Origin of the sequence: Pseudobdellovibrio exovorus JSS (genome assembly GCF_000348725.1) — a bacterium.
Taxonomy (GTDB): Bacteria; Bdellovibrionota; Bdellovibrionia; order Bdellovibrionales; family Bdellovibrionaceae; genus Pseudobdellovibrio; species Pseudobdellovibrio exovorus.
This window is the reverse complement of the sequence record NC_020813.1, coordinates 920,263-1,150,948: the sequence shown is the minus strand read 5'-3', so window position 1 is coordinate 1,150,948 and position 230,686 is coordinate 920,263. Positions and strand designations below refer to the sequence as shown.

Below are 230,686 nucleotides of genomic sequence, written 5' to 3'. Positions count from 1 at the left end.
TGATAAATATCGCCCTCAATGACCCATTGAAGCTCTTCATTGGATTTACCCACACCTGAAAAAATAATATCCTGTAAACCAAATCCAGCTTCTTGTGCGCGTTTGATTTCTCCGACCGAGACAACATCCACACCACAATTCATCTGCTTCATTAGTTTTAAAATGTCTAAATGAAAGTTGGCCTTCATCGCATAGTGAAGCCGTCCTAATCGTTTCCAACTTTGAATCCAAGATATGCGATCTCGAATCACATTAAGATCATAAACGATCACAGGCTGACGATAGTTTTGAACATAGTCACTGAGGCGCACTGGAGTTTTACCAAAGTGAAGTTGATTATCTTTGTAGTTTAAAAGCTTGCTAGACATTCCCCCTATTTTGCACGAATATAAGCTCTATGGAAATATTCAAATTCGGTGAAACTCTACTTAATTTACCAATTCATGCCTACCGCTTCAAAGCAGCCCAAAATCCCGAGAAAAAAGCCCACGTTTTAATCATCGGCGGCGTTCATGGTGACGAGCCAGAAGGTGTTGTGGCCGCTCGCGGACTTTTAGAGGTTTTTCGCCAAAAGTACGATTTAGATTTAAACATCACTTTACTTCCTGAGTTTAACCCTGAGGGGGTCCTTTTAAAGACTCGCGGTAATTCAAACAAAGTGGATCTGAATCGCAATCTACCAACGAAGGATTGGACCTCTGTTGCCGCAACAGAAAGGTACAACCCAGGTCCATCGGCTCTTAGTGAAAAAGAAAACCAAGCCTTAGTAGCATGGTTAAAAGAGCAACCGACCCAATTGATTATTTCATTGCACTCATGGAAGCCCATGTTAAACACTAACGGCGATATTCCCGAAGCAGCTATTATCGCCAAACACACAGGCTACGTCATCGAACCTGACATTGGCTACCCCACACCAGGTTCATTAGGAACCTATGCGGGATTAGAAAATCACATCCCCACTTTAACTTATGAAATCGAACGCGATATTAAATTCGATCAAATTATACGTGTGCACGTTCCGGCCATCATTGAAGGCCTTAAAGAAAGCGCACGTATTCGCAATCGCTAATTTTAGTCATCGTATTTAAGTGTATTAATTAAATAAGGAGCCCCCATGAAAGAACTTATTACAGAACTTTACGACAAATCCCCTGCTGCGAGTGATATCACATCAGAACAAAAACAGACGATTTTGTCTGTTATCCAAAAAATTGATCAGGGTGAGTTGCGCGTTTGTGAAAAACAAAATGGCCAATGGGTAACTCACGAATGGATCAAAAAAGCGATTCTTTTATACTTTAAAATTCAAAACAATATCGTTATGGGTGATAGCCCGATGAACTACTTCGACAAATTACCTGTAAAAAAATGGACAGGTAATGAAGGAGTTCGCGTTGTTCCACCGGCTGTGGCTCGCTTCGGAAGTTACATTGAAAAAGGCGCGATCCTAATGCCTTCTTATGTCAACATCGGCGCTTACGTTGGCGCAGGCTCTATGGTAGACACATGGGCCACTGTAGGTTCATGTGCACAAATCGGAGCTAATGTTCACTTAAGTGGCGGCGTCGGCATCGGCGGAGTGCTAGAGCCTGCACAAGCCCAACCTGTGATTATCGAAGATGATTGCTTCATCGGCAGCCGCTGTATTGTGGTTGAAGGCGTTCATCTAGAAGCCGGAGTTGTTTTAGGAGCTGGCGTGACCATCACAGCTTCAACTAAAATCATTGATGTGACAGGCTCAGAGCCGCAGATCATGAAAGGCCGCGTGCCCGCTAACTCGGTCGTCATTCCAGGAAGCGAGAACAAAAGTTTTTCAGCTGGAACATTCGGAGTCCCATGTGCTTTGATTATCGGAAAACGTCAAGAGTCGACAAATAAGAAGACCTCTTTAAACCAAGCACTTCGCGATTACGCTGTTAGCGTTTGATTTTAAAATTCTATTAATTCTTCTGGCGCAGTAACAGCGCCGGTTGAATACCTAAGGTGGTTTTGGCTGGCAAATAAGATCCAAGAAAGGCCAATGTCGAAGCCACTAACAATACAATCCCAACAAAAACAGGATCCACAGCTGAAGGAATAGAAGAGTCATAGTAAATATTCGGAAGAATATTTACCGGATTGTATTCAATATACAAACTGATCCCGACCCCTAAGATAGTTCCCAAGGCAATAGCGCCGCCCGCAATCCAAAGTCCCATCTTCGTGAATAGCCACAGAGTTCTTTGCTGTGACATTCCCAGTGTTTTAATAATCGCAATGTCCCGCTGTTTCTGTGACATCAAAAGAGCCAATACTGTCAGAATAGACGACGAGGCAATCAACCCTGCCAAACCTAAGAATGTACCGATCATCAAGCGTTCCATTTTTAAAGCAAAAAAGAGATCCGAGTTTTTCTCTTGCCATGTTTCGGACTTAATTCCTTTTTGCAATAATTGTTTTTGAACAGCATTGGCTTTATCCACCGAGCTAAACCAAATATGATCGCCACTGCGTCGACTTAATGTCTGCGAAAACGACTTCAGTGTAAACTCACTATTAAAGAGCATTAACTTAGAATCTAAATCGTACAGGTCCGTCGCCAAAATTCTTTTTACAGTGACCTTTTGAAAAAGCGGTGTTTCTAACGAACTTAAAAGTAAAGTCTCTGGCGGGATCAAAGTGACTTCATCCCCTTCCAGTAGACCTAACATCCGCGCCAGATCGATACCCATAGCCACTTCGTTAGTTCCTAATTGCAACTGACTAAAAATACCACTTTCAAAAAAGACACTTCTTTTTTGACTGCGCATTTGTTGCAATTGCGACATCCACGTCGAGAGTCCCTCAGTGGTGTATCCTAAAGCTTCAGCCCCTCTGAATTGGCCATCAATCGTACGAACGATTAAATCAAATGCCTGATAGGAAAGACGTTGATCACTTCCGATGACTTCTTTGACATCATTTTCTTGGGCCGGACTGTGCTGAGTTGTCAGATGTGGCTCTAAAGCCATGATGCGGGTTTTGATATTGCGGTTCATGCCATTCATCACAAAAAGCACAATAAAAAAAGCTGTTAGACTTAACGTAATAGCAACAAAGGATAGGATTGTAATACGACGAATGAGCGCTCCAGAACGAGCAGATAAAACTAATTTTTTCAGAAACAAATAACTGAGGCTCTTCAACTGCATTTCTGAATGATAAATCAGTTTATAGCGATGTACACTTAGAAATGTACGATCTTTTTAAATTCATTTTCGTCATCTAAATAGATCAGCCCATCTTCTACGAATAAAGATGTAGCTCCTAGGTGACGCGCTGCCACTGGATGATTGTTAGTCATGTAGATATGGCGGATATGCCCCTGCCTTTGCCACAACTGAATCCAATCCAAATAGTTTAAAAAGACTTTTTCACTTACTCCCACCGCTGGGTCTTCTAAAATCAACATCTGCGGAGTTTTAAGTGTTGGCAATAACATCAATACAAGTTTTTGCGTCTCGAATTTAAGTTCGCGAAACTTCTTATTCAAATGTCGTCGTAAGCTAAAATACTCAACTGCTTCTTGAATCATAGATTCATTGGCCATTGAGCTTTTCAAAAGATCGCTGACTAAAATATCTGGCGAAGGACGTTGCGATTCAAAATAACACCCGACAACTTCATGTAAAGCACCGATATCTTCTAAATCGCGCAAACCAGCCTCAGACCAACGCACTTTGCCGGCTTGTGGCTCCTGTCGACCTGCTAAAATTTGAAGTAAATGCACAGCATGGGAAGGGTTAGATGACTGCACCACTACGGTTTGGTCCATTGGAAAATCAAGGTCTACACTTTTCAAAACTGTATCGAAGCCTTCAACTTGAAAGCTGACATTTTCGAACTGAATATGATCCAACGCGGACTGTTTTATCTGTGCCATAGTAAATAGCATTTCGGAATAAGACATTCCCGTCTGAACTAGACTTAAGCTCTGTTCTGGCGGCACTCAAACTACGTGGTTTTAGCCCTTAATATTGGCTATGAAAAGAAGAGCCATGGGATCAATGTGATCACAGGATAACAGAGTGATTTAAAAGCCTCTGTCATGACATCCCAGTAGGAATTTTCATGGATACTCGCTGTGATAACATACGGAGAAATCTGGATTTCGTTTGGAAAGTTTTCGCGAAAAGTCTTATAGGCGCGATACATATGCAAATGAGACGTAATCAAAAGAATGTTTCGACACTTCAGCGTTTCAACGACCTGTAAACTCTGCACGGCATTTCCATAGGTACTCCCCGATATTTTTTCTAAAACAATATCATCACTTTGTATTTCGGGATAATACGGCAATAACGGAAATATCTGATGAAGCTTCGTGTCTTTGTAAACACCCGAAACAATCAGCTTGTCGATTTTTTTCAGAGCAAGAACCTCAAAGCCTTCACGAATTCGCCCTGCGGAACCCGTTAAAACCACACCACAATCGTAGTGAGGCAAGTGATCCATAGCCACTGGGGGCATGGATCTGAGCACTTTATTCTTTTCTAGTAGCAGCAGGATCACCACCACAACTAGAAAAGAAATAACAGTTAATGTCTTTTTATACTTAAATAGCCGCAAAGTTCGCCGTCACTTCGATTTCTACATTCACGCCTTTTGGTAAACCACTGACAGCTACAGTTGAGCGAGCAGGAGGTTCACTTGTAAAACGTTTTGCATAAATCTCATTTACCGCAGCAAAATCCGCCATATTAGTTAAAAAGATTGTTGTTTTAACAATATGTCCGAAGGTCAATCCCTGAGCTGTTAAAACAGCTTCGATATTATTTAAAACCATTTCCGTTTGCTTTTGAATATCACCAGTGAAAACTTCTTGTGTTTTCGGATCAATAGATACCTGTCCTGAACAGAAAAGAAAATCACCCATGCGTACCGCTTGTGAGTAAGGACCAACAGCTTTCGGAGCATGATCTGTGTGTACGATTTTTTTCATAAATACCCTCTTTCTTAATTTAATGATTAAAAGTAGAAAATAACACCAGCGCGGAATGGATCATCGGCCACAGTACGGAAACGAGTATCACCTGCCGTTGATAATCCCAACCCACCTTCAACAGTAAAAGCCAAGTTGTCTAAGCCAGTAAAGAAAAATTCCGTTCCTAAAATACCCAGAATCTCAACGCCGCTTTCTTTGCCTGATGCTGGGTTTTCATGACTGACCATACCTAATTGACCACCCAAATAAAAATTCATATTGGTTTCAAAGTAAATCATCTTACGCAATCCCGCATTTACTTGGAAAGCGTTATAACCTTTACGCGTGTCCAATCCTGCCCCGCCCGTCACTGCGTATCCTTTTTCTGGATAATAAGCGACCGCGAGCGAAGGTAAGCTATTAGAAGTATTGTTTTTAATCCCAATCCCTAAGCGATGAGTCAGGTCTTTCGCTAAAGCCTGTGAAGAGATCATTAAAATCATCCCTGTTAATACTACACTTGTTAAGACTACTCTTTCTGTCATTTTTAGTGTCATTTTTAAAACTGTTTTCATCTGTATAAACTCCATTTCGCAATCCGTTTTATAATCTTTTTTTGCACTCTCTATTTTGCACTTAAGCCTATCAAATACATTTTTTTTCGCCTAGACTGTGTTTTATTTGACACCTCAGCTAAGAATGAGTCTGATAGTACTAGTACTCTGGAGGATATTCATGCGCGGTTCAACATCAATGGGTCTGATGACTGTATTTTTAGCATTCACCTTTAATACACACACGGCACAGGCCATTTCTGTAAACCCTATTCTTGGCGAAGAACTTTTCATAGAGCGTCCCCTATTAAAAGAGTCCGTAATCAAATCTGAGTCAGAAGAAATCAAACTACAACCGATCTCTCATGGGATTAGAAAAAAACCTATTTTCGGTTTGGTTCCCGTCAACGTTTACACTTTACAACTTCTGACCGCTTCTCCGAAAAAACTTATCCATACCGCTGAAGGATTTCTATCGTCTTTAAAAGCCTCAGGCCCCGCTCAGCTTAACTTTACTTTTTTAAGAAATATGCCCGGCGATCGCATTTCAAATTCTTTAAAAGAAGGCCTACGCGCCAACAAAGTCAGCTTGAAAGATCTTTCTCCTGAGCTAGAACAATTCCTACAACAAATTTCAGATGTCTCTGAATTCCAAAACAACAGCAACCTCACCTTAACTTTTGAGTGGAAAGCTCAACAGTCATTGGTACATATTTCCCGCGGAGCAAAACTTTTGAAAAGTATCTCAGGCACCCCTGAGTTTGCCGATCAATTGCTTTCTATCTGGTTTGGCAAAGCATCTGACCCTAAACTTAATGAACTCAAGAACACATTGATCAACTGATCAATATAGAGGTTTGAATTATGGACTCACAGGCCCGCTATAAAATAACCCGCATTCTTTTTATTTCTTTCGTTTTTGTTCTTTTTGGCCTGATGTTTATGCCTTTTGCTGGTGCTCTATTGCTGGCCTCCCTGTGTGCTTTCGCTTTACATGACTACCTCGGCTACATCACAGCTCGTGGTATCAAACGAAAATATGCCACGCTAATTCTGACATTAGGGGTTCTTTTCTTTGTCGCGGCTCCTGTCATCTTTATTGTTTTGCGCGCCGTTACCATTATTAAAAATTACTCAGCGCAAGGGTTCCGCGACACTCCGATTTATCAGTCCACCGAAAAACTTCTTCATGATGTTACAGCTTATGGTAGTGCCTTAGCCGAACGCATTGGCTTTGATACATCTAAGATCCCCCACCCTGTTGACCTTTTAGGAAAATACTCCGGAGAGATCGGCTCTTATGCCACCAGTTTATTGGCGAGCATTCCCGAATTAGCTCTTAATCTTTTTGTCTTTTTCTTAGCTCTTTATTACTTCTTAAACGAAGCTCAAACAGTAAAGTCTTACTTTATGCGTTTGAATATTTTGTCTCAACGCGAAGCGAACAATATTATCCGTATCATCAAAACCAGTAGCCATCTGACTTTTGTTGTCTCTATTTTGATTGGCATCCTTCAAGCCTCTATCGTAGCCGGAGTAGCCTACTTCGCAGGGTTCAGCGAATTCTTCATTATCTTTATCGTCACAGCCGTTTTTTCACTGATTCCAGTTTTGGGTTCAGCTCCAACCGCACTGTTTTTGATGCTGACTGCTTTTGTTCAGGGAAATACTGGCGGCGCTATTGCGATGTTAGTGGCTTCAGTGGTTGCTGGAAGTGTCGATAACCTGATTAAACCTGTTATCCTCAACTCAGCTGGTGAAGATCAAATTCACCCTATCTTGTCACTGTTGTCTTTGATCGGAGCCATCCTGATGTACGGATTCATAGGTCTGCTACTTGGTCCGATTATCACCCAATTAGCCCTAAGCCTTCTGCCTGCAATCGTGTCATCATCCTCAGATGAGGAAAAATCAGGCGAAATTGAGGCCATTCAGAGCTAACTCTGTGCCTATCGCAGGGTCAGGCAGCCCTTTTTACCTGCCCAATTCAGCCGGATTGGGCTTGGATTCTTCAAGAGGGTCTTGATTTTACCCACAAGTTTCAATATAACTAACAACACTGTCTTTTACTCTGTGGTGGCCGTAGCTCAGTTGGTAGAGCATCGGATTGTGATTCCGAGTGTCGCGGGTTCAAGCCCCGTCGGTCACCCCAATTTTCTCTCTGTAAGAACCTATTCTTTCAATTCAACAAAACCGAGTTCCTGCTCTAACTTTTGGATTTTAATAACAAAAATAGACTTGCTGTTACAATCCTAACACTTTCAATACCTTAAAGTGCGGTTATTTCCCTCTTAGCCTGTGGCATTGGGTCCCTATTTTGCTTTTCATATCAGTATGAAAACATCATTCATGAAACCTTTGTTTGCTCAGCTATTGTTGGCTCCACTGTCGTTGGCTCTTGGTCTTACACTGACTTTAAGTGCGTCTTTTGCTCTAGCAAAGAATCGCACTCTGGATTTTGAGTTGAAACCTCTGCCCACAGCTCAATCCAGCGAAGCTCAAATCAGACAGGGATTGATGCAGCTTTATCGTGGCAATATCGATGAGGACCGATTGACTCAAACGATTACAAAAGCCGAAGAGTTCCAAAACTTCATCTATGACAGCATTGAAAATCAAATTCACACAAACAAACTCATCAGAGCCGAAACTTCTGAACGCTATCTAACAGGCCGATTCGTTAAAGAAACAACAGTCAGATTCCCAAGCCTTATTCAGCGAGATGGCGATCATCCCGCAAATACAGTCGTAGCGCGCATTTACGAACCAACAGGTCGACCTTCTGGTTGTGATTATCAATACCCGACAAGCATTTTCTTACATCATATTTTAAATCAAGTCCCACAGATAGAAACGGCCGCAAAAGTGATGAGTGCCGGAGTTCTGAATCAATCGGCTATTATGGTTGTCTTGCACATGCCCCACTACGGAGAAAGACGACTTGAAGGAGATGAGTTCCTAACAAATGACCTCAGCACTTTTAAGCGCAATGTGGCTCAATTAGTTCTGGATGTTCATGTTCTTAGAAATCTTCTGGAAACACGTGACAAAGTTAATCCCGACAAAATTTCTTTAACCGGCATTTCCCTTGGATCTGTGATGGGCATTACAGTTGGAGCCTTCGATCAGGGTTTTGAAAGCTACGGAAATTTAGTTGGCGGCGGAGACATGGCGAATATTTTATTTAATCGCGCTAGCACTCGCCCCGACAGCGAAGTGGCTGTTGCTTTACAAGGGCTTGATCTTGACGAAGACAGCATGAGGGACGAACTTGCAGCTATTGATCCAATCACATGGTCCCATCGCTATCAGAATAAATCCGTATTTATGTTAAGTGCTTCGCGTGACGATATCATTAGCTACGATGCCAGCGTCACTCCACTGTTAGGTATTCTTCAAGAAAATGGAAACCAAGTACGCCATCGCGTGAATGATGACACGCACTCACCAAGTGGATCAGCCCTGGATAAATTCCGAAACAGCTTCCGTCCCTTGATGAAATTCATCGTCGATGGAAGTCCTTCGATGAACAGAGTTTGCCGCCCTTAATTGGCGGCAGTATATCTATGCTGGCTCAGAAGCTGTGTTTAAGGCTTTGATCTCTTTTACTTTTTCAATATCACCCACAACCCAAAGCAAATCACCTAGCTCAAGCACCATAGATGAGTCTGGGTTTAAAATACGCTTATCATTGCGTTCAATACCCACAATCAAGCCCGAGATCGAATGGCGCAGTCCACTGTCGCGAATGCTTTTGCCCACCAGTGGAGAGGTCTCTGTCAGGCGCATCGATTTAAGACCGAAAGTCTCTTCGTCATGTTCCACCATTGGGACTTTTTCATCTAACACTTGCTTGATCTTTTCTAACTGCTCGTCAGTGCCAATGATAAAAAGTTTATCATACGACATGATCACCCAGTTACGATCCGGAGCTACGTAATTCACGTCCCCACGCTGCACGATGGTCACAGATACACCGAAACTTTCTTTCAGTTTCGATTCCATCAATGTCATCCCGACAAGTTTTGAATTTGGATGAATTACAAACTCAGCTAAACCTACATCCCACGGCACCAGTGATGAAAACTTTTTAGCTTCTTTATCATCGTGCTTCGGACCTTCTAAGTTTTCTAAGAAGCGAGCTTCAATTTTACTGTAAACCTTATTAGAAAAACGACTCGCAGCTAAGATGACAGCTAAGACTAAGAACACAATAATCCCAGCTAAAGAATTAATCGACAAGAAGCCATTAATGAAAACGGCTGCCAAAATCAAAGCGAAGAATCCGCGTGTTAGCTGAATACCAAAGCTCAATTTATCCAAACGAGCATGATCTTCTTCCGATAAGCTTTTAGCTTGCCCGAATGAAATCGCCCACAAAAATGGAGCTGCAATCAGTAGCGCACTCACTGTCAGCAACAATGAGCTTGTGAAACCATAACCCAATACTTCCACAATCATGTTCAGCACAATTTTTTCAGCAAATAGGAAAATAGCCACTACGACAATCGTGTTGATCAAAACACGGAATCCAAAAGCCCTCCAAAGTAACTTAGCAATCCCCGGTTTCCCGCCCTCGGACTGAACTGCCGCCTGATAGCGAGCTACAAAGTTCAAGGCCGGAGTTGGAATTTTAGCTTCTAACCATGTACAGAAAGGATCTGCAAACTTAATCATGTACGGAGTCGTAAATGTCGTCACAGCTGATGCGGCAACGGCAATTGGATACAAGAAAGGACTGGTCACTTTCAAGGTCATCCCTAAAGTAGCGATGATAAACGAGAACTCACCGATTTGCGCCATACTCATACCCACCTGAGTCGAGTGACGAACACTATTCCCTGAAATCAAAGCCCCTAAACCAGTACCAAAGAATTTCCCTACAATCGTCACCAATGTGACGATCAGAACTTCATAGCGATATTCTACTAGAACGTTGAGATCAATTAGCATACCCACCGAAACGAAGAAGACAGCGGCAAATAGATCGCGCACGGGATGAATTAGTTTTTCAATGCGCTCACCCTCACGCGTTTCTGCCAAGAGTGATCCCATAATAAACGCACCCAAAGCCGGAGAGAACCCCACCTGAGTGGCAATGATCACCATCAAAAGGCAAAGCCCCAAAGAAACCACAAGGATGGTTTCATCGTTTAAGAATCTACGAATGCGGTTGATAAAAGATGGAACTAGATAAATTCCCATCACAAACCAAAGGATCAGGAAAAACCCAAGACGCGCACTAGAAGACAACAACTCTGTACCAGAGAAAGTTTGCGAGATAGCTACTGTTGAAAGTAAAACCAACAACAAGATAGCCACGATATCTTCAATAATCAGAACCCCGAAAACTAACGAAACGAATCGTTTCGATTTCAATCCCAACTCATCAACAGCTCTGACGATAATCGTAGTTGAAGACATCGACAGAATGGCTCCCAAAAAGATACTGTCCATTGAGTTCCAGCCCATCATCTGCCCGACGACATAACCTAGAGCAATAACCGAGACGATTTCAAATGAAGCTGTAATGGTGGCCGTTCGGCCGACCTTCGCCAGCTTTTTAAAGCTGAACTCTAAACCCAAGCCAAAGAGTAAGATAATCACACCGATTTCCGCCCAGATATTAACGGCGCTGGTGTCTTTGATCGTCGGCATAAATGGAATATTGGGACTTACTAATAAGCCCGCCAATAAATAGCCCAGAACTACAGGTTGCTTTAATTTTTTGCAAAGAATGGTCACGATAGCTGCCGTGACCAAGATTACTCCAAGGTCTTGAATTAATTGAGGTAAATGAATCATGGCTCATAGTACAAATGCGCATTTCATCGCGCAATGAAATACTCGGAACTTTATTTTTATCTGTTAGGCGTTAGATATTCGACCATGGTCTAGTTATTGTTTTGAGAGCTTATTAAAACTAATACCTTTTATCCTAAAGGAATATCGTGGACATAATAAGCAGACAAAGGACCATACCCATGATCAAAAACACACTTTTATTTTTCAGCTGCCTTGCCAGCGCCACTTACTCTTATGCTCACTTAGGTGACATCGACCCTAATTCAATCCAGGCTGTCTATGCCGATTTACCGCTTCTAAAAAAAGCCAACATTCCTGTGCTTTACTCAGATGATAATTTGCAAGTGGGGTATGCTGTTATTTCGGGACAAATGCAAATGCGTCTTTCAGAAATGGCTCACCAATATGGTCGATGTGGAAACTACGAAGTTTTAGAATCTATTCCTGCAGATTTACACACAGTACGCAGCTCGCTTGAAGAACTGCAAGGAATTCAATCCCGCGATCAACAGTACTTATCATTGGCTCGTAACTTGTCTATCAGTGCTCGTCCTGAAATCACAGACGCATTACAACACCTTCAGTCTGATAACATTCGCAAAACTGTAGAGTGGTTATCTAACTACCCCACTCGTTTCAATCGTGGACCTGATGCCAATAAGCACGTTCAAGATTTTTACGAAAAACTACAACAGATGACATCTCAGGCCCCATTCCCTGTTGCAGTTGATTTAATCACGCACACGAACACACCTCAAAAATCTATTCGCGTTTCGATTAAAGGTTCCGAGCGTCCAGATGAACATGTCATCTTAGGTGGACACTTAGACTCTATCGTGGGCTGGTTCGGAACAGGTCGCGCTCCAGGTGCGGATGACAACGCTTCAGGCTCGGCTAGTTTATTAGAAGCTTTACGTGTGCTTTTAAGTCAAAAACAACCGCAACGTACAGTTGAGTTCTTCTGGTATGCCGGTGAAGAGTCAGGTCTTTTGGGATCAGCTCAAATCGCTGAAACTTATAAGAATGAAAAACGCAATGTGATCGCCGTACTTCAATTGGATATGACATTATTTCCAGGCGATGGCCTTTATAAAATTGCCAGTATGACAGACTTCACAAACCCATGGTTACGTGATTACTTAAAAGCGATAAATACAACTTATCTGAATATTGAAATCCAAGAAGATCAATGCGGCTATGGCTGCAGTGACCATGCTTCATGGCACAGACGTGGTTTCCCTGCGATCTTTCCAACAGAGTCAAAATTTAAGTCTTCGTTCCAGTATATCCACACTGAAAAAGATGTGATCTCGCCGCTATTGAGTTTTGAACACTCTTTAGTTTTCTCGAAAATCGCTTTAGTTATGGCGATGGATCTTGCGAACTCAAATGAAAAAATGCCTTCTTTCTAAAGAAGGCATTCCCCGTATCAATTCTATTTTTTATTAACTTAAATTACTGATTTACTTCTTAGCCGCTTGATAAAGCGGCATTACTTTTGGTAACAACGCAGTGATTTCTTTGATACGCGTTGTATCTGATGGATGCGTTGATAAGAACTCTGGCGAACCGCCGCCACCAGAAAGAGCTCCCATCTTCTTCCACAATGTCACAGCCTCTTCTGGATTATATCCAGCGCGTGCCATTAACTCTAACCCCACAGTGTCGGCTTCAGACTCTTGTCCACGTCCATACTTCAAAGTTAAAAGTGTTCCTAAAACGGCGCCGCCTTGAACATAGGCTTGGTCCACTCCATAAACAGCTGCCAGCAAAGAAGCTCCCGCAATCATACCTTGTTGTACAATCGCCTGACTGTAGCGCTCACGCCCGTGTTCACGTAAGGCATGGGCGATCTCGTGCCCCATAACAGCCGCGATCTCGCCGTCCGTCATTTTTAATTGTTCGATAATCCCTGTGTAGAACATGATTTTTCCACCGGGCATACACCACGCATTCAGTTCATTAGAAGTGATTACATTCACTTCCCAATTCCACTTCAAAGCATCAGCGCGGAATATAGCTGTGTGCGGAATTAATCTTTTTCCGATCTCTTGCACGCGCTTGGTTTGAGCGGCATTGGCATTTAAAGTTTTTTTCTCTTGAGCTTCAGCTTTGATTTGATCGTACCCTTTTGCCGATTCAGCTTCGATCTCGGCTGCAGATACTAGCATCAACTGTTTACGATTGGCTCCCACAGCCCCTTCATCAGTTGAAGTGGCGCAGGCAGATAGAATTAAAAGAACGATAATGATTTGGATATTTTTCATGTCAGAACTCTACAAAATTCATCGAGTTTCGCAAAGCTCTGACTTGTCGAGCTAATTTTTAACGGCAGCTGTTTCTTGAAACAACATTTTGACGTTGTTGGCAGTCTAAGATACGGCAGTTGCTGGCCCAGTTATTTTGACAAGCTCTGTAGGCCTCATCTTGAGCATAACGGTAGTCATGAGACACACCATAGAACGTAATCCAACGACCACTGCGATCTAAGCCTTCAGCGCGGCATTCAACGTTAACAGCAGTACATGTTTCAACACATTGACCATGGAATCTTAAGCACTCACGACAGCTATAGTGTCCACCGCGATGCTCTTCGTGACCACGATCATTTGCTGTACAAACAACATTACCTGGATAGCTATGCGGAGGTGGATATGCAGGAGGACGAGGATGACCTGGGCCAGGACGAGGTGGGTTTTTAGGTCCGATTTTATCTTTGATCACACCGCCGATGATTCCACCGATGATACCGCCAATGATGGCATCTTTTTTATCAGCGTGAGCGTTGATTGCGAAAACTGTTAGCAGAACGAAAATAATTGGTTTCATTTTTACCCCATTTTGTTTGTTTTAAAACTGTTGCTATGGGGTATTACAAAGGAAGTGCCAAACTATTTTGGCACCACTTACTGACTGATATGGCCTTACGGCATTGGAAGTTTAACTTTTGCTAACTCAGGATAACACTTAGTCAAAATCATCTTCGCCTGAAAAACAGTCAAAGCAAATTTTCCTAACATCACTTTTGCATTATCTGGAACTGGCTTCGAGTAGAAATCATGGCATTGAGCAATGATTTGAGTCTGATAACGGATTAGAGGCGTGATAGGAGCACAGTTCAGTTTTTCATTCACTTTGTGCTTTGTTAATAATTTATTTAGCTCAAGTAAACTTGGATTTAAAGTCTGTGTTACATCACAGGCTAAATCCCACTGCTCTTGAATGTTCATATGTTGATGTGAGTATAAACGCACTTTTTCAAGGTTAGCATTCACCACGTTAGCCACAGCACCCGCTACTCTGAAAAATTGCTGCCACCCACCGGACTCTTGGTTTGTCTGTTGGTTTATTTGTGCTTGAGCCGATATAGACATCAAAAATACCAAGCTCAGGACTGTCTTTTTCATATATTTCCCCTCGTAAATAATGATCTAGGCCCCAGTAGTTATAATGTTTTTCCCGACAAATCCAGTATTAATTCAACCTGTCTTAAGCCAAATTTCAGCTCACTCTCTATGCAATTTGACGGCTATTTCGAAGTCTGGACTCTGGTATTTTTTTCAAAAAAAGATCGTCAAGTCATGCAAGATCATTTAGCGTATAGATTCAGCCATGCAGGTAAAAAAAGACGAGCTTATATTCATTCAGGGCCAAAAAGGTGACCATGCCTACATTATCGAAGAGGGGCAGGTCGAAATATTCCATAAGCTTAAAAATGACCAAGAATCCCACCTCGCTATCTTAGGCCAAGGTGAACTTTTCGGAGAAATGGCTCTGATCGACACTAATATCCGCTCAGCCTCTGCCCGTGCATTAAGCGACTGCAGACTTCTCGTGATTGAAAAGAATCAATTGATTGAAAAATTAGACGCCTCTGATTCTGTGGTGCAATTGATGATGAGAATCCTTTTGCGCCGACTTCGACAGCAAAATCAATCCAATACGGGTATCCATCTAGAAGATACTGCCATTCAACAACACGGATTAAGTGCTGTTGATAAATTGCGCTTTGAAAGTCAAATCAATACAGCTTTTCAAAATCGCGAATTTCAAATCTATCATCAACCTATTCACGACCTTGCTCACAACAAACTGATCGGCTCAGAAGCTCTGATTCGTTGGGAAAGCCCAAGCCAAGGTTTAATTTCGCCAGGTTACTTTGTCGATGTTTTAGAAAACTCCTCTATGATTGTTCCTGTGGGCTATTGGATTTTTGAAGAGTGCTTTATGCACTTCAAACAAATTCGTGAAAAAGCCCCCGCGAACTTCACTGTCAGCATTAATGTTTCTGGACGCCAGTTTGCCCACCATGATTTCCTTCCGACGCTGAAAGCACTTCTGATCAAACACGGAGTTAAAGCTGAAAACTTTAAATTGGAAATCACGGAGCGCATTCTCATGGAAGGTGGAGCCATCATCGATGTTCTGAACCAATGCCGTGATATTGGTTTTGAAATTTCATTAGATGATTTTGGCACTGGGTTTTCGAGCTTGCAGTACTTAGCGCAGATGCCGATCAACTATATTAAAATTGATCGCTCTTTTGTGATGAACGTTTTAAAAGATGAGCGCACACGTGCGATCATCCGCTCGATTGTCTTTTTAGCCAGTCAGTTAAATGTTAAAGTGATCTCTGAAGGCATCGAATCCGAAGCCGAAGCCAGTGTGATGTACGGCCTTGGCTCTGATTATGGACAAGGCTACCTTTACTCAAAGCCTATCCCCCTACCTCAGTTCTTAAAGGATCTTGAAGGACAAAAAAGGTCCCCTGCCAGTTTTTAGACAGTAAACCTCCGTCAGGTCTGTATTACGCTATTTTAAATGAAGACTCATTTGGAATACTTTTGGCATCTACCCTCTTATTCATTTAAACGAGGTAGAAAATGTCAGTCAAAATGCACGCTATGGCTATTGGTATTCTGTCCCTTACATCTATGGTGGCCCATGCGACCTTGAATATCAGCATCCCCCGTGGTGAAAAGACTGTCTCATTCCGATCACCTCGTGGACAAAATGAGATCTGTGTTATCCCCAAACACTATCCTGGCATTCAGTACAAAAATCGCAGCCTGAAAAAAGAACAGGAGTTCTGTTCTTATAGCTTTTATGATGTCAATGGCAGTGAAGCTGCAGCAGGAATGAATCCTTTAGCTATTTGCGCTAAAACGAACAGTACTAATCCCGCTGTAAATTTATTCGAGGTCCGAGCCGGACAAAGCAAACGCTCTGTTGAAGCCGCCAACTGCGCCGGCGCTAAAAAAGCTGGAAAATACAAGAACAGTACAAGCTGTAGCTACACCCCTGCTATTTTAGCTTATTATCACGTTTCACAAATTCTAGGAGGCATTGGACGAGTGCCAACTGCCGTCTTACGTACGATGGACCGCAACACGCATCTTGAAATCGCACAGGATGGGTTAGCCAACACACGCAAAGGCGATTTGATCAATACCACATGGAGTGGGCTTCACTCTATCCTGACACAAGGACTTTCTAGCTCACGTAAAGATTTAATTTTCACTCAAGATGGACAGCAATCTTACGGGGCTTTTATTGAAAACCCTAATAATGAAGTTTTCTATCGCGCCCTTTTCAATGCTGGTAGCGATCGCGCCGCCGCTTTCCGCGATGGCAATGCTGTCTACAGATTGGTTCGCGACCAAAGACCACTGAGCCAAATCGTTTCCGCAACATGGAATCAAGAAAATCTACAAAAGCTCTATGCTATGCGCGACACCACTGAATTTATTGTTTTAGATCACATTCTGAATCAGCAAGACCGCTTCGGCAATATCGCGGCCCAACCTCGCATCACTTATTTCAAAAAAAATAAAAGTGGCGCGTGGAAATTAGCTTTAGAAAGTAAGATGGAAGATTACACGAAAGATCTACAGGAAGGTTCTGTGGATACATCACGCGCTCCGATCACAGTGAGCTCAATGATTTTAAAAGACAATGACTGTGGCGTTTCAAAAACCAACGTGGTTAAGGCTGCAGGTCTATTACGACATGTTGCCCACATGAGTGCCGAAACCTACCAAAAGATCATGCAATTACATGGAAGTATCCAAGCTAATAAAGCCTTTTTCACAACTGAGCTTTTATTCACCGAAAGAGACTTTCAAAGCGTCAGCGCTAACTTGACTGAAGCCGTACAAATTCTAAAAACAAACTGCCGCTCGGGAGCCTTAAAGCTAGATCTGAATTTGGATGAGTATCTGAGCACAGGCAGAACGACTGCTGCCAGTTGTGAGTAATTTTATCCTAGCAACTGATTCTGGGCAGTTCTCAAGACAATTAATAAATCTTTGCGATCAACTCTTATGTGTTTTGTTTTATAGTACTCTCTAACTATTTTATTAAATCTTTCGCTAAACGACCTATGCCCCCACATGTACATCTCCAATAGATCTATCGCAAATTGAATTTCTAGAATTTCAATTTTTTTAGCATTAATTGACTTCTGCTCATACATAGACAAAATTTCTTTGTGTCGGTTACTTAATATCTCCCACTTATTCACATAGTCCGTTCTAAGACTATGATTATATACAACAAACAGGCCCGTTAAAGTCATTGAAATAATTAATATTCCTTTTACCTCTTCGAATGAAAAAGATTTATTTGAAGGTCCTCCATTAATAGATGCTATTTCTCTTTTAGTTTTAGAACCTCCTATATCCCGAATTAAACTCATGGAAGAAACTGAGTCTTGTCTTTGAACAGAAAAACCATAAACCATAACAGAAAATGTAATCCCTAGAAGCATCGGATACGCTGCATGAACAGGATTTCGCGAAGCTGCCGGTCTATTTTTCGAAAAATGTCCTCTAAAAAAAACTAAGTCTTCAGGCTTCCATTGTTCTAAAATTTCTATCTTATCCTCAAGTGTATCTTTGAAGATTGGCAAAGAGTTAATGCCTGATGTAATAACCAGAGTAAAAAACATCGTCTTAGACATTAGAATAATATCATTATGAAAAAATATAATCCCAAGAAGATTAAAAAAAATAATTCCTGTCCAATGCATTGAATATCTTAGATGCTTACGGAAATCTTTTTTAAAAAATAACACTCCAATATTAGCAAACAACCATAATGTTATCGCAATAAATAAATATCCTAAGTGCCAACTTTGAATTTCCCAACCAAAAAGTGAATTTTTCTTCTCTACAAATACTCCGACACGCTCTCCCAACACATAGGCCCATAAGGCTGCAAATACAAAATAGAAATTATATCGATACAAACAAGATAAAATATTTTTAAATTTCATCTTGTTTGTATCGGAATAAATTAATCCAACTTTAGTTATTCAAAGTTTTGTATTCTTTTGAGATGTGGCATTTGGAGCGGGAGACGGGGCTCAAACCCGCGACCTTCGCCTTGGCAAGGCGACGCTCTATCAACTGAGCTACTCCCGCAATTGCATGAACTGCGAAGTGAAAATTTAATAGAAATACTACCCTGCTGTCAACAAAGATACTGAAAAGTACGGACATGGAAATTCATAATCTGCACATTATTTGCTACTAAAATAAACATTTCCTACCCCATAAAGGACTATTGTTAGCAAGATAGGCTAAAATCATTTAAACTTCCTAAGTGAATATCGTCCATCTTCTATCTCAGAACCACTTAACAGGTGCCGAAGTCTACGCTGTGGCCCTAGCCGCTCATCAAACAAACAGCGGCCACCAAGTGTACCAAATATCCAATGGCTTTTTTAGCGAGTCCACAGCCCTGCAAATACCGATAGAAGTGGAAACACGTTCACGTTGGCAAAGACTGCAAAACATTCTATGGCTGCGTCGCTTTATCAAAGAAAATAACATCCACGTAATTCACACGCATTCACGGGCCGCCGTCAAGTTAGCCTACTGGTCTACCCTCTTTACAAAGACGGCTGTGGTTTCAACAGTACACGGGATACAACATCCCTCGTTTTCAAAGAAGATTCACAACCAATATGGACAGTTTATTATCGCTGTCTGTGAAAATATAAAGAGGCAATTGATTCGGGATTTTAAGTACTCAGATAAGATGATCAAAGTTCTTCCGAACGGGATCAGCTCTGACCTTTATAAGTTCGAAAGAAAAGCGGCGTCTTTACCTTTACGCCGTATTGCCATTATTGGTAGAACAACTGGTCCTAAAGGCGAACGAACAGCACAAGTCCTTCAAGCTTTTCAGTCAGACGAGTTAAAACACCTCGATTTAGAAATCAGCTTGGTTGGTGGAAAAATCGCGGATCTTCATCTGCCAGAAAGCACAACACAGAAGGTTCAAGAAATTCAGAATGCAACTTTAAATAGTCAGTTCTATGCTCAGTACGATTTAGTGATTGGCTCTGGTCGCGTCTGCATGGAATCGTTAATTACAGGATGCCGTACGCTGGCTTTTGGTGAAGCCTGCTATGTGGGGACTGTTACAGATGAAACTTATACTTTAGCTAAAACTTCTAACTTCGGCGATGTTCACCCCGATTCTAAAAAACCACAAATTAACACAAACCAATTCGTTCAAGAAATTTTGAATCCACCAGAAGTGAATACAGAAGAACTGTCTGCGAAAGCCTCTGAGGATTTTTCTGTACAGAACGTAGCTCAATCTGTTGAGCGTCTTTATGAGTCCGCTTACTTTTTAAAACATTACCCACATTGGATTCCGACGTTGATGTATCACAAGATACCCAACCATGAAATTCAGTCGCAGCACAAAATTTATGTCACAAAAGCGAATTTTGAAAAACACTTAAAATTTTTTAAACGTCGTGGGTTTGAAACTTTGACCTTTTCTGAGCTAGAAGCTTTTCGTAAAGGGACACGAGACTTTTCCCAGTTCCCACCAAAACCTCTTATGCTCACCTTCGATGATGGCTATCGTGATAACTTAGAAAATGCGTCGCCGCTTTTGACTCAGTATGGATTTAAAGCGCAATTATTTTTGTTAGCGAACCCCGAAATCAATAGCAATAACTGGGACACTTCCAGTACAGATGAACCCTCACACGAAATTATCGCCGGAGCCGAAAGACAAAAGTGGAAGTACTCGGCTTTCGAAATAGGATCCCATGGATTCTCTCATAGGAAGATTACAGATCTGACAAAAGAGGAAGCTCTAGAAGAGTTACGACTGTCTAAGGCCTCATTAGAGAAAGAACTTTCTGTCCCTATAAATGTATTTGCTTTTACCTATGGAATAATCAGTTCTGACTCGGCCGAACTCGCGCAGAAGGCTGGCTACAGTTATGCCGTCAATACAGATACTGGCGGCCTGCTACAGGAACAAGATCCATTCGCTATCTTTCGTGTGAATATCTTCCCCGATGAAAGCTTATGGTCTTTATTCAAAAAGACGTCGCGTTGGTATAGAAATTATTATTTTAAAAAACGTGGAAAGTAGTCAGCACTAGCCGACTACAAGCCAAACTGATGTAGCACAAAGACCACCGTCACAGCCAAGCAATAGGCCACAAGGTTACTGAAGAAAAGTTGTAAGAGCGCAGGTTTCCACGAACCCATTTCTCGCTTCAATACCCCAACTGTAGTCACACATTGCAACGCAATCATAAAGAAAATCAGTATTCCCACGACAGATGCTGTAGTGAAAATCGGAGTCCCATCTGGGAATGTGGCTTCTTTCATGGCCGTCATCAGGCTTTGAGTTTGCGAGTCTTCGTTTTCATCACTGATATTAAACGTCAATGCTAAAGCTGATACGAAAACTTCGCGAGCTGCGAAAGCAGATATCAAACCAAAACCTACACGCCAGTCCACACCCATAGGGCGGAAGATAGGTTCCATCGCCTGCCCCACTTGGGCCGCATAACTGTGTTGGGCGATTTCAGTCGCCTCTGGCGCGTCTTGTCCTTCAGCCACTTCAGGGCGCGGGAATGTCGTCGCAAACCATAACACTAAAGCTAATACTAAAATGATCGGACCCGCTCTAAATACAAATGACTTCGCCTTCAAAAGTGACTGACGCAGAATAAACAGAAAATGGGGACGACGATATAATGGTAACTCCATAATCAATCGTGATTTGGCAGTGTCATCAATAAAAACAGCAATGATATTGGCCGCTAAGGCGCCAACCACAATAGCTCCGAAATAAAGAATGGCCATCACAAAGCCTGCCATCAATGGATTGCTGTCACCGATCAAGAAACCAATCATCAACGCATAGACAGGTAAACGCGCCGAACACGTCATAAAAGGAATAATACTTTGAGCAATTAAGCGCTCTTTTTTAGACGTGATATTTCGTGCTGCCATGACCGCCGGAATGGCGCAGGCAAAACCGGATAAAAGAGGAACAAAGGATCTTCCACCTAATCCCACCATCGAAAGCGGTTTATCAATAAGCGCCGCTACACGCGCTAAATATCCCGTAGACTCTAGAATGCCAATTCCTACAAATAAAATAAAAATCTGAGGAACAAAGATCACCACACCACCAATAGCGGCAATCAAACCTTCACCCAAAAATTCCCCAACCAAACCAGGGATGTTTTCCGTCACTGCCGAAACAGCTGTGGCAAAAGCTGTATCGATCAAATCCATAAACGGCTGTGCCAACCAATAGATCGAAGCAAACAACACCGTCATCACAGAAAAGAAAATCACAAAACCAAAAATAGGATGCATTAAATACTGATCTAAATTGTGGCTTAGCCTTTGAGCGGACTTCTTTTCATCACGTTTTAAAATCGTTTGCGAGTTAACTTCGGCAGCCCATTTGATGATTTCGACCTGCTCATCCAAGCTCCACTGTGGACAGGCAACCGCATCGACTTCTGGCACACCAGCCGCAGCCAAAGTTTGTAAGATCTCGTCTAAGCCTTGTCCTAATACACCATCAAATAAAATAATTTCTGAATTCAATTCACTTTTCAGGCGGGCCAGATCAATTTCTGATCCTTCTTTTCGAATTAAATCACACATCGTTAAAACAAAGACGGCCTTATATCCACTTTGCAAAACTTGGCGTGCAATAATTAAATGACGTTGCAATTGGGTCGCATCTAAAACGACAACGACGCCATCAATAGCGCCCACGCGATGCTCTTTATCAAATAACACATCATGCGTAACTTGTTCATCTTCTGATTGTGGCACTAAAGAATAAATACCCGGAGTATCGACGATACGAAGTTCTTTTGCTTCGGCTACACGCTCTAACAACTGCGGACGAACTGAACCTGCACTGTATTCAACAGTTGAACCTGGGTAGTTAACAGTTTTTGCTTTTGAACCTGTCAGCCAGTTGTATAATGTCGTTTTACCCGAGTTTGGCGAACCAACTAGTGCCCACGTAGACATGCAAACTCCTCTTGATTAAGTGCCAAACGAGTTGATCCATATTGAATGATGATCACAGATTTGAAGGACACTTTTGAGACAACTTTCACTTCAAGCCCAGGATGTAATCCCAAATCAAATAAACGGCGCACTAAATCCTTATTAGGAGATTCAATCTTTTCGATAATAAATGTCTGCATGGAGGCCAACCTTATGATGTATGGACAATGTCTTAAATTTACACCTGCAAAGAGTCAACTTATTGAGATTCATTATCACTTGGCTATCAGTCCGTTTTCATTTGACTTTCATTTAGAAAAATATAAAATGGTTTTTAAGTCATCATAATCAATATAATTACGATTGAGCCAATTTTCAGGCTCAATATACACGGAGGCCCCCATGGACAAAGAAAAAGTCATCGAATGCTTAAACGAACTTCTTGAGAACGAATTAGCCGGTGTTGTTCGCTACTCTCACTACGCATTTATGGTTTTCGGACATAACCGCATCCCTATCTGCTCATGGTTAAGAAGCCAAGCTCAAGAGTCTTTAACTCACGCGAACCAAATCGGCGAACACATCACAGCTCTAGGTGGACACCCCTCTTTGAAAATCGGGTCTTTGTTAGAATCTAACAAACATAAGATCAATGATATCCTGAAAGAGTCTTTGGGCCATGAAACTCACCAAGTATCTGTGCTTCACAAACTATTAAAAATGGTTGAAGGCAAATCGATTTTATTAGAAGAGTTCGCACGCGAAATGATCGTAGACGAAGAAATGCACATTGCAGAAGTTGAGAAAATGATCAAAGAACCTAAATAGGGTTCTTTGATTACACTCTGTAGTTCCAATTTAAAATAGATATCCGACTCTTAAACCAAAAGAATCCGAATGATTCTTAGGCTCCACAAATGTCTGACCGTTCGTTGATACACTGTTCGAGCGGTTCAGATCCCAGCGCTCATAGAAACCGCCCAACTTCCAATCTGGGTTCCAACGATAACTTAAACCTACAACAATGCCATACCCCGTTTGATCCATTTCTAGATCTTCATATCCGCCACCGACATCGGAAAGATTAGATCGTATTTTGCCATAGATAATCTGATCATATTCTAGCTCTGCAGAAAACTTTCCAATATCACTGTTAAAATCTAACTCAGCCCCAACTGGGATAAAAACCCACTGCCCTGTACGTTGATAAAAGCCAACTCCCTCACCCATATCGTACAAATAGCGAAACCCTAAGCCTGCAAAAAAACGAAAAGTCTTTTGCACTTCAAACTCAAAACGTGTCGCCACCTTGGCGATCATATCTTTAGTCTTCGCCTCATAAGGCACACAATTATTCAACTGGTTACAGAGCTGTCCTTTATAATCCAACAGACCATAAAGAAAGTTGCCGTACAGTTTTCCATTGCCCAAAGCGCTGCTCCAATACCACTCAGCCCAAACTCCATACATCAAACCCGAATGCTCAACTAAGCTAGGTTCGCTGTACGCGTAACTGCGCAGTTCCGCACCTAAAGTGAAACTTTTCGCAGTCGCCGCTTTTTGGGAAGGTTGGATTTGCGCCTCAATTTGAAATCCGAAAAGCAGAATTAGAAATGAAAGATAAAATTTCATGCCTCATGGTAACTGACCCTACCTGCTTAAGTCTAGTTTTACTCGACTATCTTAAAGTATTACGACCTTCATCCCGAATTGAACATTGTGACAGCAAAAAACCAAACCTTAGTATTATTCATCTTTGTATTTTTCACCTCATTCACGGCTTTAGCCGAGGTCTTGCACTGGTCACAAACCTGCAAGAACGGAGAACTTGTTGTACAAAACAACAAATCAAGACCGCTCTCTGTCTGGCTGCAAAGTTTTGATAAAGAACTTTTAGATGAAGTTGAATACTCCGTTGCTGGTTATTCAAAAGTTTTTATCCCAATTACGAATACAGAATTTCACTCGCTACTTCACTTCAGCGATAGTGGAACTCTATCCGTTAACTATCATTGTGATGACAAAGTTTATCGTTCTAATACTCTTGAAGGCGGAGTGCTGACTTTTAAGAAAACTCCCATCATTCAAAATTTCCTTTGGCTGCAAAATCTATACAGCGGCACTAACGAATTCGAGATCGAACTTCTACAGAAAGATCACAGTGTTTTAAATCAGTTCAAAGTAACTCTAGCTGCTTTTGAAAATCACCTTTTTAAAGTGCCCGACTCAAATGATAACTGGAGTTTTATCCGCGTAAAGGCTTCCCATAAATACTCTAGCTTCAACATTAACAAAAAAGGCAGCGAAGAAGCTTTTCACATTCTACCTCAGCAAAGTGCTGTCGACCTTAATGCCGCCTACTTTCTAGTGGGACCACAAGCTGGAAAAGATGATAGCTTCATTGTTAAAATCCAAGATCCGGATATGATTGCCCGCGCTCGTGACTTAATCCAAAATCCACAAAAAGAAAAAATGCTATTTGCACGCATCCAAAAGGATCATCAGGGATTTAACCGCAACTGGAATAAAGCTGAAAAGAACTACTGGTCATGGTCAGTCACAGAGGTCACTAACTTTGACGATTTCGGCAGCATCACCTGCAATGGAACTCCGCAGGAATTAGAAGATCGCGTAGATTTTAAAGTCAATACTGTGGGAAGAATTTGCTTCTGGGACTATCGTGTAAAACGAGAGTTAAGCCCTACAGAAGTTTCAACAGGACTTAATCTAAAACCTTAATGGATTAATTTAACTTTCAGAAGAGTACGGAATATTAGCTTACTTCTGTACTGGCTTTTTGCCCACGGGTTTCTTCAACACTTACACGCACTTTTTCAACGCCAAGGCTTTTCATTTTTTCAAAAATACTTTTTGCGAACAACCAAGATAGATTTTCAACGCTTGTGTTTTGGATCGGCAACCAAATGGTCTCGTTTATAGGAAATGAATAAAATCGATCACGGAAGGTGATCTCGTAGTTCTTACCATTGGCACTCTCTTGATATTTCATGTCCGAATGCGCCTGTGGTAATAAAATATGTTCATCCCAAATATCGCATTGATCTTTGATAATTTTTTTAAGGACATTAAAATCAACAAAGTATCCCTTACCGCCTATGGCGTCCTCGCTGGAGCAAAAGATATCGACCTCTACCTGATAATTATGGCCGTGCAACATCTCGGCTGATTTTTCATCAAAAATCAAAAAATGAGCAGAAGAGAATTTGAAATTTTGCTTTGCCAAATGTAAGGTGGTCTTATTCATACGAGGTAATTTAACATGAAATACGAATTGAAGCAGCATTTTCAAATAGAATCAGCTCGTTTTTTACCCCATTTACCAGCAGATCACCCCTGCTCACGCATGCACGGCCATAGTTTTAAGATTATTCTGACCCTAAAGGGTGATCTTGATCCTCAAATTGGATGGGTTGTGGACTATCACCAAATCACTCAAGTGATGCAGCCTCTGTTAAAGCAACTCGATCATCGTGTTTTAAATGAAGTCGAAGGACTTGAAAATCCAACATCTGAACTACTAGCTAAATGGATTTACGAACGCGCCCTCAAAACCCTGCCCATTTTACAAAGAGTCACCATTATGGAAACTCCAGCTACGGAATGCACCTACCCTGTTTAGGATAGGTGACATGAGGCCGAGCAATCGACCCACAGAATTAATTGCGAAATTGAGCGTTAACGCGAACTTGTTTATTAATGTACTCAGACAGGTTGTCGCTTGAAATTGTATTCGGAGCGTACAGCATCACAACAGTACTTCCCATACGGAACATTCCTAACTCGTCACCTTTTTGGATCTTTTGCCCCTCGTAGGTCTTTTCTTGAACAGCACCTGACAACAGTTGGTTTCCACGAATTTCTTTATCAAATGCCAACTCGATCTGTCCTACATTTGTCGCTCCGACAAACATAACACCAACCAAACCACGATCCGTTTCAATCTCAACTAAGACTCTTTCATTCACTGAAAAGAGCTCATGAATATTTTCAGTAGACCATGCATTCACCGGCCACAAAGCCCCCGGTATATACACTACTCTTTTGATCTCTCCTGTTACCGGAGAATGCACCCGATGGTAATCTGTTGGGCAAAGATAATACGTTAGAAAAGAGCCCTTATCGTATTTTTTCATCGCACTCGAATCACGGGTGAACGACTCCACTGAGTACGTCTTATTCTTAGCTTGAATCAAGCGACCAGAAGTGATCGGAGCCGCCTGAGTAATCACAGAGTCAGCAGGATGAACTGCCCACGTATCCGCCACAGGTCGCAGGCCTGGCTTCAATCTACGAATAAAGAACTCACCTAAACTTGGGTAATGATCCACTGGGAACTCAGCTTCTGCCAAACTAATGTTATAAGCTTTCGCAAAAGCTGTGATCACAATTTTGCTTAGAAAACGTGGCAATGGAATGTGCACTAATTGACCAACGAAGTAACTGACATGATTCTTTGGAATAAATCTGGTTATTGCTGACATAGGCCAATCTTGCTATATTCTATTGTAAATGTCGAAGATTTTTAAAGATATTAAACTCCCAATCGATCAGGAACTGTCTGAGCACCTACTTTGGCTGATGCCAGAGTCTGGGGGCTACCGTATCCTGAGGCAATCGGTAGACGCCCGCAAAAAACACTCGCCTCACTTTGTCTACACAGTTGAAGTCGCCGAAAAAGGCGAAACCTTAAAAACAGAAGCTTTCTCTTTACCTCGCATCTCGAAACTCCCTGCTACCTTCCAAAAACCTATTATCATCGGATCTGGCCCTGCCGGATTATTCGCAGCTCTTAGACTTGTTGAACGTGGAATCCCCTGCAAATTATTTGAACGCGGCAGTCAATCTGCAGATCGCATCAAGGGCATCAATCGCTTCTGGCGCTATGGGGAACTCGATCGTCGCAATAATGTTTGCTATGGCGAAGGCGGCGCAGGACTGTACTCGGATGGCAAACTGATTACACGAATTAAATCAGACCATATTCCCTATGTACTAAATCGCTTGGTGCAGTTTGGAGCTCCGGAAGAAATCCAGTGGCTTTCAAATCCCCATGTAGGTAGCGATAAAATCAGACGAGTGATTCCAAAAATTCGTGAATTTCTATTGCAAAATGGATGTGAGATCTTCTACAACTCACAGGTGACACAGCTTCTTTACGGCAAGAACTGCGTCACCGGAGTTATCACAGAACAAGGCCACCAACATCACTCGGATCATGTCATCCTTGCCACTGGCCACTCTGCCGAAGATATGCTTCAACATCTGATCGATTCGGACGTTTTTGTAGAGGGAAAATCTTTTGCCATGGGGCTTAGAATTGAACATCCCCAAGCCGAGATCAATCGTATCCAATACCGAGAATTTGCAGATCATCCCAAACTAGGTTCAGCCAACTATAAACTCGCTCACCATGACAATCAATCCGGAGTCGGAATCTACAGTTTCTGTATGTGCCCCGGAGGTTATGTTCTTTCCAGCGGAACAGAACCCGATGCGCTAGTTTGTAATGGGATGAGTAACTTCAATCGCAACTCTCCTTACGCCAATGCGGCCATGGTGGTCAGCATTCAACATGATAAACTTTTTGGCGAGGATCGCATGGGCGGGATGAAGCTCAGAAAAGAACTGGAAACGCGCGCGTTTCAAGCCGTCAAAGAAGTCGGAGGAAGCAAAGAACTTCCCGTTCAAAACTTAGTTTCTTTTCTGCAAAAATCAAATCGACATAAGGTCACAGACACGTCATCTCCATCTGGCATTGTGAACACACGCCTTGATCAACTTTTACCTTCTTTTATGTATGAGAAATTAAAAGAAGGAATCGAAAAATTTGAAAGTCAGATGAAAGGTTTTATTTCAGAAAAAGCGAAACTCTACGGAGTTGAATCTCGTACGTCATGTCCACTACGTGTAACTCGCGACGACAGCACACTACAAAGCGTATCCCATCGCGGCCTTTACCCTTGCGGTGAAGGTGCTGGTTACGCAGGCGGCATTACTTCTGCCGCCTGTGATGGAATCAAATGTGCTGATAAAATTTTTGAAAGTCTTAAAACAATAGAAGACTAGTCAATATTGACTAGTCTCGTGAAGACGAACGACGTCCTTCAGAAGGACGACCTGTAGTGCTACGACGACGAGGACGATTTGAGTCATCGTCTGAATTCCATGATTTAAAACCATTTAATTGACGACTTGGTTGTTGACGATCACGGAACTTATCCTTGTCTGCACCAAACCCAAAAGCGCGGTCTCCGCGGTCATGACTGCGTTCAGCATTACGATCATTACCTCTGTCATAGCTACGACCTTCAAAGCGCTCGCTACGGCCACGACGTTCACCGCCGCGATCTCCGCGATCAAAACGGTCGCCACCGCGATCATTGCGCTCATAGCGATCACCGCCACGGCCTTGACCACGACCACCACTGCGATAGCGATCATCAGAGCGCGATGGGCGTCCGCCACCAGCTTGCATTTCACGAGGAACAACTCCATCACCTACGAAATCCATAGATGTGTCGCGATTTTCAAAAATATCCGGATGTTCAGAAAGCACAAGACGTTTTAAAAACTCTTCCACTGTAAAATCAAACTCGAAAGCTTCTTTTAGTTCGTCCATTTTGCGGTCTAAGAACTTACCTGCGCGATGATATAACTCATTGTCTTTAACTTGGTTCATACCATTAATAACATCACGTACGCGATAAACATTCAGCTCGTCATTTGTTGGTGCTGTACCCTTAACAAGATTTGCTTTCGTTACTTGTTGAATACGCTTTAATAACTTCACTTCATGCGGTGCCACGATTGATAAAGCTAAACCTTTTTTACCTGCACGACCAGTACGGCCGATACGATGAACATAGCTTTCCACTTCGCGTGGTAAAGAGAAGTTGATAACGTGAGTTAAGTCATTGATATCCAAACCACGGGCAGCCACATCTGTTGCCACTAAGATCTTAACGCGTCCTGAACGGAAATCTTTCAAGATAAAGTCACGCTCTCTTTGTGGGCGGTCACCATGGATGCAATCCACTTTGAAAGATTTGCGCTTTAACCAGTCTGTAATTTCTGTTACTTCACGTTTTGTCTGACAGAACACCAAACCATAGAACTCAGGGTTCATGTAAAGAACTGCAGATAACATTTGTAATTTACGATCAGGATAGATCGTGTAGTAAATTTGCTCAATTTGAGGTTTTTGAGAATCTTCTTTGTGAATTTCAATCTTGTCATAATCTGGCAAGTATCTAGAAACCACACGTCTGATCTCTGGTGACATTGTAGCTGAGAATAACCATTTACGTTTATCTTCGCTGTCTCCGATGGCTTCTAAAATTTTCTCAAGATCGTCTTGGAAACCCATAGAGATCATCTCGTCAGCTTCGTCCAAAACTAAAGTCTGAACATCTTTTAATTTTAAAACTTTGCGGTCAATAAGATCACACAGACGACCTGGAGTTCCCACAACGATTTGTACGCCTCGTTTCAAGGCCGTAATTTGACGATCATAAGAAGACCCACCAAACACCGTCAGCGTGCTTAGGCCCTTCCATTTTGCCATTTTTTGTAATTGCGCTTCCACTTGAGTAGCTAACTCACGTGTCGGACACATCACCAATGCCTGAACAGACTTACTTTCAGCATCGATTGTTTCGACCAACGGAATCCCGAAGGCCCCTGTTTTTCCAGTTCCTGTCGCCGCTAAGCCAACGAAGTCTTTTTCGCGCCCCAATAAAACTGGGATAGCTTGTTTTTGAATAGGTGTTGGTTGAGTGAAATTTAACTCAGCTAAAGAACGTAAAACCTCTTTAGACAGACCCCATGTAGCAAAGATATTTTCAGACTCTTCTTGAGCCTCGATATCTGCTGCTTCCACTTCTGGATTTGATTTTTTAGATTTAACTTCCTCAATAGACGACGAGTCCATTTGCTCTTGCATGGCTTTCCTTAATTGCACTTCGGTGCAGGTTATATGTACTAGCACCCCAGCCAATACACATTATTAAGGCCATGAGTGCAATTTACCCAAACAGTCCCAAAGACTGTAAAAATGAATTGAACCTCTTAAGTAACGGAAAAAAGGCACAAAAGCCACTGGTTTGTGACAAAAACAACACCTTTTTAAAAAACCATGAACAAAATACTTTCTTTTCTGGAAAATGACGAACTTTTATCTGCCCATTTCTCCTCTGAAACAGAGGTGTTTTACTCTGATACAAGACTTTGAAAATTAAACTAGAACTAGACTTTATCCCTTCTGGTGACTCAGGTATCCTTACTGAATGAAATACGTCATTTTATTTTCTATATTTTGCAGCTTGAGTTGTTCCCACACCCCAGACATGCGATTTCGTAAAACGCTGGAAAATCTAAATGAACCCACAGGTAAGTTCAGTGCCAATTTAGACACATTGACCGCAAAAAACATGACAGGACGTGTAGCTCTTGGTCTAAAACGTTCTTCATCGCTTTCTACAGCGCAACTGAATGAGCTAAAAGCGTCTTTACGTCGTACACCTACAAGTTCAGTGGCCACTTCAACACCGCGTCCAACTGTGCGTGTGAATGTGTCAGAAGCCTTAAAAAACTCTGATTTTGCTATTTTGAAAGATGCTAGTTTAGATCAAATTATCAACACAGCATCTCGTTTACCCCAAGCCCGTATCAATGCTCTTTCCTCTGAGGTGGCCGACACGTATCGCTGCCAACCAGCACAACTCAGCTTAGCCCTTGCCGCTTTAACCGAGCGCGAGTTCCCATTGGCTTCTGCTATCAAAACAGCAACCAAGTTATATGAAAAAGCTTATGACTGTGGATCTGGCGAATACAAAGCCCGCGCTGCTTATCGCCTTGGTCTATTCGCCTTAGCAGATAATGACTGTAAGAAATCTTTGCCCTATTGGTCTGCAGTAAGCCAGTCTAATGAAGCTCGTTTTCTTTTCTCACGTGCCGAATACTGGAGAAATCACTGCGACCAAAAAACCGCCAACAAACGCCAGATCGCCATGGAGTTTTACAACTCTTACCCTTTAAGCTTCCACGTTTTACAAGAGATGCAAGATGCGAATGAAGATCTGAGCCAACTGGTGATGTCGCGCACAACACCTCGTGTTTTAGTTCGTACTGAGTCTGACAGACAAGTGAACACTTTAGTTGAGCAAATCGAACTCGCTATTGAAAACAATAACTTCTCTGCTGCCCGAGATATGCTTTCGTGGATCAATGACAGCAAGATGCAAGAGCTTGAACCACATTTTATGCTTTATTTAGGTCATCTATCGCACATGTCACAAGATGGCCTGCGCACGTTCCAATTACTTTCAAAAGTTTTCTCGCAGCATCCTCAATTAAAAACAGCAACAACTTTAAGATTGTTCTATCCAAAATGGTATTTCGACGAAATTCAAGCTCAAGCAAAAAGCCAAGGTTTAGATCCTCTTTTGATTTTATCTTTGGTTAGACAGGAAAGTGCCTTTAATAGAACCGCTGTTTCCCGCGTTGGAGCCCGTGGCTTGATGCAATTGATGCCCGCTACAGCTCGTGGTTTAGATCGCAGTCTAACGCCTGCACGCCTAATGCAAGCGGATAAAAACGTTCATGCCGGTACTCTGTACTTCTCGCGCTTGATGAAGCGTTACAACGGCAATGTGGTTCTAGCTTTAGCCGCCTACAATGCAGGATTTGGTGCTGTTGATAAATGGGTGGCTCGCTATAAAGTCGACAATCAATTGTTGTTCAAAGACTTAATCCCATATCGTGAAACACGCGAGTACGTGGCTTCTATTTTAAGAAACCACTACTGGTATCAAATGCTCGAAAATCAAAACTCTCCTAAGATGATCTTAGGACAGCCAACATCGAATCCTCAGGACCTTATAGGTTCCGTCGATATTGACCACCTACTTCGTACAGCGCTTGCGACATCTGATACAACGAACAGTATCTTGACGCGCTAAGAAGAGCCTCGAAGATATTTCCGCCCGACAACGCAGTTTTTTGTAAATTCTTTAACTCGTGTTGGGCGCGATCTGCATTCTCGCTTTGGAAATTATTTACATGATTCAATTGATGATTCTTTTCATCCTGAGACGCACGCGCTAATTCAATCTTAGGTGGGACATAGTCCTCAGCCAGAGTTTTCGGATTAATAAATGTATTCACCCCGATCACTGGCAAATCCCCACTGTGTTTCAAGTGTTCGTAGTACAAAGACTCTTCTTGGATTTTTGATCGTTGGTACTGAGTTTCCATAGCACCTAAAACTCCACCACGCTCGTTAATACGCATGAATTCAGCTAAAACAGCCTCTTCCACCAAATCTGTTAACTCTTCAATAAAGAAGCTTCCTTGATTTGGATTTTCATTCTTAGTCATACCGAATTCGCGGTTGATGATCATCTGAATCGCCATCGCACGTCTAACCGACTCTTCTGTCGGAGTCGTGATCGCCTCATCATAGGCATTTGTATGTAGCGAATTACAATTATCATAGATCGCTAAAAGTGCCTGCAATGTCGTACGAATATCATTGAAATCAATCTCTTGCGCATGCAGCGAACGCCCAGAAGTTTGGATATGGTATTTCAGTTTTTGTGAACGATCATTAGCCTTATACAGATCTTTCATGGCCACAGCCCAAATACGGCGCGCCACACGCCCCAATACAGAGTATTCAGGATCTAAACCATTACTAAAGAAGAAAGATAAGTTCGGGGCAAAATCATCCACTTTCATTCCGCGCGACAGATAGTACTCAACAAAAGTAAATCCATTTGAAAGTGTGAAAGCCAATTGACTGATTGGATTCGCACCGGCTTCAGCAATGTGGTATCCTGAAATACTCACGGAGTAGAAATTTTTAACTCCGTTACGAGTGAAATACTCTTGAATATCCCCCATCATTTTCAATGCAAAATTGATCGAAAAAATACACGTGTTCTGACCTTGATCTTCTTTTAAGATATCGGCCTGAACTGTTCCACGCACTTGCTGCATGGTGCGCATTGCGGTTTCTTTCCACTCTGTTTCAGTCAAAGAACGACCTAATTCTTTTTCACGCTTTTCAACCTGCTGATCGATTGCCGTGTTGAAATAGAATGCCAGAATCATAGGGGCCGGACCATTGATCGTCATACTCACTGATGTATTCGGACTGACAAGATCAAAACCCGAATAAAGTTTCTTCATGTCATCTAAAGTACAAATACTAACGCCAGACTCACCGACCTTACCGAAAATATCAGGGCGTAGATTTGGATCTTGACCATACAGTGTCACAGAGTCGAAGGCTGTCGATAGACGATGAGCCGTTTCACCTTTACAAAGATAATGAAAACGTCTGTTAGTACGCTCAGGAGTTCCTTCGCCTGCGAACATACGCTTTGGATCTTCATCGGCGCGTTTTAATTGAAACACACCAGCCGTGTAAGGGAATTCACCCGGAACATTCTCCATTTTTAAAAACTGGAAGCGATCTCCCCAGTCACGGTACTTTGGTAAAACCACTTTACGGATACGTGTGCCACTTAACGACTGAGAAACTAGTTTCTGCCGAATTTCTTTATCGCGAACTTTAAAAATCAATTCGTCGGCAGCGTATGTCTTTTGTAGGTCATCCCAGCCCTCTAAGGCCGCCAACTCATGTGCTTCGAAATCCTTTTTATAGCTTTCGATATGTTGAGCCACCTGTTGGGCATCTAAGCCAATCTCTAAGGATAGGTTTTTTAAGGCCCCAATTTTTGAAGCTTTTTCAGCTAAATCATTTACGCGCTTTTTATACTTGCGATTGGTCGCCACGATCTCGGCCAGATAGTTTTGTCTTTCTGGAGGAATAATCATGTGTTCGTCTGCCGCCAGTACATTTTTACGCAATTCTTCCGAAACTGCCGGTAAAGCATTTTTTTGAGTTAAGGCATCAGCCAAAGAGAAAAACAACTGATTGACGCCGCCATCATTGAATTGGCTCGCCTGAGTTAAAAACACAGGAACCTTAACGTCATCATTAAATATTTTACGAGATCTTTTATACTGTTTCGTTACATCGCGTAGAGCATCCTGTGCTCCACGGCGATCTGCTTTATTAACTGCAACAAAGTCAGCAAAATCGATCATATCAATTTTTTCTAATTGCGATTGAGCACCAAAATCAGAAGTCATCACGTACAAGGACATATCACTGACATCCGTGATAGCCATGTTTCCCTGACCAATCCCAGAAGTTTCCGCGATAATAAAATCAAAATCCAATTGCGACATAAACTTAACAATATCAGGTAAAGTATTTGCGATCTCTTTTCCCGATCCTCGTGAAGCCACCGAGCGCATGTAAATATGCGGACGAGACAGTGAATTCATACGAATTCTATCACCCAATAGTGATCCACCCGTTTTTCTTTTAGAGGGATCTACACAGACAACACCTAGTTTTTTACCCGGATACGCATTTAAAAAACGCTGTGAAAGTTCATCAATCAAAGAAGATTTACCCGCACCACCAGTTCCCGTCACACCTAACACAACCGGCTTATTGCCTTTTTTAACAAAGCTCTGAAGGCCAAATTGACTTAGACTGACATCTTTAATCCCATTTTCAATGGCCGTTAAAGCAATACCCAGTTCAACAGAGGGAATAGAGTCATTTTGAAAGATTTGTTTTTTGCTGTTTTTCTTCTGAGCTTCAATCAAATCAAAATCACATCCTTCGACGATCATTCGAATCATACCTTCAAGCCCTAGACGACGCCCATCATCAGGATGGAAGATTTGGGCAATACCATAATCTTCCAACTCACGCTTTTCATCGTGGACGATCACACCGCCGCCACCACCATAAATTTTAACGTAACCAGCGCCAGCTTCGTCCAATAAGTCTTTTAAGTACTTAAAGTACTCCATGTGTCCGCCCTGATAGGACGAAATACATACCCCTTGCGCGCCCTCTTGCAATACGGCTTTCACCACATCTTGTACAGAGCGATTGTGTCCCAAATGGATCACTTCAGCTCCCATATCCTGCAAAATGCGACGGATGATATTAATGCTAGCATCATGTCCATCGAACAAAGAAGCCGCGGTGACAATGCGTATAGGATGGCGCAACGGGGTACTCATATAGAACTATTCTCCTTTAAAAGCAGGCTTTCTTTTTTCAACAAAGGCTGTGGTGCCCTCTTTCGTATCTGCAGAGGTAAATAACGTCGCAAAAATATTGGCTTCATTTTCTAAAGCGGCTTCTGTTTCAAGATCGAAACCTTGATTAATTGATTTTTTAGCTTCAGCTACCGCCAACGGCGAACGTGACAAAATCAATTCGATTTTTTTAGTCACAGCAGCCATCAACTCAGCTTGCGGCACAACTTGATTCACAAGTCCTAGATTCAATGCTTGCTCTGCTGAAATCATTTCTCCGGAATAGGTCAGCTCGCGGGCTTTGCGAATACCCACAGCGCGGGCCAATCTTACGGTTCCACCAAATCCTGGAATTAAACCTAAACTGACTTCTGGTAATCCGAATTTTGCATTCTCACTGGCGAAGATGAAGTCGCAGGCTAAGGCTAGTTCTAAGCCGCCACCTAGGGCAAAACCATTAACCGCCGCCACCACTGGAATTTTCAATAAATTCATTTCGTGGAAAATACTCTGACCGCGCTTTGCAAATTGCATAGCTTGATCTTCGTTCATATCCATCATTTCTTTGATATCGGCCCCAGCAACGAAAGATTTTTCTCCGGCGCCAGTGATAATTAAAGCTTTCACATCTTCAAAGCTCATCTCTGAAATTTGACGAAAAGCATCCCCCATCTCGTTCAATAATGCCGTATTCAAGGCGTTCAAAGATTCAGGACGATTAATCGTCAAAACCCAAAGACCATTTTCTTTATTTTCTAACTTAAGTGTTTGATAATTGAATGACACCGAAAACTCCTATCTATTTAGCGTAGTTATAAAATCCACGACCCGTTTTGCGTCCCAACCAACCGGCTTCAACATATTTTACTAAAAGCGGACATGGGCGGTATTTTGAATCCCCTAAACCCTCATACAAAACATTCATAATAGCCAAGCATGTATCCAAACCAATGAAGTCCGCCAAAGTTAATGGACCCATCGGCTGATTAGTTCCCAGCTTCATGGCCTGATCGATACTTTCAACAGAAGCAATGCCCTCGTGTAGGGTGTAAGCCGCTTCATTGATCATCGGCATTAAAATACGATTAACGATAAAACCAGGCATATCTTTGACCGACTCAACAAAAACCTTGCCCATTTTTTCAGATAGCTCACGAGTCACTTTGAACGTGTTATCTGAAGTTTGTAATCCGCGGATACCTTCCACCAATTGCATCAGAGGAACTGGATTCATAAAATGCATACCTGCAACTAGCTCTGGTCTTTTTGTAACTGAAGCAATTTTTGTGATCGAGATCGACGATGTGTTCGATGTTAAAATCGCATCTTTCTTAACGATTTCATCAAGTTCACGGAATATCTTCAATTTTAACTCGATATTTTCTGTGGCTGCTTCCACAACAAAATCGCAGTCAGCCAAGTCTTGCATTGATGTCGTCGTTTTGATTTTTTGTAAAAGCGATTGCTTTTGTTCTTCTGTCATTCCAGATTTTTTAATCAAACGATCACAGCTTCCAGAAATTGTGCCTAGACCTTTATCTAGAGCCCCCGATGAGATATCAAACATCACCACGTTATACCCAGCGGCTGCCGCCACTTGTGTGATTCCGTTACCCATCTGTCCGGCGCCAATAACGCCGATTTTTTTAATCGCAGATACTTCCATAAAACTCCCTTTTCGGCCCCTCATAGGCCCTCAGAAATGTTGTTAAAAATTAGGCATTTAAAAACATCACAATATAACAAAGAACTGGCCTTGATTGCAGAGATTTCCCCTCTGAGAATAAACTTAGATGCTATTTGTCATACTCAGCTCTTTTTTATTAATTTCTACGCCGGCAAAAGCCAATATTGATTCACCTAACTACAAGTCTCAAGCATTTGAAGTGCCTTTTTTTAAGTCGACAACCAGCCTTTTTCCTTCAGGGCACACCACTATCGAAAACCTACAGAAACAGCTCGTGACCTCACAAAAGGCCTCGGACAACCATTACAAATGGAATAAGTTATATTTTAGACAGGACGAGCTACGCCCTCTTTTTGCGACTCATCTTTCCCGCTATGTGATCGAAGCCAAAACAAATCGCCGTTACAAAGTTGTGGAAGCCAATGCAAAATCATTCCAACTTTACGACGAAAAAAATGGCATCTCAAAAACAGCGCAAGTGCACAACCTCATCGCGGATGCATATGATGCCGGCTACGTTATGGCATTGAAAGATCTTTACTTACGCACTTCTGCTAACGAAAAAGCCCAAATTCAAACAACGATTCCACAGGGGACACAATTAGTGGCAGAAAGATACGACAACCACTTTGCCCTTGTGAAATATCAAAATTATCAAGGTTATGTGGATCTATCTGAATTGATCACAAAATATGATTTCGCCACATTTGTCTTCGCGCAGGATAAATGGCACCGAGTGCGTGTTAGAACCTTTGATAGCATCGCAACAACTAACAATGAAAAAATTCCTTTAAATATCATCAAAGGCACGATCACTCCGGCCACACGTGGAATTATTGCTTCGACATCGCAAAAAATCCCTCTATGGAGCCATGTCGAGCTAACTCAAGATCAAGTAACAACGTGGAATCAAAGTCGCCTAAAAGAGCACGGACTTGTTTGGTGGAAACCCAACCCAGAAACAGAACAAATTTACTACAGTATCGATGAGCTATTAAAACGCGATGTTGCTTCTGTTTCGTTTCACCCCAAAAATCCGCTCAAAGGCATTCTGTCTTCCGATGGAGTCTTCATCACTGAAAATGGCAATTCATGGAAGAAGATACCTCAGTTTTCAAATTACAATGGCCCCGTACACTACTTTAGCGATGCCCTACTATTTGTTGGTAACTTCCGTAGCGTTGACGGAGGAAAAACTTTTGATAACTACATTCAAATCGATAAGTTAGCTTCGGCGATCGAATACCAATTCGGTTTTTTCCCTAAAAAATTACAAGTTAAAAAAATCGAGACTTCACCCGCTTCCAAGTTGAAAATTGAAATCGACACTGGAAATCGTCGCATCAAAATGGAAAGTCCACTATTTGCACAAAAGTGGACCGCTTCAAAAAGCTAAGGTTTTAAAGGCTAATTTTTATTCTCGGTCACCCATACATGATTCATACGCTCGTACACGACAGCTTGTAGTTCTTTTCTGCGGTCTTCAGAGTAAATATCGGTTCGAATAGGCTCTAAGATATGAATGTAAATCGTTCGACTGAGTTGGTCCTTATTGAATAAAAAACTTCCTTTAGGAAGAGCCTCGTAGGCTCCCACAATAACAGTCGGCACCACAGGTACCCCTGCTGACATTGCAAAAACAAAAGGGCCCGCCTTAAAGGATGACAACTTAGCCCCGTGAAAGCGTCCCCCTTCAGGTGACAGCGCAAATTGCTCTTTATTCGCAAAACGCTTTTTGGCCTCAGCATAAATTTTATAAACTTCGTCACGATTGTTACGTGCAATTGGCATCGTACCTACAACTCGCATAGCCTGCGAAAAAATAGGAATTTTAAATAACTCCGCTTTCGCCCCGAAACGCAAATGAGGTAACGATCCGGCTAAAGCAAAAATATCGAAAAAGCTCGAATGATTGAATAAAAACAAACAGCCCTCGTCCGGAATGTTCTGTCTGCCATGAACCACAACTTTAACGCCCGACAGCCAACAGCAAAGACGACACCAAAAACCAATCAGCGCATCATCAATTTTTTTATTGCCGAAAATATAATGAAATAAAATGACAAAGGGTCCAATAGCAATAACCGTGAATGGAAAAAGAAGTGTTGCCAAAATAGAGCGAAACAGAGCTATTATTTTCATTCTGGAAATAACCTTTTCACAGCTGCCTGAACTTGACGATTTTTGTAGGCCGAATGTTCGGATTCACCCGACTGGATTTTTCCATAGGCATCTTGGTTCATAATCTGCACTTCAAATGGATAGAAGAAACTAAAAGGTTTCCCCGCTCCAGAGTCAATACGGATAAGTTGTCTTGAAATAAATTTAATGTATTTAAAATCCGCAGAGGAGTAAGGATTTTCCTTTCGGAATAAGCCTAAGAACGCATTTTGGTTTTTAATTTTATTTGCTAAAAGCCGATCGACCTGCTCGGGCGACCAACGATGATCTAACGTATGTTTTTTCGCGAGCTTGTCACACACCGCTAGGAATTCCTCAACCGGATACATATTATTCGAGGACTGTTCCGGCATGATCAGTGGGAAGCTGATGAGATTTTCTTCTACCAAAAAGCGAATCACCTGAAAGGAGTCAAATACAGTTTTCGTAACAAAACGAACTCCTAGTTTATCAAAAACACGGATCGCCAGAGCATCTTGTTTCGCCAAAAGTTTAATGACAGTGCTACTAGAAGTTTTAAATGGTTTGGTTTGAAAATCATGCAGCTCCACATGAGGATGCCCCTCTTTTTGGAATGAAACCAATTGTAACTTAGTATCTTCATGGCGTACTGCATTTTGGAATGGAGTTAAAATCTGTTTTTGAATCTCTTCTGAAAACGAACTAAAAAGATCTGTTTCCGCATGCACAAAGACATGCATGCATCTTAAAATAGCGCAGGACCATCGACGTAAAGCCTTATTCTGAGACTGAGACGCATAGATTAACAGCTTACGAATATCCCCGAGGCTCTCTTTACTGCGTAGCTCTTCTGGCATGTTCGTGGTGTCAACGTTTAGTTTTTCACGTATTAAGACTAAGGCTCGCCGATGAAAGTACCATAGACTTTCTAAATCCTGCGGGTTTGATAGCTGAAAGCCATAACTGCGGATAAAAGACTCAGCCTCATCCAAGCTGTGTATGTTCAGATTTCTATGATCAAGAATAGAAGACCCGCCAGCTACAACCGACAAAGCAATATCGTCAAATGAATAAAAAGAGGAATGTGTTCCCAGCATTCCTCTTGATTGAATAAGCTTTAAATCTATTTATCAACTGTTTAAATCAATTTTACTGAAACAGTGCGCAGCGTGCGATGTAAAATTGACCAAGATTTCCACTTGCTGGCTGTCCACCAACTACAGATACAGAGTTCTGATAAGAAACTGTTCCGCTGAAAGACTGAGCATCAATTTTACCTGTTAAACGAACTACGCCATACTGATCTTGAAGACTTAAGTAGCCATCACCAGTTTGCGTGTTGAATTGGCCTGAAATCGTCGCACCTTTTGCAGCCGTAAAGCTGATTTCAATCAGATTACTCGCTGTTTGATTCATCTGCCAGATAGAGTCGTAAACTGTGATTTTGAAGCTGGATTGACTTCCTACCACGTTGCCCGATCCATCTAACTTAACAAGACCTGAAAAACGAACGCCAGTGGCCGCATTTGCCATTCCGCTAATTGATCCCACTTCATTCGGAGAAAGCGTCGCCGACAAAAGACCTTTTACCTGACTTTCAAAGTTATACGATGTCTGATCATAAATGATACCGATGCTGGAAACAGATGTTGTACATTGTCCCATCGGAGTTCCACTGATTGTTGCCGTGGTCGTGTTAATGTTCGACTTCACCGAGCTCTTCTGCGGACTGCAAGCAGCCAACAACGATAATGCCATTAAACAAATGAGCTTTTTCATAAAGCCTCCTACTCAATAAAACACTATCGCAATTCAGGTGCCAGCTTTTCGTATCGCTCTGAAACACTGAGCTGGAATATAGACCTTCTTATTCAGAAACCCCAAACTCGCTACACAGGCGTCAATTTTTTTGACAATCAAGTTGGTTAGATTAATCTAAGTTTATGCTAAAAAAGATTTTCGAATACTTGCTGATTTTGGCCTTTGCCTCTGCCCTGACTCTTGGTTTTTATCTATTTCTAGCCGAGGCTAATAGCTCTCCATTACACAAATCTCGCATTCAAGTAACACTTGAAAACGTCTCTCATAAATGGAATGACCTTTTTTACAGTGACCTCAACAAGAAACAACCTGCCGACAATGTGGTCGTATTGGCCATAGATGAACCCTCTGTGATCGAGATAGGCCGCTGGCCTTGGAGCCGCACTGTCATCAATGAAATCACCCAACAGCTTCTTAAGTACGATATTAAAACCCTTTCCTACGATATTATTTTTTCAGAGGAAGAATCCGCAGCGATGGACAATAGCTTTGCCACAACTGTCTCGAAAGCGCCGGATAAACTTATTTTAGGAACTTTCAGCGACTACAGTTCACGTGTTTTGCCCTATCAAGATTATTGTCTAACTCAGGCTTTCCTTTACACAGGCGGCTCTCAGCTTGTGAAAATCAATCCCTTCTTACTGGTTGAAGACGACACCATTGTTTTCGAAGAAACTCCCTTTAATCAGCTCTTCACACCCTTATTTTCAGCCATCGATCAAACTTCACAGAGGACCTATCTTAATTTTTACTCTTTAGAAAGCTCGCAACAACTTTCACGCTACCAACTCAACACACTCAATTTTTTCAAAAAACAAAAGATCTATGAATACTGTTCCGAATGGTTAACAGCTCAAGACAACTACTCTTTTACTGACGACAACAGCATTCAAGCTCTGTATTTTAAAGTTTTCGAAACAAAAACAGCGGCTGAACTCAATGAAAAACTCTCGTTACTGAAAACAACACCTGTCCTTAATACTATTCCCCAATATGAAATGTGGACTCAAAACATCCCCGCGCTGCAAGAAGCTGCTATTTACACAGCCAGCTTTGTCGCTAGTCCCGATGCTGACGGCGTTATTCGAAACTATCCCTTACTCTTCAGAACTGGGAATCAACTGGGTACAAGTTACATTCCTTCTTTAGCGCTACAGGCCTATTTAGCTTCAACTGGCTATCAAGCTATTTTCAAACTGAAGCAATCCAATGGACAAAAGAATGTATCACAAATTGAAATTCAAGATGTCAGTCAAGATAGCGGTGCTGACGACACCCCGCTGGTGACAACACTTCCTGTAAATCCTGAGGGGAAGATGTTGATCAATTACTATGGAAAACAAAATACGATACCTTACATTTCGGCCAAAGAACTTTTACATGCCTCTGATCGTCTTGAATACAGCATCCGCATTCCGCAATCCAACGGCGCATTTCTTATCGAAAAACGCCAAGTGGATAAAGCTGAGTTTTTGAAAGATAAAAATATTATTTTTGGAGCCACCGCCGTCGGTATTTATGATATTCGCACCACTCCCCATGATATCAATTACCCTGGGCCAGAAATCCACGCAACAGCACTATCTAATCTTCTTTCACAAAATTACCTGAGATACTTTAAAGATGAGCTGCGATATGCTCCTTGGCTTTTATTTTTGACTCTGATTATCTCTTTGCTCATTTTTATTAAGGCAGAAGTTCTGTTAGCCTCCATTGCTTTCTCTTTAACAGCTATCATCCTTGTCCTTCTACAAAGATATCTGTACCATGAAGGCTACCTGTTTCACTCGTCGTTCTTATTTTTGGTCTTAGTTTTTACCTCGTTTTTTGCCTCTTTGATTTACAAGTACTTCTTCCAATCTAGAAAGTCTAAAGAGATTAAAAAAGCATTCTCTAAATACGTTTCAAAAGACGTCGTCGAAGAGATCTTAAAGAATGAATCTGCCATTGAGCTTCGCGGACAGAAACTCTTTATGAGCGTTTACTTTTCGGATATCCGTGGTTTTACTGAGTTCTCAGAGAAAATGGACCCTCTTGAGCTTTCTGAGTTATTGAATAAATACTTTACCCCTATGTCTGCAGTCATTACGCAACATCAAGGCACTATAGATAAGTATATTGGTGATGCTGTGATGGCGATGTTTGGCGCTCCAATCAACTATAAGAATCATGCGCATCAAGCCTGTTATGCCGCCTTAGGGTGTCTGAACGCCCTTGAAAAGCTGAATGAGGAGTTTGTATTAAGAAACTGGCCTAAGATTGATATCGGTATCGGGATTAATACAGGTTATATGAATGCGGGTAATATCGGATCTGAGACAATCCAAAACTACACTGTTATCGGCGACAGCGTGAACTTAGCTTCCAGATTAGAAAGCCTTAACAAAAATTATGGAACTCATATTATTATCAGCGAATTCACCTATGAAATAGTGAAAGATAACTTCAACTGCAAAGAGCTGGATACAGTCAACGTAAAGGGAAAGAAAGAGCCCGTGAAGATATACGAGCTCTTAAGCACTAAATAGTTCTATTTCAGTATGCTAGTACCATAGTAATATTTTGACTCAACGATCACCTCTAGCAAACAATTCGGATGTAAAATGACGCCGATAGATTTATCTTCGACCAAATTTTCTGGCTCTGGATTAAATAGCTCCAGTTCCGACTGGCGCTGCATATCTGTACACAACAGGTCTTTGAAAGTGAAATGCACGAGCGGTAAAGAGCTGTAAAAGACGTCCTCTAAAACAAATGGATGATCTTTTTCAAATGTCACCTCGGCGCTTACCGGGACTGACATCATCAGTTCGTATTTGGGGCCAATTTCAAGGTCATTCCACATCAAACCCTCGGCCTGAGCTATCATCGACATCATCATTACGGCAAAAAAGACTTTCATAAGCCCTCCCTATGTCTCAGCATAATACACTCTTTCTAAAAGAATATTAGCTCTAACAAAGTGTTTAATTTCAATAAGACAAAAGCCGATGATTTAAATTATGGCTCAAGAGTTCTGGGTTCTTTACGACCCCAATCAGAAATTGCAAACCGAAAAAATGTCAGATGAAGAGACTCAGTTTTCATTAATGAAAATGAAAACTAAAGAAATTAACGGCTTTCTGATTTGGAAAAACTCATGGCCTAAATGGCGCCGCCTTAAGGAGTTCTTAGATTCCGATGATAGTCCCTTTATGAGCACTTTTCTAAATGCCGGTGGTAACGACGACAAAGGCAACAGCGCCAGCTCACTACAAATGAAGCCCGTCGATCAAGAGACAGAAAAGCGCATTCAGGCCTCTTTTTCTAGCGTTCAACTTGAGGAAGTCAAACTATCGCATGCTTTAACTGGTGAGCAGTTTTCTGCCGAGCAACTCGAAAACTCGAGTGAAACGGCAAAACCCACGATTAACTTTAAAAACCTTGATAAAAGCTCAGCCTTTTCCAAGTCAAACAAAGAAGACAAATTTAAAATTGAGCTCCTTCTTGTCAGCCCCAAAGGCACGATGTTTCGTTCTATAGCTAAGAATATCTCTTTAAGTGGAACTTTTTCTGAAAGAATCGTACCTGACGAATTTCATCACAGCCCATTTGATCTGATTATTATCAATAGCATTGGTACTGAGGATAAAACAAAAAGAATCACCTTAAAAGCCAAGGTGATCATAACTGATTCTTCTATCTATTTAGAGTACATTAACCCGAGCGAAGATCAAAAAGCGGCTTTACGTACGACACTTGATCAATATGTGCAAGCCAGTCAAAAACTCAGTTCACAAATGAGCTAGAAGACCCCTTAGAATCCGAAGGATTTGGCAAACAGCAGACCGGCATTGAAATCTGTGTATTTGTTAAAATCTATGTTGGACTGATTGTTTGTCACCCCTACAGAAATTCCCAAAGAAGAATCTGTCCACCCCAGTGGCATCGAGATAATATGTGACAAAGCGTACTGATTATCTTTGCGAGGAATGTTTTTATCTGGATAGCTCAGGTTAGAATATGACAATCGCAAGATAGAGTTACTACTTCCGAAACTTGCATAGCCATAATTTATAGCCGCTTGGTAACGCTTATAACGAGCGTTGATACCAGTTGCGGTGTTCTGCTCGTAACCTAGATCATACATCAGGTAATGATTCATATCGGACAGATACTGTATCGGTGATAACATGACCTCTAAACGCGAGCCGGATGCATTATCATCATCCAATTGATAACCACTCGCCTTATCTGAGGCGACGACCACATTGTAGCGCATCGCAAACTTATTGCTCCATGGAGTCAAGGCCTGAAACCTTAAGAAAACAGAAGTATTCGCCAGTTCCCGCTTACTTCCACTCAGTGGTAAATACACCGTATAATGATTGAGGGATATATCAAACTTCTTAGCTAAAATACCTTCACCAAAAGTAAATCTGACAGGAACAGAAGCTAAAATCTGCAAGGCATCTGCGCCCTGCACCGTGCTGTTCGTTTGAAAGCTTTCATTGAAGGTGTAATTATCCAAGACAGCTAAAGTTGGATCTAGATTGAATGCATACTGATCTACAACTTTATAAGACAGAGCTCCACCATAACTTAAGACATGCCCATTAATTTTTTCTGGAAAAAGACTTTTCGATAAATTCAGAACGTTATCGTCATAGGAATAACCCAATAGAAATGTTAAATTTCCGCGATCTGAATTTTCATAATAGTTTTGATAACGAATGGCTTTATCCAACAACTCTTCGCTCATGTTATCCAACTGTGGATCGGTCGATACGTCTAAAGATAACTCTAAACTTGTGATTGCTTTTTCGTACTCACCTTTTTGAAATTGAATACGTCCTAAATAATAATAGGCCCTTGCCGTGTTTTGAGCTGGAGAACGTTTAATAAAGATCTCTAAGCTGCGGGCAGCATTATCGTAACTTTGCAACTGCATCTGATTCAAACCATAATAGTAGTACCAATTCAGATACTGACTGCGCACGCTGCTGATACGCGCTAACGCTTTTACAGACTCTTGATAGTTCTGTTGATTGTAGAGTTCAATGCTCTGATTTAAAATCTGATGAACCTTTTGCCTGTCTAATTGGGCAAAGGCCTTAACACTAAGAAGAAACACACACGCTGCCAGAATATTCTTGATCATATTTTCTTATCTAATTACCTTCCGGCTGCGTAATAATTTTAATTTTAGACTTATCGAACTTACGATTCGTAGCGCCCTCAATTAATTGATTACTCTCTTTCGTCAGATCTTTTAATGGCGCCGTCGTCACCGGAGTTGTCGCCCCGACTGTGGCCGCGGGAGTGTCCACTTTGACTTCATTTTTTACCGAATCTTTTCTTACATTTGTATCGGTTTCAATTTGTCGAATTTCCTGCACAGGAACTTTTGCTGGTGGTGTCGGATTTACATTAGCTCCACCATCTTGAACTTCAGACTTTTCACCACGTCCAACAACGACCTCACCAGAACCACTGGCCGCAGTTCCCTGCTGAACCGAACTCAGACTGGCAAAGCTCACTTGTCCTTTTAAGGTAATGACCTCAGTCACACGAGTAGATGAGTTATAGGATGTGATGAACTGGGTTCCACGCACACCGGCCACGGCAGTCGCCGTGCGCACTTCAAATTTGCTATTTTTGTTGTCGTATTTTTGCTCGACATTATTACGAACCTTACCCTCGATCAAATTAAGGCGCACATTCTTATCCTTAGATGTGTTCGAGTATTTCTCAATTTTCAATTGAGTATTCGGAGAGATATTAATGATATTTCGATCTGTCATCACGATCTTAGCCCGCGAATCATCACCCGTAACAACAGTTTCACCCTCATGAATTTTTGAGCCGACTTTGGCTTCAGACACAGAGCTTGGGCCTTGAATCTTAACACTGCCCTTTACAACCATAAAAACGCCATGTTCAGATGCCCATAGCATCAGGGGATTAAATAGTACCAAGACATAAAGAAATACCTTCACATGGCCCCCTTTGACTCACGTTCAAAATCGCCCTGAATTCACAGCAAATTCAGTAGTAACTCAAAGCGATATGGTTCTATTAATATGATCTTGTTTTTGAAAAAAAATAGCAAGCCTAGATGACAAGAAGGCTTTAGCCCTAGGTCTGGCTTGCTTTTGGAGACTTAGATTTCTCAAATAGATACTCTCCTAGCAAAGCCAGAAGAACGCCTACTACAATAAATACGTCTGCTATATTGAAGACCCCAGTACGCAGTGGTCCAGTGATTTCGATCAGCATAAAATCAATTACATGCCCGTCTTCATGGAAAACTCGATCCCAAAGGTTTCCAAAACCACCTGCGATAATAAACGTATAGGCGTATAGATTTACCTTACTGACATTTTTGCGAATGATATACCAAAGCATTCCACCCAAACCTAAAAACACCACTAATGCAAATACAACAAAACGAACCCCTCGTGACAGCCCGCCACCCAAACCTAAAAATGCACCTGGGTTTTCGGCATACACAAGCTGAAAAAGACCATTCAAATAAATCATCGCAGGCTGTCCCATTAAATTATGAACAGCCCAATACTTAGTGGCCTGATCTGCAGCGCAGATAACAGCCAAAAGTAAAAAGATAACAACAATTTTATATCGTGAAGTCATTAGTTATAGAACCGTGCTTTTTTATCAGCTCTTTCTACTAATTTCGATGATGGCTTCAAGCGATTCGCTTTTCTTTCCGTAGCGTATTTAGTTAACTGTGTACGGACATAGTCAGCACCAATTGTATCTGCATACTTCATAAGACCACCTCTGAATGGAGGGAATCCAGTACCCATAATCATTGCTAAATCAACTTCATGTGGAGTGTCTACAATCTTATCTTGGTCTAAAGCTAACGCAGATTCATTAATCATCGCAAAAACACCACGCTCTAGGCACTCTTGATCTGAGTATGGATTTGTCGGAGCTGAAATACCCAACTCAGCGTAGATACTTTGATCCACTTCTGTTTTGCGTCCGCCCTCATACTTATAGAATCCCAAGTTTGTTTTTTGTCCCAAACGAGCTTTGTTCTTCTCTAGTTTTTCCATTAAAGCTGGAACTTCAACGCGATCAGGGAATGCTTTGCGGAAAATATTTAAAACTTTCACGCAAACATCTAACCCCACGCTGTCCATCAACTCGAATGGCCCCATTGGCATACCAAATTGATTTACATAAGCTTTATCTACTTTTTCAACGCTCATGCCTTCAGCTAACAAGAACGCCGCTTCGGCCATATAAGGTAATAAAAGACGATTCACTAAGAAACCTGGGCCATCTTTTACCACAACTGGCATTTTTCCCATTTTCTTTGCTAATTCGAATACTGTGGCAATAGTTTCATCAGAAGATTTCTCTCCACGAATAACTTCCACTAATGGCATCTTGTGTACTGGACTGAAAAAGTGCATCCCAGCAAAGTACTCAGGACGTGGGTGACCTTTCGCCATTTCATTTACACTAAGTGAAGATGTATTTGTTACGATAATCGCATCTTCACGCATTTCAGCAGCTGTCTGTCCGATTACTTTTTGCTTAATTCCCATGTCCTCAACAATAGCTTCAACTGTGACATCTAGATTTTTAAAACCAGCAAAGTCCAACCCTGTCGAAACTAATGCCATCTTCTGAGTGAATTGGTAATTATCGATAACTTTTTTCTTAACAAGCTTTGCCCATAGATCACGAGCATGCTTCAAAGCTTTAGCATTCGCTTCATAAGAGATATCTTTTACACGAACACCAATCCCTTTATCAGCAGCCACATAGGCAATACCACCGCCCATAGTTCCTGCTCCTAGAACGCCTAACTGTTTTACGGCTTTTCCTTTAACATCCGACGACACACCCGTCTGTTTCTTAACCATTTCTGTTAAGTAGAAAACGTGGATCAGATTTTTCGAAATATCTGTCACAGCACACTCAGCAAAATGCTCTAACTCAATTTGCAAAGCGCGAGTGCGATCGCTCATACCATACGTTTTACGAACAACGTCCAACGCCGCTAGTGGAGCGGGATAATGACCACGTGTTGCTTTTAAAACGCCCTCGCGAGCTTTCTTGAACACAACGCCTTTAAGTGGGCCTTCTAATAATTTATTCACAACACCGCGAGGTTGGAATGTCTTACGGCGCTTTTTAGCTCCGCCCGCTAAAATTTTCTGAATTTGTGTTTCAGCAAAACCATCCAACAGATTCACGTGCACAACATAGTCCACTAAACCAATCTTCAAAGCTTTTTTAGGGTTCAAAAGTTTTCCTGCCAAAATAACATCAAGTGATGCCTGTAATCCCACAGTACGTGGTAAACGAATACAACCACCAAAACCAGGTAAAATTCCCAATTTTGTTTCAGGAAGACCAATACGAGTCGAAGAGTCATCTGTAGCAATACGGTAGTCACACGCTAAGATCAGCTCACAGCCACCGCCAGCACACGCACCATGCACCAAAGCCAATGTTGGCATCGGCAGATCTTCAATTTGATTGAAAATCGTTTGTCCAGAACTCACAGCTACTTGTACTTCTTGTGGAGTTTTCAACTTTTGGATTTCTTCAATGTCAGCACCCGCAATAAAAATTTTAGGTTTAGCTGATTTGAAAACAACCATTTTGTAATTTGATGTTTGTAACTTTTCGATGTGGGCTTTCAATTCCGTCATTACCGGAGTTGAAAGCTTATTTACCTTTTCATTCGGTAAATCAAAAGTCAGGATCGCGATTTCGTCGTTGCCAATTTTCTTTGTAGTTAAATTAATAGCTGACATGTTATTACCCTTCGTTCTCAATAATCACAGATCCACCTTGTCCGCCACCAATACACAATGTAGCTAAACCGAACTCAGTGTTTCTACGTTTCATTTCTTTCATCAACGTCAATACGATACGTGTGCCTGTAGCCCCTACTGGATGTCCTAAAGCAATCGCACCACCATTAACATTCAAGATATCACTTCTTAACTCGCCAATTTTTCCAGAAAGTCCGATTTTTTTACCAAACTCTTCAGAGTCGAATGCCTTTTGATTCGCCATAACTTGCGCCGCAAAAGCTTCATTCAATTCAACAAGACCAATATCTTTCATTGATAATCCTGCACGTTTCAACGCAATCGGTGTTGAATAAGCAGGTCCCATTCCCATACGCTCAGGCTCTAACCCTGCAAACGCATACCCACGAATACGCGCAAGAGGTTTGTATCCCAAAGCTTCTGCTTTTTCGCGAGACATTAATAAAACCATCGCAGAACCATCTGTTACAGGGCACGAGTTCCCCGCAGTGATGCTTCCTGTATTTTTATCAAAGAAAGGTTTTAATTTTTCTAAAGCTTCTAATGTTTGGTTGTCGCGAGGACCCACATCTTGAGTCACCACTTCTTTATAATCAGGAGCAACATAGAATGGCACGATCTCTTCCGCTAACTTAGCACGAGCTGCTGCCACTTTAAGGTGCGACTGCAAGGCATAGGCATCTTGCTCTTTACGACTGATGCCAAACTCTTTTGCAATCACCTCTGCTGTCATCCCCATATTGATACCGACAAATGGATCCGTTAATCCATCTGCTAAAGTGATAACAGGTTTATATTTAGTTTTTGCCAAAGGTGGCGTTGTCACCATTTCTTTGATCTGTTGTAAATCAGCTTTAAACCAATCCCACAAAGCAGCCGCACGTGCACCACCCGTTTTCGCTGATCCCAATCTTTCAATAATTCCTTTAATTGCCGGAGGCACAACCAACGGCATCTGAGACATATTTTCTGTTCCACCAGCAACAACAACATCCATTGTTCCTGATTTGATTCTTTCATAACCAGAAGTGATACTTTCCATCGCTGATGCACAATTTCTGTGAACAGTTACTGCTGATGTTTTAATCGGGAATCCAGCATTCAATGCAACAACACGCGCTATATTTACTGCATCTGACGGCGATCCCGTATTTCCCAAAATCACTTCATCAACGATATCAACATCTAAATTAGTGCGCGCAACTAACTCTTTTAAAGCCACTTGGCCCAACTGTGCAGCGTGCACATCTTTTAGCTTAGTACCAGCTTTTGCAAATGGAGTACGCACTCCCTCAACAATGACCACATCACGCGGACTTTTCGGCAACGAACTCATATAAGAACTCCCTTAGTTTTTTACATTCAAGCTCACTATTAAACCCTGAAAAATCGAGGCTGGCAATTGACGCTGGTTAGCATGCTAGACTACTGATTCTATTGTGCTTTTTATAACTCGGCCTTAGAATAAAAACTCTACAAAATGAGGTTAATTTTGGGAAGCATGACTGAAAAATTAAGTGATAAATCTCCTACTGATAACTCTGCCTTCGAAAAAGAAGCTCTTGAATTCCACCAAAAAGGACGACCGGGAAAAATCGAAGTGGTCTCTACTAAAGACTGCAATACGGAAAAAGCCTTATCGTTAGCATACTCGCCAGGAGTTGCTGTTCCTTGCAAAGTGATCGCAAAAAATCCAGAGAAAGTTTTCGACTACACCAGTAAAGGCAATCTTGTTGCCGTTATCTCAGACGGAACTGCTGTTTTAGGTTTAGGAAATATCGGACCATTGGCTTCAAAACCTGTGATGGAAGGAAAAGGTATTCTTTTCAAAAATTTCGCTGGTATTGATGTGTTCGATATCGAAGTTAAATCTTCCTCTCCTGCAGAGTTCATTAATGCGATTAAAACATTGGAACCCACTTTTGGCGGTATCAACTTAGAAGATATTAAAGCTCCCGAGTGTTTTGAAATTGAAGAAACTCTTAAAAAAGAAATGAACATCCCTGTCTTCCATGATGATCAGCATGGAACTGCTATCGTGAGTGGAGCTGCTTTGATCAATGCCACTCATATCGTCGGCAAAAAACTTTCAGAAATTAATTTAGTTGTGAATGGTGCTGGCGCTTCCGCTATCGCCTGTACAAAAATCTTCATTAGCCTAGGCGTGAAAAAAGAAAACGTCCTGATGTGTGACTCTTCTGGAGTTATCTACAAAGGCCGCACCCAAGGGATGAACAAATACAAAGAGGAATTTGCGAACTCGACTGAAAAACGCACTCTTGCAGATGCTCTAAATGGTGCTGATGTATTTGTCGGTCTATCCGTGGCCGGTGCTGTTACAGGTGAAATGATCAAGGTAATGGCTAAAGATCCTATTATCTTCGCCATGGCCAACCCTGATCCAGAAATCACTCCAGCACAGGCGCGCGCGGCACGTCCTGATGCGATTGTAGCCACTGGTCGCTCGGATTACCCGAACCAAGTTAATAACGTATTAGGTTTCCCATCTATTTTCAGAGGGGCTTTAGATACACGTTCAACTCAAATCAATGAAGAGATGAAACTAGCGGCTTGTCACGCGTTAGCTCAACTAGCACGCCAAGGAGTTCCTGACAATGTATCAGCTTCTTATGGTGGACAAAAATTCAAATTTGGTCGCGAGTACCTTATTCCGAAACCATTTGATACGCGTGTGTTAATGTGGGTAGCCCCTGCTGTGGCTAAGGCCGCTATGGATTCAAAAGTGGCTCAAAAACCAATTGCAGATTGGAATGCATACCGCGATCAATTAGAGTCTATTCAAGGTCCTCAAAAAGTGTTTATTCGCTCTGCCGTTCACCGCGTACACGAAAATGCGGAGCGCCTAGGTTACTTACCCAAAATAGTTTTCCCTGAAGGAACTAGCTCTAAAATTTTAATGGCGATTCGCACTTGTATTGAAGAAAAAATTTGCCGTCCAGTTGTTATTGGCAATCCAGAGCAAATTAAACAAAAAGCGAAGTCACATGATATCGATTTAACAGATGTCGAAATCTTAGATCATTCCAACGATCCTAAATTTCCACTCTATGTAGAAGAGCTTTATAAACGCAGACAACGTAAAGGCATCACAACAAAAGAAGCTGAGCGCCTGATGAGCGATCCGAATTATTTTGCTTCGATGATGATCGACCGCGGTGATGCGGATGGCATGATCAATGGTGCCGCTACAAACTACGCAGATGCAGTGAAACCTATTCTTCATACTGTAGGTTTAGCAAAAGACGCCGTACCTGCAGGCTTAAACATCGTTCTTGCAGATAATAAACTGCTTTTCTTTGCAGACACGACTGTTAACTTCAATCCAACAGCGGAACAGTTAGCTCGTATCGCCGTACAAACAGCGCAAGTAGCTGAGTACTTCGGACAAAAACCTCGCATCGCGATGTTGAGTTTTTCAAACTTTAGTGGAGCCGATGGCACACCTGCAAAAATGAAAAAAGCCGCCGAGTTAGCTAAAAAACTACGACCTGATCTTTCTATTGATGGCGACATGCAAGCCGATACTGCCATTAATTCAGAGATCCAACAGCGTATCTTCCCTTTTTCTGACTTAAAGGGTGAAGCCAATATTTTAGTTTTCCCTAACTTGGAAAGCGCGAATATCTCTTATAAGTTATTGCAACAAATCGGAAAGGTAGAGGTTCTAGGTCCATTCCTATTAGGATCCCGCCGCGCAGCCAATGTTCTGCAACGTACTACTACTGTTGAAACGATATTTAGCTCGGTTGTATTAACGGCTTTAGAGTCTCAATTCATCACTGACTGGAGAAACAAAAAACATTGAATCAAGTCAGAATTAACGAAAAAGATAAGGTGATCGTCGTCGGAGTCGGATTAAAATCCGATCCGATTACTGAGATCAAAGAAAACCTTTGTGAGTTAGAAGAACTTGTTGGCGCAGCCGGTGGCGAAGTCATTGGCTCAACCGTTCAAGTCTTACCTCAGTGGAATCCCAGTACTCTTATCGGAAGCGGCAAGGTTCAAGAAATCAAAGAGATGGTCGCTGAAAGCAATGCCCAGTTAGTGATTGTTGACCATCAACTTTCTGGAATCCAAACACGTAACTTACAGGAACAAATTGGCTGTAAGATTCTGGATCGCTCGCAGTTAATTCTAGATATTTTCGCTCAACGAGCCCGTACATACGAAGGAAAACTACAAGTCGAGCTCGCCCAGCTCTTAGATCAAATGCCTCGCATGATCGGCGCATGGCATGACTCGCTTTCCCGCCTTGGTGGCGGTATTGGAACCAGAGGCCCTGGTGAAACCGCACTTGAAAACGATCGCAGACGCGCAAAAGAAAAAGTAGCCCTGATCAAAAAGAAACTTGAAGAAGTATCTCAGCAGCGCGCCCAACATCGTCAGTCTAGAAAAAGAAACGAAGTCCCGAGCTTTGCTCTTATCGGTTACACCAACTCAGGAAAAAGCTCTTTATTAAATCGTCTAACAGGTTCACAGGTTTTAGCTAAAAACATGGTTTTCGCCACACTTGACCCGACAACACGCAAAGTCTTCTTGGATGAAGGACCGCCTGCTGTTGTCACCGATACGGTGGGATTTATCCGCAAGCTTCCTCCGCAACTTATCGAAGCTTTTAAAGCCACATTAGAAGAGTCTGCTGAAGCTGATATCTTATTACATGTGGTAGATCTTTCGTCTCCTAATATGGAACGCCAGATCGAAGTCGTTGAGGACCTTATTAAAGAGTTCAAATGGGAAGATAAAAAAATTATTCACATCTTCAATAAAGTGGATATTGCCCCTGTCGAACGTCAATTCCGCGTGAAACACTTTCCGCGTGTTTTCGTCAGCGCCTTGACTGGACAGGGATTTGAACAACTCAAAAAGATCATGGCTGACACCATTAATGAAATGCAAAGCCAAGTGGAGCTTTACTTCGACCGCGTTAATGAATACAGATTATATGATTTAGGACGTGAAGCTAAAATTCTACGTAAAGAGGCCGCAACTGAAGGCACTATTTGCGTTGCAATGATGACGCCTACCCTACTGAATAAGTGGAAAGATTTCCTAGTAAAATAATTGATTGAGCTTAAGTCGACGCTTTATCGTTCAGACGAGCTTGACGACGGCGAATAGCCGCATCAAATCTTCTTTTTTCTGTATCATCTTCTGGAACAATTGCTGGGATAGGACTTGGTTTTCCATCCGATCCAATAGCAACAAAAGTTAAGTACGCCGAAGCCGTATGAAACATTTCCGATGTATTTGGGTTTTCCGCATCAACTCTAACCCCAACTTCCATAGAAGTACGAGAGGCAAAGTTAACAGAGGCCTTTAAGTTCACCACCCAACCTTTTTTAATTGGCGCAATAAAACTTAGGCGATCTATGCTTGCAGTAACTACATTTTTTCCAGCGTGACGTTGTGCTGCGATGGCAGCTGAGATATCGATCCAAGACATCACTGTTCCGCCAAAGACGGTATCCAGTGCGTTTGTGTGGGAAGGTAAAACAAGTTGGGTCATCACAACCTGAGAGGAGCTAACTGATTTGCTCTTTTCCATATTGTGATGACCCTTAATTCATTATTTAGAATTTAAAACTAAACACCTAAATCAGAATTACCGCGGCCGAAGTTACCAACGCCTGGTAATGTGATTGTCGTGTTGCCAGCAGGAATTGTGTTAGTAGCAGCTTGCGTATTGTAAGCAGTTGCTCCAGCAGGCTGAGATGCTTCAACACGTGCTTCACTTTCAACAAAACCAAGATGAGGAAGGCACCAAACGATCAATTGAGCGCGAGATTTCACGTTCATTTTTTTATAGATGTTTGTTAAATGAAACTTAACTGTTTTTTCAGTTACGAAAAGTTGATTGGCAACTTCCTTGTTAGAAAGCCCTTTAGAAACTAGTTCTGCAACTTCAGCTTCACGATTAGAAAGACCCTTTTGGATTAATATGTCTCTGAGCATCCTTGCTCCTCCTGCTAATTGTTTTTGTTTTTATCTTTTAGTGTTCGCTAAAAACAGACCAGACAATCCTTAGTCTTAATGTTTGCTTCGAGCAGAACAACAACAACCTGATCTAAGTCTGACAACACTTTGTCCAGAACGCAATACCTTTGACCTTCTTTTTTAAAAAAACTGGACCGACTTAAGTAAAAAGCACAAAAAGATTAAAAAACCTCAGAATTAATAGGTTTGTTTTAACCTAAAAAGCCTCGCTCTTGGTCTAAGTTTTTCTTTAAATTTTTGCGTATTTTTTCTTCAAATAGACCAAAGCCGCAGCTCGATCTTTCAACTCGCCCTTCATCTGTAGAACTCTGATCTCTTTTTGTTCCAAACCAATCTTCGGTGCAGGTATCAAATCCAACATTTCCTTAGCCAAAAGCAGAGGTTCCGAGTGATTTTTCAGCATTTTTTCAGCACTCAAAATAAGATTTTCGTCTATCCAACCCTGCTCTGCGAGCTGCTTAGCTCTTTGAAAAAGTAATTCATCTTTTTCAAATTCATAGGCCCACTCTTCCAATTGTTTTTTGGAAAAATCACCAAGCAAATGAGTCGTTCGTTGATACTCTTTCAATTCATCTCGTGATAACTTCAATCTGCTTTTTAAAACTCCAGATAGGTCTTCTTGTTCAGCCAGCAGGTATAAAGCCACCATTAAATCTAGGCGATGTTTTGCCGTAAGAACTCTTTCCATATTCAAAGAACATGGATTCAAAATACTCTTAAAAATTTCTTGCCCTAATTCCTGTGATAAAACATTCCGCCATGCCTTATCTAGGTTCCCATTCTGCGGCTTAATGCCCTCTATCTTTTTCAGTTCAGCCCAAATTCTTTCACCACTGATACGGCTAATGCCGCTCACCGCCCGCAACGCCGCATGGTAGGTTTTTTCTTCTACTTGAAACCCCAATACAGCTTCAAAGCGCAAGAGCCTGAGTATGCGCAAATAGTCTTCGGAAAAACGTGTATTGGCATCGCCGACACACCTTAAAGCCTTTAATTCAATATCACCCCTACCACCTTGATAATCGACAATGCGGTCACCCTCATCATCCCAAAAAAGAGCATTGATGGTAAAATCACGGCGAACAGAGTCTTGCGTAGGTGTAGAGGATGATACATGGCTGGGGCGGCGACCATCTTCGTAATCGGACTCCTGTCGAAAGCTCGTTAGATCCATATATTCGCCAGCCGAAATAGGAATTTTAAGAACACCAAAGCTTTCCCCAACCAAAAGCGCTTCAGGAAAAATCTTTTTTAGCACTTCCGTTGTGGCATCAGTCACCAGATCGAAATCAGCAACTTGTCTATCCAGCAAAAAATCACGGACGGCACCACCGGCAATCCAACACACAAATTGATGCTGGTGCAACCGATCCTTTATCCCTCGAAAGATTGAATAAAGACGATGATTTTTAACAATAGCTGACATATTATCCACTCATTCACTATGACTGATTTTCAAGATAGTCTCAACGATTCTCTATCCAGCCGACTTAAGAGTGCGGCCCTTTCTTTGGGATTTTCTCAAGCGGCGATCAGTCCATTAAAATCACCTTTGAGTATTGCATTCTATGAGAAATGGCTTTCGCAGGGGCATCATGCCGACATGGCCTACTTGCAAAACCACCTTCCTTTTAAGCAAGACCCTACGTTACTAGGAAAAGAACTCAAATCTGTTATTTCAGTGACTCATTCCTACTACCCAGCCGTCCAACCCAGTCCGTTAACTGTTCCCGCTAGAACAGCCCTTTACTCACAAAATGAGGATTATCATTTTTGGGTAAAAGAAAAACTGCAAAAGCTCTCTTCTGAGCTGAGCCAGCTCTACCCCGATTCGGTTTTTCTGCCTTACGTGGACTCTGGTCCCATTCTAGAAAGAGATCTTGCCTACCAAAACGGACTCGGATGGTTTGGCAAAAACACATGCTTGATTCATCCACAGCACGGCAGCTTATTCTTCATCGCCGAGATCCTCACCACCCTTGCAATCAAAAATGAAAGCCTCGATGGCTCACCCGCGGAAGGTAGCCCCATAGAGCCTTTACCTGACTTCTGTGGCAAATGCCAAAAATGCCTTGATATCTGTCCTACAGGGGCCCTCAGTTCGCCGCGTGTTCTTGAAGCTGACAAATGTATCTCGTATCTAACTATTGAGTCTAAAAGTGTTCCAGCACTTGAACTCCGAAACAAAATCGGAGACTGGTTTTTTGGATGCGATCTTTGCCAAACCACATGCCCGTGGAATCAAAAGGTCTTTCGCAAAAGTAACATAGATCATGGGAATCGGACTTCCACCGATCTTCACTCAAACTTAACTGCCGAAAGACGAACAGAACTGATCGAATACTTTCAGTTCCTGCTCCAAGCTTCGCATAAACAGATTCAAAAGCATCATTACGGCTCACCACTCCTGCGGGCCGGAGCTAAGGGGCTAAAACGCAATGCCTTGATCGTAATAGCCAACCAGCAGCTGCATGAACTAACAGAAGTCGTTAAAGCTCTACAGACGCCGGAACTGGTAGAGCTCAAAGAATGGACCTTAGAACAACTGACTTCTTAAACACTTTTCTATTTCCTATCCATAGTCATTTCAAGCACTTAGCAAAACCTCTCTGAAAAACTTTACGGGTTTAGACTGTATTTTTTCCACCCCCCCCTAAATCCGAGGCTTTTGAATTTGACCCCCTTCGGAAGGCATGGTTTTAACACGAATATGAGACTGATCTTTTTACTGATCGCAACCTGTATAACCGCTTCCTATGCCGCTGCTGCAACTTACTCTGGCAAGATCAGCATCAGTCAGAAATATATTGTCTTCACGGACTCACAGGAACAAAAAGACTACATAGTCAAAAGCGCAACCCCATTAATTGCAGCCCATATTAACAAACTCAGTGATGGCGACTTTATTTCCTTCGATGGAACTAAAAATTACACAGATCGCAGCGTGATCATCAGCTCATTTAATTATGTCGGTTTAAAAGGCCTTGTTGGTACATGGTTTGGTGACGACGACTATTGCTACACCTTTCATACCTTTACAGAATTTTCTATTTCTAGAAAGTTTGGAGACGCCTGCTTAACGCCGAGCCGTCCCAATTATACCTACGTACTGAGCCCGACTTCGAACTCGTGGGTCATTATTATTTCAGCCACTCATGGCGGAAACTATCTGGGCGAGATCCATTTCTACGGCCAAAGCGATGTGGGATTTTATTTGTACGATCCTGAAAGTGGCGATATTCTTAGATCTATACGTCTAAGAAAGTAATTGCTGTGAGCACCCCATATAAAAGTATTCCTTCTGATTTATTTTTTAGTAAAAATGACCCCCAAGATCTACGCCTTGGCGATCTTGTTAAATCCAGCACCCGGCAAGATCCGTCCTTAAAGAAGAATAGCTTTGTTATCAGTGGTTATTGTGATGACGAAGGAATTCAGCTTAATGGTGGGCGCATAGGCGCAGCAGAAGCTCCTCTACGTATACGACAATTCCTATATAAAATGACTCCACCAGTGCTTGATCTTCAGTCTGTCACCATGTGTGATCTCGGCAATTTAGAACTCGCTTCATCACTTGCAGAAAGACACCAGCAGGCGGAACAGCTCTCGTACGAACACAACCAAAAAGGCCTCCGTCCTTTAACATTTGGTGGCGGGCATGACTATGGATTTCCCGATGCCAGTGGTTTTGTAAAAGCACATCTGAACTCTACGAAAAAACCGATCGTACTGAACTTTGATGCCCACTTAGATGTGCGCCCTCCGACAAATGGCCTCAACAGCGGCACACCTTTCTTTCGTCTACTTTCAGCCTATGAAAATCAATTTGAATTTTTCGAAATTGGAATTCAACCTCAATGCAATTCTGTTCACCATCGCCAATGGGCTCGCTCTAAAGGCGCTTGTATCTTTGATAGCCAGTTCGTTCAAGAGCATGGACTTTTGGGATTACTTCAAACAAATGAATTTCAAAAATTGGAAGATAAAGCTCCCCTTTTTATTAGTTTTGATATCGACGCTTTGACCTCGGCGGAAGCCCCAGGTTGCAGTCAGGCATGGCCAACAGGATTCCACCTAAAAGACTATTTATCCCTTTTTGCAGAGTTAAAAAAACGATTCGACATCAGAGGCCTTGGAATTTACGAAGTTTCACCGCCACTGGATATCGATAACTACACTTCTAAAGCCGCCGCCCTGATTGCCTATCATTTTTTAATGCAGGATGTACTTTAAGATGAAAAAAGGATTCGGTAGCGACAATCATTCCGGCACGCATCCCGAGCTACTCAAAGCCATCGTCACTTGCAACGGTGGACACGAACCCAGTTACGGCACCGATCAATACAGCCTCTTAGCGGCAAAGGACTTTAAAAATCACTTTGGCCCGCAAACAGAAAGCTACTTTGTTTTCAATGGAACAGCTGCCAATGTACTGGCCCTTCGCTTTCTGTGTGATCGTCATGAGTCTGTTTTTTGTTCGAGTATCAGCCATGTTAATTTAGATGAAGGCGGAGCTCCAGAATTGCTCGCAGGGAAACTGATTCCTCTACCCCACAGTGAAGGCAAAATTTCACTACAGACATTACAAGAGCATTTCGTTCGCCGCGGTGACCAGCACTACAGTCAAAGCCGTGTGGTCACACTCACACAACCAACAGAATTGGGAACTTGCTACAGCCGCGACGAGATCAAATCTATCTGTGACTGGGCCCACAGCAATGGATTATTTGTCCACATTGATGGGGCTCGGTTAACCAATGCTTTAGTTCATTTAGATTGTACCTTCAAAGAAATGACCACGGACTGCGGTGTCGATGTCGTTTCATTCGGCGGAACAAAGAACGGCTTGATGATGGGCGAAGCTGTTTTAGTTTTGAATCCTTCGTTAAGTTCTTCGGCTAAGCAAAAAATGAAATATCTGCGCAAACAGATCACTCAGTTACCATCTAAAACCAGATTTATTTCAGCCCAATTCCACCGTTATTTTTCTGATGGTCTTTATTTGCAAATCGCGAAACACTCATGTCGTATGGCTCAGCTTCTTCAAGAGGGACTCGCACAAAACACGGCTGTTCAAATCACAGCTGCCGTCCAAAGCAATGCCGTCTTTGCTGTGCTGCCAAAAGAAATTGTAAAACCATTAAAAGAAAAATTCTTTTTTTACGTCTGGGACGAAAAGACTTTTGAATGTCGAATTATGACAAGTTGGGATACGACCGAAGCCGAAGTTCAAGAGTTCATCCATGAACTTCAGCTTCTAACCGCAAAAAAATAATTATCTACTCTAGCGAACGAATAAACTTCAACATTTCTTCAGCATGTCCATCGGCTTTCACTTTACGGAACTCGGCACGTAAAGTTTGATCTTCGCCAATCACAAACGTGCTACGTTCAATACCCATAACTTTTTTGCCATACATGTTTTTTTCTTTGATCACATCAAACAAGCGACACAGACTTTCATCTTCGTCACTTAACAATTCGAACTTAAAACCAAACTTATCACGGAATTTACAATGCGACGAAATCGAATCCCGTGAAATGCCAAATACAACTGTATTCAACTTTTGAAATTCTGGAAGAAGTCGATTGAAGTCTATTCCCTCTAATGTACAACCCGGAGTATTGTCTTTAGGGTAAAAATACAGAATGACTTTTTTTCCTTTTAAGTCCGACAAACGTACATTTTGCCCTGAAGAGCTTTTCGCTGAAAAATCTGGAATCATACTACCTTCCTCTACCACGAGTCGGAACTGGTTGGACTGGGACATCGTCTTGTGGGACTTCGCTTGGGATGAGTTCAGGGTTTTGCTCTGGGGTTTGGCCTGGGACTTCTTGGAACTCGAGCCCCGGCGCAGAGAATCCTTCTTCGTTCGGGTTGATGCTTTCACCGTACGGGTTTTCTTGCCCGTTGTTTTCTTGGTTGTAACCTTCTTGGTTACTGTTTTCTTGGTTTTGATTGCGCCCGTCTTCGACGCTGACTTCTTCTTTGGAGCCGCTTTCACTTTGCGTTGTACTTTCTTCGCCATTTGTTCCCCCATCAGCATTTTGCTGCTGCTTGATGTCTTCTAAAAACTCATCAATAATTTGCACTTCTTTTTCAATGATTTTAATCTTTCCCTCTAAAGGAACCAGCACATCAAACTTTCTGTTTTCGACGAGTTCTTTATAAAATGCGCCTTTAATGACAAATTGTTTTTGAGAATCTCTTTGAAACTTAAATTCCTGAGCTTTTAAAACAGTTGATGACAATTGGTCCTCTACTGTTTGATAGGACCAATTATTACAGATTAGTTTGTGTAACTTTTTTTCTTTAATTCCCAAATCACAGCTCATATCTGAGCCCGTCAAAGCTACAGACATGCCGACAACAGCAGACCACTCGCTGATAAAAAAGTGAACCTTATAACTTTCATCCTGTCGGATAATATCGACCTCAGCCACTTTGGGTGCTGGTTTAACGCAGGATTTAAAAATTAAAATCTTATTATTTTCTCGCTTAATGTCATAAGTCCCGCAGTCTAGGCCAAAAGGCGGAGTTTTTTTTGCGCCAGAATTGACTTCAACAATATAGGCCAACGACGAGAATAAAGTTATTTTTTGTAACGATGGATTTTTCAAAATAAGCTTCAAGGCTTCTCTCTCGAGACTACTAGAAAAATAGATCGCTTCACGCAATGTCTTACTGAAGTCTGGTTCTTTTTTCTGTGATTTCTGAACAGGCTTGTCGACGTGGATTTGAGGGTCTTTTTGAGATGTCGTGACCTGATCTTGAGTACTGCTTTTTTTTGTACAAGAGACAAAAAAAACAGCAAAAATACTCAAAATCACGATTTTCATAAATTGCATTATGTTTTTCCACTTCTCATTTGATAATAAATAGTACACTATTGTTTTTATGCAAAAACAATGGATAAAACACTACCCAAAATCAGTACCGCAAAATATTAACATTAACGAATACCAAAATATTCTAGAAGTCAGCGATGAGGCGATTCGTAAATATCGCAACAAAGTGGCTTTTTCAAATTTTGATGTGGATTTAACATACCACGAACTTGATATTTTGTCTGGCCAAATGGCTTCTTACTTTCAGAATACTCTGGGGTTAAAAAAGGGCGATCGCATCGCGATCCAAATGCCAAACGTTCTGCAATACCCAATTGCTCTATTTGCTGCATTCAGAGCGGGCCTTATCGTAGTGAATACAAACCCTCTTTATACTGCGACAGAAATGAGACACCAATTTAAAGATTCTGGCGTTAAAGCGGTTGTCATTTTAGCGAACTACGCAAGTCTTTTAGAGACAGTTATCAAAGACACTGAAATCGAGCACGTGGTTGTTACTCAAATTGGAGATCAATTACCATTAATCAAAAAGCATCTTATTAATTTCGTTCTTAAAAAGATTAAAAAAATGGTGCCAGATTACTCATTGAAACACCACACGTGGTCTGAGGCTTTACGCTTCGGAGCTCAAAAAACTTATGTGCAACCAAAGTTATCTCATGATGATATTGCTTTCTTACAATATACAGGTGGAACAACTGGGGTTTCTAAGGGAGCCGTTCTAACTCACAGAAATATTATCGCAAATATGCAGCAAATCGCCGCATGGATGCAGCCGAAATTAGTTTCTGGCGAAGAGATCGCAATCACTCCACTTCCAATGTATCACATCTTCTCTTTAACAGTTTGTAGCTTGGCTTTGATGCGCTATGGAACTCAGAATGTCTTGATCACGAACCCTCGTGATATTCCTGCTTTCATCAAAACAATGAAGAAATATAAATTCACTGTTATGACAGGCGTAAATACACTATTCAATGCATTAGCCAATAACCCAGCAATCAAAGAAGTTGATTTTTCTCATACAAAAGTATGTGTTGCCGGTGCGATGGCTTTACAAAAAGCTGTTAAAGACAACTGGAAAAAAGCAACAGGTACAGATGTTATCGAAGGCTATGGTTTAACTGAAACGTCTCCGGTAGCTACATGTAATCCAATTGATGGCACTGACCGCGTTGGCACTATCGGCCTTCCACTTCCTGAAACTGATATTAAGTTGATCGATGAAGATGGAAACGAAGTTACAAAAATCGGCGAACCTGGCGAGCTTTGTGTAAAAGGCCCTCAAGTTATGCAAGGCTATTACAATAGACCGGACGAGACGGCTAAAGTATTAAAAGATGGCTGGTTATATACTGGTGATATCGCAACTGCAGACGATGATGGTTTCTTCAAAATCGTAGATAGAAAAAAAGACATGATCTTAGTATCTGGATTTAATGTCTACCCTAACGAAGTTGAAGATGTGATTGCTAAGCATCCAAAAGTTCTTGAGGTTGCGGCTATCGGCGTTCAGGATGCTCACTCTGGTGAAGTTGTTAAAGTTGTTGTTGTGAAAAAAGAAGAAAGCTTAACTGAAAAAGAAGTTATCGACTTTGCACGCCAATCTTTAACTAATTACAAAGTACCTAAACATGTTGAGTTTAGAGCAGAGTTGCCGAAAACAAACGTAGGTAAGGTTTTAAGAAGAGCCTTAAGAGACTCTTCTGCACAGAAATAATTCAATGATAAAAGCTTGGGCTAGAAATTACTTCTTAGCCCAAGTTGAACACCAGCCCTGAGCCGCTACGAATTTATCTTTCGCAAATGGCATCTGACATGGAGCTGCTTTTTTTCCTTCTACTGTCGCTTCTTGAGCTTTCACATAGAAAATACATTTATCGCAATGTTGGTCTTTAAACTTAACTCCGGCTCTGTCCGTTTGAAGTTTAGCATCTTTAATGTTTTTGATGTCATGAACATAGCTAACAGCCTTTGCTGTAGAATCACTTGGATTCACTAATTTAGGTGCAGCAGCAGCTCCGCCACCGCCTCTTCGTCTTTCGGCTAAGGCAGGTAGTGCCGAGAAAACAGTTAGAGCCCCTACGGCCGTCAATGCTGTTTGAAAAAATGAGCGACGATTCATAAATACTCCTTTTGGTTATTTGACGAAAGTCTCTTCCTTTTTTATTTAATTTTCAAGTGGTTTTCATATAGTTTTCAATTGTGACTATAAATGACAACAAAACGAGGGCTTATACAAAAATGAACGGCTGTGCTAGGCTCAGCACATGTTCTTATGGAATACTTCGTCCTTACCTATTCTACAGCTCGGTTCAGAGTTTTATGACCCTGTTGAAGCAGCGACGTTTCCTCAGAAAAAATTACGCTATTGGAACTCCGATATCCAACTAAAAGTCGATCCGCAACTTTTTGCTGCGTTCACTCCTCTACCTAACAACTTACCGCAGCCACTAGCACTGCGATATCACGGACATCAATTTCAGCACTACAATCCTCACTTAGGGGATGGACGCGGGTTCTTATTCGCACAGATACAGCAGAATAACCAATGGTATGACTTAGGAACAAAAGGCAGTGGTCCAACTCCCTACTCTCGCGGCGGCGACGGGCGACTCACTCTTAAGGGGGCCTTTCGTGAGTCGTTAGCAACTGAGCTTCTACAGACTTTAGGAGTTAAAACCTCTAAGACTCTTTGTTTCTTTGAAACCGGAGAAAACCTAGTTCGCAATGATGAACCCAGCCCAACCCGCTCTGCTGTTCTGACTCGTTTTTCATTGGGACATATCCGCATTGGTACCTTCCAACGATTGGCATTTCTGCAACAAAAAGAAAATATTAAAAAGCTCATTTCCTATTGCATGCATTTCTATTACCCATCTGAACTGGCAAAAATAGATGCCGAAGATGATAACCTCTTAGCCGCTCGTTTTCTTTACAACGTGATAGAATCCAATGCCAAACTCGCGGCACAAGTAATGATGAGTGGTTTTGTTCACGGAGTTTTGAATACTGACAATATCAGTATTGCAGGTGAGCTTTTCGACTACGGCCCTTATCGCTTCATGCCTGAGTATGATCCCAATTTTACTGCCGCCTACTTTGATGAACAGGGCCTTTATTGCTTTGGTCGCCAACCGGCATCTTTTCTTTGGGCTCTACATCAGTTAGCTGCATCTTTAAAACAAGCTTATCCTGATCTGCCCGCAGAGGAAATGCTACAAGGATTCTCTGAGAGCTTTCAAACTGCAATTCACGAAAATTTCTTTAGAAGATTGAACCTGAAACCATTACATACAGATGAAGACAATAAACTTCTTGCCACTTTCTTTGACCTGCTTGAGAAAAATAATCTTAAATTTGAGCAGACCTTTTTTGATTTCCATTCAAAAAAAGTTTTGAATACGGCTTCCCTTTTATCTTTCTATGAAGCCAAGTCCGCTGCTGATGTTTTAAAGCTCTTGGAAAAATATGAGATTGCCGATCAAGCCAAAGCTCAAAGTCCCTATTTTCAAAGTGAAAAGCCCACTACTCTTTTAATTGATGAAATTGAAAGTCTATGGAAACCCATCGCTTCGCACGATGATTGGAGCCTTTATGAACAAAAGCTCCAATCCATACGAGGTTTCCGCAATGCTTACACCTAGCGTGCTACTAGTTCTTTTTCTTTGCGGCTAAGCTTCTGTTGCGCTGGCAACACCACGCCATTTTTGAACTAATGCTGTCGACCAGCGACGGAATTTTTCAATGTATCCAAAGGCCGCTGGCACCACTACCAACGTCAAAACTGTAGAACTCACGATACCACCAATGATCGCCACACCCATAGATTGGCGTTGTGTACCTAGCGCTGTCATACCAATAGCGATTGGTAAAATACCTGCAATCAACGCAATAGACGTCATTAAAATAGGACGCAAACGAACGCGGCACGCTTTCACAAGAGCCTCATTCATTTCAAGTCCTTCTTGTAACAGCTGATTCGTGTAATCGACTAGTAAGATCGAGTTCTTCGCCACAACCCCCATCAACAGAATTAAACCGATGATGGAAAAAATATCGATAGACTTATCAAAGACAAATAAGGCAATGAAAGCCCCTGATAACCCCAGTGGCAACGCCAATAAAATCGTAAATGGCGTGATAAAGCTTTCGTATAATGAGGCCAATACTAAGTAAATGAATAGAACCCCAAGGAAAACTGCGATCATCATATTGGTCATCAAATCTTGAAAGTCTTGTGCTTGTCCTTCAAATCTGTAGCTAATTCCTACCGGAGGTTTTAACTCATTCTGTAATATCTTGTTGATTTCTTGGGATGCATTCCCCAGTTGTCCATCCGGACCCAAGTTTGCAGATATAGAAATAAAACGTCCTTTGTTCTGACGATTAATTTGAGAATATCCCACTTTCTTTTCAGCACGCGCGACTTTTGATAACGGAACCATATTCATATTCTGATTCGGCACATACGTCGTGCTGAAGTTTTTCATCAATTCTTTTTCAGACTCTGAAAACATCACACGGATATCGCGTAATCAATTCCATCTTTTCTATAGATAGCTGGCACGGCACCTTCGGTGCGATTTCTAAGTTCAGCACCCGCCGCCACAGTAGAAACCCCTAAAGCTTCTGATTTATCACGATCAAAAACAACATGGTATTCAGGATTTCCTGAACGGAAGTTTGTATCTACGTCTACTAGCCCTGGAATTTGCGCCATACGTTTCTGTAAGGCCAAAGCAAATGTCGCCAGTTCTTCTAGGTTATCACCTACAACATACAGATTTAATGGCTTCTGCCCCCCACCACTGATGTCAACATCGGTAACGGCGATAATGGCTTCAGATTTCAACGGCTCCAGTTTTTCACGAACTATGGATTTTATTTTCGTCGTACTGAGGCCTTTTCTTTCTTTCGCCGGAACCAACTGAATAAATAAATCTGCCTTGTTTGATTCGTAAGAGTTAGAACCCACTGTCACAGTCACCAAAGACACTTCTGGCATTGCCTTTAAAAGGCTTTCAACCTTACGGGTAAATCGCAAAGTGCCTTCCAAAGAAGTTCCAGCTGGCTTTTCTACAGTTACACTGAACTCGCCCAAATCACTGGCTGGTAAGAATGTTTTAGAAATAAACTTACCCAAAAACATTGATCCCAAGAAAATCACCACAGCAGAAATCAAAACTGTTTTACGATAGCGAATAGTCCATTTCAGAACGGACTCGTAGATATCTTCTAACCATGTTTGAAAACGATCAAACGCAGACAACATGCGATCAATAAATCCCTGTCCTCTATGATGTTCATTTCCTGTGGCCATGTATGCTGACAACATAGGCGCAACGGTAAAGGCATCAAACAAAGAGATCATCATCGTGAAAACAACCGTCAGTCCAAATTGCTTGAAGAACTGCCCGACAATCCCTGGCACGAAGGCGATAGGTCCAAATACAGCCATGACCACCATCGTTGTTGCAATAACCGCTAAAGCTACCTCTTTTGTTCCATCTAAAGCCGCATCCATGGGTTTTTTGCCCATCTCGAGGTGACGGAATATATTTTCACGCACAACAATAGCATCATCAATCAAAAGCCCCACAGCCAATGAAAGTGCAATCAACGTCATGATATTGATAGAAAATCCCATGGCGTACATGATGATAAAGCCACCAAGTAACGAGTTGGGAAGTGCAAGACCTGTAATAAATGTCGATCTAGCCGAACCAAGGAAGAAGAAAACGACAACCACACAAAGGATGATACCGATAAAAATACTCTCTTGAACGTCCAAAACGTTTAATCGAATTGGCACAGAGGCATCACGCACCAAGATCACCTGAGCATCGATGCCTCTATCTTTTAGCATGGCATTAACATTACCCACTTGCTGTTTAAGACGATCCGCCACAGCTACGGTATTGGCACCCGACTGTTTAAACACCTGTAAGAACAAGGCATTTTCACCATTAATTGAAGAAAAGCGTTTCGGTTTTTCCAAACCTTCCCTAACGGTGGCAATATCAGAAATTTTAATTGGACGATCTGACCCAAAGAAGTTTACCGCTACATCTTCAATCTGAGAAAGCTCACTGAACTCACCCACCGCTCGAAGAATCGTTTCATCACTTTGTCCCTCGAATTTACCGATAGGGATATCACGAGACGTATCTTCGATTTTTTTTGAAACCTGATTCATCGAGAGACGATGATCTTGTAGTTTATTTTTATCTACGATGACTTGGATTTCTTTTTTCTGCCCGCCCACAAGGCGCACTAACCCCACGTCTTGTACACGTTCCAACATTGGCTTCACTTGTTCGTAAGCCACATCATATAAACTAGCCGGATCTAAATTGGAATTCACCGCAATCGAAACAATCGGCTGATCTGCTGGATCGAATCTGCGAATCAGCGGTTCTTCAATGTCCTTAGGCAATTTATTACGTACGTTCTGAATACGATTTCGTACCTGTTGTTCAGATTCTTTAATATCCACGCCTAGGCGGAACTTAACGATAATAATCGCCACTGAATCGTAGTTGTACGAAGAAACAGTTTCTAGGCCAGGTAAGCTTGAAAGCTCATCCTCAACGATCTTTGATACTTGTCTTTCCACATCCACTGGCGAAGCCCCTGGATATAAAATCTCAGCGAATACAATTGGAAAAGTCACATCCGGAAACTGATCCACTGGCATCTTCTTGTAAGAAATAACTCCCAGTATCATCATTAAAATCACAACACATGTGATAAAGATCGGACGTTTAATCGAAATTTCGGCCAAATTCATAAAGAATTACTCCGTTTGTTGAATAGGTAAAAATAATTGAGTCGAAGCTTCAAGTTTTTTTAAACCTGAGCGCGCTCTTAAATAATTCACTTCTGATTCTGCAGACTCTGTTTCAGCATCGACAACATTTAGCGTGATCGTTCTTCCTTTAGAAAAACGCACCTGCTCTTCACGAGATCTATCACGTTGTAATTGTGCGATTTTTTCCAAAGTTAAAACATTCTTTTTCGCAAGTTCGTACTTACGAAGATGTTCTTGCCATGCATTCTCACCTGACAATTTAGATTGCTCAGCACGATATTGAGCTGCAATAGCTTGCTTACGAGCTGCCGCCAATTGGGCGCTTTTTGCATCAGAGCCAAAAAGCCACGAGAAACTCAAACCAACGTACGTCACAGGGCGATCCGTTTTAGTCAGATTACTTTGCATCTCGGAATGCTCTAAAGCATAAGAGCTTGTGCTGTATCGTCCTACTAACGAAAGATCGGGTCTTAGTGAATCCACTGTCGATTCAGCAGCTTTTTTTGTTACTTCAGCTTCTAAGGTTGATAAGTACGTATCAATACGCACAATGTTTTCTTGATTTGCTAATTGTGAAAAGAATGGACGAGCTTCTGTCAAACTTGATGTCGCCTCAGGTAAAGCCTGATTGCTTTCATAGTTTAAATTTTCACGCATTTTGATTTCACGCGCTTGCAGCTCTTCTATTGCATTTTGCAATTGCATTTCACGATTGCTGTAAAGAGCGCGCACTTGTAATAGCTCTGCACGTTCACTGATTCCATTAGAAACACGTGTTGAAGTCCAGCTTTCTAATTTTTTAGCTCTATCTAAATTAGCTCGTTTTAACTTAAGATCCTCTTGAGCTACAAGATAATCCCAGTAGTCCGATTCAAATTCGATCATTTTTTGACGTTTTTGAAGTTCTAAAGATAAAGTCTCTAATTTATTTAAAGCCGCTTGTCTTTCACGTCTAAGCTGCGTTCCCGCACCAAAGAAATCTCTCCATAAAGACTGCTGTAAGCTCACACCAATGCCACCGCGAGAATAGCCGTTATTGCCCGCTACTACTGGTTGCTCAAAGTCGTACTTATAGGTTTCCGCTGAAACTCCTAATGTCGTTCCTGTAGAGAACTTTTTAGAGAGTCCAATATTCGCTGTAGTTTGATCTCTTTTATCTGCCACAGCACTTGGCAAAGACTTATCAGAAGCAAGAGAATAGCCTGCTGTTAATTGCGGCGATAACTCTAAATCCCCTGCCACTTGTAAATCCTTCGAAGCCTCGACAGATATTTTATAAGATTCAAGAAGCTTATTTCGTTCTGAAACCGCTTTCATGTATTCTTCAATAGTCATGGCTTGCGCGCTAAATGAAAACAGTAATAACGCTATTAACTTCATTTTAAAACTCCTGTCAAAAATAGGTTCATTATCTGGTTACGCAATTGTTCTGGGTCCTTAATAAAAACTTCGCAGTCATCACGCATTTTGGTTCCACAGTCCATAAGCTCGTAGAATCCCCAAATTGTTTCACTGATAGCCACGAATAATAACGAAGGGTTCACATCGGATCGCACAAAACCTTTTTGTTGCCCTTCATAGATCAATTCATAAAAACTGCGAATTAACGGATAGAAAATCTCTTCATAAACCTCACGTGCATAAGGTAAGCCGGATAATTTTTCACGTGAAAAGATTTGTGAGATCTCAGGATTTTCCAATCGATTGGCGATGATGTGATCCACAATCTTTTGAATATCCTCAATAAAGCCCTCTTTCGTCATTTCCCTCTGCTGGCTTTCTTCGGATATTTTAGCAGCACTTTTACGGACCTCGAGGGCATACGAACGCATGACCTCTTTATAAAGCCCTTCTTTGCCGCCGAAGTAATAGGATATTAAGGATATATTAGCTTTAGATTTTTCCGCGATGGCTCTTGTACTGCACTTATCCAAACCCAGTTTGGCAAATAAGGCAGTGGCCGCCTTTAAAATACAATGTTTTGAGTCCTGCTTGACGTCAGGCGCGGATGACATGCGCGAAAGAGTATTACAGGTCACCCGTGCTGTCTATGGGATTTAATCAATCGTTTGATATCAAAGCTGATGCTTAAGGAAATAACAAACTAGTGTTTGTGCCCAGAACACTCGCAGTCACTAGTGTCCGATGCTTTTTCTTCTTTGCAAGCAGCACAGGCAGGTTTGTCCGTTCCACATGCACAATCTTTGTGAGAATGAGCGCAAGCGCTAACAAATAAAGACACAACTGCTAATAAAATTAACTTTTTCATTTCAACTCCACTGGTTTTGTTAGGTTTTTGTAGTGAGCCACTATTTTCTTGCAAATCGATCTTATTTACAATTAGTCTCTGGTCTAGGTTTTTGAGGGGGCTCATGAAACTCTTTTTAAGAATATTATTATTCATTACGTGCATACATACGATGGCTTTTTCTTCTTCGGTTTTAGCAGAAGAAAAGCCCTCTCTAGAGCTAGCAAGAGCGAATCCAGAAATCCTTGAAAAAGTTTATGTAAAAATTGAAGCCACACAAAATAGCGCTATCAATATCTCGATCATTAGAACCCTACACACGCTGACTCGTTACTTAGAAGCCAAAAGCTACTCTTTACTTAACTGGAAGACGTACCAACGCTCAGATCGCAATCTGCAAATTGCCAATTATGAACGTAAGAACCAGTTCGGCAGATGGGTTAATGATCCAGATGACGAAGTCTGCTACAACACACGCGCTAAAGTATTATTACGTGACTCAGATAAAGCGGTGATCTTCCGTGATAACAATCACTGTGTTATCGACGCTGGAGAATGGAAAGATCCTTATACAGGCCGAACTTACACTTCTGCCCAAGATATCCAAATTGATCATTTCGTTCCACTTAAAAATGCTTATAAATCCGGAGCTAATGCTTGGAGCTTCAAAGCCCGCTGCCTTTATGCAAACTATATGGGATACGACTATCATCTGATGGCTGTAGACGGACCAGAGAACATGAAGAAAGGCGATAAAGGCCCTAATCGCTACATGCCACCAAATCCCGAATACACATGTAAATACTTAAAAAACTGGTTAAGCATCAAGTTCTTCTGGGGTCTGAATATGACTCAAGGGGAAGCAGAAACAATCGCCAAAGAGATTCGCGACAATAACTGCAACTTGGCTCAATTCACAGTATCCACTCGCGAAGTGCTACAACAGGCTCAGTTCTTTAAGGATAACATCGAAATGTGCCGCGACGTAGCTCCGACACCGGCCTCAACACCAGCTCAAGTTACTGCTGACTAAAGTTAAACTCGGGGCTATAACCTCTATATGAGTGATATAAGACCCGAGCAGTCCACAGAACTTTTAAAAGAACTTCACATTCTAACAGCCGACGGCAAGATGAATCAGGATAGCCGTCGAAAACTCAAACAAGTTTATCATCTGTATAACTTCATCGAACCTCTTTTAAAAACACTACAAGAAAACAACTCGGCCATGTCTCTTGTGGATCATGGAGCAGGGAAATCTTATTTAGGTTTCATCCTCTATGACCTCTTCTTTAAAAATCAGCGTGAACCTATCGGCCATATTTATGGTGTTGAAACACGAGCTGAGTTAGTTGAAAAATCACAGGCCCTACAAAAAAAATTAGGTTTTGAACGCATGTCATTTATCAACACCAGCGTGCAGAACTCTTTATCTTCCCAATCTTTACCCGAAGCCATTGATATCGTGACCGCCTTACACGCATGCGACACAGCCACAGATGACGCCATTGACTTCGCGCTACAGAAAAAAGCACAGCACATCGTTCTTGTCCCTTGTTGCCAAGCTGAAGTGGCCAGCTTACTGCGACAAAATAAAAAATATGCTCTGGCTAAACCACTTGTTGAGCTCTACCGCAGCCCTATCCATACGCGTGAATTTGGCAGTCACCTAACAAATGTTTTACGTGTATTGCGCTTAGAATCCCATGGCTATGATGTCTCTGTAACTGAACTTGTGGGCTTCGAGCACTCGATGAAAAATGAACTTATCGTGGCCACGCAGAAAAACAAACAGACCAAAAATGCAAAAGAGCGCATAAGCGCCCTTTTATCTGAATTTAAAATTCAAGAGTTAACTGAACGATTCAGTTAACTCTTAATTCAATTTATTTAAGATGTTTCTTTAAAAACTCAATTGTATGACCGATTTCAAGGACCTGATTGTCTTTTTTAGCAGAGCCATGACCTTCATCGGCAAAGATAATTAATTCACTCGGAATTTTTCTTTTCAATAGAGTTTCATGAATTTGCAAAGCTTCCCCGACTGGAACGCGCGGGTCATTTGCCCCTTGAATCACCATCAAAGGCGACTTCACACGATCAACATAAGTAACCGGAGACAATCGCATCAAAGACTCTTTATCTTTAACGGGATCACCATACTCTGAAATACGTAGAATACGACGATACGGAGCTGTGTTGTTAAGGAACGATACAAGATTACTCATTCCTACTAAAGCCACTCCCGCTTCGTACGAACCTGCAAACTTCGTCATGGCCATCAATGTCGAGTAACCGCCATAACTCCAACCCATAACACCGACTTTAGGTGCTACGCCTGAATTGTGCTTCCAGTTAGATTTAATCCACAGAGCCGCATCTTCGATATCACCAATCACATCTTCACGTTTTGGTCCGTCGTCCATGCTGATCCACTTTTTACCATAGCCATCACTTCCGCGCACGTTCGGCTCTACAAAAATAAACCCCTCGTCGACAAAAGATTGTGCAAATGTGCTGAAACCCGGTTGGCTCTGCCCCTCCGGTCCGCCATGAAAGTGAACCACCACTGGACAGTTCTCACGATTTTTATTATCTAGACGGCATTTTTCGGGAAAACGAACGAACATAGGAATTTTAACGCCATCACGACTGTCGTAACTCATCAGTTCTGCCGCAACAAATTTCGACAGATCCACTTCTGGAGCCGATGGCAATAACCACTGAGTTACTTTCTTTGTACCCCAATCATAAGAGTACGCCAAGCGTGGAGCTTTCGATGTGATGACACCGAAGATAGTCACGCGTCCATCACGAGTGGTCGTTCCATTAAAGATATGATCAACTTTAGCATCCTTAATTGGAAGCTTAGGAATCGCTATGGGCTTAAAAGTTTTAGCGTCTAAAGCGCCAATTTCAGAATAACCTTCACGACTGATACCATAGATAATACGTGTGTATTTTTGATCGATGCTGAAACCTTCGATTTCGGCATTCATTTCTTTTGTCAGCGGCTTCATCTGTTTCTTTTCATCCATTAAATACAGACGTTTAAAATCTGTACTTTTATTGGAAAGAACTAGGTACTGATTTTCTTTCGCTGCATAAGAGACATCGTATTCCTCTTGCTCACCTTGTCCCACGACAGGAGTCATCTCTTTTGTTTTAGGATTGTAATCGTAGTATTCATTTTGTCTGGCACCATTGTACTTTACAAAAAGAAGTCTTTCTCCGTTACGACGTTGATCAGCAAGGTACCATGCTCCCTGCCCCTCATAGATAGTCTCAACAGACTTGTCCGACAACTTCATCTTATAAGTCGAATAGGAATCAGGAGTTCTATCATTGGCGATGTAATACATATAAGCCGAATCGTCTGTTACAAACGCGAAATGGGCCTGTACCTTTTCTTTTCTGAACAACTCATCGATTTGACCTGTTTTAATATCCAAACGGAAAAGGCCTGGGTTTTCTTGGCCATTAAGATCCTTAGAGATAATTAAATACTTTCCGTTCGGAGCTACCGCACGAATAGTAACCGCATCATTACCACTTGTTAATTGTATGGGGAAACTTTTGGGACCATCGATCTTCCAAACTTGAGTGATGCCCGTGATCCTCCAAGTAAAGTACAAAGTCTTTTTATCTGGAGACAGAATCCCCATTCCCGGAGATCCCACATCAAACATTTTTTTCAGTTTGTTTGCCATGATAGGATCTAACGCTGGCGGCGTGTATTTTTTTAAAGTTGCTTCAGAAACACTGTCTACGCCATGGCCGGCATACTGAGCCATAGCTGTGGCACTCAATAACAAAACAGATAGGCCCATTAAAATTTTCTTCATACTCGCTCCCTTGAGTTATTAAAAAATCAACCTGAACTTAATATTTAAGAATATTCTTTATTACTTTTTCTTTACGAGATCAGCTAGGCCACTTAAGCCCGAGTTACTAAAACCCGTCTTAACTGTTACTGATTTCCATGTCTGATCATCAAACTCAGCCGGAATACCTAAAGAAATTTTACGTTGTTCAAATAGAATTTCATCTACTTGCACTTCAATCGAGTCACCTTTTTTACGTGTTTCGTACATTTGGTGATCTACTGAATCTCTCCATTTTGATTTAGGCAATAGCCCTGTGATTCCAGGAGCTAAGTTAACAAAAAGGCCATAGACCTCTTTCTTTTCGACTTGCCCTTTATGTGTTGATTTTAACGGGAATCTCTCAGGAACTTGCATCCAAGGATCGCCTTCTCCACCCGCTTGTTTAATAGAAAGTGAGATCTTTAAACGGCCATCAACCTCTTCTGATCTTAATAGCTTTGTTGTGACATTCTGGCCCACGTGTAAAACTTCGGAAGGATCTGAAATACGAGACCAACCTACTTCCGAAATATGCACAAGTCCCTCTACTCCGTTTTCTAATCTTACAAAAGCTCCGAACTTTTCAATGCGAGAAACCATTCCCGAAAAAATGTCTCCGGCTTTTGAAGACTCTAAGAACTGACCTTCATTTTCTACTTTTTGTTGATCTAATAGTTTACGACGAGAAACCACAAGATTACGCCCTTTAGGATCGAACTGTGTAATGATGAAATCGAATTTTTTATCAACGTAAGATTGGTGATCTTGAACTTTGTAATCCATCTGACTTACAGGACAGAATGCTGTTTTGTTGTGAACAGCAACACGGAACCCACCATTACAAACTTCTGTAACACGCCCCTCAACAGGTAACTCCATGTCGTAGGCATCTTCTAAAGAATCTAAATCCGCATTTGATTTTTTTGAACCTTTTTTCGCAACACGGATCTCGCCACCTTTAGTACTGACCACGACCACTTCAATACGATCACCAACTTTGTATTTTAAGTTTTTTTCATCATCTAAAAGTTCGCTTGTTAAAATCATGGCATCAATAGGAGTTGATGTAGAGATAAAGGCTTCTTCTTTGTTGATCGTTAACAACTCACCGATGAACGCATCACCCGTTGTTAATTTTTTACCAACACCACCTAAAGATTGTTCAAATAAAGATGCAAAATCTGTTTTTGCTTTAGTATCTAGTTCATCACCGAAAACATCACGTTTAGACATAAAAACCTCAATTTTTTTGAAGATTTAGTCTAACTGAATACCCTCAGAGTGCAAGGTCCTAGGACTTCTTTTGGCGATTTTTAACGGATAAAGTCAGCTCAAATGTGGCTACCTTTTCAGTCATACTTACAGAGGGAACTATGGCATAGGCTGTCATGGTTCTATTGATTCTTTCAGTCGAGCCTTTAGCCTCATTGATTTGATCGACAACTACCTGCGCTTCTTCGCAAATAAAGTGTACATCGCCCTCTGCGCGGCGTAAGAATTCAGCCTTATAGTCCTTGAATAGAAAATCAATTCGAGCACCTGACTCTTGTATCTTTTTAACAGCTAACATCGCGATACATAATTCCGAACCAATGGCTAGTGCTCCGAAGTACATCGCTCCCAAGTGATTTTTAGTGCGAAATCCCAACGGGATTTTTAAAACTGTACGCTGGTCACTACTTTCCAAGACTCGCGGCATACAGAAACCGATTAAAGGAATTTTACTCCACGCATAGATAGACAAAAACAAATTATTTTTAAAATTTTGAAGTTTACTCATAGTCGCTTTCAAGCTTAAATCATGGATATGAAAATTGAAACAGCTTTTACAAAAATGATGAATATTCAATACCCGATTATCGGTGCCCCTATGTTCCTTGTCTCTAATCCAGACATGGTCGTCGCTATTAGCGAAGCTGGTGGAATTGGAACCATGCCCTCTTTAAATTTTCGTCCTGCAGAAAAATTTGCAGAAGCTGTTAAAGAAATCAAATCCCGCACCAAAAAACCTATTGGTGTGAATATCATTGTTAACAAAAGTAATTCACGATCAACGCAGGATTTAAAGGCCGCATTAGATCACGGAGTCGATCTGTTTATTACATCTTTAGGCTCACCCAAGGACGTCATCTATGAAGCCCATCGCCAAGGAGCGAAAGTTATCTGTGATGTCATCAATCTTGAACACGCTAAAAAAGTTCAAGACCTTGGAGCCGATGGTGTTATTGCCGTTGGTGCTGGTGCTGGCGGACATGCGGGGCCGATTTCTCCGATCGTTTTAGTGAGCTGGTTGCAAAAACAATTGGATATCCCTGTTATTGCCGCTGGAGGTATTGCAGATGGCGCGACCATGGCGTCCATGCTGACGCTGGGCGCTTCTGCCGTAAGTGTCGGAACGCGTTTTATCGCCTCGAAAGAAGCGACTATTGATTCAGCCTATAAAGACGCTATCGTCAAATCTTCACCTGAAGATATTGTGATGACCACTCGTCTCTCGGGAACACCTGCTGCTGTCATTAAAACGCCTTATATTGAACGCATTGGACTTGATCTGCCTTGGTATATGAAAGCGTTAAAAAACCAAAAGCTCACTAAAAAATATATCGTTCCAATTATTCATTTCCTTGGCTCAAAGGCATTAGAAGAAGCTGCCACTGGCCCATCATGGAAGACAGTTTGGAGCGCTGGACAATCTGTAGGACTTATTGAAGAAATTCTTTCCTGTGAAGAGATTATTCGTAAATTAGTAACCGAATATGAAGAAACCTTGGCGAATACACCACGGCTAACTCAATAAAGACTAGATTTAATGAAAGAAACGTATCACGCGGCCCATATTCTTCTGCCCACACGCCATGAGGCAGAAGATATCCTTAGAAAGCTAGCTGAAGGAAAATCCTTTGAAGAACTTGCTCGTAAATATTCCAGTTGCAGCTCTTCAAAGAGTAGCGGAGACCTTGGCCCAATTCCATTTGGGAAGGCAGACCCAGATTTTGAAGAAGCAGTTCTGCTTTTAAAACCAGAGCAGGTATCAAAAACCCCTCTAAAAACCCGCTTTGGTTTTCACATTATTAAAAGATTGAAGTAACTACTCAAGCCCTTCAACGTAGTGCATGAGTTCAGGAACGCGGTCTAAATTGTGTTTAGCTTCTTTGATCACGCGCACAGCCTCAACTTGCTTGATAGCGCCTGAAGAGATTTTACGACTTAATAGATGCTCTAATTCGTCAGTCACTTCATAGACACTTTTGTGTTGTGGCCATAAATTCTCGATATCGTTACTGCCACCCAAGCTCAATGGAATAAAGTGATCAATTTTGAAATCCATACGATTCATCTGACGAATACTGAATCCAAAACGTTCATCATACATTTTGATGATATCGCGTTTTAACTGTGTATCGACATCGCGCTCACAGTAAACAATACCTTCTGGGTAACGGCGGATCGGTGAATCTTCACACAAAGAACCTGGAGTTACACTTTCGATGGGCTCCGTGGGAAATCTTTCACCAGCAAGAGCGGTTGACGTTACAAGGATCAGACCTAGAACAAGACTCAAGACAGACTTGAATTTCATATATACTCCGTTAGTCAGACATTTACGGCGCCTGGTAGAAACGCGGGACCCTATTACCCGCTTATAAATGAGTTGCAGGGCTATTAACACCAAATCACATTCGTATTTCAAGCGAATTCTTTTTACGCGACACACTAAAAACTTGGAATAACAGCCGAAAGATACTATTTATCTATAGTATTACGTACTCATGTATACATAGACATGAAAAGAATGTTTCAGAAAATTTCGCCAGATCATTTTTCTTAAGGAGTCTGTTATGCGTCTTTATTCCCTAGCTCTGACAACGGTGTTGTTTTTATCAGCAGGCAGTGCAACTGCTGGTATCTTTGGAAACTCTGTCTTTTTAGAACCCTCTATTGGCTATAGAAGTGAAAAAGTACAATTCACAGATTTAAACTCTGCAAGTTCAGACGTGCGTATCTCAACCCCTAGCTTTGGTTTAAAGTTTGGCTACCGCAGTGCTATTGGTATCGATGTTAACCTTGCTGGCGAATACGCTACGGGCAAAGCAGAACTGAGCCCCCAAAATGATAAAGCTGACTTTTCACATCAATCACTGGCTGTACAAATCGGAGTCAACTCACGCGGTTTAATTAAAGTCTTTTTAGGCAGCACTTTGTTTAATGAGTTAGAAGTGAAAGAACTCACGTCTCAGCCGGCCTTTAAATTAGCCGGTCCTGCATTCCAAGCCGGATTGCAATTTAACATATTGCCGTTCTTGTCTATTGGCGGCCAGTACACACTTAATCAGTTTGATACAATTAAAGGTGCTGCTTACGCCAATGACTCGCGTGTCGACAGTTATTACAATAAACTCGATACACAGGACTATCAGATTTATATCTCGACGTCTTTGTAACAACGTCTCTATTAAGGAGGACTCGTGAACTATACAGGATTCTGGCGCCGATTTGTTGCCTATATGATTGACGCTGTCATCTTAGCTATTCCCGGCCTGTTAGCAGGTGGAGCTATTCGGCACTTTGGAATCAGCATCAGCATGAATGTCATTCTGGGAATTCTGTACTACCCTGTCTTTGAGTCTTCTATTATGAGCGCAACTCCAGGAAAAGCTCTTATGGGAATCGTGGTTTTATCCGAACAAGGAGAGCGCCTTTCTTTCAAAGCCGCCCTAATACGCCATCTTTTGAGATTTCTTTCAGCGCTGGTCTGTTACATCGGATATATCATGCAGGTCTTCACTAAAAAGCGCCAAGCCCTACACGATATGCTCAGCGAATCCATTGTGATTGATCGCGAGTCAGCCGATTTGAATTATTTTGTGGTTTGGAAAGATCATTTTAAAGAAGTCCTAAAGAATATCTAAACTGGCCCCTTAAATTGTTGTTAGGGAAAAAACGATTTATGCCGGTCAGCAATGGTGTCCGGCTAATGGTAAGACCTTATTCTACGATTTTGTTCTATGGCTCTGTTCTGCATCCGTCCTGCCAATAGAAGATCCGAACTTCGGATATACTTACTGGGCCGCCTCCATTCAGAAATACAAACAAAGTGCCGCACCACTAAAAGACTAAATTCTTTAAAGAAACTAAGCCCCTAGATTTTTTTAACAACAATTTAAGGGAACAGTTTAAGGAAGTTTACAAAATAAAAAAGGGCAGTTTCTCAACTGCCCTTACCTTTATCTATTTCAGATAATCAGAACTTATATATTATTGCGCTAACAACGCTTTTCTTACAGCGATATCAGCTTGAACCAAACCTGCACCAAATTGGTTTGTATCATTTGGTGAAAGTGGACGAGCTGTCTCAGACAAGATGCTACGTACTTGTGCTGGAGTTAACTTTTTATTCGCTGATTTCATCAATGCAACAACACCGGCTACGTGAGGAGTTGCCATTGAAGTTCCATCGAATTGTGCATAATCAGCAGGAACTAAAGAAACCGCAGTCCAAACTGTTGCTCCGCCTTGTAGACCTTCAGCTAAAGCCACACCATCAGCTTGTTCGATCATAACAACAGGGATATTTAACAATGTACCATCTTCGCCCAAGCTTCCTTGGATAAGACCTGGAGCATTGTTGTAGATCAACACGCCTGCAGCTTTTGCAGTGATCGCATTTTTAACTTTTTCAGCAAATGTGATCTCACCACGGCTGATCAGAACTAGTTTTCCTTCAACATCTAAACCTTCGTAGTCAGTAGTGCGGCCCATTCCTGGGATAGCCACTAGAGTTTTGAAGATAGGAGTTTGGAATAATTCTGTACCGCTGAAACCAGCACTCTTAATACGTCTTTTAACAGCCGCATCTTTATTTGAATCGTTAACTTCGATTTCAACAACACTGTCACGACCAGAACCAACTGGGATTGAAGAAAGAACCGCAGCACCTGGTGCTGTGATATCTAACTCTGGACCCCATTGAGAGAAATCCGCTCTTTCTAGATCAGATTTCAACGCACCTACAGCCACTACTGTTGGGAATGCAGCTGGGAAGCTTACGCCACAAAGATTTGGACTGAAGAATCCGCCAGCGCCACATTTAGGATTAGTTTTATCTGGAGAGTAATTTTGTTCAGCAGCACCATTACCAGAAGCAGCCACTACCGAGATACCTTGGCGATCAGCGTTTTCAACGGCCTGTCTTTGCATTGCTGATCCACCTGGTCCACCTAAAGACATGCTGATCACGTCAACATTCTCTTCGATACCCCAGTTGATACCTTCAGCTACTGCGATATTACTGCAACCTTGCTCGCCACAAACACGGCCAGCAAGTAATTTAGCTTTCGGAGCAACACCCGTGAAACCAGTGCGTTCATTGTAAACACCTAGAACTGTACCAGCACAGTGTGTACCGTGACCATCGCGATCTGTGTAATCAGTTTCATCAACGCGGCCATCTGTTCCTGCCACGAAGTTTTTACCTTTTTCAAAATTTTCAGATAATGCCGGATGATCTTCATCAACACCTGTATCTAAAACTAGAACGCGAGAGTTAACGCCTGCACCTGAATCAGACCATGCATCACCAGCATTTACTGCTAAGATACCCCACGGAGTTGCATCACCAGCTTTGAAATCTGGAACTTGTACAACTTGCTCAACAGTTTGAGGAGCTTGTGGTTTTGTAAAGCGTCTTTTTTTACGTCTTTTTTCTTTGATATCTACACGAGAAATTTTAAAACCATTTACTGGTTTAGGAACTGGAGTGAACGTTTCTTTTTCAACCACAGCTACTTCTGGGTGACTTTTTAAACGATTGATCAAGGCTGCATTATCAGATTGCAACACGATACCTTGAACGTGAGGTAATGCTTTCTGCATTCCTGCACCAGACTCAGCTCTTGCGAAGTAAGTCTCCATTGCCTGATAGCCTTGTTCACTTTTAAAAAGAACAAGATAACGATCCTTGGCTTGAGCAAAACTAGCTAGCAAAAGTAAACTTGCTATTAAAGATGCTAATTTCATATTCCCCTCTTTCCTTAGGTTTTCTAAGTTTATCCAGATCTAAGTCTGGTACGGGGCGATTCAAGCTTATTATGACAAGCAATGCAAAATTATTTTTTTATGAAATTTCAATCACTTAGCCAGAGAACAAAAAGTGAAATTATCTGTCATGGAACCAGAGGTTCCAAAATGGCACTCAACTAAAAAATAAGGGCATTCCAGATCGAAAAATAATGGCTGTTTAGGTGTGATATAAAAGATTTTTATGTGAAAAACTAAATTCTAGGCAAAAAAAAAGGGCGTCTTTGTCGCAACGCCCCATAAGCTATCTAACTGAATTCTATCCTTACCAAATATGAACTCGCTCGGAATCAGGTAAAACCATCTTGTCACCCTTCTTACAGTTAAAGGCCTCTGCAAATCCCTGTTGATGCTTCACTTGCTCATTAATGCGTGCACGGCCTAAAGCATGTGGATCTGTTTTCAACTGTTGCTCTTCTGCTTTAGGCAAGTTTACTTCGCACCACAGACGTGCATAGGCCACAAACAGACGTTTTTGATCCTCTTTTTTGGCCTGAGCGGGATCAGGGAATGCTGCTTGATAAGCAAACGTCAATCCAACTAAATCACCGATATTTTCACCTAACGTCAGACGACCATTGTGACCCGCTTTATCAAACTGAGCGACAAGACGAGAACCGCGTGTTGAAAACTCTTTCAGGTCTTTCATCGTCATCCACTGATTTAATTTTCCATCTTCATCGTAGCGCGAACCCTGATCATCAATACCATGACCTAACTCGTGTCCGATCACAGCTCCCACTGCACCTAAATTTTCAATCAAGTCACCTTCACTGTTAAAAAATGGATATTGTAATATCCCCATTGGCATGACGAACTTGTTTGCTGATGGATCGTAGTACGCATTTACTGTAAGTGGCCCCATATCCCAAGCTTCCAGATTTGCACCTTCTTTAAAGCTTTTAAGATATTTATTGTAATAGGCTCTGTTCTGAATGTAGCTGTTCTCTATACGATTCGTACTGGAATACTTCTGCACCGGCAAGAAGTCCCACTCTTTACTATTTTCCGGCTTAACTAAATAGAGTTTGGCTTTTTCGATTTTCAGAATTGCTTTACGGCGAGTTTCTGGTTCCAACCATGTGTTAGACTTCATGCCGCTGATAATACTTTCTCTGATCTTTTGCGCTACCGCTTTAAATTTATCAGTTGGAAAATGAGGGAATAACTCATCAATTAAAAGCTGATCTAACTCTTTAGGAAACGAGCGCATCACACGACGTGTACAGCGTTCAGCACGTTCCGATCTTTCTGCCGGCCCACCTAAGTAGGTGTGGCTGAACTGAAATTGTTTGTTGAAGTAAGCTGGATTACTGTCGTCCAGTAACGCACTTCCTACACTGTAGATGTACATATCTTTTAACACATCTAACTGATTAGTTTTCAAAGCTTGGTTGTAAAAATCTAAAGCCTCTGGAACTGGATTCGACATCAATGTATTTTTTGGGATACGTGCTAACAAAGACTCAACACGGAAATCTGGGTATTTCGTCAAGAAGTCTTTTTGTGTTTCCTGTCTTTTTTCTGACCAACGCTGACGTCTCACCTCTGGCAATGGATACGTCTTAATAAATTCCTTTTCTAAAGCGATAATTCCGTCTGCTTTAGCCGCAAGCTGTTCTGAGCTTAACTTAGGCTCTGCAATCGTAAAGAAATCAATAATTAACTGGCGATAATCCGCCATCAACTTCGCATCTTCATAATACGAATGTTCTGGCAAATTCATTAATTCCAACATAATAAAAGCATCATTGATTTTAGGGTTATCTTGATTCGAGTAAGCAAAGAAACTCAAAATGCTTGGACGGCCCAAGGAAATCTGACGTGTTTGATAATCAGAGAAATCTTTCACTGATTTTAAGGCGCGAATTTCTTTTACCACTTTTTGTAGTTCTTTAGTTTCGCTGATCGCCCCTTGCTGAGCATTCATACAAGCTTGATAATTACTCTTAATTTGTAGGGAACGCGCATTGAGCTTTTTCTGTTTATCAATGTTAGCAAAAAACTTTTTCTTCGCTTCTAAGATACGCTCAGAAGAATCGTTAAATGAAAATGTATGCGAACTGCGATCAGGTCTTAACTTAAAAGACGCCTCAGCTTGAGAACAAACATACTGATGGAAATCAGTACAGGGATTGATTTTATCATTTAATGGGAATTCACGCTTTGCTGGAATCTCGGAACTGGGTTCCGCTGCTAATAAATTTAGACCAATCAAAGACACTGCAACAAATGAAATACTTTTCTTCATGTAGACCTCTTTTGAAGTCTACATTGCAGCACTTTCACATAGGACTGTCCAGCATCAGTGAATCGTTCGGCCCCATGGCGGGTTATCGCCCAGCTCGCTTTCAGGATCTCGGCCTAGATCCTGTAGTCTTTTCCACTCATATCTTAGAAATGGCTTCTGAGCCTGTAGCGACTGCTCATAAGACAGTGGCTCAGCATTTAAACAACTAGAGTTTGGACTGTAGGCCCCCGCGGAACAAAAGGCCACTTGCATCTGCGAACTATCACCCATAAAGTTCAACCACTCTTCTAATGGCAATGGTTTTAAAGGATCTACTGAAGGATCTATTATATAAACGACATCTTGAATGCGATAAGAAACTGCCACATGGTACCACCATGTCACACTCCCCCACAAAGAATTCGCCGTCTTCACATTTAAGTTACCAAACACAAAGACACGACTTGGCGCAGGTAAGCCCATAGCTTCTGAACGCGAGTTAGAAATAGCAGCGCGCGCATAACATCCATCATCTGGATAAAGCCATGTAGACCGACGAGGGAATTCTGACTCTGTTTCCATAAATCGCTCATCGCGAATTTCTGTAAAATATTTTGAAAAATCTTGATCACTTGGCCACTCTTGAATGGCTTGTACATCGGTCTCGTTCAATGCAACAGCAGAGTTCATAACGGATCGGCGATCAATCGTGTCGTTAGCACCGTATTGATTATCTGATGGCTCATCGGACTCTTTAATGGAAATGAATTGAAGAATTTTTGTGGTGTAATCTTCATGAGGTAAGCGCACCGCAGAAGGAGCCTCGGGAATTTGAGCCCAACCGGATAACGAAAAAGCCAGCATCAGAAGCATCAACGTCGTAATTTTTTTGACTTGCGCCATACACCATCCCCATTTTAGCGAATGGCCTACTTTTAATGGATCAGACTTATACAAAGCAATAGAATTCCACGAACTCCATTCGAGGCTTTTATACGCCTTTTATAATGCTTCCTAGCCCCAGAACTCGGCGGCAGTTCACTTGAACTAGGTAATTTTTCTATATCTGCTTTTTAGCAAATAGCTCCGATGTAGCTTATGACATGGTTTATGGCATAGCTTATGACATAGCTAAGGAAATGATTTTCGCCATCAAATCATCGTAGCTGAGGTCAGCTTTACCTGCTGATAAGGCGAAGTCTTCGCTTTTTGAGATAGAAGGATTGGGATTGGCTTCAATGAAGTAAATTTCGCCGTTTTCTTTTACGCGCAAATCAATACGTCCATAACCTTGAATGTGCAGTAGACGATATATTTTCTTACATGTCTCATTCAATTTTTTCTGCATAGCTTCGGGCATAGAGGCAGCCCATCCAGAATCAATACCCCATTTTTTACGATACTCTTGATCCCATTTACTACGAAATGTCGCGAACTTAGGTTCATCATCCGGCACTTCTTTAAAAAAGAGCTCACGTGGTGGAAATACAGTTAACTTTTCATTTCCCAAGATACCCACATAGAGCTCACGTCCATCAATAAACTCTTCCACAATCGCATCTACTTCCAAACGCTCGTGAATATACTTCACTCGGGCTAGAGCATCCTTTTCATTTTCAACATAGGAAAGTTGTGAAATTCCCTCTGATGACTCTAGCTGTAATGGTTTAACAAAGGCTGGAAATTGAAACTTTTTGAGCGAACGTAAAGGATGAGATTTTTTCGCCACTAAAAAACGTGGCGTACGAATGCGATGATGGCTTAAAATAACTTTTGTCAGTCCTTTATCTTTACACAACTGAAGCCCTAGTGGCCCCGTTCCTGTAAATGGCACACCGATCAATTGCATGAGGGCTGCCATATTGGGTTCAAAGTCTCTGTTCCCATTAAAAGCTTCACTCAAGTTAAATACTAAATCAGGCTTCAGCACTTGAACTGTTTTCAAAAGATGTTCGATATCATTATGTATTCCTAAAGGAATCACTTCATGCCCTAAACGAGTCAGTGCATCCTTCACATCTTTTTCAGTTTTCCAGTCAGGAGTCTTCCAGTACTCACCATACTCTTCCGTTGGAATATTTACGGAAAGATCAAATAGAAGCAAAATTTTTAAAGCCCTCACACTAAACCTTTCTTTTAAACTTTCCTGTAAAAAGATAGTTCATCACTAAACCTGTTAAGAAGCTGGCTACTTCCATCGTCGTCTGCGTTTCACTTTTTCCTAAACGTAACTCTAGCTGTGTACAGCGCTCGACAAGTCTTCTTACTAATTTATCGATAGTGAATTTTCTTTCACTAGTCGCCCATGCGACTGAAGTCACAATTGCTTTACGATTACGATTCATAAAGCGTCCTGCTGAAAACTCACGTTTTGAAAGACTTTCGTCTCCATTAAAAATCTTCCGAAGATCACTATCGTAGAAATCAGGATACTCATCTGCCTGCTCACGACGGCGCTTTTGATAATATTTATCCAGTGTTGTCGTTAAGTTCTTCACCGAACTCGGAAGGCGACCTTTTTCGGAATGGTCTTTCAGTTTCACGCTTTCTTGCGCTAAACTTTGCATATACTCTAATTTACCAAGTGCTACAGGCCATCTGCCGTACTCTTTCTTCCAATCGCGATTGGGATCAAGCCATACGGCAAAGGTTTCTGCAAAATCCTCATCAGGGTGAGCCTGCGCATACCAGTTATCTAAGTGCTTCACATAGCTTTTACTGTAAGGTTGTGGTCTATACGTATCGGGTTGATATTCTTCGTTTGGAGAACCAAAAACCTGATGCCATTTTTTTCTTTTAGAAAATCGATAGCAATGGTCAAAGCAATGACCAGCTTCGTGGCGCAGAAGCCGCATGAACCACTCTGCATTTCCACCTTCTACGTCTAACATCAAATTTTTCTCTAGACTCTTAAGTCGGCTGTGAGCCAAATAAAATGGAATCGAGATCGCGTTCATTCCCTCAGGGCTAAACCACTCATCCCCTAGAAAGATCTGAGGACGAAAACTAAGACCTTTCGCTTCCATTTCGGCATAAAGCTGCTTCACACGCTCTTCAACCTCTGTCCCCGCAATGGAAAGCTTCAGGTCTTTAAAACGAAATTTTAAAATTTCTTCGTCTGTATAATTGGACCAGTCTGGCGCCACTGTCGATGTCGTCATCGATTTTGCTGATACTTCGCTGCCTTTTGCCATAGAGTCAGTATCAAAGAAGCTTCCACTTAAGTAAAGCTGCTTTCAATACAACATCAAGGGGAAACCCCATTTTCGTCTAGAGAAATTCTTTATTTTCTACCAGATTTATTCTTTTGAACCTTGTAGGCAATCGAACTGGCAAGAAGTGTCTTAACAAGATCGCCCGGTAAAAATGGAAATAGTCCTGCCATCAGCAGGCTTTCTTTCGGTAGAAAAATAGAGAGAACCAATAAACCGAATGTAAAAGTAATTACACTTCCAATGAAAGCGGCTAAGTAGGATGTCCACCACTTCCGTGTCCAACCTTTATCCGCCAAGGCTCCCATACCATATGCAGCCACAACCATTCCAAACAAGTACCCCATTGTCGGCCCCATCAATAAGCCTGATTTTCCTAGCGCAAAGACAGGAAGCCCCAATCCCCCAAGCCCGATATAACCGAGCACCACCAAAACAGCGCGCTTACGCCCCCAAAGTAATGCCATCAGAGCCACACCAAATGTCTGCCCCGTAATAGGAACTGGCGTCCATGGTAAAAAGAAAGTGATTTGTGCCAATAGACTTAGCAAAGCCACGCCACCCAATAAACATAAAGCATTATCACGTAACGTATTACCTCGTTGAATAATAAAGTTCGGAATTAAAGATAACTCTTGAGTCGCTACTTGCATAATGGTGCTCCTGACTTTTACAGCTAAAAACGGCTTACTGATTTTATAACATAAAGAAGAAAAATTTGAACTGATATTTACTCGCTGGCTAATTTCAGCTCAGCCAAAATTTCCACACCGAATTTTTCTATTTTGGCTTCGCCAATGCCATATACATTTTGCAGTTCATCTAAACTCTGCGGATTGATTTGTGCTAATTCTCGTAGGGTTTTATCTCCAAAAATAACAAAGGCTGGAACATCCAGTTCATTGGCTTTATTTTTACGCCAGTCCTTTAAAGCCCTAAACACCAATTGTTGTTCAGGGGTCAACTCTTCACCGACTACGAATTTATACTTCTTACTCGAATTCTTAACTAATTTAACAGAGTTATTTCTTTCTGACAGAACCTCTAAAATTTTTCGGTTCGATTGTGGGTCACAAATATCGCAATGACCGCAGCGTTTAAGTCTTTGCGCATCTTTGTAATAGGTTAGAATCTCGGCATGACGACATTCCCCGCCCTCTGAGTACTCGACAAGAGCATCCAAATTACGCCACTTAAGATCTTTGATTTCAGGTCTTGCGTCAGAGTTTGTGATAAAATAAGACTGAAGCCCTTTATCTCGCTTTGAATATAACATCAAGCACGTCGATGGATTGCCGTCACGGCCCGCTCGGCCCATTTCTTGGTAAAGCGCATCGATATTAGCTGGCATTTGATAATGCACCACTAAGCGCACATCCGGCTGATCTATTCCCATACCAAAAGCATTCGTAGCAACTAAAATACGAAGCTCTCCGTTCACATAAGATTCTTGCACACGAGTGCGCTCTTTTGTCCCCAAACCTGCATGGTAGTAGTCGACGTTTTTAAATTTGCTTTGTAACATTTCGGCAACTTCTTCTGTCACTTTACGAGTGCCGCAATAAACTAAAATGCGTCCTTCAGGAAACTGCTTAATACTTTGCAATAACCAATCATCTTTGATGTCTTCATTTTCACAGCTTTCCACTTGATAGTACAAATTTGGTCTATAGAATCCATGCACCAGTCGCTGTGGCTTTACCATGTTCAGATTTTTTGAGATGTCATCCAGTACTGTTGGCGTTGCCGAAGCTGTTAACGCCAGAACAGGCACATCCGGACGCAGTTTTTTTAAAATTTTTAATTCTGAGTATTCCGCGCGAAAGTCATGTCCCCACTGTGATACACAATGGGCTTCATCCACGGCAAAAAGAGCAAGAGGACGCTGAAGGATCCATTTTTGAAAACCCTCTTTTTGTACACGTTCCGGTGACAAATACAGAACAAAAACTCCGCCCTGATTGATTTGGGAAAATACTAATCTTTTTTCATCTTCACTTTGGCCAGAAAATAAGGCTCCGGCCGGAATACCTTTTTTCTGTAGAGCCGACACTTGATCTTTCATCAGTGCAATCAGTGGTGAAATCACAATCACTAATTTATTTAGGTAGACTGCTGGAAGCTGATAACACAAAGACTTCCCTCCGCCTGTCGGAAGAACAGCCAATGTGTCTTTATTGGTTAACACGGATTGAATAATATCTTGCTGCCCTAGGCGGAATTGCTCGAGATTAAATGATTTTTTAAGTTGAGCGTGCAAGTCCATAGAGCTTTTAAAACTTCACTCCATTTTCATAATAATGATCTGGTGGAAGATTGGCGAATACCACCGCAATATACTCAGAGGTGGTGTGCTGTCGAACCAAATCGGTCACCTTTTTGGCAGCAGCATCACGAATTTCAGAACCACGATCAAACCACAGAAACTCAATCATCGGGTCCCCTTCACCATCTGGTAATGATTTTCCATGACGATAAAAAGTGGTGGCTATTTTTTCGATCGTAAAATTATCTTCCGGTGTGTTTAAGATCTTCGCTAGCTCAGTTGGAAGTGATGCACTTAAATCTTGAACAGCAGAATCACTTAAAGAGCGAATACGTATATGGGGCATAATTAAAACCTATCCGCACGGAATGGCTTTGGATCTATATCAGGAGTTTTTCCCAGCGCCAGATCCGCAATCAATTTTCCAGTACCAGTTGCAGATTGAAGTCCTAGCATCTGGTGACCCGTCGCTAATAACAAATTCGGATATCGAGCTGTCCGACCGATGACCGGAACACCATCCGGAGTGCACGGACGCAGCCCACGCCAAATTTCGTGATAGCGAATCGTCTCGGGCACATTCATAAATTCCCGTGCGCCGCGAACAATCGCCTCTACCCGCCGAGTCGTGAAGGTCTCATCCTGATTAACGAGCTCTAGTGTTCCAGCTAAGCGCAGAGTTCCATTACGCGGAGTCACCGCTACTTTCTTTTCGACTAGCATCATCGGACGCTGCGGATTTACCTCAAGCGGGTCCGTGATAATGGCGTAACCCTTTCCACCGAGTACTGGAATTTTCAGCTTCAGTGTTTGCCCCAGATGATGGGACCAAGCCCCCGTTGCTAATACAAATTGATCGGCTTCAAAAATCCCGCGCGTGGTGCGAGCGGAGGCAATGCCTTTTGGTGAAAGTTGGAAATCAATCACTTCTGTTTTCGGCAAAATAACTGCGCCCAGTTTCTGCGCCTCGTGCGCTAAGGTTTGCGTCACCTGCAATGGTTCGGCATGGGCTTCTTGACTGAAGAAGACACTGCCCTTGATTCGCTTCGTTAGCGAAGGCTCAAACGCGCGGGTCTCGTCTTCCATCATTAATTTCCCAGGGATTCCGTTACGGGAAACCAGTTCCATCTCTTGACGTGCATATTTTAACCCGTCATGGGACTGCGCCACCATCAACAGACCTTTTTGTTCAAACGAAAACGACTTGTCGGTTTTCGCTGCCAGCTCCTGATAGAGCTTTAAACTTTGAACTGAAATTTGCGTGAGTGCATCGACAGAAGAGAGCATTTTTTTCTGAGTCATCGACGCCATAAAAGAAAGAAGCCAACTGATCAGTGTCGGATTTAATTCGGGTTTGATATACAACGGGCTTTCCGGATCGAGTAACCATTTAAAAGATTTTAACAACATCCCCGGCATCGGCAGAGGCATAGCAAAACACGGCGTGATCCAACCGGCATTTCCGTAAGAACAACCATAACCCGGCTCGAACTTGTCGATCACGACGACTTTTGCTCCGGCACGACTGAGTTCATAAGCACAGGCCAACCCGATCACTCCGGCCCCGACGATCAGAACATCTGCTTTTAAATTGGAAACTTCATTTGCTGCCATAATTTGATTACATCACCTAAATTGTTATGGACTGATTGAAGCACAGTTGGGATATGGGGACAATCAATCCCAACCAAGACGCATGTTCGAAATTTTGGATAGGGAATTATTTGGAGGTGACGGAGGGACTTGAACCCCCGTAAAAGCTTTTGCAGAGCCTTGCCTAACCCCTCGGCCACGTCACCATCTCGAAAGGTAAGAACTAACCTAAAAGACAAGTGATTTTAAGTCAACTCATGCCCTTTTCTAGCTCCTCAAATGGGCGAAGCGTCCAGCTTTCAGCCCTATTATAGTCCCCGTTATTAAGCTGAACCCCCTTCAATCCGCTTGTTCCTTGAGCACTTGAAGAGAGTCTATCCAAAGCATAGACTGTGGCTATCCGGCGCAAGTAGTTCCGCCTACGGGTATTGAGATGGCGATAATACGATTCTAGTAGCCCCACGTCCCGAAATGACTGTTGACCGCATTGACTTAAAAAGCGCCGGACTCTTTGAATCCTCTGTAGAATCTGATGCCCTGTGATCTGTCTTTTTACCATGGGCTTAACAAAGTATAAAATCCCAAACCGCTCAACGAGTGGCCCTGAAAGACGTTCCACATAACGCCGACAGCGCGTTCTAGAAAAACGACAGCTCAGTTGAACCTTAAATGGTGTCCACTGCCCACAGGGACACAGATTAGTCGTCGCCACCACTTGCACCTGCAACGAAACCTCCCGCACCGCTGAAGCTCGGGTCAATCTTAAGGTGCCTCCCTCCATCGGCCCCCGCAGACTTTCTAATACGTCCGCATCGAATTCTAAAAACTCATCTAACAAAAGCATTCCACCAATAGAGCGCTCGAGCTCGCCTTCATAAAGATTTCCACCTCCACCCAAAAAGGCGGCGGGAGTGATGCTGTGGTGCGGGGCTACTAACGGCCGCCACTGATCTTCGCTCAGACGGACATTCTCCTCTGGCTCCCGAAGAAAAGATCTTAATGAATGGGCTAAAGTGGTCTTACCTGCTCCTGAGTCTCCGGCCAGAAGGACATGTAAACCACTTGTCGCCGCTAAAAATAAAAACTCTGCTTCCTCTTCAGAATAGAGTCTCTCTAAACCTTTTTTCGGACGCTGATACACTCTGTCCTGTGAAGTGAAATGAATTTCACCACTATTCAAACTTTCCAGTCTGTAGCATTTCGGCACTCCACTGCCTTTACCCGTCAATACCATTTGATCATTTAAGATAAATAGATTTTGCACCAGATCCGAAGGCTCATAGATACTGCCATCCAAGCCCAGCTCTCCGTACAAAACCCATGACGTATCAACACGTGATGACTCGATCTGGCCTGTTTTCAATAAAATCCCGAGAGCCACAGCCAGCTCTACTCCGCGTGAACTTTTACGTAAGTGATTCGGCTTAATATTCACAATGATCTGATTTGTCAGCGGGAATTTATAGCCCGAGTTTTTTAAAGCGGACTTAATTCTATAAAAACTTTCTTTTATGAGCCTATCGGGAAGACCTAAGAAATGTATTTGAGGAATCCCTGGAATCAATTCGATCTCGACTTCAGCAACTTCTAATTTAGTCCCGTTTTGAATTAAAGACTTCAGCTTCATGTGTATCGCCGATGCAAATCTGGAACGTCAGTTGTGAGCTTTTTAATTGTATCTTATAAGCTGAAAGATTCGAGCTTCGGATTAACCCGAAAAATCTTTGATCTTCGATAGCGGATGATGCTCATCAATCGCCTTTGTCGCTGTGTTCGTCGTTACAGCCGTATAAACCTGCGTAGTTTGAATGCTGGCGTGCCCTAACATCACTTGGATGGAACGCAAGTCGGCTCCACCTTCTAGTAAAGCTGTGGCACAACCATGACGGAATCTATGCGGATGAACAGGTTCATCAAATCCCGCCTTAGCTGACCATGAGGCAAGCCAACGCCAAATGTCCACACGTGAAGGACGATGACCACGATCATTCAACAACAAAGCTGCATTTGATTTGTTGTCCATCATCAGTTCAGAGCGATGATTTTTTAAATACTCTTCTAAAGCATTGTAAAGTGTGTCTGTCAGAGGAATCAGTCTTTCTTTTGAACCTTTTCCTAAAACCTTCACCCATCTTTCAGTCGGAGAAAAATCATGTAAGCTTAAACCAATCAGTTCACTTACACGACAACCTAAGCCATACAAAAATAAAAGCGTCAGTTGATTACGGGCAGTTCTAGCTTCACCCTCCACAGCACAGGCGCGAAATAACTTTTCAAACTCTTCAACACTCACCGCTTTAGGTAATCCCGTTTTAACTTTCGGTGGACGTAGTTCACGTAAGTCAGGACACTTCATTCCTTTAGACTCACAGAACTTCAAATAGGTTCTTACGCTGCTGATCACACGGGCCTGCGAACGAGTGGAAAGACCTTCCTTTTTCATGAAGTCAAAAAACTCAATTACTCGCTTACTTTTTTCAGTAAATTTTTTGTAAAGCTCAAGATCACGGCGATAGGCCATCACGGTATTTTTAGAACGCCCGCGCACATTCTGTAAGTCATCAAAGAAGTCGATCCAAAGTGAGTGGTCCATTTGTATTTATAATGAATTTAAAAACGATTTTACACAAGCTTAAAAGCAAAAACCCCAACAAGATTGGCTCTTCTTATTGGGGTTTTTATCGGAGATCATTTAACTGTATAATTTAGCTGTAATAAGTTAACTCTACTTACTAGTAGATCGTTAACTGAGCACCGTGACAGTAGATACCATTCACTTGCTCGATCACTAAGTAACCTTGGATGCGGCTAGAGCTAGTGCTTGAACCACCACCCCAGTAGCCGTAACCATAATCAGAAGCTTGCGCCTGATTAACTACAGCTGTCAATGTAGCAGGACCTGTGATTAATAATTTCAATCCAGAAACCTGACCTTGATTCCACTGACCAACAGTTTGTGTTGTCAGCGTGTAAGTTCCAGCAGGAAGTGGACAGAAACCTAAGTTAGTAGCTGTGCTCACGTTAACCGTTCCCGCGGCACTTACTTGACCAGAATAATTCATCGCAGGGGATGCCCATTGATTATAATTCTGTCCGTTATTCATTGTGTTCGTATTTTGACCCGAGAAGCTCCAAGCAATCGTGAACGCAGACATGTAGCTCCATCCTTGTGTTCTGTAGGCCTGTGTCTGGGCACTAAAGAATGGATAACCTGTGATATTTTCGCAGTTCACACAACTTTGAGTGTAGGCGTTGATTGGTGTGGTGTTGTTATTCTTATTTCCACACGCAGCCAGCGTCATCATCAAGGCTGTAGCCAACAGCGTCCCTTTGATTGTTTTTAGTAAGATATTCTTTTTCATAAGCTTCTCCGATTTCGACTTATACCATGATTCTTATTTATTTAAAATTTTAATTTATATTAAAAGCCTGCTTCACATTAACATTTGTAAAAGTTCCAAGAAGTGTATAACCCGCTTCCACACCTGGTGCCAAACCGCACTTAGTCTGGATCACGTTCGAGCGACAATCATTGTCACCTGCGTATATATGCCAGCACGAGCGATACGGATTATTCTTAACTTTGGCAAAGTTTTTGAAGTACACAGAGCCCTTATATTTTACATTAAGAGGCTCTGCATCATTACCCCCACCTGACACCACTTCTGGCTCAAGAGAGATAACTAAGGCACCAAATGAGTCCTCATAGAAACCTGTGTACACAGTTTTGTTTTCAAAGTTGAACCAGAAATTGTACTCAGATTGCAGACTGTTATTATCATGCATTCCTTTATAAGTCGGATTGCGACCTGTACCTGCATCAAAAGTTCCTGTGCGCAAAACACCATTATCATAGTAGCTGATCGTCACAGTTCCACCGTAGCGACCATCGGCCACATGCGCGAAGTTCAAATTGATCTTAATGTTTTGTGGATTATTCAATCCTACAAAGTTTCCTGGGATACTGGTGTACTGACTCATCGCTTGATAAGTCGTCACTAGATCAGTAGTGAAACCTGAAGAAAAGGTCGGAACCCCATTGCTTGCATTCGGATCGATAATGACCGGATTTTCTCCGCCGATTGCACTTGTATTTACATTACCTGTCGAGTTTGAGCGGGATTTTGAGCAACCGACACTCATCAATCCTAGAGCCATCATAGATGTGATAAGTATTAATTTTTTCATAAAACCTTCCTTTATATACAGATGTATATAGCGAAGGCCGTGCCAGAAGTTTCTTTTTTTATAACCTATTGAAATCACTATGACTTCATTCTGTATGACTCAGAATGAGACGTCTAATCTTTAGCTATTCTGTAACAAGGGACGAAAAGTGCTAACACCTCTCTCAGTTCGAGACAGCTTCAACACTCTTTACAAAGCTTAAATAGGTCTGATTTCTTTCGATTTTTGCACGTGGATAGTAGTGTTTTAGAACCTGTACGTAAGTTCTTCCCGCTTTAACTTGATCTCGTGTTCCCCACTGACACAATCCCGCTCCGTGACCGAAACCCTGCCCTGAGATTTTAACGGATGAGTCTGCACTTAATTCGATTTTATTTATCGAACTGCGCAAATTAAAAAAGCCAAACATCTCTCGTAATCGCTGTACTGACACAACTAGCGAACCAATCTTAATCACTTGGGCCTGAGGCGCAAAATAACTTCGAGTTGCCAGCTCTTGTTCCTTAATTTGCAATTTACGAGAGAACTCACCCAAGTCCATTTCATGACTCCAGCGATGGGAAAGACGACTTGCACACCAAGGATCTTTCGCCGTCCCTGAATTATACTCACCACTTCCCCAAACCGAAGACGCATCTACTGTGTGCCCACCACAATCCGCATGATAATAGGCTTTCAGAATACCACCCGTTTGTTTTTTAAGAACGACACCATCTGTAGCCAGCACCGCGGCACGGGCTTTTTTCGAAGACTGCGGACGATAAACCTGATCTAGATGATCGCCGTCAAGATGGTAAATTTGATTTTGTCTTTCCGCAATTCGCGATAGCGCGTAAGAGCGCGCCACGACAGCCTGCGCTTTCAACGCCTCTAGCGGCCATGACGATGGCATTTCACCCGTGACCACTCCGGCTAAATACTCGTTAAACTCAACGAGTGAAATCACATCAAATTTTCCATTGGATTTTTGGTGAATTAAGTTACTGGTCGCAAGAGGCTTCCCGTCTATCATCAACGAGTCACCATTCAGGCTCCATATACGAGGAGATATTTTTTTTAATTGAACCTGCTGCAATTCAGGGAAAGTCGAAAGATCCGCCAAGACACGAATACGTATCAATGCAGGAGTCTCTGCAGCAAAACTCTGCAAAGACAAAAAGGTAGCACACAGAAGAAACACAAGATGAAATACATGGTGCATGCTCTTTGATTTTGATTTTTTATAACACTTTAGACTAGGTAATATTTGCCGCTAACCGCTATTTCAATCCCAAGGTCTAGTTGGCCTGCCGACTAAAAAAGCGAATGACCTTTTGTAAATCATCCCACGCCTGCTTTTTGAAGGCTGCATTTTTTAATAGGAAACGCGGAGAATGTGTCACCAACACGGTCTCACCTGTCGGTATCCGTGGTAAAGATGCACCCAGATGATCAACAAAGTGAACTGTGAACTCCGCCTCGCATGACGCTGAAATTTGACTATCCACCGCTTGCACTTGGCTAAGATCAATTTTAAGTGCGGCAATCATCTTGTTAAGCAATTCTGTTTCGTCAGCGCTGTAACTGGAAAGACCTTCAACCAAGAAAATAAGCGGAGATTTAATCTGCTGACTGCTGGCCTGTTGACTCGCTTGATCTATCAAGACTGTCTTGATTCCCAAAACATTTTCAAGATAGCTAAAATAATCTTCTTTTTCCGACATAAGTTGGTTTAATCACACATCATGACACTTGTCCACCAGAAGAACGTGACTCTTAGCTACCCAGAACACTTGTCGCAACTAAGACAATAGAATAATCTGTGAAGATGAAAAGCAAAGAAGAAATAGTAGAAAATTGGCTTCCCCGCTACACGGGTGTGCCTCTTAATGAGTTCGGTGAATACATCCTTTTAACTAACTTTAATAACTACGTCGAAATGTTCGCAGAACAATTTAACGTGCCTATTAATGGCTTAGATCGCCCCATGAGAAGTGCTACAGCGGAAAACATTACCATAATCAATTTTGGCATTGGTTCTGCCATGGCCGCATTGATTATGGATTTGTTATCAGCAATCGCACCCAAAGCTGTTTTGTTCTTGGGAAAATGCGGTGGTTTAAAACGCAAAAACCAACTGGGCGATTTAATTCTTCCTTTAGCCGCCATTCGCGGAGACGGAACTAGCAACGACTACTTGCCTCCTGAAATTCCAGCTCTGCCTTCATTCCGTATGCAGCGTTCAGTTTCATCTATGATTATTAAGCACAATCTAGATTACTGGACAGGCACGGTGTACACCACCAATCGCCGCGTGTGGGAACACGATGAAAACTTCAAAGACTATTTAGTGCGTACACGTGCGATGGCAATCGACATGGAAACAGCAACACTGTTTACAGCAGGTTTTGCGAATGACATTCCCCGTGGAGCTTTGTTACTTGTCAGCGACAATCCGATGATTCCGGAAGGGATTAAAACTGAGCAGTCAGATAAAAAAGTAACTGAACAGTTTGTAAATAATCACTTGTCTGTGGGAATTGATTCTTTACGCGAACTTCGCGACTCTGGGGAATCCGTCAAACACTTAAGATTTGAGTAGGTCCTCACTTTTATCTTCATCTGAACCTGATTCTGCTTCATTCAATTGAAGCAGAATTCTTTCCGCAAGAACGCGGTTGAAACTACGAAGAGCCGCAATTTCATCCACCTCTGCCTGTCTGATTTCATCAATCGTTTGAAATTTTTGTAGCAGAATTTTTTTGCGCTTTTCACCTAATCCAACAACGTAGTCCAATTCGCTTTCTAACGAATTCTGCTCACGTAGTTTTCTGTGATATGTAATAGCAAACCGATGGGCTTCATCACGAAGACCTGTTAAAATTTGATAGGCCTCGCTATTGGTTTTAAAGACTACAGGATTGGACCGATTTGGTAGAAAAAATCTTTCCTCTGTCGATTGCACTTCGTCTGATTTAAAGTCAGATAGCGTTCGTGCTTTAGCCAGCCCCACCACCGGAATATGAGTCTTGCCGATTTCTTCTAAAATCTTAACAGCCATCGAAAGCTGACCTTTACCACCATCGACAACGATAAGCTGTGGCTCTTCATACTCTTCATGTGCGAATCGTCTTTTTAAGACCTCGTACATAGAAGCAAAATCATCTATTCCAGATACTGTTCTGATTTTGTAACGGCGATAGTGATCGCGGGATGGGACACCATCTTCGAAAACCACTTGGCTGGCCACTGTTTCACTTCCCTGAAAGTGCGAAATATCAAAACACTCGATGCGTGTAGGTCTATTCGGCAAATGTAATTTCGCCTGAATTTCATCTAATCCTTTTTTCTTTTCCTCGTCTTTTGAAACGTACTTATCGAAATGGGCTTTGGCATTCTGTGTGGCCATTTCCACTAAAGCCTGCCCTTTATTGTCTGTAGCAAATCGTACAGCTACAACTTGATCTGAACGCTCTTTTAGAACATCTTGCAATAACTTATGAATATCACCACCCAGATCAGTTCCTAAAAGAACCTCATCGGGGATAAAATTATCTTCGTAGTATTGATTCAAGAACGAAGCGAGCCACTCGCGCGGATCTTCGTCTGGACTTAAAGGATTAATGTTAGGTAAAAAGTGAGGTCTGTGTCCAATCACTCGGCCGCTACGCACGTGAAGAGTTTCAACCAAGACTCCACGCTCGTCACCATAATAGCTGACCACGTCTTGATCTTTTTCAGATAGTTCATTGATGACAGTTTGCTTTTCGATAATGTTTTTAATAGCAAACATCGAATCGCGCATCTTTGCTGCCACTTCAAATTTTTCCTCATCGGCAGCCTGCTTCATCTTTTTTTCTAAGTCTTTAATCAGTTTTTTACTACGTCCTTTTAGAAAGTCTTTCGCCCCTTCCACATCTGAACGATAGTCTTCTTTCGAAATCAAATTCACACATGGGGCCGTACAACGACCAATCTGATGTGTCATACAAGGGCGAGTTCTTGTTTTAAACATATGATCTGTACAATCGCGAATTTTAAAAAGACGATTTAAAAAACGAATGGTCCCAAATACCGCCCCGCCGGATGTATAAGGGCCAAAGTAAAGACTCCCATCACGTTTCACTTTTCTAGAAAGATACAGGCGCGGAAAGTCATCTTGCCATGTTAATTGTATGTAGGGGTAGGTCTTATCATCTTTAAGACGTATATTGTATTTTGGACGATGCTTTTTAATAAGTGAAGCTTCTAGCAAAAAGGCTTCGACCTCGGTTTTCGTCAGCAAGTATTCAATTTCATGTATGTTGTGAACCAAGGCGCGGGTTTTGGCTGAATGATCTCTGGAATCTAGAAAATAACTCTTCACACGGCTGCGAATATTCTTAGCCTTGCCCACGTAGATGATCTTATCCGATGAACTCTTCATCAGATAAACCCCACTCTGAGTTGGGAAGTCTTTTATTTTCTCTTTCAGAAAATCAAATTGATTCGACATGAAATCTTATGTTTCACTCCCCGTTGAGGTTCTGTCTTGCTCTGCGCCCTCGCGAATTTGCAGTTCTAAAATCTCAAGACGTTTAATTTCATCACGTACAGAGGCCGCCTCTTCAAACTCTAACTCCGCAGATAATTTTTTCATTTTATCGCGCAGCTTAGTGATTTCGTCCTGAATCTTATTCGGCTTTTCAGCAAACTTTTTTAACTGCTGAGCTGTTTTATCTTTTACGCCTTGGACCTGATGCGTACTTAACGTGCCATCAAACATTTCCCCAATACCCTCGCGGATTTTCTTTTTGATGGTTTTCGGAGTAATCCCATGAACTTCATTATACTCCATTTGTAGTTTTCTTCTGCGGGCCGTTTCATCCATGGCCTTTTGCATAGATTGCGTGATGCGATCCGCGTAAAGGATCACACGTCCTTCTGCATTCCTTGCCGCACGCCCGATGGTCTGAATAAGTGAGCGCTCCGAACGCAGGAAACCTTCTTTGTCCGCATCTGTAATCCCTACCAAACTGACTTCTGGAATATCTAAACCTTCACGTAGCAAGTTGATACCAATCAAAACGTCAAAAACACCCAAGCGCAAATCCCGAATAATTTCGCTACGCTCTAATGTGTCGATATCGCTATGAAGATACTTCACTTTAATACCAATAGATTCGTAGTACTCTGTTAAATCTTCAGAAGATCTTTTCGTAAGGGTTGTGATTAAAACCCGCTCTTTTTTCTCGATACGGATGCGAATCTCTTTTAACAAATCATCCACTTGATTCTTTACCGGACGCACTTCCACGATAGGGTCGACTAAGCCCGTTGGTCGGATGATCTGTTCAACAATCAGCCCTTCTGATTTTTCTAACTCATACACCGCTGGCGTCGCTGATACATAGACCACACGATCCACCATCTTTTCAAACTCTTGGAAGCTCAGCGGACGATTATCCAAAGCTGAGGGCAAGCGAAAACCATGCTCTACTAACGTGGACTTACGCGCTCTGTCCCCTCGATACATCGCCCCGATCTGTGGAACTGTCACATGGGACTCATCAATAAATGTTAAAAAATCTTTCGGAAAATACTCTAACAGTGTGGGAGGCGGCTCACCTGGGCCGCGACCGGTTAAGTGACGCGAATAGTTTTCAATGCCAGAACAGAAACCGATCTGTTCGATCATTTCAATATCGTAATACGTTCGCTGCTCTAATCGCTGAGCTTCTAAAAACTTAATCTGCGAATTGAGTTCCTGAATGCGCTCGCGCAATTCAACCTGAATCGTTTGAATCGCTCTTTTTAAGTTTTCATCACCTGTCGTATAATGCGACCCTGGGTATATCCCCACTTGATCTAATTCTTCATAAATCTGTGCCGTTAATGGATCTATCCAACAGATACGTTCAACAAAATCACCGAAGAACTCAACCCGCAAAGCCCGCGAGTCTTCGTAGGGGGGAAAGACCTCAACCACATCACCCCGCACGCGGATATTTCCCCGCGCAAAATCGACATTATTACGCGTGTACTGAATACGAATTAATTCCCTTAAGAAATCATCGCGTTTGAGCTTTTGTCCATTCGCCACTTGAATCATCATGCCTTCATAGGCTTCTGGTGAACCCAAACCATAAATACAGGACACGGAAGATACGATAATCACATCCCGACGATCAAACAGCGAACGTGTCGCCGAGTGACGCATTTTATCTATTTGTTCATTAATGGCAGAGTCTTTTTCAATGTAAGTGTCACTAGATGGGATATAAGCCTCTGGTTGATAGTAATCATAGTAAGATACAAAGTACTCAACCGCATTACTGGGAAATAGCTCTTTAAATTCCGAGTAAAGCTGAGCGGCCAATGTTTTATTCGGAGCCAGCACCAACGCCGGCATATTCATTTGCGCAATTGTATGAGCCATGGAAAAGGTCTTACCACTTCCCGTCACACCCAATAGAGTCTGATGCTTCAGTCCCTTTTGAAAGTTTTCAACCATAGTCTCAATCGCCTTGGGCTGATCCCCAGAAGGCTTAAATGGCGACACTAGTTCAAAATTCTTTTTGTACGTCTTTGCCATAGATTAAAACCTAATTCGATCTTCCTGATAAAGACCAAAACCAAACCTCAAACAAGAACCGCGATAGTCCGTATCAATTTTTTTATTTTTAAGTTCCTGATAAAGTGTTTGCGCCACATGAGTATCTTTGGTTTCAAACGTATAAAAGTGTCCATGCACATCATAATCACGTCGCAGAAGATTTTCTTCGTTGAGGACAGGATGATTTAATTTATTTAATTCTTCACGGAAGTTTTTTTGTGAATTTTGAATAAATGAATGTATTTTAGGAACTGTTAAACCTTCTTTTTCAAATAGATCTAGGACCGCATGAAGCCTATAAAGCGCCGTAAAATCCATCGTCGATCCAGCAAATCTAAATCCATCATCTGAATAATTAACCTTATACTTAACATTAGACTCTTGACCTGCTAAATCTGAAAACCCTGCAAACCAACCCGTATAAAGAGGGCGCAGCTTGCTGTGATCTGGAACAGACATAAAGCAGCATCCCTCGCCGCCTTGAGCATACTTATAAGCCCCTGCGATATAAAAAATACGATCTTCTATGCTAGACAAATCCGTGGGAAGAGCCATAAAGGCATGATAACCATCGATGACAATTACAGTTTTAGACTGAGCAACAGATTTTACGATTCTTTCTAAATCACGTACTGCAACTCCAGAGTTAAAAAAGACCTGACTTAAAAAAACCAGGTCATATTCCTCAGATTTGATTTTTTCAATAAATCTATCTTCAAAACTATGAAAGTCTTGTGTTGAAACCTGATCTACATGGACCAAGTCACTTTCAGATAGACGCTGAATCTGCCGACGAAAACTATGAAACTCAGAATCTGTCGTCAGCACACGTATTGTTTTTTTTGGTTCAAAACAAGAAAGCACACGATAGACCAACTCATGTGTATTAGAAGCAAAGACGATATTTTGAGGTTTAGATAAATTAAGTACACGGGCTATCTGTCTTTGAACTGTGGGAATCCGATCAGAAAAGAAGTAATCCCACTTTTCGTCAACTAAACGAGCGGAGTCATCCCAATAACGTAAAACCGCATCCCGCGTTACATCTGGCCAATAATGATGGCTGTGTGAAGCATAGTGCTGACGCTCACTGTTCGCTTTTAAAAAGTATTGGTAATACTTTTTAAACATGAAAGTTCAACTGCCTTTTCACCGCTTCTGGAATTTGTGGCAAACGGCTTCTTGGAATCAAATAAGTCGACAAGTTAAAGAGATCCACAAACACACGATTGTTATCAGCAGCCCGTTTTAAGTATTGATGTCCAGAAGATCCACCTGTTCCAATTTTTGTTCCTAACATACGTTGAGCCAAAAGAGCGTGGCGATAGCGCCATGTCGTAAAGTTTTCATCTATATCCATCATCAAGCTCATCATCTGATATGGCAGCGCTAACATAGGCTCTTCACGATAAAGCAAAATAAAGAGCGCATTCAAAATCGCTTTTCGCGATAATTTTCGGCCTCCGGCACTGACGAGCTGAGCATGGGCCTCTTCATCAAAAAGGCTTTCAAAGGTTTCACGTGTCACCTTCAGGTTTTCTAGCTGCATCTGTTTTTCACGATCTGACAAATTAGCCATATTAGACTGAATAGTGGCCTCATCTTCTGAGGAAATGGCCTGAACTGTTTTTTGATATTCGTTCCAAAAATTAAAATCACCTGAAATCGTGAAAGGAGTTCGCTCTAGCCACGCCTCAAGAAGTTTTAACAAAGAAGGACTTCCTTCTAGCTCAATTAACTTCTGGCGATCTTTTTCATTTAAACGACCTAGGAAGAACTCCCGATCAATACTTTGACGATCATGTGTGTTCAAACCCAATTTAATTTCAATTTCACGAAACTGCGTGCTTTGAAATCCCGATGCGGGAATAAGAAGATTTCTAAATTCTAGGAAATCCATTGGCGTCATGCTTTCCAGAATTTCAAGCTGCGATCCAATCATCACTTGGATTTTACGGATACGCTCTAATCTTTGAACAACAGTCCCCAGTTCGTGGTCATGAACTTTACTTTGAGAAAATATTTTTAGGATTGAATTCAAGTCATGCAAAATCTGCTTAAACCACAGTTCGTAGGCCTGATGAACAACAATAAATAAAGTTTCATCGTGAGCTTCTGGGTTACTTTGATCTGCGTATTTACGACTTAATGGCTGCTGACAATCTAAAAATTTTTCCAGCATTAAATAATCGTTGTAATAAACCGGTCCCTGATTCTTATGCATAGGCTCAATCCTTTGTAGTGATTAACCCTATAATTTTAGCATTTATACAACCACTTGACCAGTTCAACCATGACCAGAGTGTCTTTTGCGCAGTACTCCAGCAAGGCATTTCTTAAGACTTCCCGACGAGCACCCGAAGTCTTGGAATCCACCATTTCAGCATAGGCTCTTTGAGCCGCCCCACCATCGGGAACAGTCATCGCCTTATAGTCAAAAACATCCCCTAAAAGGGCTGGCCCCACACTTTTGATACTAAAGCTTTCACGAAACGCTCTGTCGTAAACAGCCTCACGTAGAAGCGGTAAAGGATCTACCAAACGATCACGTATAGATTTTAGTTCTTCTTTATGATGGGGGAAATAGTCCTCTAGATCTTGAATTCGCCCAGCTTCGAACTGAGAGTAATAGGCCACCACACTGCCAACGCCACGGCAGGCCTCAATCAGTAATGGAGTTAGCTCTTCACGTGGGTCTTTATCCTCATTACACAAATATTCGTAATGTCTTAATTCAGAGTCTAAAGAGTCTAATACATGGACGCTAAACTGAAATGGTACCTGCGCAAAAGGCCCTGTTCCATCAAATCTAGGGATAGCAGAGCTCTGCGTTTCAAAATCTAAAAATACTAGTGGGAATTTCCATTTAGCCAGTTCTGAATGAATGCGCTCGCGATCAATAAACCTATTCCCAGTTTTTAAAACATTTAAAAATATCTGTTGTTGATGGTCTAACTCTGATTCTGGGATATCGTCTAACTTCAGTAGACCTTTATCGCAGAACTCCCATTTCTTTTGGCGCAAGGTAGGAATATCAAATACGCTGAGATCTGGAACTTGATTTTCAGCCCAACAATGATCTTTGAACTGGCATTCCCGTGGACGATAACAATGCTCGCCGATAGAAATTGCAGGAACCTGCTCTGCCCGTAAAGACTTAAACACCTCATTCAATCGAGGTGCTATAGAGGTGTGTAGACCTCTTAACTTATCTGTAATATCTTCTTCTACAAAAAGATTTCGCAAATCTGGATACTTACAAAGTGGGTTTAAATGCATCAGCACTATTTTTTCGATTGGCAGCCCCGCATTGGCCATAATCCAAACTTGCAAACCAACATCATCCAGATGCTCATCTTTTACTTTAGTTGTCGATTTGACTTCACGAATGATCCATCTTTGCGTTAGTGGATTATACGAAATAATATCCGCCCGCGCGTAACACCCTTTATACTCAAAGGCCGCTTCGAATATAGTTTCTGTATGAGCGCTCAATAATTCGCGCGTTTTCTTTAATGATCCGACAAAGTCAAATGCCGGATTATCGATAAGAACTCCAGACGGAAACCTTTTTCTAGCTTCTTCCGTCACATGATTTCCTTGATCAAATAAGGCCTGAAGTTCGGGTGTAACCGGAGGAATCAGCTCTTTTCGATGTACAGATAGATACAATTGCTTGTGGCATTGGTATCCCTGCATGATCTTTGTTTTACTGATAAGCTTCGGTAAATTAGCCATACCGAATTTTAACACGAGACTTGTAACGTACAATAAAAAGTATCAAAAAATACAAAGGCGCCCTCAGGCGCCTTATTCTGGCTTTGGTTTTCGGCTTTATAGAGGTCAGGCCCCTGCTGCCGATTCAATTTCGGTTCTTACATCCAAATGCCTCAAAGTCTTACGGTCATGTCGCTTTGTTTTCCACTTATCTAACCGTCTTCGTATCTGTTGCATCAACTTCATGGTGACTTCTCTTAGACCACTCGCTGTTGCCACGGCAAAGAATGGTCCATTGTAAGAACCCACTTGCAGCATTCCTTTCACAACATCATCGTTCTTTGTTTTCGTAAATGTCGCCTTCACAGTAGAACCACTTGGTAATTCCTCTTGAATTTCATTTATGATTGCATCGATAAAACTTTTTGTATGTTCTGATGGGTTAAAATTATGATATTGAACAGCAACATTACTTTTGCTCATATAGCTTCCTTTCAATGTTGTAAGTTTTTTGAAACTAAGTAATTAAATTAACTCGTTAACTCACGATTAAATTTTAAAATTACCTAGTACGCGTTAGCAGATCGTGGCGAAAATCCACAGAAGAGTTTCGCTGCAGAGTGATATTTATTATCATGCATGCACCTCCTTCTACAGTGAAGGTGTGTTCAGAATGAAAACTGTCAAGGTGATGAACAAAAAAATTCTGTCTAGACTTAAGATCTATATTTGCTTTTCAAATCAAAATAAAAAGGGGCTGTTCCTCTAAACAAACAGCCCCTTAAATATTATATCAATATTATGTCGATTATTTCTTTTTTATTTGCAGAGAACTACTTAATAACTTCCCAAAAACTTCCCTGTGGAGTGTCGCTGACCGCAACACCCATATCTGTTAGTTTTTTACGTAGCTCATCCGCTCTTTCAAAATCTTTTGCAGCGCGCACTTTCGCACGATCAGCCACAAGTGAATCTATAACAGACCTTTTTTGCCCCAGCTTCACTAAAAGCTGATCATCTAATTCTGTTAAAAATGTCTGTGGTGGTTCTTGAAATAAACTCAGTTGAGCCCCAAACTTTTTAATAAAGGCTAAGAACTCTTCACACTGACTGTATACCTGCGGTGTTAATTTCATCCCACGACGAATTCGCGAATTAAACTTTCTGATCACTTCAAAAACAACAGCAAAAGCCGCAGGAGTGCCAAAGTCATCGTTAAAAGCCTCTTCAATTTGTTTCCACGCTTGCTCTAGCTCTTTTTTGTATTTTTCATCTAATACCGCTATCACAGAAGAATCACTGCTTTTTACATTTTCAGCCATAGCCATAGCCGAATAGAATTTCGCTAGGCCCTGTACAGCACGATCAATAGCCTCGTCGCTAAAGTCAGCGACACTGCGATAATGAACAGACAAAATCATCCACTTGTAAATTTCAGGATGATTCGCTTTTAAGAAGTCTCGCATACTCACGACGTTTCCTAAAGACTTCGACATTTTTGTTCCACCGAAGTTCAGCATGTTGACATGCATCCAATACTTCACAAAATCGTGTCCCGAGCACCCTTCACTTTGAGCGATTTCATTTTCATGATGAGGGAACATCAAATCTAGCCCCCCGCCATGAATATCTATTTGATCTCCAAAAAGCCCTCGGGCCATAGCTGAACACTCAATGTGCCAACCCGGTCGTCCATCACCCCACGGAGACTTCCAACTTAAACCTTCACCCTCTTTTGCCGACTTCCAAAGAGCAAAGTCTAACGGGTTTCGTTTTTGTTCATTAACTTCAATACGAACACCTTCTTTTAATTCGTCTGTACGACGCCCAGAAAGCTTTCCGTAATCTTTAAAAGATTCAATAGAGTAATTCACGTCGTGACCGCTTACATAGGCCTTATTCTTTTCAATCAGCTCTGACACCATGGAAATGATCTGCGGCATGTATTCCGTCACTTTAGGATTGTGCTCATGTGGACGAAGACCTAAAGATGAAAAGTCATGTCTGTATTGCTCAATGTAAAACTCTGCCACCTCTTGAGGGTCTTTCCCTTCTTCTTGAGCACGCTTTAAAATTTTATCATCCACATCTGTAAAATTAAGAGCGTAGGTCACTTTGTACCCTAAATGCTCTAGCCAATTTCTAACAAAGTTGAAAAATACAGGTCCACGAAAATTTCCCACATGTAAATACCAGTACACTGTAGGACCGCAGACATACATAGACACTTGCCCTTCCTTCAAGGGTTTGAACTCTTCTAGTTTTTTACCAAGTGTATTGTAAACTTTTAGCATTTCTCTAAAGCTTTCTGGGCACGGGCCAATATAGAAGTCTTGTTCATAAGTGGAACTAAAATTTTAAGCTCGGCACCTTGAGGTTTACCAATCAATGCAATACGAATAGGAAAAAATAGGTTTTTTCCTTTTTGAGAAGTCTTATTCTTCACCGCATCCTGAATAGCAAGGAAATCAGCTTCCGTAAAAACTTCCGATGCATGGGCCGTCACAAGTTCCTTCCACGCTTCTAAAACAGGCTTTGTACTTTCCCACTTTAAAGCTTCTTCACTTTCAGCCGCTATTTCATATTTGCTATCATCTAAAGGTGAATAAAGTGCCACCGCGTCCGATAAGATCTCGAGATAAGGCTTAAATGTTTCCACAGACTTAACTTGCCACTCAGGATCTGTCGACAAAGATAAACCCGCCGCCATTAAAAATGGAGAGATACGCGCATAAATCTGATCATTCGGTAGCGCACGTAAGTGCTGCGCATTCATCCACTTTAACTTGACGCGATCAAAGATAGCCCCAGATGGGTTCACTCGGTCTAAGCTGAATGTCTGGCACATCTCTTCTAATGTCAGAACTTCTTTTTGTTCAGGATGTGACCACCCCAATAAAGCCAAGTAATTCACCATAGCTTCTGGCAAGTAACCATCAGTTTTAAATTGGTCGCAGGCTACAGCGCCTTTGCGCTTTGATAATTTTTGACGATCATCATCTAACACTAACGAAATATGACCAAATTGCGGTGTCTCCCAATTCATTCCTTCATAAATCATCAACTGTCTTAGTGTATTAGGAAGATGTTCTTCCGCTCGTAAAACATGGGACATCTTCATCAAGTGATCATCTACAACACAGCAGAAGTTATAAACTGGCATCCCATCTGAACGCAAAAGTACAAAGTCACCCACCATATCAGATGGGAACTTCACTTCACCGCGAATAAGATCATTCAGAATGTAATCTTTCTTAAGTTGACGCGTTTTAAAACGCACAACAGCCTTTTCACCATTTTGAATCTTTTGGCGAGCTTCTGCTAACGACATATTTTCATACGGAGACTCTACGTGCGGCTGTAACCCTTGAGCTTTCAATTTTTCACGGGCTGCTTCTAGCTCTTCATCTGTCATAAAACAGTAATAGGCTTTACCCGCCTCAAGTAATTGCAAGGCTACTTTTTGATAGATATCTTGGCGCTCGCTTTGTTTGTAAGGACCACAGTCTCCCATATCCTTTAACGTCTCTGGGTGAGGACCTTCATCCCAATTCAAACCCAACCACTTTAAATCCTGAATCATCATTTTAAGTGATTCTTCTGTTGAGCGTGCTTGATCTGTATCTTCAATTCTTAGAATAAATTTACCCTTATTCTTTTTGGCAAATAGATAATTAAATAATGCTGATCTTGCCCCACCTACGTGAAGATAACCCGTTGGACTTGGAGCAAAACGTACACGCACTTCAGAAAATGCAGAACTCATAACTTACCTCGAACAAAATAAAAAAAGCTCGGTTTTCCGAGCTTTTTTTATTTTCCATTTTTATGGGCTTTTTGTCAGCCGATTATTCGTTATTATTGCACACCGAATATCGCTTTGATCTCAGAATCTGAATTCACAACGTCTTTAACATCTGGAGCGAGATTTAATTCCTTCAGAAGAAGATTTTTTGCTGTGTCTAACATCTTTTTCTCTCCGAAGCTTAACTCTTTATCCACTCTTAAAACATATAAGTCGCGCAAAACTTCAGCAATTTCAAAAACAGAACCTGTTTTGATTTTTTCCATATAGTCACGATAACGACGATTCCACGTTTGCGTGTCGATTTTTACATCTTTATCTTTCAGAATATCCACAACTTTCGTTGCTTCTGCCTTCGAGATTAGAGGTCTTAATCCAATTTTTTGGATATTAGATGCAGGAATCATGATTTTCATACCTGTCTCTAAGATTTGGATCGAATAAAACTCATGTTGAGCTCCCAGAATCTCTTTAGATTCAATCGCATGAATTCTTCCCACTCCGTGGCCGGGATATACGGCATACTCTCCAACTTTGAACTGTGACATTAATACTCCATTTTTTGTTATGGGTAGACCCGTAAGCAGGCCTGTTATAGCACTTTTGACACTATTCAGCAAAATCAATGCTGGAAAAAGACTCTTCTTGTAAAAGGTACACAACAAAAATGTCTATATACGTCTATATTCGATTTGAGTGTCTAATTTCTGAAATGATCTGAAATAAAAAGGCCACCGAAGTGGCCTTTTTAAAGAAATAGATACCTTATTTAAGGATTTATTTAGCGAGGCTGAACCGATGCCACCAAAGCAAATGGCTGTTTACCTGATTTACCCATAGGCACATTAATACCTTTAACACGGATTTGGATTTCGCCGGCTGGAGTTTCACCTTGAACAAAAGCATGGTTATTCAATTGATCGTTTACCGCTAAAACAGTCCCGTTTGGTAAAACAACTTCTAGGTCTAAATCGTTTACTAAGGCTTTACTTGCATTGGCAGAACCCGGAGCATCTGTCCAAACTAGATTCACAACAAGATGACCAGCTTCAGATATTGTCATTGTCGCTGTTTCTGTTTCGCCAGTTGCAACACCACGAGAATCCGCTAACAAACGAGCTCCGTTTTGTCCTAAAGATACAATCTGAGCCACATTCACACGTCCGTAACCTTGATCATTGTTTGGACGCTTAGTTAAAATTTCTTGGCCACGAGAGGCTCCCACTTCACCATATTGGCCTGGATACATATCGGTAGCCGTATGTAATAAGTAGGCTTTTAGTAAAGCCGCTGAAGGATTTGTATATCCTAATTTTTCGATCAACATCTGACGAGTGATCGCCGCACTGGCTGCTGTTAATGGACACGCCATCGATGTACCACCAGCATAAACGTAGTCATCATTATATTTGCCCCACATATCCACTGCCGTTTTTTCTTGTGAGCGAACAGACAGGATATTCGTACCAGGAGCCACGATATCAGGCTTAATACGTCCATCATTTGTTGGTCCACGTGAACTGAACATCGCGATACCATCAACATTGTCAGAAATTTTTCCTGATGCGATTGGATCTACTGGCCAATTTTCCGGACCAGATTTCAATTTACCCGCAGGCACTTGAATACCACCCACATCTAAAAGATTTTCACTGGCACCAACAGTTAAAGCATTTTTTGCAGTTCCTGGAGTTCCAATAGAGTTTGGATCAATACGACCATCACGATTTTTATCGACACCGCTGTTACCCGCAGCAAAAAGAATTAGATAATCTTCTTTAGCAAACATCACTTCATCAACTGTTGCCGCCATTTTTTCGTAGGCACCGAAGTTCGCGGCTGCTCCCCAAGAATTTGTGTGCAAACGAGCGCCATCATTATATGCCTGAGTGAACATATTAGCTAAGTTCGAAGGAACTGATAAGTTATTCAGAATTGGTGACCACATACCTTGAACCACCATTGTCGCTTCGTAGGCTCCACCTTTAAGTTTACCACCCGAAGCTGTACCACGTCCAAGTACAGATCCTGCAACGTGAGTTCCATGTCCCATTGGGTCTGCCCAGCTGCGACCAAACATCCCCACAGCATAACCTGATTTTACCGCTCCCATAAAGTCAGTGTGAATAGCTCCGGCATTACCAGAATCCAATCCTGTATCACCCATGCCCACGATCTGTCCTAAGCCTGTTAATCCAGCCGCCCAAGCCACATCAAAGTTCATCACTTTAGTACCAGTTTCGTAGCCATTTAAATCTGTATAATCACCAGCGGGAGCTTTCGGCTCTTGTTGAGGAGGCTGCTGAGTTGGCGGTTCTTGAGTCTCTTCAAGGATTACATGTAGAGGCTGTACCTGTACAAAAGCTTGAATGTGCTCAACACCATCTACAGCTGCCATCGCTAACAAATGACGGCGTTCAGTCGTCACCACGATATTACGTGCTGCCGACGATTGGACTAAAATGTCTTTTGAGATTTTACGAATCGTATTTTCGATAATGGAACGTTCACTTTGATCAAAAACACTCACAATGAAAGTTTCACGGGCCGCAGATGTAGCGGCACTCACTCTACCTAAAGTTGGCGAAAGCTTCATATAAGGTTCAAAAGCCACAACAGCTTGGACATCCACCTGCCCTTGAAGTTTTAAAGCAGATTCCGCAGAAGCGCGAACCAATAGAGCGTCTTCAGGAATGTAACTGAAAACAACAATTCCTTGGCGAGACAAGTCTTGCTTTAACTTCTCTGTAATGGGTGACTTAAATTGAATCAACCACTCTGTTTTTTGATTCAGTTCATTTTGTTGAACCAAGACTTCACGATTTTTTGTGTTAATAGTTCCTGAATTCAATTTGATTTCGGTACCTGCAAATGCCGATAAAGAAAAAAGCATTGAAACGATATACGCCAGCTTCATCATTCCTCCTTGAATAGACGTGTGTGATGCGAAAATTGCATCACGACTTAGGTCTGAGGGCTATTTTTTATTCACTTAACGCAAAGAGTTGCAGCGCCTTGGTTTTTTGCACAGCATGATCTACGATTGGCTCAGGGTAGCCAGCTATACCACGTTCTGCATCCGGAGCGTGTATGATTTTGGCAGGAAGATCCCGCAGCTCTGGAACATACTGTTTAATATATTCTGCATCTGGATCAAACTTGGCCGCTTGTAACCACGGATTAAAGATTCTAAAATAAGGCTGAGGATCGCAGCCAGTCGAAGCGGCCCACTGCCATCCACCATTATTAGGAGCCAGATCACCATCTAAGAGCATTTTCATAAAGTAGTTTTCACCCCAGCGCCAATCAATCAGAAGATCTTTTACCAAAAACGAAGCCACGATCATACGAACACGATTGTGCATCCAACCTGTCGTGTTGAGCTGCCGCATTCCCGCATCTACAATAGGAAATCCTGTCGTGCCTTCACACCAGCGCTGAAACCATGATGCATCGTTTTGCCATTTGATGTTTTTATACTGAGGTAAAAAAGCCGAGGCTTCTACATCTGGTCTATGCCATAGGATGGAATAATAGAACTCTCTCCATGCAATTTCTTTTACAAACTGTTGGTCTCGAAAACCTACTGTTTGCAAAATTTGTGATGAAACCAAAGAGCCATTTTTTTGATAAAGAGATAACTGCGAGGTTCCATCTAAAAATGGCAAATCACGCTGAGCCGTGTAATCCCCCACTCTATTTTTAAATTCTTGTAGTCGTCTGTAGGCGGTTAGAAACCCTGCTTCAGGAATGGCGATGGTCACTGATTTTTTATTTTCGGATTCAAAATGTTCTAGTTGATCTAAAAATGATAGGCCCTTGAAGTCTTTCCATGAGGTTTGGAATATATTTTTCAAGTCACCTTGAATCAGGCGCTGAGCATAACCTTCACTCACTTTTTGAGCTTGAATACGCCGCTGTCCTTTTTCTGCCAATACACTGGCATACCAGCGTTTAAAATAAGGCGAGTAAACCTGATAAAATCCACCATCATCTTTTAAAATTTCATGCGGTTCCATCAGAAGATGATCCCGTTCTGTATGATGATTCACTTGGAAAGATTGCAAAATATTTTCAATCTGCTGATCGCGCGCACGAGCAAAAGGCTCATAATCACGCCCCCAGCTCACTAATGATGGCAGCCCGTAATCAGATCTTTTGAGTTCATTCAATATTTGTGGAAAAGCTTTTGATGGAGCAGCATCCACCACTAAAAGGTCCCCTCCTTGCTGGCGCATTTCACTTTGCAATTGTCGAAGTGTTTTTAAAAAGAACGCAAAACGATTATGTGAAAAATCAGCGCGTTTTAGGAATTCCGAATCAAAACAAAAAAGACCTAGAACACGCCCCGCGTGCTGACTCCAGTTATAGCGAAGGCTTTCGTTGCCAGCTATACGTAAATCACGGCGAAACCAATGAATGCCATATCGCTTATTCACCATCATGCAATTCCGGCCAAAGCCGTAGGTCCGTAGGCTTTCATCAATTCTTCGCGAAGAGCCTGATTCTCTTTAGATTTAAGCAGTGGGTCGCGATGTAAAATATCAAAGGCGGCATCCCGTGCGACTTTCAGGATTTCAAAATCACGCACAAGGTTGGCCATCTTAAATCCAGTTAAACCGGATTGCCTTGAACCCATAAATTCACCTGGGCCACGAATCTCTAAATCAAACTCAGCCACTTTAAATCCATCGCTGGTTCTTTCCATAAATTCAATTCTTTCGCGGGTCTCTTGTGAAACTGCATATCCCATAATCATCACACAGAAACTTTTATGAAGACCACGCCCCACACGTCCACGTAATTGGTGTAGCTGTGACAATCCAAAGCGATCGGCATGTTCAATCATCATAATAGTCGCGTTGGGAACATCGACTCCGACCTCAATAACTGTCGTTGAAACTAAAACATCTAGCTTATGCTCCCGAAAGTCTGTCATCACAGCATCTTTTTCTGCAGGTTTCATTTTTCCATGCAGAAGTCCGAACCGAACTTTTGGAAATTGCACTTTGAGTTTTTCATACTCTTCAGTGGCATTCTTTAAATCAATTTTTTCACTTTCTTCAACTAGCGGATAGACAATGTAAGCCTGACGACCGCGCTCGATATGACTTACCATAAAATCAAGAGCCGGTAGGCGTTTGGATTCATTAATTACACGCGTTTGAATCGGGGTCCGCCCCTCTGGCATTTCGTTGATAATCGATACATCTAAATCCCCGTACACCGTCATAGCTAATGTTCGAGGAATCGGTGTTGCGGTCATAATCAAAAAGTGCGGGGACTGACCTTTGTTTTTCAAAAGTCCACGTTGGGCCACGCCGAATCGATGCTGCTCATCGATAATCACTAATCCTAAATTTTGAAACTGCACCCAATCCTCAATTAAAGCATGGGTTCCAATCAAAAAGTGGATTTCTCCGTTTTGTAACTTGTCTAAAATTTCTTGGCGCTCTTTGGTTTTTGTCTTACCCGTCAACAGCCCTGTAACAACACCTAATTCCTGCAATTGCTTTTGTGCGTTTTTATAGTGCTGCTCTGCTAAAATTTCGGTCGGTGCCATCAAACAAGTTTGATAGTTAGAATCAAAGCTCTTTAGCGCCGCCATAAAACTCACCAGCGTCTTACCTGAACCCACATCCCCTTGAACCAAGCGATTCATCGGTTTACCTGACTCAAGATCTTTTTTTATTTCACGATAGGAATTCAACTGCGCATTGGTCAGTTTAAACGGCAACGAATCCGCGAGTTTTTTCACACTGGGTTCAGCAGCAGAAAAGGCCAATCCTTTTTCACTTTTAAGACCAGAGCGCTTAGAGGCTAAATACAACTCTAACCAGAAGAACTCTTCGAAGATAACACGGCGATGAGCCTCGGATTTGAATTCATTATACAAATGACCATTTTCAGGCTCTGGACAATGCAGGCGATACAGCGCCTCGTCCAGGGCCATCAGTCGATTTTTTTGAACTAAGGAAAGGGGCAACTTTTCTTGTGGCCACTCTTTCACTTCATTCAGACAGGTCTGAATCATCTTTGATATCTTAGCTGAACTCAGTCCTTCATTTTCAACATAAATAGGAATAAGTGCATCTTTCAAATCCTCATCGGGTTCCACATCTTTTAAATCCGGATGATGGAACTCTAATCGCCCACGATAGTTTGTGACTTTGCCGACGACACGAATTTCTTGCCCGTTTTGAAATCTTTCAAAATATCCTTTGTAGGGAGTGCGAAAATACTTACAGCGAATTTGCCCTGTATTATCCCGAATTAAGACATCATAGATTTTTCGTGTGGATCGTCCCATGTTGTAAGATGAGACACTCATTACGCGCGCACGCAAACTGACAACATCGCCTTCTTGCAAACTGGCGATATTACGAGCCGCTCTTCGATCTTCATAAGCGCGAGGATAATTCTGTAAGAGATCTAAGACATTTCGAATACCATGACGCGAAAACAGAGCCCCCAGTTTAGGGCCGACGCCTTTAATATATTGAATTTCTGTCTCTAGACGAAGGGCCATGGATGTATTTCATGTCAAAATAAAAGAGACGTCAAACAGACAAACACGCTACAATTAAAAAGATGTCTTCGTTTGATTATTTTCGCATTCGATTGAGCACCGTAAGGGCTTTTGAAGAGCTGCCGTTCGATATTTATTTGCAACTTGATGGTAAAATAATCACTTATTTACGTATGGGTGAAAGCCTTACCGACACGAAGATCACTCATCTTCACAATAAAGACACCGGAGAATCCTTCTTCGTCCATAACCAACACAAACAAATTTATCGTGATTATGTTAAATCCTCGATGAATTCAGACAAGATCTCAAACGATGAAAAAGCGGTGATCTTGCGCGAAAGCTCGATTGCTATTTTAGAGGACTTATTTGAAACACCGGATGTGGCCCGCGCTCTTGAAGAAGCTAAGCCTATTATCACGGACTTATTGAGTTTTATGGACAATGCTCCTGAATCTATCGGGAATTTGATAAGCCTTACAGGACACGACTTCTACACTTACAACCACTCTTTTGATGTGAGCATTTACTCACTGGGATTAGGGCAAGTTCTGGGCATGGATAAAGTCACACTGGAAGAACTTGGTCAGAGCTCTTTATTTCATGACATTGGCAAGCGCAACGTGCCTTTAGAAATCCTTTGTAAAAAAGGTGCCTTAAGCGAAGATGAATGGTTTGAAATGCGCCAACATCCTGCCTACGGATTAAAAATTTTGAATGCGCATGAAAATATCAGCGATGCCGTCAAAGCCGCATGTTATGAACACCATGAATCGTGGACCGGAGGCGGATATCCGCAAGATATTTCGGGACACGAAATTCACCCTTTTGGTCGCATCGTGGCTTTGACTGATACCTATGATGCCATGACCACACAACGCTCTTACAACACACCTTTAAAGCCCACAGAAGCCTTAAACATGATGAAAGATAAAATCTCGGGACGCTTTGATCCTGATATGTTGAACGCCATGTACTCTATTTTGTTTAAAATGGAAAAAGATCAGGCTTCCTAATACCAACTTGGCTTCAGAGTTGCTTGATAGCACGTGATGCACTTTTTAAAAAGAACACACACGTTTATACCGCATTTAGCCTCTAAATTATTATTAGCTGGCTTACTTATTTTGTCATTTGACTACAGTTTAGCCGCTGTTCGCTGCTCGGCCCTATTCACTCCTCTATTTGGAACTCTCCGACCAGATTTTAAACATAATCGAAATTACACCAAAGAACTGCCTCAAGGAGCCATTAAAAATCAATGTTCATTGGGGACATGTCACTTACACTCATGGGTGAGCCAATTAGAATCTACTCACAAACAACGAACCGGGCAAAACATCAGCCTTTCAACACATTACCTCAGTATGCTGCACTGGCATGACAGTGTTATTCGTACACTGGAAGCCGATAATAACGCTGTTAGAACAGAGCTTGGAGCCTCCGTTTACGGATCTCGTCGTATTATGTTGCAGCTAGGACTTGTACCTGATGCCGCATGGACTTTCTCTAGAAGCTTTCACGAAGGGCCTTTTGCCACACGTATGAGTGAATACTTACAGAATATAGTAGCCAGAGCGAAAGCACGCAACGCTACAGAAATCAACCCCGAGAAGAAAAGACAAACTATTGAATCTGCTAAAGCCGAAATCAAGCGTACTTTTGAAGAGTACATCGGTGGTGGTTTCAATATGGAATTTACCTATAGAAATAAAAAATACACTCCTCGATCTTTCCAGCAAGAGTTCTTTCCGGAGCTCTCAAACCCTATTGTCCATGTTTTTGTGAATGCAAATCGACGTGTAAAAACAGAAGTAGATTCAAATGAATTTTTCACCTTAGTAGATACGAATATCAATACAGTGGAAAGATTGGCGAAAGACCTTATCGACAATGGACAAAATGTCTATGTGGCTTACGATCACAATGGAAATTTTGTGTCTGGAAAAACAGGTATCATGTCTATTTCTGCTTTTAATATGCCTCAAGATGGCCGCCCTTTGAGCCGTACACAACGAGATCAACTTTCAATACGCGATGGCGGACATGCTGTACAAATTGTTGGATACGAAATAGACCCAACTACAGGCAGAGTTATTAAGTGGAAAGTTCAAAATAGCTGGGGCCGCGAGGCTGGGGACAATGGATTCTATCATATGTATGCCGACTACTTCAGATCCTTTGTCAGCAGCATCACCTTTTATCGCAATGATAAAATTCAGCTTCCAGAAAATGAAGTCCATCGCACAGAACAACTAGAATTAGATTTTTAATTTAGCCTGTTAGAATTTAAAGGCAGTGCTCGTCAGACCATGTCACAAAGCACTGTTGCGCTTGAGCTTTTATAAGCTGCGGTCTTTCAACAGACCACACAGACGCTCGTTCCGCGGGACTTTGTGGGGGACGATTTTTATGAATATCGCGATAAATCGGAAGACTCATCATCACCACGTTCTTCACATCCAACTGCAATAACAGCCAATTCCACTTTTTATTTTCCACCGAATCAGCTCGGTCTGAAAGCAATACCACTTCGCGGTTCGGAGAAATCCCACGACGAGCCAGTCGTTCAACGATTTGCTCGATATCAGGATCTAAAATACGTTTTTTAGTTTTTGGATTTTGTAAAACTAGAAAATCATCTGATCTTAAGTGCACACTACCCGCAATGTGGAAGCTTTCAAATTCAAGTGCGGTGCGCGTATCGACCAAAACTTGATTTTGCGAATCACGGTTTCCAGACTCTTCTGTTACTTTTGTCGGCTTCGACTGACAACCGACAAACGCAGCTCCTACGAGGATAGCGACTAAAAATAGCTTCATTATCGGCTGATCTTCATCGTTGGGAAAAAGATGATATCACGAATACTTGGACGATCCGTTAAGATCATCACGATACGCTCAATACCTAGGCCGACACCACCCGTTGGCGGCATACCTGTTTCAATAGCATGTAAGAAGTCTTCATCCATTGGATGAGCCTCTTCGTCATGCCCACGTTTAGATTCTTGTTCTTTCAAACGCGCTCGCTGCTCTTCTGGGTCATTTAACTCAGAGTACGAGTTACCGATCTCCATGCAAGCTGCGAATGGCTCGAAGCGCTCAACTAAAGCTGAGTTATCACGATGAATTTTAGTCAACGGAGAGATTTCAACCGGATGATCCATAACGAATGTTGGCTGCCATAAATGAGGTTCAGCCGCGATCTCGAATACTTTCATCTGTTTTTCACCGCGAGATAATTTATCCAAGTGCACCGGCTTATCCGAATTTGCTTTTAAATAAGAATCTAATGCGGCATCGTCTTGTGGATCGATTTCAGCGTACTGCTTGATTCCATCTAAAACTGTCAGGCGTCTCCAAGGTGGAGCAAAATTAACTTCTTTACCTTGATAGTTCACTGTTGTTGAGCCTGTGATTTCTTTACAAACTGTAGACACCAACTCTTCGAATTGAGTCATTTGATAGTTGTAATCTGTATAGGCCTCATAGAACTCTAGCATCGTGAACTCAGGATTATGAGAGCGGTCAATCCCTTCATTACGGAAGTTCTTACCGATTTCATAAACTTTTTCAAAGCCACCTACAATCAGGCGTTTTAAATAAAGCTCCGGAGATATTTTCATATAGAGCTTCATATCTAAAGCGCGATGATGTGTTGTGAACGGATGAGCCGCCGCTCCACCGTAAAGTGGTTGCAATACCGGAGTTTCAACTTCCATGAATCCGCGGTCATCTAAGAATCTTTTGATCGCTTTGATGATTTTTCCACGTTTAACAAAAACTTCACGGGATTCTGGATCTGAAATTAGATCCAAGTGACGATGACGGTATTTGATCTCGACATCTTGGATACCATGAAATTTTTCAGGAAGTGGTTCGAGTGTCTTTGTCAGCACTTCGAAAGTCTTAACATACAAAGACAGTTCACCTTTTTGAGATTTAAAAACATAACCCTCAAGACCGACGATGTCCCCAAGGTCGATAAGGCCAAATGCTGTCTTATCTTTTTCTGATAGCTCTTCAACTTTAACGTAACACTGTAAGGTGCCTGTCATATCTTGCACGTTGAAGAAACTGGCTTTACCCATCTCACGTTTAGTCATCAAGCGGCCTGCAATACGGAAAACACTTTCGGTTTTCTTTTCACCAGCTGCAATAGAGCTAAAGTCTGCGATAATCTTTTCGATATGAGCTGTCTTATCAAAAGAGTATGGATACGGATTGATGCCCTTTTCTTTTAGAGCATGCAGTTTTTTTCTTTTTTCAGCTTTTATGGGATTATCGTTTAAATCAGACATATAAATTCACTTTCTTGATAACTAGTTCAGAGTTTTTCCAGCAAATGTTTCCATAACGTTTTTCAATAACTCTAACGCTTCTTTCTTTGGACGTTGGAACGCATTACGACCCATGATCGAACCAAAAGCTCCACCCTGTGCCAATTGTTTTACTTCTTCCAAAATATCCGGAGTCGCTTTTGCTTCCCCGCCAGAGAAAATCACAACGCGTTTTCCATTGAAACAAGATTTCACTACATGTTCAGTTCTTTGAGCTAAAGTAGAAACTTTGATACCTTGAGCTTCATAAACTTTTTTCGCTTCGGCTTGTTCAATGTGAGCTGTTGGCGGTTTTACTTTGATGATGTTCGCACCTAACTGAGCTGCGATATGAGCCGAGTAAGCAATAACATCAATACCCGTTTCACCTTCTTTAGATAATTGCTCGCCACGCGCATAAGACCAGATCACAACAGCCAAGCCCGCTTTTTTTGCTTCTTGAGAAATTTGAGCAATTTCTTCGTACATTTGTTTTCTGTGCTGAGAACCTGGGTAGATCGTAAAACCGATACCAGAACAACCAAGGCGTAAAGCATCATCAACTGAAGATGTTAAAGCCGAGATCGGTGCTTTAGAGCCAAATAATACATCTGAATTATTCACTTTCAAAATTAACGGAATTTCACCAGCGAAGTCGCGAGCACAAGCTTCAAGCTGTCCAACCGGAGCCGCATAGGCATTACAACCTGACTCAATAGCTAATTCAAAGTGATAAGCAGGATCGTAGGCATCTGGATTCTTGGCAAAACTACGTGCAGGTCCATGCTCAAAGCCTTGATCCACAGGCAAGATCACCAGTTTACCCGTACCAGCCAATTTCCCTGTATTCATCATACGGGCCATATTGGTCAATACACCAATGTTCTCAGATCCATACCAACTTAATATCTCTCTCACTCTAGGTGTCATGATGTCTCCTTATCATAAACAAACAGCCCTAAAATTTAGTAAAATTGCGCCTCAATAGCAAGGTTTATAGAGTCATCAGAAGACTATAAATTGACTTCTGTGGGTGATCAGACTAAACTAATTGACACTATGAAAGTTACATTTGAATCTACCCCAAATCCATCGACAATGAAGTTTAACTTCGGTCAAAAAATTTCTGACCAAAGCGTCGACTTCCCTAATGTTGATGCCTGCGAAAAATCTCCCTTAGCTGCTAAAATTTTTGGCTTTCCGTGGACGGCATCGGTCTATCTAGGTGAAGATTTCGTCACCGTCACCAAGCAGGACTGGGTGGATTGGGACATTTTAGCAACACCTCTTGCTGGTTTACTAGGCGAACACGTGGAAAGTGGCCAGCCTGTACTTTTACAGCTAGAAGCCAGTTTAGATGAAAATCAGAACGACAGTGATGTCGTAAAGCAAATCAAACGCATTCTACAAAACGAGATCAAACCCGTGGTTGCTTTAGATGGAGGAGACATCGTCTTTTCAAAATATGAAGACCATGTGCTTTATATCCATATGCGCGGAGCTTGCGCGGGATGCCCAAGTTCGCAGGCCACTTTAAAAGACGGCATTGAAGTTCGTATGAAAGAATTGATCCCTGAAATTAAAGAAGTCGTTGCGATTTAATCTCGCCAACGACTTCTGCTTTTAAAAACGACTCAATCGCTCTTATATTATCTTCTTTTTTTCAAAATACGGAAGACCACAAAGATCAAGGCTGCTAAAACTAGAAATGCCACACCCAGTATCATATTGTTCTGCCAAATAGATTTTTTTCCACCGGCATTTTCATTTTCTGATTGTAAGATTTCAAAAATACTTCCGCTTGACGAGTTCTGTCCGTATGACTCACCCATCCCGCGACTGTCAGCAATTAAATTATTCGTCTCATCCGCTAAGCGAATTGTTTGAATGGCTCTGTTAAAGTGTTCACTATGCTTTGAATAGTGTTTATTGTGTGCACTGAACGTCACCAATACAGCAATATTTCCTTTTAACGTCGCTAAATAACGAGTGAAGTAATGTTTCACTTCACTATCTTGGTGAAGTGCATCTAACCAAATATGATCATTAATTTTATTTTGCTGAACTTTATATTTCAGCACTGAAGTCATGGGACCACTGACTTTACTGACCACGCTGATCGGATTATTCATGTGGTTTTCATACAGCGGAAGTGAGTCTGTCGGCCCTTTTTCCTTCGCCGTTAAAATAATCATAGCTTCTTTAGCTGTATTCGGATCTGTTGCACGACAAACCCATTCCGTTTGCTCTAACGTGCAAGACCAACCATCATCCATTTCAAACGAAATATAGGCGTTCTTAAAAAGCTTGGCTTGAGAAGAAATCGAAACAAGAAATATAGAAAGAACCGCTATCGGTTTAAGCCCCTGAAACCACTGGTGAAACATACTTACCTCGCTGTGAATTCCAAGCTTAATTTTGGCTTGAAGCCGTGCTTTTCAGCAAGCATAATTGCGAACTCTGCCGCCTTCGCCTTTCAGAGCTAGATCAATGTCTCAATATGAGATTCGAATCGAACCCCGATTTACCTTATCCAACTCCTCCTCTGAAAAATTACATAAATAGGCACTTTGTTATGTAAGTAACACCCTGCTGAGCCTCAACAGCAATAAACAAGCTTTGGTCTGGCCCTTGATTTGTAACACAAAAGGGATGAAAAAAAATATCCTGCTCTTCCTTGGAATGGCTCTGTTGGGGTCAACGGCAATCGCGGACAAGATTCTATTACTGAATAGTAACTTGGATTCTTTACAAGCGCGATTTGACTACATACAAAATGCACAAAGTGAAATCAAGGTGCAGTACTTTTCCATTGATAAAGACTATTTGTCTTTTTCTACTCTAGCGATTCTACGTGATGCTGCTGCCCGTGGGGTAAAAGTTAAAATCCTAGTGGATGCCATGCATAACGACATCCTCAAACAGACCATGTCAGCCCTGCTTCTTAGTTTAACTCCAGAGAAAAAATCGAATATTGAAATTAAAGTCTACAACAGCTTCAATTTGCTACGCCCACTTCGCTACACAAAACGCATGCACGATAAAGGCCTTATCATTGATGACAAAGCTATGATTTCCGGTGGTCGCAATATCGCCAATGGTTTCTTTGGTCGATCTGGCGAGCGTAAAATTCTACCTATCTTTGAAGACAGCGATGCTTTAATTTTAGAAAGTCGCTCTATTCATAATGCGTCTGAATACTTTAATGATCTTTGGAACTCTAAGTTCGTTAGCTCGGCCTCGCTGGGACAATTCTCAGCCTCTTCATTAAAACGTCTGCGCTGCCCAGGAAAAACCGATGCGGCGTCATGTGAGCGCACTCGCCAACGCAACGTCAAGCTGGTGCAGCAAGAGGAAGAACGCATCAATGAATTTATTCAAGCATTTAAAGCCAGACAAACCGCCGATGCCTATGAAGCACAGGACTGGAATAATTTAGCAACAGAAGTCGGCCCTATTGAATTCCTCTACGATGATGTTCGCACACAACCTTCTAATTTGGACAAACCTGAGCACAATATCGCGTCCCAACTTTATAACTTCATACAACAAGCTCAGGAAAGCGTGACGATAATCACACCCTACTTGGTTATCACCCCAGAGCAGGAATCACTTTTCCGCCAACTACGTGAGCGTAATATACGCGTAAATCTCTACACCAATTCTAAGGCGGCTAACGACGTCTCGGCAGCCCATGTAGGGTATGAAAAAACACGGGAACTTGCACTACGTCACAATGTGAATTTGTATGAGTATCAAGGCCCAGACACCTTACACGCCAAGCTAGCTTTGATTGATGGTAAGACTTTTTATATCGGTTCATTTAACTGGGATTATCGCAGTCAAAATCTTAATCGCGAAGTCGGGCTTATTGTGAACCTGCCAGCTTATCGTGATACAGCTTTAAGACATGATATTGATGAAAAGTTCGGTCGCATCGCCCGCAACTCTTGTCTTGTTAGATCCAGCACGTGCAGCCCCGTATCTAATGTGCAATTAAGCGATTTAAGCGAAACGGAACTCAATAACCTTATTCATGTCGCCAAGAAACGAGACCGCGCCAATGCCCGTTTCTTCCGATTGATCTATCCACTGATCAAGAAACAGCTTTAAAAAGAAAACGGCCTGTGGTTCACACAGGCCATTTTATCTATCCTATTTAAATAAATCAGAACTACTTACCTAAGATGTAATAGAACATCAAAGGCGCTACAATCGAAGCGTCACTTTCAACGATGTATTTAGGAGTATCGATAGCTAATTTACCCCAAGTGATTTTCTCGTTTGGCACCGCGCCTGAGTACGAACCATACGATGTTGTTGAATCTGAAATCTGACAGAAGTAGCTCCAAAGAGGAACATCTTCGTGACCTAAATCCTGTGATAACATCGGAACAACACAGATGGGGAAGTCACCGGCAATACCACCACCGATTTGGAAGAAACCAACTTTATTTTTTGTAGCCGTCGCCATGTACCACTCAGCCCAGTACATCATGTAGTCAATACCCGATTTCACTGTACGTGAACTTTTGATATCACCTTTAATACAGTGACCAGCAAAGATATTACCTGTAGTTGAGTCTTCCCAACCCGGAACTACCATTGGTAAATTCTTTTCAGCTGCCGCTAACAACCATGAGTTTTTTGGATCGATTTGGTAGTACTTTTCTAATTTTCCAGAAAGTAAAATTTTATACATGTACTCATGTGGGAAATAGCTTTTACCTTCAGCTTCAGCTTTTTGCCACTCTTCTAAAACTGCTTTTTCGATACGGCGAATCGCTTCTTCTTCTGGGATACATGTATCAGTAACGCGGTTTAAGTGACGATCCAATAGTTTTTGTTCGTCTTCAGGAGTTAAATCACGATAGTTTGGGATACGCACATAGTGATCGTGCGCTACTAAGTTATAAACGTCTTCTTCAAGATTGGCACCAGTACAAGAAATTGCATGAACTTTGTCTTGTCTGATCATTTCAGCCAATGAAAGTCCTAATTCTGCAGAACTCATGGCACCAGCTAGTGTCACTAGCATTTTACCGTTTTGTTGATCCACTAGCTCTTTGTAACCTTTAGCTGCATCTTTCAAAGCTGCTGCATTGAAGTGACGATAGTGATGATCAATAAACTGAGTAATAGACATGATTTTAGCCTCCGTTAGGTCTGTTAATGAAAGGCCGAATCTACTACAAGTTTTTCAAATGACAAGTGCTTTAAACAGATCTTTTAAGGGCTTCTTTTTCAGCGATTCGCAGTTGTTTTTGTTCACGAGATTGCTGAATCCAGTGGCGAATTGTAACTCCAATCAGAATAGAGCCACATACAAAGATAAATAAGGCCATTCCAAAGAATATAATTAAACTCATAAAACCTCTGGAGCAACAACTGCCTGTTGAGTTGTAATTTGACGAACCACCCACGAAGCCATCGCTAAACCGAAAGCTCCTGTTACAAAACTAGCCGTTCCATAAATAACCGAGCGATGTAAACAACCATGAGGATCTATTTCCCCTTGTGGACAAACACATTTAAAGCCCTGTCCGTTATCATACTTCAATTCAATTGGTTGCGCTGGAATTTCATCTGAAAACACACAGGGAATATCAAATAGTTCATTCTTCCCGCGCGGAAAGGCATATTCTTGGCGTAAAATTTTACGTACAGAATGTGATAACGGATCAATATGTGTTTTTGCTAAATCGACGATACTGATACGAGTCGGGTCCATCTTTCCAGAGGCGCCACCACTTGTAATCACTTTGATTCCACGTTGACGACATTCATTCAACAGATGTGTCTTCGCTGTTAAGTTATCAATCGCATCTAAAATATAATCTGGCTGTAGAGTTAAAATTTCTTCTGCAGTATCTTTGTTATAGAATAGAGGCAAAGATTCAATACGCGCCTGAGGATTAATTTTACGTAGTCGCTCAGCCATCACATTGGATTTTTTATGACCGACAAATCCCTGTAAAGCGTGAAGTTGGCGATTGGCATTCGTGATACAAATTTCATCAAAATCAATGATCGTCAGACGACCAACTCCAGAACGAGCCAAAGACTCGGCTGCCCAAGAACCAACACCACCTAATCCGATCACCATAACATGAGTGTTGAATAACTTCTGCATCATCTCGTCACCCACAAGACGTCCCATACGATCAAAACGTCTGTGCAGAACGTATTTAGTCTCAGTTATGTTATTAACCGGTGAATGATTAACTACGTTTTGAATCGTAGCTTCAGCTGCTTTAGTTTCAGAATTTGGCGTTTGCATAAAGTGGGATTTTTATAGCAGAAACTTTAGGGACTGAAAAGCCTTTTAAAGTTCTGTGTATTCCGTTCAAGGACCTCTAAAGGGCTTATATTTCTTATGAGCCCAATTTCTTCTGCTACAGAGTAAATAGAAACAGGTTCGTTCGGTCCATTCCAACCCTCCGGCGGCTGATCCGGAGAATCACTTTCCAAGAGTAAAAACTCCAAAGGCATACGGCTGACACAATCACGGAGCTTCTTATTTTTCTCGTAGGTCACAGCTCCGCCAACGGAGATCAAAAAGCCCTGATCGATAAAGCGCATCGCCGTTTCATAACTACCGGAAAAGGCATGCAACATTCCGCGCTTTTCTGGGGCACCCCAAATATCGAAAATCTGTAACGCTTTTTCATGGGCTTGAACCACATGCAATACCATAGGTTTTTGAAACGTCTTTGCTAAGGCGATTTGGTTTTCAAACATTTCAATTTGTAGGCCCTCTGATTCTTTTAAAATATGTGGCCGAAAATCTAAACCCGCTTCTCCAAGCGCCATAGCTTGCGGTAAAAGCTGGGCCAATTCATCTAAGGCGCGCTCGCATTCTTCCGCCGGATGGTCGGCTACATAATAAGGATGCAAGCCAAAACACAGTCCAATATTCTCTGGATACTTTTTCTTAAGCTCGATCTGGCGTAGCCACTCTTCAGGCGAAACCCCGCCTTGCAAGAAAAAGTCGATATCTTTTTCTAAACACCTCTGCATCAGACTTTGAACCTCTTCATCTGTCTGAGGAAAGCGTAAATCGGCCCAATGGCAGTGGCTGTCTATATATTTCATATCTTCTATTATGCCTCAACTTATACCAACTTATACCTTAGTCGAGTGTACTTCTGGACTCATCTAGTTTCAATTTTATTCCGATAGAAACGTATAGAACTGAAACTATAGAGATCTAGCGATTGAGGAGTTTGGTATGAAACATGATGTTTTTCAAATGGTTATCGACATCAAAACGAAATCTGGCAGCGTTTTAAAGCCACACGAAATTCACTTTTGGGATTTAGCCAACCCTCATCACCCCAAACATCTTCATAACTTCTTACCCGCATCGCCTTTTAAGTTCTATACAGATGCGATCTTAGGTCTTTGCTTCCATAAGATGACGGACTACCGCCACTTAACTCCCGAACAAAGAAGCTTTTCTGAAAAAGCCTATCTGACGTTCAATCCTTATAATGAGCTTTTTCAGAAATCAGCAGCCCGTGTGAAAAACTTCAGAAAGAAAGATCTGTCTCAACAAATTCACTTTGAAAATTTCGAAAAACAAATGTCTGCAGTTTGGGAAAATGCTTTTCATAAAAACTCATTTTCTTTTGAAAAAGTACGACCAGCACTAGATTTGATTGCTGATTTTGAAGCGCAAATTTCGACTCCGCTGATTTACAACTTTTCTGTACACTTTAGCGAAAACTTTTCAGAAAAACTGATTTGTTTTTACTCGTTCCTATTCCATTTGCGTTCAATCATGGCCGTAGATCATAATGCTCACGTTGAAGACAGTTCTTACGAGTCCGTCACTTGTGATTCAATTTCTGACTATCTACCAAAAGCGGATTACACTGTTAACGACGCGCTTTTATACTGGCACTTCACCAAACTGCAACACCAATTCCATTCACATAAAGACGCGGACCAACGCACAGAAAAGCATTTTGTCGAACCTCTACAACAGTACTTCCACCAGTACAGTCACAATGCTTGCCGTCTTATTGAGAATCTGCCGACCTCTTTCCTAGCGAACTTCAACCAACATGATCAAGAGGAAGCTCTTCATCAAGCCCAAATGGATTGGTTACTGGGTTCACACAGTGGATTGTTATTCAAGATGCGTGAAGAACTTTTCGGCGCATTTGAAGGTTATGAAAAAATCTTCTGGTTTAACAGTGCCGGAGGAAAAGTAAAAACCTCTTCATCTTTGAACATCTGTTTTGAAATTTCAGAAAAAGATCTAGCTACGAACAGTTCGGTCGCCTAAGCGACCGCTCTTTTAGCGAAGTATTTTTTATAAAGAAAGTATAAGCCAAGAATCACAAGGACAATCAAAACGCCGATTTTGAATTGCTTTAGATAATACAAAATATGGTCGCCATAATAAGCCAGTAATAAGATCTGCGTTGGCACTGAAATTAGAGCCGCAATCCCATCAATCACGAGGAACTTCCATGCTGGAAACTTCAACATCCCACAGGCTAAGTGGCCGGGAAAGCGAATCCCCGGAGTGAATCTAAAGATTCCACAAGCATAGGCTCCGTACTTTTGAGTCCACTCTTCAATGCGTAGACGATTTTTTTCTGATAAAACTGACTTAATCGGCTTCCATTCAAAAATACGTCGACCAAAAAGTCGCCCGACACCATAAACCCAAAAGTCAGATAACCAGACAATAAGAAAGGCAACTATCGCAGCAGTCTCCGCATGTACATGCGGAGCTCCTTCATACGGCGGCGGATACTTATCTGGATTTGATCCCATATAAGCTAAAACGCCCACACTGACTAATGTTGCTTCTTCAGGAAAAGGCAGTCCAATCGCAGATAACAGCATCATGACCACTAAAAAAGTGTAAATCCATATAGGCTGATACGCATAAGGAGTCAGACAGGCCAGTGTCTCTTTACTGTGCCAAAGACACTGTATTAATGAATCGTCCATTCTGATGATCATGAATGTTTTTTGTAGAATTGTTAAGATCTTGAAATCAAACGATACACTGTGCTAATCAAAGGTATGTCACAAAATGAGGGCACATCCGTCAGCTCGCAGGGATTCGAATATGGGGTTAAACACTTTTACAACCCTAAGTCGGGCTCCATAACTGAAATAATGTTTGATTTGCTAAACCTAGAGGCGGAAGAGGCTCACTCTCTGCTCAAATTAGGTGCGGTTTACGTCAACAATATCCGTCAAGAACAGAATGAAGTCATTGCTGAAAACTCGCTCTTTCGTGTGCACACAAAACCTCGTCGATACAACTGCAACTATAATTGGCGTTCATTGGTTATCTACGAAAATACAGATCTCGTTGTCTTAAATAAACCTTCAGGTATCCCCAGCCACCCCTCCGTGGATAATAAAATTGAAAATGCTCTTTCCCAGCTCTCTTTCGATTTGGGAATTCCTCTTTTTATTACACATCGCCTTGATACTTTAACCGAAGGACTTATTGTCTACGCTAAGAATAATAACTTCGTGAAAAGTTTTAATATCCAATTGCAAGAGCGCAATATCGAGAAAAAATACGTGGCCATCGTTGAAAGTAAGCGAAGCTTACCTGCACGACTGCTCCACTATATGATTCCCTCACCTCGTGCACCCAAAAAGCTCAGTGACTCTGTTGTAGAAAATGCGGCCCTTTGCGAATTAGAGATTCTAGATCAGAAGTCCATATCATCGGAACTCACTTGGGTTAAGATCAACCTCTTGACCGGACGTACACACCAAATCCGTGCTCAAATGTCCCATTCAGAAGCTCCAGTCCTAGGCGATCACCTCTATGGCGGTCAACACCCCTACAAACCTAATGCAATCGCTCTGAGAGCGTGCGAATTGCAATTTAACTGGGGCATACAACGCCTCCGTTTCAATTTAAATGAAGATTTTGACATTCCCCAAAAGCCTTTCTAGGCTCACGATATGAAAAAACTTATCCAAATTTTATCCTTATCCATCCTTTCTTTTTTCTTCTTCGTTAGCTGTAAATCGACCCCTTCGGTTGATACGAATCAGAACTCGTCAGTTCTAATTTCACAGCAATCTGTTGCTAAGTCTGAAAATGAAATTTCAATTATGACCTATAATGTAGAGAATCTTTTCGATACTCAACACGATGAAGGAACAGAAGACTTTAGCTACCTGCCTTTAAAAGATAAAAATCAAAAAAAGGTTCAAGACTATTGTAAGTCGGTCAAAAACAACTTCTATAGAAAACAATGTTTTGAATTCGACTGGAGCGACGAGGCTTTAGAAGCTAAAATGCGTAATTTAAACCACGTCATCCGTTTCACGGATCAAGGACGTGGACCTGATAACATTATGTTAACAGAAGTTGAAAACCTGCGTGTGCTGAAACAATTTGTTAATGGTCCCCTATCAGATTTAGGATATAAAACAGTTGTTCTTATTGAAGGTCCCGATCTACGCGGTATTGATCCCGCTTTCATTTCTAAATTCCCACAAGTGGGAAAAGAAAAGTTACATCTTATTCCTTACAAAGACAAAAACCCAGAACAACTTAAATGGGCCAAACGCTCGCGCGGAATCCTGGAGGTTGTTGTCAAAGCCCCTAACGGAAAGAATATCACTTTCTTAACAGCCCACTTTCCTTCACAGTCCAACCCCACTGAATGGAGAGCTCAAGCCATTGATTTTGCTAAAAATCTAATGTTGAAATACCAAAAACAAGGGCGTGCTGTTGTCTTCGGTGGTGACTTAAATATCATCGCCTCGGAAGAGGAAACTCATGGTTATTTCAAAAATCAAATGACTCAAGCGGGACAAGTTTCGCACCTTGTTGGCTGTAAACACTGCGTGGGGTCTTATAATTATAAAGGCACATGGTCATTTCTTGATATTTTAGTTTTCTCGAACAATTTAAAAACTGTGGGTTTTGAATTAATTCCAGACTCTATCCAAATCGTAAAAACATCTATGAATACGGATACACAAGGGAGTCCTAAACGATTTGACTCTATAGAAAAGTCAGGCGCGGCAGATCACTTCCCACTTTACGCTCGTATTAAATACTTCTAATTTATTTTTTTCGAATAGATCGAAAGTTTAAGGCTGAGTCCTTGATTTTTAAAGTCATCTGAAGACACCAACTTCAGATGACTGAAATTAAAGTTCCAAATCGGTGGATGAAGAATCACCATACCATCCACATCTTGTTCAAATGACTGAATAATCTCTCGAACATTCTGATCATCTAAGCGAATACCATACGGAGGGTTACATACAAGCCATACGTTTTTTGTCAGCTCAGAGCGCTGCAATTGAACATCTTGGCTGTCTTTCACTTCTGCTTTTATAGGAACATCTGTTACACCAAATACTTTACAGAACTCATCTTTATTACGACTTAAATTCAAAATCGCTTTTTCATCAATATCGTAACCAACAGCTAAGGGCTGACCAGAATTTCGAATCCAACGAAAATTCTTTGTCCAAGAATCCGACTTAAATAGCTTTGGTGTTTTCTTAAATATTTGCCAACTGTACTCGCGGTGCAAATTCGGTAAGTAGCACGACAAAGCTTCAAATAAAATCGTACCTGAACCTACAAAGGGGTCCACTATCGTCAGGTCTTGATCTAGATTCACCAGAGCAGACAATCGACGTATAAGATAGGCCGCCAATGTCTCGCGCAGCGGAGCCTCACCTCGATAAACCGCATATCCCCTACGATGCAAGTGCTCACCTGTTGTATCTAAACTGATCGTGGCTCTATCTTTTTCAAAGCGCAGATAGATATTCACCTTAGCTTTATCGACAACATTAAACCCCATCTTCTGTAAAACGCCTGATGCTGACTCTAAAATGCTTTTCTCGTTATTAAGACGTGACTTGTGCGACTCTACTTGTAAAGTCACAGGCATTCCTGTTTCTAGAAACGTATTCAGTGGAACTTTAGACAATTGTTTTTCAAATTGATCGAAGTAGCGACTTTCAAATGAAGCCACACGTAGCAAAACACGACCAGCAATTTTACTGAATAAATTAATCTGATAACCAAGATGATCTTCACATTCAAGTTCAAGTCCACCTTTAATAAGATCTAGCTCTGGAAAAGAAGACCGCGTCGGTAGACCATCCAGATCAATCATTTCAAACCAGAAACTTTTTAACTCTTCTACAAGCGAGTTTTCAAATCCTATTGGGCAGCTAATAAAAAAGCGCGACACTAAAATCTCCAGTAGAGATCAAAGAACCCGTAATAGCCATCCGACGGATCTAAGCGAAGACTGGTGATATCCGTACTATTGACAGAGAGCTGAAAGTGAAAGTGTTCCATCGTCCAAACATACGAAAGATAGCCACCGAGCGCCTTTTTCGCAAAATTGTAATTCGGACCAATAAGGAAGCGATCCCAGTTATTTAAAATCACTTCGTATCCTGTCTGAAAAGAACTGGAAGTGACATACTTCAAAGCCGCAGCATCCTCGGCCCCGTCCCACTCAACGATACCAATCCCCACAAAGGTATGAGAAATCAAAGCATCTGATGAAATAGAATCCCAGAAGAAATTCAAGTTAACAGAGCCCTGATCCTCTTTCACTAGCCTCGCAAAAGAAACACCTGCGGCTAAGGTTGTCGCTTCACTGTCATAAAATTTTGCGCGGAAATTTGCATTCGGCCGTCCAAAGAAATTGGCTGGGATAAAGGACCCCACAGTGAGCCAATCTTTAAATCCATAGTAAGTATCGCCAAGGTAATTGATCAGAAATTCATCTTCGAATAATGTCTGCGCTGTATCCCCGATGGCTAACCCTTGGTAAACGAGTGGTCTATACTGTGCCGATACCTGCATCTGCTTATCGCGCAGAAGTAAATCCGTTGTTCCAATATAGTCAGGATTTGTGGAAGATAAATCTAGGCGTCGAGCAAAATCACCCGGTTGGATTAAAACCTTACGCGATTGTCTAAGTAGGCCCAAGCGAACTTCATACAGACCATCAATGATCTTTCGAGTTCCAATAACTTCAACAAAGCCAATAACTCCGCGTCGCAAATCCTGCGACACAATCACGAGCGTTTCACCTACATGCCACTCTTCAGATTGACTGGTCGCCAAAAGACGATCACTGTCCGTTACTTTTTCAATCACAGCTTGGGACTCAATATCTGCATAGGCTGCAGGAGCAGCCATCACAACAGCAATTAAGATAATAAAGAAAAAGCCTTTTAGGCCTTTATAGGCGGATGAAAATTTAGACATACCAAAGCCATTATTAGCAGAACAACACCAAAACCAAAAGCAAATAATAGACCAAAAGCATCTGTCAGATAACCTACACAGACATGCATTAAAATCACACAGACACTTTGAATGCTCATCGCAAAAGTAATAAATCTACGCTTCTGCAAACCTGCTTTTTCCGAAATATACACAATCGCCAAAGGATAAAAAGGTGCCATACTTAAACCACAAAGGGCCAAGAAAAATGGGTGAACATACAGACCCATAATCAGAAATAAAACCGATCCCATTAAGCATAGATTCATTTGAAGCTTAATGGCACTTTTAAAACTCTTAATCGCAAACAAAAGTCGACCAAGCAAAAGAAAAACAAAAAAGTAAGTCACATAATTACTTGAATCTTCAAAACTCAAGTTAAAGTAACTTCTCATATACAAAGCCAGTCGCGTACTTACTAAAATTTCTGCCGCCACATAGGTGGCAAAAAATCCCGCAAACCAAAGCATCGTGGTCACCGAACTTTTTTTCACAGTCCCCTTCGAGGCCTCTTCGTGATGAACAAATTCTTCTTTGGGGCTGATGATAAATGTTAATAACACCACAAGCATCGATAAAAAGCTGACAACTAAGAAACCACTTTGCCACTGAGTCAAAAGATTTTCTGAAGGATAATGATCACTAAATACACGTGGAGACCTCGATGCCAACAGTGGTGCCAGCAAACTCGAAAAGCCGTAAATGCCATGCATAGAGGACATGGCTCTAGTTTGATGGGGCGGCTGAACATTTTCAGCAATCAAAAGATTCTGAGTTACACCTGTCGCGCCCAAACCAAAACCGAATAAAAAACATCCAGCAAGATACCACACAAATAATGGCGCAAATCCCATGAGGGCTACACCGGCCATCATTAAAGCAATGGTCCATGTTAAAAGACGATTCAAATGCACTTTCTTCAAAGCAAAGGCAGAGGCGATATTACCTAATAAGGCTGCGGTAGAAGCTAGCGCAAAACTGAATGACCCTTCAGAATTACTCAAGTTAAAATATTTTAAAAGTTCAGGGAACAACGGGCCTCTGAGATTGTCCGCCAACCCGAGTATGAACATACTCAGGTAAGCAAATAGAAGTGCCCAAAACATTTTAGAGCAGCGGAAAAGCATCCTAGGAGCTTAATACAGCTTTCAGGATTTTAAAAGTATTAATAATAGTACGACGGCCGACCTCACCCTCGTGTTGAATGAGTGGTCTGCGATTGTCCAAGTTATCTGGAGTTATACGGCGAAGAATCCCCGGCGTTACCACACATGGCAATGTACTTAAATCCTCTTGTTTTGGAGTGCGTCCTTTAAACAACAAGAAAATAAAAGATTCACGGATAAGGTCTTCTTCACCATAACAAGAATAAGCCACACGGCCCAATCGGCCATTAAACTTATCCAGTTCAGCTTTGGAATGTTCACGGGCAAACTCCGTTGCAAAGTTTTTAAACTTTGGATAAGCCGTACGGATCTCTGTCGGAGATAATAGGAAGTTGTTATTGCTATCATGGGCCGCATACAAGGACTCCATGTAATACAACAAAGAAATCATCATTTTGATATCTGCACTTTCCAAACGCACATTTTTGTTAGCCTCTTCTTTACGGGCCGCATCGAGCAAGGCCACAAAGAAATCTTGGAACTGTTCCGGTGTCAAACGCTCTAAATAAACACTTAAAGCTGGAAGGTTAGAAAAATAGTATTTATATCCCCGCTTCAGCTCGCCTATAAAACAGGCTTCGTTATTCCATGGATTACCGAACACATCCATATCTGAAAGGTTACAGTTGGCATTGGCTAAGCCCTGCTTCATTTCATTAAAAGTCTGACCGCCAGAGATCAGAATATTGAAGCTTTGTAGCGTTTCCGAAAAGCTCATTTTATCATCGCCATTACCAGATGCGGTAAACAGGTTTGCAGCAATTACGCTAGCCTCACCTTGGTTTTCAACTCGTGGGTCCATAGCTTTGATTTCGATTCCGAAATTTTTAAACTCATTATACCACTGCACCATTCCACGCTTGCTGGCATGGGCATTTTTCACTAACTTCACAAACGGCGTCTCGCCCCAACCTAATAGCATTTGGCGCGATAACATCATCACATAAAATCCACGAGTCAAATCCACCCAATTTTGCTGAGCTAGATTTTGATTGGCATACAACATCAACTTTTTATTGCGATAAATAGAAGGCTTTTGAATTAAAAACTGTTCTTTTAATTCTTTCACAATATTAACAATGAGTCTTTGCGTCTCTGAGTCGAAATCTTTTAGAATTGCCGTCTCGCTTGCAGGGTCAAATTGACGTAGCTGACGCTGAACTGTTTCCACAGGGATTCTGCGATTCTGGCTTGAAGCCAAAACCGACTCGCTTGCGATAGTTTCAAGATACTTACTATAGATTTTGTAAACAGCTATTTCTCTTTTCAAATTACTGAAATGCACGCGCTTGATACCATCAAATGCCATGATATCGCCAGCAAGTCCTGATTCTAAAACACGCACTACTATTGTTTTGTAAAAGCTCAATGCCGTTGAACTGGAAACTGGAAGTGGCATCATCTCTTTTTCAAAAACTTCAGAAATCAAAGGATCAAGTGAGGCCATCGAAATTTTTTGAGTTTTTCGGTATTGCAATGTGCCTTCTAATAACGATACCGCATCTTCGATAAACTCGATTAAGTTATTTAATACAGCAGGCGTGCTGATTTCAAATTTAACATGTCCATGAATATGAGTTGAGTATAAACGTAGTACCTCTGTTAAATTATCAATGTAGATTTGTCTTTCAGACTCACCGCCAGCGGCCTGCTGACCGATCAAAAGAGTATTGACCTTGTCAGCCAACTCTAGCATTCCCTGCTGATCTTCTTTCAAAACATTCATATTTTTGATAGTTCTTTTGAAGTCTTCAAATCCATAAGAAGACTGAGACATACGAGATGCTGCCAAAAGATTTTTAAGACTTAAATTAAGCTGAGCAAATCCATCTTTAATCATGGTTTTAGTTAGTGGTGCATCTGTTTTTTGAAAAGTAAACAATTGAGCATAAGGTAGTAGATTTTTAGCTTCTTCACGAATCACCAACAAATAAGCGCGAAGCTCTGTTAGTTCATCTTTAGTGATTTTCTGATCTGAACCACCTAGTAAGGCTGTTTTTAAAGAGAGTAAATCTCGTGTAGCGTCTCTAGAGATATTTGAATCTTCAATGAATTTTTCAAAAATTTCAAAAAGCTCTTCTGCATTAAATGAAGTCGCCTCTTGGCGTCCTTCAACGCGCGTTTGGAACTGTGACAAGGTGTCATCAATACAAGAAAATGTTTTATCAATATCCGCCGGTGTCACTTCAGATTTCATAAAATTTTGCACATCTAAAGGAACATCTTTCAAGCAACTCATCGCGTCTTGTTTGATTTCTACAACTTCTTCTTTCTTAGGTTTTCCCTTAGTAAACTCAGTACATGATGACAATAACATCATAGGAATAACTAAAAAAGCTAAGCAGATTTTAGATATCATAACTTACTCCCGCCCATACTTGATCTAAACTCTTGTAGGCTTCCATTGCCGAATTCTTTTCGCTATCAGTATCAATTAAAAGCACATCGACCCAGAAAGCCCATGGTCCACGTAACTTCACTGCATTCTTAAAGTTGATTTGGCGGAACGACTCTGATGGGCTGAATTTATATTGAAGTGTTGAGTCTAAACGAAATTGATTCCAAAAAACTCCCGTGTATGTAGCTCTAGCTAAAGCCGCTTGGCGGAACTGAAAGCGATTCGACAAGGAAGCTCTGTTATCATCCGCATCAGGTCCCACATCTTTAACTTTTCCACCTGTTGTGTCCAAGTAGGCTAAGAAAAATGTGAAGGGTTGATATCTAAAAAATATCTGTGGCCCCCAACTTAAGCTTTCGTCGAATTGAGGCGAGTTAAATCCATCATCGAACTTCGGATCTTTCGGTTGGCTATATAAAACCGACAATTGAGCAGCTCCCCATGTATCGCGGTAGCCAAAATCTGCTGAATACACGTTTTCATAATAGACTTTCGGAGTCACATCTATACGCACACGTGTCGTTACCAACACGCCTTTATAGCCCAAAGCCAATTGATTCGAAGGTTTATACATCCCTGCTAAATTAGCAAAGAATCCACGTCCCTCACCCATACGAACTTGTGCTCCGTACTGAGTTTGAAAGATCACTTCACTGACTTCAGGTTTATCGACGTTATAGTCAATCGGTAACAACTGTCCTTGAAAACGAACATTTTGTGGAGGCATCGGGAACCATGGATTACTGGCTTGAAACTGACCATCTTTTAACTCAAAACTAGCGCCTTGATCTGGAATATACAATGGCGAGGCAAATAAGCTCACTGCAAATCCTTGGTTTCTTTTCTCCCAAAATAAACCTGTTAAACCTTGGTTTTCAGGAGCCAATGGATTCCAACGGAATTGAGGTTGATAAACACCTAAATTCCATACGCTGTCTAAAGAAGACCAGTTATGTAATTTGCGACCAATGTGAAGCTCTGATTTATCTTCAAATGAAGTGCTGAAGTATGTTTCACGGATATTCAGAAAACTCAAAACAGAGTTCCCCATGGCATACATACCCGTTAAGTTAATACGGAAAAGGTCATCTGATTTAGGATTGGTCTTAAGATTCGCGCCTAAGAATGCGAAAGATTTACTGCTTGCAGACTCATAATCAGGGCTGATAAATGACAACCCTTGAACAACCATAGATGTGCGAATCTCAGAATGAGACACTAAGCTGAAAAACAAGATAGCACTAATCAAAAACAGATGGTTTCTTCCCATACCAGCTATCTATCAAGTTTTGTGCCCCAATAGAGGTCTGAGGCTTAATTTATGCGATTTGGCCTAGAATTTAGGGGCGCAGGACGCTGAAACTGGACAGATGACAGTTTTTGTATACTATGACTAGATAAGTTATATACAGGTTCGGATGAAGATTCTCATTATAAGATTTTCCAGCATTGGCGATTTAACACAAGCACTCAGCATACCGAGCTTTATCCGCTCTTATGTTCCGAACGCCGAGATTCATTTTGTTACACGCCAAGACCTCTCGAGTTTGCTTGAAAATCACCCAAATATTGATCGCATCTGGACACTGGATCGCCGTGATGGATTCCGTGGACTCATCCAATTGATAAAAAAATTAAATCAGGAAAATTTCACGCACATTTATGATGCACACAATAACTTAAGATCTGCACTCATTCGCTTCTTTGTACACTCAAAGAAAACTTTGGTCAGACCGATGATGCGCATCAAAAGATTTCTACTTCTGGAATATCATATCAATCTTTTTGAAAAACCTTTTTCTGGACAAAGAGATCTGATTAAGCCGTTAGAAAAATGGGGAATGCCTTTTCGGCTTCCTCCAACACCACAATTGTTTCTAAATGAAAGTATTCGACAATCTGTAGAAACTCCAGATGAAGACTTCGTAGCACTTGTGCCTTCGGCTGCCTACTTTCTGAAAAGATGGCCAATAGAGTATTGGGATGAACTCATCAAACTCAACCCAAGTAAAAAGTTTGTTGTTTTAGCTGGCCCAGAGGACAACTTTACATCTGTCTTGAATCAAAACTCAAATGTCCTCAATCTAACGGGAAAGACCGGACTACTGGGATCCGCCGCTGTGATTGAAAAAGCAAGTATGACGATTGCTAATGACACCGGACTTCTGCATTTTTCAGAGCAACTTGGAAAGCCCACCATCGCCTTAATGGGACCTGCCCCTTTTGGTTTCCCTTCGCGCGAAACGACCTTACAGTTAGAAAGAAACTTAAAATGTCGTCCTTGCTCTAAACATGGACAGGGGCCATGTGTGAATGTGGCCTATCATGAATGCCTACGCTCGATTACACCACTGGAAGTTTCAAGCCGCATGAACCAAATCCTCGAGCAAAACAAATGATTTATTTTTATCGCCTGATTTACTTCACGCTTAGAGTTTTGCTATTTGTGATTTCTCCGGTTTTGCCAAAATCTTTACAGCTATGGATAAAGTTACGTCGAGAAAAGCTCTCACAAAAGAATAATTTCAAAAACAGCTATTGGTTCCACGCCTCTAGTGGAGAAATTGAATACTGCAAATCTGTTATTCGCCTACTGAAAACCGAAGATCCAAAAGCACATGTTGTTGTCACCTACTCCTCTCCATCTGCGGAAAAGTTGTTTTTTAATATCAGTCAATTTGTCGACGAGTTCATTCCTCTACCTTGGGATCAGCCCTTTGCAATTAAGCGTCTTATTCAATACATACAACCGCGTGTTTTAGTTTTTGCCAGAACAGATTTATGGCCAGAGCTTATTTATCAAGTGAAAAAGCAGCGCATTCCTGTAGGGGTGATCTCGTACAACCCTCGTTTAAGTTCACTTAATCATTTTGTAAATAGACACTTACTTAGCCAGCTAGATTTTATTTCTTGCTTACAAGAACAAATCATCCCAAGTCTACAATTGATCACGCGAACAAAGATCATCAAAGCCGATGGCGACACGCGTTTTGATCAAGTTTTCTTTCGCTTGAGCCAAGAGCCGAAAGTCAAAATCGCCAACTCTTCGTCGGACTCAGCTCCCCTATTCATTTGCGGTTCTACTTGGGCTGAAGATGAAGCGGTGCTTTTTCCATGCTTTAATTTTTTAATTGAAAATAAGTTCAAAATTGCTCTGTGCCCCCACGATGTCAGTTCCAGCAATATCGCACGTCTACGAAATGACCTGGAAAAATACGGATGGAGCTACCAGTTATTGTCTGAATCTCAGGACTTACAGCGCGTGGATATTTCGAAAAACATTCTACTGGTAGATCAAGTGGGATACCTCGCTGACCTCTATCGCTTTGGTTCTGTAGCTTTCGTTGGCGGTTCTTTTAAAGACAAAGTTCACTCGGTAATGGAACCGCTTTGCTGCGGCCTTCCCGTTGCTGTTGGACCTTTTTACCACAACAATCCTGAAGCTGTCCGCTATGTAGGGCAATCCGTTATTAGAATTGAATCCCCACAAGAGCTAACAGGGCTTATTAAAAATATTTCGACTTTTGATAAAGAGCAGATCTTAACTGAAATGCAAAAAAATCAAAATGCAAGCCAGCGAGCCCTCGATACCATCAAAGAATCAATTAAAACAGCTTTCTAAAAAAGTAAGATTGCGCCATCCGTACCAACTGATTTTTTCCCCATCGACCAGTGCGCCTTGAAAACCTTCGGCTTTCAACTGATGGATGTACTTAGCAAAAGGAAAAGGCTCGCTCGAAAAAAGGCACATGGCTTTTTTAAGCGCAGAAGCCTCTATCTGCGGATACTTCTGCGGATGTGACAGATGAACCCCTACCAATGACATCACCTCAGTTATAAATGTCCCCTGTCCAATAACCATAAATGGATTCTTCCAAATCACATATTCAATAGGTGTTAATTGTAACTCCTGAATGGATTTACGACTGAGTTCTGCCACCAGTTCCGCATCTTGAATAAGAATCTGTCTCCAGAATAATTCCGCATTGATTTTTTCTTTCTTTTCAAGGATCTGACGATAGCGATGAGCGTACTCTTGTAGTTTTGGATTTTGAAGTCTCTGACCCAAATTGTGTAAAAAGTCTGAAGCCTCTTGTAAACCCGTCACATGGGAGACAGCAATTTCAATTCCATTTTGAGTTAATACCTCAGCCATCTCTTTTTTATTCTCTTCTTGGTCTAAAACAACCAAGTCAGGTGACAGCTTCAAAATTTCATCGATTTGCATATTTTTAGTGCCACCAACAGCGGGAATCGATTTCACTTTTGACTCGGGATGAATGCAGAAACGCGTCCTACCGACGACATCAATACCCGCTTCAATGAGGGTTTCTGTCCATGACGGCACCAAAGAAAGAATTTTAGCATTTTTTTCGAGCATCAACTAATCGTGTCAATCACTGTTAGTTGAGTCAACTATTAGCTCGCGCTACTATTTCCGAATGAAAAACTACTACCCACTACGTGAAAAACCTCAGACTCAATCCTTTAAAAAAGGCGATGTCCTTGTACTATTTGGTGAACTTTTTAACCGCGGCTATGCAAACGGGCTTGTAGAAGAAGCCGAAAAGAGCGGTCTAACTGTTATCCGTGCCACAGTGGGAAGACGCGATAGCGAAGGAAACTTACGTGCTCTCAATGCTGAAGAAACGGCGTCAATTCCACAGCCTTTTATTAACGTTCCTCTTGAGGCCGGATTTGATTTAGAAAAAGATTCCCACGGCAAGTCACCTGTCGACTATCTAAAAGATGTTAAACTCAGTGATTGGCAAAACGCTGTTTTACCAGAGACCTCTTTACAAGAATCCAAAGAAAAAGGACGCCTGCGCTTCAGACAAAGTGTTCAGCAGTTTTTAAAAGAGCTGACTCCTCACCTGAAAGACGGAGCCCATGTTCACTTTGCCCACTTAATGGCAGGTGGAGTTCCCCGCTGTAAAATCGTCATGCCATTGATGAATCGCGTTTTCAAAGGAACCGGAGACCGCTTCTTACCTTCAGAGATTTTCTGGAAAAGTACCATTGGTCGTCTGTTGGAACTTAATTTTCAAGAAGTCACTGCTGAAACTTACAATATCCTGATTGATGAGTCCGCAAATCTAAGACAGCAAATTGAGTCAAAAGGCGGAAGTGTCAGCTACGTGGCTTACGGCTACCATGGCACCGAGATCATCATCAATGACGATTACAAATGGCAATCTTACGCCCCCTACATTCAAGGTTGGGCAAAAGTTGAACTCGAAGGTATTTCGAAAAAATGGAGCCAACAAGGTATCAAAACGTGTGTCTACAATTGTCCTGAGATTTTAACAAACTCGAGTTCCATTTTCCAAGGGATTGAAATTCCACTTTACAACTTGATCCGCGCTTTCGAAAAAGATCAGCCTCAACATGAATTGACTCAAAAAATTAAAAATGAATGCCGTGCTGTTTTAAAAGAAGATGCCTCTATCGAGCAAATTTTCCAAATTGTAGATGACTTTTTAAACTCTGAACTCTTTTTGAAAACCAGTGTCTATGAGGGCTGGCCACATCACTCTGGTAAAGAGCAGTTAGCATTAGGTCTTGAGACTTCGGATCGAATTTTCTCTTTACACAAAGACGAAAAATCATTGATGACAGCTACCTTGAGTGAATTGATTTTTAGAGCCTGTGGGTACATCATGCTTCACGATGGCTATCACCCAAAATCACCTGTAGCTTGGATAGGACATGATGTTGTCGTTAAGAGTGTAACTTAGTTCATTAAAGGAATTTCTATGCCTGTTAAAATTGCGATTACTGGTGGCCCCTCTGGCGGAAAAACAACCTTAATTGAAGCTCTTAGAAAAGAGTTTGGACAAAAAGTAAAGATCGTCCCAGAAGCGGCCTCGATCCTGTACAAGGGCGGCTTTCCTCGTGTTAAAAGCTATGAAGGCTACTTCCATGCTCAACGAGCGATTTACTTCACACAAAAAGAATTAGAGGCTTTGCGCTGTAAGACAAATCCCGAAGCCTTGATCGTGTGTGATCGTGGTTCATTGGATGCCTTAGCTTACTGGCCCGATTCAGCCGATAATTTTTTTGAAACAACTCAGACAACTCGCGCTGCTGAACTTGCTCGCTATGACTGGGTTATTCATTTAGACACAGCGACAGAACCTGATTACGACACCAGTAATGAAATCCGTACGGAAAGCTTCCATGAAGCCTTGCTATTAAATGATAAGATTAAGCAAAGCTGGGATGGTCATCCTCAAAGAATTATTCTTGGAGCTGAACAGGATTTCTTTTCAAAAATGAAACGCGCCACGCTGGTCATCGCTGCAATTTTAGAAAATAAAGCCATGGAAGAAGTTAAAGCTATTCGCTAACGGATTTAAGTAACTACTGACTAATCCATATGAAATCAGCGCGCGGGCCTTCAGTCAAAGAAGGCTCGATCTGCTCTTGCTTTTCTTCGTCTAACATTCCCTCGCCATTCACCTGCGACACCGTCACCAGACGAGCGTCCGCTAATCGTGCACGGATACGATCTGGCAACCCTCCGCCGTACTGAACATGGAATTCTCCGACAACAATCACAAGGACATGATCAGGATGAGCCTGCATGAACTCGGCCGTCTGCCATGCCATCGTATCATCCCACGCCGACTGAGCCGTAAAACAATTCAACGGACTCTTGCAGTGATGTCCCGCCGCTAACATAAAGCGCGTCTTGTAAGACTCACGACCCAAAGTAAAAGCTGGAGGCAATAGCGCCTGCTCAGCTTCATCTAAGCTCTCTAGCCCCTGTCTTGAAATTTTCGAAGTGATCTGGCGCGAGATATTTAATCCCACTGTGGTTTCATTAAATGCCAAAGCTGGAAATAGAATCTGTTCACGATAGAAATCAAAGCTATAACCACCCCATTTGATAGCCGCTAGAAATTGATCTTCCGTTAAGGCTCCCGCACGGTATTGATCTAGATAAGTTTGGTCCGTGTAATTGACGAACTCCATCCCCACCGAAACTTTTAAGCCTTTAGCGCGTAAGCCGCGTAAAATTTCGAGGTGTTGCTCTTTATGGCTGGCAAGACCATGGTTTTCGCCCAATATGACGATATGGCCCGCTTGTACCCGACTCAGCAGGTTTTCCAGAGAGGTTTCTTGACCTGTTCGGCCATCAAAAAGCTGAGAAAAAGCACAAGAGCTATAAAATAATGCGGATAGAGCTAGAAATACCGATCTTTTAAGCATAAAAACCCCTCAATTTCGTACCAGACCCTTATATTCGATTGACTGACCGCTGTAAACCTACTTATAAAAGAAGGTCTTTGGAATTCATTTAAGAGGTGTATCATGGCAAAAAAGACTGGTCGTATTATTGTAACTTTAGAGTGCACAGAAGCTAAAGCAGCTGGAAAACCTGTTTCTCGTTACACAACTACAAAAAACAAAACTAAAACTCCTGGTCGTTTAGAAAAAAAGAAATACAATCCTAATTTAAAAAAACACACTGTTCACCGCGAAACTAAATAATTTCAGCGTATAGTGTTTTAGGATTATGATTCTTACTGACAAAGAAATCTTAAGTCATATCGAAAAAGGGCTCATCAAAATCGAGCCCTTTGATTTATCATGCCTTGGTACAAACTCATACGATGTACACTTAGGCAAAACTTTGGCCGTTTACGACGACGAAATCCTAGATGCTAAAGCTCATAATAAAATCAAAACTTTTGAAATCCCTGAAGAAGGTTATGTTTTAACCCCTGCTAAGTTTTATTTAGGGGTTACTGCTGAGTACACTGAAACTCATGCTCATGTGCCTTTCTTAGAGGGAAAATCAAGTGTGGGTCGTCTTGGTATCGACATCCATGCAACTGCCGGTAAAGGTGACGTGGGCTTCTGCAATCACTGGACACTGGAAATCTCTGTAAAACAACCTGTACGCGTCTACGCAGGTATGCCTGTGGGACAACTCATTTATTTTGAAGTCAAAGGTGACATTCAAAATATGTACAACAAAAAATCTAACGCAAAATATAACGATAAAAAATCAATTCCTGTTGAATCAATGATGTTTAAGAATAAGTTCTAATATGAACGGATTATTCTCATCATTACTGAAGATGTTGGTGGTTAACCTATTGGTTATGCTGATTGTCGGCTATTTCGCAATTAGCTTCTTAACTGGCGAGTTCCCACCTAAAATTAAAACTATTAAAACCTACGGGGCAAAAATCTCTCAAGTTCAAGATAGTATGAAACATATTTTGAATAAGTCGAATACAGCGATTATTCAACAGGTGGACCCCGAGCTAGGGCTTTCAGAAAGCAGTGGCTTTAAGACCAAACCAAATCAAGCCATTGCACAATTTGAAGATAATCACTCACAAGAAGGGGCCCGCATCTCTCCGCAAGATGCCAAAGAAATCCATGAGCTCAATAAAAAGATCATGCTTCTTTACGCCGAGATTGATCAGCTTCGAAACGAAAATCACGCTTTAAAAACAAGTCTTGAATTAAAAAAGTAAGACGCAAAAAGGGGCTGATACGCCCCTTTACTCGTTCCCTGCGGTCTCAGTACCGGCGCCTGCAACTACTGGAGTCGGAGGCTGTGGCTTCGTCGCTTCTGCAATGAAGTTAAAGATCTTACCTAAATCTAAACGTGTACTTTGAATATCCCAACCCTTATGACAGCCCTCTGGTTTACTGCAGTCATGGTCCTTAACAAAGGCTGCAAATCGTAATTTTTCAGCCAGAGTTCTTGGGGCCTTACCCTCTTTTAATAAGAAGATAAATACACCTGGCATATCGTCCTCGACGAGCGCAGGGAAAGATTTTGTCAGTGTTACAATCAACTCTTTAAATACAGGGAAGGCAGCTAGAGCTTCTTCTTTCTGAAGTAAAGAATCCTGACTCTTATCGTGTGAGTAATAAATCATTTCTAAGTACTGCGCCACGTGAGGGAATAAAGCGGCGTCACTTAGTTTCACTTGCTTCTCTTCCGTCTGCACATACCCTGCAGCTTTCAATAAGCTCAGGTAATACGTCTTCACTTCCTCTTCCGTATGCTTTTGCTTCATCTCAAGGAGCTTAGGCAAATCAGAGAATGCGGCCACCTCATTGTAGTACAAATCAATTAGACAGCTTTCATCAAGAAGGCTTAAGCCTTCATTTTCTGTGTTACGGGTCTGTACACAACGCTCAAGCGCCAGCGGTTTCAGTGCATTAGCGCGGCCAAGGCCCGACATAATATGTAAAGCCAAATGATGAATCTCTTCTAAGCTGGCTATACTATCGCCATTACCCACTGATAGAAATAGATTAGCTTCCCTGAAGCGAGAGGCCACGAAGCCATCTGCACCCACTTCATCCATCATACCAATATCCACAAGAAGACCTCGCACCAGATTAAAGCCAGCTTGTAGCTCATCTTGATTAACACCTTGCAAGTTATTGACGCGATTAATATCTGTAGCAAAAGCTCTAATCACCAAGCGGCTAATTGCGCGGGCTAAGTTAGATTTAATTAAATCTCCGCGAGTATAGCGCCCGTTCGTCTCGGATAAAATCTTAAGATAGCCAGAACTGTTAAAGTTCATCAGACCTTTAGCTCCAACTAAGCGATGAAGTTCAGATAAGCCCATCTGCTGTAACGCCGGCGCCAATTCTTCTTTCGTGTAACTTTCCTTTTCTGTGAAAAGTCTGTTGATCACCATCTGATTAAGAACCCAGTGCTGAAGTTCGGTTGCCAATTGCTCTAAAGCCACGCTCCCGAATCCACCCAGATGCACACGTGGTGTCCCTAAACGCTTAGCCGGATCATTTAATAGATGACTCCACAGAGCATTGATAGTCGACTCTACACTGGCCTGACGAAACTTCGTCTTCAGTAAGCCCTGCTCTTGCAAAGACATCACCAGAGGTACTATCTCTTGCGTACTGATATTATGATCAGGCTTCATTCGCAGCAATAATGCTGTGCTCTCTTTAAATTTAGGCAGCAACTTAGCTAGATTTGCTGTGAATTCATTCTCTTCAATTTTAAAAACACTGACGAAGTTCGAAAATTCAACGAAGTTCGCGTACATGTGAATACCGACATTTAACAATAATCGAATCCCGTTGCGGCTTACAGTCGCACCCGATTCACCTGTCAGCGTGTATTTAGCTGTTTTTACAACTTCAAATAGCTGCTCAATATTTTCTGGAAGTTTTAGACTGTCTTTTAAAACTGTTCGCGATAAATTCAAAACTGTCGCTTTTAAAACATCTAAGTCGTAGGATTCAACAATTTGCTCGCCGATCTCTTTAACAGCGGCTTGAATAGCAAGCTCGGCCTGTTGGAAGTCTTCATACTTAATTTCTGACTTACGATAGGCTTCCTTATTTACTTTTAAATGTTTTAAGTTCGCTGTGATGACATTGATGTTTTTTAATAGAACAGGAATCTTTCTTTTTAAAGTCGAGAAGTCCTCTTTTGACCACCCTTGCTCAGACAAATTATGACGTCCCAAAAGCATGATCTTGATATGATTGATTTGTCCCACCATCTCTGCATTTAACTCTAAAGATGGCAATAGAGGTCTTAAGCTACCCAATAGCTCAATAATCTCATTGTTTGAAAGCAAGCCGCCAGTTTTGCGTCCTAATAGATCTTCGATCAGCCCCACAACGTCTGTTGCGATGCCTTCATACACCTGCCACTTTTCAGTAGATTGACTTGCCTTCAGCGGTTTAAGGAAATATTGAACTCGTAAGTACTGCGCATAAGCTTGGGACAAAGTTTGTGTAAAAGACACCCACTCTTGTCCTGTTAGCGAAGAGTCACCACCAATTAAAGCTTTTTTGAAAGAGATAATCGCTACGCGTGCATTGCGAATTGTAGAAAGAGTGCTTTCATTCGCATTTACGATACCCGCAATTTTTTCGACTAAACCGAACATGTCATTCAACTCATAAGATCTTTGCGTATAGGCTAAATCGCGACCTAAATGATCTAAGAAAGAAATCAGGGCACGTTTCGCCTCATTAAATTGACGCTGATCTTGTTTTTCGTTGCCTGTTGCCGCCCACTTACCTGTGATCACTTTCATGTGCGGATTAAGTTTTAATAGTTCTGGCTTGTAACGAGCAAAAACATCGACCAGACGAATGATCTCTTCTTTCGTGATTTTTTCGGTGTCCCCACCTAAAAGCATCACTTTGAATTTGAGCACTTCGCCCATTAGCTCTGGCGTCAGTTGAAAGGTGCTATTCTTTAAGAAATTTTGCGTTAAGAACTTACCAATTTCCTCGGGAGTATAAGCATTAACATCTTTACCACGGATATTTTCTTTAAATGTCAGCAAAACACTTTGTAAACACTCTAAGGATTCCGAAAGTTCATCGTCATTGGCATTACCTGCAACAAACTTTTTCAGTAGCTCCATAGAGGGCTTTAGGCAGGAGGTCCCTTGGATTTCAGCGACTTTTTCCTGTTTATTATTTTTTTCTCCTAATTTAATCCCGCAGCCAGCAACGGACAACGCCACGACTGGACACAAAAGTGCTGATATAAACTTAGAACGCATAATTCACTCCAGCAAAAAATCTGTCGTTGGCCTTGTTCTGGTCTAAGAAGTTTCCTTGCGCATCTGTTGGCAATTCGTTTTCGACACCAATAATATCCGCGCCCACACGAAGAGTCAGATTCTTTGTAGCACCATACTTGACCGATGCTGAAAGTAAAGCACCTTTTAAATCTTGATCGTATGTATAACTCACGTCTGCATCTACAGCCTTATTATAGATAAAAAACATCTCGCTTTTCACACCCAAACGCAGAGGCTTTTTAAACAATGTTCTAGAATCTGCAATAGCAAAACTGCTTTCTTGATTTTGGCTATTCATATCACGCATTTCACCACCGCTGATAGAGGCCGCACCCGCGTAGATTTCTAGTTTCTTTTTAGCCCATGAGCTCAAATCCACTGAAATATAACCAGCGACGATATTAAGTGGGTTCAAAGTCTGAATAAATTCTAAGTCTTTAGCTGTTTTATTTTCAGGCTGATCCGAAATAACCGAAAATGTAGTTTTAATATTTTCAAAATCGAAATTGATATCCGCCGCCGTCACCTGATGCATAATTGTATTGGGTGAAAGGTACACGTAACCTTCAAATGTCGAAATATCACTGTAAGTATCACGTGACAAAACAATTTCATTTAATGGCTTGTAGGCATAAGTCACTCTTAAATAAGGACGAACACTGTTCGGTCCTAAGTACGCGCTGGCCATATATCCACTATTCGTAATGATATCTAATAACTGGTAATCACGTATCGCGTAGTTAATATTTTTATGATCATCACCAAATTTGAATTTAGATGGCGGAGCCGGAGCCCAGCGATTACTGGAGGTGATCTTACCATCTTCCACTTGGGTCTGAGGCCCTTGATTCGGAATAAAAATAGGATTGAATGCGGCCATCACACCGAAGTTACCTGTTGAAAAGCGTGCCGTTAAACCGACTAAACCACCCTCAATAAAGTTGATGTTGTCGTTCGTTTGATGAGACTGCATAAGTCCAAAGTTGAAAAATGAATCCGCAAAGCTCAGATTCTCTTTTTTACGTCCGAATGTAACATTGGCATCTTTTGTGCCATAGCCCATGTAAGCATCAGGGAAAGCATAGTACATACTTTTCGGAGTCGAAAATGTACCCAAGGTAATATCCGCAGCACCAAAAAAGCTTCCTTCTTTTTTGAACTTTAAGCCTAACTGTGCACGTTGCTGAAAACTGCTATCGTTGGCAGCTTCCTCTGCATAACCAATAGCGCTCAGATCCACCTCTAAACGAGTTGCAGATTCCTGCGCCTCAGCCTTCTTAAGCTGAGATCTTTTGATTTGTGAGGTCCCTGTGGCCTTGGTACCCGATTGCTGAGCCCACGTGCTAAAAGCCGTGAAAAAGGCAAAGAACACCATAGCAATTTTTGTTACTTTTAAACTATTACCCATCATAATTGGAAGGAACCTGCGATAAGCATTCCAGCCACATCTGCATTTATTTGAGTATGAACTCTATTTCCATGTCTAAGTTGTGGCCTATAGACGCTCTCGGTCATCGTCTAAAAGTTCGACATTCTGTAGATTGAAAACCTGCAGAAAACAGCTCAGAATCTAGGAATACTCATCCGGAGGCTATCATGGCAAATAATACCAATCTGACGACCTACATGAACACAATGTGGAATGACTATGTTCAGATGAACCCACAGGCTCAGAAAATACATAACCTTTTCACTCATGCTGGCGAACATGTCATTAATGATCACATCGCACTACGCACATTCAAACACCCTAAATTAGGTCTTCAGTCTTTAGCTCAACATTTTTTAAAATATGGCTACAAGGAAAGTGAGCAAGAGTACTTCTTCACAGAAAAGAAACTCTATGCCCGCCACTATGAACACCCAGAGGGCTATCCTAAAATTTTTATTTCAGAACTAGAGTTAGATAAGGTTTCACCTTTCATTCGTGAAACTATCGACAACTGTATCAATCAAATGAACCCAGATGTGGTTAACCATGAGAACTTTGTTTTCAGTGGCAAGCACTGGGTTACTAATCATCAGACCTACTTGAAGTTAGCGGCTGAAAGTGAATATGCGTCTTGGGTTTACGCTTATGGCTTCCGCCCCAACCACTTCACTGTTAGCATCAATCACTTACGCAACTTCAACGATATTCATCGCCTCAATTCGTTCATCAAACAGAACGACTTTAAATTAAATAGTTCAGGTGGCGAAATTAAAGGAACTCCGGCAGAGCTTCTAGAACAAAGCTCAACTATGGCAGCAGAGATTCAAGTGCAATTCGGTGATGGGATCTATGCAATTCCAGGATGCTACTATGAGTTTGCGAAACGCTATCCTATGACGAATGGCCAGCTTTACCAAGGGTTCATTGCGAAGTCAGCGGATAAGATTTTCGAAAGCACAAATAAATCTTAGTACATCTTCAGAAATCATTGTGTATTAGAAAAGTAGAAAGGGCGCCAAAAGCGCCCTTTGTTTTTTGTTTATGCGATTTTACGAATAATGAGGTTACTCGTCTCTTCATCTTTTTCGCTCTTCTTCCAAAATCGATGAGCAGATAAAAAGATTTTTACTAATTGAGCATCGAACTGCGATCCTGAGCAACGCTTAAGCTCAGCGTAAATAACATCATCTGGTAAGCCCTTACGATAAATACGATCTTCTGACATCGCATCGTAAGTGTCCACGACCAAAATAATTCTGGCCATCAATGGGATTTCATCACCGATCAACTTGTCTGGATATCCTTCACCATCTAAGCGTTCGTGGTGTCCACGAACTGCAGGAATAATCTGTTGAAAGAAAGGGTCAGCAGAAAAAGGCTTAATAATTTGTTCACTGAGAATACTGTGATTGCGAATAATGTCTCGCTCTTGAGGATCTAACTTACCTGGTTTAAGTAAAACGGCGCGATCAATGCCCATTTTGCCAATATCGTGAAGCAAGCCAGAGAATTCGGCTACTTTCTGTTCATACTCGTTTAGGCCCATGCTCTCTGCCAACTTGCGGCTGTACTCACCCACACGCAAACAGTGATGATACGTGCTGGGCTCGACCGATTTAAGTGCCTCGAGCAAGGCTCTGACCGAATCGTATGACCAATCCGGAATATTATCCCAAGCCATTAGCTTCCCCTTATACTTAGCTAGTTACTTAGGTATCGGTTTTAAACTGTCTGGACTTGAGAAATTAATCAGACTTTCTCATAATGAAACCATGAAAAAACCATCTCTATCGCCCCTATTTCTATCTCTGTTTTCACTTGTATTCGCCTTAAGTCCTGAAGCTTTCTCTGCTGAACGTGTAAAGGTAAGACGTGTAAAAGGGCTCAACGCTATTATCGAAAGTACCACCCCCCTAGAAGAGGGACAAACCTACCGCCTTGTACCTGACAGCATTGTAGAAGACATCGATTATAAATCATCCGTTGTTAAACCGCGTGATAACTCATTAACTTTGGGAAGCCGTTTTAGTTTTTTAAAATCTGACTCATCTGAAACTACACAATTTGATTTACAAGTTCGCTATGGTTGGAATTTCTCAAGCTTTGAAGCTGGTGCCCTTTTGAATGCCGACTCAACAGATTCCGGTGCAGGTGCGACGACCACTATTTTAGCTGGCGCCTATGTGGACTACAATTTTGTTCCTAATCGTGATCCTCGTAAAGTGATCTATGGACCTACCGTTCTTATCGGCTTTGGCTCTACACAGTTCCCCAGCTCAACAACCGGAGGAAGCGCCACCACAATGACACTGAATGGTGGTGGTTTTATAAGCTATTTCATTGGCGATTCCACTACTGCTCTACGCGGGGAATTATTTGGTGTGTACTCGCAAGTTAACACCTCTGCAGCTCAGAGTAGCATTTCAGGCTTCGGAGGCCGTGCCTTACTGGTATTCTACTTCTAATGTGATTCTTGTGAGGATTTAAAAAATATCTCCATTTTCATTTAGTAGCTCATTGTAAAAACGCTTTGACAAGACAGAGCCATTGCAAAATATTAGGCCTATGGCAAATCTACGCTTTCTATACGAATTCAAAATAAATCAAATCATTGACCATACACCTGAGATCAGAGAGCTGGTTTTAGAATTGACCAACAATCCCGAGTTTTCTTTTAAAGCCGGACAATTTGTTATGCTTCATGTACCTGTTGAGGGAGCTGCTAAACCCGCTTTACGTGCCTACTCTATCGCTTCTACTGATGAACAAAAAAATGGGTTTAAACTTATTTTTAAATATGTCGAAAACGGAGTGGCCAGCCGTTATGTGTGGGACCTAAAAGGCGACGAAACTTTAAAGTTCACAGGCCCATTTGGAAAAGTATTTTTCAAAGAACCTCCGACAGAACAAATTGTGTTCCTCAATACTGGAAGTGGTGTTTCACAACACTTCAGTTTCCTTGAGTCTAAGATGAAGCAATATCCAAACTTGAAGTACACGCTTTACTTTGGTGTGCGTAAAGAAGCCGATATATACTATGAATCTGAACTGAAACGCCTACAGCAACAACTTCCAAATTTTGAATATCATTATATTTTAAGTCGCGCTTCCGATGAATGGACTGGAAAAAAAGGTTACGTTCAGCATTACTTAAAAGATATTCCTTACAAAGAAGTTCCTACGACATTTTATCTTTGTGGCAACGGCGGTATGATTAAAGAGGTCAAACATCAGCTTCTAGAGCTGGATGGCCTTGATAAATCAAGCGTATGGGCCGAAGCGTTTGACTAAAGTTCCCTACACTTATCGACAAGCTGTCCTTGAACTGTTCACAGCAGGTCTTATCTGGGGCGGTTCGTTCACTCTTATGAGGTGGGGCCTTGAGTCTTTTTCGGCTACCACTTTGATTTTCTGGCGATTCCTCATTGCCTTTATTTTGGGTGAGGCTCTTCACTACATCTTCAATAAAAAACTATTTCGACAGTCGTGGTATGATGCTCGCCTAGCTATGCTAGCTGGTTTCTTCTTGGGGCTATCTTTATTCTTTCAAACGTACGGATTATATTTTACCACAGCCACGAACTCGGGATTTATTACATCGTTGTACGTCGTGCTGATCCCCATTATCGGAGCTCTGTTTTTTAAAACCACAATTAAAGCCCATCACATTGTATTAAGCCTCATGGCTTTTTGCGGTATGGGATTTTTGCTAGACCTACAAAGTCTATATCTACAAAAGGGCGAAGTTCTGACTTTAGGAGCTGCTCTGACCGCCGCTTTCCAAATTATTTTTATAGGGAAAAATGCAGTTCATGCTAGAAGTGCATTTCGTTTTAACAACTACCAAACCTTTTGGTCTTTGCTCACCATTCTGCCCTTTTTAGTATTTGATATTCGCAGTAATGATCTTAGCCTTTGGCCACAGCAAGTTTCGTTAGCTTCTGTGCTTTCCATGCTGTCTTTAGCTATCGTTGTCAGTATCGGGGCCTTTTATTTACAGGTCAGAGCGCAGCGTGTGTTATCTACCACCACCTCGAGCATGTTATGCTTACTCGAAGCTCCATTTGCTTTTATTTTTGCAGCCTATTTTCTACAAGAAAGGCTCGGCCCCATACAATTTCTTGGAGCCGCTATTATCCTACTGAGCTGCACCCTTTCTATTTTCATAGATCGACCAAAGAATCGACGTTCCTAAAATACAGGCCCCTGTCAAAGCTGTAACCCATTCAGGAAAGTGAAAGAACGTATCCAGTAACATAAATAGTGCGAGCACACCTAAAGCATAGAAAGCCCCATGCTCTAAAAATTTAAATTGATTCAAAGTTTCTTTTTCAACCAGATACAAAGTAATACCACGGACAAAGAACGCCCCCACACCCAAACCAATCATAATAATAACTAATTGATTCGAAATCGCGAATGCTCCTACCACACCATCAAAGCTGAATGAAGCATCCAGCACCTCTAAGTATAAGAAAAGTCCAAAGCCTGAACTGAAAAATTTTATGTGTGATAGATGTCCACCCTCTAAAACGCCACTGATACCATGAACAATCAGATAGGTCATAATTCCCCAAAGATATGACACCAAGAAGGTCATGCCATCTTCAGTCGGTAACGAAGCGTAAATACCCATTAACACACCAATCGCAATGATCAGTTCAATACTCTGAAAGGCTGACATTTTCGCTGCCGGCTTTTCAAAAAATCCAATCCAATGAACTTCTTTATCTTCCGAGAAAAAATAATTTAAAAAAACCATCAACAAAAAGGCTCCGCCAAATGCACTGACTGCCAAGTGAGCATCCAACATCATCTGCGCGTACTCTTCAGGTTTTGAAAGTGACATAACTAAAGACTCATATAAAGAGACATGGGCAATAATGGAAACGATCGCCAGTGGAAAGATAAAACGCATCCCAAAAACGGCAATGGCTATACCCCACGTTAAAAACCTTCTTTTCCAAACAGCATCCATACGCTTTAAGACAGTGGCATTGACGACCGCATTATCAAATGAAAGAGAAATCTCAAGTACACAAAGTAACGCCACCGTTAGAACCATCTGCAATACCAGACCGATATCTGCCGTGTTATTCCATGTCATCCATGCTGCCGAGATCAGTCCGACGATTAATGATAGAAACGGAACCACAAAATACTTAGCCATTTTATTCCTTAACTAACAGCGGTTTTAAAAAGCGACCTGTAATGCTGTTTTTATTATTTACAATTTTTTCTGGCGTACCAGAAGCCACCACTTCACCACCATGCACACCCCCATCCGGGCCAATATCCACAATGTGATCGGCAGTTTTTATAACCTCTAAATTATGCTCAATGACCAAAACAGTATTGCCTTGCTCCGTCAGCTCTTGAAGTAACTCTACTAACTTACGAACATCATCAAAATGTAATCCTGTCGTCGGCTCATCCAAAATGTACAATGTACTTCCTGTACCACGACGAGAGAGTTCTTTTGAAAGTTTCACGCGTTGGGCTTCACCACCTGATAGCGTCGTCGAAGATTGTCCCAGAGTCATGTAATCCAGTCCCACCTTCATAAGGGTTTCTAGCTTACGATGAATTTGTGAATGGTTTTTGAAAAAATCAAAAGCCTCAGCAACACTCATATCTAAGACATCTGCGATACTTTTTTCTTTGTACTTCACATTTAAGGTTTCGCGATTGTAACGACGTCCACCGCACGTATCGCACGTGACAAAGACGTCAGAAAGGAAGTGCATCTCCATACGGATTTGCCCATGACCCATACAGGTTTCACAGCGCCCACCTTTCACGTTAAAACTAAATCGACCAGGCTCAAAGCCGCGCAGTTTAGCTTCTGGCAAAGCCGCATACAAATCCCGAATCATCGGCAAAAGTCCCACATAAGTCGCCGGAGTCGAACGCGGAGTGCGCCCAATCGGACGTTGATTGATATCGATCACTTTATCAATATGCTCGATACCTTCAATTTTTTTATACGGAGACGGCGACACTTTCGCCCTAAAAAATTCACGTGCTAAAATCTTGTAAAGAGTGTCCAACACCAATGTACTTTTTCCACTGCCAGAAACACCTGTCACACAGGTCAGTGTCCCCAATGGAATTTCAAGATTTACATTTTTTAAATTATTTCCTGAGGCCCCATAAAGAGCCAGTGTCTTACCTGAACCTTTACGTCTGACGCTTGGAATAGGGATACGTTTCTTACCTGATAAGTACTGCCCTGTTAAAGAGTTCTGATTTTTTTCGATTTCATCCGGAGTCCCTACCGCGATCAATTCACCGCCCAAAACACCAGCGCGCGGGCCTAAATCCACAACATAATCAGCATAGCGAATCGTATCTTCGTCATGCTCAACTAGAATCACGGTATTGCCACGATCTTTAAGTTCTCCGATGATCTCTAGAAGACGATGATGATCACGTGGATGAAGTCCAATACTCGGTTCATCCATAACATACATACATCCAATAAGGGCCGACCCCACTTGCGTCGCCAAACGAATTCTTTGAGCTTCCCCACCAGACAGAGTTCTGGCTGGACGCGAAAGTGACAAATACGAAGCTCCCACTCGCTCTAGGAATTCTAGGCGTGACACGATTTGCTTCACAATCTTGTCCGCAATCATGCGATTCTTTTCACTCCAGTCTAAATTGAGCATGAACGACTTAAGCTCTAAAGCCGACATGACAGATAACTGGGCGATATTTTTTTCATCAATTTTAATACTTAAAGATTCAGGCTTGAGGCGTGTCCCTTGGCAGTCTGGACACTCATTCAAAACCATTTCTTCTGATTCCTCATCATCAGTATCTTCTTCTGATACCTTTTTACCTTTGTAAGTGTACTTAACCTTTTCTAATTTTCGTCCACCCACATCGGAATCAGCAAACTGCTCTTCTTCGACAAGATCTAAAGTGCCTAGGCCATTACATGTTGGACAAGCTCCCCGTGGATTATTAAAACTAAAAAGTCGCGGCTCTAAATCAGGGAAGCTGAACGCACAGATAGGACAGGTAGAGTGCAAAGAATAATTTATGCGCTCACCGCTCACTGTTTCAATAATCACTCGTCCATTTGATAAAGACAAAGCCGTGTTAATACTTTCACTGAGGCGATGTTTGATCGTATCTTTTAGAATTAGTTGATCAACAACCAAGTCAATATCATGGGTTTTCGTTTTCGCCAGTTTCGTAGCACGCTCTAGCTCAATGTACTGACCATCGACTTTTGCTTTAACGAAACCTTTTTTAGCCCATCGTTGGAACTCAGCTAAGAACTCACCTTTTTTAGCCTGAGCCATCGGTGCTAAAATATAAAACTTAGTGCCCATTGATTTTTTAAAGATGTCATCAATGATTTGCTGTGGAGTTTGCGATGTCACCGGCACATGATGTATCGGACACTCGGGAATACCTACTTTCGCATACAACAAGCGAAGATAGTCATAAATTTCAGTAACCGTGCCCACTGTGGATCTTGGATTTAAACCTACTGACTTCTGATCAATTGCAATCGCAGGACTTAGTCCTGTAACTGAATCCACTTCTGGTTTTTTAAGCTGTTCTAAAAAATTCCGCGCATAGGCCGAAAGACTTTCAACATAACGACGCTGACCTTCGGCGTACACAGTATCAAAAGCCAATGACGATTTACCCGAACCGCTGAGTCCTGTAAAAACCGTAATTTTATTACGAGGAATTCGTATAGAGACGTCTTTAAGATTATGCTCGCGCGCACCTTTGACAATGATTCCATCAAAGTCATCGGAAAGTGGTTTCTTAGCCATTTATACAGACTAAATCATTCTCCCTTAGCCTGACAAGATGGACATATTCCATAAAGCTCAAGAATGTGGTTCGTCAAAACAAAGCCAAAATACTCGGCAACTTGAACTTGTAGCTTTTCGATTTTTTTATTCTCGAATTCACAAATCTTACCGCATTTAGTGCACGTTAAGTGATCGTGATGCTCTTTGGTTGTCAGCTCGTAGCGGGAAGATTGCCCGCCCATACGAACTTCAGTTACGAAGCCTTTGTTCGCCAAATCACGTAGGAAGCGATACACCGTCGCAAAACCAATATTGCTATCTTTCTTAGAGACTTTTTCAAAAAGCTCCTGAGCGGTCACATGGCGCTCGCCAGATTTAGCCTCAGAGTCATGTAAACAGTTAATGATTAAAAGTCTTTGATCGGTGATCTTCAAACCCATCGAACGGATGATCTTTTTGAAGTCCTCTTCTTTGTAACGCTCTTGCTTTCTAACGATGTCCTGATCATTCTGCCTTGGCAGCATAGTTTACCTCTGTTTTGGCCTTTTGGGCGATGAACAGTTCTACTTGGCCCCAATCGAAATGACAATAAAATGATAATAGAAATGATAATTATTTTCATTTGCAGAGCTCTAGATAAGATAATTTTGATCTGAGCAAAATTAAAGTCTATTTATTAGGCATTTACACCAGCATTTATGAATCTGTTTTAAGCAAGCTTTTTACATTCTCTTCCGTTAAACTGAGCTCCATGAATATCATACTGGCTAGCTCTTCTATTTACCGCCAAGAACTTCTTGGAAAAACAGGTCTGACTTTCACCTGCCACCCCCCTCATGTCGATGAAGAATCTCTGACGCAAACTCTTCTCAGCCAAGGCGCTTCACCTCTGTTTGTAGCGGAAGGACTTTCAAAAGCTAAAGCGCAAAAAGTCTTTTCACAAATACCTTCCTTGCCCATGACCTCTTCGGAATCTCTTATTATAGCCGGAGATCAGCTATTGGATTTTCAAGGAAAGATCCTCAATAAACCGATGACCCATGAAGTGGCCTTACAGCAACTGAGCTTACTGAATGGTAAAGAGCATAATCTTATTACGGCGATCACACTGATGGCAGCTCATCAAGTCTGGCATCTTAATCACGTCACCCGCTTGAAGATGAAACAACTCAGTGCCGACGAACTCCAGAACTACCTATTGAGCGACCTCCCCTACGACTGTGCCGGAAGCTATCGTATAGAAAAACAGGGGATTATTTTATTCGAACGTATTGATTGCGACGACTTTAGTGCCATACAAGGTATACCTATGATATGGTTGTCGAACCGACTTAAGGAGATAGGCTATGAATTCTTTAAAAGACAAACTTAAAACTCTGGCAAAAGAAGCCCTACTCTTTTCACACTCACCTTACTCTCAAAAAAGAATCGGCTCTAGCATCCTACTGACAAATGGTAAGTATTACTCTGGCTGTAATATCGAAAATGCTTCTTACGGAGGAACTGTTTGCGCTGAACGAGTCGCTATCTTCAAAGCCTTCAGCGAAAACAAAGTCTCTGAAACTAAAATCGAAGCTGTTTTTGTTGCCAGCGATGAAAAAGAGCCATGGCCACCATGTGGTTTCTGCCGTCAAGTGATCGCCGAGTTCGGTTCACCCGAAACAGATGTGACATTGGTTAACTTGGATGGCTCTGAAAAGAACTACAAATTTAAAGACCTCTTTCCAGAGGCCTTTAATGCGGATCATTTACTAAAAAAATAGTCTATTATTTTTATTGAGGCGGATTAATTAAGAATGAATTCGTTTCAACCTTAGCTGTTTTACGGAAAGCATCCACCCATCCAGCATACGCTTCCATGGCTTTTTGTCTTTCCAAGACGCTTTCTTCTTCAGGCTTTAATTCTGTATTCACAAACTTATTCCCTTTTAATTTCACAAGGAACTGAACATCACCCTCACGAATAAGGCGCTTCGCCACTGGCTGTTGTGAAGATAGCTCTAACCCCAATTTGATCGCCTGAGCTGAGTTCATACCTGGAGCTACTTCCGCACCAATATCAAACAGACCAGTCTCTTTCCATGCTACTTTTGCCTGTGATAACTGAGCCACAGCTACTTCTGGACGACCAGCAGCTAATTCAGCTTCAACACCTTTTACAAAAGTAAGATATCTTTCATCAGCCAAAAGCTTACGAGCCAATGCGTTTTTCACAGATTCAAAAGAGTCTTTACGCGCTTCTTTTTTGTCTGTCACTTTGATGATATGGAAACCGAATTGAGTTTTAACGATGTCAGACAATTTTCCAACAGGAAGTGAAAAAGCTGCATCTTCAAACTCTTTTACCATCTGACCTTTAGAGAAATATCCCAAGTCACCGTTTTTCACTTTTGAACCTGGATCTTCACTGACTTGTGCTGCTACTTTTTCAAAACTTTCTTTTTCAAGACGCTTCAAAGCTTGCTTCGCTTTTTCTAAAGCCGCAGCTTCATTACCAGCCATCGCAATGAGGATGTGAGACGCTCTTACCTGTGCTGGCGTTTCATAGCTGCTTTCGTTCACTTTGTAGTTTTCTTCCACTTTTTTAAGGAAGTCTTCAGTTGCCAGTGCTTTTTGCAATTCAGCGTCTGTCACTGGATGAGCTTTTGCGTACTCAACTGAACTTAATTGAGCATATTCCAAATTAATTTTTGAAGATCTTAATTCTTTTTCAATCTCTTTTTGCAGTTCAGAGACCGTCAAAGACGATTCAAATAACTGTCTTGATCTTTGATTTTTGATATCTTGTCTTATTCTGCCTTCAAATTCAGATGTCGTTAGACGATTTGACTGCAATACCGCACGATACGTGTCCGCTTGAAAAACCCCATCTGTTTTGAAATATGGTAATTCCTCAACGATCATGTAGCGAACTTCAGCATCAGTTGCGTAAATGCCAGACTTTTCAGCAGCTTGAGCTGCCAATGACTTGCTGACTAAGGTGTTCATGACTTCACCACGTAGCATAGTTCTTTGCATGTCTGAATCCAACTGGCCACCAAAAAGCTGAGAGTAGTACTGCGCAAGGCGCTCTTCCTCTTCTTGGAATTCTTTAATAGAAATAAGCTCTCCGTTTACTTCCGCAGCTGCTCCCATAGACATACTGCCACCTTGGTGACGTCCAGATAGGATAAAGACAAGAACGATCATCCCGAAAATTAGAACCGCAACAACACTTCTTACAGTGACACCTTTGTCACTTAAGCCTTTTTTAATCTTTGCACTGACAGACATTTGATGACTGTTTTTCATTATACACTCCGATTTCTTAACTTTTCAGGTCAATATCACCTCACGAAATTCAGGCATTTACAAGAAAAAATAAAATAAAAAATCTTCCGCTGTAAGCTTGAAAATTAGATGCGATTTGCTATCTTTTTAGGTTCAGAGGTTATACTTGAATTTTTTAAACTTTAATTTCAAAAAAGCATTGATTCTGCTGGCCATTATCTCGTTGCCATTGATTTCCATCAACATGGAGCAAAAGACAATTCAGGATAGCTGGTTTTCACAGCCCTTCACCTTTTTGGCTCAGAGCGTACAAAGTCTATTTTTCAATTTGAGTGAGGGCGTACGTGCGACAACTGCCGAATACATCAACATCATCAATGTTAAGACGGATAATCAATCTTTGAAGAAGGAAAATGACGAGTTAAAAGCCCGCCTTAACCTTTTCACAGAAAACCAAAATGAGCTGGAAAGATTACGCACTCTTCTTGATTTTCAAAACAATACAAAGATGGAGCTTATCCCGGCTCAGGTGATAGGGCGAAACTTAGTCACTGACCACAATACAATCACCATCAATAAAGGGACTGACCATGGCTTAAAAGCCGGACAGGCTGTGTTGACAGTTTCTGGGGCTGTGGGTCACATTTTCCAACCATCTTCAAGAACTGCTCACGTCATGCTCATCACCGACCGCTATTCTGTAGTGGATGCCTTGATTCAAAGAACTCGCGCCCATGGCCTTATTGAAGGCAAAACTAAAGACACTTGTATTTTACAATACGTAGAGCGCACAGAAGACGTTAAAGATGGTGACCTTATTGTTACGGGTGGACTAGATAACATCTTCCCTAAAGGCTTCCCATTAGGTGTCATCACCAATGTTGAACGCAAAACAAAAAATACATCCTTGCAAATTGAAGTGAAGCCCGTTGTGGACTCGAACAAAGTGGAAGAAGTCTTCATTGTAAAATCAGCAGCGCTTGAAAACTTTTTAAAAGATGACCAAAAAGCAAGTGCCGCAATCGTAGCTCCAGTAGAAAGTAGAACGACAAATGAGTAATACACGCTTGCGTTTTTGCTTTAAGGTTCTAGCCTTCACGCTGCTTTTCTTTTTAAGCTGCGGCTTTCAAATGAGCTTTTGGCCTAACATCATCACCTTTCTGCCTTCACCACAAATATGGCTGATTATTATTTTCTTTATCTCGATGAAGTGGAAACCTGTTTTCACGATTTTCTACATTTACTTCCTAGCCTATTGCCTCACTAACTTCTCTGAGATTCCTCTTAAGATGTTGTGGACAACTCTACTGATTACTTTCACTGCGATTTGGTTTGTTAAGGATCGTATTCAACTGAGCGGGGCTTTCGCTTTTATTACGATCTCTTTAATGGGAAGCATGATCTTCGAAGTCAGCTACTACTTCCTATCTGACTTGCTTGAAATCACACCCACCACCTTTATGTTTGCAGATAGACTGTTACAAATCCTAATCAACTTTATTTTCAGCTACCCTCTGTATTTTGCGCTAACTTCTTTTGATAAGGCATTACTGGATCAAGACGAGTGGCAAAAATCATCTCAACCTCATCAGGAGGTATCTTCACATGAGTGAATATATCAGTAATCCCGATGAGGCAAAGGAGTTCCAGAGTCGCTATCGCACTATGGGTATCTTTGTTGTAGCTATCCTTCTGATCTATATGATGTGGTTAGCATGGCTTCAAATTTTCCAAGGGAATCGTCTTAGACAGTTCTCGGAAAATAATCGTATCAAACAGAATAAAATCTCGGCTCCGCGAGGTTTGATTTTAGATCGTGACGGAAAAGCTCTTGTCGAAAACCTACCCGGTTTCGAAGTGATTATTTCACCTCAATACGTAGAAAATCTAAAAGAACTTGCTGGCGTAGTCGGTCCTATTTTAGATATTGAACCTGAAAAAATTATCGAACGCTTTAAACGTAACAGACGTATCAATGGTCCGTTTGCAACCATCCGTTTAAAAGATAACTTATCACGTGAAGAGGTTTTCAGATTAAAACGTATCCGCCTAGATACACCGGGCCTTGAGATTCGTGAATCTATTATCCGCCATTACCCTTTACGTGAAAATGGAGCACAGCTTTTTGGTTACGTGGGTGAGATCTCACGCAATGAAATTTCCAAACTCAACGAAAAGTACAAAGGCTCTTTGTTTTTTGAACAAGGTGATATCGTCGGTAAAAGCGGTCTTGAGGAAAATCTTGAAGAAAAAATCCGCGGACAAGATGGCGTCAGCTTTATCCAAGTCGATGCTCACGGCAGAAAAACAATTACTGAAATCCCTAATATTTATGGTCAGCAAATCATCGATTTAGATCCTGTACACGGAAATAGTGCCTACTTGACGATTGATCGCGACATTCAAGAAGCCGCTTACAAATCATTCACTGATTTGAAACGTATCGGGGCTCTTGTGGCCATGAGATCTAACGGAGAAATCCTTGCGTGGCTTAACTCACCTTCTTTTGACCCTAACTACTTCGCAACAGAGATTCCTGCGCGTGTTTGGAATAAATTGACCAGTGATCCTTTCAAACCACTACGCAACAAAGTTATCCAAGATCACTTCTGGCCCGGCTCTACATTTAAACCCCTAGTGGCACTGGCTGCGCTTCAAGAAAAAGTCATTACAGATAAAACCGTCATATTTGCTCCGGGTCGTATGTACTTTGGTAATCGCTGGTACCATAATCATAATAAAAATGGTGAAGGCCACATCAATGTCTATGATGCAATTGAAAGAAGTAGTAACGTTTTCTTCTATCAGCTTGGTATTAAATTGGGCGTTGATAAAATGTATAACTACATCAGCTTGCTTGGATTAGGTTCCCGCACGCAAATCGAAATGGAACGCGAAGCCGCGGGCCGCCTTCCTAGCTCTGCATGGAAAAAATCAATTCGGGGTGAAGACTGGCAACCTGGTGAAAACCTAACCATGGCGATTGGACAGGGTTATGTGACAGTGACTCCTCTACAGTTAGCTATTGCTTACAACACGATTGCGACGGACGGAAAAGTTGTAAAACCTTTCATTATCAAAAAAGTTGTGGACCATGATGGGAATGTCCTTGTCGAAAATTCGCCAGAGATCTTGCGTGATGTGACTCTACAGCAGCCGAATGGATACAAAATTGATCGTGAAACCTTTGATGTGGTTAAAGAAGGTATGCGCCGTGTGGCGAATGGTACCCGTGGAACAGCAAGAAGTTTGAAAATTCCTGGTGTGCAAATGGCAGGAAAAACAGGAACAGCTCAGGTTATGAGTTTCTCGGCCGATCAAATTTATAAAAGCTGTGAAAGCCGCCCCATTCATATGCGCCATCATGGTTGGTACGTCGCATGGGCTCCATGGGACAAACCAGAAGTTATTGTTGCCGTACTTGCTCAGCATAGCTGTCATGGTAATCCAGGTGCCGCCCCAATCGTTCGTGATGTGATTGAAGCTTATTTTCAAAAGTACCATCCTGATGTGATCGCCAATGCCCTGAAAAAAGGCGACAAACGCGTTCATGTTCCAACAGAAAGTAGCGGGGACTAATTATGGGTCTACGTGGTCTTCATGTAAATGAAAGAAATTTTCTAAGCAGAATTGATATTCGCCTTATACTTCTTATCTTCTGTTTAAACGTTATCGGATTGTTTAATTTATATAGTGCCACACACGGACCTAACTCAGTCAGTGTGGAGTCTCTTTTTATCCAACAGATTGTATGGCTTGTTGGAGGCTGGACAATTTTCTTTATCCTCACCTTCTTTGACTACCTATGGATCAATCGCCTAATTTGGCTGATGTACGCGGTTAATATCGCTGCCCTGATCTATACTGACGTTAAAGGTAAAGTTGTCTTGGGTGGTCAGCGCTGGATTGATCTTCACTTCTTCCGTTATCAACCTTCTGAAACGATGAAGCTCTGTCTGATTCTGGTCTTGGCTAAGATTCTTGTTCATTACAACTCTCAAGGAAAAGGTATGGGACTTCGAGAAATCGCATTCCCCGCTTTCTTGATTCTTTTGCCATTTGGTTTAACTGTGAAACAGCCCGATCTAGGAACCGCCATGACCTTGATGTTCATTGGGGGAACGATGCTTTTCTTTGTTAAAATTCGCAAGAGCATCTTGGTTTCCATCTTTATGGCGGCCATCATTGCTTTACCTCTGGCATGGAACTACGGCCTGAAAGAGTATCAAAAGAATCGTGTGATCACGTTCATTTCACCGGATCTAGATCCTCAAGGAAAAGGTTATAACTCTATTCAATCTAAAATTGCTGTGGGATCAGGAAAGTTTCTAGGTAAAGGGTTCCGTATGGGAACTCAATCTCAGTTAGAGTTTTTACCTGAACGCCACACAGACTTTATCTTTGCCGTTCTATCCGAAGAATGGGGATTTATTGGAAGCTTCCTCGTTCTGATAACCTTCGCCTTCCTATTTAAAATATGTTTCGAGATTGCCCATCAAGCGAGGGATAAGTTTGGCGCCCTCATTACCGTGGGGGTCACAGCTTATATCTTTTGGCATATGTTCGTTAATATCGGCATGGTGATCGGTTTATTACCTATTGTCGGCGTTCCTTTACCTCTACTCAGTTATGGAGGCTCCGGAATGCTGACCACGATGACAGGCTTGGGACTTGTTTCGAGTGTGGCCTATAGACGTTATCTTTTCTAATTTCTAAAAGACTAAAGAAAATAAAAAAGGGAAGCAGTTGCTTCCCTTTTTTATTTTCTATTTATTTTTTTGAGGACTACGCGTGTGTTTTTAAGAATTGCGTGATGTTTTCTTTTGGATGATTTCCAACTAACTCACCCACCTGTTTTCCATCTTTGAATAACAACATCGCAGGAATACCGCGGATGCCGAATTGGCCCGGAGTTTGTGGGTTTTCATCTACGTTCATTTTCACGATTTTAACCTGACCTGCCATTTCAGATGCGATCTCTTCAAGTTTTGGAGCTAAAGCACGGCAAGGTCCACACCATTCAGCCCAGAAATCGACAAGGACCGGAGTCGAAGAGTTCATTACATCATTTTGGAAAGTTGCATCTGTTACTGGTTGTGTGTTTTGTGCCATAAATTACTCCTTAAATAGTTTCTATTTTTTAAATAAAGCATTTGCGAATCGTTTTCTTTCGGCATCCAATTCTTCTATAGAATCTTTATCAGCTTTTCCTTCAGCAATTAAGTCTTTATGCAACTGATTACCGATCGTCTTAGTTTGCCTTTTTTTCAGTCCATGTCTCAAGTCTTGATCAAGATTATTTATCGCCTGATTATAAGAATCAATTTTTGCCGCTAACCCACCTGAAACATTTGTGATTTCTTCATTTAGCTTGTCTTGCTCTGCCGTTCTAATCAACTGAGACTCTTCTGGGACAACACCGGCCTTACCTGTGACATAAACAAATTCTTCATCAATTTGAGGCGTTACCTGCGGCGGCTCTGTTTGAATAGGCTCCTCTTCCTTACCCAGAGAAAATTGACGCATTTCTGAAATGGCTTCGATTTCAGAATCCAGCGTAACTCCCGCAGACATCAAGAGCTGCTGCTCGTAATTACGAAATTGGCTATCGGTGATCGCAAACTTAAGCAGCTTATCTTTTGCAAACTCCACGTCTCCACCTGTTAACGAGAAAAGGCTTATGGTTATGCGTAAAGTACTGATCGGCTCAAATAAAAGAATATCCATTTTCAGCTTAATCAGATCCTCTGCTGGGATGTTGAAATCCTCTGGAAAGACCAGAATGACCTTTGCTGACTGTCTGGTGTTAGACTCTTTTAGCTTTTTAGCAATATTGAGGGCAGATAAGCGATTACTGTTCCCTCTGCAAATAATATAGTCAGGATTAAAAGTCAGGACAGTTTCGTTCAAATTGAACTCACTATTCATCGACTCGATCTCAAATCCGACCTTACGAAGGGTCATTTCAAGATGTCGACAATACTGAATATCATCTACAATCAGCAAAACTCTGTCCATTGGTCTATTATTGTAAAAGACCCTCCATGACCTGTGCAAAGAAATTGTTTAAGATGGGACCAGATGTTCAAAAATAGACGCGTATTTGCTTATATACTTTCAGAAATAGTTCCCAGCTTCTTGCTAGGTGTTTTTATCTTCATCTGCGTTCTATTAATGTTTCAAGCTCTGCGCCTGACTGAATTTCTACTCATACACGGAATTAAGTGGACCACTATGGTGCGCATCATGGGCTATATGAGTATCTCGTTCCTACCGCTGCTCTTACCGATGAGTCTGCTATTTGCAGTGCTCTTAACTTACAATCGATTTTCGCAAGACTCTGAGATCATCGCCTTCAAATCTTCTGGGGTTAATCCATGGTCTATTGCCATGCCGGCCATTGCCTTTTCTCTTTTTGTAACTTTAGTTTCATCACAGACATCGTTCTATCTGGCTCCATGGGGAAATAGACAGTTTGAAGTCCTTATCAACCGCTTAGGCAATACCAAGGCGGCTGCCTCTATCAAAGAAGGTACATTTTCAGAGGGCTTCTTTGATCTGGTTGTTTACTCAAATAAAGTAAATTCGCAGACGGGAGTTTTGAACGATTTATTTATCTACGACGAAAAAAATCCCAATGCACCTTTGACTATTGTTGCAGCTGAAGGACAAATTATCCCAGACACCACTCATCCGGGGCACTCTGTTTTGCTAAGACTCTTTAACGGGCAAATACATCGTAAAGGCGAATCCCACACTGTCATTAACTTCAATACTTACGATGTCCTGTTGAATGATCCTATCCGTTTAGAGGAAAAAAAGAAGTCTCCGTCATCTCTTAATCTAGAAGAGCTTCTGACACTTAGAAAAAGTAACGAGGATATTACTCCTGAAATGCGCAAAGACTATGACATTGAATACCACAAGCGTTCGGCTCTATCTGCCGCCTGCTTTGTTTTTGGCATACTGGGGCTAGCATTTGGTATCGTCACCAATCGTCGTAGTGGTAAATCCTCAGGCTTTATTCTGTCTGTAGGCTTTATCATCCTGTACTGGGTGGTTTACCTCAGCTTTGAGTCTTTAGTACGTTCTAATCAAATTCCAACGGGAATTGGACTATGGCTGCCGAACATTCTGTTCACCCTATTTGGGCTATATCATTTGAAAAAAGTCTGGGACTAGATAAGCTCCAGACTCAAATAAGCTCAATTCAATTTTAAGCCTATTTCGCCTTTTTAAGATTCACTAACTTTTAGATTTATTTAGATTGAGCTTATTTTTTACTCAGATTTGAGTTGAAAGTAAAACGAGACGATGCAGTAGCATCCTTACTACCGGGGTCATCCTTGACCACATCGCCCCTCCCTTAACTCTATTTAGAAGTACTTTTACTTTTTTTTCAAAGGCTTTTTTTAGAAAATTTCACTTTTTTTATGATTTTTTCACATTATTTTTCAACCACTACAGGTAGTGATGGCGTACCATTTTTACTCCTATTTGTGGCGACTACCACCAAACAAACTCTGATTACTCTGTAATTCTGCCTTCCAAAAATCACGCAAATCATCAAAGCCTCGTACAAGAAATGCGCCTTCTTGTAACAGTTTAATATTCCCTTCGAAACCTGCCATCTGAGGATGAGCTGGAACAGTGGCAACAGGCCTTCCCACCTCTAGACAATGATGAACTGTCAGCATACTTCCACTACGCAAAGAAGATTGCACCACTAACGTGAACAGTCCTAAAGCTGCAATCAGACGATTACGAAAATAAAAGTGCGCTTTGTGAACTGGCTGATTCACTTCAAACTCACTCAAAAAGCAGACTTTATTTTTTTGCTCTCGAAGCAACACCTGTAAAGAGCGAGGATACATTTGCATTAACCCACTAGGTAACACCACAATTGTCGGCACATTATTTTTAATTGCTGTCAGGTGAGCAAATTGATCCACGCCATTCGCACCACCACTGACAATACCCACTTTCTTTTCCTCCATAAAAGGCCCTAGATGTAACCTCATCCATTGTTCACTCACAACCTGCACATCACGGGCTCCAACAACAGACAACAAATCTAAAGACAGCCATATCGGCTCGCCTAAATACTCAAAGAATAATGGAGGCTCTTTCATTCTCAAAAAAGCTGGTGGGTAATAAGGACACTCAGGATATGAGAAAGCTATTCCTCGCTTCGCCAGCATTTCAATATAGGCTTTAGCTGAACGATACTCATCCTGAGTATAAATGAAATCGTCCGGTATCTGGACCCAATGGTGCGGATTTCGAAACTTAAATCTTCTTTGTAAAATTTTAAAGAGAATGGCCTTCTGCATACCAGCTCTGGTACAAACAGAGGGCCAAAGTAGCGATGCTATTGGAACCTATTGAAGTTATTTCAGAGTGATCAGACGATCGCCAATTTCTAAGACATCAGTTAAAGATGTCACAATCACAACAGCGTAAGAACCATTTTTCTCAAGAACACGAATTTGCCCATTCACATCATCCGTTACTTGCGAACGTGTTTGGTACTCTTGTCCCACTTCATACGGATAACTACCAAAATCAACATAGGCTTTTTGGTGAAGAGCAAATAATCTTTGCGATACCACATCTGGCCCCCCCACCAAACGAGCACTACGCGTTGGTGAAACCTTTTGAGTTTTCAACGTCTGCATACGCCCCTTTGGCAAAATGACCAAGTCCGATGTGATGACATCTTTGCAGTTCAATATTTTCATGTAGCGGTTTTCGTAAGGAACAGCTGTGCCATAAATACGATATGCATACATAGTGCCTGATGCTGACTTAAAAGTATCAAGAGGAGAAAAAACTTCGTATTCACCATCTAAGTCTTCAGAATAGCGAATACTTTTTACTAAGCGACCATTGTAGCAACGGAACTTTGCCGTTTCGGCTATTTGAAGTTTAACAGCAGTCTTAACTGGCGTATCTGTAATCACAATGTCGCTGTTGTACACATAAGGGAATGATGGAATTTCATCCAATTGAATACTGACATCACGGGTACGATAGTCAAAGTAACCTGTATTACGAACTTCAGGAATACTCGGTGGAATTACCCCATTCCCACTGACAGGCCCAGAAGGTGCACTTCCCCCACCACTAGGAAAGCCGTCATTACGAATCATCGGCGACCCTACAGATAACGTTGGACTATTCTGAGCATCACCTGCAAAAAAGTAAATGATCGTGTTCGGAGTAATAAAGTGAGGATTCAGAATGCCTTGCTTATTCAAAGACCACAACTTTGGCCAAAAACTTGGATCACCGAATAAAATTTTACTGATCGACCAAAGCGTATCACCTTTTTGTACTACGTATTGGCGTTGCTGCTGCTGGGAACTCGCTGCCTGCCAAACATCTTCAGGCGTCGGCATACTGTTGTAGCGATTGTAAATATTATGAAAGCGTTTTTCTAAATCTAAGTTAGGATCATCCGGAGAGCGTTTTGAAATCCGTGCTTTACTCGGCGCTGGTTTCTTTTTAGAAGTTGTAGCTTTCACTGCACCCGTCGATGTGCCACCTTCACTTGCTCCCGAGGTAGATGGTTGTACGGCAGGCTTAGCTGGAGCATTTAAAATATCACGGATGTTATCTAAAACCGGCTCATCGTCGTCTTTGATATTTTCATTTCTTGGGTTTAATGGATCGATATTATCCGGATCACCTATGAACGAACTACTTTCCGTGTTCACATCAATAGTCGACTTCACGCGACCAAGAGGTTTAGGAAGCTTATTTACATCCACCCCTTCCGTCGGAGGCGTTTCAGACACAGAAGGATCATAAGAGTCATCAAACTCTTGAGCCCGTACCTGCAACACTAACAAAAGACAGACGATAAGTGCCTTCTTCATTTGATAAACTTCTGACCCGCTTTATCTGCTAATTGACGATTCAATTGAGCCGGAGACTCTAATCCCATCTCGGTGTAAAGATCTGCTTTTCCCTTATAGGCCTGCACAACCTCTTGAGTGTTTGCATAGTGTCTGATCACACGATCATAATGCTCGAGTGCTTGTCTATATTGGCGCTGTATGGAAGCTTCACGTGCTTGTCTTAAAATCAATTGAGCTGGAGATTGAGCTGCAGAACGCTTTGCTAAAATATCTTGCTTAGTTACATGTTTCTTGCCTGTGAGCTCTTCAAGAAGTTTGGTGTCCTCATTAACAGCAGAAAATGCTGTCGAAGACAAAATTGAAAAAATGACAAAGAGTTTTATTTTTTGACGTAACATGATGCAACCCTCTTACTCTATTAAACTGGAATGTTTCCTCTGAAGCAATCGTCACAAACCGAGTTATCCACAAGTATTGTTTAAAACTACGTTTTCTAGACCTTAGACCTACTGATTATCAAGACTTTCAGCGCTTTGCTTCCATTCTGATCAGAACTAACTATATGGAATAATTAATTATTTAAGAAAAAGTATCATCTTAACTTAAAATCTGTCATGAAATCTTAAATTCACGCCCATTCATTTTGCATTAAAGCTGATGCTTTTGCTTTTAGTGCTTATAATTTCATTCGTTGGCCTCAGTCTAATCCGAGTTTCGTTCTTCGAAATTATCAAACCCGTTGCAGAAAAGACGCACTTACTTTGCATCAACAAACTTCCTCAGAAGGCAAGCTTTCTTCCCGAATTAAAAGCTTTAGTTTGTGCTGAAGATTTTTCGACTTTAGCACATTCACAAATTTACATAACTACAGGCCTGATTCATTTATTTGTTGTCTCGGGCGCTCATTTAATTTTGATCGAAACACTTTTTGATAAACTTTTCAGCAGAGTTCCGCAATCGGCTCAGCCAGCAAGCTTATATATTAAGCTCGCTTTATTGGCGCTCTACAGCCTTGCCTGTGGCCTCAATCCGCCAATCACACGTTCACTCATCTCTATCTTTTTAACCGTTTATTTACTCAATAAACACATTCATTGGCCATGGCACTTTAAAGTCTTTGCCGTGGGATTACTGACACTGATCTTTAACCATCAATGGATCACGTCCTTAAGTTTGCAGCTAAGCTGGCTGGCCGCTTTCACTGTCAGACTTGGCAGTTCCTATTTCACAACAGCTTCGCCATTCTTTCGACAGAGTTTATTCTTTATCATTCTTTTTCCCACAATCGTATTTTTTCAAGTACCCAGTTTAAGTACTATTTTTTTAAACATTATTTTATCTCCGGCCTTAGAGTTTTTACTTTTCCCTTTAGGTCTTTTAGTTCTTATATTCAATTTTTTATACCCTCTGTTTGATTTTTTAATTTTAATTTTCCGAAAAATCTTAGAGGCCTCTGAAGTCGACTATCGCCATCAATTTTATGAGCTGCCCTCTTATCTTGTCCTCTGCAATTGGCTTTTGATCTGCTCTTTGCATGTCCTTTTTCATGTTTTAAATATCAGAACTAAACGGAAATCCATCAATGACTGATCTTATCCGTTTTCTAATAATTTTCCTGATGATCTTCTTCAAGCATAAATATGTCGAAGCTCCTGAATACGTAGAAATCTGGGTGACTTGGAATGTAGGACAAGGTCAGTGGGTATCCCACATTCAATCGGATTCCTGCTCACATTATGATGTCGGTGGGGAATTCGGTTCCTTTAAAAAGATCAAGAAAGCACTACTTACCCACTGTGGGCGAAAACTAAATCGCCTCAGTATCAGCCATTGGGATTACGATCACTTTTCTAATTTGCACTTTTTAGCACGTCAATTGCCACGACTTTGCTGGCTGCTCTATTCTAACTACGGAACACAAAAAGCTTCCGTTCAAAAATTACTACAACTGAGCATTCCCCAATGCCCTCAAATTAAGAATAGCTTGTTTATATGGGTTCCAACAGAGATCAAAAATACTAACGACTCCTCTGTGGTGATTGAAAGTCAGGGCGTACTTCTTCCTGGAGACTCTTCAATCAAACAGGAAAGACAATGGGTTCCTCATTTCCAGTTGCAAAAGACCGAGGTTTTAATCTTAGGACACCATGGAAGTCGTACGAGCTCAGGAAAAATACTTATTGAGCATCTACCATCGCTTGCCTTTGCTATTAGCTCGGCTCGCTACGCTCGTTTTCGCCATCCCCACCCTGATGTGGTCCAAAGACTCAGACGGGCACAAATACCTGTTATTAGAACCGAAGACTGGGGAAACATTTGGTTTAAGACTTATCCGAAAAGACAAAAGCCGTAAGTGTTATGCTTACGGCTTTCAATTCTGAATTTAATATTCAATATTTAGAATAGAATTTAGATTTTGTATGGTCTGTATTCCATACCCAAATCGCGTGCTACTGGCTCGTAACAAACATATCCACCATAAACATTTAGACCCTTCATTAAAGAAGCATCTTTAGCTACAGCGTCTTCTACGCCCATCGCCGCTAACATAGAAGCATATTTCAATGTCACATTAGTCAACGCATACGTCGATGTTCTTGGGACAACACCTGGCATATTTGGTACGCAATAATGGATAACACCATCAACTTCATACGTAGGATTTGTATGAGATGTCGGACGGCACGTTTCAATACAACCGCCTTGGTCAACAGCAACGTCAACCACAACAGAACCTTTTTGCATTGAAGAGATCATCTCTTTAGTAACTAAAGTTGGCGCTTTATGGCCTGTGATCAAAACACCACCAACAACTAAATCTGATTCTGCCACAGAGTTTTCGATGTTAATTGCATTCGAGAATAACGTTTGGCAACGGCCTTTGAAAATATCATCAAGGTATTCAAGACGAGCTGTGCTTACATCCAAAATCGTAACTTGAGCGCCCAAACCAACAGCCATTTTAGCCGCGTTAGTTCCTACAACACCGCCACCAATGATTGTAACCTTAGCTGGTTTAACCCCTGTCACACCACCCATCAAAATACCTTTTCCACCATGGTCTTTTTGTAAGTAGAAAGCACCTACTTGAGTCGCCATACGACCAGCAACTTCAGACATCGGAGTTAAAAGAGGTAAAGAACGATTTGGCAATTGAATCGTTTCGTAAGCTACTGCTTTAACTTTTTTCTCTACCAAAACTTTTGTCAACTTAGGTTCTGCGGCTAAGTGCAAGTAAGTGTAAAGAATTTGATTTTCTTTCATTAATTCATATTCATCAGGAAGTGGTTCTTTAACCTTCATGATCATATCAGCTTTTGCATAGACTTCTTTTTTAGTATCGATAATTTTCGCGCCAGCTTTTTCGTATTGCTCGTTCGTGATACCGCTACCAACACCAGCATCTTTTTCAACGATAACTGTGTGACCTTCAAGTGTTAGTTGCTTAGCACCCGCCTCAGTCATCCCTACGCGGTTTTCGCTGATTTTAATTTCCTTAGGTACTCCGATAATCATAAATCTCTCCTTATAAATTTTGAGATTTTCCGTTGTTATTTTTGAGTCGCCGCAAAGCTACCAGCTAGGCTACAGAAAAGCAAAATGTAATTATTACCGTTGCACAATTTACCCGCAACGAAGACCGCAATCAATTAAACGCATTCCGGTGAGCTAAACGGACCAGTTCGCAAATCTTTTTTGCTCTTGAGTCACGTCTGCCCCCATTTCTACGAAACGATAGGACTGTGGGGAAGCCACAATTTTTTTAATCAATTTATTCATAATATCGTGACCGGCACGATTTAAAACTACGTGTCCCATTAGTGGCATCTCAAGAGTCACTAAGTCACCCAAAGCATCTAAAGCTTTATGTCGTACAAATTCATCGCGAAAACGCAGTCCCTCTGGGTTTACAACTTGGTGGTCATCCAAAACAATACAGTTTTCAAGGCTACCGCCTTTAGCTAATCCTGCGGCTTTCATCGCATCCACATCTTTTAAAAAACCGAAAGTCCTAGCATTGGCAATTTCACGTACAAATGTCTGTTCGTTAATTTCCATATCAAATGTCTGCTTGCCAATAGCCACATGAGGGAAATCAATGGTAACCGTTAATCGAAGTCCATGATATGGTAACACATACGCCGACTTTTCACCTTCGACATAAGAAATAGGTTCCGTAATATAGCAATAGCGACGGGGCTCATCTAATTCGATCAGCTCGCCGCCCAGTAGCGCTTTCATAAAATACTGAGCACTTCCATCGCAGATAGGGATTTCAGGCCCATCTAGCTCAATATAAATATTGTCTATCCGTAAAGCTGATAAAGCCGAAACACAGTGTTCAATTGTATTCACCTGAAACTCAGGTCCACCTAAACTCGTTTGATAGCTGACAGCTTGAACATTTTTAGCAGAAACTTTTAAATAAGGTCTATGCGGTAAATCCGCACGAATAAAGTAAACTCCCGTATTGGCAGGTGCTGGCTTGAAACGCAGTGTGGTTTTTTCACCTGAGTGAATACCCACGCCATCTACTTCAACCGTCTTACGAATTGTTTTTTGAAAAAACATAACTCAATTCCTATTTAGAGCAAATTCATCTGCTTCGTGTAGTTTGTTAACATTCTACCACGAGGAGTTTTTTGAATAAAGCCCTCTTGTATAAGGAATGGTTCGTAAACTTCTTCCAGAGTTTCGCTTTCCTCACCTAAAGCCGCCGCCAAGGTCTCAATACCAACAGGACCGCCTTCATACTTTTCGGCGATCACTTTCAATATACGGCGATCCATTTCATCTAAGCCATTTTTGTCCACGCCCAACTGGTCTAAAGCATATACAGCAATGTCATTGTTGATCGTGCCATCGCCTTTGACTTCTGCATAATCACGAACACGTTTAAGCAGACGATTAGCCACACGCGGAGTTCCGCGTGCACGTCGCGCAATCTCGGTTGCAGCTTCAGTGTCCATTTTAAAACTTAAAATCTCTGAAGAACGCAGAAGAATTTTACAAAGAGCTTCACGATCATAGAATTGTAGTCTTTCTTGAATACCAAAACGATCACGGAATGGATTATCTAATAATCCAGCGCGTGTCGTTGCTCCGATCAAAGTAAACGGCACCAATTGAAACTTCATCGACTGAGACCCTAAGCCCTCACCCGTAACGATATCGATGTAATAATCTTCCATCGCTGTATACAGATACTCTTCAATTGCACGGGGCAATCGATGGATCTCGTCAATAAACAAAATCGAAAATGGGCGAAGACTCGTTAAGATCGCCGCCAAATCCCCTTTTTTATCAATAGCCGGAGCCGAGGTGATTTTAATATCTACTTTTAATTCATGGGCCACAATTTGTGCTAAGGTCGTTTTACCCAACCCTGGGGGGCCAAACAAAAGCGTATGATCCAACGGCTCACCACGCTTAGAGGCCGCTTGCACAAATACTTTCAACTTTTCTTTTACATCATGCTGACCGGGAAATTCATCAAAGCTCTGTGGTCTTAATTTGTTTTCCCATTTTAAATCTAAGTCTTGCATCTCACTTTGTATCACTCGATTCATCCGATTTGTCCTGACAATTTTTTAAGACCTTCGCGCACACCCTCTTCAATCGTCACTACCAGAGGCAATGTCGCAACAAACTGATCCACATTCTGATTTTTAAACCCTAAATTCACAAGCGCCGATGAAATTTGGCGATGAGTCTCGGAAAGTTTATTCGCTTTCGCTTTACTTCCTATCGCAGCTTCCACTCTAACTAACTTACCCTGAAGTGTTAGAATAATCTGCTCGGCCGTTTTCTTGCCTACTTTAGGAAGAGCCGATAAGGCTTTTGCATCACTTGACTCAATCCAATCCTGAATTTGTGCCACTGGAGCACCCGACATCACCGATAGAGCTGACTTCGGTCCCACACCATTCACCTTAAGCAATTGAATGAAGAACTCTTTCTCTGGTTTTTGTAGAAAACCGAACAGTTGAAAGGCATCTTCACGCACATGTGTGTAAATCCATACTTTCATATTCTGACCTAATAACACTTGCACATCCGTAAGCGTCTGAGCCGAAGCTGAAATATCATAGCCAACACCGTTCACATTTAAAACGAACGAGTCCGCCGTCACATCAAAAACAATACCTTCTAGAAAACCAATCACGCTAATTCCTGCTGCTTACTTCTTTGTTTCAAATCAATCATTCTTAACTGGGTCGCATGAAAGCAGGCCATAGCCAAAGCATCAGAGGCATCCAAAGATTTAACTGGGCCAATCTGTAACATATTGCGAACAACTAAGCGAACATGTTCTTTTTCTGCGCCGCCATTGCCCGTAATTCCCTTTTTCACTACACGTGTGGCATATTCGTAAACCTTACAGTTTGCGAGTAAAGATTCATAAATCACTACACCGCGAGCATGGCCCATTTTAAAAGCGCTATCTGCATTTTTACCTAAAAATATTTTTTCTAAGGACAAATGTTCCGGTTTGTATCTATCAAAAAGTTCTCGCACGCCAAGCCCTATTGATTGAAGGCGTTCTGACAAAGGCACGTCAGGATCAAATTTTAAAACCCCATAATCAATCGGTGTCATCTTTGTTCCCTGTACGGAAACCACACCATAACCCAAAAATCTTGAACCAGGGTCTATTCCTAAAATAATCATATCTTATTGAATAAGTAGCTTTTCTTTCAGTCAATAAAATGAGAGGATTTTAGATAGATATGACACGAGAAGATGAGATTGCCGAACTCCAGAAAGAGCTGCAACAGAACCCCCGTTCTGCACAATTTGCCCGCTTGGCAGATATGTATCTTTCACGTGATATGAATGCCGAAGCCGAAACTCTTGTTAGACAAAGCTTAAAATTTCATCCTCGTTCCGTCAGTGGCCTGATTCTTATGGGACGTATTTTAAAACTAAAAAAATCCCATCAAGAAGCCCTGAAGCCTTTAAGCGACGCCACAGCTCTAGCTCCTGATAACTGGAAAGCATGGCAAGAGCTTGCCGAGGCTCAACTTGAGCTGAAAAATGGCAAACAAGCCTTAGCCGCATTCAAGAAAGTTTTGTTTTTTAATCCCACTCATCAACTGGCAAGACGAGCTGTCGCGAAGCTGGAACTCCTAACAGCCGATGAATACGAAGATGATCTTTTCCAAATGCAAAAACTCTCTGAAAAAGACGCCTTCAATTCAAACAACCAAGGCACAAATCAGACATGGAGCCATCCGGATGAGCAAATGGTTCGCACCTTATCGTACATTGATGCTTTAGTAGTCAGACACGAAAACGCAAAAGCACTTAAGTTGCTCAATGAATACTCAGAACAACACGGAAAACATCCCGAAATCGAATCCCGTAAACTGAAGCTTTCTGTTTTTGAAGAGCCGACCTTTATTCAATCGAAATCGGCTGAAACGGCATCTCAAATCCGCCAAAAATTAATCGTCGAGAAAAAGATCTCTACCCTTGAAATGTTGCTGCGCAGAATTGAATCCAATAAAAGCGATTTGTTGTCGACTTAATTCAGATGAATTACAGTGGAAAATCAATACTTTGGAGTGAATTATGTACGAAACATCTGATTTTAAAAAAGGCCTAAAATTAATGGTCGATGGTCAACCTTATGTGATCGTTGACTTCCAACACGTTAAACCAGGAAAAGGGAATCAATTCTCTCGCACAAAAATGCGCAGCTTACTAACTGGTCAGAACTTAGAAAGAACTTTCAAGTCTGGTGAAAAGTTTGAAGTCCCTAACGTAGAAAATGTTGAGATGACATTTTTATACAAAGACGACAATGGGTTCAACTTCATGAACCAAACAAACTTCGAACAACTTTGCATGATGGATCATGAAATCGGTGATGCAAAAAACTACTTAACTGAAAACTTGGTCGTTGTGATCACGCTTTATAATGAAAAAGCTGTGGTAGTAGATGTACCAAACGCTGTTAATTTACGCGTAGCTCAAACAGATCCAGGCATTAAAGGTGACCGCGTTACAGGAGCAACTAAACCTGCAACTATGGAAACTGGTTTGATCGTTAACGTTCCACTTCACATCAACGAAGGCGATGTTCTTAGAATTGACACTGAGAGCGGCGATTACGTTGAGCGTGTAAATCAAAAGTAATAATGGGGCCTCGCCTTGGCTGGTAACAACAGTCTTGAGCTCGAAATCAACTCTTTGTTTCAAGAGGGCAATACTCTTGAAACAATTTGTGCCGAGATCATTGCAAAATACGAAAAAAGCGATGTGATCAGCCCTTCCGAGGCCGAAAGTATCAGCCACTTCCTGATTACAGCAGGTCGACCTGACCTGTTGTTTAAATTTTATCTTAAGTGCCTCTACAAAGACTCTATTGGTGATTTTCCTTGGGGATCTTTCAAAGAAGCTTATGACCAATTTGAACCCTCGCTTCCAACTTCATTACTCGACATTATCGAAACTGCATTAGACGATAAAAAAAATTATGAAAATGCGTCGAAGTCACCATCCTTGGTAAACTTAATACCTTCGATCTCGGCTTATCTGGACAGTAAAAGGCAACAGTTCGACAGTGAACGCTTGGCTACGAAGACCAAATTGATTTCACAGCTGAATCACAATCGACTTTACCAATTGCGCGAGCAAGAGGAACAAACTCTGCAACAGTTGATTCGTATGTTCCCACTTGATACGGAAGTAAAGCTTCTACATCAAGCGCATCTTGAAAAAAAGGCTGATGAAATTCTTTCTCGTGTTCGCTCCCCGCGCTCGAACAAATACAGCCGCCATCTGGTTGAAAAACATTCTCCGGAAACCGAAGACTTTATTTCGCAAATCAGAGAGCATATCAGTACACTTTCAGATAAACTCCAAACAGAAGCTCCTGAACAACTCTATAATCTGACCATATTGGCTCTTCAGTTTGAACTGTACGATCTGAGTCTTGAGCTTATCGATAAAGCTCCAAAATCTTTTGCAAGCGAATGGCTTAAAGCCGAAATACTTTTTGAATCTTCGCGCTTTCTTGATCTACTTAAGCATCTAGAGAGCATTGAAAAAGATATGACCTCTACACCCGAATCAACATACGGGTCTATATACCTCAGAGCACAGGCCTACTACGGCCTAGGACAAAAAGAAATTGCGATTCAACTTTTAGAGTCCCTTTCAGCGAAAGTTCCTTCTTATCGTTCAACAGAAGCTCTTATTCACGAATGGAGGAACTCGTGACTAAGAAAACTAAATTTATAAGCTTAATTTTATCTCCGATTCTTGTTCTTCTGAGTCTTGCCACTATATGGCTTCAAATCGTGAAGCCGAGCGTGATTGATTTTATCACTGCACAAGTTCCGCGAATCAATGAGATGCAAAATGCAGTGACGATCCAAGTAGGACGCTTAGATCTTTCTTTACTTAAATTACAACTGATTGCCTACGATACAGAGATTACCTTTAAAGATGACTCCTTACCCTTTGAACCCATCAAAATTCAGAGGACAAGCGGACAAGTCGATATTTTTGATTTAATCATCGGACAATTGAGTCTTTCAAAAGTGCAACTGGATGGTGCCACATGGAAGCACACGATTGCACCATCTGCTGATTCACCCCTTCCTGAAATTCCCGTTGAAGATATTTTTAAAATCGTAGAAATGGTTCCTGTTCAGCGCGTGGTCATCGCACAATCCTCAATTGAAATTCAATTGCCCAATCCCAACGGCACTGTGGATCTGAGCATCCCCTCTTTACTTTTATCTAATCGGCGTGGCGAATTAGATCTACAAACCAAAGACCTCGACATTACCTTCACTCCACAAGGAGAATCTCATCCTATTACGGCTTCGGCTGACATCTCGGCCAATTGGAACAAAAATGAGTTACAGCTGAATCAGTTTATCGTAAAGCTTTTAAACTCTAGTGTGTCTTTAACAGGCTCAACCAAAAAAGTCCGCACTCTTCTTACAGCACCAGAAGCTCAACTTCAGATCAAAAATAGCTTTAATTTAGAAGATGTTCGCAGCGTGGCCTTAACACTATTCCCTCAGAAGCAGCGTATACCTGCTGTGTCGGGCTCTATTCAGACCACAGGCGACATTAAAATTAACAGTTTGGACGACATCGCTGGCTCTCTTCAAGCGAAGACCACTCAGGTGGTTGTAGATCATATCAAACTTGGTCAAGCGCAGCTCAAAGCTAACTTGAAAAAAAGTCATATCGAACTGAGTGAAATTAATTTAGAACATCCATCTGGGGACATCCTTTTAAAAAATTCGCGCATCGAACTACGAAGCCCACATAACTTTAGCACTCAAATTCAAATTGGAAGTTTTAATCTACAGAAACTTTTTAAATCTCTTGAACTGAATGACATCCCAGCAGAGTTTTCGGCTGTCGGCTCCGCCAACTGTAAAGGAGCTCTTAAAGCCAGCCCCCATGGCTCTTGCTCTATTAATGCCGATTTAGCTGATTTATGGGTTAAGCCAGGGCTGCAAGAAAAACTTAACATCATCAAGCTCAAACAAGCTAAACTCAATGGTGACGTACAGTTTACAGATCAGGGCCTAAACTATCAAACAGCCATCCACATTGGAAGCTCTCAGGGTAAAAGCGCTGGAAGTGTCGACTTTAAAAAAGGTTACTCTTTGAAGTTTGAAACAGAGCGACTTTCTTTTAAAGACGTCGAGTCTTTAGCTGACCTTAAAATTGAGGGGGATTTAAAGATCAGTGGTTCCTCTACAGGAGACACGTCCCACGGAGTTATTACAGCTGCTTTAGAAATGAAAGACTCTGTTTTAGAAGATTTCAGGCTAGGTCTTTTTAAATCAGATCTTAATTACAGAAAGTCCCAGTTGTTTTTTTCAAACGCAAGCTTAAAGGTCGGCGATAGTGATCTGGGCGGAGACTTATCTTTCGATTTTTCTGCATCTCAATTACAAGGCCACTTTGAATCTAAGAACCTGCAAGGACGAGATCTATTTTATATTTTAAATAAAAAATTCGAAATCCCCTTTCAACTCACAGGAAATGGTTTTGCTCGTGTCAACATTGCAGGACCATTCGATTTCTGGAAACTTAAGTACGATTTAAAATCTGAATTGAAAAATGGCTCTGTCGCCGATGAAAGCTTTACTATCTTAAAAGCTGATTTAACTTCTGATGGTAAGAAAATAAATTTTGATAACGTCTTTATTAATAAACCAAAATCACGTATCAAAATCACTGGACATATCGACACGACGAGTGCCGACCCTCGCTTTCAACTTCAGCTGAATGCCAATCCTTTACTCTTAGAAGAGACTGACCATGTGATTCAGTTTGCTCCTTCTGTCGCTGGCGTCATGTATGCCGAAGGTGATGTCACAGGCACTATTGCCGCACCTGAGGTGGCGTTAGACTTCTCTTTGCGCCAAGTTTCACATGATAAGTTCGACTATCCTAATTCTCAGGGGAAAATCGTCATTAATAAAAATCACTTTGTTTTTGATGGACAGTTTTTCGGACGACAAATTCAGTCCAATATCGTTTGGCCGTGGAACGAGAATCATGGGTTTACAGCAAAAGTCCTTATCCAAGATTTAAACCCTTTATTTCTATTGCCTTTAGCCTCATTACCACACCCGAGCTCGGACTTTAATTCCAGCTTAAGTGCCGAGATTGATTTATCATCTCGACAAAGACATTTTTCAACTGCAACGGGCCAGATCAAAATCAATGACTTCTTTTTACAAAGGGGTAACCAATCCCTTAAATTACAAAAGCCCGCTAGCCTGATTTTTAAATCAGGCTTATCCAGCATGGATAATATCCACTTAAAAGGTGACGATGCTTTCTTAGATCTTAAGATGCTCTACACCAATAACAACAGCACCCGCCTTGATCTATCTGCAGATCTTCAGCTTAGAATATTTCACTTTTTAGTGCCTTTTACTCAGTCTTTATCGGGCAACCTCAATGTTAACAGTCAAATTTTAATTCGCCCCAATTCATTCGAGTTACTGGGTGAAGGCGAGTTAAGCGATGGGTTTGTGGCCATGAAAGGCTTCCCTCAAGCTATTGAAAAACTCAATACGCCAATTGAATTTTCAAAATCTAAAATCTTACTCGGCGATATTACTGGACAGCTTGGGCAAAGTGATATCACTGGAGTTGGGCAAGTCGATATTCTAGGGCCGAAAAATATCGCCGTGAACTTACGTGCCATTGCCGATAATGTGGAAATCACCTTCCCAGATAAAATCTTTTCCTCAGGAAAAGCCAACGTTCACTTCTCTGGAAATTGGTTACCTTATACTTTAAAAGTGGACTATGTCGTGTCTCATGGCCTGGTCGAAACCAACTTTGAACAGGATGCAAGCCAAGCGACGACTTTACAGGCTAGCTCTCTTCTTCCTCCTCAACGTGCAGAGCAATCCATTCCTTCTTTGGCTTTAGATGTCAACGTGGACATCTCGCGCGGTATTTTTATTCGCAACTCTTTGCTTGAAGGCGAAGCTGTAGGGAAATTAAAAGTTCTAGGAAGTCCCGAGTCTCCGATATTAGCGGGAAAAATTGATATTCGCCCAGGATCTAAAATTATTTTCAAAGATAAGCCGTTTGATGTACAAATTGCGACTATTCAATTTCATCAGACTCGCGAAATCAATCCGGACATCTACATAGCTGCGAACTCTCGGATATCTGATTATGACATCAACCTACTGGTGCAAGGGACTCCGAAGAAACTTGTCATCAAGCCGACAAGTCAGCCTCCTCTGTCAGAGGCCGACTTATTCTCGCTGATAGCTCTTGGAGTGACATCTGAAACAGATCAGAATCTTAGCTCTGCTACCCAACAGACACAAACAGGTCTAGAGGTATTAGCGGTTATCAGTAACCAATCACAGCTCAACAAGAAAATTCAAGAAAAGTTGGGCCTAACAGTGCAACTGGCCCCTTCTATAGACAGCACGAAGAATATCGCTGTACCTAAAGTCGTTGTAAGTAAAAAGATTTCAGATAAGCTCACAGCCTCTTACGCCAAACCATTTACGGGAAATGATCAGAATCAAGAGGTTAAGCTGCAATATCAGTATAACAAGAATATATCTTTCTTACTGAACTACCAAAACAAAGATACTATTCAGCAAGAACAGGTCACCAATGTGCCGACAACTAGCAAAGATATCTTAGGGGTCGACCTTGAGTATCGTGAGGAGTTCAAGTAGTGAAAGCTTCTTTGAAACTTTTCATTTTTGTCTGTCTTTTTTCTTGTTTGTCGGTGGCGGCAGAACCGCGCTACTCAGTTAATTTAAAAGACTGGCCTGAAGACATTACAAACAAGATCATTTCTGTTGCACCCGAGATAAAGGAAAAAAATCTTTCTTTATCGACCCTGAACTCTATTCTTAAAAAAATTGATAGTACTTTAAATTTTAACTCACTGAAATTTGCCAAAATATCGCCGAATTCGTCAGAAGTTATTCTGATCGGCGAGATCTCACCGACTATTCAAAAGATCTCATTCTCTGGTCTGAGTGGACTAAATGAAACTGATGCCCTAAATATCATGGGTCTGAATGTAAATAATATTTTAGATGAACAGAATCTGCATGCAGGAACGGATAAACTCACACAATACTATCGTGAACAGGGCTATCGATTTGCACAGGTATCATCAGAAATTGTACACGAAACGACAATTGCTAAATCCGTTCTATTCACTGTCGACAGAAAGCAAAAAACACAGTTGAGTAACATCACCCTGACGGGCTTAAACAGCCCTGTTGTGCAAAGACAAATCGAAAAGTCATTACAACGCAATTTTTGGCGTTCAACTGTCAATCAAGAGACCTTAAGTAAGATTAATACGCGCTTAAGAGGCCTACTCAGCAATCAGGGATATTACCAAACACAAATTCCTTCCCCTCAAATTATTTTTGCAGCAGATGAGCTAAGCGCCCGCCTGAGCTATAAATTTGAAACGTCACCGCGCTTCTACATTGAAGTCATCAACTCGCACCGCTTCGAGCATACGTATTTAGAGGATGATATTTTAAAATTGAATACTTTTGTTGCTAAAGACGGCAACATGATTCCCGACCTCATTGAAGACCTAAAGGCCTTTTATGTTGCTGAAGGATTCCCCCATGTAGAGGTAACCTCAACGGAAATCACAAAAGACAACATCAACCAAATATTCTTAAATGTACAAGAAGGCCCCTTTACTAAAATTGCTGACTTCACTATTACAGGTCAGTACTCACGCGATGAAAATTTCTATAAAAAGAAATTCTATGAACTCTCTTCACAAAAAGTTCAAGACAAGACCTACCTTAAAGAAGATATTGAGTTAGCTGCTAAAAACTTACTTATCTATTTACAAAATGATGGCTATGTAAATGCGAAGTTATCACGCATTTATGTCTCTACCGAAAAAGAATCACCACAAAATGGTATTATCCTTTTACAGCTCGATGAAGGCCAACAAGTTAAGCTCTCAGATGTGCAATTCACAGGCGTGTCAGAAGAGTACCAAACAGAAGTCCAAGGAATCCTTGGCACCTACGCAGGCCAAAACCTGAGCTTAATTCAACTTGAAAACAACATCGTTCGCCTAAAAGAGTATTACCAAGAAAAAGGTTATATCGAATACGAGTTAGTCAATGAAGGGCCAGAGCTGATTTCCTACTCTGACAACAACAGCGAAGCCAAATTGAACTTTAAAATTAAAGAAGGGCCTTTGGTTAAAGTTCAATCTATCTTGATTGAAGGAAACACGCGCACAAAGGATAGATTGATTCATATTGAACTCGACTTTAAGGCTGGCGATACGCTCACACCGCAAAATATCGACGAATCTGTCGCTCGCCTTCAACGAACAGGACATTTTAACTCCGTTGAAATTACAACTTTAGAAAAAGACAGTGATATTTCGCAGAGGACTGTTCTTGTAAAAGTCGTAGAACGCGACCCTGGTGTCCGTCTTTTAGGTTTCGGTTTAACGGATGAAAATCGCGGAACCTTACATGGATACGCAGGGATTGCTTATCGAAACTTCTTCGGCTGGGGTGTCGGTCTTTCCGCCCGTGCAGAGCTTAATTACAATTTCGCTCTTTTAAAGTACCTAGAACAAAAATATATCTTCGGTTTTGTTTGGCCTTACCTATTTGATAGCCGTGCGCGCTTTAGAACAAGTGCGACTCGTTCAAATACAATTGCCGACGTGACTATCAATAAAGTGACAGAAGCTCACATTGCTAATTTTGCTATTGAACAAGATTTCACATCCCATGTAACTGGAATATTTGCGTACAATGTGGCGACTTATAAAGATCACGGGATCACCAACGAAGATGAAATTAAATACAATTACAGAAGTGAAAGTTTGGTTATTGGATCTATTGGTCCAACAATTGATTTGGATTATCGCGACAATCTTTTCAATCCAACAAAAGGTAGTTTCTCGCGTCTAGCTGCGGAATATTCAACAGAATTCTTAGGCAATAACAATGTGGATGATTTCTATCGTATTATTGGACAGACGACACATTACTTCCCGATCAATAATGACGGTTGGGTTTTTGTACAATCACTACGTGGTGGTTATATAAAAAATATCGACTCAAAAGGTGAAGGCGTTCCTTTTGATAAACGCGGTTTCCTGCTGGGAGGTCGTACAACAATTCGTGGTTTTGAATCCTCTGAATTCTTTCCATCAAATCAAGAAATCGGCGCCTCTTATCGTCTACTTTCAAGTTCGAGCTATGAACTTGTAAAGTCTGAAATTCGTTTCCCTTTAAGCCATAAATATGATCTTTCTGGAGCTGTTTTTTATGATGGTGGACAGGTTCGTATTGAAGGACTTAATCTTACAAATAAATGGCGCGATGCCGTAGGAATTGCCTTCCGCTATAACACTCCCATTGGCCCATTAAACCTAGAATACGGGCACAAACTTGATAAAAAAGCAGGCGAATCAGACGGCGCATTTTATTTGTCCGTAGGCGTTTTCTAAGCTAATTTCTATAGGCTTATACATTTTATTAAATACTAAATAGGTAAGGAGAACCTCTATGCGTCAACACAAGCTACGTGTGTACCCATCAAAAGAAACCTTAAACCGCCAAGATCAATTGGCTTGGAAAATGGCAGAAATCTGTACAGACAACGCTACCATCAAAGATGATGTTATCGACATGGTCATCAATCGCGTTATCGACAATGCTTCGGTTGCCATTGCTGCTGCGAACAGACGCCCTGTTGCTTCTGCACGTTCTATGGCTTTAGCTCACCCGCGTGCTGGTGGTGCTACAGTTTTCGGGATGCCGAATGATCAAAAATTTTCTTGTGAATGGGCAGCATGGGCCAATGGAACTGCAGTTCGTGAATTAGATTATCACGACACTTTCTTAGCTGCTGACTACTCTCACCCTGGCGACAACATCCCACCAATATTAGCTGTAGCTCAACAAATGGGTAAAACTGGTAAAGATTTTATCCGTGGTGCAGTAGCTGGCTATGAATTACACGTAGATCTAGTTAAAGCTATTTGCTTACACAAACATAAAAAAGATCATATCGCCCACTTAGCACCTGCATCTGCTGGTGGTATTGGTGCTTTATTAAATTTACCAACTGAAATCGTTTACCAAGCGATCCAACAAGCGGTTCACGTGTCTTTCACTACTCGTCAATCTCGTAAAGGCGAAATCTCATCTTGGAAAGCTTATGCACCTGCTCACGCTGGTAAGTTAGCGATTGAAGCTGCTGACCGCTGTATGCGTGGCGAAGGCGCTCCATCACCAATCTACGAAGGTGAAGATTCAGTTATCGCTTACATGTTAGATGGCAAAGATGGACAATACCTTGTTACTTTACCTGAAACTGGTGAAGAAAAACGCGCTATCTTAGAAACATACACAAAAGAACACTCTGCTGAGTACCAATCTCAAGCCTTGATCGATTTAGCTGCTCGTATGAAAACTAAGATCACAAACTTTGAAGATATCAAAGAAATCGTGATTCATACATCTCATCACACTCACTATGTTATCGGTACGGGTGCAAACGATCCTCAGAAAATGGATCCGAAAGCGTCTCGCGAAACATTAGATCACTCGATCATGTACATCTTTGCAGTCGCTCTACAAGACGGAACATGGCACCACGTTGATTCTTATGCTCCTGAGCGCGCTAACCGCCCTGATACAGTTAGACTTTGGAATAAAATCAGAACTGTTGAAGACGCTAAATGGACAGAGATGTATCACGATCAAGATCCGAACAAAAAACGCTTCGGTGGCCGTGTAGAAATTATCTTCAACAACGGAGAAAAACTAGTTGATGAATTAGGTGTTGCGAATGCTCACCCTGCTGGTGCTAAACCATTCAAACGTGCAGATTACATCCGTAAGTTTGACACTTTAACTTCAGAGATCATCACAAAAGATGAACGCAATCGTTTCATCTCTTTATGTGAGCGCTTACCTGAGTTAACAGCTACTGAAATTCAACAATTGAACGTTCAAATTCCAATCGACAAATTGATCAACAACAAACGTGATCAAAAAGGAATTTTCTAAGATGTTATTTCCTACGCTGACTGCAGCTGAAAAAAGAAAGAACTTCAGAGAAGCATTGAAGTCTGGGAAACTGTTACAGTTTCCTGGCTCTTTCTCTCCGTTAGTAAGTATGCTCATCGAAAAAAAAGGATTTGATGGCGTTTATATCTCGGGATCAGTTTTATCCAATGATCTAGGTTATCCTGACATTGGCTTAACTACTTTGACCGAGGTCGCGCAACGTGGACGTCAAATCGCGCGCACGACATCCTTACCAGCAATTATTGATGCTGATACAGGATGGGGCGAACCGATGAACGTCACTCGTACTATTCAAGAGTTTATCGAAATGGGCCTAGCTGGTTGCCACTTAGAAGACCAGATGAACCCAAAACGCTGCGGTCACCTTGATAACAAATCTCTTGTTGGCCCTGATGATATGATCAAAAAAATCAAAGCGGCCACTCGAGGTAAAGCTTTGGATTCTAACTTCTTAATTATTGCCCGTACGGATGCTCGTGCCAGCGAAGGGCTTGAAAAAGCCATTGAACGCGCTAAAGCCTACGTCGACGCAGGTGCAGAGATGATCTTCCCAGAAGCTTTGCAAGATGAAAAAGAATTTGAAGCCATGAGAAAAGCCGTCAGCGTACCACTATTAGCTAATATGACCGAATTCGGAAAAGGCAAATTGTACACTAAAACGGAATTGGAAAACCTAGGTTACAATATGGTGATCTATCCTGTAACGACTTTACGATTAGCAATGGGTTCCGCTGAAAAAGGACTCGATATTATTAAGTCTACGGGCTCACAAGCAGAGGCACTCCCTCTGATGCAAACACGACAACAACTTTACGATCTGACCTCATACGAAGACTACAATCAGTTCGATCAAAGTATTTTTAACTTTAAGCTAAAATAGGAGATAAAATGGCTGAATACATCAACCCAGATTATGTCGCAGAACCGGAAAAAATGAATGTGAAGAAAGGTCTTGAAGGTGTTGTTATGGACACTTCGAGCGTTTCTAAAGTTAATGCGGAAACTAACTCTTTAGTTTATCGCGGTTACCCTGTTCAAGATCTTGCTGAAAACTGCTCTTTTGAAGAAGTAGCTTACTTGTTATACACAGGTGAATTACCGAACAAAACACAATTAGAAACGTTCACGCAAAAAGAACGTTCTTTACGTGATATTTCAAAAGAAAACCTAAATGTTATTAAAGCTCTTCCTAAAAAGTGCCACCCCATGGACTCTATCCGTACTGGCGTGAGCTTTTTGGGCTGTGAAGACGAGCGTATCTGGGATGCGTCTCCTGACACTAACTTGGATAAAGCTATTCGTCTTTTAGCTAAAATCCCAACAATGATCGCTGCCGATTTCCGCTTTAAAAAAGGTTTGGACTTTATCGCACCAAATCCAGCGCTTAGCATGGCTGAAAACTTCTTCCATATGTGCTTTGGTAAAGTGCCAGATGCAAAGGTGGTTAAAGCTTTTGACGTGTCTTTGATTTTGTACGCTGAGCATAGCTTCAATGCCTCAACATTTACAGCACGTGTTGTAACGTCAACTCAATCTGACATCTACTCTGCAACAACAGCAGGTATCGGCGCCCTTAAAGGACCTTTACATGGTGGTGCAAATGAGATGGTGATGCACATGATGTTAGAAATCGCGGATCCAGCAAAAGCTGAACAATGGATGATTGATGCTTTAGCTCAAAAGAAAAAAGTAATGGGCTTCGGTCATCGTGTTTACAAATCTGGTGATTCACGTGTTCCAACAATGAAAAAGTATGCGCAAGTGATGGCAGACGTTACTGGTGAGCAAAAGTGGATGCAGATGTATTCATCTTTAGAAAAAGTTATGGTTGAAAAGAAAAAAATCTACCCTAACCTCGACTTCCCAGCTGGTCCTGCTTATTACATGATGGGATTTGAAATTGATTTTTTCACTCCGATCTTTGTTATGGCACGTACGACAGGTTGGTCGGCTCATATCATGGAACAAGCCGCTAACAATCGTATTATTAGACCACTTTCTGAATACATCGGTAGCGCTCAACGTAAAGTAACTCCACTAAACGAAAGAGGTTAACCATGAAATCAGTTATGAAAAAAATCGTATTATTTACTTTGGCTTTTTCTCCTGCGCTCGCTTCAGCGCAGGTTTTCGGAAAAACAATTTATAATTGCACTTACTGGACACACAAAGATGGCATGTATCACTGTGCTAGCTACCCGCAACGCGAACAATTAGCTGATGCCAATGATGTGAATTTCGTCATTCGTCAGTTAGAGAAAAGAATTGCTGATCTGGAAAAGAAATTAGCTGAAAAGCCATAGTCTCTATTAAGATGATCGTTTGATATAAGGTCGTCTTAAAGCGATAACACAAATAAAAAAGGCAGAAGTAACTTCTGCCTTTTTTATTTTATAGAATTTAGTCTCTGTTGTTATTAGGTCTTAGAAACAGTGACCTTGATAGCGATACAATCTTTCTGTTGATTGTTTATCACCATTGAAATCAGCTAACAAAGCGCCATTAGCATGAATGAAGTTTACCGCTAGTTGTTGATATGTCGTACGATCGATGAATTCCACTGGGCGGCGCCCATAAACAGTGCGATACTCATCACGGCAAACAACTCCGTTTTTAGTTGGGTAACAAACATGTTCACGTCTTTGATAAGAGCAGCTCTCATACTCACGACGCAATTCAGAATCACGTGTTTGCGTTTGTACAGTTCCTCTTGAACTGAAATCTTGTCCGCCAAGATCCGCAGCTGTTAATTCGAAAGAACCATTATTTGGTAAATTCAATTTATTGTTCAGATTCAATTCGATTTTTTGTTTTTTGCCGTTCTGCTTTAGATTGATCGTGATTTTCTTTTTACCATCGAAGTCTAACTTAGCACTGTGATCTCCAGCAGCTACAACTGCATTCGCCTTACCTTTTACTAAAAAGGCATACTTAACAGACAAGTTTCCTTCAAACGGATCACACGCAGTCAATAGAAGCAGATTTGCTAACACAAATAGTTTTTTCATAAATTCCCCTTTTATGTTGTTGATAACAAGACCATAGTACTAACAAACAAATTACAATCAACAAGTGCTGCAATATTGGGAAGATTTACACTGTATTAATGCGCGTAGCTATTTGCTCTCTTCTTTTTCAGAACTCACAAGGTTAGGGCGATCCATCCACCCTTGCTTTAGAAGATACACCAATAGTGCTGTTGAAATAAGCAACATAACAAGAATTGTCAGCCAAAAACCCATTTTGTGATCGACGAACGGGATGTACTCAAAATTCATCCCAAAAACTCCTGCCAAGAAATTCAAGGGCAAAAAGAAAATCGAAAGTACAGTCAGGACTCGCATAATCTCGTTTGTCTTAAACGAAGCCTCATTCGTCTTTTGTGCTTCCATGGCCATGTGCAGATTAAGCAAGGACTGAATATTGTCATAGACATCCTCAGCATAAAAAAGACTGCGCTCAAGCCTGTCCTTTGCTTCTTGAAAATGGGCCTGCGAACACTCTAGTTTTGTGATGAGCTTACCCATTAAATCCAAAGTCAGCTTCAATACTTTTTTAAAAGAAGAAGCTTTCCTTTTAAGATAGAAGCCTTCTTTTAAAAAGTTTTTGGACTTTCGTTTATTGAAAAGACGCTGCTCGAAACTGTCGAGCTTAGCTTCCAAGTCTGTCAGTGGTTTATCAAAGCCCAGAGCTGCTTGCTCATAGAAAAGCGCGATCATTTTTTGCTTTGTTAGCGACTCTGTAGTCCCCGCCTCTTTAATTCTGGTTTCCACTTGCCCAATTTCATTTAAGGGAAGTCGATGGATAGAAATTATCTTCTCTGCCGAAACGAACAGCGCCACCTTGGTCGTGAGTTCCTGCACACTGTCTGCATTCAGGCGTGTGTTGGGTTCCATTAGACGTAATAGTAAAAAGTGCGTATTCCCGTATGTTTCAATGTGAGGCAGGTAGTCCGAGTCCAAACAGTTATAAAGCACCTTATGTGGCAAAGACATTTCGTCTGCCAATTGCCTCAGCACCTCTTTAGAGGGGTTCAGGTAATCTACCCATTTAAACGTACCAAATGCGACTTCTGTTGAGCTCATAATTCTAATCAAACACCTGTTTCTTGCAGATGACAATGTATGCGGCGCTTCCTGCTCAGGATTAGCAATCACGTCATAGATATTTTTGATGATAAATTGCGTTTTTATAAGCGATACGCAAAAATATCCCCTGTCACAACTAATTTATTTAACCAAACCAATAAGGAGAGAACTATGTTAGGTATCGGACAAAAATTTCCAACTTTTTCTATGCAAGCTTGTGTTAGTTTAGAAAAAGGTAAAGAATTCAAAACTATTTCAAATGCAGACATGAAAGGTTCTTGGGCAGTTGTATTCTTCTGGCCTTTAGATTTCACTTTCGTATGCCCAACTGAATTAGCTGAATTCAACAAAGAATTCAAAAACTTCAAAGCTCGTGACACTAAAGTTTTTGGTGTTTCTTGTGACTCTCACTTCGTTCACCACGCATGGAGAACTCACCACGCTGACCTTAAAGGTTTAGAGTACCCAATGTTAGCTGACATCAAAAAAGAATTAACTGGTGCATTAGGTGTATTACACCCTGCTGACCAAGTTCCTTTACGTGCAACTTACATCGTTGATCCAGAAGGTATCGTTCGCTGGGTATCAGTAAATGACCTTTCTGTTGGTCGTAACGTAAAAGAAGTTCTAAGAACTGTCGATGCATTACAAACTGACGAGCTTTGCCCATGTAACTGGGAAAAAGGTCAAGACACTTTAACAGTTTAGTTTTCTGTTAGTTTTAACAGTTAAATTATTAATCGTTTCGTATATTGATTTTTTAAATTAAATACTGAACTCAAAGAGCTTCTGCTGCAAAGCTGAGGCTCTTTTTTTATCACTAGAAGGAGTAAATTATGTCTATTGCTGAAAAAGTTGATGCATTTATTGAGTCATCATTCGGAGCACGTGAAAGTGCTGTTTTCCGTGATCTTTCGTTAAATCTAAAAAAATTACTTGAGGACTCATCTTTAGATCCACAAGAGCGCTTTATGAATACAGCGGCTATTGCACGCTCTCTACACTGGAAAGAGCTTGAGGCTTTTGCTGGCGCTGAATTAAAAGAATTAGGTGTAGAAGAAGCGCAGATCGCTGAATGCTATGAAGCTGCGGCTATCATGGGTATGTTGAACACTTATTACAAATTTAAAGGATTCTTGTCGTCTGAGGTTCTAGCAGATGCTGCTTACCAAAGAGCCGGTCTTAGAATGAACTCTTTAGGAAAACCAGTAAACGGCAAAGAAAAATTTGAAATGATGGCTTTTTCTGTCTCTGTTGTGAATGGCTGCCCTACCTGTGTTTCTTCGCACGAAAAAGCATTGACTGACATAGGGGTCTCTAGAGATAAAATCCATGACTTGGCACGCCTTTCTTCAGTTCTGAAAGGATTAAGCTGCCTGAACTAACATTCCAAAATCGGAGTTAAAATGAAACTGGATGCCGAATCAACTCAACCTAAAAGAATACTTTTAACGGACTACAAAGCCCCATCTTATCAGGTTAAAAGCATCCAGCTTCATTTCAATCTGCATGAAAATAAAACTTTGGTTCGTACGACTTTAGATTTTGAAAAGAAAGCGAACGAGCCTTTAGTTCTAAACGGCACTCATCTTAAGCTTATTGAAATTAAACTAAATGGCGAAACTCTTGAAAATTCAGCTTATTCCGTGGATGCCGAATATCTAACTATTCATCAAACTCCAGATACATTTAAATTAGAAACATTAGTCGAAATTAATCCTGAACAAAATAAATCATGTTCAGGACTTTATTTATCTAAGGGAATCTTTGCAACACAGTGTGAAGCTGAAGGCTTCCGTAATATCACTTACTTCCTTGATAGACCTGATGTGATGACAAGTTATTCGGTAACGATGGAAGCCGATAAAGCTAAATACCCTGTTCTTCTGTCAAACGGAGATTTAATTTCTCAGACAGATCTAGCTGATGGGCGCCATCAAGCTGTGTGGAGAGATCCACACAAAAAGCCATGCTACCTATTTGCGTTAGTTGCTGGAGACCTCGGAGTTGTTCGCGGCGACTTCACAACCCAATCTGGAAAAAATGTAAAACTTGAAGTCTATGCTTCGCATGGCAAACAAAGTCGCTGCCACCATGCTTTAGAATCACTAAAAAAATCTATGAAGTGGGACGAAGAACGCTTTGGTCTTGAGTATGATCTGAACCAATACATGATTGTGTCGATTGACGATTTCAACATGGGTGCTATGGAAAATAAGGGGTTGAATATCTTTAACTCTCGTCTTGTTTTAGCAGATCCCGAATCAGCTACAGACACTGACTTCGATCGCATCGAATCCGTTGTAGGCCATGAATACTTTCATAACTGGACTGGGAATCGTGTCACTTGTCGTAATTGGTTTGAGCTTTCTTTAAAAGAAGGTCTTACCGTTTTCCGTGATCAAGAGTTCTCGTCTGATTTAAACTCACGTGCCGTTCAAAGAATTAAAGATGTTGATTCTTTAAGACAACGTCAGTTTTCAGAAGATGCTGGACCGAACTCACACCCTGTGCGCCCTGAAAGCTGCCTTGCCGTTGATAACTTCTACACCCCGACAATTTATGAAAAAGGCGCAGAGGTTATCCGCATGATGCAAACAATTGTAGGCACAGTCGGATTCCGTAAAGGTATGGATGAGTACTTCCGCCGCCATGATGGACAAGCTGTCACTATTCTTGATTTCTCGGATGCAATAGCCTTCCCTAATAAGGCAGATTTATCTCAATTTAAGCTGTGGTACAGCCAAGCTGGTACACCAGAAGTTAGTGTTACTGAGTCTTATGACAGTCAGAAAAAAGAATATGCATTAACTCTAAAACAGAGCTGTGCGCTGACAGAAAAACAGCCTATCAAAAAACCTTTCCATATTCCCCTGCTTATCGGTTTATTAGATAAAAATGGTCGTGATATAAAACTTAATTGCGCAGATTTATCATTAAACTCTGATAACAAATCCGTCTTACATTTAAAACAAGAACAGCAGACTTTTGTATTCACAGATGTAGTAGAAAAACCAGTTCTGTCACTTAATCGCGAGTTTTCAGCTCCGATTAAACTGAATTGGAATGCCACGAACGAAGACCTGTTACATTTGATCAAATTTGATAGCGATGCTTTTAATCGTCGTGAAGCTTGCTTTAAAATGACATTAGAAGAGCTAAAAAGATTAATTGATTTGAGCATTAAAAAAAGTCCTCTTGCCGCTAACCCTCAAATCGTAGAAACGTTCGGTTACATTCTGCGAGACACTCACATTGATCCTCAGTTTAAAGCTCTTATGCTGCAATTGCCGGACGATGATATCTTAGCACAAGAAATTCCAGTACTGGATGCAAAGGCTATGTCTGCGGCTCGCAATACGATTGTACAAGCCATTGTTTCCGAATTCCACAGTCTGCTAAAAGAGATTTATCACCAGCAAAAAAATGAAAACTCAGTAGGAGCAAGAGCTCTTAAAAATCGTGTTTTACGTTTCTTAGTTGAGGCGAACCATCCTGAAGCTGTGGCGTTGGCTTATAATCAGTTCCAAGAAGCTGCGAATATGACCGATAAAATCGGCGCTTTATCCGCTCTGTGTGTAACCGACTCCCAAGAAAAACAACAGGCCTTAGAAACTTTCTTCAATCGTTGGAAAGACGATGCTGTGGTTTTCAATAAGTGGATTCAGGTGCAATCAACAGCCTCTTTAGAAAGTACTTTCGATACTGTTAAAAAAATTGCGGACACAAAACCATTTAGTCGTGAAAACCCTAACAACATCTACTCATTGCATGCTGCCTTTGGTGATAATTATCTGGCTATGCAAAAAGAAGATGGCAGTACTTTTAAATGGTTATGTGATGAGATCATCAATATTGATAAAATGAATCCACAAGTAGCAGCAAATGTCTGTGGTAGCTTTAATTTTATCAAAAAATATCCAACAAATTTAAGAGACTTGGCACAAAAAGAGATTAAACGTCTATTAGATAACCCTCAATTATCTCGCAATGCTCGAGAATTGCTTGAGGGCTGTATCTAAAAAGTATCTAGCCATTATTAAAACGAGAGCGGCACTGCTTTAAAAACTCAAGACGTGTGCTCTCGGAACTTTTAAAAGCTCCACGAAGATCAGAAGTTGTCGTGGTGCTATGAGTGTCTTGAATACCACGGGAAATTACACAGTAGTGTTTTGCATTGATATGCACAGCTACATCTTCTGTATCCAGAATATACTGTAAGCAATCTGCCACCTGTTTTGTCAGTCTTTCCTGCACCTGAGGACGCTTAGCAAAGTAACTGACAATACGATTTAATTTTGAAAGTCCGATAACCTTATTCTTAGGGATATACGCAACAGTTGCAAAACCATCAATAGGTTGAAAGTGATGTTCACAAACCGACATCACTTCAATATCTTGCACGCAGACCATTTGGTCGTACTGCATTTTATTTTCAATAACTGTGATTTTAGGAAAGTTTTGCGGACTTAAACCACCGAAAATTTCATTAACGTACATTTTTGCCATACGCTTCGGTGTATCTTTTAAGCTGTCATCTTCTAAATCCAAACCTAAAACTTTCATGATCTCAGAGAAATGCTTTTGAATTGTAGAGATTTTCTCTTCATCACTTAAATTGGATGTTACTGTCGGTGATGGTCTAACATTCGTTAAGATCTCTAATGCGATCTCTGTTCCAGTTGTATTAGATTTATTTGTGGCTTTGCTCATGGCGCAAGTTTACAGAAGATAGCCTGCAAATCCAAATAAATAATCGCCCTTAGACAAGCTCTTCAAGGGCCACATGAACAGACTCAAGAGCTCCTTGCATGCGATACATAGACTTGACCGCGGTAAAATCCCCTACAACCTGAAAATAAGGGTTTTCAGACTCGGGTACAGCCAAGAAATTGCGGAAATAGGAACCCTTAATTAATTTAGCCTGATGCCAATCGTACATCTGGTCCGAGCGCAGCCTCTCAAAGGCGTAATTCACCTGTAAGTGTCGTTTAAGCACCCCATAGATATACTCGATAGAAGTGATAGAATTATTGATATAATCTATATCAATTTCGGCGACACTTCCCTCGACTGTCTTCTTAATAATCTGACGCATATTGACCGACTCATGCTTAGCCGTCTGCAACACTTTATTGGGACTGGCTGCAAATTGAGATGGCAAGACAAGCTTAATCGTGTTTTCAACTCGCAAAGTTTCTAACCAGTTATTTGCCCACTGCATCTCGGGCAACTTCAACAGACCTTTAATTCCCATCCACTGAGTAGGAGGAATAGCCAATACGACCCGTTTACACACAAAACGCTTTTGTCCAGTTGGATGTTCAAAAATCAATTGAAAGCCTGCCGATACTTTTTCGATTTCAATTAATCTCCAGCGCAGACGCAGACTTCTATAGGGAATCAAACCAATTATACGGTCCACAAGACCATCTGTTACTGATTGCATTCCTTCAGCTAAATAACTGTAATCTTTGTTTAACGATTTTGTCTCTAAACCTAAATCTTTTATCAAACGTAAAACGCGTTGATCAGAACTTGAGATCAAAGAGGCTCCGTAGTCGGCACCATTATTGGACTTAATTCTTCCACCAAACGCCGTACCGCCTTCAAACAACCTAAAACCTGTTTTCGACTCACGTAGCTTGTATCCCATGTATAAACCGGCAATACCTCCACCGATGATGGCCACTTCGTCGCCAAACTCCGCACGATCATCAAACAGGTAGTCATCGAAAGATGCACAGGCTGAAAGCAAAGAGTAGGCAGAAATACCCGCAGCACCCCACAGTGATTTTTCCAAAAATTTTCGACGACTACTCTTTATATTCATTTTCAACCTATGTATAAAATGCTACACTCTCTTTTGGCTTCCAGCAAATAATCTCGTCATTTTTGATGCAGCCATTTTCAGCTCCTGTAAGGACAATCTGAGGTCCCATGACGTTTGGTGAAAAAAAGATCCTTAAAATTGTTTTCTTTGACAGACTTCATATACGTTTTCTGATTCTATTCCTGTCTTTGGCAGCCAGTATTATTGGATTAGCTGTTCCCTACTATCAAAAAATCTTTTCAACAGATCTAGACAATCGCTCTTTAATTATCTGCATAGGTCTTGCGCTATTCTATTTAATTTTAAATCAGATGACTTTATTCATCGGTCAAAGCGAGTCCATACAGGCGCAGAAAAAAATCTCAGAGACTCTTTATAAACACAACCTCAGGCTAAAACCACTCACTTTACAAAAAAAGACTGTAGGCGAAGTGGTCTCTCTTTATTCAACAGACGTTCCCAGCTTAACAGTGTGGCTAGAACAGTCCCTACCTTATGGCCTGACAACACTATTTCCGTTGATACTCACTCCGGCATTTCTGTATCACTTCTATCACTTGCCTATCTCTTTTAGCCTTGGGTTAGTTTTATCGCTTTTACTACTAAATGGCCTTATGGCCTTCAGACAGTCGATTTTTTTCTTTAGATTCAAAATGTTAGCCGCTGATCGTATGGGCCTAGTCAATGAATGGATTCAAAATATTCGTGGACTCAAGGTCCTCAACTGGGTTGAGGGATTCGAAAATAAAATCATCAAAAAAAGACGTGAGGAAACTGTCAACCGCATCCACATGCTAACCAATGGACAAGTCATGAACTCCATTTCATCCAGTGTCGTTTTCTGGCTGAATTTAGCGATGCTGGGTTATTTTATCTGGTCCTACGAAGGAAATCTAAGCAAGGCCGATATTATCGCCCTTTTGTGGGTGACAACTGTATTCTTGTCTCGCCCGCTACGCCAACTTCCCTGGTTCTTTACATTTTTATTTGATGCATGGACATCCTTTAAACGTATTGCTCAATTTTTAAATTTAACAAATGTACATGAACAAGTGGCGGCCCATGAAAAAACAATTCCAGAGGCCATCTTAGAGGTTAAAAATCTGAGTCTCAGCATCGATGGCAATGAGTTGCTTCACAACATTGATCTGACTATAAAGCCCAAAGAGCTGATTGCACTCATTGGCCCTGTTGGCTCGGGCAAAAGTCTATTGATTCGATCTCTTATTAATGAAACTCCCTTCCAAGCGGACAGATTCTTTAAAGAAAAAACCAGCTATTTGCCACAAGAACACTTCATTATGAGCGCCTCTTTGCGTGACAATATGAACTTTTTCTATCAATCACCAATTGAGCACGACGATAAGATCATGCATCATCTTGGCCAAGCCCAGTTCAGCTTTGAATTAGATCGTGTTCAGCAAGGCCTTGAAACTGTTATCGGCGAAAGAGGTCTTAATCTTTCAGGTGGACAAAAACAACGCGTGAGTCTTGCTCGTCAGTTAATGGAGCCAGAAAGTCTTTTAGTTTTGGATGATCCTTTAAGCGCTGTGGATATTTCAACCGAAAGAAAACTCATCCAAGAATTCCGTGAAATTTGTAACAAAGGAAGTTCGATACTGCTGACGACTCAAAGATTCAGTGCTCTACCGGAATGCGATCGTATTCTTTTTATGAATAATGGCCGTATCGAGTATGATGGACCAGCTCGCGAGTTCTTAAGCAATCCCCGTTACGACTCGTTCTTACGGGGGCTTATATGAGGAATTCACCCTCTACCGCTTATTCTAAAACGGTCTACGATACTCTTCTGCAAGCGTATCGCCCGTTTTTATTCCGTATTATTTTCCTTATCTTGATTGGTTTTCTAGGACGTTATTTAATCATCTCGAATGCTCAGGTTATCGGTGACTTCTTAGATAAAACTCCTGAGATCAATCGCACAAATCTGACATCGCTGTTCTATCAGCTCTTAGGCTTGATCATCGCTTCATTTATATTAACAGTTTTGTTCCGTACCCTACTTTCACGCCTATCCGCTCTGGCTGTTTCACGTATTTATGATGAAACAACGTATCGTGTCTCACGCTTCCCGATTTCATTCTTTGAAAGTCAGCCCGTAGGAAAGATCACCACGCGCTTTTCAAGTGACTATGGAAATGTCTTCCGATTGTTCGGAGGCCCTTTAGCCGAGTTCCTATCAATTTTATTCGATCTGGTCTCGATCATTATTTTGATGGTTTTGGTCCATCCTTATTTCCTCGTCACGGCATTAAGCTCTGCTGTGATTTACTATTTTATTCTATCAAAAAATCAAACAAAACTACGCCAAACACGACGACAGCTATCTGTCTTGCGGGCGCCTTCTATTTCTCACTTCTCTGAAACGGTTCAAGGGGCGACGATTATTCGTCAGAATGAAAAGAAAAATACTTTTATTCAAAAATTTTCTGAATACGATTCTCAATATCTTACAGCAAAATGGAGCGTCTTCTGGCGCGTAACGCGCTTTTCATTTGAACTGAATGTGGTGTCGTCACTTCTTTTCGCCGTCAATGCGTTCCTGTGTATGTACCTCATTCATCAGGGAGTTATCGGTATCGGCTTAACCAGTGTGGTTTTAAGCTTCACTCTACTATCGACAAATACGTTACAGATGTTCTTCGAATGGTTTTCGCAGTTTGAAGAGGCCTTAACTGGTGTGGAAAAAATGGATGAGTACATTCGTTCGCCAATAGAGTCTGGCATAAAACTTCCCGCTTACTCTGACTTTTCGACGTCGCACCCTAAAAAAGAAAAAACTCTGACTCAAAAGACGGAGGAAGTACTTCCGCATTTGAATCAAGAGCAAATTCAAGTTGAAAACCTTTGCTTCAAATATCCTACTTCGGATCACTTGATTTTAGATCAGGTTTCTTTCAAGTTGAAGCAAGGTGAAAAACTGGGAATTATTGGGCGCACTGGCTCTGGCAAAACTACACTGATTGCTGTGCTTTTAAAACTCTATCCATTTGAAAAAGGTGCTATCCTTGTCAATGGTATCAACGAAGCCGATACAGAAAAACATCGCTCTTTATTCTCTGTTATATCGCAAGATCAGCTCTTCTTAACTGGTACTATTCGTGACAATTTGGATTTATTTAAAAAGAAGTCTAACCAAGAGCTAGAAGATGTCTTGAAACGCGTGGGCTTAAGACGTGCCCTCACTGATCCTGTCATCGAGCGCGGACAAAATCTTTCCTATGGTGAAAAACAGCTCTTAAGTCTGGCGCGCGGTCTACTGCAGAATGCTCAAATCTTTATTTTCGACGAGGCGACCTCGAACGTCGATCCACAGTCGGAAAGTCTAATGAACAAGGCTCTGACCGATGTTCTTTTTGATAAAACTCAGATTCGCATTGCCCATCGTCTTCAGACAGTTGAGGATTGCAATCAAATCCTGTGGCTCGATTCAGGTAAAGTGAAAAAGCTAGGTCCTGCCAAAGAAGTTCTTGAGGCCTTTACAGAATCAAGATAGAGTATTTTTGAATCCATCTTAAATTTTTATATCCAAGTCTCGGCGTACGGAGGGGTAATTCTATGCAAAACGATGAAAACCAAAACCCTGAAGTTGAAAACACGTCCACAGAAGAAACGAACGATCTTTCCCTATTACACGATGACAACTGGTCCCAACTAAGTAAGGAAGATCGCAAAACTCACTTCGAATCTTTAAACAGAACCGAAGCTGAGGAATTTTTTTTAAATCTAACTCCGGCAGATCAGTATGAACTCATTGCAGACCTTAACCATCTGCAGACGCGTTCGTGGTTACGTCTTTTGGCTCCGGATGATGCCGCCGATTTAATTCAGGAAGCTGATGCAGATAAAAAAGATGAATTCCTTTCCTTGTTAGATCCACAGACAAAAAGGGAAGTATCTGCTCTCTTAGCCTATGCCGAAGATAAAGCCGGTGGTCTGATGAACTCGCGCTTTATACGCCTGCGCCCCAATATGAATGTAGATGAGGCCATCAGCTATATTCGTATTCAAGCCAAGACACAGGTGGAAACTGTATATTACTCTTATGTACTTGATGCCGAACAACATCTTGTCGGTGTGGTTTCATTTCGTGAACTCTTCGCTTCCGCTTCTAATAAAAAAGTGGAAGAGATCATGCATACCGATGTGATTCAAATTTCGGTGGACATGGACCAAGAGCATATCGGTCAGGTTTTTAGTAAGTATGAACTGATGGCTATTCCCGTTATCGACAGCAATAATAAAATGGTCGGTATCGTTACTTTCGATGATATCGCGCAAGCTGTTCAAGAGGAAGCAACAGAAGATATTCACAAAATCGGTGCGGTTGAGACTCTGGATGCCCCCTATTTACAAATTTCGATGACCGAGATGATTAAGAAAAGAGGCGGATGGCTTCTGATTCTATTTGTCGGTGAAATGTTCACAGCTAGCGCTATGGGCTACTATGAAGATATCCTTCATCGTGCTGTAGTTCTATCCATGTTCCTGCCTTTGATTATTAGCTCTGGTGGTAACTCAGGGTCTCAGGCCTCCACCTTGATCATTCGTGCGATGGCCTTAGGTGAAGTGAAGCTGCGTGACTGGTGGCGCGTATTTATCCGTGAAATTGCCACAGGACTTTGCTTGGGTGCGGCCCTCGGCTTGATCGGTCTTCTGCGTATTTACTTCTGGCCATGGCGTGAACAAATCTACGGCGACCACTATGGCCTTTTAGCTGTCACGGTATCTGCATCTGTTATTGGAGTTGTGCTTTGGGGAACAATTTCAGGATCTATGCTGCCGTTTATTCTTAGAAAATTTAAACTCGATCCCGCTTCAGCATCAGCCCCTGCAGTTGCCACGATTGTGGACGTCACAGGGGTTATTATTTACTTCACTGTTGCCAGTATGATTCTTAAGGGCACACTGCTTTAGTGTTCCCTTTCTAATTTGACTAATTTGAATTAATTATGTCGGCACTAAACCTTGAGTCCAAGATTGGATCTGGAACTTAATGCTTTCCGATACATTCAAGAACCTTAATCCATACTCTTGTTTAGTTGAACACCATACAACTTCGGCTTCTAATTTTTCATCGGACTTTTCGCTGAATTGTAATTCGATGATCTGACCTTTATTTAAACCAGCATCCGATTTGAACGAGATACCACCCACCGACATATCCGCCGTTGTGATATCAATTAATTGATCGTTTGCTTTCAGAACTGCTTTTTTAGCTACCGAGAAACGATCGTGAACACGTCTGTTTGCAGTCGCTGGAGTTTGTGCTTCTTTTCTATTTCTTAAAGCTACTGCGACAGCGAATGGCAACATTAAGATAGCGACCAGAGTCCATGCTCCAGAACCACCACCAGTACCACCTTTATCCACTAACGCTTTCACTAAACCACAACCTGCGCCTGGAAGAGCTTCCATAGCTGAGGCCGTGCTACGACTTGTTTTATAATCTGGAGCATAAGCCGGCGACCACGGAGGTGTCTCTACATTGGCTTTAGCATTGATAATCGCTTTATAAGCATTCACGCGACCAGATGTCGACACTACAGTCGATAAACCACTAACGCGGTCCAAAGACCCTTCGATAATACTTTTAACTTGGTACGAAGATAACTGTGGAGCTTCACGCAGGATCAAAGCGGCAAGACCTGCTACAAATGGAGCCGCCATTGAAGTCCCCGACATCATCTGATAACAACCTGGAGCAAAACATCCACTACCAGGAACAGAGCTCAAAATTGAAGAGCCCGGAGCTGCTACATGCACACTGCCCACTCCATAGTTCGAGAATGATGATTTATAGTCTGAATCTGTCGTTGAAGCGACACTGATATTATTCGGAGAATTAATATTTGCCGGATACATCGGAGTCGAATCATTATTTGTATTCGAGTTCCCCGCAGCTGAAACAATCACAACACCATTATTGTAAGCATAAGCATAAGCTTCATGTAGAGATTGTGAATAAGAAGGTCCACCCCAAGAGTTGTTGATGACCTTAGCTCCTTGAGCGACAGCATAATAAATCGCGCTGACTGCATTGGCTGTTGAACCAGCGCCTTTAGAATCTAAAAACTTTAGAGGTAAGATTTTTACCTTTGATTCACGCACAGGGTACGCCATAACGTCTTGGCCCACACCTAAAACGATACCCGCCACATGTGTTCCGTGGTTATTATCGTCGTGTACGTTTCCAGTGCTCCCTACATAGTTCCAACCATTAATATCATCTACGTAGCCGTTTCCATCATCATCCACACCTGCAAGGCCATTCTTTTCCTTTTCATTTTCCCAGATAGAACCTGAATCTTTAAATAAAAGATGTCCGCGATCTAAACCCGTATCAATAACCGCAACAACGACTTTGTTACCACTGTCATAAGGCTTTTGGATATTCCACGAATCACGAACTTGCACATTAGCACGTGACTGACCATAACTATCAGAAGCCTGCGGAGCAGACCCTAATGGGCTCACATCAACAGGATTCACACTTAATATATAGTTAGGCTCAATAAACTCAACATCAGGGTTAGCATAAAGTGCATCGCGAGCCACTTCGCTATTCACCTTTAAATGCATCATACGAGACGCCGCAAAGACATTCTTTACAGATACAGATGCGCCGAAGGTTCCGGCCATCTTACTTAATCCCGCGCTGCTCACAGAGGACTGCTGTTTGAATTTAACGATATATTCGCCAGTCACTGTTTGTGGTGCGCTGACCTGTGCTAATGCACTCGGTACGACAACAGACAATGAGAGACCCACGACTAGGCTTAAGTTTAATTTCCACATGTCTCCATTATCGGGGACTGGACTAGACAACTAAACTAGAGTCCTAATTTCTCTCAAAATAGGGCGGAATTTGGCTAATTTTGAAAATATTTTGGACATGAAAAAGGCCCTCTTTACACAAGAGAGCCTTTTTGACGTTTCACTTTGAGAATATTAAAAAAGAATTATTTCTTTTTATCAGTAACAACAGTGATATCAGCAGTTACACGGCGGTTTTGCTCGCGGCCTGCTGCTGTATTGTTGTCTGCGATTGGATGAGCAGAACCGTAACCTTTAGCAGTTAAACGACCCTCTTCAACACCCTCTTTTACTAAAGCTGCTAAAACTGAATCAGCACGTTTTTGAGAAAGAGCGTTGTTTACAGCTGCAGAACCACGATTATCTGTGTGACCAGCAACTTCTACTTTTGTTTGAGGGAAGCGTTTCATGAAGTTCGCTACTTTTTGAATTTCAGAAGCGTGCTGAGGTAAGATATCAGCTTTGCCTGTAGCAAATTCAATGTTCAAACGAACAGAAGCTTTTTCTTTTTCAGAGCAACCGATTTCGTTTGTTACAACACCCGCTGGTGTATTTGGACATTGATCGTCTTCGTCATAGATTCCATCTCCGTCGCTATCTTTTCTTTCAACAACAGCTACTGGAGCTACTGGTTGGCTAGCTTTAACGCCAGTATCAACCGCATTGTGAATAGTTAAGAATAAGCTTGGGATAAAAGCTTGAGTGTCTTTAAGGTCAGCCACTTTATCGCTTTTTTGAATGTAGTGGTAGTTGAACAAAGCACCGATAGAGATATAACGGAAATCAGCTTCGATACCAGCTGCCGCTTTTCCACCGATTGAGTTAGTTTTTTCGCCTGTGATGTTTTTTGAATCGACAGAGCTCACACCCAATTTAGCAATCGGATGAACTGTTTTTTCAGCTAAGAAACGGTACACACCACTTAAGTTGTAAGCTTGGTGTTTAGAGTTCGTTCCATCAAAATCGAAATCATCATAACCTAATTCTACACCCCAGTTTTTGTTAAAACCGTAGCCTAACCAGTAATTGCGGCCATCACCAGTTTTAGCCGTGTTACGGAAAGTTTCACCCTGTACTGGGTGAGTTGTACCTGCTCCAACCCCTAACTCAAAACGTTGAGCTTGAACTGAGATCCCGAAAGACAAAATTACTAACAAAACAAGTTTCATCATTATTCTAACTCCTTATTGTTTGTTTAAAGAAACACGAAGCTATTCGCTTTTAGCCGTGATGACAAGGGTTAAAATAAGGCGGTCCTTGACTCTTTTTTTGACTTCCTGAATCATGGGATCATGAACAAACTTCAGAAGATTTTTGCCAGTGGTCTCATCACCTTCTTACCTCTAGCGGTTACCATCTATATAGTATATGCCGGTGTCACCATTGTTGAAAATTTACTAGGTAATTTACTCAGAACCATCTTACCTACCCAGTACTACATCCCAGGATTCGGTTTTTTAAGCACTCTTATTTTAATCTTCTTATTAGGTCTCTTGTTAAATAATTTTGTTACAGCAGGTCTTTTTCAACGCCTTCAAGAAAAATTGACAGAAGTGCCACTTATTAAGGTCGTTTATTCCCCACTGCGCGATCTGATGAACCTGTTTTCCCGCAAGCAAGGTGGAAATGCGCTACAAAAAGTTGTACTTGTTAAATTTGATGGCGGACAAAAAGAGATCTTGGGTTTAGTTACACGTGAAAGCTTTCAAGATGTGGACAAAAACCTACAGATCGGCGCCGATAAAATTGCCGTTTATATTCCCATGAGCTACGGCTTAGGTGGTTATACCCTTTTGATTCCTAAATCTCAGGTTATTCCTATCGACATACCTGTAGAAAAAGCCATGAGTTTGGCTTTAACTGCATGGATTAAAACAGACTCTCAACCGAAAAGTTAAAATGTCAGAACAAAGAAGATCTAAAACTATTTTAGAAAAAGCCCTTGATGTTAATCTTGACCCTCTTTTTTATGGCAGCTTTGCCGAAATCGGAGCTGGTCAAGAAGTCGCTCGTCACTTTTTTCAAGCTGGTAAGGCGTCTCAGACGATAGCTTTAACTATCTCGGCCTATGATATGACCTACAGTGATATTATCTATGGCAAAGAAAAGTCAGGCCGTTATGTCTGTAAGTCACGTCTTGAAAAAATGTTGGATCGTGAATACAGCAAGTTGATCGAACGCCTTGGACCTACCCGTCATAAAAACACCTGTTTTTTCAGCTTTGCAGATACTGTCGCCACCTCTTCAGAGGGTGATAAAAGATCCTGCCATGGTTGGTTAGGTCTAAAGTTTCAGCACTCTCCTAACTCAGAAGCTCAACAAGTTATGTTACACGTGCGCATGCTGGATAAGTATCGCCTACAACAACAAGAGACTCTTAGTAAGCTAGGAGTTAATCTGATCCACTCTTGTTTCTACCGCAGAAAAGATCCACAGGAGTTCTTATCTGGCCTTTTCGATCAAATAAAATCAGAGTCCTTATCGGTAGATGTGATTTACTTTTCTGGCTCAGAGTTTTCAAAATTTGATGAGATTAAATTTAATCTTATGTTAGTTGAGCAGGGCTATAGTGAAGCCTGCTTTGTCGACCAAAATGGGCAAGTCCAAAACCAAGCGGATTTCTTTTGGAATAAGTCTTTACTGATTCAGCGTGGCTTCTTTCATCCTGTGACGAACACTCACCTTGATATCTTTGAAAAGGGACTTTCTCATTTCAAAAAAGAGTTCTCACTTAAAGCTAACGATGTTCTAGGAGTTTTTGAATTCACTATTGATAATCGTATTAAGAAAACTCATCTGAATACAGAGCAAGCATATTCGCGCGTCAAGATGATCAACGAATTAAAAGTTCCTGTATTAGTGACTCGCTTTACTCTTTTTTATCAGCTTAAAGAATATATTCGTCTTTCAACAAAATCCCCGTTAGCTATTGTTATTGGGGCAACTCATCTTGAAAAACTTTTCGATGAGAGTTTTTACTTTGATTTGAATGGTGGACTTTTAGAGGGAATGTCTAAACTTTTAGGTAGATTTTCACGCCTTTACATTTATCCGCACAAGACGGCAGAAATTTGCCTGCTGAGTAAAAGTTTCTTCCCAAAACCAGAAGTCAAAAACATCTACAGACACTTTATCGAAAATAATATGATTCAAGATATTGCGGGTTGTGATGAACTGACCGAGTTTATTCACTCTGACGATGTCTTGAAACTTTTAAAAAAGAAAGACAAGTTTTGGAAAAAACTTGTCCCTGATAAACTTCACAAATTTTTAGAAAAACAGAAGGTTTTTTAAACCTTCTGTTTTAACCATTCAATCAGAGCTTGAACAGGCTGACCACTTCCACCCACTGTTGTAAGAGCTCCATTGGGTCTGTCATTCCAACTGTACACATCGAGATGGGCCCACTTCACTCCACCACTGTATTTTTCTAAAAATAAGGCCGCTGTAATCGCGCCACCAAAGCCATCCGCAGAGTTTCTAAAGTCAGCAAATGAAGATGATAATGACGTAAAGTATTTTTGATGCAATGGCATTCTCCAGCTATAGTCTCCGGCAGCTTGCCCCGCAGACTGAAGCTCCTGCGCGAGTTGATCATCATTACTGAATAGTCCTGCGATATCTGTTCCTAATGCCACTTTAATCGCACCAGTCAGTGTGGCCACATCAATCAAAAACTCAGGAGCATCTTTCCCTTTCTGAGTTGCCGCCACATCCATTACATCGGCTAGCACCAATCGGCCTTCTGCATCTGTATTGTCAATTTCAACAAGATGGCCCGCACGTGATTTGTAGATATCACCCGGTCGCATCGCCTTTGCATCCACACTGTTTTCCGCTAAAGCCAGATAGAAATCACAGGCACGTTTGTATCCAGAGTTAATCACCCAATACGCCAGCCCTAAAACTGCTGCTGATCCACCCATATCTTTTTTCATCAAGCGCATAGCCGATGAAGGTTTAATATCTAATCCACCTGTATCAAAAGTGATGCCTTTACCAACGAAGGCAATTGGTTTTTTAGAACTCTTTGTCTTAGGGCGATAGCAAATGCGAATCATGCGCGGAGGAGTATCTGATCCCATACCGACAGCTAAGTGTAGACCCATGCCTTCAGCTTTTAGTTTTTTATGATCCCATACCTCTAATTTAACTCCGGCAGATTTACCAAATACACTTTTTACAAACTGCTCTACACTTTCAGGGTTGACCACATTCGGTGGCAGATTCACCAAATGACGAGCCCACTGTACGGCTAAGGCCTCATCCTGAGCGTCCTTTAAAAACTGACGATTGATTTTTTTGTCTGCACTGCCCGCTACCTGTAATGTCACACGGGGAAACTTAGCATCTGTACCTTTATAGCATTGCAAGAAATTGTAGGCTGCGAGTTCCAATCCGATAACACCTGCACGCGCAGCTTGAACATCTACGTGTTCCAAAATTAAAGAGATCGAATCTAGTTGATACGTTTTAAATTGCGAAACCAAAGAGCCTAATTGATCACGTACATAAGTATAAGTAGATTCAGAGGCACTAACTTCGGCTGTAGGTAATTGCACAATCCAGATATGTGACGTTTTACCTTGGAAGTATTGAACTTTCTTTTCGCTCTTAAGAAGTAAGTTTTTTTGCTCAGTTAGCGCGTCAGCTTCTACAATTTTTTTATAAGCTGTCTGAACTTTCTCTTTAGATTTGCCACCTAAAACATAGACTATGCCTTGAGATTTTTCGTTTTTTCCTATTTCAATTTGAAAATATGGTTTTAACACTGTAGCTATTTTCATGGAATCTCCTATCATCGCTCCAAGATATTTGCTATAATGTTGCCTTAGATATGACATCCAGAGCAACCAATAACAGCCCACCTCTGCCTTCTCCGTCACGCCTTAAATTGGGGCTGTTTAATGCTGAAAATCTATTCCTGCTGTTTGACCACGAAATCCCGCCACATTATCAAAAAATGAATGAGGCTCAGTGGCAGAAGCTATCCAGTTCTGTTTATGAAAATAAATCTTTGGATAAATGTCTGCAGATCGCTCAACTGATTAAAGAGCAGTCTCCGGACATTATGATGCTTTGTGAGGTCGGCGGCCTTGAGTCCTTGCAAAACTTCAACAAGCTCTTCCTTGAACAGCTTTATCAGCCCGTACTGATCGAAGGTAACTCTGATCGCAATATTGATGTGGGATTTCTGATCAAAAAACAAAGTCCCTTCTTTTTTGATATCAACAGCAACCGCCACTACCCGCTAGAACTTGTCTACCCACACGAAAGCCAATCTTTACAATCAGGCTACTCTTCTGCAGTCAGCCATCTTTTTTCTCGCGATTGTGTTGAGTTGCGACTTTTTACAAATGACCGAGAAAATCCCTATCTTTTGATTTTATTAACGCATTTAAAGTCGCGCCTAGATCCAGAAAAAATTGATCCCGGAGGAACTGAAAAGCGTGGTGCAGAGCTTAAAGCCGTCGTGAATATCTACAAAAATATCCGACAGCAATGGCCAGAGGTCCCTGTTATTTTAGCTGGTGATATGAATGGCTATGCTGGCGAGCCTAACCCCGATCCTGAATTTTCACTTCTTTATAACGAAACTGATCTTAAGGATGTACTTGAAGTCAGCCAGATAAATAGCGAAAGACGTTTTACTTTCTACCAAATCAAAAGCGGCGGACGCTCGGAAGGAAAGCAAATAGACTATTGTTTCTTATCACCCGAGCTGCACTCGTGCGTACGTCACGCGGAAACAGCTGTGTATCAATATAAAGACGAATTTGGTTTTGATATTGATCGCCCCAAAACAATGGAAGAAAAATTGCGCTTACCTTCAGATCATTACCCCATCTTCTTTACTCTTGAAAATCTAAAAGTTTGATGAGACGCTTACCTAAGATGAGTCTTAAAAAAGCGCTGAATACTGAATTTCAAATCACGACCACAACGGCCTATGTCGAATCTGAATCGGCGCCGGATCAACACCGCTTTTTCTTTGCATACAAAATCACGATTAAAAATGTAGGTTCAAGTACAGCTCAACTGATGAGCCGCCATTGGATCATCACAGATGCCTTAGGTCATATCGAAGAAGTTCGTGGCCCAGGAGTTGTTGGTTTACAGCCTAAAATCACAGCCGGACAGAGTTTTGAGTACGACAGCGCCTGCCCTTTGAAAACAAGTTCAGGCTCTATGCGTGGCTTTTATCATTTCGTAGATGAAGATGGTGAAAGTTTCGAAGTCGAAATTCCTGAGTTCTATCTTATTGCTCCAACAGCAATACACTGATCATTCTCTGCATAACCTCTAATTGCTCTGCATAGCCTATAAATGGGCGAGGCTTATCTTCTTTCACTTGTTCTTCAATTAAAGGCACATGCACGAATACAGATTTAACGTCCTCAAAGGCTGATACTTTAAAATACAGCTCATTACAAACATAGGTGCCCGCTGAAAAAGAAAGACTGACAGGAAGTCCCTCCTTCTGCAACGCCTGATAGACCTGATCCACTGGAAAAGATGACATCAATGCCAAGGGCTGCTCTGCTGCAATCGGCCGTGTTGAAGGAACAATATTAGCTTCGTCTGGACTTTCTGATTGCACCCAGTTCAAAGCAATCTTTTCAAAACATATTTTCTCTCGTCCGGCGGCTTGTCCCAACATCAGGATGTAATCAAACTTTTCTGCTTTGAGCACATCTTTTAAGACTTCATAGCTTCTACCAAACTCAACTGGCAAAATAAAGCTGGTCACCACATTAGGAAATTTCTTTCCCAGATCTGTTGCTAACAACTCACTTGGATTTATTTTTTCGGATAAAAAAGGCTTAAAGCCGGTGACTAAGATTTTCACTACGGAGACCGAAGAAAGCGCTTCCATCCCTGCCCATCAACTTGATAGACATAGCGCTGGTGTAAACGCCCTGTTTGACCGAACCAAAATTCGATCTCATGTGGGACGATACGATACCCTCCCCAGTGTGGGGGACATGGAACAAGCTGACCTTTGAATTTTTCTTCTAACGCTGCGACCTTCTGAGTGAAGTGATCAAATGACTCTAAGATTTCAGATTGATTAGAACCCCAAGCCCCGATTTGGCTAAGACGAGGACGTGATGCAAAATAAGCTTCCGACTCTTCCCGAGATAGCTTTTCTACATGTCCTTCGATACGAACTTGCTGTTCAAGATGAGGCCAGAAAAAGTTAGCAGCTACTTTCGCATTGTGCGCTAAATCCTGCCCTTTACGACCATTATAGTTAGTAAAAAAAGAAAACCCTCGTTCACTGATGCCTTTATAAAAGACAATGCGTACCGAGGGTTGGTTGTCGGCATTCACTGTCGCTAATGACATAGCATTAGCGTCCGGAATACCTTTCAGTTGAGCTTGTTTATAAAGACTTAAGAAATTTTCAATAGGGTCTTTCTTAAAATCAAAGCTCATAACTGATTTACTATTTTCTAGCTTTTGAAGCTTTTGCAGGTGGTTCTGCTTTTACGATATCCAACAATTCAACTTCGAAAATCAAAGTTGAATTTGGTGGAATACCTGGGCGACCTTGAGGACCATAAGCTAAATCTGGTGGAATAAATAATTTGTATTTAGATCCCACTTTCATCATTTGTAAAGCTTCTGTCCAACCTGGGATTACACCACTTACTGGGAATTCAGCTGGCTCACCACGATCTACTGATGAGTCAAATTTAGTTCCATCAATCAATGTTCCTGTGTAGTGACAAACAACCATATCATCAGCTTTTGGAGTGGCGCCAGTACCTTCAGTGATAACTGAGTATTGTAATCCTGAAGCTGTCTCTTTTACGCCTTCAGCAGATTTGTTTTTTGCCAAGAATTCTTCTGATTTCTTTTTATTGTTTTCAGTTTCTTCCTGTTGTTTTTTCATAGAAAGCTCTTGTAATTTCATAAGAGCTTTTTGGATCTCTTCATCAGTCATTTCTGACTTACCAGCAGTTGCATCAGCTAGTGAAGCCGCCAATGTCTTAGGATCAATTTCAATGTTCTGAGACTTAAGATTTTTACCGATCTGTTGGCCGATAGCGTATGAAGCTTGCCCTTTATCTGATTTCAAATCTGCCTTGTTACAAGCTGTTAAAGTGATACTCAGGCCAACCGCAGCCAGAACTAATATTTTATTCATTTGGGAGTTCCTTTCATTAAATGAACTTAAAATGTTGTCTTCAAGGATAAAGCATGATCGAATTCCTCAGGATTTCATACACATAACATGCCGCACACACTGCTTTATTTTATAGCTTTATTCAGTCTTTCAACTTCTCCGAACTGGGCAAAACTCAGTCAAATGCCGGTTGAAGTTTTAGGGTTTTATCGCCTTTCTATTGCGGCTATTTTAGTGTTTTTAATAGCACTTGTGCTTAGAAAGAAATGGCCACCTTTCAACAAACACCTTCTTTGGGCGTTGGCTTCTGGCTCCCTCTTTTTTATGCATCTATGGACATATAAATTTGCTTCACAAAATACGACAGTCTCTAACACGATGATTATTTTTTCGTCGAATCCTGTTTGGACTTCAATAGGAGCTATTGTTTTTTTCAACGAAGTCTTCAAAAAGCGGCTTATGGTTTCTTACCTATTAGCCCTGACCAGCATTTATCTGCTGGTTATACATGATTTCCATCTTTCCAATAACTACGGAGATTGGTCAGCACTTCTATCTGCATTTTTCTATGCTGGCTATATGTTAACCGGAAAGCAGGCGCGCACACGACTTGATAACAGTGTTTTTGCAGTAATCCAGTATAGTACATGTGCTATTTTATTCGGACTTTGTGTTGTGGGTAAAAGCGCTCCCCTCACTGGCTATCCCACCATTTCATGGATATCGGTAGCTGGCCTTGTGCTCTTCCCTACATTATTAGGACATTTACTTTTTACTTATCTCGTTCAATTTATGAACATCAACCTCATGGCTTGCGGTAAATTGATCGAGCCCGTTATCGCCTCCATATTAGCCTATTATATTTTCAGCGAAAAATTGGGCGATTACGCTTGGATCTCCTTTTTACTGACCAGTATCGCTGTTATCATTTTATTTGCCCCAGCAATTCTGAGTTTTTTAAAAAAACAATTTCATCTCTTTAGAGCTTAAGGCAGACTGAGTCTATGCGTATTCTTGTAGTCGAAGATGAAGTTAAAACCTCGCAGTTCATTAAAAAAGGCCTTAATGAAGTGGGCTATGCTGTAGACGTGGCGGAATCAGGTCCCACAGCTGAATCCTATGTGGCCAGTAGTGAATATGATTTAATTATTCTAGATGTGATGCTTCCTGGCCCTAGTGGCGTCGATACAACACGTCACTTACGACGGGATGGCTTCAAGGGTCCTATTCTTCTTCTAACTGCTCTCACCACCACCAAAGACAAAGTAAATGGGCTTGATGCAGGTGCTGATGATTATCTAACGAAACCCTTCTCTTTTGAAGAGCTTTTGGCGCGAGTGCGAGCTCTTCTACGTCGTACACAGTCGGCAAGCAGTATTGATTCCGTACTCAAGTTTTCTGACATCGAAATGGATTTGGTACGTAGAAAAGTGAAAAGACAAAATGTCGAAATCACCCTAACGACAAAAGAGTTCTCGCTATTAGAGTACTTTCTTAGAAATCCCGAGATCCCCCTAGGACGTGTTTCTATAGCCGAACATGTGTGGGATTTAAACTTTGATTCAGGAAGTAACGTGATCGATGTCTACGTTAATTTACTAAGAAAGAAAGTAGATGCAGCTTCATTCAATAAAAAATTAATCCATACGGTTGTTGGCGTTGGTTACATTCTTAAAGAAGCCTAATCTCAAAGTTCGCCTGACGGCGCTGTTTGTTCTGATCTTCGGAGCCACAACGCTGACGTTTGCTCTTTTTATGTATTACGCACTCAATGACTCATTACTTAACGAGTTTGATAACTCGCTCTATAACTACGCCATTGATGTGACTCGTAGTTTAGAAGCCCCACCTGCTAATGAGCCAGCTTTCACACTTTTCCCTTTAGATGAGGATAAAATTTTTCCTTTTTCGACAGGTAAGTCTCTGATCAGCATTCGTCATTCTTCTGGCGAGATCATCGTGCAAACTGAGGGCCTCGAACAGTGGCCCCTTCCTTATAAAGAGGCTTTTCTTTATATACAGCAAGGCCATGACTCACACTACCTGACCTTGCATGACACCAGTCATCTGTCAGCAGCCGAATCCGCTTCTTATCGCCTTATCACGTTCCCTTTAGATATTGGAGTTCCTCCGGATTATTATTTGCAAATCGCAGTTCCCATGACGACATTTGAAACTCAGTTAGAGCGTTTAAAATCCATTATCCTTTATGGTTTTCCACTCTTAATTTTAATTTCTGTGGTTGCTGGTTTTTATGTCTCGTCAAAGGCCATGACCCCGATTAATCAACTGATCGATAATATGAATCATGTTCAATTTGGACGACTTTCGGATCGCGTAGCCCTGCCCGAATCTCATGATGAAATTCGCACCTTGACGGAAACCCATAACAGAATGTTAGATCGAATCGAAGATGCCTTCCGCTCACAAGAACGCTTTATTGCAAATGCCTCGCACCAACTTCTGACACCGCTCACTGTATTAAAAGGTGAAATTGAAACTCACTTGAATCAAAACAAAGAACAAGATCAGTTCCTACAAAGCCTGATTGAGGAAACGGACAAGCTCACAAAGATTGTGCATCACATGTTATTGCTATCACGTATCGAATCAGGACTTGAACACCTACACTTTCAAGATATCGAAGTCGATACCATCCTATTTCAAGTGATTGCAGACTTGCAGAAGAAAGCTTCTACTCGAAATATCAAAATAGATGTAAAAATTCATGATTTAGCAGATAGACAAGCCTTAAAAGGACAAGAAGACCTCGTTTATAACCTCATCTATAATATTCTGGAAAATGCGATCAAATACTCACCTCAGGATAAATCTGTCAGTGTGACCCTCACATGGAATCAAGACGCCACGACTTTAGATATTGTCGACTATGGCAGCGGTATCGACAGCGAAAATATCCCGTTGATTTTCGATCGTTTTATGAAAATAAATTCTATGGTTAAAACTAGTGGTTATGGACTCGGATTATCTATTGCAAAGAAAATTGCAGATTTACATGGATTTAGAATCGCGGTTCTGGAACCTGCGATGCAGGGGGCTCACTTTCAAGTGACCATGCCCTACACCGCCGATGCTTCACACTGATTTCATGTCAGTATGAATAAAGACTACTCATCATCAAGTTCATCATCGCCAACAATACCCAGATTGTATTTCTCGATACGATAGCGCATAGATCTAAATGAGATATGTAGTAATTTTGCAGCTTTCTTTTTCACTCCGCCAGCCGTGTGAATGGCTTTCAGCAAAAGCTCTTTTTCAATTTGACCTATAACTTTATCTAGATCTAAACCATTTTCACCGATCTCAATTTCATTACTAGAAGCCATTTTACGACCAGATGATGTATTCACCATTGGCGGCAATGACTCAGGTAAAATTGTCGAACCGGCCTCTAATGCCACTGTACGCTCAATCATATTTTCGAGTTCACGCACGTTCCCAGGATAGTTATAGTTTTTTAGAATCTCCATCGCTTCCGTTGAAATCGATGATATAACTTTATTAAGCTTATCATTATACTTCTTTAAGAAATGATTCGCTAATAATGGAATATCCTCTGAGCGCTCACGTAATGGTGGACTCTTGATGTTAATAACATTCAGACGATAGAATAAATCTTGGCGGAAGGTTCCTTTTGCCACCATGTCTTCTAAGTTACGATTAGTCGCGGCGATGATACGCACATCTACTTTCATATCTTCGGTAGCACCCACTCTACGAATAACACGCTCTTGGATAGCACGTAGAAGCTTTACCTGAATGCTCAACGGCAACTCACCGACCTCATCTAAGAACAGTGTCCCGCCATCAGCAACCTCAAATAAACCAGCTTTATCAACAATCGCGCCAGTAAAAGAACCTTTTTTGTGACCGAACATCTCTGATTCCATCAAGTTTTCAGGAATCGCTCCACAGTTAACTGTCACAAATGGTCTATCTTTCAAAGGACCATTGTAGTGAATAGCCTTAGCAATAACCTCTTTACCCGTTCCTGATTCCCCTGTGATTAACACATTCGTAGGCGCCTGCGATACTCTTTTGATTAAATCAAATACCGCGTGCATAGCTGACGAGTTACCCACCATGTTTTGAAATGAGTACTCTTTAACTAATTCCTTCTTCAGCACACGCACTTCAGTTTCTAAGTTTTTAGATCTTAATGCGTTGGCGATATTTAATCTGACTTCATCGATTTTAAATGGCTTAGTCACATAGTCATAAGCACCCATTTTCATCGCATCCACCGCAGACTCAGTTGTTCCAAAGGCTGTGATGATCATGAAAACCATATCCGGATACGTTTCCTTAACATGTTTCAGTAACTCAATACCCGTCATGTTTGGCATCTGCATGTCCGAGATCACCATGTCGAAGGTTTTTTTAGAAAGGATTTCTTTGGCACGCAAACCATCCTCTGCCGTAGTCACCTCGTAGTTTTCTTTTTTTAACATGATTTCTAGAAACTCGCGGATTGATTCCTCGTCATCCACTACTAGAATACGTGACTTCATAACTTCTCCCTATCTCCCCTTCGCAATGGGAATTTTAATAATAAATTCAGTTCCTTTATTTAATTCCGTCTCAATTTCAATACGCGCTTTGTGAAGCTCTAGTATTTTATGAGTAACCGCTAGTCCTAGTCCGGTCCCTTTCACTTTCGTTGTATGAAAAGGTTCAAACATCTTCTTTTTGGTTTCTTCTGTCATGCCGACACCGTGATCACGAATACTTAAAACAGCATCACTGCCATCACGTTTTAGACGAATTTCAATACGCTGCGGATTATCAGCTTTCACAGCCTGAACCGCATTGATGACAATATTCAAAACAGCCTGCTTTAATTTTTCAGAAAACCCAAGAATCGAAACCTCTTGGATTTCAACAACCCATTCAAATCCCTGAGGAATATCAGGCCGCTTTTTAACATTTAAAACAACATCTTCAACCACTTGAGTTAGACTGATTTCAGCATCAGGAACTTTCTCTGGCTTGGCGTAGTCTAAGAATTCTGTGATCAGCACATTCAGGCGATCAATTTCTTTTAAAATAATATTCATTAACTTTTGTTCTGTAGGATCTGAAAAATCCTGCGATAAAAGTTGAATACTGCCACTGATTCCTGCCAATGGGTTTCGTATTTCATGGGCAATACCTGCTGCCAACTGTCCTATAGCCGCTAGCTTTTCATTCTGGCGAACCTGTGCTTCTAAACGGCGAATATCCGTAACATCACGGACTAAGTATAATCCTAAGTTCTCGTCCACCTCTTCGTCGTAGTAACTGCTATAATCCAAGTTGATAAGACGCTTATCTGTTGCACCTTCTGGTAAATAAGCAATATCAGCATTTCCTGAAGACGATACACTGTTGTAACGGCTGATAAGATCATTCAGTTTGTCTTGTGACAGCTGAATCGTCTTATTCAAATACGAATTCTTTAATACCGCTTCACGATTTTGATCTATCACCACTAATCCGAATGGAAGTTTTTCAATCAATGAATTGAGGAATTGTTCCTGTGACTTCCACTTCTTACGTGTTTTACTGAGGTCCGTGCGTAAACTTGAAAACTCTACATTCAACTGTCGTGAAATGACAATAACCGACAAATAAGACAAATTAAAAAGAGCCAATGACAAAACACTCTGAATAGTTCCAGCTTGGTAAGCTGTTAAATTCATCAGCGACGTTCCTAAAGAGCAGACAAACCCCAGTATCGATAACTCTGCTAAATCCAAATCAAAGCTGGCTAAGAAAAGTAAAAATAACTGTAGAACTAAAATAAAACTCGATAGATGAGGAAAGTACCTCATAAAAACAATCAATACAGCTATGTCTAAGAAGTATGACCAAAACCCACTTTTACTGTTTTCTTTATCGTGCCAAAGAAAACCTTCCCAAAGGCGTGATGTGAACAAAACACCGAACGATAGATAAAACACAACGGCAAACTCAAGTTGCAAAAAGGGTTTTTGTAAAAAAACTAAAGACTGAAATAAAACAAAATACAGAAACACCGCCGCCATGCGCACATGACGACGAATATCTGGCGTAGTTAAAAAAGAGAACCCGTCGCTCTTAGACGCCAATAGTGTCTCCCATACTGAATACTGGTAAGTACATCGCCACTAGGATCACCGCGATAGCTCCACCCAACACAACCATCATGATCGGCTCGATCAATGAGGTCATGGCTTTCACTGAAGTTTCCACTTCCTCTTCATAGAAGTCGGCAATTTTACCTAACATCGTATCTAAGGAACCCGATTGCTCACCAATCGCCACCATTTGCGATACCATTGCTGGAATTTCTTTTTGTCGAGACAGCGGCACATGGAACGGCTTACCCACGACAACTGAGTTTTTACACTCTGTTAAAGCATTTTCTACCACATAGTTACCGGCAGTTTTTGCGGAAATGTCGATAGCCTCAATAAGCCCAATCCCTGAAGACAATAATGTCGACAAGGTACGTGTCATACGAGCCACACTGGATTTTTGAACTACATCTCCGATAACAGGTGCTGTGATCAGAGTCTTATCCAGCTGTTTTTTACCTTCTGGTGTATTGATATAATAGACAAAACTGGCTACGACCGATATGACAATGACAATATAGATAAACCAATTTTCACGCAAATTAGCAGACAAATCGACTAGCATTTGCGTAGGTAAAGGTAATTCCTTTCCTGAGCCCTGATAGAACTCTTGGAATTTAGGAATGATAAAGGTAATGATACCTGTGATCACGATAATCGCGACAACAGTGATCACGGCGGGCATAACTAATGCCCCCTTAACTTGGCCTTTAATTTTTTCATTCTTTTCAATGTACTGAGACAACCTTAGTAAGATCGTATCTAAGATACCGGCCTCTTCACCTGCTTGTATCATATTACAGTAAAAACGATCGAAAATACGATCATGTACGGCCATAGACTCAGATAATCTTTTACCCACATCAATAGAAGAACGGATCTGTAATAAGGCATCTTTTAATAGACGACTCGATCCACTGCCTTCAGATAAAATTCTGAGGGCATCCGCAATAGGAATACCCGAATTGATAAGAGTAGAAAACTGACGAGTGAAAATCTTTAATTCTTTGACTTCAATTTTAGGTGCTAAGAGGCGCTTAATCGCCTCTTCCAGCTCACTACCCTTAGCTTCCTGTGTATTCAATAAAGTGAGTTTTGTCGGTATCAATTGCTTCGCACGTAGACGTATCTTAGCATCAGCTTCATCGCGAGCTTCGATCTTCCCTTTTACTGCATTACCATTAATTGTACGAGCTTGATAAATGAAAAATGCCATCTATAGTCCCATTTTTTTCAAAGTCGCATCTAATTTATCTGGATCATCACTGGCTTCAAATGCTGCAGGCACATCAATTTTTCTTCTAACTAAACGCTGAATAATAGATTGATTCAACGACTGATAGGACTCTTTAAATTCTGCGCTTAAATCCACCTGTGCGATCGTGTGTGCCGTCAAATGACGATGCAAAGCCACTTTTTGATTTGCTTTCAGGATTAGGATTTCACTACAAGGAAAGTAATTCGCTCCCACTAACTTTTGTACAATCACGCCATTCAGAACATTAAAAAGTCTTAAACATGTATTTACATCTAACTCGGAAGCTAATTTGTTTAAAATTGTACCAATCGAATTAGAACTCAATGTTAGGACAACACTTTGTCCTTGTTCAGCCACTTCAATCCATTTCTTCCAATTTTTAATCGTATTTGTATCGACGAAAACTCTTTCAATTCCTTCATACAAAGTGTGGTTGAAATCGTAATCTATGGTATCAATCCCTAACTGCACCACTGACTCAATGGGCTGTTCAGAACTTTGTGTTTGTAACGGAGAGTGCATCCCAATTAATGATAATTTTGTACGCTGCTCATTTGCGATAATTTCATGGAGTAACGCACTTTTTCCCTGACGTCTTTCGCCAGCAACTATGAATAAACCCTTGTCTTTTTTAATGGCATCCCAGAAAAGTGGATTATCAATGTGTGATTGAATTTCTGTTGCATCTTTTATTAAGCTGAGATGGGCTCTGAAACAATCTTTTCGTTCAACAAATGCGAATTTCCATTTGTGCTTTTCAGATTCATAGATCCCAACAACATAACCTTTTGTCTCTAGCTGTACTTTTTCGTTCCCCGAAAGACAAAGATCTTTTAGATCCTCCCAATCGGAAATCGTTAACACGTCGCCTTTGATGTCATTCCAGTCTCGGCCCGATTTAGATAAAATTTTATGTCCCAATATAAAAGACACTTCATGTCCATTTTTAAAAACAGATTGGGCCAATAAATTTTCTATCATAGCTCATCCCTTACTGATGAATTAATTACTTCTTCAATCGTCGTCAATCCACGGGCCAATTTTAAAAGAGCACTTCTTCGAAGTGTTCTCATCCCCATGCTACGACAAGCAGCTCTTAGCTCATTACTGCTAGCGCCACGTAGAATTAAATCCTTAACCTGTTCAGTTAAAGGCATCAGTTCATAAATTGCCATACGACCGCGAATACCTGTGTTATTACAAGCACCGCAACCCTTGGCTTTAAAAACTTGGAAGTTCGGAATTTCTTCGCGTGAGACACCCAAGTTCAGCAATGTACTATCTGGGATTTTATTTGGCTCTTTACACGATTCACAGATCTTTCCCAAAAGACGCTGAGCCACAACTAAATTTAATGTCGAAGTAATCAAATACGGCGCCACGCCCATTTCTGTTAAACGGGTTACCGTTGTTGGAGCATCATTGGTATGCAACGTACTAACAACCATGTGACCTGTTGATGCTGCCTTAAAGGCGATCTCGGCCGTTTCTAAGTCACGAATCTCACCCACCATAATGATATCAGGATCTTGACGTAAAAAAGCTCTTAGAATATTCACAAATGTCAGATCAATATCAGCATTAGCTTGCACTTGATTGATCCCATCAAGGTTAAATTCGATCGGGTCTTCGGCTGTACTGATATTAACATCCAGCTTATTGAGTTCGGCTAAGGCCGAATAAATAGTCGTCGTTTTACCAGAACCTGTTGGCCCAGTAATCAACACCATTCCTTGGGGCAAATTGATGGTATTTTTGAATAATTTCAAATCTTCTTCTTCAAATCCCAGCTTAGTCATATCACGCTGAAGATTCGATTTGTCTAGAAGACGCATCACGATCTTTTCGCCCCACATCGTTGGAATCGAGTTCACACGAAAATCCATTTCGCGATTTTCTTTATTTAAGATGATTTTCAAACGACCATCCTGTGGGCGTCGCTTCTCAGCGATATCCATCTTAGACATGATTTTAATACGAGAGCTAATCGCTGGCCCAGAAGAAGCTGGAGGCGTTGCGGCTTCCACCAAACTACCATCAATACGGAAACGAACACGATATTTTTTTTCGTAAATTTCAAAGTGAATATCGGAAGCTCTTCTGCGTACAGCTTCCAATAAAATTCCATTCACAAACTTAACAACCGGAGCATCATCTGCCGCACTTCCCACCTCAACTGTTGAGGTCTGCGTAGAAAGTTGAATATCCGCTTCTGCCGCATCACCTTTTGCAATGAGGTCGTCTGTGGAAATCGAATAATACTTTTCAATCGCCTGTAGAATTGTGCTCTCTGTCGCAACTACAGGTTGTATTTTGCACTTACTGATATAGCGTAAGTCATCACGTACTTGCAAATTACTTGGATCAGAAAATGCGACTACGAGTGTAGTTCCCGCTTTGGACAAGGGTATCACGCAATGCTTTTCACAAAACTCACGATTCACCAAACTGATAACAGCTTGATCTATTTCAAATTGCGAAACATCAACACCGGGAAGTGCATATTGTTTTTCTAAAGCACGTAAAATTTGACTGTCTTTTAACAGGCCTGCGGCAACAATGGTCGGCCCCAACCTAGCCTTAGTTCTTTGGCTTTCAACAAGGACGGCTTGCAACTGATCAGGCCGTAGCATACCTTGCTTAACTAAAATTTCGCCCAATTTATTTAAAGCCATCACATTATTTTAAAGAGCGTGACGTTTTTTGTAACTAGACTTAGGGAGAGTTTTTCATTATTTCGGAAAGATAGGTGTATTTCATGCTAGTGACCGCCTCTTCTTCAATCACCCCGACCTCAGCACGACGTGCTTCCTCAACAAGATAGTTGTTAGAACACGAGTGACAATCAATCAATAAAGCTGTCGAAGATAAGAAATTAAAGTATGTCATCAGCTCGTACGCTTCTTTATTCATCTCTTTTTTAAACTTTGAAATCATTAAGGATGCCGAGTAATCGATAGATACCAACTGCATCGCCGTTATCACTTTCAAGTTCAGATTAAAAACCAATCCTTGAAACTTTTTACGGATCGCTTCCAACTCTTCATCTTGAGCTCCAACAAAAGCCGCCATGATATCGTTAAACCCACCCATCGCTAACTTCATAACCACCGCAGACACAAACCCAACCTCGCCGATCACAATCACTGGTTCCTGCGAGTTGATCCTATGTGAATTCGCCCGAATCACTCTTAGGATCGCTTCGGCTTCGCAGTGAAGAGGACGATAATACTGATCTTGCAAGACTAGGCAGTCCGCAACTCGCAACTGACTCACTTGCCAATCAAGAACTGGCAGATAGGGCTCAAATTGCACATAGTCAGATTCATCTATAATCACAACATCATGCTGCGCCTGCTGTAAAATACTTTGAGGAGACTCCTCTGTCTTCTGGGTGACATCGAAATAACTTTGAGCCGCTTGAAGCTCTAATTGATTTTCAGGTCCTATCCCAGAAAAAATCAAAAGCTTCTTCTTCATTTCTTAATCCCAAAATAAGAACGTGCAAACTCTAGATCACTGAAAATCTGTGCCTTCAAAGAATCTACTGAATTAAATTTCATTTCATCACGATGGAAGCTGATAATTTCTACTTTTAAATGCTCACCATAAATATCTTCATCAAAATCAAATATATGAGTTTCGACTTTTAAATAAGATTCCGAATGTTCAAATGTCGGATTATCTCCGATATTGGTGATGGAAGGATATTTTTTATCTTTTAAGTAAGCCCAAGTTAAATAGACACCTTTTCTTGGTATAAATTCGATCTCAGGACTGATATTCGCCGTCGGCACACCTAAAGTACGACCTCTTTTATAACCGACACGCACAGGTCCTCTTAGATAATAAGGTCGTCCCAAAAGCTCTTCAGCTTTTTTAACTTCCCCATGCTCTAAAAAGGTTCTGATTTGAGATGACGAAACAATCAATCCATTTTTATCGTAAGCCTCTACAACTGTGAGTCCTATATTTTTCTGGCGACAGTACTCACGTAGGAAATCAATATTGCCGTCGCGTGATTTACCAAAATTAAAATCATAACCAACAACAATATGAACTGGATTAAATATCTTTTCGACATACGTTGATAAGAACTCTTCGGCTGTCATCAAAGAAAAATCTTTACTGAACTTTTCTTCGACTAAGTAGTTCACACCGATTTGGGTCATCATCTCGACCTGATCTTTATAGTCAAAAAGGCGATGATGTGGGATATCCGGACGTAACACCGTACGCGGATGAGGTTTGAAAGTTAAGGCCACTGACTCTGTATTATTTTCCAAAGCCTTCTGTACAAGAGCCGTCAAAAGCTTCTGATGGCCTAAATGAACCCCATCAAAGCTGCCAATTGTTAATACCGATGATTTAAAAGGAGGTATTGATTCCTCTTGCGAACGTATCCATTTCATAGAGCTATTTTATCTATTAACCAGTTGAAATAACGACAGAAATTCGCTATTTTTGCGTTGCGTGAAAAAGACCATGACCCGAATCTCAATCTGGTGGCGCTGGCTGTATAAAAGGCGCGGTTTTCTGATGAGAGCCCTCATTTGCTGGGTCTTTTCGCTATTTTTTTTAAAATTCGATGAAAATGGCAACTATGACATCCGTTTTCAGCTTCGTGGCGATAAAAAGGTCTCAAGTGAGGTCGTACTCGTTACCCTAAAAGTATCTGAATTCAGCAAAATGTATGATTTTCGCACCAGTAGTCTAATTTATGCCAATGAGTTTTCAGACCTCAGCGACAGCTTCTTTTGGGATCGCGAAATTTGGAAGAACTTACTTTCTAAAATTCTTGAACAAAAACCAAAAAAAGTTGGTGTGACTTTATACTTCGGTGGAAATATTGGTCAGGTTCGTCTTTCCCCTAATGAAGGGCACATCTTCCGTGATCAAAGAGTTGTTTGGGCTACCAATTCAAATCAACCGGAAAAACTCTCTTTGCCAATAGCCAGTAGAGCTAACCGCTCGAATATTGCCAACATCGACACCCTTAAAGACGATGATGGTATCGTACGTCGCTTAATCTTTTCCTCCGATGGCGTCGCGAGCTTAGCCGAACGTCTTCAACCCGATCCAGCAGCATCTGTTTTGTCAGGGATATCGGTGATTAACTACAAGGGAAAAAGTCTTTTCACAGAGGTCTCTCTGGCTGATGTCCTCAGTTCAGATCTTCCAAAAGATTTCTTTAAAAACAAAATCGTCTTGATCGGAACAGAGAAATCTTCGTATTCGCAGGTACAAACACCTCTGGGCGTTTTCTCTCGCCATGAATTTTGGGCCATGGCCACAGAAAACATTTTAACCGATAGTTTCATCAAAAAATTCTCCAGTCTCATTTATGCTGGGTTTCTGTTAGCACTCACCTTTTTAGCTATTGTTATTTTAACTCGCTATCCTCAGGCCGTTGCGCTTTTCTTTTTGGCTTGGCTTGCAACGCTGACCTCCGCTTTTTCGGCATGGGTCTTTGATAGTTTTTATTATTGGATTCCCATCGTCAGCCCGGTCAGCTTGTTTATTTTCATCTGGGTTCTGTTCATTGGATACCAAGCCCTAAAAATCGAGCAAGCCCATGCGCGACTACAACAACAGCAAAATTACTTAGCGGAGTTAGAACAGCTCAAAACCAACTTCGTCAGTTTGATCAGTCATGACTTAAAAACGCCCATTGCAAAAATTCAGGGGGTTTTAGATCGTGTTATGACACAAAATGATTTACCGACAGAGCTTAGATCTGACTTTGTAAGCCTTAAGGACTACTCTGAGGAATTGAATCGCTACATTCAATCTATTCTGAAACTATTACGAGTCGAATCGCGCGATTTTAAAATCATAAAAGAAACTGCTGATATCAATGGTGTCATTGAAAATGTCATCCAGCGACTGAGCCCATTAGCTAAATCAAAAAATATCGCACTCAATCTTAATTTAGAACCCATGTTTTTAATTGAAATTGATGTCACATTGATGACTGAGGTTTTTCTTAATATCGTGGAAAATGCGATCAAATACACGCCTGCCAACGGGCACGTCACTATTCACTCTTATGAAACTGACTCTGATGTCTGTATCGAAATCAAAGACAGCGGGGAAGGCATTGCACCTGAAGATCAGGAACTCATTTGGCAAAAATTTGTACGCGGTAAGACACAAGATTATAAAACTAAGGGCACTGGACTAGGACTCTATTTGGTGAAATACTTTATCGAATTACATGGTGGACGTATTTCTATGCAGTCTGAACTACAAAAAGGAACGAGCTTCCTTGTTCAGTTACCTATTGAAACTCATGATACGGATATAAGCTAATTAAGGAGACAGGATATGACAAAATTAAGAACACTGATCGTAGATGACGAAAGCGAGCTTAGAAAATCAGTTGCCTCTATCCTTAAAAATACCAATCTTCAGGTTGAATTTGAGATTGAAGAAGCTAGTAATGGTTTAGAAGCTTTAGAAAAAGTTAAGTCTCAGCCCTACGGACTTATTCTGATGGACGTCCGCATGCCTGAGATGAATGGCTTAGAAGCTCTGAAAGAGATCAAAGAACACGACCCGCGTACATTTGTTGTCATTATGACAGCGCACTCCAATTTGAATGATGCTGTCGTGGCGATTAAAGATGGCGCCTATGATTACGTTGAAAAACCTGTCAGCCCTGACCGCCTGACTGAGATCGTACGCAAAAGTTTAGAAGCCCATGACATGATCACCAATCTTACAGCCTCTAACCCTATCTTTGATGACGATATTGAAAGTGAAATCGTCGGCCACAACACGAAAATGAAAGAGGTCTTCAACCTGATTTACAAGCTTTGTAAAGTGGAAACCACTGTTCTGATTCGCGGAGAAAATGGAACCGGTAAAGAACTTGTCGCCCGCGCTATTCACTTTAACTCCCCAAGAAAATCAGGGGCTTTTGTCGCCATCAACTGTGGTGCTATTCCGGAAAACTTGATGGAGTCTGAATTTTTTGGTCACGAAAAAGGGGCTTTCACAGGCGCCGTTGAAAGAAAGATCGGAAAGTTTCAGCTGGCTAATAATGGAACCTTGTTCCTCGATGAAATCGGTGAATTAAAACCCGAGATGCAAGTAAAGATCTTACGCGCTCTGCAAGAGAAAAAATTTACTCCTGTTGGTAGCAACCGCGAAGTGAAGACAAATGCTCGCATCATTGCAGCAACGAATCGTAACCTTGAAAAAATGATGGAAACTTCTGAATTCAGAGAGGATCTTTTCTATCGTCTAAATGTCATGCCGATCTTTTTACCTCCTCTTCGTGAAAGAGCTGATGACATTCCGGCACTTGCCATGAGCTTCTTGCAAAAATTTTCTAGAGAGCATGGAAAAAACATCACCGCTATTGAGCCAGAGTGCCTTGACCTGATGAAAAAATATCGCTGGCCCGGCAATATCCGTGAGCTAGAAAATATTATTGAGCGTGCCTTTATTGTGGAATCTTCTTCTATTATGACGAAGGCGAGTTTACCAGATCAGATCAAGTCAGATGTGACTCAACAACAAAAAGATATCTCGACTCAGCCTCAGCCCGTAGACAACACGACTGCTGGTGCTTTGAATTTTGAGGTTTTTAAAGAGCAAGCTGAAAAAGAATTTATCGTCAGCGCTTTGAAAGCCAACAAAGGAAAAATCAACCAAACTGTGGCACAAGCGAATATTCCGAAAAATACCCTTTTGCGTAAGATTCGTAAGTACAATATCAATGTGAAAGATTTTAGCTAGAGACTTCACGCAAAAGCTCTTGGGCTTTTGCGAATACCTGAGGAGCCTCTATCAGTTTCATACACAAATGATGTTTGAGAGGACATTGTCTGTGCCCATGACGTCCACAGGGACGACAGTTCATCTCAAGATTCTCAACAATTCTTAATCGTGATGACCACGGACGGAAACCCATACTCAGCACCGTTGGGCCAAAGATACTGACAACGGGACGAGCATTCAAAGAAGCCATGTGTGTGGAGGCACTGTCATTCGAAACAATTAAATCATAATGTTTTAAAGCTTCTATCGAATCCGCCACAGATAACTTTCCGGCGAGGACATTGACAGTAACACCACTTAAATCAGCAATTTCATCGCACAGAGGCTTTTCTGCAGGGCCACCCATCAAATCCACCTCATACCCCATACTAATGAAGTGTTGAACCAAAGCGACAAAGCCTTCCTTCGTCCACTGCTTAGTGGCCCAAACACTTCCTGGAAAGATGGCAATACGAGTTTTTTCAGAAAGAGATTTCTTTACCTCTGATACTCTGGGAAATGCAAAAAAGCCTGGAACTGTGGGCATAGATCCATCAACAGCCACTTCATTTAAATACTCGAATGAACTTCTCGTAAAGTTCATATCCGTTTCTGGATCTATTGGTTGCAGTATTCTGAACTGCCGTAAGACCTCTGGATTTTCAGATACATGTTCCACCATTTCATCAAAAATCCAAAACCCTAAAAATGAATAAAATCCTATTTTCCGACGAGCTTTTACTCTTGCGGAAAATAATTGGCTTCTGACAGATCGGTGTAAACAGAACAGATGGTTTACATGATAAGGCTCA

202 protein-coding genes, 3 tRNA genes, 1 pseudogene and 1 riboswitch (2 of these 207 running past the window's edge) are annotated in these 230,686 nt (G+C 41.4%); of the genes and pseudogenes, 84 read left to right on the top strand and 122 right to left on the bottom strand.

From position 1 onward, the window contains the following. Positions 1-368: the beginning of a diaminopimelate decarboxylase gene (gene lysA / locus A11Q_RS05665; RefSeq protein ID WP_015469835.1), read on the bottom strand. Its footprint begins 832 nt before the window's first position; 368 of the gene's 1,200 nt are visible here — the first part of the coding sequence; its start codon is at positions 366-368; its stop codon lies off the left edge, out of view. A 29-nt stretch (positions 369-397) separates the two neighbouring features. On the opposite strand from lysA, the gene A11Q_RS05660 reads away from it, so the two are divergent. After that, positions 398-1,072 carry a M14 family zinc carboxypeptidase gene (locus A11Q_RS05660; RefSeq protein ID WP_015469834.1) on the top strand — a complete coding sequence of 225 codons (675 nt, stop codon included), beginning with the start codon at positions 398-400 and terminating at the stop codon, positions 1,070-1,072. Positions 1,073-1,117: 45 nt separating this feature from the next. After that, positions 1,118-1,930, top strand: a complete 813-nt coding sequence (locus tag A11Q_RS05655) for a 2,3,4,5-tetrahydropyridine-2,6-dicarboxylate N-succinyltransferase (protein ID WP_015469833.1) — start codon at positions 1,118-1,120, stop codon at positions 1,928-1,930. A 13-nt stretch (positions 1,931-1,943) separates the two neighbouring features. On the opposite strand, the gene A11Q_RS05650 is transcribed toward A11Q_RS05655, so the two are convergent. The 5 genes from A11Q_RS05650 to A11Q_RS05630 form a co-directional block, all read right to left on the bottom strand. Then, entirely contained in the window at positions 1,944-3,173 is a 1,230-nt protein-coding gene (locus tag A11Q_RS05650; RefSeq protein ID WP_083860483.1) for an FtsX-like permease family protein, read from the bottom strand. A gap of 35 nt (positions 3,174-3,208) precedes the next feature. Further along, positions 3,209-3,904 (bottom strand): hypothetical protein, encoded by a 696-nt coding sequence (locus tag A11Q_RS05645; protein WP_148284943.1) that lies wholly within the window; start codon positions 3,902-3,904, stop codon positions 3,209-3,211. 98 nt (positions 3,905-4,002) lie between these two features. Then, positions 4,003-4,590, bottom strand: a complete 588-nt coding sequence (locus A11Q_RS05640) for a YdcF family protein (protein ID WP_041575106.1) — start codon at positions 4,588-4,590, stop codon at positions 4,003-4,005. Then, complete coding sequence (locus A11Q_RS05635; RefSeq protein WP_015469829.1) at positions 4,577-4,963, bottom strand: RidA family protein; 387 nt, start codon at positions 4,961-4,963, stop codon at positions 4,577-4,579. Before A11Q_RS05635 ends, A11Q_RS05640 begins: the two co-directional genes overlap by 14 nt. 26 nt (positions 4,964-4,989) lie before the next feature. Further along, on the bottom strand, positions 4,990-5,520 hold the full coding sequence (locus tag A11Q_RS05630) for a hypothetical protein (RefSeq protein ID WP_015469828.1): 531 nt from the start codon (positions 5,518-5,520) through the stop codon (positions 4,990-4,992). A 160-nt stretch (positions 5,521-5,680) separates the two neighbouring features. Between A11Q_RS05630 and A11Q_RS05625 the strand changes: the two genes are divergently transcribed. The 4 genes from A11Q_RS05625 (at position 5,681) to A11Q_RS05610 (ending at position 9,048) form a co-directional block, all read left to right on the top strand. Beyond that, complete coding sequence (locus A11Q_RS05625; protein ID WP_015469827.1) at positions 5,681-6,343, top strand: chalcone isomerase family protein; 663 nt, start codon at positions 5,681-5,683, stop codon at positions 6,341-6,343. Between the two features lie 20 nt (positions 6,344-6,363). After that, complete coding sequence (locus tag A11Q_RS05620; protein ID WP_015469826.1) at positions 6,364-7,440, top strand: AI-2E family transporter; 1,077 nt, start codon at positions 6,364-6,366, stop codon at positions 7,438-7,440. A 135-nt stretch (positions 7,441-7,575) separates the two neighbouring features. Further along, a tRNA-His gene (locus A11Q_RS05615) sits at positions 7,576-7,651 on the top strand. A 182-nt stretch (positions 7,652-7,833) separates the two neighbouring features. Further along, entirely contained in the window at positions 7,834-9,048 is a 1,215-nt protein-coding gene (locus A11Q_RS05610) for a hypothetical protein (RefSeq protein ID WP_041575104.1), read from the top strand. A 15-nt stretch (positions 9,049-9,063) separates the two neighbouring features. On the opposite strand, the gene A11Q_RS05605 is transcribed toward A11Q_RS05610, so the two are convergent. After that, a complete protein-coding gene (locus tag A11Q_RS05605; protein ID WP_015469824.1) occupies positions 9,064-11,304 on the bottom strand; it encodes a cation:proton antiporter in 2,241 nt (746 codons plus the stop codon). Positions 11,305-11,483: 179 nt separating this feature from the next. Here A11Q_RS05605 and A11Q_RS05600 point away from each other — a divergent pair, with 179 nt between their 5' ends. Continuing rightward, entirely contained in the window at positions 11,484-12,716 is a 1,233-nt protein-coding gene (locus A11Q_RS05600) for a M20/M25/M40 family metallo-hydrolase (protein ID WP_015469823.1), read from the top strand. A 51-nt stretch (positions 12,717-12,767) separates the two neighbouring features. On the opposite strand, the gene A11Q_RS05595 is transcribed toward A11Q_RS05600, so the two are convergent. The 3 genes from A11Q_RS05595 to A11Q_RS05585 all read right to left on the bottom strand — a co-directional run bounded on the left by A11Q_RS05595 (position 12,768) and on the right by A11Q_RS05585 (position 14,711). Then, on the bottom strand, positions 12,768-13,571 hold the full coding sequence (locus A11Q_RS05595; RefSeq protein ID WP_015469822.1) for a M48 family metallopeptidase: 804 nt from the start codon (positions 13,569-13,571) through the stop codon (positions 12,768-12,770). Between the two features lie 58 nt (positions 13,572-13,629). Beyond that, complete coding sequence (locus A11Q_RS13460; protein ID WP_015469821.1) at positions 13,630-14,133, bottom strand: hypothetical protein; 504 nt, start codon at positions 14,131-14,133, stop codon at positions 13,630-13,632. Between the two features lie 95 nt (positions 14,134-14,228). Continuing rightward, positions 14,229-14,711: a hypothetical protein gene (locus A11Q_RS05585; RefSeq protein WP_015469820.1), complete on the bottom strand. Its 483-nt coding sequence runs from the start codon at positions 14,709-14,711 to the stop codon at positions 14,229-14,231. Between the two features lie 205 nt (positions 14,712-14,916). Between A11Q_RS05585 and A11Q_RS05580 the strand changes: the two genes are divergently transcribed. Continuing rightward, positions 14,917-16,086 carry an EAL domain-containing protein gene (locus A11Q_RS05580; RefSeq protein WP_015469819.1) on the top strand — a complete coding sequence of 390 codons (1,170 nt, stop codon included), beginning with the start codon at positions 14,917-14,919 and terminating at the stop codon, positions 16,084-16,086. A 101-nt stretch (positions 16,087-16,187) separates the two neighbouring features. Next, on the top strand, positions 16,188-17,561 hold the full coding sequence (locus tag A11Q_RS05575) for a hypothetical protein (RefSeq protein WP_015469818.1): 1,374 nt from the start codon (positions 16,188-16,190) through the stop codon (positions 17,559-17,561). Between the two features lie 2 nt (positions 17,562-17,563). On the opposite strand, the gene A11Q_RS05570 is transcribed toward A11Q_RS05575, so the two are convergent. Further along, positions 17,564-18,580, bottom strand: coding sequence for a hypothetical protein (locus A11Q_RS05570; RefSeq protein WP_015469817.1), 1,017 nt, complete (start codon positions 18,578-18,580; stop codon positions 17,564-17,566). A 72-nt stretch (positions 18,581-18,652) separates the two neighbouring features. After that, positions 18,653-18,728 (bottom strand) — tRNA-Gly (locus A11Q_RS05565). A gap of 181 nt (positions 18,729-18,909) precedes the next feature. Between A11Q_RS05565 and A11Q_RS05560 the strand changes: the two genes are divergently transcribed. Beyond that, positions 18,910-20,709, top strand: a complete 1,800-nt coding sequence (locus tag A11Q_RS05560) for a polysaccharide deacetylase family protein (protein WP_015469816.1) — start codon at positions 18,910-18,912, stop codon at positions 20,707-20,709. Positions 20,710-20,723: 14 nt separating this feature from the next. Here the strand turns inward: A11Q_RS05560 and feoB are convergent, their stop codons facing one another. Further along, entirely contained in the window at positions 20,724-22,628 is a 1,905-nt protein-coding gene (gene feoB / locus A11Q_RS05555) for a ferrous iron transporter B (protein ID WP_015469815.1), read from the bottom strand. Continuing rightward, complete coding sequence (locus tag A11Q_RS05550) at positions 22,610-22,807, bottom strand: FeoA family protein (RefSeq protein ID WP_015469814.1); 198 nt, start codon at positions 22,805-22,807, stop codon at positions 22,610-22,612. The genes feoB and A11Q_RS05550 overlap by 19 nt, the downstream gene beginning before the upstream one ends. A 202-nt stretch (positions 22,808-23,009) precedes the next feature. On the opposite strand from A11Q_RS05550, the gene A11Q_RS05545 reads away from it, so the two are divergent. After that, complete coding sequence (locus tag A11Q_RS05545; RefSeq protein ID WP_015469812.1) at positions 23,010-23,435, top strand: ferritin-like domain-containing protein; 426 nt, start codon at positions 23,010-23,012, stop codon at positions 23,433-23,435. A 30-nt stretch (positions 23,436-23,465) separates the two neighbouring features. Here the strand turns inward: A11Q_RS05545 and A11Q_RS05540 are convergent, their stop codons facing one another. Then, complete coding sequence (locus tag A11Q_RS05540) at positions 23,466-24,239, bottom strand: hypothetical protein (RefSeq protein ID WP_015469811.1); 774 nt, start codon at positions 24,237-24,239, stop codon at positions 23,466-23,468. Between the two features lie 87 nt (positions 24,240-24,326). Here A11Q_RS05540 and A11Q_RS13455 point away from each other — a divergent pair, with 87 nt between their 5' ends. After that, the gene (locus tag A11Q_RS13455) at positions 24,327-25,346 is read left to right on the top strand and encodes a BP74-related protein (protein ID WP_015469810.1); all 1,020 of its coding nucleotides are present in this window, start codon (positions 24,327-24,329) and stop codon (positions 25,344-25,346) included. 34 nt (positions 25,347-25,380) lie between these two features. Here the strand turns inward: A11Q_RS13455 and A11Q_RS05530 are convergent, their stop codons facing one another. Beyond that, on the bottom strand, positions 25,381-25,872 hold the full coding sequence (locus tag A11Q_RS05530; protein ID WP_015469809.1) for a 6-pyruvoyl trahydropterin synthase family protein: 492 nt from the start codon (positions 25,870-25,872) through the stop codon (positions 25,381-25,383). A 15-nt stretch (positions 25,873-25,887) separates the two neighbouring features. Between A11Q_RS05530 and queD the strand changes: the two genes are divergently transcribed. Further along, positions 25,888-26,247 (top strand): 6-carboxytetrahydropterin synthase QueD, encoded by a 360-nt coding sequence (gene queD, locus A11Q_RS05525; RefSeq protein WP_015469808.1) that lies wholly within the window; start codon positions 25,888-25,890, stop codon positions 26,245-26,247. Positions 26,248-26,284: 37 nt separating this feature from the next. On the opposite strand, the gene asd is transcribed toward queD, so the two are convergent. Continuing rightward, positions 26,285-27,109: an archaetidylserine decarboxylase gene (gene asd / locus A11Q_RS05520; RefSeq protein WP_015469807.1), complete on the bottom strand. Its 825-nt coding sequence runs from the start codon at positions 27,107-27,109 to the stop codon at positions 26,285-26,287. A gap of 28 nt (positions 27,110-27,137) precedes the next feature. Here asd and A11Q_RS05515 point away from each other — a divergent pair, with 28 nt between their 5' ends. After that, the gene (locus A11Q_RS05515; protein WP_015469806.1) at positions 27,138-28,694 is read left to right on the top strand and encodes an NAD(P)/FAD-dependent oxidoreductase; all 1,557 of its coding nucleotides are present in this window, start codon (positions 27,138-27,140) and stop codon (positions 28,692-28,694) included. Positions 28,695-28,704: 10 nt separating this feature from the next. Here A11Q_RS05515 and A11Q_RS13450 read toward each other — a convergent pair whose 3' ends face one another. Further along, entirely contained in the window at positions 28,705-30,570 is a 1,866-nt protein-coding gene (locus tag A11Q_RS13450; protein ID WP_015469805.1) for a DEAD/DEAH box helicase, read from the bottom strand. A gap of 403 nt (positions 30,571-30,973) precedes the next feature. Here A11Q_RS13450 and A11Q_RS13445 point away from each other — a divergent pair, with 403 nt between their 5' ends. Continuing rightward, positions 30,974-32,587, top strand: coding sequence for a lytic transglycosylase domain-containing protein (locus A11Q_RS13445; RefSeq protein ID WP_015469804.1), 1,614 nt, complete (start codon positions 30,974-30,976; stop codon positions 32,585-32,587). Here A11Q_RS13445 and icmF read toward each other — a convergent pair. Genes icmF through A11Q_RS05490 form a run of 3 tightly spaced genes read right to left on the bottom strand, consistent with a single transcriptional unit; the run spans position 32,505 to position 37,425 of the window. Further along, positions 32,505-35,741, bottom strand: a complete 3,237-nt coding sequence (gene icmF / locus A11Q_RS05500) for a fused isobutyryl-CoA mutase/GTPase IcmF (protein ID WP_015469803.1) — start codon at positions 35,739-35,741, stop codon at positions 32,505-32,507. The genes A11Q_RS13445 and icmF overlap by 83 nt on opposite strands. 6 nt (positions 35,742-35,747) lie before the next feature. Beyond that, positions 35,748-36,545 (bottom strand): enoyl-CoA hydratase/isomerase family protein, encoded by a 798-nt coding sequence (locus A11Q_RS05495; protein WP_015469802.1) that lies wholly within the window; start codon positions 36,543-36,545, stop codon positions 35,748-35,750. A 13-nt stretch (positions 36,546-36,558) separates the two neighbouring features. After that, the gene (locus tag A11Q_RS05490) at positions 36,559-37,425 is read right to left on the bottom strand and encodes a 3-hydroxybutyryl-CoA dehydrogenase (protein ID WP_041575098.1); all 867 of its coding nucleotides are present in this window, start codon (positions 37,423-37,425) and stop codon (positions 36,559-36,561) included. A 127-nt stretch (positions 37,426-37,552) separates the two neighbouring features. Between A11Q_RS05490 and A11Q_RS05485 the strand changes: the two genes are divergently transcribed. Beyond that, positions 37,553-38,842, top strand: a complete 1,290-nt coding sequence (locus A11Q_RS05485; RefSeq protein WP_015469800.1) for a beta propeller repeat protein — start codon at positions 37,553-37,555, stop codon at positions 38,840-38,842. 11 nt (positions 38,843-38,853) lie between these two features. On the opposite strand, the gene A11Q_RS05480 is transcribed toward A11Q_RS05485, so the two are convergent. From A11Q_RS05480 to A11Q_RS05470, 3 genes are read right to left on the bottom strand one after another with little or no spacing between them, the layout of a single operon-like run. Then, on the bottom strand, positions 38,854-39,588 hold the full coding sequence (locus A11Q_RS05480) for a lysophospholipid acyltransferase family protein (protein ID WP_015469799.1): 735 nt from the start codon (positions 39,586-39,588) through the stop codon (positions 38,854-38,856). Next, positions 39,585-40,685 carry a TIGR04552 family protein gene (locus A11Q_RS05475; RefSeq protein ID WP_015469798.1) on the bottom strand — a complete coding sequence of 367 codons (1,101 nt, stop codon included), beginning with the start codon at positions 40,683-40,685 and terminating at the stop codon, positions 39,585-39,587. The genes A11Q_RS05480 and A11Q_RS05475 overlap by 4 nt, the downstream gene beginning before the upstream one ends. Positions 40,686-40,737: 52 nt before the next feature. Beyond that, positions 40,738-41,367 carry a hypothetical protein gene (locus A11Q_RS05470; protein ID WP_015469797.1) on the bottom strand — a complete coding sequence of 210 codons (630 nt, stop codon included), beginning with the start codon at positions 41,365-41,367 and terminating at the stop codon, positions 40,738-40,740. A 164-nt stretch (positions 41,368-41,531) separates the two neighbouring features. On the opposite strand from A11Q_RS05470, the gene A11Q_RS05465 reads away from it, so the two are divergent. Continuing rightward, entirely contained in the window at positions 41,532-43,937 is a 2,406-nt protein-coding gene (locus tag A11Q_RS05465; protein WP_015469796.1) for an adenylate/guanylate cyclase domain-containing protein, read from the top strand. A gap of 2 nt (positions 43,938-43,939) precedes the next feature. Here A11Q_RS05465 and A11Q_RS05460 read toward each other — a convergent pair whose 3' ends face one another. Next, positions 43,940-44,311, bottom strand: coding sequence for a hypothetical protein (locus tag A11Q_RS05460; RefSeq protein ID WP_015469795.1), 372 nt, complete (start codon positions 44,309-44,311; stop codon positions 43,940-43,942). 100 nt (positions 44,312-44,411) lie between these two features. Between A11Q_RS05460 and A11Q_RS05455 the strand changes: the two genes are divergently transcribed. Beyond that, on the top strand, positions 44,412-45,197 hold the full coding sequence (locus A11Q_RS05455; protein ID WP_015469794.1) for a hypothetical protein: 786 nt from the start codon (positions 44,412-44,414) through the stop codon (positions 45,195-45,197). 8 nt (positions 45,198-45,205) lie between these two features. Here the strand turns inward: A11Q_RS05455 and A11Q_RS05450 are convergent, their stop codons facing one another. The 5 genes from A11Q_RS05450 to A11Q_RS05430 all read right to left on the bottom strand — a co-directional run bounded on the left by A11Q_RS05450 (position 45,206) and on the right by A11Q_RS05430 (position 51,549). Continuing rightward, complete coding sequence (locus A11Q_RS05450; protein ID WP_015469793.1) at positions 45,206-46,549, bottom strand: tetratricopeptide repeat protein; 1,344 nt, start codon at positions 46,547-46,549, stop codon at positions 45,206-45,208. A gap of 10 nt (positions 46,550-46,559) precedes the next feature. Beyond that, positions 46,560-47,387, bottom strand: a complete 828-nt coding sequence (locus tag A11Q_RS05445) for a FecR family protein (protein ID WP_015469792.1) — start codon at positions 47,385-47,387, stop codon at positions 46,560-46,562. 139 nt (positions 47,388-47,526) lie between these two features. Next, positions 47,527-48,042 carry a signal peptidase II gene (gene lspA, locus A11Q_RS05440; RefSeq protein ID WP_015469791.1) on the bottom strand — a complete coding sequence of 172 codons (516 nt, stop codon included), beginning with the start codon at positions 48,040-48,042 and terminating at the stop codon, positions 47,527-47,529. Beyond that, positions 48,042-50,192 (bottom strand): 3-hydroxyacyl-CoA dehydrogenase NAD-binding domain-containing protein, encoded by a 2,151-nt coding sequence (locus A11Q_RS05435; RefSeq protein WP_015469790.1) that lies wholly within the window; start codon positions 50,190-50,192, stop codon positions 48,042-48,044. The genes lspA and A11Q_RS05435 overlap by 1 nt, the downstream gene beginning before the upstream one ends. A 4-nt stretch (positions 50,193-50,196) precedes the next feature. After that, a complete protein-coding gene (locus A11Q_RS05430) occupies positions 50,197-51,549 on the bottom strand; it encodes a thiolase family protein (RefSeq protein ID WP_015469789.1) in 1,353 nt (450 codons plus the stop codon). Between the two features lie 165 nt (positions 51,550-51,714). Between A11Q_RS05430 and A11Q_RS14040 the strand changes: the two genes are divergently transcribed. Together A11Q_RS14040 and hflX are read left to right on the top strand one after the other, a co-directional pair. Next, positions 51,715-54,039 (top strand): NADP-dependent malic enzyme, encoded by a 2,325-nt coding sequence (locus A11Q_RS14040; RefSeq protein WP_015469788.1) that lies wholly within the window; start codon positions 51,715-51,717, stop codon positions 54,037-54,039. Beyond that, positions 54,036-55,298, top strand: coding sequence for a GTPase HflX (gene hflX / locus A11Q_RS05420; RefSeq protein ID WP_015469787.1), 1,263 nt, complete (start codon positions 54,036-54,038; stop codon positions 55,296-55,298). The genes A11Q_RS14040 and hflX overlap by 4 nt, the downstream gene beginning before the upstream one ends. A gap of 10 nt (positions 55,299-55,308) precedes the next feature. Here hflX and A11Q_RS05415 read toward each other — a convergent pair whose 3' ends face one another. The 3 genes from A11Q_RS05415 to A11Q_RS13440 all read right to left on the bottom strand — a co-directional run bounded on the left by A11Q_RS05415 (position 55,309) and on the right by A11Q_RS13440 (position 57,657). Continuing rightward, a complete protein-coding gene (locus A11Q_RS05415; RefSeq protein ID WP_015469786.1) occupies positions 55,309-55,782 on the bottom strand; it encodes an acyl-CoA thioesterase in 474 nt (157 codons plus the stop codon). A gap of 38 nt (positions 55,783-55,820) precedes the next feature. Next, complete coding sequence (locus A11Q_RS05410) at positions 55,821-56,189, bottom strand: helix-turn-helix domain-containing protein (protein ID WP_015469785.1); 369 nt, start codon at positions 56,187-56,189, stop codon at positions 55,821-55,823. 271 nt (positions 56,190-56,460) lie between these two features. Further along, complete coding sequence (locus A11Q_RS13440) at positions 56,461-57,657, bottom strand: CCA tRNA nucleotidyltransferase (protein ID WP_015469784.1); 1,197 nt, start codon at positions 57,655-57,657, stop codon at positions 56,461-56,463. A gap of 18 nt (positions 57,658-57,675) precedes the next feature. Here A11Q_RS13440 and queG point away from each other — a divergent pair, with 18 nt between their 5' ends. The 4 genes from queG (at position 57,676) to A11Q_RS05385 (ending at position 61,506) form a co-directional block, all read left to right on the top strand. Continuing rightward, the gene (gene queG / locus A11Q_RS05400; RefSeq protein WP_015469783.1) at positions 57,676-58,788 is read left to right on the top strand and encodes a tRNA epoxyqueuosine(34) reductase QueG; all 1,113 of its coding nucleotides are present in this window, start codon (positions 57,676-57,678) and stop codon (positions 58,786-58,788) included. A 153-nt stretch (positions 58,789-58,941) separates the two neighbouring features. Further along, positions 58,942-59,499, top strand: a complete 558-nt coding sequence (locus tag A11Q_RS05395; RefSeq protein ID WP_015469782.1) for a hypothetical protein — start codon at positions 58,942-58,944, stop codon at positions 59,497-59,499. A 5-nt stretch (positions 59,500-59,504) separates the two neighbouring features. Beyond that, positions 59,505-60,464 (top strand): formimidoylglutamase, encoded by a 960-nt coding sequence (locus tag A11Q_RS05390; RefSeq protein WP_015469781.1) that lies wholly within the window; start codon positions 59,505-59,507, stop codon positions 60,462-60,464. 1 nt (position 60,465) lies between these two features. Then, complete coding sequence (locus A11Q_RS05385) at positions 60,466-61,506, top strand: threonine aldolase family protein (RefSeq protein ID WP_015469780.1); 1,041 nt, start codon at positions 60,466-60,468, stop codon at positions 61,504-61,506. Between the two features lie 4 nt (positions 61,507-61,510). On the opposite strand, the gene A11Q_RS05380 is transcribed toward A11Q_RS05385, so the two are convergent. Beyond that, positions 61,511-61,957: a peroxiredoxin gene (locus A11Q_RS05380; RefSeq protein WP_015469779.1), complete on the bottom strand. Its 447-nt coding sequence runs from the start codon at positions 61,955-61,957 to the stop codon at positions 61,511-61,513. 1 nt (position 61,958) lies between these two features. Next, positions 61,959-63,080, bottom strand: a complete 1,122-nt coding sequence (locus A11Q_RS05375; RefSeq protein ID WP_015469778.1) for a hypothetical protein — start codon at positions 63,078-63,080, stop codon at positions 61,959-61,961. 49 nt (positions 63,081-63,129) lie between these two features. Here A11Q_RS05375 and A11Q_RS05370 point away from each other — a divergent pair, with 49 nt between their 5' ends. Continuing rightward, on the top strand, positions 63,130-64,800 hold the full coding sequence (locus A11Q_RS05370) for a long-chain-fatty-acid--CoA ligase (RefSeq protein WP_015469777.1): 1,671 nt from the start codon (positions 63,130-63,132) through the stop codon (positions 64,798-64,800). Positions 64,801-64,827: 27 nt separating this feature from the next. On the opposite strand, the gene A11Q_RS05365 is transcribed toward A11Q_RS05370, so the two are convergent. After that, on the bottom strand, positions 64,828-65,205 hold the full coding sequence (locus A11Q_RS05365) for a high-potential iron-sulfur protein (protein WP_015469776.1): 378 nt from the start codon (positions 65,203-65,205) through the stop codon (positions 64,828-64,830). Between the two features lie 145 nt (positions 65,206-65,350). On the opposite strand from A11Q_RS05365, the gene A11Q_RS05360 reads away from it, so the two are divergent. Then, positions 65,351-66,727 carry a protein adenylyltransferase SelO family protein gene (locus A11Q_RS05360; RefSeq protein ID WP_015469775.1) on the top strand — a complete coding sequence of 459 codons (1,377 nt, stop codon included), beginning with the start codon at positions 65,351-65,353 and terminating at the stop codon, positions 66,725-66,727. Positions 66,728-66,754: 27 nt separating this feature from the next. On the opposite strand, the pseudogene A11Q_RS05355 reads toward A11Q_RS05360, so the two are convergent. From A11Q_RS05355 to A11Q_RS13435, 3 genes and pseudogenes are all read right to left on the bottom strand, one after another. Continuing rightward, a pseudogene (locus tag A11Q_RS05355) lies at positions 66,755-69,873 on the bottom strand (efflux RND transporter permease subunit). Positions 69,874-69,879: 6 nt separating this feature from the next. Further along, positions 69,880-71,274 (bottom strand): TolC family protein, encoded by a 1,395-nt coding sequence (locus A11Q_RS05350; protein WP_015469772.1) that lies wholly within the window; start codon positions 71,272-71,274, stop codon positions 69,880-69,882. Next, the gene (locus tag A11Q_RS13435; protein ID WP_015469771.1) at positions 71,271-71,909 is read right to left on the bottom strand and encodes a TetR/AcrR family transcriptional regulator; all 639 of its coding nucleotides are present in this window, start codon (positions 71,907-71,909) and stop codon (positions 71,271-71,273) included. Before A11Q_RS13435 ends, A11Q_RS05350 begins: the two co-directional genes overlap by 4 nt. A 357-nt stretch (positions 71,910-72,266) precedes the next feature. Here A11Q_RS13435 and A11Q_RS13430 point away from each other — a divergent pair, with 357 nt between their 5' ends. Both A11Q_RS13430 and A11Q_RS05330 read left to right on the top strand, forming a co-directional pair. Then, positions 72,267-73,175 (top strand): HNH endonuclease family protein, encoded by a 909-nt coding sequence (locus A11Q_RS13430; RefSeq protein WP_015469769.1) that lies wholly within the window; start codon positions 72,267-72,269, stop codon positions 73,173-73,175. Positions 73,176-73,202: 27 nt separating this feature from the next. Continuing rightward, a complete protein-coding gene (locus tag A11Q_RS05330; RefSeq protein ID WP_015469768.1) occupies positions 73,203-74,015 on the top strand; it encodes a class I SAM-dependent methyltransferase in 813 nt (270 codons plus the stop codon). Between the two features lie 13 nt (positions 74,016-74,028). On the opposite strand, the gene A11Q_RS05325 is transcribed toward A11Q_RS05330, so the two are convergent. The 3 genes from A11Q_RS05325 to A11Q_RS05315 are packed head-to-tail and all read right to left on the bottom strand — an operon-like array spanning position 74,029 to position 77,788. Further along, positions 74,029-75,987 (bottom strand): S9 family peptidase, encoded by a 1,959-nt coding sequence (locus tag A11Q_RS05325; protein WP_015469767.1) that lies wholly within the window; start codon positions 75,985-75,987, stop codon positions 74,029-74,031. Between the two features lie 60 nt (positions 75,988-76,047). Then, on the bottom strand, positions 76,048-77,241 hold the full coding sequence (locus tag A11Q_RS05320; RefSeq protein WP_015469766.1) for a S1 RNA-binding domain-containing protein: 1,194 nt from the start codon (positions 77,239-77,241) through the stop codon (positions 76,048-76,050). A 58-nt stretch (positions 77,242-77,299) separates the two neighbouring features. Further along, complete coding sequence (locus A11Q_RS05315) at positions 77,300-77,788, bottom strand: DUF4442 domain-containing protein (protein ID WP_015469765.1); 489 nt, start codon at positions 77,786-77,788, stop codon at positions 77,300-77,302. Between the two features lie 27 nt (positions 77,789-77,815). Between A11Q_RS05315 and A11Q_RS05310 the strand changes: the two genes are divergently transcribed. Beyond that, a complete protein-coding gene (locus A11Q_RS05310) occupies positions 77,816-78,805 on the top strand; it encodes an NAD(P)H-dependent flavin oxidoreductase (RefSeq protein ID WP_235044644.1) in 990 nt (329 codons plus the stop codon). Positions 78,806-78,817: 12 nt separating this feature from the next. After that, positions 78,818-79,096 (top strand): peptidylprolyl isomerase, encoded by a 279-nt coding sequence (locus tag A11Q_RS05305; protein ID WP_015469763.1) that lies wholly within the window; start codon positions 78,818-78,820, stop codon positions 79,094-79,096. Here A11Q_RS05305 and A11Q_RS05300 read toward each other — a convergent pair whose 3' ends face one another. Next, a complete protein-coding gene (locus A11Q_RS05300; RefSeq protein ID WP_015469762.1) occupies positions 79,097-79,588 on the bottom strand; it encodes an HNH endonuclease in 492 nt (163 codons plus the stop codon). Continuing rightward, a riboswitch (purine riboswitch) is annotated at positions 79,580-79,677 on the bottom strand. It overlaps the preceding gene by 9 nt. Positions 79,678-79,847: 170 nt before the next feature. On the opposite strand from A11Q_RS05300, the gene A11Q_RS05295 reads away from it, so the two are divergent. Together A11Q_RS05295 and A11Q_RS05290 are read left to right on the top strand one after the other, a co-directional pair. Then, positions 79,848-80,450: a hypothetical protein gene (locus tag A11Q_RS05295; protein ID WP_015469761.1), complete on the top strand. Its 603-nt coding sequence runs from the start codon at positions 79,848-79,850 to the stop codon at positions 80,448-80,450. A gap of 24 nt (positions 80,451-80,474) precedes the next feature. Then, the gene (locus A11Q_RS05290) at positions 80,475-80,918 is read left to right on the top strand and encodes an RDD family protein (protein WP_015469760.1); all 444 of its coding nucleotides are present in this window, start codon (positions 80,475-80,477) and stop codon (positions 80,916-80,918) included. 346 nt (positions 80,919-81,264) lie between these two features. On the opposite strand, the gene A11Q_RS05285 is transcribed toward A11Q_RS05290, so the two are convergent. The 16 genes from A11Q_RS05285 to A11Q_RS05210 form a co-directional block, all read right to left on the bottom strand. Beyond that, on the bottom strand, positions 81,265-83,025 hold the full coding sequence (locus A11Q_RS05285; RefSeq protein ID WP_015469759.1) for a S8 family serine peptidase: 1,761 nt from the start codon (positions 83,023-83,025) through the stop codon (positions 81,265-81,267). Between the two features lie 325 nt (positions 83,026-83,350). After that, complete coding sequence (locus A11Q_RS05280) at positions 83,351-85,336, bottom strand: M13 family metallopeptidase (protein ID WP_015469758.1); 1,986 nt, start codon at positions 85,334-85,336, stop codon at positions 83,351-83,353. A gap of 54 nt (positions 85,337-85,390) precedes the next feature. Next, positions 85,391-86,218, bottom strand: a complete 828-nt coding sequence (locus A11Q_RS05275; protein WP_015469757.1) for a protein-glutamine glutaminase family protein — start codon at positions 86,216-86,218, stop codon at positions 85,391-85,393. A gap of 217 nt (positions 86,219-86,435) precedes the next feature. Continuing rightward, entirely contained in the window at positions 86,436-87,437 is a 1,002-nt protein-coding gene (locus tag A11Q_RS05270) for a D-alanine--D-alanine ligase family protein (RefSeq protein ID WP_015469756.1), read from the bottom strand. A gap of 1 nt (position 87,438) precedes the next feature. Continuing rightward, positions 87,439-88,509, bottom strand: coding sequence for a putative zinc-binding metallopeptidase (locus A11Q_RS05265; protein WP_015469755.1), 1,071 nt, complete (start codon positions 88,507-88,509; stop codon positions 87,439-87,441). 89 nt (positions 88,510-88,598) lie between these two features. After that, positions 88,599-89,180: a biotin transporter BioY gene (locus A11Q_RS05260; protein WP_015469754.1), complete on the bottom strand. Its 582-nt coding sequence runs from the start codon at positions 89,178-89,180 to the stop codon at positions 88,599-88,601. Positions 89,181-89,257: 77 nt separating this feature from the next. Further along, positions 89,258-90,793 (bottom strand): RecQ family ATP-dependent DNA helicase, encoded by a 1,536-nt coding sequence (locus A11Q_RS05255; protein WP_015469753.1) that lies wholly within the window; start codon positions 90,791-90,793, stop codon positions 89,258-89,260. A 7-nt stretch (positions 90,794-90,800) separates the two neighbouring features. Beyond that, positions 90,801-91,139, bottom strand: a complete 339-nt coding sequence (locus A11Q_RS05250) for a DUF1904 family protein (RefSeq protein WP_015469752.1) — start codon at positions 91,137-91,139, stop codon at positions 90,801-90,803. A 2-nt stretch (positions 91,140-91,141) separates the two neighbouring features. Beyond that, positions 91,142-92,407: an NAD(P)/FAD-dependent oxidoreductase gene (locus A11Q_RS05245; RefSeq protein WP_015469751.1), complete on the bottom strand. Its 1,266-nt coding sequence runs from the start codon at positions 92,405-92,407 to the stop codon at positions 91,142-91,144. Between the two features lie 111 nt (positions 92,408-92,518). Next, positions 92,519-92,592 (bottom strand) — tRNA-Cys (locus A11Q_RS05240). A 44-nt stretch (positions 92,593-92,636) separates the two neighbouring features. After that, a complete protein-coding gene (locus tag A11Q_RS05235; RefSeq protein WP_015469750.1) occupies positions 92,637-94,013 on the bottom strand; it encodes an ATP-binding protein in 1,377 nt (458 codons plus the stop codon). A gap of 81 nt (positions 94,014-94,094) precedes the next feature. Next, complete coding sequence (locus A11Q_RS05230; protein WP_015469749.1) at positions 94,095-94,979, bottom strand: tyrosine-type recombinase/integrase; 885 nt, start codon at positions 94,977-94,979, stop codon at positions 94,095-94,097. 139 nt (positions 94,980-95,118) lie between these two features. After that, positions 95,119-95,748, bottom strand: coding sequence for a hypothetical protein (locus tag A11Q_RS05225; protein WP_015469748.1), 630 nt, complete (start codon positions 95,746-95,748; stop codon positions 95,119-95,121). Between the two features lie 49 nt (positions 95,749-95,797). Further along, on the bottom strand, positions 95,798-96,574 hold the full coding sequence (locus A11Q_RS05220) for a hypothetical protein (RefSeq protein WP_015469747.1): 777 nt from the start codon (positions 96,572-96,574) through the stop codon (positions 95,798-95,800). A 163-nt stretch (positions 96,575-96,737) separates the two neighbouring features. Continuing rightward, the gene (locus tag A11Q_RS05215; RefSeq protein WP_015469746.1) at positions 96,738-97,775 is read right to left on the bottom strand and encodes a SpoIID/LytB domain-containing protein; all 1,038 of its coding nucleotides are present in this window, start codon (positions 97,773-97,775) and stop codon (positions 96,738-96,740) included. Positions 97,776-97,851: 76 nt separating this feature from the next. Next, on the bottom strand, positions 97,852-98,277 hold the full coding sequence (locus A11Q_RS05210) for a uracil-DNA glycosylase family protein (protein ID WP_015469745.1): 426 nt from the start codon (positions 98,275-98,277) through the stop codon (positions 97,852-97,854). A 104-nt stretch (positions 98,278-98,381) separates the two neighbouring features. Between A11Q_RS05210 and A11Q_RS05205 the strand changes: the two genes are divergently transcribed. Continuing rightward, entirely contained in the window at positions 98,382-99,155 is a 774-nt protein-coding gene (locus A11Q_RS05205) for an AMP nucleosidase (protein ID WP_015469744.1), read from the top strand. Here the strand turns inward: A11Q_RS05205 and uvrC are convergent. The 12 genes from uvrC to recG form a co-directional block, all read right to left on the bottom strand. After that, a complete protein-coding gene (uvrC, locus tag A11Q_RS05200) occupies positions 99,141-101,048 on the bottom strand; it encodes an excinuclease ABC subunit UvrC (RefSeq protein WP_015469743.1) in 1,908 nt (635 codons plus the stop codon). The genes A11Q_RS05205 and uvrC overlap by 15 nt on opposite strands. 6 nt (positions 101,049-101,054) lie before the next feature. Beyond that, positions 101,055-103,127, bottom strand: coding sequence for an excinuclease ABC subunit UvrB (gene uvrB / locus A11Q_RS05195; RefSeq protein ID WP_015469742.1), 2,073 nt, complete (start codon positions 103,125-103,127; stop codon positions 101,055-101,057). A gap of 3 nt (positions 103,128-103,130) precedes the next feature. Next, entirely contained in the window at positions 103,131-104,279 is a 1,149-nt protein-coding gene (locus A11Q_RS05190; RefSeq protein WP_015469741.1) for an aminotransferase class V-fold PLP-dependent enzyme, read from the bottom strand. Further along, on the bottom strand, positions 104,272-105,372 hold the full coding sequence (locus A11Q_RS05185; RefSeq protein ID WP_015469740.1) for a tryptophan 2,3-dioxygenase family protein: 1,101 nt from the start codon (positions 105,370-105,372) through the stop codon (positions 104,272-104,274). Before A11Q_RS05185 ends, A11Q_RS05190 begins: the two co-directional genes overlap by 8 nt. A 35-nt stretch (positions 105,373-105,407) precedes the next feature. Further along, positions 105,408-106,886: a DUF2779 domain-containing protein gene (locus A11Q_RS13425; RefSeq protein ID WP_015469739.1), complete on the bottom strand. Its 1,479-nt coding sequence runs from the start codon at positions 106,884-106,886 to the stop codon at positions 105,408-105,410. Between the two features lie 105 nt (positions 106,887-106,991). Further along, the gene (locus tag A11Q_RS05175; protein WP_015469738.1) at positions 106,992-107,348 is read right to left on the bottom strand and encodes a hypothetical protein; all 357 of its coding nucleotides are present in this window, start codon (positions 107,346-107,348) and stop codon (positions 106,992-106,994) included. A 350-nt stretch (positions 107,349-107,698) separates the two neighbouring features. Further along, positions 107,699-109,159 (bottom strand): cysteine--tRNA ligase, encoded by a 1,461-nt coding sequence (cysS, locus tag A11Q_RS05170; RefSeq protein WP_015469737.1) that lies wholly within the window; start codon positions 109,157-109,159, stop codon positions 107,699-107,701. Beyond that, entirely contained in the window at positions 109,153-110,631 is a 1,479-nt protein-coding gene (gene gltX, locus A11Q_RS05165; protein ID WP_015469736.1) for a glutamate--tRNA ligase, read from the bottom strand. Before gltX ends, cysS begins: the two co-directional genes overlap by 7 nt. A gap of 92 nt (positions 110,632-110,723) precedes the next feature. Beyond that, complete coding sequence (locus A11Q_RS05160; RefSeq protein WP_015469735.1) at positions 110,724-111,218, bottom strand: CarD family transcriptional regulator; 495 nt, start codon at positions 111,216-111,218, stop codon at positions 110,724-110,726. A gap of 233 nt (positions 111,219-111,451) precedes the next feature. Next, entirely contained in the window at positions 111,452-113,587 is a 2,136-nt protein-coding gene (locus A11Q_RS05155; protein WP_015469734.1) for a S8 family serine peptidase, read from the bottom strand. Between the two features lie 67 nt (positions 113,588-113,654). Beyond that, positions 113,655-115,115, bottom strand: coding sequence for a cryptochrome/photolyase family protein (locus A11Q_RS05150; RefSeq protein ID WP_015469733.1), 1,461 nt, complete (start codon positions 115,113-115,115; stop codon positions 113,655-113,657). Further along, positions 115,112-117,199 carry an ATP-dependent DNA helicase RecG gene (gene recG, locus A11Q_RS05145; RefSeq protein ID WP_015469732.1) on the bottom strand — a complete coding sequence of 696 codons (2,088 nt, stop codon included), beginning with the start codon at positions 117,197-117,199 and terminating at the stop codon, positions 115,112-115,114. Before recG ends, A11Q_RS05150 begins: the two co-directional genes overlap by 4 nt. Before the next feature lie 62 nt (positions 117,200-117,261). Between recG and A11Q_RS05140 the strand changes: the two genes are divergently transcribed. Both A11Q_RS05140 and A11Q_RS05135 read left to right on the top strand, forming a co-directional pair. Further along, positions 117,262-118,215 (top strand): HD-GYP domain-containing protein, encoded by a 954-nt coding sequence (locus A11Q_RS05140; protein WP_015469731.1) that lies wholly within the window; start codon positions 117,262-117,264, stop codon positions 118,213-118,215. A 36-nt stretch (positions 118,216-118,251) separates the two neighbouring features. Continuing rightward, positions 118,252-119,472, top strand: a complete 1,221-nt coding sequence (locus A11Q_RS05135; RefSeq protein WP_015469730.1) for a C1 family peptidase — start codon at positions 118,252-118,254, stop codon at positions 119,470-119,472. 16 nt (positions 119,473-119,488) lie between these two features. Here A11Q_RS05135 and A11Q_RS05130 read toward each other — a convergent pair whose 3' ends face one another. Genes A11Q_RS05130 through A11Q_RS05120 form a run of 3 tightly spaced genes read right to left on the bottom strand, consistent with a single transcriptional unit; the run spans position 119,489 to position 122,448 of the window. Continuing rightward, a complete protein-coding gene (locus tag A11Q_RS05130) occupies positions 119,489-120,022 on the bottom strand; it encodes a rhodanese-like domain-containing protein (RefSeq protein WP_015469729.1) in 534 nt (177 codons plus the stop codon). Beyond that, a complete protein-coding gene (gene lysS, locus A11Q_RS05125) occupies positions 120,022-121,500 on the bottom strand; it encodes a lysine--tRNA ligase (RefSeq protein WP_015469728.1) in 1,479 nt (492 codons plus the stop codon). Before lysS ends, A11Q_RS05130 begins: the two co-directional genes overlap by 1 nt. Positions 121,501-121,521: 21 nt before the next feature. Then, positions 121,522-122,448: a class I fructose-bisphosphate aldolase gene (locus A11Q_RS05120; protein WP_015469727.1), complete on the bottom strand. Its 927-nt coding sequence runs from the start codon at positions 122,446-122,448 to the stop codon at positions 121,522-121,524. A 129-nt stretch (positions 122,449-122,577) separates the two neighbouring features. On the opposite strand from A11Q_RS05120, the gene A11Q_RS05115 reads away from it, so the two are divergent. Beyond that, entirely contained in the window at positions 122,578-123,120 is a 543-nt protein-coding gene (locus tag A11Q_RS05115) for a NifU family protein (protein ID WP_015469726.1), read from the top strand. A gap of 47 nt (positions 123,121-123,167) precedes the next feature. Here A11Q_RS05115 and A11Q_RS05110 read toward each other — a convergent pair whose 3' ends face one another. Next, positions 123,168-123,905 carry a hypothetical protein gene (locus A11Q_RS05110; protein WP_015469725.1) on the bottom strand — a complete coding sequence of 246 codons (738 nt, stop codon included), beginning with the start codon at positions 123,903-123,905 and terminating at the stop codon, positions 123,168-123,170. A 265-nt stretch (positions 123,906-124,170) separates the two neighbouring features. Between A11Q_RS05110 and A11Q_RS05105 the strand changes: the two genes are divergently transcribed. After that, positions 124,171-125,631: a phospholipase D-like domain-containing protein gene (locus tag A11Q_RS05105; RefSeq protein WP_041575092.1), complete on the top strand. Its 1,461-nt coding sequence runs from the start codon at positions 124,171-124,173 to the stop codon at positions 125,629-125,631. 61 nt (positions 125,632-125,692) lie between these two features. On the opposite strand, the gene A11Q_RS05100 is transcribed toward A11Q_RS05105, so the two are convergent. The 4 genes from A11Q_RS05100 to A11Q_RS05090 all read right to left on the bottom strand — a co-directional run bounded on the left by A11Q_RS05100 (position 125,693) and on the right by A11Q_RS05090 (position 128,613). After that, positions 125,693-126,664, bottom strand: coding sequence for a deoxyhypusine synthase family protein (locus tag A11Q_RS05100; RefSeq protein WP_015469723.1), 972 nt, complete (start codon positions 126,662-126,664; stop codon positions 125,693-125,695). 70 nt (positions 126,665-126,734) lie between these two features. Continuing rightward, entirely contained in the window at positions 126,735-126,887 is a 153-nt protein-coding gene (locus tag A11Q_RS13860) for a hypothetical protein (protein WP_015469722.1), read from the bottom strand. Continuing rightward, positions 126,884-127,798: a tRNA threonylcarbamoyladenosine dehydratase gene (locus A11Q_RS05095; RefSeq protein WP_015469721.1), complete on the bottom strand. Its 915-nt coding sequence runs from the start codon at positions 127,796-127,798 to the stop codon at positions 126,884-126,886. The genes A11Q_RS13860 and A11Q_RS05095 overlap by 4 nt, the downstream gene beginning before the upstream one ends. Positions 127,799-127,824: 26 nt before the next feature. Then, entirely contained in the window at positions 127,825-128,613 is a 789-nt protein-coding gene (locus tag A11Q_RS05090) for a TatD family hydrolase (protein ID WP_015469720.1), read from the bottom strand. Positions 128,614-128,749: 136 nt separating this feature from the next. Between A11Q_RS05090 and A11Q_RS05085 the strand changes: the two genes are divergently transcribed. Further along, positions 128,750-129,811: a hypothetical protein gene (locus A11Q_RS05085; protein ID WP_015469719.1), complete on the top strand. Its 1,062-nt coding sequence runs from the start codon at positions 128,750-128,752 to the stop codon at positions 129,809-129,811. Here the strand turns inward: A11Q_RS05085 and A11Q_RS05080 are convergent. Beyond that, positions 129,808-130,488, bottom strand: coding sequence for a DedA family protein (locus A11Q_RS05080; protein WP_015469718.1), 681 nt, complete (start codon positions 130,486-130,488; stop codon positions 129,808-129,810). The two genes, A11Q_RS05085 and A11Q_RS05080, sit on opposite strands and share 4 nt — an antisense overlap. A gap of 75 nt (positions 130,489-130,563) precedes the next feature. On the opposite strand from A11Q_RS05080, the gene A11Q_RS05075 reads away from it, so the two are divergent. Next, a complete protein-coding gene (locus A11Q_RS05075) occupies positions 130,564-131,460 on the top strand; it encodes a pseudouridine synthase family protein (RefSeq protein WP_015469717.1) in 897 nt (298 codons plus the stop codon). A 9-nt stretch (positions 131,461-131,469) separates the two neighbouring features. Next, the gene (locus tag A11Q_RS05070) at positions 131,470-132,585 is read left to right on the top strand and encodes an endonuclease/exonuclease/phosphatase family protein (RefSeq protein WP_015469716.1); all 1,116 of its coding nucleotides are present in this window, start codon (positions 131,470-131,472) and stop codon (positions 132,583-132,585) included. Here A11Q_RS05070 and A11Q_RS05065 read toward each other — a convergent pair. The 5 genes from A11Q_RS05065 to A11Q_RS05045 are packed head-to-tail and all read right to left on the bottom strand — an operon-like array spanning position 132,582 to position 139,622. Beyond that, positions 132,582-133,736, bottom strand: coding sequence for an RNA methyltransferase (locus A11Q_RS05065; protein ID WP_015469715.1), 1,155 nt, complete (start codon positions 133,734-133,736; stop codon positions 132,582-132,584). The two genes, A11Q_RS05070 and A11Q_RS05065, sit on opposite strands and share 4 nt — an antisense overlap. Beyond that, positions 133,736-134,770 carry a hypothetical protein gene (locus tag A11Q_RS05060; RefSeq protein WP_015469714.1) on the bottom strand — a complete coding sequence of 345 codons (1,035 nt, stop codon included), beginning with the start codon at positions 134,768-134,770 and terminating at the stop codon, positions 133,736-133,738. Before A11Q_RS05060 ends, A11Q_RS05065 begins: the two co-directional genes overlap by 1 nt. Continuing rightward, the gene (locus A11Q_RS05055; protein ID WP_235044650.1) at positions 134,737-135,861 is read right to left on the bottom strand and encodes an MFS transporter; all 1,125 of its coding nucleotides are present in this window, start codon (positions 135,859-135,861) and stop codon (positions 134,737-134,739) included. The genes A11Q_RS05060 and A11Q_RS05055 overlap by 34 nt, the downstream gene beginning before the upstream one ends. Positions 135,862-135,916: 55 nt before the next feature. Beyond that, a complete protein-coding gene (locus tag A11Q_RS05050; RefSeq protein WP_015469712.1) occupies positions 135,917-138,313 on the bottom strand; it encodes a hypothetical protein in 2,397 nt (798 codons plus the stop codon). After that, on the bottom strand, positions 138,303-139,622 hold the full coding sequence (locus A11Q_RS05045; protein WP_041575089.1) for a hypothetical protein: 1,320 nt from the start codon (positions 139,620-139,622) through the stop codon (positions 138,303-138,305). The genes A11Q_RS05050 and A11Q_RS05045 overlap by 11 nt, the downstream gene beginning before the upstream one ends. Before the next feature lie 148 nt (positions 139,623-139,770). Here A11Q_RS05045 and A11Q_RS05040 point away from each other — a divergent pair, with 148 nt between their 5' ends. Then, the gene (locus A11Q_RS05040; RefSeq protein WP_015469710.1) at positions 139,771-140,751 is read left to right on the top strand and encodes a glycosyltransferase family 9 protein; all 981 of its coding nucleotides are present in this window, start codon (positions 139,771-139,773) and stop codon (positions 140,749-140,751) included. Beyond that, a complete protein-coding gene (locus A11Q_RS05035) occupies positions 140,682-141,974 on the top strand; it encodes a 3-deoxy-D-manno-octulosonic acid transferase (RefSeq protein WP_083860478.1) in 1,293 nt (430 codons plus the stop codon). The genes A11Q_RS05040 and A11Q_RS05035 overlap by 70 nt, the downstream gene beginning before the upstream one ends. Here A11Q_RS05035 and A11Q_RS05030 read toward each other — a convergent pair. After that, positions 141,954-142,733: a helical backbone metal receptor gene (locus tag A11Q_RS05030; RefSeq protein ID WP_015469708.1), complete on the bottom strand. Its 780-nt coding sequence runs from the start codon at positions 142,731-142,733 to the stop codon at positions 141,954-141,956. The genes A11Q_RS05035 and A11Q_RS05030 overlap by 21 nt on opposite strands. A 61-nt stretch (positions 142,734-142,794) precedes the next feature. On the opposite strand from A11Q_RS05030, the gene A11Q_RS05025 reads away from it, so the two are divergent. Together A11Q_RS05025 and A11Q_RS05020 are read left to right on the top strand one after the other, a co-directional pair. Then, a complete protein-coding gene (locus tag A11Q_RS05025; protein ID WP_015469707.1) occupies positions 142,795-144,090 on the top strand; it encodes an enoyl ACP reductase FabMG family protein in 1,296 nt (431 codons plus the stop codon). Between the two features lie 18 nt (positions 144,091-144,108). After that, positions 144,109-144,702 carry an ATP/GTP-binding protein gene (locus A11Q_RS05020; RefSeq protein ID WP_015469706.1) on the top strand — a complete coding sequence of 198 codons (594 nt, stop codon included), beginning with the start codon at positions 144,109-144,111 and terminating at the stop codon, positions 144,700-144,702. A 13-nt stretch (positions 144,703-144,715) separates the two neighbouring features. Here A11Q_RS05020 and A11Q_RS05015 read toward each other — a convergent pair whose 3' ends face one another. Then, positions 144,716-145,567 carry a ChaN family lipoprotein gene (locus tag A11Q_RS05015; protein WP_015469705.1) on the bottom strand — a complete coding sequence of 284 codons (852 nt, stop codon included), beginning with the start codon at positions 145,565-145,567 and terminating at the stop codon, positions 144,716-144,718. A 102-nt stretch (positions 145,568-145,669) separates the two neighbouring features. On the opposite strand from A11Q_RS05015, the gene rpmG reads away from it, so the two are divergent. From rpmG to A11Q_RS05000, 3 genes are read left to right on the top strand one after another with little or no spacing between them, the layout of a single operon-like run. Then, positions 145,670-145,849, top strand: a complete 180-nt coding sequence (gene rpmG / locus A11Q_RS05010) for a 50S ribosomal protein L33 (protein ID WP_015469704.1) — start codon at positions 145,670-145,672, stop codon at positions 145,847-145,849. A 25-nt stretch (positions 145,850-145,874) separates the two neighbouring features. Continuing rightward, positions 145,875-146,411: a dCTP deaminase gene (dcd, locus tag A11Q_RS05005; protein ID WP_015469703.1), complete on the top strand. Its 537-nt coding sequence runs from the start codon at positions 145,875-145,877 to the stop codon at positions 146,409-146,411. A gap of 1 nt (position 146,412) precedes the next feature. After that, on the top strand, positions 146,413-146,847 hold the full coding sequence (locus A11Q_RS05000) for a hypothetical protein (RefSeq protein ID WP_015469702.1): 435 nt from the start codon (positions 146,413-146,415) through the stop codon (positions 146,845-146,847). Positions 146,848-146,874: 27 nt separating this feature from the next. On the opposite strand, the gene A11Q_RS04995 is transcribed toward A11Q_RS05000, so the two are convergent. Next, complete coding sequence (locus A11Q_RS04995) at positions 146,875-149,889, bottom strand: hypothetical protein (RefSeq protein ID WP_015469701.1); 3,015 nt, start codon at positions 149,887-149,889, stop codon at positions 146,875-146,877. Then, positions 149,879-151,321 carry a hypothetical protein gene (locus tag A11Q_RS04990; protein ID WP_015469700.1) on the bottom strand — a complete coding sequence of 481 codons (1,443 nt, stop codon included), beginning with the start codon at positions 151,319-151,321 and terminating at the stop codon, positions 149,879-149,881. Before A11Q_RS04990 ends, A11Q_RS04995 begins: the two co-directional genes overlap by 11 nt. A gap of 185 nt (positions 151,322-151,506) precedes the next feature. Here A11Q_RS04990 and A11Q_RS04985 point away from each other — a divergent pair, with 185 nt between their 5' ends. Further along, on the top strand, positions 151,507-152,313 hold the full coding sequence (locus tag A11Q_RS04985) for a DUF1338 domain-containing protein (RefSeq protein WP_015469699.1): 807 nt from the start codon (positions 151,507-151,509) through the stop codon (positions 152,311-152,313). A 68-nt stretch (positions 152,314-152,381) separates the two neighbouring features. Here A11Q_RS04985 and A11Q_RS04980 read toward each other — a convergent pair whose 3' ends face one another. Next, entirely contained in the window at positions 152,382-153,023 is a 642-nt protein-coding gene (locus A11Q_RS04980) for an HD-GYP domain-containing protein (protein ID WP_015469698.1), read from the bottom strand. Positions 153,024-153,114: 91 nt separating this feature from the next. Between A11Q_RS04980 and A11Q_RS04975 the strand changes: the two genes are divergently transcribed. The 3 genes from A11Q_RS04975 to A11Q_RS04965 all read left to right on the top strand — a co-directional run bounded on the left by A11Q_RS04975 (position 153,115) and on the right by A11Q_RS04965 (position 155,537). Beyond that, on the top strand, positions 153,115-153,807 hold the full coding sequence (locus tag A11Q_RS04975; protein WP_015469697.1) for a BamA/TamA family outer membrane protein: 693 nt from the start codon (positions 153,115-153,117) through the stop codon (positions 153,805-153,807). A gap of 100 nt (positions 153,808-153,907) precedes the next feature. Continuing rightward, positions 153,908-154,633, top strand: a complete 726-nt coding sequence (locus tag A11Q_RS04970) for an FAD-dependent oxidoreductase (RefSeq protein ID WP_015469696.1) — start codon at positions 153,908-153,910, stop codon at positions 154,631-154,633. Continuing rightward, the gene (locus A11Q_RS04965; protein WP_015469695.1) at positions 154,590-155,537 is read left to right on the top strand and encodes a DMT family transporter; all 948 of its coding nucleotides are present in this window, start codon (positions 154,590-154,592) and stop codon (positions 155,535-155,537) included. The genes A11Q_RS04970 and A11Q_RS04965 overlap by 44 nt, the downstream gene beginning before the upstream one ends. Here the strand turns inward: A11Q_RS04965 and A11Q_RS04960 are convergent. From A11Q_RS04960 to A11Q_RS04950, 3 genes are read right to left on the bottom strand one after another with little or no spacing between them, the layout of a single operon-like run. Next, the gene (locus A11Q_RS04960) at positions 155,481-156,512 is read right to left on the bottom strand and encodes a DUF475 domain-containing protein (protein ID WP_015469694.1); all 1,032 of its coding nucleotides are present in this window, start codon (positions 156,510-156,512) and stop codon (positions 155,481-155,483) included. The two genes, A11Q_RS04965 and A11Q_RS04960, sit on opposite strands and share 57 nt — an antisense overlap. A 1-nt stretch (position 156,513) precedes the next feature. Continuing rightward, positions 156,514-159,141, bottom strand: coding sequence for an excinuclease ABC subunit UvrA (gene uvrA, locus A11Q_RS04955; RefSeq protein ID WP_015469693.1), 2,628 nt, complete (start codon positions 159,139-159,141; stop codon positions 156,514-156,516). Between the two features lie 14 nt (positions 159,142-159,155). Beyond that, a complete protein-coding gene (locus tag A11Q_RS04950; RefSeq protein ID WP_015469692.1) occupies positions 159,156-159,647 on the bottom strand; it encodes a Fur family transcriptional regulator in 492 nt (163 codons plus the stop codon). Positions 159,648-159,874: 227 nt separating this feature from the next. On the opposite strand from A11Q_RS04950, the gene A11Q_RS04945 reads away from it, so the two are divergent. Next, positions 159,875-160,495, top strand: a complete 621-nt coding sequence (locus A11Q_RS04945) for a Maf family protein (RefSeq protein ID WP_015469691.1) — start codon at positions 159,875-159,877, stop codon at positions 160,493-160,495. Further along, positions 160,470-160,886 carry a cytidine deaminase gene (cdd, locus tag A11Q_RS04940; protein WP_015469690.1) on the top strand — a complete coding sequence of 139 codons (417 nt, stop codon included), beginning with the start codon at positions 160,470-160,472 and terminating at the stop codon, positions 160,884-160,886. Before A11Q_RS04945 ends, cdd begins: the two co-directional genes overlap by 26 nt. Before the next feature lie 10 nt (positions 160,887-160,896). Here cdd and A11Q_RS04935 read toward each other — a convergent pair whose 3' ends face one another. Next, positions 160,897-162,414: a peptidylprolyl isomerase gene (locus tag A11Q_RS04935; protein WP_015469689.1), complete on the bottom strand. Its 1,518-nt coding sequence runs from the start codon at positions 162,412-162,414 to the stop codon at positions 160,897-160,899. A gap of 145 nt (positions 162,415-162,559) precedes the next feature. Between A11Q_RS04935 and mreC the strand changes: the two genes are divergently transcribed. Genes mreC through rodA form a run of 4 tightly spaced genes read left to right on the top strand, consistent with a single transcriptional unit; the run spans position 162,560 to position 167,102 of the window. Beyond that, entirely contained in the window at positions 162,560-163,453 is an 894-nt protein-coding gene (mreC, locus tag A11Q_RS04930) for a rod shape-determining protein MreC (protein ID WP_015469688.1), read from the top strand. Beyond that, entirely contained in the window at positions 163,446-164,006 is a 561-nt protein-coding gene (locus A11Q_RS04925; RefSeq protein WP_015469687.1) for a hypothetical protein, read from the top strand. The genes mreC and A11Q_RS04925 overlap by 8 nt, the downstream gene beginning before the upstream one ends. Beyond that, positions 163,999-165,972, top strand: a complete 1,974-nt coding sequence (gene mrdA, locus A11Q_RS04920; RefSeq protein ID WP_015469686.1) for a penicillin-binding protein 2 — start codon at positions 163,999-164,001, stop codon at positions 165,970-165,972. Before A11Q_RS04925 ends, mrdA begins: the two co-directional genes overlap by 8 nt. Positions 165,973-165,974: 2 nt before the next feature. Continuing rightward, entirely contained in the window at positions 165,975-167,102 is a 1,128-nt protein-coding gene (gene rodA, locus A11Q_RS04915) for a rod shape-determining protein RodA (protein ID WP_015469685.1), read from the top strand. Between the two features lie 76 nt (positions 167,103-167,178). Here rodA and trxA read toward each other — a convergent pair whose 3' ends face one another. Both trxA and A11Q_RS04905 read right to left on the bottom strand, forming a co-directional pair. Continuing rightward, positions 167,179-167,505: a thioredoxin gene (gene trxA / locus A11Q_RS04910; protein WP_015469684.1), complete on the bottom strand. Its 327-nt coding sequence runs from the start codon at positions 167,503-167,505 to the stop codon at positions 167,179-167,181. 21 nt (positions 167,506-167,526) lie between these two features. After that, positions 167,527-168,411: a chemotaxis protein CheY gene (locus tag A11Q_RS04905; RefSeq protein ID WP_015469683.1), complete on the bottom strand. Its 885-nt coding sequence runs from the start codon at positions 168,409-168,411 to the stop codon at positions 167,527-167,529. Positions 168,412-168,474: 63 nt separating this feature from the next. Between A11Q_RS04905 and lptF the strand changes: the two genes are divergently transcribed. Then, positions 168,475-169,575, top strand: coding sequence for an LPS export ABC transporter permease LptF (lptF, locus tag A11Q_RS04900; RefSeq protein ID WP_015469682.1), 1,101 nt, complete (start codon positions 168,475-168,477; stop codon positions 169,573-169,575). Between the two features lie 311 nt (positions 169,576-169,886). Here lptF and A11Q_RS04895 read toward each other — a convergent pair whose 3' ends face one another. From A11Q_RS04895 to A11Q_RS04885, 3 genes are read right to left on the bottom strand one after another with little or no spacing between them, the layout of a single operon-like run. Beyond that, the gene (locus tag A11Q_RS04895; RefSeq protein WP_015469681.1) at positions 169,887-170,726 is read right to left on the bottom strand and encodes a DNA processing protein DprA; all 840 of its coding nucleotides are present in this window, start codon (positions 170,724-170,726) and stop codon (positions 169,887-169,889) included. A 57-nt stretch (positions 170,727-170,783) separates the two neighbouring features. Continuing rightward, positions 170,784-172,274, bottom strand: coding sequence for a LysM peptidoglycan-binding domain-containing protein (locus tag A11Q_RS04890; RefSeq protein ID WP_015469680.1), 1,491 nt, complete (start codon positions 172,272-172,274; stop codon positions 170,784-170,786). Continuing rightward, positions 172,271-172,654 carry a hypothetical protein gene (locus A11Q_RS04885; protein WP_015469679.1) on the bottom strand — a complete coding sequence of 128 codons (384 nt, stop codon included), beginning with the start codon at positions 172,652-172,654 and terminating at the stop codon, positions 172,271-172,273. The genes A11Q_RS04890 and A11Q_RS04885 overlap by 4 nt, the downstream gene beginning before the upstream one ends. Positions 172,655-172,928: 274 nt before the next feature. Here A11Q_RS04885 and A11Q_RS04880 point away from each other — a divergent pair, with 274 nt between their 5' ends. Both A11Q_RS04880 and A11Q_RS04875 read left to right on the top strand, forming a co-directional pair. Next, a complete protein-coding gene (locus A11Q_RS04880; RefSeq protein WP_158320354.1) occupies positions 172,929-173,846 on the top strand; it encodes a ComEC/Rec2 family competence protein in 918 nt (305 codons plus the stop codon). Between the two features lie 28 nt (positions 173,847-173,874). Then, positions 173,875-174,609, top strand: a complete 735-nt coding sequence (locus A11Q_RS04875) for a ComEC/Rec2 family competence protein (RefSeq protein WP_148284939.1) — start codon at positions 173,875-173,877, stop codon at positions 174,607-174,609. Between the two features lie 56 nt (positions 174,610-174,665). Here the strand turns inward: A11Q_RS04875 and ald are convergent, their stop codons facing one another. The 5 genes from ald to ruvC all read right to left on the bottom strand — a co-directional run bounded on the left by ald (position 174,666) and on the right by ruvC (position 178,928). After that, on the bottom strand, positions 174,666-175,772 hold the full coding sequence (gene ald / locus A11Q_RS04870; protein WP_015469676.1) for an alanine dehydrogenase: 1,107 nt from the start codon (positions 175,770-175,772) through the stop codon (positions 174,666-174,668). Between the two features lie 153 nt (positions 175,773-175,925). Next, positions 175,926-176,828: a UDP-3-O-acyl-N-acetylglucosamine deacetylase gene (gene lpxC / locus A11Q_RS04865; protein WP_015469675.1), complete on the bottom strand. Its 903-nt coding sequence runs from the start codon at positions 176,826-176,828 to the stop codon at positions 175,926-175,928. A gap of 14 nt (positions 176,829-176,842) precedes the next feature. After that, a complete protein-coding gene (gene ruvB / locus A11Q_RS04860; protein ID WP_015469674.1) occupies positions 176,843-177,826 on the bottom strand; it encodes a Holliday junction branch migration DNA helicase RuvB in 984 nt (327 codons plus the stop codon). Continuing rightward, entirely contained in the window at positions 177,823-178,422 is a 600-nt protein-coding gene (ruvA, locus tag A11Q_RS04855) for a Holliday junction branch migration protein RuvA (protein ID WP_015469673.1), read from the bottom strand. Before ruvA ends, ruvB begins: the two co-directional genes overlap by 4 nt. Then, positions 178,419-178,928, bottom strand: coding sequence for a crossover junction endodeoxyribonuclease RuvC (gene ruvC, locus A11Q_RS04850; RefSeq protein ID WP_015469672.1), 510 nt, complete (start codon positions 178,926-178,928; stop codon positions 178,419-178,421). Before ruvC ends, ruvA begins: the two co-directional genes overlap by 4 nt. A gap of 59 nt (positions 178,929-178,987) precedes the next feature. Here ruvC and A11Q_RS04845 point away from each other — a divergent pair, with 59 nt between their 5' ends. The 9 genes from A11Q_RS04845 to A11Q_RS04805 are packed head-to-tail and all read left to right on the top strand — an operon-like array spanning position 178,988 to position 192,138. Then, a complete protein-coding gene (locus A11Q_RS04845) occupies positions 178,988-179,788 on the top strand; it encodes a tetratricopeptide repeat protein (RefSeq protein ID WP_015469671.1) in 801 nt (266 codons plus the stop codon). A 43-nt stretch (positions 179,789-179,831) separates the two neighbouring features. Beyond that, positions 179,832-180,398, top strand: coding sequence for an elongation factor P (efp, locus tag A11Q_RS04840; protein WP_015469670.1), 567 nt, complete (start codon positions 179,832-179,834; stop codon positions 180,396-180,398). A 15-nt stretch (positions 180,399-180,413) separates the two neighbouring features. After that, complete coding sequence (locus A11Q_RS04835; protein WP_015469669.1) at positions 180,414-181,484, top strand: tetratricopeptide repeat protein; 1,071 nt, start codon at positions 180,414-180,416, stop codon at positions 181,482-181,484. Further along, complete coding sequence (locus A11Q_RS04830; protein WP_015469668.1) at positions 181,481-185,458, top strand: translocation/assembly module TamB domain-containing protein; 3,978 nt, start codon at positions 181,481-181,483, stop codon at positions 185,456-185,458. The genes A11Q_RS04835 and A11Q_RS04830 overlap by 4 nt, the downstream gene beginning before the upstream one ends. Next, complete coding sequence (locus A11Q_RS04825) at positions 185,458-188,247, top strand: outer membrane protein assembly factor (RefSeq protein ID WP_015469667.1); 2,790 nt, start codon at positions 185,458-185,460, stop codon at positions 188,245-188,247. The genes A11Q_RS04830 and A11Q_RS04825 overlap by 1 nt, the downstream gene beginning before the upstream one ends. 58 nt (positions 188,248-188,305) lie before the next feature. Beyond that, on the top strand, positions 188,306-189,814 hold the full coding sequence (locus A11Q_RS04820; protein ID WP_015469666.1) for an MmgE/PrpD family protein: 1,509 nt from the start codon (positions 188,306-188,308) through the stop codon (positions 189,812-189,814). A gap of 1 nt (position 189,815) precedes the next feature. Further along, positions 189,816-190,715, top strand: coding sequence for a methylisocitrate lyase (gene prpB / locus A11Q_RS04815; RefSeq protein ID WP_015469665.1), 900 nt, complete (start codon positions 189,816-189,818; stop codon positions 190,713-190,715). Positions 190,716-190,723: 8 nt separating this feature from the next. Beyond that, positions 190,724-191,890, top strand: a complete 1,167-nt coding sequence (locus A11Q_RS04810; RefSeq protein ID WP_015469664.1) for a bifunctional 2-methylcitrate synthase/citrate synthase — start codon at positions 190,724-190,726, stop codon at positions 191,888-191,890. A 2-nt stretch (positions 191,891-191,892) separates the two neighbouring features. Then, positions 191,893-192,138, top strand: coding sequence for a hypothetical protein (locus A11Q_RS04805; RefSeq protein ID WP_015469663.1), 246 nt, complete (start codon positions 191,893-191,895; stop codon positions 192,136-192,138). 120 nt (positions 192,139-192,258) lie between these two features. On the opposite strand, the gene A11Q_RS04800 is transcribed toward A11Q_RS04805, so the two are convergent. After that, on the bottom strand, positions 192,259-192,843 hold the full coding sequence (locus A11Q_RS04800; RefSeq protein ID WP_015469662.1) for a hypothetical protein: 585 nt from the start codon (positions 192,841-192,843) through the stop codon (positions 192,259-192,261). A 108-nt stretch (positions 192,844-192,951) separates the two neighbouring features. Further along, a complete protein-coding gene (locus A11Q_RS04795; RefSeq protein WP_015469661.1) occupies positions 192,952-193,920 on the bottom strand; it encodes a CorA family divalent cation transporter in 969 nt (322 codons plus the stop codon). 174 nt (positions 193,921-194,094) lie between these two features. Here A11Q_RS04795 and A11Q_RS04790 point away from each other — a divergent pair, with 174 nt between their 5' ends. The 3 genes from A11Q_RS04790 to pepN all read left to right on the top strand — a co-directional run bounded on the left by A11Q_RS04790 (position 194,095) and on the right by pepN (position 197,945). Beyond that, positions 194,095-194,631, top strand: a complete 537-nt coding sequence (locus tag A11Q_RS04790; protein ID WP_015469660.1) for a peroxiredoxin — start codon at positions 194,095-194,097, stop codon at positions 194,629-194,631. 128 nt (positions 194,632-194,759) lie between these two features. Beyond that, positions 194,760-195,308: a carboxymuconolactone decarboxylase family protein gene (locus tag A11Q_RS04785; RefSeq protein ID WP_015469659.1), complete on the top strand. Its 549-nt coding sequence runs from the start codon at positions 194,760-194,762 to the stop codon at positions 195,306-195,308. A 21-nt stretch (positions 195,309-195,329) separates the two neighbouring features. Further along, positions 195,330-197,945: an aminopeptidase N gene (gene pepN, locus A11Q_RS04780; protein ID WP_015469658.1), complete on the top strand. Its 2,616-nt coding sequence runs from the start codon at positions 195,330-195,332 to the stop codon at positions 197,943-197,945. Positions 197,946-197,952: 7 nt separating this feature from the next. Here pepN and folE read toward each other — a convergent pair whose 3' ends face one another. Both folE and A11Q_RS04770 read right to left on the bottom strand, forming a co-directional pair. Then, on the bottom strand, positions 197,953-198,636 hold the full coding sequence (gene folE, locus A11Q_RS04775; RefSeq protein ID WP_015469657.1) for a GTP cyclohydrolase I FolE: 684 nt from the start codon (positions 198,634-198,636) through the stop codon (positions 197,953-197,955). A 49-nt stretch (positions 198,637-198,685) separates the two neighbouring features. Continuing rightward, complete coding sequence (locus tag A11Q_RS04770) at positions 198,686-199,756, bottom strand: NAD(P)-binding protein (RefSeq protein WP_015469656.1); 1,071 nt, start codon at positions 199,754-199,756, stop codon at positions 198,686-198,688. 107 nt (positions 199,757-199,863) lie between these two features. Between A11Q_RS04770 and A11Q_RS04765 the strand changes: the two genes are divergently transcribed. From A11Q_RS04765 to mgtE, 3 genes are all read left to right on the top strand, one after another. Then, on the top strand, positions 199,864-201,519 hold the full coding sequence (locus A11Q_RS04765; RefSeq protein WP_015469655.1) for an ATP-binding cassette domain-containing protein: 1,656 nt from the start codon (positions 199,864-199,866) through the stop codon (positions 201,517-201,519). Then, positions 201,516-203,273 (top strand): ABC transporter ATP-binding protein, encoded by a 1,758-nt coding sequence (locus tag A11Q_RS04760; RefSeq protein WP_015469654.1) that lies wholly within the window; start codon positions 201,516-201,518, stop codon positions 203,271-203,273. Before A11Q_RS04765 ends, A11Q_RS04760 begins: the two co-directional genes overlap by 4 nt. A gap of 62 nt (positions 203,274-203,335) precedes the next feature. Beyond that, positions 203,336-204,694, top strand: a complete 1,359-nt coding sequence (gene mgtE / locus A11Q_RS04755; RefSeq protein WP_015469653.1) for a magnesium transporter — start codon at positions 203,336-203,338, stop codon at positions 204,692-204,694. A 33-nt stretch (positions 204,695-204,727) separates the two neighbouring features. On the opposite strand, the gene A11Q_RS04750 is transcribed toward mgtE, so the two are convergent. Together A11Q_RS04750 and A11Q_RS13420 are read right to left on the bottom strand one after the other, a co-directional pair. Further along, positions 204,728-206,575: a S8 family serine peptidase gene (locus A11Q_RS04750; RefSeq protein WP_041575083.1), complete on the bottom strand. Its 1,848-nt coding sequence runs from the start codon at positions 206,573-206,575 to the stop codon at positions 204,728-204,730. A gap of 164 nt (positions 206,576-206,739) precedes the next feature. Further along, positions 206,740-207,765, bottom strand: a complete 1,026-nt coding sequence (locus tag A11Q_RS13420; RefSeq protein WP_015469651.1) for an OmpA family protein — start codon at positions 207,763-207,765, stop codon at positions 206,740-206,742. A gap of 120 nt (positions 207,766-207,885) precedes the next feature. Between A11Q_RS13420 and A11Q_RS04740 the strand changes: the two genes are divergently transcribed. Together A11Q_RS04740 and A11Q_RS04735 are read left to right on the top strand one after the other, a co-directional pair. Then, positions 207,886-208,491: a DUF502 domain-containing protein gene (locus tag A11Q_RS04740; RefSeq protein WP_015469650.1), complete on the top strand. Its 606-nt coding sequence runs from the start codon at positions 207,886-207,888 to the stop codon at positions 208,489-208,491. A 1-nt stretch (position 208,492) separates the two neighbouring features. Beyond that, a complete protein-coding gene (locus A11Q_RS04735) occupies positions 208,493-209,887 on the top strand; it encodes a nucleotidyl transferase family protein (protein WP_015469649.1) in 1,395 nt (464 codons plus the stop codon). On the opposite strand, the gene A11Q_RS04730 is transcribed toward A11Q_RS04735, so the two are convergent. Next, on the bottom strand, positions 209,884-211,380 hold the full coding sequence (locus A11Q_RS04730; protein WP_015469648.1) for a leucyl aminopeptidase family protein: 1,497 nt from the start codon (positions 211,378-211,380) through the stop codon (positions 209,884-209,886). The two genes, A11Q_RS04735 and A11Q_RS04730, sit on opposite strands and share 4 nt — an antisense overlap. A 50-nt stretch (positions 211,381-211,430) precedes the next feature. Here A11Q_RS04730 and A11Q_RS04725 point away from each other — a divergent pair, with 50 nt between their 5' ends. Together A11Q_RS04725 and apaG are read left to right on the top strand one after the other, a co-directional pair. Next, positions 211,431-212,471, top strand: a complete 1,041-nt coding sequence (locus A11Q_RS04725) for an endonuclease/exonuclease/phosphatase family protein (RefSeq protein ID WP_015469647.1) — start codon at positions 211,431-211,433, stop codon at positions 212,469-212,471. Between the two features lie 17 nt (positions 212,472-212,488). Further along, entirely contained in the window at positions 212,489-212,878 is a 390-nt protein-coding gene (gene apaG, locus A11Q_RS04720; protein ID WP_041575682.1) for a Co2+/Mg2+ efflux protein ApaG, read from the top strand. On the opposite strand, the gene A11Q_RS04715 is transcribed toward apaG, so the two are convergent. Genes A11Q_RS04715 through A11Q_RS04705 form a run of 3 tightly spaced genes read right to left on the bottom strand, consistent with a single transcriptional unit; the run spans position 212,853 to position 214,748 of the window. Beyond that, complete coding sequence (locus A11Q_RS04715) at positions 212,853-213,470, bottom strand: pyroglutamyl-peptidase I (RefSeq protein WP_015469645.1); 618 nt, start codon at positions 213,468-213,470, stop codon at positions 212,853-212,855. The genes apaG and A11Q_RS04715 overlap by 26 nt on opposite strands. After that, positions 213,443-214,033, bottom strand: coding sequence for a pyridoxamine 5'-phosphate oxidase (pdxH, locus tag A11Q_RS04710; protein ID WP_015469644.1), 591 nt, complete (start codon positions 214,031-214,033; stop codon positions 213,443-213,445). Before pdxH ends, A11Q_RS04715 begins: the two co-directional genes overlap by 28 nt. Positions 214,034-214,043: 10 nt before the next feature. Continuing rightward, positions 214,044-214,748 carry a BamJ family beta-barrel-assembly machinery protein gene (locus tag A11Q_RS04705; protein ID WP_015469643.1) on the bottom strand — a complete coding sequence of 235 codons (705 nt, stop codon included), beginning with the start codon at positions 214,746-214,748 and terminating at the stop codon, positions 214,044-214,046. Between the two features lie 87 nt (positions 214,749-214,835). On the opposite strand from A11Q_RS04705, the gene A11Q_RS04700 reads away from it, so the two are divergent. The 3 genes from A11Q_RS04700 to A11Q_RS04690 are packed head-to-tail and all read left to right on the top strand — an operon-like array spanning position 214,836 to position 217,832. Beyond that, positions 214,836-215,717 (top strand): DMT family transporter, encoded by an 882-nt coding sequence (locus tag A11Q_RS04700; protein WP_015469642.1) that lies wholly within the window; start codon positions 214,836-214,838, stop codon positions 215,715-215,717. A gap of 14 nt (positions 215,718-215,731) precedes the next feature. Then, entirely contained in the window at positions 215,732-216,412 is a 681-nt protein-coding gene (locus tag A11Q_RS04695; RefSeq protein WP_015469641.1) for a response regulator transcription factor, read from the top strand. Beyond that, entirely contained in the window at positions 216,387-217,832 is a 1,446-nt protein-coding gene (locus A11Q_RS04690) for a sensor histidine kinase (protein WP_051056736.1), read from the top strand. Before A11Q_RS04695 ends, A11Q_RS04690 begins: the two co-directional genes overlap by 26 nt. Before the next feature lie 23 nt (positions 217,833-217,855). Here the strand turns inward: A11Q_RS04690 and A11Q_RS04685 are convergent, their stop codons facing one another. Genes A11Q_RS04685 through A11Q_RS04655 form a run of 7 tightly spaced genes read right to left on the bottom strand, consistent with a single transcriptional unit; the run spans position 217,856 to position 226,519 of the window. Beyond that, a complete protein-coding gene (locus A11Q_RS04685; protein ID WP_015469639.1) occupies positions 217,856-219,262 on the bottom strand; it encodes a sigma-54-dependent transcriptional regulator in 1,407 nt (468 codons plus the stop codon). A gap of 9 nt (positions 219,263-219,271) precedes the next feature. Next, on the bottom strand, positions 219,272-220,840 hold the full coding sequence (locus A11Q_RS13415) for a two-component system sensor histidine kinase NtrB (protein ID WP_015469638.1): 1,569 nt from the start codon (positions 220,838-220,840) through the stop codon (positions 219,272-219,274). Beyond that, complete coding sequence (locus A11Q_RS04675; protein WP_015469637.1) at positions 220,830-222,065, bottom strand: type II secretion system F family protein; 1,236 nt, start codon at positions 222,063-222,065, stop codon at positions 220,830-220,832. The genes A11Q_RS13415 and A11Q_RS04675 overlap by 11 nt, the downstream gene beginning before the upstream one ends. Beyond that, positions 222,066-223,088: a P-loop NTPase family protein gene (locus A11Q_RS04670; protein ID WP_015469636.1), complete on the bottom strand. Its 1,023-nt coding sequence runs from the start codon at positions 223,086-223,088 to the stop codon at positions 222,066-222,068. It abuts the gene before it with no gap. Next, positions 223,085-224,782 (bottom strand): type IV-A pilus assembly ATPase PilB, encoded by a 1,698-nt coding sequence (gene pilB, locus A11Q_RS04665; RefSeq protein ID WP_015469635.1) that lies wholly within the window; start codon positions 224,780-224,782, stop codon positions 223,085-223,087. The genes A11Q_RS04670 and pilB overlap by 4 nt, the downstream gene beginning before the upstream one ends. 40 nt (positions 224,783-224,822) lie before the next feature. Then, a complete protein-coding gene (locus A11Q_RS04660; RefSeq protein ID WP_015469634.1) occupies positions 224,823-225,587 on the bottom strand; it encodes a hypothetical protein in 765 nt (254 codons plus the stop codon). Continuing rightward, positions 225,584-226,519 carry a bifunctional riboflavin kinase/FAD synthetase gene (locus tag A11Q_RS04655; protein WP_015469633.1) on the bottom strand — a complete coding sequence of 312 codons (936 nt, stop codon included), beginning with the start codon at positions 226,517-226,519 and terminating at the stop codon, positions 225,584-225,586. Before A11Q_RS04655 ends, A11Q_RS04660 begins: the two co-directional genes overlap by 4 nt. A gap of 127 nt (positions 226,520-226,646) precedes the next feature. Between A11Q_RS04655 and A11Q_RS04650 the strand changes: the two genes are divergently transcribed. Both A11Q_RS04650 and A11Q_RS04645 read left to right on the top strand, forming a co-directional pair. Continuing rightward, positions 226,647-228,419, top strand: coding sequence for an ATP-binding protein (locus tag A11Q_RS04650; protein ID WP_015469632.1), 1,773 nt, complete (start codon positions 226,647-226,649; stop codon positions 228,417-228,419). Between the two features lie 15 nt (positions 228,420-228,434). Further along, on the top strand, positions 228,435-229,853 hold the full coding sequence (locus tag A11Q_RS04645; protein WP_015469631.1) for a sigma-54-dependent transcriptional regulator: 1,419 nt from the start codon (positions 228,435-228,437) through the stop codon (positions 229,851-229,853). Here A11Q_RS04645 and A11Q_RS04640 read toward each other — a convergent pair. Further along, positions 229,846-230,686, bottom strand: partial view of a glycosyltransferase family 9 protein gene (locus A11Q_RS04640; RefSeq protein ID WP_015469630.1) — the 3' portion only. The gene runs 221 nt beyond the window's last position; 841 of the gene's 1,062 nt are visible here — the last part of the coding sequence; the start codon falls outside the window, past its right edge; it ends in the stop codon at positions 229,846-229,848. The genes A11Q_RS04645 and A11Q_RS04640 overlap by 8 nt on opposite strands.

Excerpts from the sequence above, each read along its gene's own strand:
- A11Q_RS05660 (WP_015469834.1), top strand. The coding sequence starts at position 398 with ATGGAAATATTCAAATTCGGTGAAACTCTACTTAATTTACCAATTCAT.
- A11Q_RS05655 (WP_015469833.1), top strand. The coding sequence starts at position 1,118 with ATGAAAGAACTTATTACAGAACTTTACGACAAATCCCCTGCTGCGAGT.
- A11Q_RS05650 (WP_083860483.1), bottom strand. The coding sequence starts at position 3,173 with ATGCAGTTGAAGAGCCTCAGTTATTTGTTTCTGAAAAAATTAGTTTTA.
- A11Q_RS05645 (WP_148284943.1), bottom strand. The coding sequence starts at position 3,904 with ATGGCACAGATAAAACAGTCCGCGTTGGATCATATTCAGTTCGAAAAT.
- A11Q_RS05635 (WP_015469829.1), bottom strand. The coding sequence starts at position 4,963 with ATGAAAAAAATCGTACACACAGATCATGCTCCGAAAGCTGTTGGTCCT.
- A11Q_RS05630 (WP_015469828.1), bottom strand. The coding sequence starts at position 5,520 with ATGAAAACAGTTTTAAAAATGACACTAAAAATGACAGAAAGAGTAGTC.
- A11Q_RS05625 (WP_015469827.1), top strand. The coding sequence starts at position 5,681 with ATGCGCGGTTCAACATCAATGGGTCTGATGACTGTATTTTTAGCATTC.
- A11Q_RS05620 (WP_015469826.1), top strand. The coding sequence starts at position 6,364 with ATGGACTCACAGGCCCGCTATAAAATAACCCGCATTCTTTTTATTTCT.
- A11Q_RS05610 (WP_041575104.1), top strand. The coding sequence starts at position 7,834 with ATGAAAACATCATTCATGAAACCTTTGTTTGCTCAGCTATTGTTGGCT.
- A11Q_RS05605 (WP_015469824.1), bottom strand. The coding sequence starts at position 11,304 with ATGATTCATTTACCTCAATTAATTCAAGACCTTGGAGTAATCTTGGTC.
- A11Q_RS05600 (WP_015469823.1), top strand. The coding sequence starts at position 11,484 with ATGATCAAAAACACACTTTTATTTTTCAGCTGCCTTGCCAGCGCCACT.
- A11Q_RS05595 (WP_015469822.1), bottom strand. The coding sequence starts at position 13,571 with ATGAAAAATATCCAAATCATTATCGTTCTTTTAATTCTATCTGCCTGC.
- A11Q_RS13460 (WP_015469821.1), bottom strand. The coding sequence starts at position 14,133 with ATGAAACCAATTATTTTCGTTCTGCTAACAGTTTTCGCAATCAACGCT.
- A11Q_RS05585 (WP_015469820.1), bottom strand. The coding sequence starts at position 14,711 with ATGAAAAAGACAGTCCTGAGCTTGGTATTTTTGATGTCTATATCGGCT.
- A11Q_RS05580 (WP_015469819.1), top strand. The coding sequence starts at position 14,917 with ATGCAGGTAAAAAAAGACGAGCTTATATTCATTCAGGGCCAAAAAGGT.
- A11Q_RS05575 (WP_015469818.1), top strand. The coding sequence starts at position 16,188 with ATGTCAGTCAAAATGCACGCTATGGCTATTGGTATTCTGTCCCTTACA.
- A11Q_RS05570 (WP_015469817.1), bottom strand. The coding sequence starts at position 18,580 with ATGAAATTTAAAAATATTTTATCTTGTTTGTATCGATATAATTTCTAT.
- feoB (WP_015469815.1), bottom strand. The coding sequence starts at position 22,628 with ATGTCTACGTGGGCACTAGTTGGTTCGCCAAACTCGGGTAAAACGACA.
- A11Q_RS05550 (WP_015469814.1), bottom strand. The coding sequence starts at position 22,807 with ATGCAGACATTTATTATCGAAAAGATTGAATCTCCTAATAAGGATTTA.
- A11Q_RS05545 (WP_015469812.1), top strand. The coding sequence starts at position 23,010 with ATGGACAAAGAAAAAGTCATCGAATGCTTAAACGAACTTCTTGAGAAC.
- A11Q_RS05540 (WP_015469811.1), bottom strand. The coding sequence starts at position 24,239 with ATGAAATTTTATCTTTCATTTCTAATTCTGCTTTTCGGATTTCAAATT.
- A11Q_RS05530 (WP_015469809.1), bottom strand. The coding sequence starts at position 25,872 with ATGAATAAGACCACCTTACATTTGGCAAAGCAAAATTTCAAATTCTCT.
- queD (WP_015469808.1), top strand. The coding sequence starts at position 25,888 with ATGAAATACGAATTGAAGCAGCATTTTCAAATAGAATCAGCTCGTTTT.
- asd (WP_015469807.1), bottom strand. The coding sequence starts at position 27,109 with ATGTCAGCAATAACCAGATTTATTCCAAAGAATCATGTCAGTTACTTC.
- A11Q_RS05515 (WP_015469806.1), top strand. The coding sequence starts at position 27,138 with ATGTCGAAGATTTTTAAAGATATTAAACTCCCAATCGATCAGGAACTG.
- A11Q_RS13450 (WP_015469805.1), bottom strand. The coding sequence starts at position 30,570 with ATGCAAGAGCAAATGGACTCGTCGTCTATTGAGGAAGTTAAATCTAAA.
- A11Q_RS13445 (WP_015469804.1), top strand. The coding sequence starts at position 30,974 with ATGCGATTTCGTAAAACGCTGGAAAATCTAAATGAACCCACAGGTAAG.
- icmF (WP_015469803.1), bottom strand. The coding sequence starts at position 35,741 with ATGAGTACCCCGTTGCGCCATCCTATACGCATTGTCACCGCGGCTTCT.
- A11Q_RS05490 (WP_041575098.1), bottom strand. The coding sequence starts at position 37,425 with ATGGAAGTATCTGCGATTAAAAAAATCGGCGTTATTGGCGCCGGACAG.
- A11Q_RS05485 (WP_015469800.1), top strand. The coding sequence starts at position 37,553 with ATGCTATTTGTCATACTCAGCTCTTTTTTATTAATTTCTACGCCGGCA.
- A11Q_RS05480 (WP_015469799.1), bottom strand. The coding sequence starts at position 39,588 with ATGAAAATAATAGCTCTGTTTCGCTCTATTTTGGCAACACTTCTTTTT.
- A11Q_RS05475 (WP_015469798.1), bottom strand. The coding sequence starts at position 40,685 with ATGCTGGGAACACATTCCTCTTTTTATTCATTTGACGATATTGCTTTG.
- A11Q_RS05470 (WP_015469797.1), bottom strand. The coding sequence starts at position 41,367 with ATGAAAAAGCTCATTTGTTTAATGGCATTATCGTTGTTGGCTGCTTGC.
- A11Q_RS05465 (WP_015469796.1), top strand. The coding sequence starts at position 41,532 with ATGCTAAAAAAGATTTTCGAATACTTGCTGATTTTGGCCTTTGCCTCT.
- A11Q_RS05460 (WP_015469795.1), bottom strand. The coding sequence starts at position 44,311 with ATGAAAGTCTTTTTTGCCGTAATGATGATGTCGATGATAGCTCAGGCC.
- A11Q_RS05455 (WP_015469794.1), top strand. The coding sequence starts at position 44,412 with ATGGCTCAAGAGTTCTGGGTTCTTTACGACCCCAATCAGAAATTGCAA.
- A11Q_RS05450 (WP_015469793.1), bottom strand. The coding sequence starts at position 46,549 with ATGATCAAGAATATTCTGGCAGCGTGTGTGTTTCTTCTTAGTGTTAAG.
- lspA (WP_015469791.1), bottom strand. The coding sequence starts at position 48,042 with ATGACTTCACGATATAAAATTGTTGTTATCTTTTTACTTTTGGCTGTT.
- A11Q_RS05435 (WP_015469790.1), bottom strand. The coding sequence starts at position 50,192 with ATGTCAGCTATTAATTTAACTACAAAGAAAATTGGCAACGACGAAATC.
- A11Q_RS05430 (WP_015469789.1), bottom strand. The coding sequence starts at position 51,549 with ATGAGTTCGTTGCCGAAAAGTCCGCGTGATGTGGTCATTGTTGAGGGA.
- A11Q_RS14040 (WP_015469788.1), top strand. The coding sequence starts at position 51,715 with ATGACTGAAAAATTAAGTGATAAATCTCCTACTGATAACTCTGCCTTC.
- A11Q_RS05415 (WP_015469786.1), bottom strand. The coding sequence starts at position 55,782 with ATGGAAAAGAGCAAATCAGTTAGCTCCTCTCAGGTTGTGATGACCCAA.
- A11Q_RS05410 (WP_015469785.1), bottom strand. The coding sequence starts at position 56,189 with ATGCTCAGAGACATATTAATCCAAAAGGGTCTTTCTAATCGTGAAGCT.
- A11Q_RS13440 (WP_015469784.1), bottom strand. The coding sequence starts at position 57,657 with ATGTCAGCTATTGTTAAAAATCATCGTCTTTATTCAATCTTTCGAGGG.
- queG (WP_015469783.1), top strand. The coding sequence starts at position 57,676 with ATGACTGATTTTCAAGATAGTCTCAACGATTCTCTATCCAGCCGACTT.
- A11Q_RS05395 (WP_015469782.1), top strand. The coding sequence starts at position 58,942 with ATGAGACTGATCTTTTTACTGATCGCAACCTGTATAACCGCTTCCTAT.
- A11Q_RS05385 (WP_015469780.1), top strand. The coding sequence starts at position 60,466 with ATGAAAAAAGGATTCGGTAGCGACAATCATTCCGGCACGCATCCCGAG.
- A11Q_RS05380 (WP_015469779.1), bottom strand. The coding sequence starts at position 61,957 with ATGATTCCAGATTTTTCAGCGAAAAGCTCTTCAGGGCAAAATGTACGT.
- A11Q_RS05375 (WP_015469778.1), bottom strand. The coding sequence starts at position 63,080 with ATGCAATTTATGAAAATCGTGATTTTGAGTATTTTTGCTGTTTTTTTT.
- A11Q_RS05370 (WP_015469777.1), top strand. The coding sequence starts at position 63,130 with ATGCAAAAACAATGGATAAAACACTACCCAAAATCAGTACCGCAAAAT.
- A11Q_RS05365 (WP_015469776.1), bottom strand. The coding sequence starts at position 65,205 with ATGAATCGTCGCTCATTTTTTCAAACAGCATTGACGGCCGTAGGGGCT.
- A11Q_RS05360 (WP_015469775.1), top strand. The coding sequence starts at position 65,351 with ATGTTCTTATGGAATACTTCGTCCTTACCTATTCTACAGCTCGGTTCA.
- A11Q_RS05350 (WP_015469772.1), bottom strand. The coding sequence starts at position 71,274 with ATGAAGTTAATAGCGTTATTACTGTTTTCATTTAGCGCGCAAGCCATG.
- A11Q_RS13435 (WP_015469771.1), bottom strand. The coding sequence starts at position 71,909 with ATGTCATCCGCGCCTGACGTCAAGCAGGACTCAAAACATTGTATTTTA.
- A11Q_RS13430 (WP_015469769.1), top strand. The coding sequence starts at position 72,267 with ATGAAACTCTTTTTAAGAATATTATTATTCATTACGTGCATACATACG.
- A11Q_RS05330 (WP_015469768.1), top strand. The coding sequence starts at position 73,203 with ATGAGTGATATAAGACCCGAGCAGTCCACAGAACTTTTAAAAGAACTT.
- A11Q_RS05325 (WP_015469767.1), bottom strand. The coding sequence starts at position 75,987 with ATGAAGAAAATTTTAATGGGCCTATCTGTTTTGTTATTGAGTGCCACA.
- A11Q_RS05320 (WP_015469766.1), bottom strand. The coding sequence starts at position 77,241 with ATGTCTAAACGTGATGTTTTCGGTGATGAACTAGATACTAAAGCAAAA.
- A11Q_RS05315 (WP_015469765.1), bottom strand. The coding sequence starts at position 77,788 with ATGAGTAAACTTCAAAATTTTAAAAATAATTTGTTTTTGTCTATCTAT.
- A11Q_RS05310 (WP_235044644.1), top strand. The coding sequence starts at position 77,816 with ATGAAAATTGAAACAGCTTTTACAAAAATGATGAATATTCAATACCCG.
- A11Q_RS05305 (WP_015469763.1), top strand. The coding sequence starts at position 78,818 with ATGAAAGAAACGTATCACGCGGCCCATATTCTTCTGCCCACACGCCAT.
- A11Q_RS05300 (WP_015469762.1), bottom strand. The coding sequence starts at position 79,588 with ATGAAATTCAAGTCTGTCTTGAGTCTTGTTCTAGGTCTGATCCTTGTA.
- A11Q_RS05295 (WP_015469761.1), top strand. The coding sequence starts at position 79,848 with ATGCGTCTTTATTCCCTAGCTCTGACAACGGTGTTGTTTTTATCAGCA.
- A11Q_RS05285 (WP_015469759.1), bottom strand. The coding sequence starts at position 83,025 with ATGAAATTAGCATCTTTAATAGCAAGTTTACTTTTGCTAGCTAGTTTT.
- A11Q_RS05280 (WP_015469758.1), bottom strand. The coding sequence starts at position 85,336 with ATGAAGAAAAGTATTTCATTTGTTGCAGTGTCTTTGATTGGTCTAAAT.
- A11Q_RS05275 (WP_015469757.1), bottom strand. The coding sequence starts at position 86,218 with ATGGCGCAAGTCAAAAAAATTACGACGTTGATGCTTCTGATGCTGGCT.
- A11Q_RS05265 (WP_015469755.1), bottom strand. The coding sequence starts at position 88,509 with ATGGCAAAAGGCAGCGAAGTATCAGCAAAATCGATGACGACATCGACA.
- A11Q_RS05260 (WP_015469754.1), bottom strand. The coding sequence starts at position 89,180 with ATGCAAGTAGCGACTCAAGAGTTATCTTTAATTCCGAACTTTATTATT.
- A11Q_RS05255 (WP_015469753.1), bottom strand. The coding sequence starts at position 90,793 with ATGGACTTGCACGCTCAACTTAAAAAATCATTTAATCTCGAGCAATTC.
- A11Q_RS05250 (WP_015469752.1), bottom strand. The coding sequence starts at position 91,139 with ATGCCCCATATACGTATTCGCTCTTTAAGTGATTCTGCTGTTCAAGAT.
- A11Q_RS05245 (WP_015469751.1), bottom strand. The coding sequence starts at position 92,407 with ATGGCAGCAAATGAAGTTTCCAATTTAAAAGCAGATGTTCTGATCGTC.
- A11Q_RS05235 (WP_015469750.1), bottom strand. The coding sequence starts at position 94,013 with ATGAAGCTGAAGTCTTTAATTCAAAACGGGACTAAATTAGAAGTTGCT.
- A11Q_RS05230 (WP_015469749.1), bottom strand. The coding sequence starts at position 94,979 with ATGGACCACTCACTTTGGATCGACTTCTTTGATGACTTACAGAATGTG.
- A11Q_RS05225 (WP_015469748.1), bottom strand. The coding sequence starts at position 95,748 with ATGAAAAAGAATATCTTACTAAAAACAATCAAAGGGACGCTGTTGGCT.
- A11Q_RS05220 (WP_015469747.1), bottom strand. The coding sequence starts at position 96,574 with ATGAAAAAATTAATACTTATCACATCTATGATGGCTCTAGGATTGATG.
- A11Q_RS05215 (WP_015469746.1), bottom strand. The coding sequence starts at position 97,775 with ATGCACCATGTATTTCATCTTGTGTTTCTTCTGTGTGCTACCTTTTTG.
- A11Q_RS05210 (WP_015469745.1), bottom strand. The coding sequence starts at position 98,277 with ATGTCGGAAAAAGAAGATTATTTTAGCTATCTTGAAAATGTTTTGGGA.
- A11Q_RS05205 (WP_015469744.1), top strand. The coding sequence starts at position 98,382 with ATGAAAAGCAAAGAAGAAATAGTAGAAAATTGGCTTCCCCGCTACACG.
- uvrC (WP_015469743.1), bottom strand. The coding sequence starts at position 101,048 with ATGTCGAATCAATTTGATTTTCTGAAAGAGAAAATAAAAGACTTCCCA.
- uvrB (WP_015469742.1), bottom strand. The coding sequence starts at position 103,127 with ATGGCAAAGACGTACAAAAAGAATTTTGAACTAGTGTCGCCATTTAAG.
- A11Q_RS05190 (WP_015469741.1), bottom strand. The coding sequence starts at position 104,279 with ATGTTTAAAAAGTATTACCAATACTTTTTAAAAGCGAACAGTGAGCGT.
- A11Q_RS05185 (WP_015469740.1), bottom strand. The coding sequence starts at position 105,372 with ATGCATAAGAATCAGGGACCGGTTTATTACAACGATTATTTAATGCTG.
- A11Q_RS13425 (WP_015469739.1), bottom strand. The coding sequence starts at position 106,886 with ATGGCTAATTTACCGAAGCTTATCAGTAAAACAAAGATCATGCAGGGA.
- A11Q_RS05175 (WP_015469738.1), bottom strand. The coding sequence starts at position 107,348 with ATGAGCAAAAGTAATGTTGCTGTTCAATATCATAATTTTAACCCATCA.
- cysS (WP_015469737.1), bottom strand. The coding sequence starts at position 109,159 with ATGCTAAAAGTTTACAATACACTTGGTAAAAAACTAGAAGAGTTCAAA.
- gltX (WP_015469736.1), bottom strand. The coding sequence starts at position 110,631 with ATGAGTTCTGCATTTTCTGAAGTGCGTGTACGTTTTGCTCCAAGTCCA.
- A11Q_RS05160 (WP_015469735.1), bottom strand. The coding sequence starts at position 111,218 with ATGTCACAGTTCAAAGTTGGAGAGTATGCCGTATATCCCGGCCACGGA.
- A11Q_RS05155 (WP_015469734.1), bottom strand. The coding sequence starts at position 113,587 with ATGAAGCTGGCGTATATCGTTTCAATGCTTTTTTCTTTATCGGCATTT.
- A11Q_RS05150 (WP_015469733.1), bottom strand. The coding sequence starts at position 115,115 with ATGATGGTGAATAAGCGATATGGCATTCATTGGTTTCGCCGTGATTTA.
- recG (WP_015469732.1), bottom strand. The coding sequence starts at position 117,199 with ATGGCCCTTCGTCTAGAGACAGAAATTCAATATATTAAAGGCGTCGGC.
- A11Q_RS05140 (WP_015469731.1), top strand. The coding sequence starts at position 117,262 with ATGTCTTCGTTTGATTATTTTCGCATTCGATTGAGCACCGTAAGGGCT.
- A11Q_RS05135 (WP_015469730.1), top strand. The coding sequence starts at position 118,252 with ATGCACTTTTTAAAAAGAACACACACGTTTATACCGCATTTAGCCTCT.
- A11Q_RS05130 (WP_015469729.1), bottom strand. The coding sequence starts at position 120,022 with ATGAAGCTATTTTTAGTCGCTATCCTCGTAGGAGCTGCGTTTGTCGGT.
- lysS (WP_015469728.1), bottom strand. The coding sequence starts at position 121,500 with ATGTCTGATTTAAACGATAATCCCATAAAAGCTGAAAAAAGAAAAAAA.
- A11Q_RS05120 (WP_015469727.1), bottom strand. The coding sequence starts at position 122,448 with ATGACACCTAGAGTGAGAGAGATATTAAGTTGGTATGGATCTGAGAAC.
- A11Q_RS05115 (WP_015469726.1), top strand. The coding sequence starts at position 122,578 with ATGAAAGTTACATTTGAATCTACCCCAAATCCATCGACAATGAAGTTT.
- A11Q_RS05110 (WP_015469725.1), bottom strand. The coding sequence starts at position 123,905 with ATGTTTCACCAGTGGTTTCAGGGGCTTAAACCGATAGCGGTTCTTTCT.
- A11Q_RS05105 (WP_041575092.1), top strand. The coding sequence starts at position 124,171 with ATGAAAAAAAATATCCTGCTCTTCCTTGGAATGGCTCTGTTGGGGTCA.
- A11Q_RS05100 (WP_015469723.1), bottom strand. The coding sequence starts at position 126,664 with ATGTCTATTACTCAGTTTATTGATCATCACTATCGTCACTTCAATGCA.
- A11Q_RS13860 (WP_015469722.1), bottom strand. The coding sequence starts at position 126,887 with ATGAGTTTAATTATATTCTTTGGAATGGCCTTATTTATCTTTGTATGT.
- A11Q_RS05095 (WP_015469721.1), bottom strand. The coding sequence starts at position 127,798 with ATGCAAACGCCAAATTCTGAAACTAAAGCAGCTGAAGCTACGATTCAA.
- A11Q_RS05090 (WP_015469720.1), bottom strand. The coding sequence starts at position 128,613 with ATGAAATATATAGACAGCCACTGCCATTGGGCCGATTTACGCTTTCCT.
- A11Q_RS05085 (WP_015469719.1), top strand. The coding sequence starts at position 128,750 with ATGAAACATGATGTTTTTCAAATGGTTATCGACATCAAAACGAAATCT.
- A11Q_RS05080 (WP_015469718.1), bottom strand. The coding sequence starts at position 130,488 with ATGGACGATTCATTAATACAGTGTCTTTGGCACAGTAAAGAGACACTG.
- A11Q_RS05075 (WP_015469717.1), top strand. The coding sequence starts at position 130,564 with ATGTCACAAAATGAGGGCACATCCGTCAGCTCGCAGGGATTCGAATAT.
- A11Q_RS05070 (WP_015469716.1), top strand. The coding sequence starts at position 131,470 with ATGAAAAAACTTATCCAAATTTTATCCTTATCCATCCTTTCTTTTTTC.
- A11Q_RS05060 (WP_015469714.1), bottom strand. The coding sequence starts at position 134,770 with ATGTCTAAATTTTCATCCGCCTATAAAGGCCTAAAAGGCTTTTTCTTT.
- A11Q_RS05055 (WP_235044650.1), bottom strand. The coding sequence starts at position 135,861 with ATGTTCATACTCGGGTTGGCGGACAATCTCAGAGGCCCGTTGTTCCCT.
- A11Q_RS05050 (WP_015469712.1), bottom strand. The coding sequence starts at position 138,313 with ATGATATCTAAAATCTGCTTAGCTTTTTTAGTTATTCCTATGATGTTA.
- A11Q_RS05045 (WP_041575089.1), bottom strand. The coding sequence starts at position 139,622 with ATGGGAAGAAACCATCTGTTTTTGATTAGTGCTATCTTGTTTTTCAGC.
- A11Q_RS05040 (WP_015469710.1), top strand. The coding sequence starts at position 139,771 with ATGAAGATTCTCATTATAAGATTTTCCAGCATTGGCGATTTAACACAA.
- A11Q_RS05035 (WP_083860478.1), top strand. The coding sequence starts at position 140,682 with ATGCCTACGCTCGATTACACCACTGGAAGTTTCAAGCCGCATGAACCA.
- A11Q_RS05030 (WP_015469708.1), bottom strand. The coding sequence starts at position 142,733 with ATGCTCGAAAAAAATGCTAAAATTCTTTCTTTGGTGCCGTCATGGACA.
- A11Q_RS05025 (WP_015469707.1), top strand. The coding sequence starts at position 142,795 with ATGAAAAACTACTACCCACTACGTGAAAAACCTCAGACTCAATCCTTT.
- A11Q_RS05020 (WP_015469706.1), top strand. The coding sequence starts at position 144,109 with ATGCCTGTTAAAATTGCGATTACTGGTGGCCCCTCTGGCGGAAAAACA.
- A11Q_RS05015 (WP_015469705.1), bottom strand. The coding sequence starts at position 145,567 with ATGCTTAAAAGATCGGTATTTCTAGCTCTATCCGCATTATTTTATAGC.
- rpmG (WP_015469704.1), top strand. The coding sequence starts at position 145,670 with ATGGCAAAAAAGACTGGTCGTATTATTGTAACTTTAGAGTGCACAGAA.
- dcd (WP_015469703.1), top strand. The coding sequence starts at position 145,875 with ATGATTCTTACTGACAAAGAAATCTTAAGTCATATCGAAAAAGGGCTC.
- A11Q_RS05000 (WP_015469702.1), top strand. The coding sequence starts at position 146,413 with ATGAACGGATTATTCTCATCATTACTGAAGATGTTGGTGGTTAACCTA.
- A11Q_RS04995 (WP_015469701.1), bottom strand. The coding sequence starts at position 149,889 with ATGCGTTCTAAGTTTATATCAGCACTTTTGTGTCCAGTCGTGGCGTTG.
- A11Q_RS04990 (WP_015469700.1), bottom strand. The coding sequence starts at position 151,321 with ATGATGGGTAATAGTTTAAAAGTAACAAAAATTGCTATGGTGTTCTTT.
- A11Q_RS04985 (WP_015469699.1), top strand. The coding sequence starts at position 151,507 with ATGGCAAATAATACCAATCTGACGACCTACATGAACACAATGTGGAAT.
- A11Q_RS04980 (WP_015469698.1), bottom strand. The coding sequence starts at position 153,023 with ATGGCTTGGGATAATATTCCGGATTGGTCATACGATTCGGTCAGAGCC.
- A11Q_RS04975 (WP_015469697.1), top strand. The coding sequence starts at position 153,115 with ATGAAAAAACCATCTCTATCGCCCCTATTTCTATCTCTGTTTTCACTT.
- A11Q_RS04970 (WP_015469696.1), top strand. The coding sequence starts at position 153,908 with ATGGCAAATCTACGCTTTCTATACGAATTCAAAATAAATCAAATCATT.
- A11Q_RS04965 (WP_015469695.1), top strand. The coding sequence starts at position 154,590 with ATGGCCTTGATAAATCAAGCGTATGGGCCGAAGCGTTTGACTAAAGTT.
- A11Q_RS04960 (WP_015469694.1), bottom strand. The coding sequence starts at position 156,512 with ATGGCTAAGTATTTTGTGGTTCCGTTTCTATCATTAATCGTCGGACTG.
- uvrA (WP_015469693.1), bottom strand. The coding sequence starts at position 159,141 with ATGGCTAAGAAACCACTTTCCGATGACTTTGATGGAATCATTGTCAAA.
- A11Q_RS04950 (WP_015469692.1), bottom strand. The coding sequence starts at position 159,647 with ATGCTGCCAAGGCAGAATGATCAGGACATCGTTAGAAAGCAAGAGCGT.
- A11Q_RS04945 (WP_015469691.1), top strand. The coding sequence starts at position 159,875 with ATGAATATCATACTGGCTAGCTCTTCTATTTACCGCCAAGAACTTCTT.
- cdd (WP_015469690.1), top strand. The coding sequence starts at position 160,470 with ATGAATTCTTTAAAAGACAAACTTAAAACTCTGGCAAAAGAAGCCCTA.
- A11Q_RS04935 (WP_015469689.1), bottom strand. The coding sequence starts at position 162,414 with ATGAAAAACAGTCATCAAATGTCTGTCAGTGCAAAGATTAAAAAAGGC.
- A11Q_RS04925 (WP_015469687.1), top strand. The coding sequence starts at position 163,446 with ATGAGTAATACACGCTTGCGTTTTTGCTTTAAGGTTCTAGCCTTCACG.
- mrdA (WP_015469686.1), top strand. The coding sequence starts at position 163,999 with ATGAGTGAATATATCAGTAATCCCGATGAGGCAAAGGAGTTCCAGAGT.
- rodA (WP_015469685.1), top strand. The coding sequence starts at position 165,975 with ATGGGTCTACGTGGTCTTCATGTAAATGAAAGAAATTTTCTAAGCAGA.
- trxA (WP_015469684.1), bottom strand. The coding sequence starts at position 167,505 with ATGGCACAAAACACACAACCAGTAACAGATGCAACTTTCCAAAATGAT.
- A11Q_RS04905 (WP_015469683.1), bottom strand. The coding sequence starts at position 168,411 with ATGGACAGAGTTTTGCTGATTGTAGATGATATTCAGTATTGTCGACAT.
- lptF (WP_015469682.1), top strand. The coding sequence starts at position 168,475 with ATGTTCAAAAATAGACGCGTATTTGCTTATATACTTTCAGAAATAGTT.
- A11Q_RS04895 (WP_015469681.1), bottom strand. The coding sequence starts at position 170,726 with ATGCAGAAGGCCATTCTCTTTAAAATTTTACAAAGAAGATTTAAGTTT.
- A11Q_RS04890 (WP_015469680.1), bottom strand. The coding sequence starts at position 172,274 with ATGAAGAAGGCACTTATCGTCTGTCTTTTGTTAGTGTTGCAGGTACGG.
- A11Q_RS04885 (WP_015469679.1), bottom strand. The coding sequence starts at position 172,654 with ATGTTACGTCAAAAAATAAAACTCTTTGTCATTTTTTCAATTTTGTCT.
- A11Q_RS04875 (WP_148284939.1), top strand. The coding sequence starts at position 173,875 with ATGATCTTCTTCAAGCATAAATATGTCGAAGCTCCTGAATACGTAGAA.
- ald (WP_015469676.1), bottom strand. The coding sequence starts at position 175,772 with ATGATTATCGGAGTACCTAAGGAAATTAAAATCAGCGAAAACCGCGTA.
- lpxC (WP_015469675.1), bottom strand. The coding sequence starts at position 176,828 with ATGTTTTTTCAAAAAACAATTCGTAAGACGGTTGAAGTAGATGGCGTG.
- ruvB (WP_015469674.1), bottom strand. The coding sequence starts at position 177,826 with ATGAATCGAGTGATACAAAGTGAGATGCAAGACTTAGATTTAAAATGG.
- ruvC (WP_015469672.1), bottom strand. The coding sequence starts at position 178,928 with ATGATTATTTTAGGAATAGACCCTGGTTCAAGATTTTTGGGTTATGGT.
- A11Q_RS04845 (WP_015469671.1), top strand. The coding sequence starts at position 178,988 with ATGACACGAGAAGATGAGATTGCCGAACTCCAGAAAGAGCTGCAACAG.
- efp (WP_015469670.1), top strand. The coding sequence starts at position 179,832 with ATGTACGAAACATCTGATTTTAAAAAAGGCCTAAAATTAATGGTCGAT.
- A11Q_RS04820 (WP_015469666.1), top strand. The coding sequence starts at position 188,306 with ATGCGTCAACACAAGCTACGTGTGTACCCATCAAAAGAAACCTTAAAC.
- prpB (WP_015469665.1), top strand. The coding sequence starts at position 189,816 with ATGTTATTTCCTACGCTGACTGCAGCTGAAAAAAGAAAGAACTTCAGA.
- A11Q_RS04810 (WP_015469664.1), top strand. The coding sequence starts at position 190,724 with ATGGCTGAATACATCAACCCAGATTATGTCGCAGAACCGGAAAAAATG.
- A11Q_RS04805 (WP_015469663.1), top strand. The coding sequence starts at position 191,893 with ATGAAATCAGTTATGAAAAAAATCGTATTATTTACTTTGGCTTTTTCT.
- A11Q_RS04800 (WP_015469662.1), bottom strand. The coding sequence starts at position 192,843 with ATGAAAAAACTATTTGTGTTAGCAAATCTGCTTCTATTGACTGCGTGT.
- A11Q_RS04795 (WP_015469661.1), bottom strand. The coding sequence starts at position 193,920 with ATGAGCTCAACAGAAGTCGCATTTGGTACGTTTAAATGGGTAGATTAC.
- A11Q_RS04790 (WP_015469660.1), top strand. The coding sequence starts at position 194,095 with ATGTTAGGTATCGGACAAAAATTTCCAACTTTTTCTATGCAAGCTTGT.
- A11Q_RS04785 (WP_015469659.1), top strand. The coding sequence starts at position 194,760 with ATGTCTATTGCTGAAAAAGTTGATGCATTTATTGAGTCATCATTCGGA.
- pepN (WP_015469658.1), top strand. The coding sequence starts at position 195,330 with ATGAAACTGGATGCCGAATCAACTCAACCTAAAAGAATACTTTTAACG.
- folE (WP_015469657.1), bottom strand. The coding sequence starts at position 198,636 with ATGAGCAAAGCCACAAATAAATCTAATACAACTGGAACAGAGATCGCA.
- A11Q_RS04770 (WP_015469656.1), bottom strand. The coding sequence starts at position 199,756 with ATGAATATAAAGAGTAGTCGTCGAAAATTTTTGGAAAAATCACTGTGG.
- A11Q_RS04765 (WP_015469655.1), top strand. The coding sequence starts at position 199,864 with ATGACGTTTGGTGAAAAAAAGATCCTTAAAATTGTTTTCTTTGACAGA.
- A11Q_RS04760 (WP_015469654.1), top strand. The coding sequence starts at position 201,516 with ATGAGGAATTCACCCTCTACCGCTTATTCTAAAACGGTCTACGATACT.
- mgtE (WP_015469653.1), top strand. The coding sequence starts at position 203,336 with ATGCAAAACGATGAAAACCAAAACCCTGAAGTTGAAAACACGTCCACA.
- A11Q_RS04750 (WP_041575083.1), bottom strand. The coding sequence starts at position 206,575 with ATGTGGAAATTAAACTTAAGCCTAGTCGTGGGTCTCTCATTGTCTGTT.
- A11Q_RS13420 (WP_015469651.1), bottom strand. The coding sequence starts at position 207,765 with ATGATGAAACTTGTTTTGTTAGTAATTTTGTCTTTCGGGATCTCAGTT.
- A11Q_RS04740 (WP_015469650.1), top strand. The coding sequence starts at position 207,886 with ATGAACAAACTTCAGAAGATTTTTGCCAGTGGTCTCATCACCTTCTTA.
- A11Q_RS04735 (WP_015469649.1), top strand. The coding sequence starts at position 208,493 with ATGTCAGAACAAAGAAGATCTAAAACTATTTTAGAAAAAGCCCTTGAT.
- A11Q_RS04730 (WP_015469648.1), bottom strand. The coding sequence starts at position 211,380 with ATGAAAATAGCTACAGTGTTAAAACCATATTTTCAAATTGAAATAGGA.
- A11Q_RS04725 (WP_015469647.1), top strand. The coding sequence starts at position 211,431 with ATGACATCCAGAGCAACCAATAACAGCCCACCTCTGCCTTCTCCGTCA.
- apaG (WP_041575682.1), top strand. The coding sequence starts at position 212,489 with ATGAGTCTTAAAAAAGCGCTGAATACTGAATTTCAAATCACGACCACA.
- A11Q_RS04715 (WP_015469645.1), bottom strand. The coding sequence starts at position 213,470 with ATGGAAGCGCTTTCTTCGGTCTCCGTAGTGAAAATCTTAGTCACCGGC.
- pdxH (WP_015469644.1), bottom strand. The coding sequence starts at position 214,033 with ATGAGCTTTGATTTTAAGAAAGACCCTATTGAAAATTTCTTAAGTCTT.
- A11Q_RS04705 (WP_015469643.1), bottom strand. The coding sequence starts at position 214,748 with ATGAATAAAATATTAGTTCTGGCTGCGGTTGGCCTGAGTATCACTTTA.
- A11Q_RS04700 (WP_015469642.1), top strand. The coding sequence starts at position 214,836 with ATGCCGCACACACTGCTTTATTTTATAGCTTTATTCAGTCTTTCAACT.
- A11Q_RS04695 (WP_015469641.1), top strand. The coding sequence starts at position 215,732 with ATGCGTATTCTTGTAGTCGAAGATGAAGTTAAAACCTCGCAGTTCATT.
- A11Q_RS04685 (WP_015469639.1), bottom strand. The coding sequence starts at position 219,262 with ATGAAGTCACGTATTCTAGTAGTGGATGACGAGGAATCAATCCGCGAG.
- A11Q_RS04675 (WP_015469637.1), bottom strand. The coding sequence starts at position 222,065 with ATGGCATTTTTCATTTATCAAGCTCGTACAATTAATGGTAATGCAGTA.
- A11Q_RS04670 (WP_015469636.1), bottom strand. The coding sequence starts at position 223,088 with ATGATAGAAAATTTATTGGCCCAATCTGTTTTTAAAAATGGACATGAA.
- pilB (WP_015469635.1), bottom strand. The coding sequence starts at position 224,782 with ATGGCTTTAAATAAATTGGGCGAAATTTTAGTTAAGCAAGGTATGCTA.
- A11Q_RS04660 (WP_015469634.1), bottom strand. The coding sequence starts at position 225,587 with ATGAAGAAGAAGCTTTTGATTTTTTCTGGGATAGGACCTGAAAATCAA.
- A11Q_RS04655 (WP_015469633.1), bottom strand. The coding sequence starts at position 226,519 with ATGAAATGGATACGTTCGCAAGAGGAATCAATACCTCCTTTTAAATCA.
- A11Q_RS04650 (WP_015469632.1), top strand. The coding sequence starts at position 226,647 with ATGAGAGCCCTCATTTGCTGGGTCTTTTCGCTATTTTTTTTAAAATTC.
- A11Q_RS04645 (WP_015469631.1), top strand. The coding sequence starts at position 228,435 with ATGACAAAATTAAGAACACTGATCGTAGATGACGAAAGCGAGCTTAGA.